214 protein-coding genes, 3 tRNA genes and 12 pseudogenes (2 of these 229 running past the window's edge) are annotated in these 224,369 nt (G+C 68.0%); 124 read left to right on the top strand and 105 right to left on the bottom strand.

Going from position 1 to position 224,369, the window contains the following annotated elements; translation table 11 throughout:
- From EZH22_RS22560 to EZH22_RS22450, 23 genes are all read left to right on the top strand, one after another.
- On the top strand, positions 1–342 hold the 3' portion of the coding sequence (locus EZH22_RS22560; protein WP_231711101.1) for a DUF2285 domain-containing protein. Its footprint begins 30 nt before the window's first position; 342 of the gene's 372 nt are visible here — the last part of the coding sequence; its start codon lies off the left edge, out of view; it ends in the stop codon at positions 340–342.
- A gap of 134 nt (positions 343–476) precedes the next feature.
- Complete coding sequence (locus tag EZH22_RS22555; RefSeq protein ID WP_203192653.1) at positions 477–758, top strand: helix-turn-helix transcriptional regulator; 282 nt, start codon at positions 477–479, stop codon at positions 756–758.
- Between the two features lie 11 nt (positions 759–769).
- Positions 770–1,651: a replication initiator protein A gene (locus tag EZH22_RS22550; protein ID WP_203192652.1), complete on the top strand. Its 882-nt coding sequence runs from the start codon at positions 770–772 to the stop codon at positions 1,649–1,651.
- 211 nt (positions 1,652–1,862) lie between these two features.
- Entirely contained in the window at positions 1,863–2,501 is a 639-nt protein-coding gene (gene parA, locus EZH22_RS22545; protein ID WP_203192651.1) for a ParA family partition ATPase, read from the top strand.
- Complete coding sequence (locus EZH22_RS22540; RefSeq protein ID WP_203192650.1) at positions 2,498–2,752, top strand: hypothetical protein; 255 nt, start codon at positions 2,498–2,500, stop codon at positions 2,750–2,752. The genes parA and EZH22_RS22540 overlap by 4 nt, the downstream gene beginning before the upstream one ends.
- A complete protein-coding gene (locus tag EZH22_RS22535; protein WP_203192649.1) occupies positions 2,749–3,270 on the top strand; it encodes a DUF2840 domain-containing protein in 522 nt (173 codons plus the stop codon). The genes EZH22_RS22540 and EZH22_RS22535 overlap by 4 nt, the downstream gene beginning before the upstream one ends.
- The gene (locus EZH22_RS22530; protein WP_203192648.1) at positions 3,267–3,812 is read left to right on the top strand and encodes a S26 family signal peptidase; all 546 of its coding nucleotides are present in this window, start codon (positions 3,267–3,269) and stop codon (positions 3,810–3,812) included. The genes EZH22_RS22535 and EZH22_RS22530 overlap by 4 nt, the downstream gene beginning before the upstream one ends.
- Before the next feature lie 47 nt (positions 3,813–3,859).
- On the top strand, positions 3,860–4,195 hold the full coding sequence (locus tag EZH22_RS22525) for a DUF736 domain-containing protein (protein ID WP_203192647.1): 336 nt from the start codon (positions 3,860–3,862) through the stop codon (positions 4,193–4,195).
- Between the two features lie 4 nt (positions 4,196–4,199).
- Positions 4,200–4,976 (top strand): lytic transglycosylase domain-containing protein, encoded by a 777-nt coding sequence (locus EZH22_RS22520; protein WP_203192646.1) that lies wholly within the window; start codon positions 4,200–4,202, stop codon positions 4,974–4,976.
- Positions 4,977–5,220: 244 nt separating this feature from the next.
- Positions 5,221–6,960, top strand: a complete 1,740-nt coding sequence (locus EZH22_RS22515; protein ID WP_203192645.1) for a relaxase/mobilization nuclease domain-containing protein — start codon at positions 5,221–5,223, stop codon at positions 6,958–6,960.
- A 31-nt stretch (positions 6,961–6,991) separates the two neighbouring features.
- Positions 6,992–8,980, top strand: a complete 1,989-nt coding sequence (locus EZH22_RS22510) for a conjugal transfer protein TraG (protein ID WP_203192644.1) — start codon at positions 6,992–6,994, stop codon at positions 8,978–8,980.
- Positions 8,981–8,987: 7 nt separating this feature from the next.
- Positions 8,988–9,422: a ribbon-helix-helix domain-containing protein gene (locus EZH22_RS22505; RefSeq protein WP_203192643.1), complete on the top strand. Its 435-nt coding sequence runs from the start codon at positions 8,988–8,990 to the stop codon at positions 9,420–9,422.
- A gap of 169 nt (positions 9,423–9,591) precedes the next feature.
- On the top strand, positions 9,592–10,575 hold the full coding sequence (gene trbB, locus EZH22_RS22500) for a P-type conjugative transfer ATPase TrbB (RefSeq protein ID WP_203192642.1): 984 nt from the start codon (positions 9,592–9,594) through the stop codon (positions 10,573–10,575).
- Positions 10,572–10,904, top strand: coding sequence for a TrbC/VirB2 family protein (locus tag EZH22_RS22495; RefSeq protein WP_203192641.1), 333 nt, complete (start codon positions 10,572–10,574; stop codon positions 10,902–10,904). The genes trbB and EZH22_RS22495 overlap by 4 nt, the downstream gene beginning before the upstream one ends.
- The gene (locus EZH22_RS22490) at positions 10,904–11,185 is read left to right on the top strand and encodes a VirB3 family type IV secretion system protein (protein WP_203192640.1); all 282 of its coding nucleotides are present in this window, start codon (positions 10,904–10,906) and stop codon (positions 11,183–11,185) included. The genes EZH22_RS22495 and EZH22_RS22490 overlap by 1 nt, the downstream gene beginning before the upstream one ends.
- A gap of 9 nt (positions 11,186–11,194) precedes the next feature.
- Positions 11,195–13,633: a conjugal transfer protein TrbE gene (gene trbE, locus EZH22_RS22485; RefSeq protein ID WP_203192639.1), complete on the top strand. Its 2,439-nt coding sequence runs from the start codon at positions 11,195–11,197 to the stop codon at positions 13,631–13,633.
- Positions 13,630–14,391 (top strand): P-type conjugative transfer protein TrbJ, encoded by a 762-nt coding sequence (trbJ, locus tag EZH22_RS22480; protein ID WP_203192638.1) that lies wholly within the window; start codon positions 13,630–13,632, stop codon positions 14,389–14,391. The genes trbE and trbJ overlap by 4 nt, the downstream gene beginning before the upstream one ends.
- Before the next feature lie 11 nt (positions 14,392–14,402).
- Positions 14,403–14,786, top strand: a complete 384-nt coding sequence (gene trbK-alt / locus EZH22_RS22475; protein ID WP_203192637.1) for a putative entry exclusion protein TrbK-alt — start codon at positions 14,403–14,405, stop codon at positions 14,784–14,786.
- 4 nt (positions 14,787–14,790) lie between these two features.
- Complete coding sequence (trbL, locus tag EZH22_RS22470) at positions 14,791–16,137, top strand: P-type conjugative transfer protein TrbL (protein WP_203196706.1); 1,347 nt, start codon at positions 14,791–14,793, stop codon at positions 16,135–16,137.
- Complete coding sequence (gene trbF, locus EZH22_RS22465; protein ID WP_203192636.1) at positions 16,137–16,820, top strand: conjugal transfer protein TrbF; 684 nt, start codon at positions 16,137–16,139, stop codon at positions 16,818–16,820. The genes trbL and trbF overlap by 1 nt, the downstream gene beginning before the upstream one ends.
- Positions 16,817–17,842 carry a P-type conjugative transfer protein TrbG gene (gene trbG, locus EZH22_RS22460; protein ID WP_203192635.1) on the top strand — a complete coding sequence of 342 codons (1,026 nt, stop codon included), beginning with the start codon at positions 16,817–16,819 and terminating at the stop codon, positions 17,840–17,842. The genes trbF and trbG overlap by 4 nt, the downstream gene beginning before the upstream one ends.
- A complete protein-coding gene (locus EZH22_RS22455) occupies positions 17,839–19,056 on the top strand; it encodes a TrbI/VirB10 family protein (RefSeq protein ID WP_203192634.1) in 1,218 nt (405 codons plus the stop codon). The genes trbG and EZH22_RS22455 overlap by 4 nt, the downstream gene beginning before the upstream one ends.
- 1 nt (position 19,057) lies before the next feature.
- The gene (locus tag EZH22_RS22450; protein WP_203192633.1) at positions 19,058–19,300 is read left to right on the top strand and encodes a DUF2274 domain-containing protein; all 243 of its coding nucleotides are present in this window, start codon (positions 19,058–19,060) and stop codon (positions 19,298–19,300) included.
- Here the strand turns inward: EZH22_RS22450 and EZH22_RS22445 are convergent.
- The 5 genes from EZH22_RS22445 to EZH22_RS22425 all read right to left on the bottom strand — a co-directional run bounded on the left by EZH22_RS22445 (position 19,273) and on the right by EZH22_RS22425 (position 23,063).
- Positions 19,273–20,220: a LysR family transcriptional regulator gene (locus tag EZH22_RS22445; protein WP_231711100.1), complete on the bottom strand. Its 948-nt coding sequence runs from the start codon at positions 20,218–20,220 to the stop codon at positions 19,273–19,275. The two genes, EZH22_RS22450 and EZH22_RS22445, sit on opposite strands and share 28 nt — an antisense overlap.
- A gap of 259 nt (positions 20,221–20,479) precedes the next feature.
- Positions 20,480–20,710 carry a type IV toxin-antitoxin system AbiEi family antitoxin domain-containing protein gene (locus tag EZH22_RS31960; RefSeq protein ID WP_231711099.1) on the bottom strand — a complete coding sequence of 77 codons (231 nt, stop codon included), beginning with the start codon at positions 20,708–20,710 and terminating at the stop codon, positions 20,480–20,482.
- Positions 20,711–20,905: 195 nt separating this feature from the next.
- Positions 20,906–21,559 carry a recombinase family protein gene (locus EZH22_RS22435; protein ID WP_203192632.1) on the bottom strand — a complete coding sequence of 218 codons (654 nt, stop codon included), beginning with the start codon at positions 21,557–21,559 and terminating at the stop codon, positions 20,906–20,908.
- A 306-nt stretch (positions 21,560–21,865) separates the two neighbouring features.
- Positions 21,866–22,501 carry an NrsF family protein gene (locus EZH22_RS22430; protein ID WP_203192631.1) on the bottom strand — a complete coding sequence of 212 codons (636 nt, stop codon included), beginning with the start codon at positions 22,499–22,501 and terminating at the stop codon, positions 21,866–21,868.
- Between the two features lie 13 nt (positions 22,502–22,514).
- Positions 22,515–23,063, bottom strand: coding sequence for a sigma-70 family RNA polymerase sigma factor (locus tag EZH22_RS22425; RefSeq protein ID WP_203192630.1), 549 nt, complete (start codon positions 23,061–23,063; stop codon positions 22,515–22,517).
- A 192-nt stretch (positions 23,064–23,255) separates the two neighbouring features.
- On the opposite strand from EZH22_RS22425, the gene EZH22_RS22420 reads away from it, so the two are divergent.
- The 4 genes from EZH22_RS22420 to EZH22_RS22405 all read left to right on the top strand — a co-directional run bounded on the left by EZH22_RS22420 (position 23,256) and on the right by EZH22_RS22405 (position 25,732).
- On the top strand, positions 23,256–23,543 hold the full coding sequence (locus EZH22_RS22420; RefSeq protein WP_203192629.1) for a BufA1 family periplasmic bufferin-type metallophore: 288 nt from the start codon (positions 23,256–23,258) through the stop codon (positions 23,541–23,543).
- Positions 23,544–23,621: 78 nt separating this feature from the next.
- The gene (gene bufB / locus EZH22_RS22415) at positions 23,622–24,470 is read left to right on the top strand and encodes an MNIO family bufferin maturase (RefSeq protein ID WP_203192628.1); all 849 of its coding nucleotides are present in this window, start codon (positions 23,622–23,624) and stop codon (positions 24,468–24,470) included.
- A 3-nt stretch (positions 24,471–24,473) separates the two neighbouring features.
- Positions 24,474–25,238 (top strand): HvfC/BufC N-terminal domain-containing protein, encoded by a 765-nt coding sequence (locus tag EZH22_RS22410; protein ID WP_203192627.1) that lies wholly within the window; start codon positions 24,474–24,476, stop codon positions 25,236–25,238.
- Between the two features lie 38 nt (positions 25,239–25,276).
- Entirely contained in the window at positions 25,277–25,732 is a 456-nt protein-coding gene (locus tag EZH22_RS22405; RefSeq protein WP_408647745.1) for a DoxX family protein, read from the top strand.
- A gap of 249 nt (positions 25,733–25,981) precedes the next feature.
- On the opposite strand, the gene EZH22_RS22400 is transcribed toward EZH22_RS22405, so the two are convergent.
- Positions 25,982–26,719, bottom strand: a complete 738-nt coding sequence (locus EZH22_RS22400) for a hypothetical protein (RefSeq protein WP_203192625.1) — start codon at positions 26,717–26,719, stop codon at positions 25,982–25,984.
- 340 nt (positions 26,720–27,059) lie between these two features.
- Between EZH22_RS22400 and EZH22_RS22395 the strand changes: the two genes are divergently transcribed.
- The 7 genes from EZH22_RS22395 to EZH22_RS22365 are packed head-to-tail and all read left to right on the top strand — an operon-like array spanning position 27,060 to position 32,259.
- On the top strand, positions 27,060–27,269 hold the full coding sequence (locus EZH22_RS22395; protein WP_203192624.1) for a hypothetical protein: 210 nt from the start codon (positions 27,060–27,062) through the stop codon (positions 27,267–27,269).
- Positions 27,269–27,715, top strand: coding sequence for a hypothetical protein (locus EZH22_RS22390; protein WP_203192623.1), 447 nt, complete (start codon positions 27,269–27,271; stop codon positions 27,713–27,715). Before EZH22_RS22395 ends, EZH22_RS22390 begins: the two co-directional genes overlap by 1 nt.
- 18 nt (positions 27,716–27,733) lie before the next feature.
- A complete protein-coding gene (locus tag EZH22_RS22385) occupies positions 27,734–30,730 on the top strand; it encodes a hypothetical protein (RefSeq protein ID WP_203192622.1) in 2,997 nt (998 codons plus the stop codon).
- On the top strand, positions 30,727–31,410 hold the full coding sequence (locus EZH22_RS22380) for a hypothetical protein (RefSeq protein WP_203192621.1): 684 nt from the start codon (positions 30,727–30,729) through the stop codon (positions 31,408–31,410). The genes EZH22_RS22385 and EZH22_RS22380 overlap by 4 nt, the downstream gene beginning before the upstream one ends.
- Complete coding sequence (locus EZH22_RS22375) at positions 31,355–31,852, top strand: hypothetical protein (protein ID WP_203192620.1); 498 nt, start codon at positions 31,355–31,357, stop codon at positions 31,850–31,852. The genes EZH22_RS22380 and EZH22_RS22375 overlap by 56 nt, the downstream gene beginning before the upstream one ends.
- Positions 31,818–32,090 carry a type IIL restriction-modification enzyme MmeI gene (locus EZH22_RS22370; RefSeq protein WP_203192619.1) on the top strand — a complete coding sequence of 91 codons (273 nt, stop codon included), beginning with the start codon at positions 31,818–31,820 and terminating at the stop codon, positions 32,088–32,090. Before EZH22_RS22375 ends, EZH22_RS22370 begins: the two co-directional genes overlap by 35 nt.
- A 4-nt stretch (positions 32,091–32,094) precedes the next feature.
- Complete coding sequence (locus tag EZH22_RS22365; RefSeq protein ID WP_203192618.1) at positions 32,095–32,259, top strand: hypothetical protein; 165 nt, start codon at positions 32,095–32,097, stop codon at positions 32,257–32,259.
- A gap of 378 nt (positions 32,260–32,637) precedes the next feature.
- Here EZH22_RS22365 and pdxR read toward each other — a convergent pair whose 3' ends face one another.
- The 7 genes from pdxR to EZH22_RS22330 all read right to left on the bottom strand — a co-directional run bounded on the left by pdxR (position 32,638) and on the right by EZH22_RS22330 (position 39,862).
- A complete protein-coding gene (pdxR, locus tag EZH22_RS22360; RefSeq protein WP_203192617.1) occupies positions 32,638–34,215 on the bottom strand; it encodes a MocR-like pyridoxine biosynthesis transcription factor PdxR in 1,578 nt (525 codons plus the stop codon).
- 84 nt (positions 34,216–34,299) lie between these two features.
- Positions 34,300–35,007 carry an ABC transporter ATP-binding protein gene (locus tag EZH22_RS22355; RefSeq protein ID WP_203192616.1) on the bottom strand — a complete coding sequence of 236 codons (708 nt, stop codon included), beginning with the start codon at positions 35,005–35,007 and terminating at the stop codon, positions 34,300–34,302.
- Positions 34,994–35,764 carry an ABC transporter ATP-binding protein gene (locus EZH22_RS22350; protein WP_203192615.1) on the bottom strand — a complete coding sequence of 257 codons (771 nt, stop codon included), beginning with the start codon at positions 35,762–35,764 and terminating at the stop codon, positions 34,994–34,996. Before EZH22_RS22350 ends, EZH22_RS22355 begins: the two co-directional genes overlap by 14 nt.
- Positions 35,764–36,711 (bottom strand): branched-chain amino acid ABC transporter permease, encoded by a 948-nt coding sequence (locus EZH22_RS22345; RefSeq protein ID WP_203192614.1) that lies wholly within the window; start codon positions 36,709–36,711, stop codon positions 35,764–35,766. The genes EZH22_RS22350 and EZH22_RS22345 overlap by 1 nt, the downstream gene beginning before the upstream one ends.
- Entirely contained in the window at positions 36,708–37,586 is an 879-nt protein-coding gene (locus EZH22_RS22340; protein WP_203192613.1) for a branched-chain amino acid ABC transporter permease, read from the bottom strand. Before EZH22_RS22340 ends, EZH22_RS22345 begins: the two co-directional genes overlap by 4 nt.
- A 24-nt stretch (positions 37,587–37,610) precedes the next feature.
- Complete coding sequence (locus EZH22_RS22335; protein ID WP_203192612.1) at positions 37,611–38,900, bottom strand: ABC transporter substrate-binding protein; 1,290 nt, start codon at positions 38,898–38,900, stop codon at positions 37,611–37,613.
- 77 nt (positions 38,901–38,977) lie between these two features.
- A complete protein-coding gene (locus EZH22_RS22330; RefSeq protein ID WP_203192611.1) occupies positions 38,978–39,862 on the bottom strand; it encodes a dihydrodipicolinate synthase family protein in 885 nt (294 codons plus the stop codon).
- Between the two features lie 180 nt (positions 39,863–40,042).
- Here EZH22_RS22330 and EZH22_RS22325 point away from each other — a divergent pair, with 180 nt between their 5' ends.
- Together EZH22_RS22325 and EZH22_RS22320 are read left to right on the top strand one after the other, a co-directional pair.
- Positions 40,043–42,109 carry a molybdopterin-containing oxidoreductase family protein gene (locus tag EZH22_RS22325; RefSeq protein ID WP_231711098.1) on the top strand — a complete coding sequence of 689 codons (2,067 nt, stop codon included), beginning with the start codon at positions 40,043–40,045 and terminating at the stop codon, positions 42,107–42,109.
- Positions 42,110–42,124: 15 nt separating this feature from the next.
- A pseudogene (locus tag EZH22_RS22320) lies at positions 42,125–42,391 on the top strand (hypothetical protein); the annotation flags it as partial.
- Between the two features lie 383 nt (positions 42,392–42,774).
- Here the strand turns inward: EZH22_RS22320 and fes are convergent.
- On the bottom strand, positions 42,775–44,376 hold the full coding sequence (fes, locus tag EZH22_RS22315; protein ID WP_203192610.1) for an enterochelin esterase: 1,602 nt from the start codon (positions 44,374–44,376) through the stop codon (positions 42,775–42,777).
- On the bottom strand, positions 44,373–46,580 hold the full coding sequence (locus EZH22_RS22310) for a TonB-dependent siderophore receptor (protein ID WP_203192609.1): 2,208 nt from the start codon (positions 46,578–46,580) through the stop codon (positions 44,373–44,375). Before EZH22_RS22310 ends, fes begins: the two co-directional genes overlap by 4 nt.
- Positions 46,581–46,779: 199 nt before the next feature.
- Between EZH22_RS22310 and EZH22_RS22305 the strand changes: the two genes are divergently transcribed.
- Positions 46,780–47,637: a helix-turn-helix transcriptional regulator gene (locus tag EZH22_RS22305; RefSeq protein WP_203192608.1), complete on the top strand. Its 858-nt coding sequence runs from the start codon at positions 46,780–46,782 to the stop codon at positions 47,635–47,637.
- A gap of 27 nt (positions 47,638–47,664) precedes the next feature.
- Here EZH22_RS22305 and EZH22_RS22300 read toward each other — a convergent pair whose 3' ends face one another.
- The 21 genes and pseudogenes from EZH22_RS22300 to EZH22_RS22200 all read right to left on the bottom strand — a co-directional run bounded on the left by EZH22_RS22300 (position 47,665) and on the right by EZH22_RS22200 (position 75,202).
- Entirely contained in the window at positions 47,665–48,426 is a 762-nt protein-coding gene (locus EZH22_RS22300; RefSeq protein ID WP_203192607.1) for a 2,3-dihydro-2,3-dihydroxybenzoate dehydrogenase, read from the bottom strand.
- 28 nt (positions 48,427–48,454) lie between these two features.
- Positions 48,455–49,126 carry an isochorismatase family protein gene (locus EZH22_RS22295; protein ID WP_203192606.1) on the bottom strand — a complete coding sequence of 224 codons (672 nt, stop codon included), beginning with the start codon at positions 49,124–49,126 and terminating at the stop codon, positions 48,455–48,457.
- Positions 49,123–50,751, bottom strand: a complete 1,629-nt coding sequence (locus EZH22_RS22290) for a (2,3-dihydroxybenzoyl)adenylate synthase (protein ID WP_231711097.1) — start codon at positions 50,749–50,751, stop codon at positions 49,123–49,125. Before EZH22_RS22290 ends, EZH22_RS22295 begins: the two co-directional genes overlap by 4 nt.
- Positions 50,748–51,977 carry an isochorismate synthase gene (locus EZH22_RS22285; RefSeq protein WP_203192605.1) on the bottom strand — a complete coding sequence of 410 codons (1,230 nt, stop codon included), beginning with the start codon at positions 51,975–51,977 and terminating at the stop codon, positions 50,748–50,750. The genes EZH22_RS22290 and EZH22_RS22285 overlap by 4 nt, the downstream gene beginning before the upstream one ends.
- A gap of 48 nt (positions 51,978–52,025) precedes the next feature.
- Positions 52,026–59,234, bottom strand: coding sequence for an amino acid adenylation domain-containing protein (locus EZH22_RS22280; RefSeq protein WP_203192604.1), 7,209 nt, complete (start codon positions 59,232–59,234; stop codon positions 52,026–52,028).
- Positions 59,235–59,297: 63 nt separating this feature from the next.
- Positions 59,298–59,504 (bottom strand): MbtH family protein, encoded by a 207-nt coding sequence (locus tag EZH22_RS22275; RefSeq protein ID WP_333473740.1) that lies wholly within the window; start codon positions 59,502–59,504, stop codon positions 59,298–59,300.
- Positions 59,505–59,518: 14 nt separating this feature from the next.
- Positions 59,519–59,779 carry a phosphopantetheine-binding protein gene (locus EZH22_RS22270; protein ID WP_203192603.1) on the bottom strand — a complete coding sequence of 87 codons (261 nt, stop codon included), beginning with the start codon at positions 59,777–59,779 and terminating at the stop codon, positions 59,519–59,521.
- Between the two features lie 170 nt (positions 59,780–59,949).
- On the bottom strand, positions 59,950–61,884 hold the full coding sequence (locus EZH22_RS22265; RefSeq protein ID WP_203196696.1) for a MacB family efflux pump subunit: 1,935 nt from the start codon (positions 61,882–61,884) through the stop codon (positions 59,950–59,952).
- A gap of 2 nt (positions 61,885–61,886) precedes the next feature.
- On the bottom strand, positions 61,887–63,077 hold the full coding sequence (locus EZH22_RS22260; RefSeq protein WP_203192602.1) for an efflux RND transporter periplasmic adaptor subunit: 1,191 nt from the start codon (positions 63,075–63,077) through the stop codon (positions 61,887–61,889).
- Positions 63,078–63,083: 6 nt separating this feature from the next.
- Entirely contained in the window at positions 63,084–64,346 is a 1,263-nt protein-coding gene (gene entS / locus EZH22_RS22255; protein ID WP_203192601.1) for an enterobactin transporter EntS, read from the bottom strand.
- Positions 64,347–64,728: 382 nt separating this feature from the next.
- Positions 64,729–65,487, bottom strand: a complete 759-nt coding sequence (locus tag EZH22_RS22250) for an iron ABC transporter ATP-binding protein (protein WP_203192600.1) — start codon at positions 65,485–65,487, stop codon at positions 64,729–64,731.
- On the bottom strand, positions 65,484–66,365 hold the full coding sequence (locus tag EZH22_RS22245; RefSeq protein ID WP_231711570.1) for an iron chelate uptake ABC transporter family permease subunit: 882 nt from the start codon (positions 66,363–66,365) through the stop codon (positions 65,484–65,486). The genes EZH22_RS22250 and EZH22_RS22245 overlap by 4 nt, the downstream gene beginning before the upstream one ends.
- Positions 66,366–66,438: 73 nt before the next feature.
- A pseudogene (locus EZH22_RS22240) lies at positions 66,439–67,346 on the bottom strand (ABC transporter permease).
- Between the two features lie 104 nt (positions 67,347–67,450).
- Positions 67,451–68,425, bottom strand: a complete 975-nt coding sequence (locus EZH22_RS22235; RefSeq protein WP_203192598.1) for a siderophore ABC transporter substrate-binding protein — start codon at positions 68,423–68,425, stop codon at positions 67,451–67,453.
- A gap of 334 nt (positions 68,426–68,759) precedes the next feature.
- Positions 68,760–69,683, bottom strand: a complete 924-nt coding sequence (locus tag EZH22_RS22230; RefSeq protein WP_203192597.1) for an ABC transporter permease — start codon at positions 69,681–69,683, stop codon at positions 68,760–68,762.
- Positions 69,684–69,687: 4 nt separating this feature from the next.
- Entirely contained in the window at positions 69,688–70,794 is a 1,107-nt protein-coding gene (locus EZH22_RS22225; RefSeq protein WP_203192596.1) for an ABC transporter permease, read from the bottom strand.
- A 3-nt stretch (positions 70,795–70,797) separates the two neighbouring features.
- Positions 70,798–71,622 carry an ATP-binding cassette domain-containing protein gene (locus tag EZH22_RS22220; protein ID WP_203192595.1) on the bottom strand — a complete coding sequence of 275 codons (825 nt, stop codon included), beginning with the start codon at positions 71,620–71,622 and terminating at the stop codon, positions 70,798–70,800.
- Complete coding sequence (locus EZH22_RS22215; protein WP_203192594.1) at positions 71,619–72,311, bottom strand: ATP-binding cassette domain-containing protein; 693 nt, start codon at positions 72,309–72,311, stop codon at positions 71,619–71,621. The genes EZH22_RS22220 and EZH22_RS22215 overlap by 4 nt, the downstream gene beginning before the upstream one ends.
- Before the next feature lie 82 nt (positions 72,312–72,393).
- On the bottom strand, positions 72,394–73,437 hold the full coding sequence (locus EZH22_RS22210) for a BMP family protein (RefSeq protein ID WP_203192593.1): 1,044 nt from the start codon (positions 73,435–73,437) through the stop codon (positions 72,394–72,396).
- A 199-nt stretch (positions 73,438–73,636) separates the two neighbouring features.
- On the bottom strand, positions 73,637–74,440 hold the full coding sequence (locus EZH22_RS22205; protein WP_203192592.1) for an IclR family transcriptional regulator: 804 nt from the start codon (positions 74,438–74,440) through the stop codon (positions 73,637–73,639).
- Between the two features lie 219 nt (positions 74,441–74,659).
- On the bottom strand, positions 74,660–75,202 hold the full coding sequence (locus EZH22_RS22200) for a VOC family protein (protein ID WP_203192591.1): 543 nt from the start codon (positions 75,200–75,202) through the stop codon (positions 74,660–74,662).
- Between the two features lie 365 nt (positions 75,203–75,567).
- Here EZH22_RS22200 and EZH22_RS22195 point away from each other — a divergent pair, with 365 nt between their 5' ends.
- The gene (locus tag EZH22_RS22195) at positions 75,568–77,226 is read left to right on the top strand and encodes a Na/Pi cotransporter family protein (protein WP_203192590.1); all 1,659 of its coding nucleotides are present in this window, start codon (positions 75,568–75,570) and stop codon (positions 77,224–77,226) included.
- Positions 77,227–77,258: 32 nt separating this feature from the next.
- Here EZH22_RS22195 and EZH22_RS22190 read toward each other — a convergent pair whose 3' ends face one another.
- A complete protein-coding gene (locus EZH22_RS22190) occupies positions 77,259–79,391 on the bottom strand; it encodes a heavy metal translocating P-type ATPase (RefSeq protein WP_203192589.1) in 2,133 nt (710 codons plus the stop codon).
- Positions 79,392–79,457: 66 nt separating this feature from the next.
- On the opposite strand from EZH22_RS22190, the gene EZH22_RS22185 reads away from it, so the two are divergent.
- Entirely contained in the window at positions 79,458–79,859 is a 402-nt protein-coding gene (locus EZH22_RS22185; protein ID WP_203192588.1) for a MerR family transcriptional regulator, read from the top strand.
- Here EZH22_RS22185 and EZH22_RS22180 read toward each other — a convergent pair.
- The 5 genes and pseudogenes from EZH22_RS22180 to EZH22_RS22160 all read right to left on the bottom strand — a co-directional run bounded on the left by EZH22_RS22180 (position 79,837) and on the right by EZH22_RS22160 (position 84,782).
- Positions 79,837–80,753, bottom strand: a pseudogene (locus tag EZH22_RS22180) (fumarylacetoacetate hydrolase family protein). The gene EZH22_RS22185 and the pseudogene EZH22_RS22180 sit on opposite strands and share 23 nt — an antisense overlap.
- A 44-nt stretch (positions 80,754–80,797) precedes the next feature.
- Positions 80,798–81,538 carry an SDR family NAD(P)-dependent oxidoreductase gene (locus EZH22_RS22175; RefSeq protein WP_203192587.1) on the bottom strand — a complete coding sequence of 247 codons (741 nt, stop codon included), beginning with the start codon at positions 81,536–81,538 and terminating at the stop codon, positions 80,798–80,800.
- Positions 81,535–82,794, bottom strand: a complete 1,260-nt coding sequence (locus EZH22_RS22170) for an ABC transporter substrate-binding protein (RefSeq protein ID WP_203192586.1) — start codon at positions 82,792–82,794, stop codon at positions 81,535–81,537. Before EZH22_RS22170 ends, EZH22_RS22175 begins: the two co-directional genes overlap by 4 nt.
- A 51-nt stretch (positions 82,795–82,845) precedes the next feature.
- Positions 82,846–83,610, bottom strand: coding sequence for an acetoacetate decarboxylase family protein (locus EZH22_RS22165; RefSeq protein ID WP_203192585.1), 765 nt, complete (start codon positions 83,608–83,610; stop codon positions 82,846–82,848).
- A gap of 53 nt (positions 83,611–83,663) precedes the next feature.
- Positions 83,664–84,782: an alpha-hydroxy acid oxidase gene (locus EZH22_RS22160; protein ID WP_231711569.1), complete on the bottom strand. Its 1,119-nt coding sequence runs from the start codon at positions 84,780–84,782 to the stop codon at positions 83,664–83,666.
- 390 nt (positions 84,783–85,172) lie between these two features.
- Here EZH22_RS22160 and EZH22_RS22155 point away from each other — a divergent pair, with 390 nt between their 5' ends.
- Together EZH22_RS22155 and EZH22_RS22150 are read left to right on the top strand one after the other, a co-directional pair.
- Positions 85,173–85,430, top strand: a complete 258-nt coding sequence (locus EZH22_RS22155; protein WP_203192584.1) for a GntR family transcriptional regulator — start codon at positions 85,173–85,175, stop codon at positions 85,428–85,430.
- Positions 85,370–86,041 carry a GntR family transcriptional regulator gene (locus EZH22_RS22150; RefSeq protein ID WP_203192583.1) on the top strand — a complete coding sequence of 224 codons (672 nt, stop codon included), beginning with the start codon at positions 85,370–85,372 and terminating at the stop codon, positions 86,039–86,041. Before EZH22_RS22155 ends, EZH22_RS22150 begins: the two co-directional genes overlap by 61 nt.
- Positions 86,042–86,062: 21 nt before the next feature.
- Here EZH22_RS22150 and EZH22_RS22145 read toward each other — a convergent pair whose 3' ends face one another.
- Positions 86,063–86,839 (bottom strand): TetR/AcrR family transcriptional regulator, encoded by a 777-nt coding sequence (locus EZH22_RS22145; protein WP_203192582.1) that lies wholly within the window; start codon positions 86,837–86,839, stop codon positions 86,063–86,065.
- A gap of 135 nt (positions 86,840–86,974) precedes the next feature.
- On the opposite strand from EZH22_RS22145, the gene EZH22_RS22140 reads away from it, so the two are divergent.
- The 5 genes from EZH22_RS22140 to EZH22_RS22120 all read left to right on the top strand — a co-directional run bounded on the left by EZH22_RS22140 (position 86,975) and on the right by EZH22_RS22120 (position 91,961).
- On the top strand, positions 86,975–87,748 hold the full coding sequence (locus EZH22_RS22140; protein WP_203192581.1) for a cyclase family protein: 774 nt from the start codon (positions 86,975–86,977) through the stop codon (positions 87,746–87,748).
- 76 nt (positions 87,749–87,824) lie between these two features.
- A complete protein-coding gene (locus EZH22_RS22135) occupies positions 87,825–88,697 on the top strand; it encodes a BKACE family enzyme (protein ID WP_231711568.1) in 873 nt (290 codons plus the stop codon).
- A gap of 40 nt (positions 88,698–88,737) precedes the next feature.
- Positions 88,738–89,964: an ABC transporter substrate-binding protein gene (locus tag EZH22_RS22130; RefSeq protein WP_203192580.1), complete on the top strand. Its 1,227-nt coding sequence runs from the start codon at positions 88,738–88,740 to the stop codon at positions 89,962–89,964.
- A gap of 230 nt (positions 89,965–90,194) precedes the next feature.
- Positions 90,195–90,638, top strand: a complete 444-nt coding sequence (locus EZH22_RS22125) for a YybH family protein (RefSeq protein ID WP_203192579.1) — start codon at positions 90,195–90,197, stop codon at positions 90,636–90,638.
- Between the two features lie 381 nt (positions 90,639–91,019).
- Positions 91,020–91,961: a tetratricopeptide repeat protein gene (locus EZH22_RS22120; protein WP_408647638.1), complete on the top strand. Its 942-nt coding sequence runs from the start codon at positions 91,020–91,022 to the stop codon at positions 91,959–91,961.
- 110 nt (positions 91,962–92,071) lie between these two features.
- Here the strand turns inward: EZH22_RS22120 and EZH22_RS22115 are convergent, their stop codons facing one another.
- A complete protein-coding gene (locus EZH22_RS22115) occupies positions 92,072–92,476 on the bottom strand; it encodes a DUF983 domain-containing protein (RefSeq protein WP_203192578.1) in 405 nt (134 codons plus the stop codon).
- A gap of 328 nt (positions 92,477–92,804) precedes the next feature.
- Between EZH22_RS22115 and crtY the strand changes: the two genes are divergently transcribed.
- From crtY to EZH22_RS22090, 4 genes and pseudogenes are all read left to right on the top strand, one after another.
- Positions 92,805–93,962, top strand: a complete 1,158-nt coding sequence (gene crtY, locus EZH22_RS22110; protein ID WP_203192577.1) for a lycopene beta-cyclase CrtY — start codon at positions 92,805–92,807, stop codon at positions 93,960–93,962.
- The gene (locus EZH22_RS22105; RefSeq protein ID WP_408647744.1) at positions 93,962–95,473 is read left to right on the top strand and encodes a phytoene desaturase; all 1,512 of its coding nucleotides are present in this window, start codon (positions 93,962–93,964) and stop codon (positions 95,471–95,473) included. Before crtY ends, EZH22_RS22105 begins: the two co-directional genes overlap by 1 nt.
- Positions 95,470–96,407, top strand: a pseudogene (locus EZH22_RS22100) (phytoene/squalene synthase family protein). Before EZH22_RS22105 ends, EZH22_RS22100 begins: the two are co-directional and overlap by 4 nt.
- The gene (locus EZH22_RS22090) at positions 96,404–97,648 is read left to right on the top strand and encodes a glycosyltransferase (RefSeq protein WP_203192573.1); all 1,245 of its coding nucleotides are present in this window, start codon (positions 96,404–96,406) and stop codon (positions 97,646–97,648) included. The pseudogene EZH22_RS22100 and the gene EZH22_RS22090 overlap by 4 nt, the downstream one beginning before the upstream one ends.
- A 739-nt stretch (positions 97,649–98,387) precedes the next feature.
- Here EZH22_RS22090 and EZH22_RS22085 read toward each other — a convergent pair.
- The 3 genes from EZH22_RS22085 to parC all read right to left on the bottom strand — a co-directional run bounded on the left by EZH22_RS22085 (position 98,388) and on the right by parC (position 103,065).
- Positions 98,388–98,882: a sterol desaturase family protein gene (locus EZH22_RS22085; protein WP_203192572.1), complete on the bottom strand. Its 495-nt coding sequence runs from the start codon at positions 98,880–98,882 to the stop codon at positions 98,388–98,390.
- Between the two features lie 147 nt (positions 98,883–99,029).
- The gene (locus EZH22_RS22080; RefSeq protein ID WP_203192571.1) at positions 99,030–100,823 is read right to left on the bottom strand and encodes a chloride channel protein; all 1,794 of its coding nucleotides are present in this window, start codon (positions 100,821–100,823) and stop codon (positions 99,030–99,032) included.
- A 4-nt stretch (positions 100,824–100,827) separates the two neighbouring features.
- Complete coding sequence (gene parC / locus EZH22_RS22075) at positions 100,828–103,065, bottom strand: DNA topoisomerase IV subunit A (protein WP_203192570.1); 2,238 nt, start codon at positions 103,063–103,065, stop codon at positions 100,828–100,830.
- A 279-nt stretch (positions 103,066–103,344) separates the two neighbouring features.
- Between parC and EZH22_RS22070 the strand changes: the two genes are divergently transcribed.
- Positions 103,345–103,587 (top strand): hypothetical protein, encoded by a 243-nt coding sequence (locus EZH22_RS22070; RefSeq protein WP_210352028.1) that lies wholly within the window; start codon positions 103,345–103,347, stop codon positions 103,585–103,587.
- A 334-nt stretch (positions 103,588–103,921) separates the two neighbouring features.
- Positions 103,922–104,167 (top strand): hypothetical protein, encoded by a 246-nt coding sequence (locus tag EZH22_RS22065; protein ID WP_203192568.1) that lies wholly within the window; start codon positions 103,922–103,924, stop codon positions 104,165–104,167.
- A 196-nt stretch (positions 104,168–104,363) separates the two neighbouring features.
- On the opposite strand, the gene recO is transcribed toward EZH22_RS22065, so the two are convergent.
- Positions 104,364–105,092, bottom strand: coding sequence for a DNA repair protein RecO (gene recO, locus EZH22_RS22060; protein WP_203192567.1), 729 nt, complete (start codon positions 105,090–105,092; stop codon positions 104,364–104,366).
- Between the two features lie 181 nt (positions 105,093–105,273).
- Between recO and EZH22_RS22055 the strand changes: the two genes are divergently transcribed.
- The 12 genes from EZH22_RS22055 (at position 105,274) to EZH22_RS22000 (ending at position 114,729) form a co-directional block, all read left to right on the top strand.
- Positions 105,274–105,588 (top strand): FtsB family cell division protein, encoded by a 315-nt coding sequence (locus tag EZH22_RS22055; RefSeq protein WP_203192566.1) that lies wholly within the window; start codon positions 105,274–105,276, stop codon positions 105,586–105,588.
- A 161-nt stretch (positions 105,589–105,749) separates the two neighbouring features.
- Positions 105,750–106,757: a pyruvate dehydrogenase (acetyl-transferring) E1 component subunit alpha gene (gene pdhA, locus EZH22_RS22050; protein WP_203192565.1), complete on the top strand. Its 1,008-nt coding sequence runs from the start codon at positions 105,750–105,752 to the stop codon at positions 106,755–106,757.
- Between the two features lie 10 nt (positions 106,758–106,767).
- On the top strand, positions 106,768–107,124 hold the full coding sequence (locus tag EZH22_RS22045) for a hypothetical protein (protein WP_203192564.1): 357 nt from the start codon (positions 106,768–106,770) through the stop codon (positions 107,122–107,124).
- 5 nt (positions 107,125–107,129) lie between these two features.
- Complete coding sequence (locus tag EZH22_RS22040) at positions 107,130–108,527, top strand: pyruvate dehydrogenase complex E1 component subunit beta (protein WP_203192563.1); 1,398 nt, start codon at positions 107,130–107,132, stop codon at positions 108,525–108,527.
- A 12-nt stretch (positions 108,528–108,539) separates the two neighbouring features.
- The gene (locus EZH22_RS22035; protein ID WP_203192562.1) at positions 108,540–109,931 is read left to right on the top strand and encodes a pyruvate dehydrogenase complex dihydrolipoamide acetyltransferase; all 1,392 of its coding nucleotides are present in this window, start codon (positions 108,540–108,542) and stop codon (positions 109,929–109,931) included.
- Between the two features lie 113 nt (positions 109,932–110,044).
- Positions 110,045–110,281 carry a YdcH family protein gene (locus tag EZH22_RS22030; RefSeq protein WP_203192561.1) on the top strand — a complete coding sequence of 79 codons (237 nt, stop codon included), beginning with the start codon at positions 110,045–110,047 and terminating at the stop codon, positions 110,279–110,281.
- 84 nt (positions 110,282–110,365) lie between these two features.
- Complete coding sequence (locus EZH22_RS22025; RefSeq protein ID WP_203192560.1) at positions 110,366–111,073, top strand: nucleoside 2-deoxyribosyltransferase; 708 nt, start codon at positions 110,366–110,368, stop codon at positions 111,071–111,073.
- Positions 111,066–112,481, top strand: a complete 1,416-nt coding sequence (lpdA, locus tag EZH22_RS22020; protein WP_203192559.1) for a dihydrolipoyl dehydrogenase — start codon at positions 111,066–111,068, stop codon at positions 112,479–112,481. The genes EZH22_RS22025 and lpdA overlap by 8 nt, the downstream gene beginning before the upstream one ends.
- A 173-nt stretch (positions 112,482–112,654) precedes the next feature.
- A complete protein-coding gene (locus EZH22_RS22015) occupies positions 112,655–112,933 on the top strand; it encodes a GlsB/YeaQ/YmgE family stress response membrane protein (protein ID WP_203192558.1) in 279 nt (92 codons plus the stop codon).
- Positions 112,934–112,944: 11 nt separating this feature from the next.
- Complete coding sequence (locus EZH22_RS22010; protein WP_203192557.1) at positions 112,945–113,193, top strand: GlsB/YeaQ/YmgE family stress response membrane protein; 249 nt, start codon at positions 112,945–112,947, stop codon at positions 113,191–113,193.
- Positions 113,194–113,312: 119 nt separating this feature from the next.
- Positions 113,313–114,266, top strand: a complete 954-nt coding sequence (gene lipA / locus EZH22_RS22005; protein WP_203192556.1) for a lipoyl synthase — start codon at positions 113,313–113,315, stop codon at positions 114,264–114,266.
- A gap of 4 nt (positions 114,267–114,270) precedes the next feature.
- A complete protein-coding gene (locus tag EZH22_RS22000) occupies positions 114,271–114,729 on the top strand; it encodes a type II toxin-antitoxin system RatA family toxin (RefSeq protein WP_203192555.1) in 459 nt (152 codons plus the stop codon).
- A gap of 16 nt (positions 114,730–114,745) precedes the next feature.
- Here the strand turns inward: EZH22_RS22000 and EZH22_RS21995 are convergent, their stop codons facing one another.
- From EZH22_RS21995 to EZH22_RS21965, 7 genes are all read right to left on the bottom strand, one after another.
- Complete coding sequence (locus tag EZH22_RS21995) at positions 114,746–115,135, bottom strand: rhodanese-like domain-containing protein (protein ID WP_203192554.1); 390 nt, start codon at positions 115,133–115,135, stop codon at positions 114,746–114,748.
- Positions 115,136–115,288: 153 nt separating this feature from the next.
- Positions 115,289–116,389 carry a branched-chain amino acid ABC transporter substrate-binding protein gene (locus tag EZH22_RS21990; protein ID WP_203192553.1) on the bottom strand — a complete coding sequence of 367 codons (1,101 nt, stop codon included), beginning with the start codon at positions 116,387–116,389 and terminating at the stop codon, positions 115,289–115,291.
- Between the two features lie 103 nt (positions 116,390–116,492).
- Complete coding sequence (locus EZH22_RS21985; RefSeq protein WP_231711096.1) at positions 116,493–116,978, bottom strand: DUF6867 family protein; 486 nt, start codon at positions 116,976–116,978, stop codon at positions 116,493–116,495.
- 1 nt (position 116,979) lies between these two features.
- Entirely contained in the window at positions 116,980–117,756 is a 777-nt protein-coding gene (locus tag EZH22_RS21980) for an ABC transporter ATP-binding protein (RefSeq protein WP_203192552.1), read from the bottom strand.
- The gene (locus EZH22_RS21975; protein ID WP_269902889.1) at positions 117,753–118,691 is read right to left on the bottom strand and encodes an ABC transporter ATP-binding protein; all 939 of its coding nucleotides are present in this window, start codon (positions 118,689–118,691) and stop codon (positions 117,753–117,755) included. Before EZH22_RS21975 ends, EZH22_RS21980 begins: the two co-directional genes overlap by 4 nt.
- Positions 118,691–120,187, bottom strand: coding sequence for a high-affinity branched-chain amino acid ABC transporter permease LivM (livM, locus tag EZH22_RS21970; protein WP_203192551.1), 1,497 nt, complete (start codon positions 120,185–120,187; stop codon positions 118,691–118,693). The genes EZH22_RS21975 and livM overlap by 1 nt, the downstream gene beginning before the upstream one ends.
- The gene (locus tag EZH22_RS21965; protein WP_203192550.1) at positions 120,187–121,104 is read right to left on the bottom strand and encodes an ABC transporter permease subunit; all 918 of its coding nucleotides are present in this window, start codon (positions 121,102–121,104) and stop codon (positions 120,187–120,189) included. The genes livM and EZH22_RS21965 overlap by 1 nt, the downstream gene beginning before the upstream one ends.
- A gap of 361 nt (positions 121,105–121,465) precedes the next feature.
- Here EZH22_RS21965 and EZH22_RS21960 point away from each other — a divergent pair, with 361 nt between their 5' ends.
- From EZH22_RS21960 to EZH22_RS21945, 4 genes are all read left to right on the top strand, one after another.
- The gene (locus EZH22_RS21960) at positions 121,466–122,542 is read left to right on the top strand and encodes a bile acid:sodium symporter family protein (RefSeq protein WP_203192549.1); all 1,077 of its coding nucleotides are present in this window, start codon (positions 121,466–121,468) and stop codon (positions 122,540–122,542) included.
- Positions 122,543–122,710: 168 nt separating this feature from the next.
- Positions 122,711–123,229: a (2Fe-2S)-binding protein gene (locus EZH22_RS21955; RefSeq protein WP_203192548.1), complete on the top strand. Its 519-nt coding sequence runs from the start codon at positions 122,711–122,713 to the stop codon at positions 123,227–123,229.
- A gap of 93 nt (positions 123,230–123,322) precedes the next feature.
- Complete coding sequence (locus EZH22_RS21950) at positions 123,323–125,719, top strand: xanthine dehydrogenase family protein molybdopterin-binding subunit (protein WP_203192547.1); 2,397 nt, start codon at positions 123,323–123,325, stop codon at positions 125,717–125,719.
- A 12-nt stretch (positions 125,720–125,731) separates the two neighbouring features.
- Positions 125,732–126,532, top strand: coding sequence for an FAD binding domain-containing protein (locus tag EZH22_RS21945; RefSeq protein WP_203192546.1), 801 nt, complete (start codon positions 125,732–125,734; stop codon positions 126,530–126,532).
- Positions 126,533–126,613: 81 nt separating this feature from the next.
- Here EZH22_RS21945 and paaG read toward each other — a convergent pair whose 3' ends face one another.
- The gene (paaG, locus tag EZH22_RS21940; protein WP_203192545.1) at positions 126,614–127,429 is read right to left on the bottom strand and encodes a 2-(1,2-epoxy-1,2-dihydrophenyl)acetyl-CoA isomerase PaaG; all 816 of its coding nucleotides are present in this window, start codon (positions 127,427–127,429) and stop codon (positions 126,614–126,616) included.
- A gap of 209 nt (positions 127,430–127,638) precedes the next feature.
- Between paaG and EZH22_RS21935 the strand changes: the two genes are divergently transcribed.
- Positions 127,639–129,717 carry an FAD-dependent oxidoreductase gene (locus EZH22_RS21935; RefSeq protein WP_203192544.1) on the top strand — a complete coding sequence of 693 codons (2,079 nt, stop codon included), beginning with the start codon at positions 127,639–127,641 and terminating at the stop codon, positions 129,715–129,717.
- 75 nt (positions 129,718–129,792) lie between these two features.
- Here EZH22_RS21935 and EZH22_RS21930 read toward each other — a convergent pair whose 3' ends face one another.
- Both EZH22_RS21930 and EZH22_RS21925 read right to left on the bottom strand, forming a co-directional pair.
- Complete coding sequence (locus EZH22_RS21930; protein WP_203192543.1) at positions 129,793–130,989, bottom strand: acetyl-CoA acetyltransferase; 1,197 nt, start codon at positions 130,987–130,989, stop codon at positions 129,793–129,795.
- Between the two features lies 1 nt (position 130,990).
- Positions 130,991–132,454, bottom strand: a complete 1,464-nt coding sequence (locus EZH22_RS21925) for a 3-oxoacyl-[acyl-carrier-protein] synthase III C-terminal domain-containing protein (protein WP_203192542.1) — start codon at positions 132,452–132,454, stop codon at positions 130,991–130,993.
- Between the two features lie 189 nt (positions 132,455–132,643).
- Here EZH22_RS21925 and EZH22_RS21920 point away from each other — a divergent pair, with 189 nt between their 5' ends.
- On the top strand, positions 132,644–133,870 hold the full coding sequence (locus EZH22_RS21920; protein WP_203192541.1) for an NAD(P)/FAD-dependent oxidoreductase: 1,227 nt from the start codon (positions 132,644–132,646) through the stop codon (positions 133,868–133,870).
- A 43-nt stretch (positions 133,871–133,913) separates the two neighbouring features.
- Here EZH22_RS21920 and EZH22_RS21915 read toward each other — a convergent pair whose 3' ends face one another.
- Positions 133,914–134,543 carry a TetR/AcrR family transcriptional regulator gene (locus tag EZH22_RS21915; RefSeq protein WP_203192540.1) on the bottom strand — a complete coding sequence of 210 codons (630 nt, stop codon included), beginning with the start codon at positions 134,541–134,543 and terminating at the stop codon, positions 133,914–133,916.
- A gap of 253 nt (positions 134,544–134,796) precedes the next feature.
- On the opposite strand from EZH22_RS21915, the gene EZH22_RS21910 reads away from it, so the two are divergent.
- Both EZH22_RS21910 and EZH22_RS21905 read left to right on the top strand, forming a co-directional pair.
- Entirely contained in the window at positions 134,797–136,119 is a 1,323-nt protein-coding gene (locus EZH22_RS21910) for a phenylacetate--CoA ligase family protein (protein WP_203192539.1), read from the top strand.
- 151 nt (positions 136,120–136,270) lie between these two features.
- Positions 136,271–137,188 carry an alpha/beta hydrolase gene (locus EZH22_RS21905; protein WP_203192538.1) on the top strand — a complete coding sequence of 306 codons (918 nt, stop codon included), beginning with the start codon at positions 136,271–136,273 and terminating at the stop codon, positions 137,186–137,188.
- A 62-nt stretch (positions 137,189–137,250) separates the two neighbouring features.
- On the opposite strand, the gene EZH22_RS21900 is transcribed toward EZH22_RS21905, so the two are convergent.
- The 6 genes from EZH22_RS21900 to EZH22_RS21875 are packed head-to-tail and all read right to left on the bottom strand — an operon-like array spanning position 137,251 to position 142,216.
- Positions 137,251–138,393 carry a CaiB/BaiF CoA transferase family protein gene (locus tag EZH22_RS21900; RefSeq protein WP_203192537.1) on the bottom strand — a complete coding sequence of 381 codons (1,143 nt, stop codon included), beginning with the start codon at positions 138,391–138,393 and terminating at the stop codon, positions 137,251–137,253.
- Positions 138,394–138,430: 37 nt separating this feature from the next.
- Complete coding sequence (locus EZH22_RS21895) at positions 138,431–138,751, bottom strand: 2Fe-2S iron-sulfur cluster-binding protein (protein ID WP_203192536.1); 321 nt, start codon at positions 138,749–138,751, stop codon at positions 138,431–138,433.
- A 46-nt stretch (positions 138,752–138,797) separates the two neighbouring features.
- Positions 138,798–139,541 carry an SDR family NAD(P)-dependent oxidoreductase gene (locus tag EZH22_RS21890; RefSeq protein ID WP_203192535.1) on the bottom strand — a complete coding sequence of 248 codons (744 nt, stop codon included), beginning with the start codon at positions 139,539–139,541 and terminating at the stop codon, positions 138,798–138,800.
- Positions 139,538–140,395 carry an enoyl-CoA hydratase/isomerase family protein gene (locus EZH22_RS21885; protein ID WP_231711095.1) on the bottom strand — a complete coding sequence of 286 codons (858 nt, stop codon included), beginning with the start codon at positions 140,393–140,395 and terminating at the stop codon, positions 139,538–139,540. Before EZH22_RS21885 ends, EZH22_RS21890 begins: the two co-directional genes overlap by 4 nt.
- Before the next feature lie 10 nt (positions 140,396–140,405).
- Positions 140,406–140,939 (bottom strand): aromatic-ring-hydroxylating dioxygenase subunit beta, encoded by a 534-nt coding sequence (locus tag EZH22_RS21880; RefSeq protein WP_203192534.1) that lies wholly within the window; start codon positions 140,937–140,939, stop codon positions 140,406–140,408.
- Positions 140,939–142,216, bottom strand: a complete 1,278-nt coding sequence (locus tag EZH22_RS21875) for an aromatic ring-hydroxylating oxygenase subunit alpha (RefSeq protein WP_203192533.1) — start codon at positions 142,214–142,216, stop codon at positions 140,939–140,941. Before EZH22_RS21875 ends, EZH22_RS21880 begins: the two co-directional genes overlap by 1 nt.
- Before the next feature lie 386 nt (positions 142,217–142,602).
- Between EZH22_RS21875 and EZH22_RS21870 the strand changes: the two genes are divergently transcribed.
- The 5 genes from EZH22_RS21870 to EZH22_RS21850 all read left to right on the top strand — a co-directional run bounded on the left by EZH22_RS21870 (position 142,603) and on the right by EZH22_RS21850 (position 147,246).
- Complete coding sequence (locus EZH22_RS21870) at positions 142,603–143,736, top strand: ABC transporter substrate-binding protein (RefSeq protein ID WP_203192532.1); 1,134 nt, start codon at positions 142,603–142,605, stop codon at positions 143,734–143,736.
- A 208-nt stretch (positions 143,737–143,944) separates the two neighbouring features.
- Complete coding sequence (locus EZH22_RS21865) at positions 143,945–144,817, top strand: branched-chain amino acid ABC transporter permease (RefSeq protein WP_203192531.1); 873 nt, start codon at positions 143,945–143,947, stop codon at positions 144,815–144,817.
- A gap of 2 nt (positions 144,818–144,819) precedes the next feature.
- Positions 144,820–145,776: a branched-chain amino acid ABC transporter permease gene (locus EZH22_RS21860; RefSeq protein WP_203196688.1), complete on the top strand. Its 957-nt coding sequence runs from the start codon at positions 144,820–144,822 to the stop codon at positions 145,774–145,776.
- Complete coding sequence (locus tag EZH22_RS21855; RefSeq protein WP_203192530.1) at positions 145,773–146,558, top strand: ABC transporter ATP-binding protein; 786 nt, start codon at positions 145,773–145,775, stop codon at positions 146,556–146,558. The genes EZH22_RS21860 and EZH22_RS21855 overlap by 4 nt, the downstream gene beginning before the upstream one ends.
- Positions 146,545–147,246 carry an ABC transporter ATP-binding protein gene (locus EZH22_RS21850; RefSeq protein WP_203192529.1) on the top strand — a complete coding sequence of 234 codons (702 nt, stop codon included), beginning with the start codon at positions 146,545–146,547 and terminating at the stop codon, positions 147,244–147,246. Before EZH22_RS21855 ends, EZH22_RS21850 begins: the two co-directional genes overlap by 14 nt.
- Positions 147,247–147,334: 88 nt before the next feature.
- On the opposite strand, the gene EZH22_RS21845 is transcribed toward EZH22_RS21850, so the two are convergent.
- The gene (locus tag EZH22_RS21845; RefSeq protein ID WP_203192528.1) at positions 147,335–147,856 is read right to left on the bottom strand and encodes a DUF3280 domain-containing protein; all 522 of its coding nucleotides are present in this window, start codon (positions 147,854–147,856) and stop codon (positions 147,335–147,337) included.
- Between the two features lie 18 nt (positions 147,857–147,874).
- On the bottom strand, positions 147,875–148,378 hold the full coding sequence (locus EZH22_RS21840; protein WP_203192527.1) for a DUF2380 domain-containing protein: 504 nt from the start codon (positions 148,376–148,378) through the stop codon (positions 147,875–147,877).
- A 691-nt stretch (positions 148,379–149,069) separates the two neighbouring features.
- On the opposite strand from EZH22_RS21840, the gene EZH22_RS21835 reads away from it, so the two are divergent.
- The 5 genes from EZH22_RS21835 to EZH22_RS21815 are packed head-to-tail and all read left to right on the top strand — an operon-like array spanning position 149,070 to position 152,857.
- Positions 149,070–149,933 (top strand): ABC transporter substrate-binding protein, encoded by an 864-nt coding sequence (locus tag EZH22_RS21835; RefSeq protein WP_203192526.1) that lies wholly within the window; start codon positions 149,070–149,072, stop codon positions 149,931–149,933.
- 11 nt (positions 149,934–149,944) lie between these two features.
- Positions 149,945–150,625, top strand: coding sequence for an amino acid ABC transporter permease (locus EZH22_RS21830; protein ID WP_203192525.1), 681 nt, complete (start codon positions 149,945–149,947; stop codon positions 150,623–150,625).
- Between the two features lie 28 nt (positions 150,626–150,653).
- Positions 150,654–151,415, top strand: a complete 762-nt coding sequence (locus tag EZH22_RS21825) for an amino acid ABC transporter ATP-binding protein (RefSeq protein ID WP_203192524.1) — start codon at positions 150,654–150,656, stop codon at positions 151,413–151,415.
- Between the two features lie 32 nt (positions 151,416–151,447).
- Positions 151,448–151,996 (top strand): MaoC family dehydratase, encoded by a 549-nt coding sequence (locus EZH22_RS21820; RefSeq protein WP_231711094.1) that lies wholly within the window; start codon positions 151,448–151,450, stop codon positions 151,994–151,996.
- Positions 151,997–152,020: 24 nt separating this feature from the next.
- On the top strand, positions 152,021–152,857 hold the full coding sequence (locus EZH22_RS21815; protein WP_203192523.1) for an ABC transporter substrate-binding protein: 837 nt from the start codon (positions 152,021–152,023) through the stop codon (positions 152,855–152,857).
- A gap of 146 nt (positions 152,858–153,003) precedes the next feature.
- On the opposite strand, the gene EZH22_RS21810 is transcribed toward EZH22_RS21815, so the two are convergent.
- From EZH22_RS21810 to EZH22_RS21795, 4 genes are all read right to left on the bottom strand, one after another.
- Positions 153,004–153,708, bottom strand: coding sequence for a GntR family transcriptional regulator (locus EZH22_RS21810; protein ID WP_203192522.1), 705 nt, complete (start codon positions 153,706–153,708; stop codon positions 153,004–153,006).
- A 291-nt stretch (positions 153,709–153,999) separates the two neighbouring features.
- The gene (locus EZH22_RS21805; RefSeq protein ID WP_203192521.1) at positions 154,000–154,944 is read right to left on the bottom strand and encodes a dihydrodipicolinate synthase family protein; all 945 of its coding nucleotides are present in this window, start codon (positions 154,942–154,944) and stop codon (positions 154,000–154,002) included.
- Positions 154,945–154,984: 40 nt separating this feature from the next.
- Positions 154,985–156,127, bottom strand: coding sequence for an acyl-CoA dehydrogenase family protein (locus EZH22_RS21800; RefSeq protein WP_203192520.1), 1,143 nt, complete (start codon positions 156,125–156,127; stop codon positions 154,985–154,987).
- Positions 156,128–156,167: 40 nt separating this feature from the next.
- Complete coding sequence (locus tag EZH22_RS21795) at positions 156,168–156,563, bottom strand: hypothetical protein (RefSeq protein WP_203192519.1); 396 nt, start codon at positions 156,561–156,563, stop codon at positions 156,168–156,170.
- A gap of 242 nt (positions 156,564–156,805) precedes the next feature.
- On the opposite strand from EZH22_RS21795, the gene EZH22_RS21790 reads away from it, so the two are divergent.
- Both EZH22_RS21790 and EZH22_RS21785 read left to right on the top strand, forming a co-directional pair.
- A complete protein-coding gene (locus tag EZH22_RS21790) occupies positions 156,806–157,654 on the top strand; it encodes a dihydrodipicolinate synthase family protein (protein WP_231711565.1) in 849 nt (282 codons plus the stop codon).
- Positions 157,655–157,786: 132 nt separating this feature from the next.
- On the top strand, positions 157,787–159,316 hold the full coding sequence (locus tag EZH22_RS21785; protein ID WP_203192517.1) for an AMP-binding protein: 1,530 nt from the start codon (positions 157,787–157,789) through the stop codon (positions 159,314–159,316).
- A 129-nt stretch (positions 159,317–159,445) separates the two neighbouring features.
- Here EZH22_RS21785 and hydA read toward each other — a convergent pair whose 3' ends face one another.
- On the bottom strand, positions 159,446–160,864 hold the full coding sequence (gene hydA, locus EZH22_RS21780) for a dihydropyrimidinase (RefSeq protein WP_203192516.1): 1,419 nt from the start codon (positions 160,862–160,864) through the stop codon (positions 159,446–159,448).
- Positions 160,865–161,675: 811 nt separating this feature from the next.
- Between hydA and EZH22_RS21775 the strand changes: the two genes are divergently transcribed.
- On the top strand, positions 161,676–162,419 hold the full coding sequence (locus EZH22_RS21775) for an HpcH/HpaI aldolase family protein (RefSeq protein ID WP_203192515.1): 744 nt from the start codon (positions 161,676–161,678) through the stop codon (positions 162,417–162,419).
- 44 nt (positions 162,420–162,463) lie between these two features.
- Here the strand turns inward: EZH22_RS21775 and EZH22_RS21770 are convergent, their stop codons facing one another.
- The gene (locus EZH22_RS21770) at positions 162,464–163,186 is read right to left on the bottom strand and encodes a FadR/GntR family transcriptional regulator (protein WP_203192514.1); all 723 of its coding nucleotides are present in this window, start codon (positions 163,184–163,186) and stop codon (positions 162,464–162,466) included.
- Between the two features lie 129 nt (positions 163,187–163,315).
- Here EZH22_RS21770 and EZH22_RS21765 point away from each other — a divergent pair, with 129 nt between their 5' ends.
- Positions 163,316–163,846, top strand: coding sequence for an ureidoglycolate lyase (locus tag EZH22_RS21765; RefSeq protein ID WP_203192513.1), 531 nt, complete (start codon positions 163,316–163,318; stop codon positions 163,844–163,846).
- A gap of 12 nt (positions 163,847–163,858) precedes the next feature.
- Here EZH22_RS21765 and EZH22_RS21760 read toward each other — a convergent pair whose 3' ends face one another.
- The 7 genes from EZH22_RS21760 to EZH22_RS21730 all read right to left on the bottom strand — a co-directional run bounded on the left by EZH22_RS21760 (position 163,859) and on the right by EZH22_RS21730 (position 169,423).
- Positions 163,859–164,773: a LysR family transcriptional regulator gene (locus tag EZH22_RS21760; RefSeq protein ID WP_203192512.1), complete on the bottom strand. Its 915-nt coding sequence runs from the start codon at positions 164,771–164,773 to the stop codon at positions 163,859–163,861.
- A 24-nt stretch (positions 164,774–164,797) separates the two neighbouring features.
- Entirely contained in the window at positions 164,798–165,106 is a 309-nt protein-coding gene (locus EZH22_RS21755; protein WP_203192511.1) for a DUF4286 family protein, read from the bottom strand.
- Positions 165,107–165,160: 54 nt separating this feature from the next.
- Positions 165,161–166,093, bottom strand: a complete 933-nt coding sequence (locus tag EZH22_RS21750) for a dihydrodipicolinate synthase family protein (protein ID WP_203192510.1) — start codon at positions 166,091–166,093, stop codon at positions 165,161–165,163.
- 23 nt (positions 166,094–166,116) lie between these two features.
- Positions 166,117–166,551, bottom strand: coding sequence for a MaoC family dehydratase (locus EZH22_RS21745; RefSeq protein ID WP_203192509.1), 435 nt, complete (start codon positions 166,549–166,551; stop codon positions 166,117–166,119).
- Positions 166,544–166,954, bottom strand: a complete 411-nt coding sequence (locus tag EZH22_RS21740) for a MaoC family dehydratase (protein WP_203192508.1) — start codon at positions 166,952–166,954, stop codon at positions 166,544–166,546. The genes EZH22_RS21745 and EZH22_RS21740 overlap by 8 nt, the downstream gene beginning before the upstream one ends.
- Positions 166,955–166,980: 26 nt before the next feature.
- Complete coding sequence (locus EZH22_RS21735) at positions 166,981–168,141, bottom strand: acyl-CoA dehydrogenase family protein (RefSeq protein WP_203192507.1); 1,161 nt, start codon at positions 168,139–168,141, stop codon at positions 166,981–166,983.
- An 85-nt stretch (positions 168,142–168,226) separates the two neighbouring features.
- Positions 168,227–169,423 carry a CaiB/BaiF CoA transferase family protein gene (locus EZH22_RS21730; protein ID WP_203192506.1) on the bottom strand — a complete coding sequence of 399 codons (1,197 nt, stop codon included), beginning with the start codon at positions 169,421–169,423 and terminating at the stop codon, positions 168,227–168,229.
- A gap of 198 nt (positions 169,424–169,621) precedes the next feature.
- Here EZH22_RS21730 and EZH22_RS21725 point away from each other — a divergent pair.
- A pseudogene (locus EZH22_RS21725) lies at positions 169,622–169,717 on the top strand (IS5/IS1182 family transposase); the annotation flags it as partial.
- A 168-nt stretch (positions 169,718–169,885) separates the two neighbouring features.
- Here EZH22_RS21725 and EZH22_RS21720 read toward each other — a convergent pair.
- The 3 pseudogenes from EZH22_RS21720 to EZH22_RS32945 all read right to left on the bottom strand — a co-directional run.
- A pseudogene (locus EZH22_RS21720) lies at positions 169,886–170,643 on the bottom strand (IS5 family transposase).
- A 148-nt stretch (positions 170,644–170,791) separates the two neighbouring features.
- Positions 170,792–170,962, bottom strand: a pseudogene (locus tag EZH22_RS32950) (transposase); the annotation flags it as partial.
- Between the two features lie 20 nt (positions 170,963–170,982).
- Positions 170,983–171,237: pseudogene (locus EZH22_RS32945) on the bottom strand (transposase); the annotation flags it as partial.
- 142 nt (positions 171,238–171,379) lie between these two features.
- Here EZH22_RS32945 and EZH22_RS21710 point away from each other — a divergent pair.
- Positions 171,380–171,577, top strand: coding sequence for a hypothetical protein (locus EZH22_RS21710; protein ID WP_203192505.1), 198 nt, complete (start codon positions 171,380–171,382; stop codon positions 171,575–171,577).
- Positions 171,578–171,643: 66 nt separating this feature from the next.
- Here the strand turns inward: EZH22_RS21710 and EZH22_RS21705 are convergent, their stop codons facing one another.
- Together EZH22_RS21705 and EZH22_RS21700 are read right to left on the bottom strand one after the other, a co-directional pair.
- Positions 171,644–172,177, bottom strand: a complete 534-nt coding sequence (locus tag EZH22_RS21705) for a hypothetical protein (protein WP_203192504.1) — start codon at positions 172,175–172,177, stop codon at positions 171,644–171,646.
- 369 nt (positions 172,178–172,546) lie between these two features.
- On the bottom strand, positions 172,547–174,127 hold the full coding sequence (locus tag EZH22_RS21700; protein ID WP_203192503.1) for a winged helix-turn-helix domain-containing protein: 1,581 nt from the start codon (positions 174,125–174,127) through the stop codon (positions 172,547–172,549).
- A gap of 207 nt (positions 174,128–174,334) precedes the next feature.
- Between EZH22_RS21700 and EZH22_RS21695 the strand changes: the two genes are divergently transcribed.
- The 11 genes and pseudogenes from EZH22_RS21695 to EZH22_RS21645 all read left to right on the top strand — a co-directional run bounded on the left by EZH22_RS21695 (position 174,335) and on the right by EZH22_RS21645 (position 187,885).
- A complete protein-coding gene (locus EZH22_RS21695; protein ID WP_203192502.1) occupies positions 174,335–175,285 on the top strand; it encodes a helix-turn-helix transcriptional regulator in 951 nt (316 codons plus the stop codon).
- 230 nt (positions 175,286–175,515) lie between these two features.
- Positions 175,516–176,346, top strand: coding sequence for an alpha/beta fold hydrolase (locus tag EZH22_RS21690; protein ID WP_203192501.1), 831 nt, complete (start codon positions 175,516–175,518; stop codon positions 176,344–176,346).
- 103 nt (positions 176,347–176,449) lie between these two features.
- Complete coding sequence (locus tag EZH22_RS21685) at positions 176,450–177,655, top strand: NAD(P)/FAD-dependent oxidoreductase (RefSeq protein WP_203192500.1); 1,206 nt, start codon at positions 176,450–176,452, stop codon at positions 177,653–177,655.
- Positions 177,656–177,767: 112 nt separating this feature from the next.
- Positions 177,768–178,683, top strand: a pseudogene (locus EZH22_RS21680) (MBL fold metallo-hydrolase).
- 125 nt (positions 178,684–178,808) lie between these two features.
- Positions 178,809–179,837, top strand: coding sequence for a mechanosensitive ion channel family protein (locus EZH22_RS21675; RefSeq protein WP_203192499.1), 1,029 nt, complete (start codon positions 178,809–178,811; stop codon positions 179,835–179,837).
- 373 nt (positions 179,838–180,210) lie between these two features.
- On the top strand, positions 180,211–181,560 hold the full coding sequence (locus tag EZH22_RS21670; RefSeq protein WP_203192498.1) for a tyrosine-type recombinase/integrase: 1,350 nt from the start codon (positions 180,211–180,213) through the stop codon (positions 181,558–181,560).
- Positions 181,561–181,584: 24 nt separating this feature from the next.
- Entirely contained in the window at positions 181,585–182,343 is a 759-nt protein-coding gene (locus tag EZH22_RS21665) for a hypothetical protein (protein ID WP_203192497.1), read from the top strand.
- 552 nt (positions 182,344–182,895) lie between these two features.
- Positions 182,896–183,735, top strand: coding sequence for a hypothetical protein (locus tag EZH22_RS21660; RefSeq protein WP_203192496.1), 840 nt, complete (start codon positions 182,896–182,898; stop codon positions 183,733–183,735).
- 64 nt (positions 183,736–183,799) lie between these two features.
- Positions 183,800–184,075: pseudogene (locus EZH22_RS21655) on the top strand (integrase core domain-containing protein); the annotation flags it as partial.
- Between the two features lie 215 nt (positions 184,076–184,290).
- On the top strand, positions 184,291–184,827 hold the full coding sequence (locus tag EZH22_RS21650; protein ID WP_203192495.1) for a hypothetical protein: 537 nt from the start codon (positions 184,291–184,293) through the stop codon (positions 184,825–184,827).
- Between the two features lie 145 nt (positions 184,828–184,972).
- Positions 184,973–187,885, top strand: coding sequence for a class I SAM-dependent DNA methyltransferase (locus EZH22_RS21645; RefSeq protein ID WP_203192494.1), 2,913 nt, complete (start codon positions 184,973–184,975; stop codon positions 187,883–187,885).
- A gap of 69 nt (positions 187,886–187,954) precedes the next feature.
- Here the strand turns inward: EZH22_RS21645 and EZH22_RS21640 are convergent, their stop codons facing one another.
- On the bottom strand, positions 187,955–188,164 hold the full coding sequence (locus tag EZH22_RS21640) for a helix-turn-helix domain-containing protein (protein WP_231711093.1): 210 nt from the start codon (positions 188,162–188,164) through the stop codon (positions 187,955–187,957).
- Between EZH22_RS21640 and EZH22_RS21635 the strand changes: the two genes are divergently transcribed.
- Both EZH22_RS21635 and EZH22_RS21630 read left to right on the top strand, forming a co-directional pair.
- Positions 188,072–188,686 (top strand): hypothetical protein, encoded by a 615-nt coding sequence (locus tag EZH22_RS21635; RefSeq protein WP_203196839.1) that lies wholly within the window; start codon positions 188,072–188,074, stop codon positions 188,684–188,686. The two genes, EZH22_RS21640 and EZH22_RS21635, sit on opposite strands and share 93 nt — an antisense overlap.
- A gap of 90 nt (positions 188,687–188,776) precedes the next feature.
- Entirely contained in the window at positions 188,777–190,060 is a 1,284-nt protein-coding gene (locus EZH22_RS21630; protein WP_203192492.1) for a tyrosine-type recombinase/integrase, read from the top strand.
- Positions 190,061–190,428: 368 nt separating this feature from the next.
- Here EZH22_RS21630 and EZH22_RS21625 read toward each other — a convergent pair whose 3' ends face one another.
- Both EZH22_RS21625 and EZH22_RS21620 read right to left on the bottom strand, forming a co-directional pair.
- Positions 190,429–191,046: a BRO-N domain-containing protein gene (locus tag EZH22_RS21625; protein ID WP_203192491.1), complete on the bottom strand. Its 618-nt coding sequence runs from the start codon at positions 191,044–191,046 to the stop codon at positions 190,429–190,431.
- 29 nt (positions 191,047–191,075) lie between these two features.
- Complete coding sequence (locus EZH22_RS21620) at positions 191,076–191,285, bottom strand: hypothetical protein (protein WP_203192490.1); 210 nt, start codon at positions 191,283–191,285, stop codon at positions 191,076–191,078.
- A gap of 295 nt (positions 191,286–191,580) precedes the next feature.
- On the opposite strand from EZH22_RS21620, the gene EZH22_RS21615 reads away from it, so the two are divergent.
- The 8 genes from EZH22_RS21615 to EZH22_RS21580 all read left to right on the top strand — a co-directional run bounded on the left by EZH22_RS21615 (position 191,581) and on the right by EZH22_RS21580 (position 200,446).
- Positions 191,581–192,528, top strand: coding sequence for a hypothetical protein (locus tag EZH22_RS21615; protein WP_203192489.1), 948 nt, complete (start codon positions 191,581–191,583; stop codon positions 192,526–192,528).
- A 152-nt stretch (positions 192,529–192,680) separates the two neighbouring features.
- A complete protein-coding gene (locus tag EZH22_RS21610; RefSeq protein WP_231711092.1) occupies positions 192,681–193,202 on the top strand; it encodes a ribonuclease H family protein in 522 nt (173 codons plus the stop codon).
- A gap of 25 nt (positions 193,203–193,227) precedes the next feature.
- On the top strand, positions 193,228–193,782 hold the full coding sequence (locus EZH22_RS21605; protein WP_203192487.1) for a hypothetical protein: 555 nt from the start codon (positions 193,228–193,230) through the stop codon (positions 193,780–193,782).
- Positions 193,783–193,955: 173 nt separating this feature from the next.
- Positions 193,956–196,982, top strand: a complete 3,027-nt coding sequence (locus EZH22_RS21600; RefSeq protein ID WP_203192486.1) for a hypothetical protein — start codon at positions 193,956–193,958, stop codon at positions 196,980–196,982.
- Positions 196,976–198,031: a hypothetical protein gene (locus EZH22_RS21595; RefSeq protein ID WP_203192485.1), complete on the top strand. Its 1,056-nt coding sequence runs from the start codon at positions 196,976–196,978 to the stop codon at positions 198,029–198,031. The genes EZH22_RS21600 and EZH22_RS21595 overlap by 7 nt, the downstream gene beginning before the upstream one ends.
- Positions 198,032–198,469: 438 nt before the next feature.
- Positions 198,470–199,072 carry a recombinase family protein gene (locus EZH22_RS21590; RefSeq protein ID WP_203192484.1) on the top strand — a complete coding sequence of 201 codons (603 nt, stop codon included), beginning with the start codon at positions 198,470–198,472 and terminating at the stop codon, positions 199,070–199,072.
- A gap of 158 nt (positions 199,073–199,230) precedes the next feature.
- On the top strand, positions 199,231–199,749 hold the full coding sequence (locus EZH22_RS21585; RefSeq protein WP_333473616.1) for a DUF488 domain-containing protein: 519 nt from the start codon (positions 199,231–199,233) through the stop codon (positions 199,747–199,749).
- Positions 199,670–200,446, top strand: a complete 777-nt coding sequence (locus EZH22_RS21580; RefSeq protein ID WP_231711091.1) for a hypothetical protein — start codon at positions 199,670–199,672, stop codon at positions 200,444–200,446. Before EZH22_RS21585 ends, EZH22_RS21580 begins: the two co-directional genes overlap by 80 nt.
- A 26-nt stretch (positions 200,447–200,472) precedes the next feature.
- Here the strand turns inward: EZH22_RS21580 and EZH22_RS21575 are convergent, their stop codons facing one another.
- From EZH22_RS21575 to EZH22_RS21565, 3 genes are all read right to left on the bottom strand, one after another.
- On the bottom strand, positions 200,473–200,904 hold the full coding sequence (locus EZH22_RS21575) for a hypothetical protein (RefSeq protein WP_203192483.1): 432 nt from the start codon (positions 200,902–200,904) through the stop codon (positions 200,473–200,475).
- Positions 200,905–201,002: 98 nt separating this feature from the next.
- Positions 201,003–201,077 (bottom strand) — tRNA-Glu (locus EZH22_RS21570).
- A 160-nt stretch (positions 201,078–201,237) separates the two neighbouring features.
- Positions 201,238–201,660: a VOC family protein gene (locus EZH22_RS21565; RefSeq protein WP_203192482.1), complete on the bottom strand. Its 423-nt coding sequence runs from the start codon at positions 201,658–201,660 to the stop codon at positions 201,238–201,240.
- Between the two features lie 123 nt (positions 201,661–201,783).
- Here EZH22_RS21565 and EZH22_RS21560 point away from each other — a divergent pair, with 123 nt between their 5' ends.
- The 3 genes from EZH22_RS21560 (at position 201,784) to EZH22_RS21550 (ending at position 203,720) form a co-directional block, all read left to right on the top strand.
- Positions 201,784–202,554 carry an SIR2 family NAD-dependent protein deacylase gene (locus tag EZH22_RS21560; protein ID WP_203192481.1) on the top strand — a complete coding sequence of 257 codons (771 nt, stop codon included), beginning with the start codon at positions 201,784–201,786 and terminating at the stop codon, positions 202,552–202,554.
- A gap of 81 nt (positions 202,555–202,635) precedes the next feature.
- On the top strand, positions 202,636–203,214 hold the full coding sequence (locus tag EZH22_RS21555) for a cold-shock protein (RefSeq protein WP_203192480.1): 579 nt from the start codon (positions 202,636–202,638) through the stop codon (positions 203,212–203,214).
- A 2-nt stretch (positions 203,215–203,216) separates the two neighbouring features.
- Positions 203,217–203,720 carry a DUF192 domain-containing protein gene (locus tag EZH22_RS21550; protein ID WP_203192479.1) on the top strand — a complete coding sequence of 168 codons (504 nt, stop codon included), beginning with the start codon at positions 203,217–203,219 and terminating at the stop codon, positions 203,718–203,720.
- A 30-nt stretch (positions 203,721–203,750) separates the two neighbouring features.
- On the opposite strand, the gene EZH22_RS21545 is transcribed toward EZH22_RS21550, so the two are convergent.
- The 3 genes and pseudogenes from EZH22_RS21545 to EZH22_RS21535 form a co-directional block, all read right to left on the bottom strand.
- Positions 203,751–204,284 (bottom strand): chromate transporter, encoded by a 534-nt coding sequence (locus EZH22_RS21545; RefSeq protein WP_203192478.1) that lies wholly within the window; start codon positions 204,282–204,284, stop codon positions 203,751–203,753.
- A 125-nt stretch (positions 204,285–204,409) separates the two neighbouring features.
- A pseudogene (locus tag EZH22_RS21540) lies at positions 204,410–204,918 on the bottom strand (chromate transporter); the annotation flags it as partial.
- A gap of 76 nt (positions 204,919–204,994) precedes the next feature.
- A complete protein-coding gene (locus EZH22_RS21535) occupies positions 204,995–205,831 on the bottom strand; it encodes a hypothetical protein (protein WP_203192477.1) in 837 nt (278 codons plus the stop codon).
- 588 nt (positions 205,832–206,419) lie between these two features.
- Here EZH22_RS21535 and EZH22_RS21530 point away from each other — a divergent pair.
- Positions 206,420–207,259: a transporter gene (locus EZH22_RS21530; protein WP_203192476.1), complete on the top strand. Its 840-nt coding sequence runs from the start codon at positions 206,420–206,422 to the stop codon at positions 207,257–207,259.
- A 54-nt stretch (positions 207,260–207,313) separates the two neighbouring features.
- Here the strand turns inward: EZH22_RS21530 and EZH22_RS21525 are convergent, their stop codons facing one another.
- On the bottom strand, positions 207,314–207,598 hold the full coding sequence (locus EZH22_RS21525) for a hypothetical protein (RefSeq protein WP_203192475.1): 285 nt from the start codon (positions 207,596–207,598) through the stop codon (positions 207,314–207,316).
- A gap of 204 nt (positions 207,599–207,802) precedes the next feature.
- Here EZH22_RS21525 and EZH22_RS21520 point away from each other — a divergent pair.
- The 5 genes from EZH22_RS21520 (at position 207,803) to EZH22_RS32435 (ending at position 209,632) form a co-directional block, all read left to right on the top strand.
- Positions 207,803–207,879 (top strand) — tRNA-Pro (locus EZH22_RS21520).
- A gap of 602 nt (positions 207,880–208,481) precedes the next feature.
- Positions 208,482–208,778: a hypothetical protein gene (locus EZH22_RS21515; RefSeq protein WP_231711089.1), complete on the top strand. Its 297-nt coding sequence runs from the start codon at positions 208,482–208,484 to the stop codon at positions 208,776–208,778.
- A 128-nt stretch (positions 208,779–208,906) separates the two neighbouring features.
- Positions 208,907–209,212 carry an ETC complex I subunit gene (locus tag EZH22_RS21510; RefSeq protein ID WP_203192474.1) on the top strand — a complete coding sequence of 102 codons (306 nt, stop codon included), beginning with the start codon at positions 208,907–208,909 and terminating at the stop codon, positions 209,210–209,212.
- Positions 209,213–209,301: 89 nt separating this feature from the next.
- A tRNA-Arg gene (locus tag EZH22_RS21505) sits at positions 209,302–209,378 on the top strand.
- Between the two features lie 131 nt (positions 209,379–209,509).
- Complete coding sequence (locus EZH22_RS32435; protein ID WP_269902888.1) at positions 209,510–209,632, top strand: hypothetical protein; 123 nt, start codon at positions 209,510–209,512, stop codon at positions 209,630–209,632.
- Positions 209,633–209,716: 84 nt separating this feature from the next.
- On the opposite strand, the gene EZH22_RS21500 is transcribed toward EZH22_RS32435, so the two are convergent.
- Complete coding sequence (locus EZH22_RS21500) at positions 209,717–210,325, bottom strand: LOG family protein (RefSeq protein WP_203192473.1); 609 nt, start codon at positions 210,323–210,325, stop codon at positions 209,717–209,719.
- Between the two features lie 174 nt (positions 210,326–210,499).
- Between EZH22_RS21500 and EZH22_RS21495 the strand changes: the two genes are divergently transcribed.
- Positions 210,500–210,874 (top strand): ArsR/SmtB family transcription factor, encoded by a 375-nt coding sequence (locus EZH22_RS21495; RefSeq protein ID WP_203192472.1) that lies wholly within the window; start codon positions 210,500–210,502, stop codon positions 210,872–210,874.
- 6 nt (positions 210,875–210,880) lie between these two features.
- Complete coding sequence (locus tag EZH22_RS21490; protein ID WP_203192471.1) at positions 210,881–212,842, top strand: ABCB family ABC transporter ATP-binding protein/permease; 1,962 nt, start codon at positions 210,881–210,883, stop codon at positions 212,840–212,842.
- Between the two features lie 57 nt (positions 212,843–212,899).
- On the opposite strand, the gene EZH22_RS21485 is transcribed toward EZH22_RS21490, so the two are convergent.
- The 8 genes and pseudogenes from EZH22_RS21485 to EZH22_RS21450 all read right to left on the bottom strand — a co-directional run bounded on the left by EZH22_RS21485 (position 212,900) and on the right by EZH22_RS21450 (position 220,524).
- Positions 212,900–213,337: a VOC family protein gene (locus EZH22_RS21485; RefSeq protein ID WP_203192470.1), complete on the bottom strand. Its 438-nt coding sequence runs from the start codon at positions 213,335–213,337 to the stop codon at positions 212,900–212,902.
- Positions 213,338–213,428: 91 nt separating this feature from the next.
- Complete coding sequence (locus EZH22_RS21480) at positions 213,429–214,682, bottom strand: RNA polymerase sigma factor (protein ID WP_203192469.1); 1,254 nt, start codon at positions 214,680–214,682, stop codon at positions 213,429–213,431.
- A complete protein-coding gene (locus EZH22_RS21475; protein ID WP_203192468.1) occupies positions 214,679–215,053 on the bottom strand; it encodes a YciI family protein in 375 nt (124 codons plus the stop codon). The genes EZH22_RS21480 and EZH22_RS21475 overlap by 4 nt, the downstream gene beginning before the upstream one ends.
- 125 nt (positions 215,054–215,178) lie before the next feature.
- A complete protein-coding gene (locus EZH22_RS21470; protein ID WP_203192467.1) occupies positions 215,179–215,580 on the bottom strand; it encodes a DUF1398 domain-containing protein in 402 nt (133 codons plus the stop codon).
- A gap of 42 nt (positions 215,581–215,622) precedes the next feature.
- Entirely contained in the window at positions 215,623–216,093 is a 471-nt protein-coding gene (locus EZH22_RS21465; protein WP_333473614.1) for a MarR family winged helix-turn-helix transcriptional regulator, read from the bottom strand.
- A gap of 102 nt (positions 216,094–216,195) precedes the next feature.
- Positions 216,196–217,703 (bottom strand): annotated as a pseudogene (locus EZH22_RS21460) (carboxypeptidase M32).
- Between the two features lie 213 nt (positions 217,704–217,916).
- A complete protein-coding gene (locus EZH22_RS21455; RefSeq protein WP_203192466.1) occupies positions 217,917–218,252 on the bottom strand; it encodes an antibiotic biosynthesis monooxygenase family protein in 336 nt (111 codons plus the stop codon).
- A 55-nt stretch (positions 218,253–218,307) separates the two neighbouring features.
- Complete coding sequence (locus tag EZH22_RS21450) at positions 218,308–220,524, bottom strand: TonB-dependent hemoglobin/transferrin/lactoferrin family receptor (RefSeq protein WP_203192465.1); 2,217 nt, start codon at positions 220,522–220,524, stop codon at positions 218,308–218,310.
- Between the two features lie 301 nt (positions 220,525–220,825).
- On the opposite strand from EZH22_RS21450, the gene EZH22_RS21445 reads away from it, so the two are divergent.
- Genes EZH22_RS21445 through EZH22_RS21435 form a run of 3 tightly spaced genes read left to right on the top strand, consistent with a single transcriptional unit; the run spans position 220,826 to position 223,618 of the window.
- Positions 220,826–221,752, top strand: coding sequence for a heme/hemin ABC transporter substrate-binding protein (locus tag EZH22_RS21445; RefSeq protein ID WP_231711088.1), 927 nt, complete (start codon positions 220,826–220,828; stop codon positions 221,750–221,752).
- Complete coding sequence (locus EZH22_RS21440; protein WP_203192463.1) at positions 221,749–222,837, top strand: FecCD family ABC transporter permease; 1,089 nt, start codon at positions 221,749–221,751, stop codon at positions 222,835–222,837. The genes EZH22_RS21445 and EZH22_RS21440 overlap by 4 nt, the downstream gene beginning before the upstream one ends.
- A 4-nt stretch (positions 222,838–222,841) precedes the next feature.
- The gene (locus EZH22_RS21435; protein ID WP_203192462.1) at positions 222,842–223,618 is read left to right on the top strand and encodes a heme ABC transporter ATP-binding protein; all 777 of its coding nucleotides are present in this window, start codon (positions 222,842–222,844) and stop codon (positions 223,616–223,618) included.
- A 15-nt stretch (positions 223,619–223,633) separates the two neighbouring features.
- Here the strand turns inward: EZH22_RS21435 and EZH22_RS21430 are convergent, their stop codons facing one another.
- Positions 223,634–224,107, bottom strand: coding sequence for a peroxiredoxin (locus tag EZH22_RS21430; RefSeq protein ID WP_203192461.1), 474 nt, complete (start codon positions 224,105–224,107; stop codon positions 223,634–223,636).
- A 242-nt stretch (positions 224,108–224,349) separates the two neighbouring features.
- Here EZH22_RS21430 and EZH22_RS21425 point away from each other — a divergent pair, with 242 nt between their 5' ends.
- On the top strand, positions 224,350–224,369 hold the 5' portion of the coding sequence (locus EZH22_RS21425; RefSeq protein ID WP_210352027.1) for a hypothetical protein. The gene runs 1,879 nt beyond the window's last position; only the first 20 of its 1,899 coding nucleotides appear in the window; it begins with the start codon at positions 224,350–224,352; its stop codon lies beyond the right edge, outside the window.

The following is a 224,369-nucleotide window of genomic DNA, read 5'->3' as shown; positions in this document are numbered from 1 at the left end:
CCACTGGCCGCGGTCGTCCCGCTGGACACTGATGCACCAGACCGGATCGAGGCCATCTCGCGCATTTGGGGCGGGCTCCACGCGCCGCCTCCGCCCGCCGATCTGCGCGTGACGCCTCAGCGGCGGCAGCGCCTCCGTCACATGCTGCGGGCCTTCGACGGCCACGCTTGCCGCGCAACCTACCGGGAGATCGCCGAGGTGATGTTCGGCGTGTCCCGCGTTGCCTCCGACTCCTGGAAAACATCGGCGCTCCGCGATTCCACCATTCGCCTCGTTCGCGATGGCCTCGCCATGGTCGATGGCGGCTACCGTGACCTGTTGCGTCGGCGCAGACGGCGCTGACGGAGCCTATCGCAGGGGGTGCGAAATAGCCCCCTCAATCTTCACCATCCCCCCAGACGGCAGCTCTTCGCCACCGTGGCCTTCGCCCGCCGCTGATCGCCAGCGGCCTCAACGAACGCCCCGGAGGCCCGATCATGTCCGCCAACCTCGCCGGTTTGCCGCCGCGCTTTCTACGCACTCCTGAAGCCGCCCGATTTCTAGGTCTCTCCGGCCGCACGCTGGAAAAGCACCGGACCTATGGGACTGGCCCGGCGTATCGCAAGCTCGGCGGCCGTGTCGTCTACGCCATCGACGACCTGCAGGCCTGGGCCGATCGGGGCGCCGTCACATCCACGTCGGATCCCCGCGGCGCCGTTCTTCCCGCCAAGCGCCATGAACCGACGACGCCGGTCCAATCCGGCCGCCACGCGCGCTGAGACGTGCCGGTATGTCGTCCCGCCATCACAGTAGCGAACGCGAGCAGCTCGATCTCTTCCGAGCGCTGCCCGGCGACCTCGCGCCGCGAGATGCGCAGGACCTCATGGCCTATCCGTTCTTCTCGCTCGCCAAATCGAAGCGCCTGGCGCCGATCGATTTCAAGGCAGGTTCGATCGTCATCCGCGTTGAAGCCGTCCCCGAGCATGGCATGGCGACCATCTGGGACGCGGACGTGCTGATCTGGGCCGCCTCCCAGATCGTCGAGGCGCGCGACGCCGGCCTGCGCCCGTCCCGGCTCATGGGGACCACCCCGTATGAGATCCTGAACTTCATCGGCCGCGGCGTGTCGCTACGCGACTACGACCGCCTCAAGGCCGCGCTCGACCGCCTACAGTCAACCACGATCGCCACATCGATCCGCCAGCCCACCGAGCGGCGGATGCACCGCTTCTCCTGGATCAACGAGTGGAAGGAGAAAGCCGACAGCCGAGGACGGCCCCTTGGCCTCGAGCTGATCGTACCCGACTGGTTCTACGCCGCGGTCCTCGACGACGCGCTCGTACTGACGATCGACCGCGCCTACTTCGATCTCACAGGCGGGCTCGAACGCTGGCTCTACCGGCTCGTGCGCAAGCATGGCGGCCGCCAGGAGTTCGGCTGGAGCTTCGATTTCATCCACCTCCACGCCAAGTCCGGCTCGCTCTCGCCGCTCAAGCACTTCGCCTACGACCTGCGCGACATCGTCCGCCGCCAGGCGCTGCCCGGTTACCGGCTGACCATCGAGCAGCCGGCCAGCGGCCCCGAACGCCTTTCCTTCGTCCCGACCGATCCGGCGCCGCTCGGCATGCCGCGACGTCGCCGTTCCAACACTCGCTCTGGGGATAAGCTGTGAATTGCCTCGTGCTATCAGGGACCGCGCCTATCGTGCCATCGGGGACCCGATCCTCGTGCTATCGGGGACCGGAATCGTCGATTCCACGCATCGAATCAAAAGCTTGCGGCGTCCGTAACTTCTCTAACCTAGATTCCTTCGGAATCTTTCTAACGCACCCCGCGTTTTGCCCGCCTGCGGATAACTGCCGAGCAGCGGCCGGGAGCGCGTCATGATCGTCGCGTTCCTCAATCAGAAGGGCGGCGTCGGCAAGACGACACTGGCGCTGCACCTTGCCGGCGAATGGGCGAGACGCGGTCAGCGCGTCACCGTGATCGACGCCGACCCGCAAGGCTCGGCGCTCGACTGGTCGCAACAAAGGGCACGCGAGCGCCTTCCGCGCCTGTTCGGCGTCGTCGGCCTGGCGCGCGATACGCTCCATCGCGAAGCGCCGGAGCTGGCGCGCGACGCCGATCACATCGTCATCGACGGGCCGCCCCGCGTCGCCGGGCTGATGCGTTCCGCATTGCTCGCCGCCGATCTCATCCTGATCCCGGTGCAGCCATCGCCATTCGACGGCTGGGCCTCGGCCGAGATGCTGGCACTGCTCAGTGAGGCACGCATCTATCGTCCGCAGCTCGCGGCCCGCTTCGTGCTGAACCGATGCGGTGCGCGAACCGTCATCGCCCGCGAAACAGCCGAGACGCTCGCCGATCACGATCCGCCGGTGCTGGCATCCACCATCGGCCAGCGCGTCGCCTTCGCCGATACGGCGCAGTCCGGACGCCTCGTGTCGGAGGTCGACGACGACAGCCCGGCCGCGCGCGAGATCGCCGCACTGTGCGCCGAGGTCGGGAGGCTCGGATTATGACCGGGCCGTCTCAGAAACGCGGCTTCGCCGCCCGGCCCGGCGACGCTGAACACTGGATCAAGTCGTCAGGGCCGCCGCCTGCGCGCGGCCCGGACGCCGCCGTGTTCTCGGCGCGATTGACCATCGACGTCACCTCCGAATTGCGCGGGCGCATCAAGATCGCAGCATTCCGGCGCGGCGTCACGGTCGCCGACATGCTGCGCGATCTGCTCGCGCGCGAATTTCCCCCGACCGAAGGAGATCCATCATGACCGGCACCGCGGCCCCGCGCGTGCGCAGCGGCCCGTCGCCGTCCGCGCTCGCGTCCGACCACCTGACCCATGTCGAACTGACCTGGATTGAGAAGAAGATCGAATATTGGATCCGGTTCGGAGACGACGTCCACGAGCAAATTCTGGATCGCCGCCGGCGTATCCTCTCCTACCAGCCGGGCAGCGTCTTCGCGTTCGTCCGCTGGGCCTCCAACGATTTCGGCACGGTCATCTCGCGCATCGACATCGTGCGCGCCGTCTCGCCGCGCCAACCCTATCAGACGCTACCGTTCGTGCGCCCGGGCGGTGACATCCTGCTCAAGCTCGAAGGCTGGCCGAAGGTCGAGCACGTACTCCAACTCATCGACGCCATCGAAGCGCTCAACATCGATCCGGCAGCAGTCTCGCCCGATCATTGGCGGCACATCCACAACCGCCTGACGGCAGGCCACGAGCCTCGTGCCTACACGTTCGAGCAGCATCGGGCATTCCTGAAGCGCCGGAGTGCCCAGCCATGACCCGCTTCGGTTACGTCATGACGACGTATTTCGCCGTGATGCTGATCGGCGGCCTGTCGTTCATCCACATTGCGCCGAAGCTGATTTGGAACGCCTCGGCCAGCACGCCGATCGGGCTCTATTCTATCGATCGATCACCCCGGCTCGACGTGACCGACCTGGTCGCCGTGGCCGCTCCCGAACCGCTCGCCACGTTCCTGGCCGAGCGCGGCTACCTGCCGCGCGGCGTCCCGCTCATGAAGCGCGTTGCCGGCCTTCCGGGGCAGCAGGTCTGCCGAACCGGCGCTCGCATCACCGTCGATGGCATCGCGATGGGAGAGGCGCTGCGGCACGACCGCCTCGGCCGTGATCTGCCCGTCTGGCAGGGCTGCCTGCGCGTCGCGGACGGCGAGATTTTCCTCATGAACTGGTCCGTCCGCGACAGCCTCGACGGCCGCTACTTCGGTCCCATTCCCACCAGCTCGATCATCGGCCGCGCGATGCCGGTGTGGACCGACGAAGACGACAGCGGCCACTTCGAATGGCGCGCCCAAACACGTTGAGGGGCGCGCTGAACCTCTCCCCCACATGCAGCAGAAGGAACCTTCCCATGCCACAGATCGGTCAATTCACCCGCACGAAGTCTGGCTATTCCGGCCACGTCCGGACGCTCACCCTCGACGCCGCGCTTTCCCTCTTTCCGGCCGAACCTTCAGACGCCGAGAACGCGCCGGACTACCGCGTCCATCTCGGCGACGAAGATGGCCCCGAGGTCGGCGCCGGCTGGAAGCGGACCGGCGAGAAGGCTGGCGAGTATGTCTCGCTGCTCCTCGATGATCCCGTCTTCGCGCAGCCGGTGCGCGCCAACCTGTTCCAGTCCGGCGACGACAAGACGGCTTGGGGCCTCCACTGGAACCGCCCGCCGAAGCGCGGCGAGCGGGACTGAGGCCATGCGGACGCTTCACCCAACGCGCAGGCGTTTCGTGGATACTGGGCGGACGCAAGCCGCCCGGCATCTCCCCATCCTTCTTCTTTCCGGCCTGCTTTTTGCCGCCGGATTGCCGGCCGCTACTTTGGCTCAGAGCGCGCCGGTCGAGCGAACCGATCCTGCCGATCCGATCGCCGCCTATGTCACCGAAGCCTCGCAACGCTTCGGCGTTCCGGCGGCCTGGATTCGCGCCGTCATGCGCGTCGAAAGCGCCGGCGATGTGCGCGCGATCTCCCGAGCGGGTGCGATGGGACTCATGCAGATCATGCCCGATACCTGGGCGGCGCTGCGCATCCGCCATAGTCTCGGCAATGATCCCTACGACCCGCGCGACAACATCTTGGCAGGCGCGGCCTACCTGCGCGAAATGCACGACCGCTACGGCTCGCCGGGCTTCCTCGCGGCCTACAACGCCGGTCCTGGTCGCTACGACGAATATCTTGCGGACGGTCGTGCGTTGCCGGCGGAAACGCGGGCCTATGTCGCGGCCCTCGCACCTCTCATCGGCGGCAGCGAGATCGCCGGAACCGTCACTGTCGCGACTGCCGATCCGCTGGCGTGGACGCGCGCCCCGCTGTTCATCGCGCGCGCCGACGGCACGACCTCTGCTGATCGGGCGCAGACCGGGGGCCGTTCTGAAGACGCTCCGGCGGCGGCTCCGCTGCGCGAGGTTTCCGCGATCACGCCGCAGTCCACCGGCCTGTTTGTTGTGCGACCAGATGCTGGAGGTCCGCGATGACGGCGCCTCGACCGGATCGCGGTCTGGCGTGCCCCGGCGCATCATGGAGAGCGTTGAGGGGGGAGCGAGGCAACACGACCGCACGATGGCAGGATAAAGGGGCGCGATGTGCGCTTCGGTTCGGTCGTGTTTTTTCAGGGGCTTGCGCAGCGAATTCGCGAGGTGCGCCTGATCGGCGCAGCCTGCGGCTTCGGCAATTTCAGAAGAAAATCAGTGCCGTTGCGCGATGTGCGGGATCGCGACCATGAGCGGCGAGGACGATTTCCGCATCCGGCCAGGCCGCATCCGCTCGACGAGCGCGCAGCGCGCCCGACCCTTCATCGCGCAGGCGCTGGCGGCGGCCCAGCGCGCCGGCGGAACGGTCTCCCGCAAGGGGACGATCGGGCCGAACCACCGTTCCCGGTTCGGCCGGGGCCAGCGCGCGTCGGTGCAAGCCAATCGGCTCATCACGTCACGCTCGCGCGGCGCCGTCGTCAAGGCGCGTGTCGTCCGTCACGCAGGACGGGGCGCGCCACTTGCGACCCACCTCAGCTATCTGCGACGCGAGGGCGTCACCCGGGACGGAGAGAAGGCCCGGCTGTTCGGCCCCGGCACGGACGATGCCGATCGACAAGCGTTCGCGGAGCGGTGCGAGGATGACCGGCATCATTTCCGGTTCATCCTCTCGCCCGACGACGCCTTGGAGATATCCGACCTCAAGACCTTCGCCCGCGACCTAGTCGGCCAGATGGAAAAGGACCTCGGCACCAAGCTCGATTGGATCGGCGCCGATCACTGGAACACTGAGCATCCCCATGTCCACCTGATCGTGCGCGGCGTGCGCGAGGACGGCGAGAACCTCGTCATCTCCCGCGACTACATCAAGGAAGGAATGCGTGATCGGGCGCGGGATCTGATCACGCAGGAACTCGGACCGCGCACAGATCAGGAAATCCGCCGCACGCTCGAACGCCAGATCCACGCCGAGCGCTGGACCAACCTCGACCGGCAGCTCGCGCGCGACAGCACCCGCACCGGCGTCATCGATCTCGCGCCGCATGCCGACCGCCAACCCGACGAGTTCCATGCGCTCAAGGTCGGACGACTGCGCAAGCTGGAATCGCTCGGTCTCGCCGACCAGATCGGTCCCGGCCAATGGGCCATGTCGGAGAACGCTGAGGCGACGCTGCGCGAGCTGGGCGAACGCGGCGACATCATCAAGCGCATTCATCGCGGCCTGGCCGAGCGGGGCATCGAGCGAGGCGCGGCCAATTATGTGCTTGCCGGCGAGAGCCTGGACGATCCCGTCGTCGGCCGGTTGGTCGCTCGTGGCCTCGACGACGAGCTGAAGGGCACGGCCTATGCCGTGGTCGATGGCGCCGACGGGCGCACCCACCACATCAAGCTGCCCGATCTCGATGCCGCCGGCGACAGCACGCCGGGCTCGATCGTCGAACTGCGCAAGTTCGACGACGCCCAGGGCCGGCGGCGCGTCGCGCTGGCGGTCCGCTCGGACCTCTCGATCGAGCGGCAGATCACGGCGACCGGCGCCACCTGGATCGACCGTCAGGCTATTGCACGCGAACCGGTCGACCTCGGTGGCGGCGGCTTCGGCGCGGAGGTGCGCGGGGCGATGGATCGCCGCGCCGAACATCTGATCGGGCAAGGCCTCGCCGAACGTCAGGGCCGCGGCGTCAGCTTCAGCCGTAACCTGATCGAGACGCTACGCCGCCGTGAGCTGGACGCGCTCGGAGAGAAGCTGGCGTCAGAGAGCGGACGGCCGCTGACACGTGCTTCGATCGGCGAATATGTCTCCGGCACCTACCGGCAGCGGTTCGCGCTCGCCTCCGGCCGGTTTGCGATGATCGACGACGGCCTCGGCTTCCAGCTCGTGCCCTGGTCCCCCTCACTCGAAAAGCAGCTCGGCCGCCATGTCTCCGGCGTCGCGCGCGGCGACGGCGGCATCGACTGGAGCTTTGGCCGCAAGCGGGGGCTCGGCCTGTGACCACCACTCTTGACGAAGAAAGGACCCCTCAATGTCCGCCACCAAGATTCTCTGGGGCCAGATCCTCGTCGTCTTCCTGATCGTGCTCGTCACGACCTGGTCCGCGACGCAGTGGACGGCCTGGCAGCTCGGCTTCCAGCCGCAGCTCGGCCGGCCATGGTTCGAGCTGTTCGGCTGGCCCATCTACTATCCGCCCGCCTTCTTTTGGTGGTGGTACCTCTACGATGCCTACGCGCCGCCGATTTTCGTCGAGGGCGCATACATCGCTGCATCCGGCGGCTTCATCGCGATCGCGGTCGCGATCGGCATGTCGGTCTGGCGAGCCCGCGAGGCCAAGAACGTCGAGACCTACGGCTCTGCGCGCTGGGCCCGGCCCGACGAGGTTAAATCCGCTGGGCTGCTCGGGCCCGACGGCGTCGTGCTCGGCAAGCTCGATCGCACCTATCTCCGCCACGACGGACCCGAGCATGTGCTCTGCTTCGCGCCGACCCGCTCCGGCAAGGGCGTCGGCCTCGTGGTGCCGTCGCTCTTGACCTGGCCGGGCTCGGCCATCGTCCACGACATCAAGGGCGAGAACTGGCAGCTCACGGCCGGCTTCCGCGCGCGGCATGGCCGGGTGCTGCTCTTCGACCCGACCAACGCGAAGTCGGCCGCCTACAATCCGCTGCTCGAAGTCCGCCGCGGTGAATGGGAAGTTCGCGACGCTCAGAACATCGCCGACATCCTCGTCGATCCCGAAGGGTCGCTGGAAAAGCGGAATCACTGGGAGAAGACCAGCCACGCGCTCCTCGTGGGGGCCATCCTCCACGTCCTCTATGCCGAGGCCGACAAGACGCTCGCCGGCGTCGCCGCCTTCCTGTCCGACCCGAAGCGGCCGATCGAGTCGACGCTCGCCGCCATGATGAAGACCGCCCATCTCGGCGCGGCCGGACCCCACCCGGTCATAGCCTCCGCCGCTCGGGAACTGCTGAACAAATCGGACAACGAACGCTCGGGCGTGCTGTCGACCGCCATGTCCTTTCTCGGGCTCTACCGCGACCCGGTCGTGGCGGCCGTCACGCGCCGCTGCGACTGGCGCATCACCGACATCGTCGGCGGCGTGCGGCCGTCGACGCTCTACCTTGTGGTCCCGCCCTCCGACATCGCGCGCACCAAGCCGCTAATCCGGCTGATCCTCAATCAGGTCGGCCGACGATTGACCGAGGACCTGCAGGCCAAGGGCGGGCGGCACCGGCTGCTCCTCATGCTCGACGAGTTCCCGGCACTCGGCCGCCTCGACTTCTTCGAGTCCGCTCTGGCGTTCATGGCCGGCTACGGCCTGAAGAGCTTCCTGATCGCGCAGTCGCTGAACCAGATCGAGAAGGCCTATGGGCCGAACAATTCGATCCTCGACAACTGCCATGTGCGCGTCAGCTTCGCAACCAACGACGAGCGGACGGCCAAGCGCGTCTCCGATGCGCTCGGCACCGCGACCGAGATGCGGGCGATGCGGAACTATGCCGGGCACAGACTCAGTCCCTGGCTCGGCCATCTGATGGTCTCGCGCTCTGAGACCGCGCGGCCGCTGCTGACGCCCGGCGAGGTCATGCAGCTCCCACCTGCGGACGAGATCATCATGGTGGCGGGTACACCGCCGATCCGGGCGAAGAAGGCCCGCTACTTCGAGGATCGTCGGTTTCAGGAACGCATCCTGCCACCGCCGGCGCTGGCAAAGACAGCGGCGGCAAAGCCGGACGACTGGAGCAAGATGCCGCTGCCGCCGCGGCTGGAGATCGAGGGCGCCGGCGCAAAAGATGGCCAGGGCGACGACGAGGATCCGACCGGCTCTGAACGCCGCCACCAGCCCGAGCTGAACAAGGCCGGGACCGTCGAGAAGAAGCCGCCGATCGACAACGAGTTCGCGGCCGATTTCGGCGACGACGAGGAAGACGACAGCGCCCGGATGAGCCGGATGAACCAGGTCATGCAGGGCGTCGCCCGACAGGTCTCGCTAGACCCCAATGACGGCATGGACCTGTGAGGCGCCGATGACGAAGCCATCAAAGAAGCAGCGCCTGTCGGTCTATCTCGACCCAGACGTCATGAAGGCGCTGGCGGTCTATGCCGCACGGCGCGACCAATCACGCTCCCTGATTGCCGAAGCGGCCATCGCTTCCTTCCTGTCGCCCGACGCCGCCGAACGGCAGGAAGCAGCGACCACCAAGCGTCTCGATCAGGTCGATCGGCGCATGACGCGAATGGAACGCGACCTCGGCATCTCCGTCGAAATGCTGGCTGTCTTCGTCCGCTTCTGGTTGACGACCAATCCGCCGTTGCCGGAACCTGCCCAGGCCGCGGCGCGTGCTCAGGCAGGCGAGCGATACGACGCCTTCGTCGCTGCGCTCGGCCGGCGACTCGCCAAGGGACCGAAGCTGCGTCAGGAAATTTCGGAAGACGTGTCGGGCGTCGCGGACGCGCAATAATCATCGCTCGCGGTATCGCAAGTATTCATCCGTTCCGCCGTTCCCCTGTCTTTGTACGCCAGAGCGCTACGACCACATTCCGGTTGTTGCCACGCCCCAACTTCTGCCTCTTCTACTCATCCCCGATCCAGGGCCGCTTGTCGGCGGTCCCGCACGGAACGGGGACGACATGGCGGTTTCTCACCAGCAATCCGAGGCGATACTTCGCGGCGCGCGCATGTTGCGCACCGCTCTCGGCCCCGCCATCGCAGGATTCCTGGAAGACCCGTCGATCGTCGAGGTGATGCTCAATCCCGACGGGCGGCTCTGGATCGACCGCCTATCCGGGGGACTTTCCGATACGGGAGAGCGCCTGTCCGCAGCCGATGGCGAGCGCATCGTGCGCCTGGTCGCGCACCATGTCGGCGCCGAGGTTCACTCCGGTCGCCCGCGCGTCTCTGCTGAGTTGCCCGAAACGGGAGAGCGGTTCGAAGGTCTGCTGCCACCCGTCGTAGCAGCTCCGGCCTTCGCGATCCGCAAGCCAGCCGTCGCGGTCTTCACGCTGGCCGACTACGTCGCGGCCGAGATCATGTCAGCCGACCAGGCCGCGATCCTTCGTCAGGCCGTCGCCGACCGGCGCAACATTCTCGTCGCAGGCGGCACCTCCACCGGCAAGACCACGCTCACCAATGCGCTGCTCGCCGAGGTGTCGAAGACCTCCGACCGCATCGTGCTGATCGAGGACACGCGCGAACTGCAATGCGCCGCGCCGAACCTCGTCGCGATGCGCACCAAGGACGGCGTCGCCTCGCTCTCCGATCTCGTCCGCTCCTCCCTTCGCCTGCGTCCCGACCGCATCCCGATCGGCGAGGTGCGCGGCTCCGAAGCGCTCGATCTCCTCAAAGCATGGGGCACGGGCCACCCCGGCGGTATCGGCACGATCCATGCCGGCACCGCGCTCGGCGCGCTGCGCCGCCTCGAACAGCTCATCCAGGAAGCTGTCGTCACCGTCCCCCGCGCGCTGATCGCCGAAACCATCGATCTCGTCGCGGTGCTCAGCGGCCGAGGCTCGACCCGTCGCCTCGCCGAACTCGCCCGCGTCGAGGATCTCAAGCCGGACGGCGACTACCGCGTCACCCCCACAACCCAGCCCCTCTCAGGAGATCTCCCATGAATCGTCATTGCCTGCGCCTCCGCCGCCATATCTCGACGGCGGCGGCCGTCGCCTTCGTCAGCATGATGATGGCGCCCGCCGCATATGCTTCCGGCTCGTCCATGCCTTGGGAAGCGCCGCTGCAGTCCATCCTCGAATCGATTGAGGGACCTGTGGCCAAGATCATCGCTGTGATGATCATCATCATCACAGGTCTAACACTCGCCTTCGGCGATACATCAGGCGGCGCAAGGAAGCTGATCCAGATCGTCTTCGGCCTGTCGATCGCCTTCGCCGCGTCGAGCTTCTTCCTGTCCTTCTTCTCCTTCGGCGGTGGAGCGCTCGTCTGATGGCGAGCCTGATCGACAGCGCCGGCGAAGTGCCGGGCTACGCCGTCCCGGTCCATCGCGCGCTCACCGAGCACATCCTGCTCGGCGGCGCGCCACGTTCGATCGCCATCCTCAACGGCACGCTGGCGGCAGCGCTCGGCCTTGGCCTGCGCCTCTGGCTGGTCGGTCTCGGGCTCTGGGCGATCGGCCATTTCGCGGCCGTGTGGGCGGCCAAACGCGATCCGCAATTCGTCGATGTCGTGCGCCGCCACCTGCGCATTCCCGGCCATCTGAACGTCTGAGGTGGGCTCATGATGAACCTCGCCGAATATCGACGGACGTCAACCCGCCTCGCGGACTTCCTGCCCTGGGCCGCGCTCGCGGGCGAGGGCGTCGTCCTCAACAAGGACGGGAGCTTCCAGCGCACCGCGCGGTTTCGCGGTCCCGACCTCGACTCTGCGGTTCCCGCCGAGCTCGTCGCCGTGGCCGGCCGGCTGAACAACGCCTTCCGCCGCCTCGGCTCGGGATGGGCGATCTTCGTCGAGGCGCAACGCCATGGCGCCGGGGCCTATCCCGCGAGCTGCTTTCCCGAGGCCGCGTCCGCCCTGGTCGACGCCGAACGCAAGGCGGATTTCGAGGAAGACGCCTCGCATTTCGAGTCCAGCTATTTCCTGACCTTCGTCTATCTGCCGCCAGCGGAGGACGCCGCCCGCGCCGAGAGCTGGCTCTATGAAGGCAAGGCCGAGAACGGCATCGACCCTTACGAGGCGTTGCGCGGCTTCGCTGATCGCACCGACCGCGTGCTCCAGCTCATCGAGAATTTCATGCCGGAATGCGCCTGGCTCGATGACGGCGAGACGCTGACCTATCTCCATTCGACCGTCTCGACGAAACGCCATCGCGTGCGCGTGCCTGAGACGCCGATATATCTCGATGCGCTGCTGGCCGATCAACCGCTCACCGGCGGGCTGGAACCGCGCCTGGGCGACGCCCACTTGCGTATCTTGACGATCGTCGGCTTCCCGACCGCGACCACGCCCGGTCTGCTCGACGACCTCAATCGGCTCGCCTTTCCGTATCGCTGGTCGACGCGCGCCGTCCTTCTGGACAAGACCGACGCCACCAAGCTGCTCACCAAGATCCGGCGGCAGTGGTTCTCCAAGCGCAAGTCGATCGCCGCGATCCTCAAGGAGGTGATGACCAACGAGGCCTCGGCGCTGATCGATACCGACGCGGCGAACAAGGCGGCCGATGCCGATCTCGCGCTCCAGGAGCTCGGCGCCGACTATGCCGGCCAGGCCTATGTCACCGCGACGGTCGCCGTCTGGGACGCCGATCCACGCATCGCAGCCGAGAAGCTGCGCTTGGTGGAGAAGATCGTTCAGGGCCGCGACTTCACCGCGATGGCGGAGACGATCAACGCCGCCGACGCCTGGCTCGGGTCGCTGCCCGGCCATGTTTACGCCAACGTCCGGCAACCGCCGATCTCGACGCTCAATCTCGCCCACATGATCCCGCTGTCGGCGGTGTGGGCGGGGCCGGAACGGGATGAGCATTTCGGTGCGCCCCCCTTGCTGTTCGGCAAGACCGAAGGGTCAACCCCGTTCCGGTTTTCCCTTCATGTCGGCGACGTCGGCCACACGCTCGTCGTCGGGCCGACGGGCGCCGGCAAGTCTGTGCTGCTGGCGCTGATGGCGCTTCAGTTCCGGCGCTATTCGGGCTCGCAGGTTTTCGCCTTCGATTTTGGCGGCTCGATCCGCGCCGCGGCGCTCGCCATGGGCGGCGATTGGCACGATCTCGGCGGCGGGCTGACCGAGGGCGCGGCCGACAGTGTGTCGCTGCAACCTCTCGCCGGCATTCATCACGTGCCGGAACGGGCCTGGGCCGCCGACTGGATCGTCGCGATCCTGATGCGCGAGGGCGTGACGATCTCGCCGGAGGTGAAGGAATATATCTGGACGGCGCTGACCTCGCTCGCGAGCGCGCCTGTTGGCGAGCGCACCATCACCGGGCTTGCCGTCCTCCTTCAATCGAATGACCTCAAGCAGGCGCTACGACCATATTGCGTCGGCGGCGCCTATGGCCGGCTGCTCGACGCCGAAAGCGAGCACCTCGGCGCAGCCTCGGTCCAGGCGTTCGAGACCGAGGGCCTGATCGGAACTGGCGCGGCACCGGCCGTGCTCGCCTACCTGTTCCATCGCATCGAGGATCGCCTGGATGGCAGCCCCACGCTGCTCATCGTCGACGAAGGCTGGCTGGCGCTCGACGACGAGGGCTTCGCCGGTCAGCTCCGCGAATGGCTGAAGACGCTGCGCAAGAAGAACGCCTCCGTCGTCTTCGCCACCCAGTCGCTTTCCGACATCGACGGTTCCGCGATTGCGCCCGCCATCATCGAGAGCTGCCAGACCAGGCTCCTGTTGCCGAACGAGCGCGCGATCGAACCGCAGATCACCGCGATCTACCGGCGCTTCGGCCTCAACGACCGCCAGATCGAAATCCTCGCTCGCGCGATGCCCAAGCGCGACTATTACTGCCAGTCCCGCCGCGGCAACCGGCTGTTCGAGCTCGGCCTGTCCGACGTTGCGTTGGCGCTCTGCGCCGCCTCGTCGAAGACCGACCAGGCCGCCATCGAGCGCACCATCGCCGAGCATGGCCGCGAGGGCTTCCTGCCGGCCTGGCTGCGGCTGCGCGGCGTCGCCTGGGCGTCCGACCTCATTCCCGACCTCACCAACCTGGAGAGCAAGCCATGATCTTCCGTCGCTCACGCGCGGCGTTTCTCGCCGCGTCCATCCTTTCGATTCCCGTGGCGCTATCGCCCGTGATGGTCTCGCCCGCATCCGCGCAATGGATCGTCTACGACCCGACGAACTACGTGCAGAATGTTCTCTCCGCAGCTCGCGCGCTGGAGCAAATCAACAATCAGATCACATCGCTTCAGAACGAGGCGACGATGTTGATCAACCAGGCGCGTAACCTCGCGAGCCTGCCGTACTCCTCGCTTCAGCGCCTGCAGCAGTCCGTGCAGCGAACGCAGCAGCTCCTACAGCAGGCCCAGCGCATCGCCTACGACGTCCAACAGATCGACCAGGCCTTCACATCCACCTACGGCAATGCGTCGATGTCGGCGTCTGACCAGCAGCTCGTGGCGCAGGCGCGCGAGCGCTGGCAGAACACCGTCGGCGGATTGCAGGACGCCATGCGGGTGCAGGCCGGCGTCGTCGGCAACATCGACACCAACCGCGCCGAGATGTCGGCGCTGGTCGGTCAGAGCCAAGGCGCGACCGGCGCATTGCAGGCGACCCAGGCCGGCAACCAGCTCCTCGCCCTGCAGGCCCAGCAGCTCGCCGACCTCACCGCCGTCGTCGCCGCCAACGGCCGGGCGCAGGCGCTCCAGTCGGCCGAACAGGCGACGGCCGCCGAGCAGGGCCGCGAGCAGCGCCGGCGCTTCCTGACTCCGGGCACCGGCTACCAGCCAGGCAACGCCAAGATGTTCTACGGCGGCAACTGAGGGGCGGCGTCATGGACGGAAAGATGCTGGCTCGCCTCGGCGCCGTTGTGTTCGTCGCGGTCGCGGTCACCGCGACCGCCATCGAGCTGACCCGAAAGGAGGACGAGCCGGCCGGCTGGTCCGCAGGGCGCGTCGAGAATTCGCAGGCCGATCCGCTCCGCACCGAGCTGATCCGTTGCCAGCGCCTCGGCGATGCCGGCCCCCGTGACGCCGCGTGCCTGCGCGCCTGGGCGGAAAACCGCAAGCGGTTTCTCGCACCGGGCGCGCGACCCAAGGAGCGCTTGCCCGACGCGGCGACGGCCCCGCAGCCCCAGTTTGGCGCTGACCCGCGGAACACGACGCTGGACAATCCTACCCCCCAGGAAACAACGCCGCAGCAAGACGAGGCCCGATAGCATCATGGGCGGCACCGGCGTCATCGACCATTTCCTCGAGGTCTTCACCCGTTACATCGATTCCGGGTTCGGTCTGCTTGGTAGCGAGGTCGCATTCATCGCGACCACTCTGATCGTCATCGACGTGACGCTGGCCGCCCTGTTCTGGAGCTGGGGCGCTGACGACGACATCATCGCGCGCCTGGTCAAGAAGACGCTGTTCGTCGGCGTCTTCGCCTACATCATCGGCAACTGGAACAATCTCGCCCGCATCGTTTTCGAGAGCTTCGCCGGTCTTGGCCTGAAGGCCTCCGGCACCGGCTTTACGACAGCGGATCTACTTCGCCCCGGCAAGGTCGCGCAGACCGGCCTCGATGCCGGACGGCCGCTGCTCGATTCGATTTCCAGCCTGATGGGCTACTGGTCGTTCTTCGAGAATTTCATCCAGATCGCCTGCATGTTCCTCGCCTGGGCGCTGGTGCTGCTCGCCTTCTTCATCCTCGCCGTCCAGCTCTTCGTCACCTTGATCGAGTTCAAGCTGACGACGCTCGCCGGTTTCGTGCTCATTCCCTTCGGCCTTTTCGGCAAATCGGCCTTCATGGCCGAGCGCGTCCTCGGCAACATCATCTCCTCCGGCATCAAGGTCCTGGTGCTGGCCGTTATCATCGGCATCGGCTCGACGCTGTTCTCCGAATTCACTGCCGGCTTCGGTGGAGCCAATCCGACCATTGACGACGCCATGGCGATCGTGCTCGCCGCGCTGTCACTGCTCGGCCTCGGAATCTTCGGTCCCGGCATCGCCAACGGCCTCGTCTCGGGCGGGCCTCAGCTCGGGGCCGGCGCGGCGGTCGGCACTGGCCTTGCCGCCGGCGGAATGGTCGCAGCCGGAGGAGCCGCTCTCGGCGCAGCAGCCGGCGGCGTCGGCGCTATGGCCGGCGGAGCGGCCGCCGCCGCACGCGGTGGCGCCGCTATGGCAGGTGGCGCAGCCACTGCCTACAGCCTCGGGGCCGCGGGCCAATCGGGCGCGGCAAGCGTCGCTTCCGGCCTTGGCGGCGTCGCCCGCGCAGCCGGTGGCGCGGCGGCTTCGCCCCTCCGCCGGGCGGCCTCACGCACCGCCGACAGCATGCGGTCGAGCTTCTCGGAGGGCGGGAAATCCGCCTTCGAAGCCACCGGTGGCACCTCGACCATGGGCACGATCGGCGGGGGCACGGCCGAGGCGGCCGCACCGGCTGACGGACCACCGGCCTGGGCTCGCCGCATGAAGCGCTCCCAAACGCTGAGCCACGGCGTGACAGCGGCCGCCCATGCCGTTCGCAGCGGCGACAGCCACGGCGGCGGCTCCTCCATCAACCTCTCCGAAAGCGACCGCTGATGTTCAAACGACCCTCCACTCACTACGGCAAGTCCCCCGAACCAGAGACGCCTTACCAGCGGGCCGCCCAGGTCTGGGACGATCGTATCGGCGGCGCTCGCGTCCAGGCCAAGAACTGGCGCCTCATGGCCTTCGGATCGCTGATCCTTTCGGCCGGCTTCGCTGCCGCGCTCGTCTGGCAATCAGCGCGTGGCACGGTCGTACCCTGGGTGGTGCAGGTCGACCGGCTCGGTCAAGCGCAGGCGGTAGCGCCAGCGGTCGCCGACTATCGCCCGACCGACCCGCAAATCGCCTTTCACCTCGCGCGTTTCATCGAGCAGGTCCGCTCGATCCCCTCCGACGCCATCATCGTCCGCCAGAACTGGCTGCGCGCCTACGACTTCACGACTGATCGCGGCGCGATGGCGCTCAACGACTATGCGCGCTCGAACGACCCTTTCACCAAGGTCGGCCGGCAGCAGGTCGCCGTCGACGTTTCCAGCGTGATCCGCGCGTCGCCGGATAGCTTCCGCGTCGCCTGGACCGAGCGGCGCTACGAGAACGGCCAGCTCGCCGAGACGACCCGCTGGACCGCCATCCTCACCATCGTCGTGCAGGTGCCTCGCAACGCCGACCGGCTGCGAGCGAACCCGCTCGGCATCTACGTCAACGCCATCAACTGGTCACGGGAGCTTGGGCAATGAAGCCGTCTTTCCGTAAAGCCGGAAACCCGGCTTCTCGCACTTCCACACTCGCGGCTCTGCTGCTTTCAGCAACTGCGCTCGCCGGCTGCGCCACGACGCAGAAACCGCCCGAGATATCCTATGACGACGCAGCGCCCGCCGTGCAGACGGCCGATCCGCCGGGGCCAGTGCAGGTCGTGGAGCTTCCACGTCCGCTACCGCTGCCGGGACAGATGAAGCCCGTTGAAGAATCGCGCCGAACCCCAGAGCCGACCGATCCGACGGCCCGCGTCAATCAAGCCAATGCGGCTGCGCGCGTGCAGCCAGTCCGCGACGGCTTCATCAATGCGATGCAAGTCTATCCGTACACTGGCGGAGCGCTCTATCAGGTCTATACCGCCGTTGGTCAGATCACCGATATCGCCCTGCAGCCCGGCGAGCAGCTCGTGGGTTCCGGGCCGGTGGCCGCTGGCGACACGGTCCGCTGGATCATCGGCGACACGCAGAGCGGTTCGGGCGCGACTCTGCAAGTCCACATCTTGGTGAAGCCGACCCGCGCCGACCTGATGACCAACCTGGTCATCAACACCAATCTGCGGACTTATCACCTGGAACTGCGCTCGACCGAGCGCACCTATATGGCGTCGGTCTCGTGGCAGTACCCGCAGGATCAGCTCATCGCCCTGCGCCGTCAGAACGCGCAGGCCGAGGCAGCGCGTCCCATCGCCACCGGCGTCGACCTCGCCAACATCAACTTCCGCTATGCCATCGAGGGCGATCGTGCGCCCTGGCGGCCGCTGCGGGCCTATGACGACGGACGGCAGGTCTTCATCGAGTTTCCACGCGGCATCGGCCAGGGCGAGATGCCGCCGATCTTCGTGGTCGGCCCCGAGGGCAACACCTCCGAACTCGTGAATTACCGCGTCCGCGGCAACTACATGATCGTCGATCGCCTGTTCGCGGCCGCCGAGCTGCGCTTCGGCGCGGGTGACCACCAGAAGCGCGTTCGGATCACCCGCACCGACGGGAGGCCGGCGTCGTGAGCGAGCCTGAAGCCCGGAAAGAGGATGAGGATGCGCCGCTGACCGGGTCGACCGCCGACGCGGCCGCCCCGATGCGGCTTCGTGCGGAGGCTCCGCGCGTTACGCGGCTGTCGCGCAAGGTGCTCGCCAGCATCGGTCTCGTCGCGAGCGTGGGCCTGGGCGGAGCGCTGATCTACGCCCTTCAGACGCGCGACGGCGGCAAGTCCGCCGAAGAACTCTATTCGACCGAAAACCGATCGACCGCCGACGGCCTGGCGGGCTTGCCCCGCGACTACAGCGGTGTGCCTCAGCTTGGCCCGCCGCTTCCCGGCGACCTCGGCCGTCCTATCCTTGGCGCGCAGAATCGCGGCCAGCCTGTGCCCAATCCCGGCATAGCACCACCCAATCCTGGCCTCAGCGCCGAGGAGCAACGCCGCCTGCAGGAAATCGAGAGCGCTCGCACCGCCAAGCTCTTCGCCGGCACGGAGAACCGGCCGACGCCACCATCAGCCTCTGGCACTGCGAGGGTTGTTCCGCCACCCACACCTGACCTCGCCAGCCTCGGGCTTGCTCCCCAGCCAGCAACGCCGTCGGCCCAGGATCGGCAACTCGCCTTCCTCAACGCCGCCGCCGATCGCCGCACCGTCTCGCCGGATCGCATAGCGGCTCCGGCGTCGCCGAACATCCTTCAGGCGGGCGCCGTGATTTCGGCCGCGCTCATCACCGGCATCCGGTCCGATCTTCCGGGCCAGATCACCGCGCAAGTGACGGAGAACATCTATGACAGCCCGACGGGTCGCGTCCTTCTTGTGCCCCAAGGCACCCGCATCATTGGCCAGTACGACAACAATGTTCAGTTCGGCCAAAGCCGCGTGCTGCTGGTCTGGAACCGGCTGATCTTCCCGAACGGCCGCTCGATCGTGCTCGAGCGTCAACCTGGCGCTGATGCCGAAGGTTATGCCGGCCTCCAGGACGGCGTCGACTATCACTGGTGGGATCTCGCCAAAGCGGCGGGCCTATCCACGCTACTGAGCATTGGGGCAGAACTCGCCACCAACGACGACGACCGTCTGATCCAGGCGATCCGCAACGGGGGGCAAGACACGATCAACGATGCCGGTCAGCAGATCGTTCGCCGCCAGTTGAACATCGCCCCGACCTTGACGATTCGCCCGGGGTTCCCCGTTCGCGTCATCGTCACCCGCGACCTCATCCTCGAACCCTACGGAGGCTGACATGGCAAAGCTGAAGCTCGGAGTCGTCGCCGACGACAAACCGGTCAAGCTCGCGATCGAATTTCCGGCGACCGTTCATCGCGACCTTGTCGCTTACGCGGAAATCCTAGCCCGCGAGACCGACCATCCGGTAAGCGACCCGGCCAAGCTGATCGTCGCCATGGTGGAGCGCTTCATGGCCACCGATCGCGGATTCGCGAAGGCGCGGCGGCCGCGTCAGTCGCCCGCGGGCAAGGAGGGATAGCGCTCTTGCAGCAGGTTGATGAAACCCGCCAGCGCCGGATTGTCATTGTCGCTCTGCCAATAGGCCGCGTAATTGATCCGGCTCGGGCCATTGCCGTCCCGCGCCTCGCGGTAGACGACGCCTGTGTAGGTGGCCCCTATGCAGGCTTCGCACATCAGGCTGACGCCGAAACCCGCTCCCACGAGGCTCTTGATGTTCTCGCGGCTGACATCGTGACTGATGACCTTGGGCCGCTCGCCCGGCGCGGCGAGCTTCGCCAGCAAGATGTCCTGGATCTCCGGCCCGGGATCACGCTGGCTGAAAAGGAAGGTCTCGTCCTTCAGATCGGTCCAATAGACGATGTTGTTGCCGGCCAATCGGTGACCTTCGGGCAGCGCGACCATGATGCGCTCGCTCCAGAGACCCATGACCTTCCCCTCGCGAGAGATCGGATCACCCGTCACGATGGCGACATCAAGCCGGCCAGCATCGACGCCGGCGAACAGGCATGCGCGTGCGCCTTCATATGTCTGGATTTCGACCTTCGGGAACCGCGACGCATACTCGATCAGGCTGGCCCGCAGGTTCCCGGCCGACAGCGAGGTGTAGAATCCGACCGTGAGGCGGCCGGCCTCGCCCCTGCCGATTTCCTTGGCGGTCGCGGCCATATGATCGACCGTTTCGACAAGATGCCGAGAGGTCCGCAATATCTCGACGCCAGCCGTAGTCAGCCGAACGCCACCGCTGGTTCGTTCGAACAACACGACGCCCAGACGCTCTTCCAATTGCGAAATGCAGCGGCTCAGGGTCGATTGCTTGACCCCAAGCGCCTCAGCCGCCCGCCGAAAACTGCGGTAATGCGCAGCGGCGACCGCATAGCGCAGGTGTCTCAGTTCGATATGCGCTTCCAGCGATCGGAACTCCTCCTGTGATTCCGGCAACCTCCTGTCATGGCACTCCCGGAATTTATGTGCCCGGCCGAGCGGCAACCGCCTCAACCAATATGGGAATTGCCCGCCGGAATTTTCACCTTGCGGGAGCGCAACCGACTCGGATCGGCAGCACGGCCGACAGGACTGTAGTCCGACCAGTGAGGTAATGCTATTGCGACGCGTTTGCATCCATTCGATCCGAAATGGATCAAAATGCCGACTTGGCGGCGGCATGGTTCACCGGACCTCGGTCAGCGTCCACCGCCCCTCAAGCCGCCTGACGATCGGCCGCGCGATACTGGCCATATCCGACCTTTATGAGCAGGCCCTCTTCGCACATGCGGGCCAAGTAACAGCGAGGGACCCCGATGTCCGTTAGATCGCGCGTCCGCACCACGCCGCGCTCATTGGCCAGGGCGACGGCTCGGTCCCTCAGCGAGGGCTTCGGGCCGCCGGCGAGGCGTAGTGCTTCTGCGCGATCCCGGTCGCGCTTGCGCATTTTGGGCAGCTCTGGCGTAGTTGGGAGTAGGGAAATCGAGAACTCGTAGTTCGCATCTTCGCCGACCCCGGGGAGCCATCTACCCCTTTCCTGACATAAGCCGACATAAAGAAATCGTGGAACCGCCCGGGACGCAGAGCGGTGTGGGGACGATCGGAGGAAGGTGCGGGGCCGGCCGGCGATGCCGCGCCGGGATCAGGCTGCGGCCAGGCGCTTGCGGACGCGCTGGACCTGCATAGGGAACCATGGGCCGCCGGCGGGCGCGCTGATGCCGCAGCGGGTCAGTTCATCGGCGGCAGCGCGCGCGGTCATGCTGTTGAGTTCAGCGAATACAGGCGCGAGAAGCTGGGTTCTCTCCTCTGCCTCGGCCTTGAACCGCGGCGCAAGATGCTCGGCGCCGAACCGGCCGAGCTGCTGACCGCGGGCCTTCGCAGCGGCCAACGCGCTACGGGTACGGGCTGAGATAAGACGCCGTTCTTTCTCCGCGAAAGCCGCAAAAATGTGCAACGTAAACGGGTCTGCATCTGCCCCCAGCTCGGCGGCGATGAAGGGCACGCGCTGCGACATGAGCCCCGCGATGAACGCCACGTCGCGGCTCAAGCGATCCAACTTCGCGACGATCACCGGGCATTTGCGCCGCTTGGCCGCGGCCAGCGCTGCCGTCAGTTCCGGCCGACGGTCAAGGGCATCGATGCCCTTTCCGGTCTCGACTTCGATGTGTTCGCCCTGGATCTCAAAGCCTTCGGTGGCGGCAAAGCGGGCGATGGCTTCGCGCTGAGCTTCCAACCCTAGACCGGACTTGCCCTGCCTGGAGGTGCTGGCACGAAGGTAGCCAATGGCGGCGCGCATAACAGGCACTCCAACGTACGCCTGTTGCGCTCGGACATGCGGAGCAGTTCGTCAAGAGAAAATTGCACGTTATCGCAATGCCTTGAGTGCGATCGGGGGCGGCATCCGCTGCGCCTATCTCGCCGGGAGAAGGTGGATGTGCCCCCCCAGGGTCTTCGCGCGCAAGAACGCGCTGGAGGGGTGGGGGGCAAAACCGGCGGCCGCCGTCCGCGCTCCTGCCTTGCCCGCGCGACTGAGCCCAAAATCACTTGGACCGTTTTTTTTGAGGCGCGGAATTTTCCGGGAACGTCCACCCTCAAAAGCAGGTCACCAAGCGAGAACGCGCCTCCCCAAAGCGGCCCCCACCCCTGTGACGATGCCGATGCCGATGCCATACCACGCCAGCACGAAGAGGGGAGAATCATCGATGCAGTGGAGGGCGTAGAGCGCGGCGCCGAGGCCCCCAGCGGCCAGGCCCGCGGCGGCGCCTGCAACGGCCGGGCGGGTCGGGGCGCCGCGCTGCAGAGCCAGAAGGAGCGCGCCGAGCACCGGCGCCGCCAGGAGCGGGATGAGCGACACGCAATAGACCGCATAGTGGCCGATGAAATCCGCCCGCCACTCGGCGCGTGGCGTCGAGAGCAACTCGACGGCGACCCCTGCCGCCAGCACGGCAGCGGGCAGCAGCAGCGCCAGCACTGGACGCGTGGCATCGGCGCCCGGCCGCGACAGCCTCAGTGCCAGAATGACCGCCGCGGCGGCAAGCGTCAGCGTCACGGCGAACTTGAGAAGGATGCGCCACTCCTCCAGCAGTGAGAGAAGTCCCGAGCGGGGCGCGAGGATCAGCACGAACAGGGCCGCGGCCGCCACCACGCCTGCCAGCAGGCCGAGCGCCATTCCGCGCTCCAGGCTGCGCCCCGGGTGTCCGTCGGCGGCGAGTCCGCGTATGAGGTCTTCCGTCTTCACGGCGTCGTTTCCTTCACTCGTCCGTCCTGAGGAGCGTCGCGAGGCTCGCGAACGCCCGGTGCAGAGCCACCCGCACGGCGCCGGGGGTCATGCGCATGCGCTCCGCCGTCTCGCCGATGGAGGCGCCGTCGACCGCCACCGCCCGCAGCACCGCCTGCTGCTTCTCCGGCAGCAAGGCGAGATGACGCTGCACGTCTGCGGCCGCGGTGTCGGGCCGCTCTTCCGGCGCCGGCAGGATGTCGGCGAAATTTTCCACAGGCACCTCCACGCGGCGCCCCCGCCGGCGCAGGTGGTCAACCAGCTTGTTGCGGGCGATGGTCCAGAGCCAGGGCCCGATCGGGTCGGCGCTGCGCCAGGTGTGCCGCTTCAGGTGCACAGCGAGGAGCGTTTCCTGCACCACATCCTCCGTCTCGCCGGTGGGAGCGCCGAGGCGCGACAGCCGGCGGCGGACCACCGCGCGCACTGCGGGGGCCATCTCGCGCAGCAACTGCTCGTATGCCGGCTGATCCCCGGCAAGCGCGGCCTGCATCATTTGCGCCCACCGCTGCTCGCGGTCGTCCATCGACACATTCCTAAAGGTCAGTTCGCGCGAAGCGGCGGGATCGTTACGGTCCGGGCGGACGACACCGACGATTATTTCGCGCGCATATTTCTTCGTCGCCACGTGTAACGCAATGGCGGGTCCCTCCGAACAAGGAGATGGCGCAGGACAACAGCCGCCTGCCGCGCACCAATCTTCCACGGAGAACGACCCATGACCACGAAGACCACGTTCATCGCCGCTACCCTCGCCGGCTCCCTCACCGCCGCGCTCGGCATGGTGGCGAGCGCCGCCGCCGGGCCCGTGGCCGAGCAGCCCGGCATGGACAAGTGCTACGGCATCGCCCTTGCGGGCCAGAACGATTGCGCCGCCGGAGCCGGCACCACCTGCGCCGGCACCGCCAAGGTCAACTACGACGGCAAAGCGTGGAAGTACGTCGCCAAGGGCACGTGCGAGGCGATCAAGACGCCGAAGGGCATGGGCCATCTGAAGGCCATGTAAGGCCGCCCCGCGTCCACGTTCGGGAGGGCGCCCGCTGGCGCCCTCCGTCGGTCCCACGCGCGATCGAGGAGCCTTCCCATGACGTCCTTTCTTCCCGCCGGCGCCGGCGTCGGCTTCAAGGCGGAGCATCTCGACGCCCTGCTCGCCGATCCTGGGCCGGTGCGCTTCGTCGAGGTCCACGCCGAGAACTACATGGGCGCTGGTGGGCGGCCCCATGCGCAGCTCGCTGCCCTGCGCGAGCGCTTCGCGCTATCCGTCCACGGGGTGGGGCTCTCCATCGGCGGGGAGGCGCCGCTCGACACGGCGCACCTCGCGCGCCTGCGTGTCGTTCTGGACCGCCACCGACCGGAGAGCTTTTCCGAGCATCTCGCCTGGTCGTCGCACGCGGGCTCCTTCTTCAATGATCTGCTGCCACTGCCCTACACGGAGCAAACCCTCGCGCGTGTCACCGGCCATGTCGCGCAGGTGCAGGACGTCCTGGGCCGGCAGATGCTGCTGGAGAATCCCTCGACCTACGTCCGGTTCGAGGAAAGTACCCTCGGCGAGGTGGAATTCCTCGCCGGCGTGGTGGCGCGCACTGGATGCGGCCTGCTGCTCGACGTCAACAACGTCTTCGTCTCGGCCGTCAATCACGGAACCGATGCCCGCGCCTACCTCGCGGACTTTCCCTTCGAGGCGGTGGGGGAGATCCACCTCGGTGGCCACGATGCCGACAGCGACGAGACCGGCGCGCCTCTCCTCATCGATGCCCACGGCGCGCCGGTGGCGGAGCCTGTGTGGGCGCTTTTCAGCGAGGTGATCGCGCGGACCGGGCCGCTGCCGAGCCTTATCGAATGGGACAACGACGTCCCCCAATGGGCGGTGCTGCGCGGGGAGGCCGAGCGCGCCGCCACCGTGCTGGCGCGGCACGCGCGCGCGGCGGCCTGAGCCATGGCCCCTTCTTCCCTTCAGGCGTTCGCCGACGCGCTGACCGCCGCGGACCGGCGCCCTCCGCCCGGCCTCTCGGGCCCGGCGGATCGCAGGTTCGCTGTCTACCGCAACAACGTGGCCGTGGGGCTCATCCGGGCCCTGGAAGCGCGCTTCCCGGCGGTGGCGGACCTGGTGGGCGAGGAGTTCTTCCGCGCCATGGCCCGGGACTTCATCCTGCGCCATCCGCCGGCCTCGCCGCTGCTGATGGCATATGGGGACGCGCTGCCCGCCTTCATCGCCGGTTTCCCGCCGGCCGGCGCCATGACTTATCTCGCGGACGTGGCGCGCGTGGAGGTCGCGGTCTCCCGGGCCAGCCATGCCGCCGATGTCCCCCGCCTCGGCGGCGAGGCGTTCGCGGAGGTCGCGCCCGGCGCGCTCGCGGCGCTGCGCATCGAGCTTCATCCTGCGGTGGCTGTGGTGCGCTCCGCTCATCCGGTGGGCACCATCCTCGCCATGGCGCGGGGATGGGCCGTCGCCGGGCCCATCGTGGATTGGTCGGGCGAGGCGGTGCTGGTCGACCGTCCCGGTCTCGACGTCAAGGTGCGGCGCGTGCCCCTGGGGGCAGCCGTATTCTTGGAGCATCTGGCCGCGGGCGATCCGCTCGGCGCGGCCGTGGCCGGCGCCGCCTCGAGCGACCCCGGCTTCGACCTTGCCGCGGCGCTCGCCGACCTGATCGGCGCCGGTCGCGCCTGCCGCATCGAGACCCCTGAGGGAGGAATGCCGTGACCGCCAACGAGCTTGCGCACCCGACCGCGCCCCGTTTCCTGCCCGTGATCGCGCGCCTGCGCGACCGGCTTGATACCGTTCCCATCGGCATCGCGTGCCTGTGTGCCCGGATTTTTCCCGCTGCCGTCTTCTGGCAGTCCGGCCAGACCAAGGTGGAGGGCTGGCATGTGACCGATGGCGCCGTCGCACTGTTCCGGGAGGAATACCAGCTGCCGCTGGTCGACCCCTGGCTCGCGGCGCACCTCGCGGCGTTTGCCGAGCACGTCTTTCCGGCGCTCCTCGTCCTCGGCCTCGCCACCCGCCTGTCCGCGGCGGCCCTGCTGGCCATGACCGCGGTGATCGAGATCTTCGTCTATCCGGACGCGTGGCCGACCCATGGGGTCTGGGCCACCTGTTTTCTCCTGCTGATCCTGCGCGGGCCGGGCGCCCTGTCGATCGACGCGCTGATCGACCGGGCCGTCCAACGCTCGTCGCAGCCATACAGGGCCGATTGAACTTGACACCTGCGCCCCAAGCCGGCCGCTGCATCATCCGAGGTCTTGCCGGCCGAGCACGCAGGCCACCAGCACCACCGCTTCGTCCTACTCCCATAGTCGGGGTCGCCGCTCCGCGAGAACGCTACCACGCCATGCTGGTGGGGTAGCTGCAATAGACCTTGGCAGAGGAGCGTTTGGTGGCGTGGTTCCACGTCAGGCTGGTCGATCCGACAGTTCAACACCGGACCACGGCCTTCCATCCACGCCTTATGCTCCGGTTGCCAGCTGGGCCGGCAATGGATCGGCGGTCACCGCCGGCGCGAAATTGACCCATGCCTTGTGCGCAGCCAGTTCGTCGGTTTGCCCGGAGGACAGCGCCTTGATGTAGGGATCCGGCCGCAGGAACTTCGTGGATTGCACCTCACGGAGCGGCTTGCCTTCTTCGAGGAGACGCTTCCGGATCGTCAGGGCCCGCGTCACGTCCTCGAAGATGTAGAGGGCGATATCCGCGGCATTGTGCTGGTGCGGATGGCCGTGCGTGAGGGCGACCCTCAGCGTATTGCAGAACACGAAGATCGCGACCTGATCCTCCTGCAGGATCGAGTCATAAAGGGCAACGGTGATATCCGGCCGCTGGAGCTGGCTCCGCAACGTGTCGATCTTCATCAACTGGTTAGGATCGGTGTCCGCGGTGTCGCGCATTTCCATCCAGGTCGAATAGAGGTTGCGGATGGTCGCGAGGTATCCGGTGATCCGGTGAACGGCTGCGTCGCGGTTACTCGCAGCGTGGCCGTAAAGCACGCCGACATAGGCGAGCGCACCGGCTGTGACAGTCGCCAGGGCTCCCAGCACGGCACCGGTAAAGCCCAGCCAGTTCGACAGCTGGTTCTCGTTGATGGCTTTGACCAGCTGATCCCAGAAAGTGGCTGCCAGGGCGAACCCAAGAACGACGCCGATCACGACACCGAGGCCGCAGATCATTGCGGCCCCCAACCCATCTTTCATCCCATGCTCCCTTGTCGACTAGGCCACCTCAGCCCATCGGGTACCGCAATCGAGGTGCCAGCGCACCTACGTCCGACATGCTGGGCGCCCTTGAGCTCCTCGCGCTCTATGCCTGGCATCATCTCCATCGCGCCCCTCCATGTTCGAGCTCACCGTGAACGATAACTGAGCGGGTCACCCGGTGCGTTGCCGCGAATTCCGGGGCGCCTAGCCTCTCCTCACGACCGGGCTGCCACCCGGGGCGCGGCAACCGAATTTGCGAAATCCTTCTCGGTGCCGGCGGTCGAATACGACACCCGCGCGCTGGGGCTTGGCAGCGCCGGCACCGAGAGGATCCATCATGCGCGACCCGCTCTCCGAGACACCTGCCCCCGCGGCGGACACCGCTTCGCCCATCATCCCTTTCCCTTCGCACCTCGCTCGCCCGAGCGCCCTGCCGCGCTTTGCCGATGCCCAGGTGGCGCCGCGGAGGGATGAGACGCTCGTCGAAAAGCTGAACCGCGCGCTTGCCGACATCGCGAGCATTCGCCGACCGCTGGAGGGCATGTGATGGGCGCGGAAACGCTCGCCCTCGCCGCCCTGACCGGCGCCTCAGCCGGCTTCAAGGCGTACGGGGAATCGAAGGCGCAGGGCTACGCCGCCGCGGCGGCCGAGCGTGACGCCATGGTGGCGAAGACACAGGCGGCGCAGACCGACACGCAACTGCGCGAGGAGCTGAACCGCACGCTGAGCCGGGTGTCGACCATCCGCGCATCCTCGAATGTCGGCCTCGACAGCCCGACCACCGGGGCGGTGCTGGACGAGCAGCGCCGCATCGCCGACCGCGAGCGGCAGATCCGCGTCGGCTCGCTCGACATGCAGGCGGCGGCGAAACGGGACGAGGCCGATTTCCGGCGCGCGTCCGCGAACATGGCGCTCTACGGCGGCGGGCTCGATGCCGTCACCGGCATGGCGAAGATCGGCTACGGCGGCATGAAGCCCTCCGGCTCGTCCTGACACTGAACGGAGGCTCCCGTGGTCGATCTTCCCGAGTATCCCCATCGCCTGGTGGTTACTGAAGGCCCGCGCAACGGCATCTCCCCGGCCGACATCGCCGCGCCGTACGCCATGTTCGCCCGGGCGATGGACAATCTCGCCGACACGGTGCTGCCCGCCGCCATCGAGCAGGCCGAGGCCCGCGGGGCAGAGGCCGTCACCATCGGCCCGGACGGCCAGCCGCAGATCACGGAGATGGCGACGCTCGGCGTGCTGGGGCAAGCAGCGCAACGCGGTGCGCGGGCGAAGTATTTCGCGGACCTCCAGACGAAAACCGGGGAAGATTATCTCCAGCTTCGCCAAAAATATCAGGATGAGCCGGCTCGCTTCGATGTCGCGGCCAAAGCCTATAATCGCGAGATTGTCTCGAAGCAGGACCCTGTCTTGCGGCCGGCCGTTTCCACGGCGCTCGACAAGCTGCGCATGGGCCATTTCACGGACCTGTTCGAGAAACGGTTTGCGGTCGACCAGGCCAATGCCAAGACGGCGCTGGAAACTCAGCTGAACACGGTCTCGGACAACCTCGTGGCGCTGGCCCGCAGAGGCGGCGTGGAGAGCGGCGAGTATCTCGCCCAGGCGGAGAACGCGAAGGCCATCCTCGGCGAGCTCGGGAAGACCCCCCGCTGGGGCTACGGGCCTGCGGTCGTAGAAGACCGCCTGCGCCGCCTCGAAGACCGTGGCCGGGCCGCGGCCGTGCTGTCGTCCGTCGATGCCACCTATGACCACGTCGGGCCGCACGAGGCCCTGCGGCAGGCGGAAACGGCAATCTTCGATCCCAGCCTGCGGATGGACGAGGCCGAGCGGCAGAGCCGGTTCAACCTGGTGAAGGCGCACGTCGCCGCGCGCAAGTCCGAGGCAACGGAGGATATCCGCGAGATCCGCGCGCTCGCCGAGCCCACCATCACGGCGCTCCGGGACGGTGTCGACCTGGAAGCGGATGGCGACCTTCTGCGCCAGAGGATGCTCTCCCTTGGCGACACCATCGGTGCGGCCCGCATCACCTATGCGATGGAATATGGCCGCGGCCGCCGCGGGCAGTTCTCGATCCCCACGTCGGAATGGCAGCGGGGATCACTCGGCGATGTCCCGAAGGTACCGGCCCTCGCGACGGCCCGCATGGGCTTCGGCCAGGAGCTTCAGGACCCGGCGGTGAAGGCGCGCCTTGCCGCGCTCACCCAGGCCGAGGTCGGGGGCCAGGGGCCAGCGGCGCAGCAGGCGTTCATCGAGACCATCATGAACCGCGCTGCCGCGCGCGGGCAGACGCTGGCGCAGACCATGATCGGGGACTATTTCCCGGCGGTCACGCACCAGCGCACGGCACAATTCGTCTCCGATCCGAACATTGCCGCGCGTTATGACGGGGCGGTCTCTGCGGCGCTCGCCGGATCGAACGTCGGGAAGTTCGCCACCGGCAACGCGAGCGGGACGGTGCGGTTCAACGGCGGCCCCGGCGTGGCGGCCCACGGCGGCGAGCGCTTTGGCATTGAAGGACCGGATCAGGAATGGGCGCGCCGCATGGGCGCCGACATCGTCGGTTCCGGTCCGGATCGGCCTTCGTCCCCACTTCCCGCCTCCGCTCAGGGCCAGCAGGAGGGTATCGCGGCAGGCGGGTTGCCCGCCTCGCAGATCGCGGGCCTGCGCCAGTGGGCTGGCACCACGTTCGACGGCATGATGGCGGACGCGAAGAAGTCCGTGGGCAAATGGCACATCGGCGACGAGGATGTCGCCTTCCTCTCGGGGCGGATCTTCCCGTTCCTGGACGAGAAGCGGAAGCGCCAGGCGGTCGAGTTCCTCGCCGATGCCGAGCGCACGGACGCCCTGCTCGACCTGTCGCCGGATGCGCGGCAGGTGTTGCGGAACAGCCTGGAGCAGGCCGCGGCAGGTGGCAATCATGCGGCCCGCGCCGCGCTGCTCGACGACGAGGAGCGGTTCGCCACTCTCCAGCGCATGGAGCAGGAGACGCCGCTCCTGCGCGGCGTTCGCGCCGGCTGGATCAAGCCCCCTCCGCCTGTTCCCTGGCAAGGTTCGGACGATCAGGTGGCCGCCGCGATGCAGGCTCACGCGCGGGCGGCGATGCTGGTCACCAATCAGCTCCGGCGGCCGGTCCCGGCGTTCGAGGGCGAGGATCTCCGCTCGCTCGCGGGTGCGCTCGACATGGCGGACACGAGCGGCAAGGTCCGCATCCTCGGTGCGCTGGCCACCCTGCCGCCGGGCGTGCGCGAGGCAACGTTCGGCAAGCTGCATGAGACGGGGGCGAAAGGCGCGGTGCTCGCGTTCGCCGGCGGGCTGGCGAAGGATGCGCCGGATGTCGCCGCCGGCATCGTCCGCGGCCGGGACGCCCTCGCCGCCGAGCCGCGCTTTGTGCCGCAGAAGGAATCCGAGGCGCAGGCGTTCACCGAGGCTCTCGACACCACGCTTCCGGCATCGGCCTTCTCGATTGGGCACCGGACCGACGAGCGCGAGGCTTACGCCATCATGCGGGCTGCCGTGCGTGCCCGTTATGCCGACCTGTCCGCCGGCGCCGGCGACGCCTCCGGCGTATTGAAGCGGGAGCGTCTGGAGCGCGCCGTCGAGGAGGTGACCGGCGGCACTGTGCGCCACAACGGTGCGACCATCCTGGCGCCGAAGCGGGGTATGGACCAATCCGCCTTCGACAACATCCTGCTGGGCCTGACCGACACCGACCTCGCCGGCGCCCGCACGACGTCGGGCAAGCCGGTCACCGCTCAATATCTGCGCGACAGTGCCACGCTCGAATCCTTCGCCCCAGGGCGCTATTTCGTCCGGCTCAACCGCAACGCCGAGTCCCCACAATACGCCGCGGGCGACGACGGCCGCCCGTTCGTCCTTCGCCTCGACGACAAACAGCCGCCTGCAACCCGCGCGTGGGGGATGCCGCCTTCGTCGCCCGCCATCCCCTGGACCCAGTCGAACTTCGGCCGAGAGCCCTCCAGTTGGCCGGGAGGTGGTCGATGAGCTTTGGGATCTTCACCAAGGGACAGAACGAATCCCTCGACTATGCCCAGCAGCATCTCGCCGAGGATCTGCCGCTGGAGTTCTCAGATGCCTTCGATGCCGCCTGGCAAGAGGGGCTCCTGTTCGGCCAGTCCGTCTCCTCCGGCACCGCTCGGATGCAGGGCGTCCAGGAATATCTGGATGGCCTGCGCGAGAAGACCGGCACCACCTTCGTCAATCCGGCCTTCGCACCCCTCGGCGGCGGCAGCGCGGCGCTCGACGAGCTCAACGGCCAGATCGCGGCCCTCGCGCCGAAGTTCCCCGAGCTGGGCCTGAAGCCGCTCACCGCCGAGGACCTGGATCGCCTCGGCGAGGAGAAAGCGCGCCGGGCGCGGCAGGCATACCGCAAGGCCGCGGCACGGGAGCAGACCTGGGGCGGCACGGCCGGCCTCCTGCTGGGCTCCCTGTCCGCCGGTGCCGCCGATCCCGTCAACATCGTGACCCTGCCGCTCGCTGCGCCGAAGGCGCTCGGCATCCTCGGCGAAGCGGCTGAAGAACGACACGGCGAAGCAGGCGCTCGCCTGGGCGAATGCCGAGCGGCGTGTCCTGTCGCACCCCAAGGGCCGCGTTGCTGGCGTCATGTCCATGCTCACCCGCGACATCTGGGAAGCCGGCGGCGAGAACGTCGCCACCAAGGGTGAAGTCATCTGGGCGCAGCTTTCGGCGAAGTTCGGCCAGGCGCTGGAGGCCTATTCTCCCGGCATCGCCGGCCAGTCGCGCCAGCAGATCGCCGGCGTGCGCAACCTCGTGCGCGAGCTGTTCGACGTCGAGACCGGCGACGGAATGGCCAAAGCCGCGGCGGCGGGCTGGAAAGCGGCGGAGAAGGAAGGCTCGGACCGGATCCTCGCGGCTGGCCGTAACGTCCCGCTCGCCGAGGAATGGCGCCTGCCGCAGTTCTGGGACACGCTCCGGGTGCGCGCGTTCACCCGCGAAGAATTCAAGGCCGACTTCGCCGCCGAGCTGGATCGCGGTGCGCTCACCCTGTGGGACCGCGACACCGGCGCTCCGGCGAAGGCCGAAGGGCGGCGAGTTCGCACTCACCGACATCATGCACTTCAACGGAGGCCTGTTCGACGGTCGTAGGGCGCTGCCGCTAGACGAAGGCGACATCGGCCTTCTGATCGCCGCCGATAGCCTCGATTGGAGCCTGATCGACCCAACCATCTTCGGCACGCTGTTCGAGCGGTTCCTTGATCCGAAAAAGTGGGCTCAGATCGGCGCCCACTATACCGACGCAGACAAAATTGGCCGGATCATCGATCCTGTGATCTTGCGGCCGCTTCGCGGTCAGTGGTCAGTGGGAGAAGGCGAGGGCGGGTGAACCCGTGAGCAGGTTCGGCGGACCATCACGTTTCATCGAAGCCAATCCCTGGCTTCAAGAGGTGCTGCTGGGGCGCATCTTCAATCCATGGAACATGGTCGCCTACTGGTTCGGCATCGCCCTCGCGTTGCCTCTCCAACTGGCGCTGGAGCGGACCGGAGGAAGGTGAAGCTGGCGTTTGTCTTGAGAGGGCCGGTGACGGAAAATGACATCGTGCTGCTCTGGGTCCTCTTCCCCCTTGTCCTAATGCTCGTCTTCTGGCGCGACGCGCTGGGCCTCATGCGGGCGGGCCATGGCGTAGCCGCCGTGGCGACGAAGACGCCGAGCGCGATGAGGGGGGCGAGGGCCGCGAAGGCCGTGAGAAAGTGCTGCATGGGTTGCCCGGGACGGGGGAGGGGGCCGGATGATGTGCGGCGGCCATCATGGCGCAGGCGCGGGCGGGGGCAATGGGGTAAGTCGGAGCAACTGCGCCGGAAGCAGGCGCCACGCCGCTTGTCCGCCCTCCTCAAGGTGCGCTCGGTGGCGGGGCCCAGCGGTGCGCCGGTTCTCAGGGCGCGCCGCCGTGGCTGAGGAGCGAACTCCGCCGCACCCGGCCGTAGCGCGGGGTGAGGTCCACGCCGGCCCGCTTGAGCGTGCGGGCGATGCGGGCGATGCCGGTGCGGATCGCCTCCGGCGTGAGCGCGGCGTAGCCCAGCACGAGGGCACGCGGATAGCGGGACGGCCCGATCTCGTGCGCGCCGGCCGCCTCCAGCGTATAGACGCCCACCCCTTCCTCGGCCGCCAGCTGCGCCACCTCCTGCACAGAGGGGAAATGATCCGGCAGCGTCCACATCACATGCATCCCGGCCTCGGCGCCGGAGATTCGGGCGGTGCCGAAATGCTCCGTCAGGCTCTCTACCAGCGTCTGGCGCGCCTCGCTGTAGGTCTGCCGGATGCGCCGCACATGGCGGGCGAATCGGCCCTGCGCGATGAAGTCGGCGAGCACGATCTGGTCGATCCACGGATGCCCGTAGCTGGCGATGCTCTTGGCGTGGCGGATGGGTCCGACGAGTTGCTTCGGCACCACGGCGTAGCCGATGCGCAGCCCCGCGCCGATGGATTTCGAGAAGGTGCCAAGATAGATCACCGACGTGTTGCCGTTGAGCCCCGCCAGCGCCGCGAGCGGCGGGCCGTCATAGCGGAAGTCGCTGTCGTAATCGTCCTCGATGATATAGGCGCCGCTGCGCTGCGCCCACGAAAGCAGTTCGCGCCGGCGACCGGCGCTCATGGTGGTGCCGGTGGGGAACTGGTGGGACGGCGTCACGTAGGCCAAGGTCGCCCCGCAGCCGGCGAGCAGTTCCGTGCACAGGCCGCCCAGGTCCACCGGCACCGGCACGAGCGTGCCGCCATAGCTGGAGAAGACCAGCGCCGCGCCCGCATAGCACGGGTCCTCCACCGCGATCTTCACGCCCGGCTGCACGAACAGGCGGCTGACGAGGTTGAAGCCCTCCTGCGCCCCGGCGGTGATGATCACCTGGTCCGGATCGGCCGGGATCGCCCGGTTGGCGGAGACATGCGTGGCGATGGCGCTGCGCAGCTCGATGGCGCCTTCCGGCGGGCCATAGCCTGAAAGGTTGCCGCTGGCGCGCGACAGGTTTTCCAGCAGCAGCTGCCGCCACTCGCGCAGTGGGAAATTGCGGCTGTTGGCGCTGCCGTACCAGAAATCCACCTGCAACCGTGTGGGGCCGGTCTGCACCATGCGCAGGGCCCCTGCGCGCAGCAGCACGGGCGGGTGCACCACCGCCGGTCCTGCCGGTTTCGGTGCCTCATCCGAAGGCGGCGCGGACGGCGTGCGCGCACCACCGGGCCGGTCGAGGCAGGCAAGCCCCAGGCAGGATTCGGGCAGCATGTCGCAGACGAAGGTTCCCGCGCCCGGCCGCATGGCGAGATAGCCCTCCTTCGCCAGCCGCTCGAAAGCGAGCACCACGGTGTTGCGCGAAACCTTCAGCTCCCGCGCCAGCTCCCGCGACGAGGGCAGCGGCGTTCCGGGCCGGAGCGTGTCGGCGAGGATGGCGGCGCGCACCTGTTCGTAGATCTGCTCCTGTAGCGTCGAGGCGTCCGAGCGGTCGAGATGCAGCGGAATCATGAGCCTGCCTGTTCCTTGCCCCATCCGGGAATCAGGCAATTAATATGCCATCACAATGCAGGACGGCGCGTCGCGCAGGGGTGTTCAGGCGAGGCCGGAGACCACCCCGCGCACGCCGGGATCGGACCGCGCCGCCTCCAGACTGCCGCGAAAGACGATCTCGCCGCGCTCGATGACATGGATGCGCGAGACGTATTCGGGGATGTGCTGCACGTTGGATTCCGCCATCAGAACGGCCTTTCCCGCGGCACGGATGGAGGTGATACCGGCGGCGATGGTGGGGATGATGGCGGGTGAGAGGCCCTCGAACGGCTCGTCGAGCAGCAAAAGGTCCGGGTCGAGCGCCAGCGCGCGGGCGATGGACACCATCTTGCGCTCGCCGCCGGACAGCTCGGCGCCGCCGCGCTGCATGTAGGTCTTCAGCTTGGGAAACACCTCGTAGGCGAGGGCGATGCGCTCCGCCGCGGGCCGTGCGGTAGGGCGGGTCCAGGTGCCGAAGGCGATGTTTTGCGCCACCGTGAGGCTGGCGAACACCTCGCTCTCCTCCGGCGAGAAGCCGATGCCGCGCCGGGCGATATGGTGCGGCGACCGTCCGCTGATAAGCGCGCCGCGCCAGCGAATTTCGCCCGTCCGCGGCTTCAGCTGGCCCATGAGGGTGCGCAGCAGGGTGGTCTTGCCCGCGCCGTTGCGGCCGACGAGGCAGACGATCTCGCCCTCCTTCACCTCCAGGCCAACACCGTGGAGGATCGGGGCGCCGGCGATGTCGACGCTGACGCCTTCAACCGAGAGCATGATGGGGTACCTTGCCGACGAGGGTGTCGATCACCTCCGGATCGCGGAAGAAGGCATCCGGCCGCATGTCGGCGACGATCTGCCCGGCTTTCAGGCCGATCACGCGCGTGGCGTAGCGGGAGATCAGGTCCATGTCGTGCTCCACCAGGACGAGGCTCTCCACGCCGCAGCGGCGCGCCGCGTCCAGCAGCGTTTCCATGATGCGGTGCTTGTCGGCGCTGGAAATGCCGCTGGTGGGCTCGTCCAGCAGCATCAGGCGCGGGCGCAGGGTGAGGGCGCTGGCGATGTCCACCAGCTTCTTCTCGCCCTGCGAGAGCGCCGAGCAGGGGGTGGACAGGCGATGCGAGAGGCCGAAGGCGGCGGCGATCTCCCGCACCTCGTCGCGCTCGGCCTTGTAGAGGCACGCCGGCTTCCACAGGCGGAAGGTTTCGCCCGCGCGGGCGAAGGCGCCCACGGCGATCATGTCCTCCACCGTGAAGGTGGGATAGACGGTGACGAGCTGGAACGAGCGGGCAAGGCCGCGCAGGGCCAGCGCCGCGGGGCCGAGGCCCAGCACCGAGCGCCCCTCGAAGATCACGTCGCCGCTGTCCGGTCTGTAAAGGCCGGACAGGGTGCTGACGAGGGTGGTCTTGCCGGCGCCGTTGGGGCCGACGACCGCCACCACTTCTCCCTTGCTTACGTCGAACGAGATGTCCGACAGGGCGGTGAAGGCCCCGTATGTCTTGGTGATGCCAAAGGCGCGCAGCAGCATTTCCATCAGCGCTTCCTCTCGAACAGGCCGGTGATCAGCCCCAGTATGCCGCGCGGCGCGAAGATGATGATCAGGGCCAAGGCGGCTCCCATGGCGAAGCGCCAGTATTGGGTGTTGGCCATCAGCGCATCCTGAAGGAGCGTGAAGGACAGGGAGCCGACGATGGGGCCGAACAATTGGCCAAGCCCGCCGAGGATGATGATGAAGATCATGTTGCCCGACTGTGTCCAGAAGGACTGCTCGGGATCGGCCGCCCCGATGCTCACGGCGAGGATGGCGCCGCCCACCGCGCAATAGACCGCCGAGAGCACGAAGGCGACGTAGCGCACCCTGAAGACGCCGACGCCGAGGAAGGCCGTCTTGCGCTCATTGTCCCGCGCGGCCTTGAGCGCGAGCCCGAAGGGCGAAGAGACGATGACCGCCATGATGGCGAACATCGCCAGGAACACCCCCAGTACGTACCAGTAGAACGGCCCCACGAGGAAAGCCGTCTTGCTGATGGAGGTGAAGTTCATGCCGAACAGGCTGGGGCGGGCGACGGAGATGCCGGATTCGCCGCCCGTGAGATCGTAGAATTTGAACAGGAAGGAATGGAAAATCATCCCGAAGGCGAGGGTCAGCATGGAGAAGAAGATGGTCGCATAGCGCAGGCACAGCAGGCCGATGAGCGCGGCGATGGTGCCGCTCGCCAGCATGGCCACGAGCAATTGCACCTCGAAGCTGCGCACGCCGAGCTTGGTGCCCAGCACCGCGCTGGCATAGGCCCCCACCGCCATGAACATGGCGTGGCCGAATGACAGAAGCCCGCCATAGCCGAACAGCAGGTTCAGCCCCAGCAGCGCGATGGAATAGGCGATGATGGGGATGATCAGCGTCGTGTAGTACATGCCGAGCACGGACGGCGCCGCGGCGAGGCCGGAAAGGATGAGGGCGAAGGCGATCGCGTTCTTCATGCCGCTGCCTTCCCGAACAGTCCGTAGGGCCGGAGCACCAGCACGAACACCACCACGAGGTAGATGGACATCACCTCCATCTCCGGGAAGTAGCTGAGCGAGAGTGCCCGCAGCAGCCCCACGATGAGCGCGCCGAGGAAGGCGCCGCGAATGCTGCCCAGTCCCCCGATGACCACCACCGCGAAGGTCTCCACGATGAGCGCGATGGGCATTTCGAGGGAGGCCGCCGTGGTGGGGATGACGAGCGCCCCGCCCACCGTGCCCAGCATGGAGCCGAGCATGAAGACCAGCATGTTGATGCGCCGCGTATTCGCCCCCAGCGCCTCGGCCATCTGGCGGTTCTCCGCCGTGGCGCGGATGATGTGGCCGAGCGGCGTGCGGTCGATGAGCCACCACAGCAGCCCCGCCACCAGAAGGGCGCAGGCGATCACCGCGGCGTTGTAGGCGGGGAAGGTGAAGGCGCCGATGGCGATCATGCCGTAGACCGACGGCAGGTCGGCAAGGAGGCGCGGCTGCGCCCCCCACACGTAGCGCAGCACATCCTGGAACATCAGCACGAAGGCGAATGTCATGAGGAGCTGGAAGGCCTCCTCCCGTCCGTAGACGGTGCGCAGCACCCGTTCCACCAGGAAGCCCACCTGGCCGGCGAGGAGGCCGGCCACGATCAGCACCGGCAGGAGCAGGACGGCCGGGCCGCCCTGCGCCGAAAACCACTCGAACACCGACGCCCCGAAATACGCGCCGAACGCGTAGAGCGAGCCCGCAGTGAGGTTCACGATCCGCTGCACGCCGAAGATGAGTTGCAGTCCCGCCGTCACGAGGAACAGCACCGCGGCGTTGAACAGGGCCGCGAACAGGAGGTCGACCGTTGCCATGGGGCGCGTGCTTCCCGTCTGGGGTCAGACCGGGAAGGTGGCGGTTTCGAGCCAGCCCCAGAAATCCGCGCCCGGCGGCTTCTGGAGCACGGAGGCGGAATAGCTGTAGGGCGTCTGGAGGGTGGAGACGTCGTACGGATTGTCGTGGGTGCCGAAGCCGCCGTAGAACACCTCCTCGGCGATATGGTCCTTGCGCATGGCCGCCGGGCCGCCGAAGGATTCAAACGTGATGCCCTCCATGGCCTGCGCGACCTCCTCGGGCTTGGGCCAGGAGCCGCCTTTCGCCGCCACGACCTTCTCCACGCCAGCCTTGTAGAGGTTCATGGCGAAATAGGCGCGCTCGCATTCCCAATGCGGGTAGTCCTTGAAGCGATCCATATAGTAATCGACAAACTCCTTCTGTGCGGCGGAAGGGTTCGGCTTGGCGAAATACATGGTATTGTAGCACAAAAGCGTGCCCACGGGGGTGAACGGCTTCTTCAGCTGTCCGTGCTGGTGCCCTGCCTGCACCAGCACCATGCGCGCGGTGTCGGTCAGGCCGGCGCTGGTGGCGGCGCGCATGAAGATGGGCAGGTCCGCATTGCCCAGCACGCAATAGATGAGGTCGGGCTTGGCCGCCTTCAGCGCCGCCACGTTGGAGGTGAAGTCGAGTTGGCTGAAGCTCGACCACTGCTCGGACACCACCTCCGCATCGATGCCGAACTTCTTGTTGAGCGCCTTGAAGGCGGTCCACACGTTGCGGCCGTAAGTATAGTCCGGGCTGATGGCGGCGATGCGCTTGAACTGGCCTTTCAGGTGCTTGGCCGCGATGAGCGAGGCCATCACCGCCTCGCACTCGTTGTCGGTGCTCTTGAACACGTATTTCGGCGAGGGCATGGTCTCCTTCACGCCGTCCTGCGTGGTGCCGTCCCAGAAGATGGTCAGCACCTGCATGTCTTCCAGCGTCGGCGCCATGGGCAGGGTCACGCCGGTGGAATAGCCGCCCTGGATGCAGTCCACCTTCTCCTGCAACACGAGGCGCCGCGCCCGCTCCAGCGTTTCCTTCGCGTTGGTCTCCTCCTCCACCACCAGCTCGATCTTGCGGCCGGCGATGCCGCCGGCCTCGTTGATCTTCTTCGCGGTCCACTCGGCGGAGCGCAGCCCGTTCTCGCCGATATAGGCCGCCGTGCCGGCGCGCGGCGCGATGATGCCGATCTTCAGCGGCGTATTCTGAGCCAGCGCCGGCATGGGGAAGGCGCCGAGGGCGCTGGTGGCCGCAAGACCTGCTGCGCCCTTGAGAAGGCCTCGGCGGTCGATACCTGTGGTGGGTTTCATGTCGATCTCCGGAAGGTTGGTGGAGAGGCGGCGCCTTTGGCGCTCAGGCTTTTTTGAAACGGAACGCGCCCCCCAGTTCAGGCGGCGAGCGCATCGAGAGCGGCCTTCACCTCCGCCGCCGCATCCGGCTCCAGGCCGAGGATGGGGGCGCGCGGCCCACCGGCCGGCTTGCCGAGCAGGTCCATGCCCGTATGCGCCACGCGGATGATGCCGTAGCGACCGCCGAGCTCGCTCAGGGGGAACAGCTTCATCCCGGCGGCATAGGCGCCGGCTACGTCCCCGGCCTTGGCCGCGTTCCAGTAGGCGACGCAGGCGGCCGGGCAGATGTTGGCAAGGCCGGTGAACCAGGCGGGCGCGATGGCCAGCGCGGGTTCGAGGATCAGCGTGTCCTGCCCGATGCCCACCTTCACCTTGCCGCCGGTGAGCTTGGGCACCATGAAGGCGCGCGAGAGGTCGCCGGACGAATCCTTCATGCCCACCACGTTCGGGATGGCGGCGAGCTTCTGTACGATGGCGGGGGTGAGGTCGATGCCCGCGAGGCCGGGATTGTTGTAGAGCCACACCGGCAGGTCGCTCGCGGCCGCCACCGTTTCGTAATGGGTGAGGATTTCCCGCTCGGTCGGGCCCCAATAGTTCAGCGGCACCACCAGCACGGCGTCGGCGCCGTGATCGGCGGCGTGCCTCGAAAGGCGCACGCTCTCCGCCGTGGTCATGGCGCCGATGCCGGTCATGATGGAGATGCGGCCGTCCACGTGCCGCGCCATCTCCTCCAGCGCCTGCATCTTCTCCGCTTCGGTGAAGTACCCGTTGGCGCCCGTGCTGCCGAAGAGAGTGAGGCTGTGTATGCCGGCTGCGAGCGCCTCATCAAGATGTTTCCTCCACCGGCTAAAGTCGATCGATCCATCGGACGCGATCGGCGTGACGGAAAATAGAGAAACGCCTTCGATATTCATTCTGGCCATGCCACACCCCTCGATCTTCACTATCGAGCCTGAGGCCGAACCGCTGCCTTCACAAGCGTTCCCATGGAGCCGGTTCGCGAAAAAACAATGAGGCCAGCGTGCGGAGCCCTTCGGGGTCGGGGCGGGATTCGCATAAGTTCATCGCGGTCACGGGGCCTCCGGAGCCCGCGAAAGAGGACGATGAGCGACATGGCGGAGAGCGACATGGCGGAAGACCGTATGGTCAAGACCACCTGCCCCCGCGACTGCTACGACGCCTGCGGCATCACGGTGACGCTGCGCGACGGCGCCATCCAGAAGGTGCTGGGCGATCGCGACCACGCCATCACGCGCGGCGCGCTCTGCGGCAAGTGCGCCATCGTCTATAACGGCGCTTGGCGCGCGCCGGACCTGCGGCTCTCGACCCCCCTCAAGCGCATCGGCGCGAAGGGCGAGGGCACATTCGCGCCGATTTCTTGGGACGAAGCGCTCGGCCTCATCGCCGAGCGCTTCGGCGCGCTGGTGGAGGAGGGCGCGGCGCGCACCATCCTGCACACCCACTATACCGGCACGGTGGGCCTCGTCGGCGGCTGGTATCCCATTCGCTTCTTCAACCGCCTGGGCGCCACCGAGATCGATCCGGATACCGTCTGCAACAAGGCCGGGCACGTGGCGCTGGAGATGATCTTCGGGGAGTCCCTCGAAGGCTTCGATCCGCGCACCGCCCGCGATGCCCGCACCATCCTCGTGTGGGGCGCCAACCCCTCCCACTCGGCCCCGCACCAGAACAAGGGCTGGCTGAAGGACGCGCGGGCGGCGGGTACGCGCATCATCGCCGTGGACCCCATCGCCCACGACACGGCCCGCGCGGCCGATCTTCACCTGCAATTGCGGCCCGGCACCGATGCGGCGCTCGCCTTCGCCTTCATGCACGTGCTGCGCCGGGACGGGCTGGCGAACGAAGGCTTCCTTTCAGCCCATGTGCTGGGGGCGGACGAGCTGATCCCGGCCATCGACGCCATGACGCCGGAACGGGCGGCGGAGCTGTGCGGCGTGCCGGCGGACCTCATCATCGCGGCGGCGCGCGCCTACGGAGGGGGGCCTTCCCTGCTCTGGCTGGGCCAGGGGGTGCAGCGCCAGCCTTATGGCGGCAACGCCTTCCGCGCGCTGGCGGCGCTGGTGGCGTTCGCCGGCCATCTGGGCAAGCCGGGCGCCGGCTTCCTCTACATGAACGGGCCGGGCGGGCGCGGCATCGACATGGCAACCGTCACCGCCCCCACGCTCGCCCGCGAGAGTGTCCCCGCCATCAGCCACATGGACCTTGCGGCAACGCTGGAGGACCCGGCGGCTGCGCGGGCCTTCGTGAACTGGAACAACAACCCCGCCGCCTCCTCGCCGGAGCAGGCGCGCCTCAGGGCAGCGCTGAAGCGGGAGGACCTGTTCCACGTGGCGGTGGACCTGTTCCACACCGACACCACCGCCTATGCGGACATCGTGCTGCCGGCGGCAAGCTTCCTCGAGTGCGACGACTTGGTGCTGTCCTATTTCGACCTCACCGTCTCGGCGCAGGTGAAGGCGGGCGATCCGCCCGGCACGGCGCTGCCCAATTCGGAGATCTTCCGCCGCCTCGCCGCCGCCATGGGATTTGCCGAGCCGGAGCTGTTCGAGACCGACGCGGATCTCATCGCCCGCCTGCTGGCGCAGACGCCCTTTGAGGGCACGTTCGCGGATCTGGCCGCCATCGGCACCGCCACCGTGTTCCCGGAGCCCAGGGTGCAGTTCGCCGGCCTTGCCTTCAACACGCCCTCGGGGCGCATCGAGCTGGCGAGCGCGCGGGCGGAGGCGCTCGGTCTGCCGCGCCTGCCGCAGCCCCATGCGGATGCGCGCACGCAGGCCGGCCGCGTGCGCGTCCTCTCCCCCGCCTCCCCGTGGCTGTTGAATTCGAGCTACGGCAACGATCCGGTCATCCACCGCCGCCTCGGCGTGCCCACCGTCGCGCTCCATCCCGACGATGCGGCGCGCGAGGGGCTGGCCGAGGGGGACAAGGTCGTGCTCGCCAACGGGGAAGGGCAGCTGCCGCTCACCGTCACCCTGTCGGACCGCACCCAGCCGGGCGTCGCCCTCGTCCACAAGGGCCGCTGGCCGGCCTTCTCGCCGGGGGATGCGAACGTGAACGCGCTGGTGGGTGGTCTCAAGAGCGACATGGCCGAGAGCACCACCGTCCACGGCACCGAGGCGCGGCTGGTGCGGCTGGTGGCGGCCGAGTGAGCGTGCGCACAAGCGGCGTGGCGGCTCACGATCCAGCGCTATGGCATCTACAACCCCTATACCGAGCGGGGCGCTATCAAGGGCCTATTGCCCCACGGCCCGCACAACGTGCGTGACGTCCTTGCCACCCACATTCTGAAGGTCACGGGCGCCTACGAGCAAGCGAGCTACGCAATTCAGGATACGCCCGAGATGGTCGCGAATCATTACGGGCGGTTCCTCCCGCAGGACAAGGCGGCGCTCGCGGCCCAGATCCTCAACCGGGTGTGGGAGGCCGCGTAGGGGAGGGGGCGCGAATAGAATGGTTGGTAGATTCGTTAGCATTTAGGACGCGATAATTATAAAATATTAAAATTGGTTTTTCGGCCAAAGCCTCCGGCCCCCCCGCCAATCGCTCGGCTGAACCGGCACGAAAGGCGCCCTAAGGCGCCTTTCGTGTTTCAGGAGCGGTGGAGGTCGGGCTCGTCCTTTCCAGGTGTTCCGCAATCGCTGTCCATGACGCGCCTCGTCATGACGCGCCTCGCCGGTGTCCTGCGGGGCGGCGTCCGCGGCCATCCCGGCCTCCGGCAGAAGGCGACCTCACGCCCCTCGACCGCGTACCGAGCCTTCGGCCGGCACGGGCCGGCTGGCGTTCCTCGCGGAGACCTCGGTTTTTCGCGTCGCCCCTAAAGGCGTGGCACCAGGGCGAGGAGGGCGTCGGGCAGGGCGCCGCGCCAGACGAGATAATCGTGGCCGCCGGCATACTCGCGGTAGCTCACGTCATAGCCTTTCGCGCGCAGGACGTCGCGCAGGTGGCGCGAGGTCTCGAGGATCCCGGGCGTGTCCGCATGGGCGGTCTCGAACAGGCCGGCGGCGAGGTGGAGCCTCACGTCCTTGCGCGGGCTGCGCGCCACCAGGTCCGCCACGTGCTCTCCCGCATCGGCGGCGGCATTTTCCGGATGCCACCAGAAGGAGCCGGAGAGGGCGATGGCATTGCCGAAGCGGTCGGGATGGCGGAGCGCGATGGTCGCGGCGGCAAGCCCGCCGAAGCTCGAGCCGGCGAGGATGGTGCGTGAAGCGGGGATGCGGGTGCCGGTCTTCTCGCGGACGAGGGGCAGGACCTCGTCGGCCATGAAGTCCGCGAAAGCGGGATTGCCGGGCAGCTCGCGCGCGCGCGTCGGCGGATCGATCTCGGAAACGAACGCCGCCACCACCGGGGGCAGGCGCCCTTCCGCGATCAGGTTGTCGAGGATGGCCGGGGTCGGCACCTTGGTGAGATAGGCCCGGGCGTCGAAGACCAGCAGCAGGACGTTCCGCGGATCGCCGGGGTCGAACCCGGGCGGCGTGTAGAGGGTGATGCTTCGGGTGTTGCCGAGCCGGGGGCTGGCAAGGCGGAATTCCCGCACGCTGCCCTTGGGCGCGCCGCGCTCTTCGAGCCCCGGCTGAGCCGGCGCACGGGGCAGCTCCAGCGTCGAATCCTGATTGAAGGCATCCGGGGCGAGGGCGGGCCAGGGCGTGCGGTTGAAGGGGTCAGCCTGCGCCGTCGCGAGGATGGCCATGCGCCGCTCGCGGGCGGTGCCCGGCAGCTCCGGCACATCCGGGGCGAGCTTGTAGGAGAGGCGGGTGTCCTCTGGGACGAGGAAGCTCCTGAACCATGTGTCGCTCTTGCCGAGGCGGTCCATCCACTCATGGTCGCCGGAGGGGGCGCCGAACAGGCGCACATTGTGCTTCGCCCCGCGGGCGACAAAGGTGATGATGGCCATGCCGGGCGGCCCGGGCTCGACGAGGGGCGTACCGCGGCGCGCGGCATCGTCCCAGAAGGCCTGCGTGTCGCCGCCGGCGGCGATCCGCGCGGCGAGGGCGGCGATGGCGGGGCTGAGAAGCAGGGCCGCCGGCGCCCTCTGCGCGGCTCGGGCGACCCTGGTGGTGATGGAAAGCCTTGCCGCCCCGCCGTCGGCGCGCGCGGTGACGACCAGGCGGGCAGGGGGCACGGGCACGATGAACTGGAAGCTGCCGCGTGCGTCGAGGTCACTCGCGAGGCGCCGCACATGGCGGCCGTCCGGCCCCACGAGGTCCAGGTCGAAGCGCCCGGCGGTCACCGAGAACTCGCCGCGGACATAGTCCCCGGCGGCCGCCGCGACGTCGAAGGCCGCGCGCGTGCCCGCGGCGAGGCCGTCCACCCGCTCCGCCGTGCCCGCGTCGAGGCGCGGCGATGTGAGGGGCGCGGCATGCGCGGGGGCGACCATCAGCAGCGCCGCAAGGAGAAGCGCCGGGGCACGGGACTTCACCAATTGTATTTCAGCGACGCGGTTACCGTCCGGCCCTCCCCATAGAAGCAGGCATAGGCGTTGGCGCAGGAGGCCACATAGGTGAGGTCGCCGATGTTCTTGGCGTTGAGCTGCAGCGCCGCACCCTGGAGGCGCCGGTCGAAGGCACCGAGATCGTATTTCAGCATGGCATCGAACAGGGTGTAGGCGGGCACTTCGAAGGTGTTGGCATTGTTGCCCCAGCTGGTGCCGATGTAGCGTACGCCGCCGCCGACCTCCAGCCCCCTCAGATTGCCCTCGTCGAAGGCGTATTTCGCCCACAGGGAGGCGGTGTTCTGCGGAATGCGCGAGGGTGTCTTGCCCAGTTCGCTGGCGACTCCGGTCTCGGTGATGGTGGAGTCGATGTAGGAATAGCTCGCGATCACCGAGAGGTTCCTGTTGACCTCGGCGTGGGCGGACAATTCAAAGCCGCGGTTGTGCATTTCGCCGATCTGCGCCCAGATATAGGTGCCGATGCCGGGATCGTAGATGTTCTGCATCACGTTCTGCTGCCAGATGTCGTAATAGGCGGCGGTGAACAGCATGCGGGTGCCTTCGGGGGCATATTTCACGCCCACCTCGAACTGCTCCGCCGTGGTCGGCTTGAACGGCGCCTCGCCTAAGGGGGGCGCATAGATGGCCGGCTCGAACGAGGTGGAATAGCTCGCGTAGGGCGCGATGCCGTTGGCGAAGGTGTAGAGCGCGCCGACGCGATAGGTGAAGGCGCTGTCGTCATAGCCGAGGGCGCTCGGCCCCACATATTCGGTGATGGAAGTGTCGGCCCAGTCCTGGCGGATGCCGCCGATGAGGTGGAGGTCGCCGATCTTCACCTGGTCCTGCAGGTAGGCGCCGATTTGGCTGGCGGACATCTCCTGGTCCGAGTTGGGATTGAGGACGATGCCCGAGAAATTGTAGCCGTAGATGGGGTTGGTGAGGCTGATGGTCGGCACGTCGGACCAGTTGTAGCCCCAATTGTACTCGCGGCTGCGATAGCGATAGTCGAGGCCGGCGAGCACGGTGTGTTCCGCCGGGCCGGTGCCGAACTTGAATTCCGCCTGGTTGTCGTTGGTGAAGGTGCCCCAGGTATCGCCGCCGCCCGAGGCGGTGCGGTGGACGATGGTGTTGGCCCCGGTCTTGGGATTGGCGCTCGTCCAGCCCCACACCAGGGTGTACTGGTCATAATCCACCCAGAAATAACGCATCTTCTGGCGCAGGGTGAGCGCGTCGCTCGCCTTGTGCTCGAACTCGTAGCCGATCCAGGCCTGGGTGCGCTCGGCGGTCTCGTAATTGGGGTCGGAGACGAAGAAGTCGCGGGGCACGAAACCGTAGCCCTTGATCGGCCACACCGTGCCGGCGGCGTCGAGGAAGTTGCGGAAGCCGAAGTCGGGTTCGTACTCGAAGCCGGAGAGGACGGTGAAGGTGGTCGCCTCGTTGGGCCTCCAGGTGAAGGAGGGAGCGATGGCGATGCCCTGCTGCTTGGCGAAATCCTCCTGCAGATTGGTGGAAAGCCCGGTGCCGACGATGCGGAACGCCATGGTGTCGCTGCCGACGATGCGATCTGCAAAGTCGAACGAGCCCTGGAACATCATGTTGTTGCCGATGGTGAACTCCACCTCGCGCTTCGCGTCGAACGTGGGTTTCTTGCTCACCATGTTGATGATGCCGCCGGGATTGACCTGGCCGTAGAGCACGGAGCTGGGGCCGGAGAGCAGCTCCACGCGCTCCAGCAGATAGGGGTAGATCTTGGCGTAGTCGACATCGCCGCCCACCAGCATGCCGTCGAGATAGCGCGGCACGTAGGCGAAGCCGCGCACGATCACCTCGTCGCGCACGTTGGAGGCGCCGCGATATTCGGAGAACACGCCGGGGGTGTAGCGCAGCGCCTCGGCGACGGATTCGACCTCCTGGTCCTCCATCTGCTGGCGTGGCACCACGGAGATGGATTGCGGTGTCTCGGCGATGGGCGTGTCGGTCTTGGTGCCGGCAAGGCTCTGGCGGGCCACGTAGCCCTGGACGGGGCCATCGCCGCGCTCCTGTTCCCCCACCACCGTCACGGTGTCCAGCGTGACGCCGGAGGTGGCCTCCTGCGCCCGGGCCGCATCGATCGCGAGCACGCTGACGGCACCGAGCAGCCCCGCGCGCAGCGCAGAGCTGAATGGCAATGAGCAATGAGAATGAAACGCCATGGACGATGCCCCTGAAATGCGTCACGCACGCCCCGTCGCGCGATGAACCTTGACGCGGCTCGTCATGTATAAGATTTAGTATTTCGAGCGTCGACGCCAGTGGTCGTTGCGTGGGCAGCAAAGAGTTCTGTGCAAACGGCACAGACAGGGGTGGGAATGTGACTTTGAATCTTAGGAATTCTAAAGTGCGGTCTTGAGAATGGAAATCCCACAGCATCTGTTCGTCGGCACTGTCGACGGTGAGCCGAATTGTGCACCGGATACAACGGTCTACGAGATCTGGCCGAAATTCGTCGTCATGGTCCTGCTCAGCGGCGCGCAGCACTTCGTCATCGACGACAGCGCCTTCCGCATCGAAGCGGGCAACGGCGAGGATGAGCGCGCCGTCGTGTTCCTGCTCAACGTGGCGCGGTTTTCGCGTCTGCGCTTCGTCAACGACAGCAATATTCCGTTACGTAAGATCATGATTTCCGCGCCCCATCCGTGGATGGAGTGGCTGATGCGCACGCGGGGCAACGCGAGCTCCGCCTTGCGCGACTTCCTCACCACCCACCTCGCGCAGCTCAGCTTCCCGGTGAGCGGGCAGGTTCGCCAGCTGTCCGAGCAGATCCTGCAGCCGCCCCCGTCCATGGACGGGGAGGTGCGCACGCTCTACCGCAATTCCCGGGCCCTCGACATTATGTGCCTCGCCTGCGTCGCCATGGCCGAGCGGGCGGAGGAGGAGCGGCCCCGGCCGCAGCTCGTCAGCCGCCGCCGCAGCGAGCGGGTGCGGGACTATGTGCTGGACAACCTCGACAAGAGCCTGACCATCGAGGAGATCGCCGCCGAGGTGGGCGCGAGCGTGTCCTCGGTGCAGCGGCATTTCAAGGAACACTTCCAGATGACGGTGTTCGAGTTCATCCGCCGCGAGCGGCTAGCGCAGGCCTATGCGTCGCTGGAGCGGGAGGGGGTCACCATCGCCCAGGCCGCCTATGCGGCGGGCTATGCGGACCCCTCCAACTTTACCGTGGCCTTCAAGAAGCTCTACGGGGTGCCGCCCAAGTTCAAGCGGCGATAGGGGCCGGCAGCCGTGAAGGACGGCAGCTCACCCGCGCAGGGTGGCGCCGCCGTCCACGTAGAGGTCGGCCATGGTGATATGGCCGGCGCGGTCGGAGGCGAGGAACGCCACCGCATCCGCCACGTCCTGTGGCGTCGCGAGCTTGCCGAGCGGGATGCCCGCCTTGAACGTGGCGGGCGAGCCGGCGATGACGGCGGCGGCGCCTTCCGCATCGGCCCACATTCCGGTCTGCATGGGGGTGAGGGTCGAGCCGGGCGCGACGATGTTGCAGCGGATGCCGTGGGGCGCGAGCTCAAGGCCGAGGCAGCGGGTGAACATGGTGGCGGCGGCCTTGGAGGCGGCATAGGCGGCCATGGCGTGGCGCGGCACGCCGGCGGCATTGGAGCTCACCACCACGATTCGCCCATCCCGCCGCTCCACCATGCGCCTGGCGAGCGCGCGGCACAGATGAAACACCCCATGGGTGTTCACCGCGAACACCCGGTGCCAGTCGGCATCGCTGGTTTCGGTGACGCGTCCGGTGGCGAGCATGCCGGCGACGCTGACGCCGGCATGGATAGGCCCGAGCCGGGCCTCCACGTCCCGGACCAGGGCGTCGACAGCCTCGGATGAGGTCACGTCGAGGGCGAGGGGATGCAGGGTGTCCGATGGCGGGACGACGCTCACGTCGAGGTCGGTGGCGACCACGCGCGCGCCCTCCTCCAGGAATGCGTTCACCACCGCCTGCCCGATGCCGCCCGCCGCGCCGGTGACCAGCACGAGCTTGCCCTCAAGACCCGATGGCCGCATCACCCGGTCCTCCCCCGTGATGCCGCGTTCACAGCGCCGCCACGATCTGGTCGGTGACGAGGGGCACTCCGCACACGTCCGCCACGTAGGCCAGCGCCATGTCGTGCTTCTCGCGGGAAAAGTCGGCCAGCGCATCGGCGGCGAGGAAGGGCTGGATGTCGCGCATGAACGCCTCGGCGGCGGTGAGCAGGCAGCCGATATGGGCGTAGACGCCGCAGACCACGAGCTGGTCGCGCCCGCGTGCCCGGATCAGCGCTTCCAGGTTGCTGCGCTGGAAGGCGCTGTAGCGGTGCTTCACCAGCACGAAGTCGCCCGCCTGCGGGGTGAGCTGGCGCAGCAGCGGCTGGTGCTCCAGCGGATCGCTCATGCCCGGACCCCATAGGTCGGCCTGGAGGCCCCGGTCGCGCCGGTCCTGGCGCACCTCCTGCGCCGTGTAGAAAACGGGGATGCCGGCGGCCCGGCAATGGGCGACGAGGCGCGCGATGTTGGCCACCATGGGCGCGAGCGGCGAGGCATCGGGCGCGTAGGGCCGCGCGAAATAAAGCTGCATGTCGTGCACCAGCAGCGCCGCGCGGTCGCGTTCGAGCCGCCAGCCGGCCCGCGCCTGCGGCAAGTCGGCGGCCTGGGGCAGCGCATAGGGCGCGATGCGCGGCAGGCCGGGAGCGGGGGGCTGGGCGGCAATGGCCGACGGGGCGTTCATGATGCGGTCTCCGCGTTGCTGGCGAGAAACTGGGTGCGCAGGCGGGCACGCAGTTCCTTGCGACTCACCTTGCCGGCGGCGGTGGTTTCGAAGGCGTCCACGAACACCACCTGGTCGGGCACCTTGAATTCGGCGATGCCACGCTGGCGCATGAACATCTTGACCTCCGACGCCTTCAACGGCGCCTGCCGGGGAATGACGAAGGCGCAGCTGCGCTCCCCGAGGACGGGATCCGGGATCGAGACCATGGCGGCGTCGAAGATGCCCGGATGGGCGATCAGATGGTCCTCCACCTCCTCCGCGGAGATCTTCTCCCCGGCGCGGTTGATGTGGTCGCCGGCGCGGCCCTGCACCTCCAGATAGCCCCCCGGCAGGCGGCGCACGATGTCACCGGTGCGGTAGAAGCCGTCGGCGGTGAAGCTGCGCGCGTTGGCGGAAGGATCGTCATGGTAGGCGCGGATGGTGTAGGGGCCGCGTGCCAGCAGGTGGCCCGGCGTCCCCTCTGGCACCGGCCGGCCGAGATCGTCCACGACCAGCACCTCGTCGTCGTCGCTGATGGGCCGGCCCTGGGTGCCGATGACGGTGTCGTCGGGGTCGTCGAGGCGGGTGTAGTTCACGAGGCCCTCGGCCATGCCGAACACCTGTTGCAGCTGGCAGCCGAGGGCGGGCCGCACCCGCTTCGCCGCTTCCGGTGTGAACTTCGCCCCGCCCACCTGGAGCACCTCGAGGCTGGAGAGATCGTGCCCCGTGCCGGGCGCGGCCTGCATCCACAGCAAGGCGAGGGGCGGCACGAGGCCGGTGAGCGTCACCTTCTCCCGCGCGATGAGGGGGAACGCCACCTCCGGGCTCGGCGCCGGGGCGAGCACCACGCGCCCGCCGGCATAAAGCGTGCCCATGTGCCCCGGCGAGCTCATGGGAAAATTATGCGCCACCGGCAGCGCCACCAGATAGACGGTCTTCTCGGTGACGCCGCAGATCCCGTTGCTGGCGCGGAAGCTGTAGATGTAGTCGTCGTGGGTGCGGGGGATGAGCTTCGGCAGGCCGGTGCTGCCGCCGGAAATCTGCAGGAAGGCGACGGCGGAGGGATCGGGATCGCCCGGCAGGCCGCCCTCTCCCATGCAGGCGTCGAGCGGGGTGAACACCCCCGCGTCCCCGGCCATCACCACATGGCGCAGGGTGGGGACTTCCGCCCTCAGGGCCTGGGCGAGGGGACGATAGTCGAAGCCGGCATAGCGGTCGCCGGCCATGTAGGCGGCGGCGCCCGAGCGGCGGGCCAGATGCGCCACCTCGGCGAGGCGATGGGCAGCCAGCGCATAGACCGGGATCAGCCCGGCCCGGAACAGGCCGAACACCACGCCGAAGAACTCCGCCACATTGCCGAACTGCACCACCACCCGGTCGCCGGGCAAAAGCCCCAGGGCGAGGAAGCCGGCGGCATGGGCGTCGGCGCGGCGGTTCAGCTCACCATAGGTCCAGCGCCGGTCCCCGTCCACCACCGCGACGATGTCCGGCTGGGCCTGGGCTTGCCGCCGGAGCATGGCCGGGAAGGTTTCGCCCCGCCAGTAGCCCGCAGCGCGGTAGCGCGCGGTGAAGTCCTCCGGCCAAGCCTGCACGGGCGCGCTCACGAGCGCACCTCCCTCACCGGCGGAATGCCGAGGGCGGTGAGGAGCGCTGTATATTTCGCCGCCGTCTCCTCCGCCTCGGCGTGGGGGTCGGAGCCGGGCACGATGCCGGCGCCGGCATAGAGCCGCGCCCGTCGCCCGCAGATCTCGGCGCAGCGTATGGTGACGTACCAGGCCCCGTCGCCGCGCCCGTCGCACCAGCCCACGGCGCCCGCGTAGAAATCGCGGGCGTAGCCTTCCAGCGCGCCGATGTGACGGGCGGCCTTCTCGCGCGGCACGCCGCAGACGGCGGGGGTTGGATGCAGCATGGCGGCGAGGACGGCGGCGGGGACTTCGGGCTCCTTCAGGTCGCCCTCGATGCGGGTGCCGAGGTGCCACATGCTGGCGGTGCTCGCCAGCGCCATGCCCTGCGGCCGGAACAGCCGGCGGCAGAACGGGGCGAGGGTGTCGAGGATGAACTCCACCACGATGGCGTGTTCGCGCCGGTCCTTGGCCGAAGCGGCAAGGCCCGCCGCCGCCGCCGCATCCTCGGCGAGGTCCGCCCGGCGGCGGGCGGAGCCGGCGAGGGGATGGGAGGAGACGCGGCCGCCGGACTTGCCGAGAAGCAGCTCCGGCGTCGCGCCCGCCATCACCCGCGGCAGGCCGTCGCGATCCGGCAGCGGCACGAGGAAGGCGGTGGCCGCGGGATCGGCGGCGAGGCGGCGGAACACGGAGGCGACGTCGATGTCCCGCTCCGCCGTGGCGACGAGGCTGCGGGAGAGCACGATCTTCTCCAGCGCGCCGGCCGTGCCCGCCTCGTCCGCCATCAGATGGAGGGCGCGCCCCACCGCCTCGGCATAGCCGGCGGCGTCGGGGGCGTGGTCGAGGTGCCACGGGATGGTGTGCTCCGCGCGCGCCGCGCCCTGCACCGGCGGTGCGGACCGCGCGACCCGCCGCGCCTGCCACAGGCAGTCGTCTCCCGAGCGGTCGAAGGGCAGGGCGCCGGCCAGCGTCGCCTCGGTGCCGGCGGAGCGGAAAAAGGCGGCAAGGCGCGCATCCAGGGTCGCGACCGGCCCGCGCGGCAGCGCCGCCGCCGCCCCGAGCCCGTGCAGCAGGGCGCCGCGCGACTGGAAGGCGAAGAGGCTCAGCCCTTCGCCGGGCGACGGGTCGGTCGCCTTCTGCGGGAAGACGTGGGGCGGCGGGGCGGCGAGCGGGGGCGCGGCCGGTTCGGGGCGTGTCAGAGCGTTCATGCCGACCTCCTGTCGGGTGTGGGCGCGGGTAGGGCGGATGCGGCGGCGTTATCCCGCCTTCTGGTCGGGCAGGCGGATGGACCGCCGTTCCGCCGCATCGGCGTCCTCGATCAGGGCGTTGAGCAGCGGCCCGAGGATCTCGAGCGAGGCCGGGGAGACGATGTCCTCGTGGGAGCAGTGGGCGAGCCGGTGGATGGAGAGCCGGCCGACCCGATGCGTCCACACGCCTTCCGGATCGATCTCCGGCAGCATGGACTTGCCGGCGACGAACAGGGTGACGTGCCCGTCATAGTCTTCGGTGGTGGCCTGCGAGAGCAGGGTGACGGCGTCGCCATAATTCTCGAAGATGTGGCCGAACATCTCTTCCTTCTCGCGGCGGAAATCGTCGTCCATCACGTCGGCCATGGCGTCGTTGATGAACTTTTCCTGCTCGCGCTCGGCGCCCAGATTGGCCTGGGCGCCATCCGGATCGCTCCAGTCGTGGGCTTCGGCGGGATAGGTGTCGAGCAGGCCGAGGAAGCGCACCTCCTCGCCCATGCGCCGCAGCCGTGCGGCGAGGCCGTAGGCCACCGTGCCGCCGAGGGAATAGCCGAGGAGATAATAGGGACCTTCGGGCTGCACCTCGCGCAGGATGGCGAGCTGGCGGTCGCATACCTCGTCCATGCTGGCGCTCATGGCGATGGGGCCGTTGGGACGCGGCGATTGCAAGCCGACGATGGGCATGTCCTTGCGCAGATAGCGCGACAGCACGCTGTACTGCCAGGACACGCCCGAGGCCGGATAGATGCAGATGAGCGGCGCGCCGCGCCCGTCCCGCAGGCGCACCACCAGGTCGAAGCCGCTGCGGGCCATGCCGTCCACCAGCTCGCCGGCCACGAGGTGCTCGGCGAGGCGGGCGACGGTGGGCATCACCACGATCTGCCCCACCGAGACCTGCCGCCGCAGCTCCCGGCGGATGCGGGCGGCGAGGCGCATGGCGAGCAGCGAATGGCCGCCGATGGCGAAGAAGTCCTCGTCCGCACCCACGCTTTCGCGGTCGAGCAGGTCGGCGAAGATGGCGGCGAGGCGCCTTTCCAGCCCCTCCGCCGGCGGCCGGCCGGCGGCGCCCTCGGCAGCCGGACCCTGCGGCACCGGCAGGGCCTTGCGGTCCAGCTTGCCGTTCGCCGAGAGGGGCAGGGCGTCGAGCACCACCACCACCGCCGGCAGCATGTGGGCCGGCAGCACCGCCTGGAGCGCGCCGCGCACCTCCTCCGGTTCGATGACGGCGCCGGGCTCCGGCACCACGTAGCCGACGATCTGGCGGGCATCGGCGCCGGCGATCGCCCCGCCCAGCGCCACCGCATGCGCCACCGCCCGGGCGACGCCTGGCAGGCCCTCCATCCGCGCCTCGATCTCGCCCAGCTCCACCCTTTGGCCGCGGATCTTGATCTGGTGGTCGGCGCGGCCGAGATATTCGACCTCGCCCGCCGGCAGCCAGCGGGCCACGTCGCCGGTGCGGTACATGCGCCGGCCCGCAGCGAACGGGTCGGCCACGAAGCGCTCGGCGGTGAGGCCGGGCCGGTTGAGATAGCCGTGGGCGAGCTGGACGCCGCACAGATAGAGTTCCCCCGCCAGTCCCACCGGCACGGGCCGGAGCTGGTGGTCGAGGATGCGCAGCTGCGTGTTCCACACCGGCCGGCCGATGGGCACGCCGCCGCCGCCTTCCGCGTTGGCTCCGGCGGCCGGCGCATAGGTCACGTCCACCGCCGCCTCGGTGGGACCATAGAGATTGTGGAGGGCGGCCGCCGGCAGCAGGTCGCTGAAGGACCGCGCCAGCCCCTTCGCCAGCGCCTCGCCGCTGGCGAACACGGTGGCAAGGCTCGCGCATCGCTCCCGGCGGGCGGCATCGTCCTCCAGCAGCCCGAGGAAGATGGCGAGCATGGACGGAACGAAGTGCAGGGTGGTGACGGCATGCCGGGCGATGAGGTCGCACAGCGCCTCGGGGTCGCGATGGGCGTCGGGCGGCGCCATCACCAGGCGCGCGCCCACCATGTGCGACCAGAAGAATTCCCAGACCGAGACATCGAACCCGCACGGCGTCTTCTGCAGCACCACGTCCGCCGTTGCGAGCGGGTACTGGTGCTGCATCCACAGGATGCGGTTGACGATGGCGCCGTGCGCCACCACCGCCCCCTTGGGCCGGCCGGTGGTGCCGGACGTGTAGAGCACGTAGGCCGGATGGTCGGGCGAGAGCCCGTCGTCCGGCACATATTCGCCGGCTTCCGTGTCGGCGTCGGCGAGGGTGTCGAACAGCAGCGCGGGCACCCTCGTCCCGACGAGGTCGCGGGAGGCGGCATCGGTGAGGAGGAGGCGCGGGGCGGCATCCTGCAGCATGAAGGCGAGACGCTCGGCCGGATAGGACAGGTCCAGGGGCAGGAAGGCCGCGCCGGCCTCGATCACCGCCAGCAAGGCGAGGCTGAGGCGGGCCGAGCGCGGCAGGGCCACGGCCACCACCTCGCCGGGGCGCACGCCCTCGCTCCTGAGCCGCCGGGCAAGGTGGAGCACCTGGTGGCGCGCCTCGCGGTAGGTGAGGCCGTGGGTTTCGTCCACCAGCGCCACCAGGTCGGGGGTGCGCGCCGCCTGCGCCACCAAAAGGTCGCGCAGGGTGAGGGGCGGCAGCGGCCGCTCCGTGGCATTCGCGGCCGCGGCGAGGTCGATGTCCTCCGCCGTCGCCATGGGCAGCGCGCACAGGGGTAGCTCCGGATGCCGAGCGAGCGCTTCCAGCAAGGCGACCATGCGGGCGGCGAGGGCGACCGCATCGGCGAGCGCGCCGCGGTTCTCCACCAGCAGCGTCAGGCCGGGCCCGGGCAGCACCAGCAGCGCCAGCGGATAATGGCTGTAGCCGCGATTGCGGATTTCGGTGAGGCGAAGCCCGGCGAGGTCGTGGCCGAGATAGTCGCTGTCGGGATAGTTCTCCACCACCAGGAGCGTGTCGAACAGCGCGCCCGCGCCGGCCACCGCTTGGATCTCGCCCAGTCCGAGGCCGTCATGCTCCATGAGCCGGGCGTGGCGCGCCTGCATGGCCTCCATCTGTTCCCACAGGCTGCTCGCCGGCGCGAGCTGCACCCGCACCGGCACGGTGTTGAGGAACAGGCCCACCTGCGCCTCGACGCCGGCGATGTCCGTCGCGCGGCCGGAGACCGGCGTGCCGAAGATCACCTCGTCGCGCCCGGCCATGGCGCCGAGGGCCGCGCCCCACACCGCCTGCATCAGCACGTTGAGGGTGATGCCGCGCCGGCGCGCTTCGGACAGCAGGGCGTCGGTGAGGTCCGGCGGCAGGGTGGCGGAGGCTTCCTCCACCGTCGCGGTGGTCGAGACGTGCTCGAAGAGCCGGCACGGCACCGCGCCGGCGAGGGCCTCGGCCCATGCCGCCCGGCCCGCCGTCCGGTCGTGCAGGGCGAGCCGGCGCACCACCTCGCCATAGGTGACGGGCAAGGGCGGCAGCGGCGCATCCGACCCATAGGCGGCCATGAGGTCGCGCAGCAGGAGCGGGGTGGACCAGCCGTCTATCATCAGGTGGTGCACGAGGATGATCAGGACATGGTGCTCCGGCGCCAGCCGGATCAGCTCCGCATGCAGCAGGCGGCGGAAGGTGGGCGCCACCAGGTTCCGCTCCACGGCTGCCGCTTCGAGCCGTGTCAGGGCGGCAGGGCGGTCGTCGGGATCGAGGGCGGAGAGGTCGTGCTCGGACCACGGCCAGAGCGTGCCCTCCGGCAGCGCCGGCACCACCAGCACCGGCTCCTCGCCCGCCGTGTCGAAGAGGCCGGCGAGCTGGGGATGGCGGCGCAGCACCGCATCGAAGGCGCGCCGCAGGCGCCGCACGTCCAGCGGGCCCTCCATCTCGACGCGGGTGAAGGCGTTGTAGTTCTCGGCCTGCGTGCCGAGCTGGGCGTGGAACAGCATGCCCTTCTGCGTGGGCAGAACCGGCAGCACCTCCGCCACCGTGCCATAACGGGCGCGCAGGGTCATAAGCTCCACCGGGGACACCACCTCCGGCAGGCCGGGCGCGGCAAAGGTGGGCGCGAGGGGGGCGATCTGCGTCATGGCATGGGCCATGCGGCGGGGGTCGCGGCAGAGGAACACGTCGCGCGGCCGCAGCGAGAAACCCTCCGCGCGCAGGGCGTTGCACAGCACGATGGCGCTGATGCTGTCGCCGCCAAGGGCGAAGAAGTCGCTTTCCGCCCCCACCGCGGGCAGCTTCAGCGCCTGCGCCATGGCGCGCGCCACGCGCATCTCCTCCGGGGTGGAGGGCGCCGCCTCCACCACGGCGGAGGGGGAGGGCAGGCGGCTGCGGTCGACCTTGCCGTTCACGTTGAGCGGAAACGCCTCGAGGATCATCACCGCGGCCGGGACCATGTAGTCCGGCAGGCGCTCGCGCAGGGCGTGGCGCAGATCCTGCGCGCGCCAGTCCCGCGCCCGGGGATCGTCGACGCCTTCCAGCGTGCAGTAGGCGAGGAGGCGGTGGCTGTCATTGACCGCCTCCGCCAGCACCAGCGCGGTCTGGACACCCGGCAGGGTGGCGAGGGCGGCCTCGATTTCCGGGATCTCCACCCGATAGCCGCGCACCTTCACCTGGTGGTCGGCACGGCCGAGGAACTCCACGCGGCCCTCGGCGGTCCAGCGCACGAGGTCGCCGGTGCGGTACATGAGGCCACCCTCCGCCGCGGGATCGGCGACGAAGCGCTCGGCGGTGAGGGCGGGCCGTCCGCAATAGCCGCGGGCGAGGCCGGCGCCGGCGATGTAGAGCTCGCCCACCGCCCCCACCGGCACCGGCTGGAGCAGCCGGTCGAGCACGTGGACGCGGGTGTTGCCCACGGGCCGGCCCACCACCGGCGCCTGCGTCTCGCCGATGGCGGCGCGCAGGGTGTCCACCGTGTATTCGGTGGGGCCGTAGAGGTTGTGGGCAAGAAGGCGAGGATGGCGGCGCAGGGCCGTCCACAAGGCCGGGGAGGCCGCCTCGCCGCCGATCAGCAGCACGGTGGGCGGGTGACCGTCGGCATCCATGAGGCCGCAGCCGAGCATCTGGGCGCAGAAGGAGGGCGGCAGGTCCAGCGCGTCGATGCCCGTCTCCCGGATATGGGCGACGAGGGCATGGGCATCGCGCCGCATGTCCTCGTCGATGACGTGCAGTTCCTGGCCCAGCAGCATCCAGAACAGCTGGAGCCAGGACGAATCGAAGGCGAAGGAATGGGTATGGGCGGCCCGCAGCGTCCGGCCCGGGTGGCGGGCGCGGAGGGCGTCGAGGCCCGGCCCGTAGATCTCCCGCCAGTGGGAGGAGACGAGGTTGAGGAGCGCGCCGTGCGTGTTCATCACCCCCTTGGGCCGCCCGGTGGAGCCCGAGGTGAAGATGATGGCGGCGACGGCGTCCGGCCCGAGGCGCGTCCTGCGCTCCCGTGGCTGGACGGGTGTGCCCGGCAAGCCCGCCATGGCGGCGGTCAGCGCGGGATCGTCGAGGCAGAGGGCCGGCAGGTCGGCCGGCAGGCGATGCGCGGCGGCCCGGCAGGTGATCGCCCGTCGCGGGCGGGCGTCCATGCACATGGCATCGAGCCGCGCCGACGGGTGGTCGAGGTCGAGGGGCAGATAGGCTGCCCCGCTGGCCAGCACGCCCAGCAGGGCCACCACGGCATCCGCCGAGCGCGGCAGAGCCACCGCCACGGCATCGCCCGGCCCGATGCCCTCGGCGATGAGGTGGCGCGCCAGCCGGTACACACGTTCCGATAGTGCCCGGAAAGTCAGCCGGTGGGGCCCGCACACCAGCGCCGTCGCGTCGGGGGTGCGGGCGGCGCTCTGGGTGAAGAGGTCGAGGAGTGTGGCCGCGCCCGCGAGGGGACGCGTCGGCGCGCCGGTGGCGCTGGCGGCAAGGAACTTCGCCTCCTCCTCCGCCATTACCGGCAGGCTGCTGATGGGAGTGGCGGGGTCGGAGCGGAAGGCGTCGAGCAGGCGCTCGATCCGCGCGCCGTGGCGGGCGAGGTCGGTCGGGTCGTAGCGATCCGAATCCGCCCTGAGCTCCAGGGTGATGCGGCCGTCCTGGATGAGGATGCCGAACTCGATGTCGTCCACCGGCCCGGTGGCGATGTGGTGGGTGACGCCGCGCACGTTGCCGAACCGCAGGTCGTAGTCGAACATGCGGTAGTTCACGACCGGGCCGTAGAGGGCCCGCCCGGAGCCCACATAGCCGAGATCGCGCTGGATCTGCTCGGCGTCGTAGCGCTGGTGCCGGCGCACATCGCGCAAGGCTGCCTTCACCCGGCCGGCGAGCGCGGGCAGTGGGAGGGCGGGAGCGGCCTCGGTCCGCACCGGCAGGACGTTCACCACCGGGGCCACCGCCGCTGCAGCCATGGAGCCCATGCGGCGCATGAAGGGCACGCCCACCACCTGCGTGTCCGCTCCCGAAACCCGGCCGAGATAGGCGGCGATGGCCGCCATGAGCATGTCGAACACGGCGACGTCCGCCGCGGCGGCCGCGTCCTCCAGCGCGTCGAGGGTTCCCGCCGGCAGGTCGTGGGCATGGGCGATGATGCGGGCCTGCGGCGGCGCGGCGTCTTCGCCGAGGAGCGTGCGGCGGGTGGACAGGTCGCACGGGGACGGCAGGTCGCGGCAGTATTCGCGCCAGAACTCGCGGTCCTTCGCGAAGCCGGGTGAGGCGGCGTAGGTGCAGTGCTCCTCGATGACCGAGGCGACGCCGACGAAGGGTGAGGGTGCCGCCGGACGCGCCTCCACGAGCGCCGTGTAGATGTCCGCCACACGCCGGGTCAGGGCGGTGAAGCTGAAGCCGTCCAGCATGAGATGGTGATAGCGCTGGTACCAGAGCCAGCGCGGCGCTTCCCCCGGCGCCGCGAGGTCCATGAGGATCTGGCGGCAGAGCCGGCGGTCGCCGGCGGCGGGCAGGTCTTCGCCCACGTCCTGCGCCATGATCGCGCGGGCGGCGGCGCCGGGGTCTTCCGCGGCGCCCAGGTCCATGCGCTCGATGCTGATGCCGCTCCCGCGCTCCCCCGCCGGGCGCAGCACCTGCCAGGCGCCGGCCTCGTCGGCGAAGAAGCGTGCGCCGACCGTGTCGGCCTCCGCCAGGCCGTGCCGGATCGCCTGCTCCAGGTGATCCACGGCGATGTCCCCGGTGAGTTCCACCGCGTGGGCGATGACATATGTGTTGCCACGCCCGTCGATCTGGTCCGCGAGCCAGATGCCGAGCTGGGTGCCGACGAGGGGAAGGATGCGCATGACGAGGGTCCTCGCCGCCCCGGTCGCGCCGGCGGCGGGCTGAAGAAACGGGGCCGGCCGGGGTCAGCCGGCGACAGGCATGAGATCGAGCCAGACGCTCTCGATGTGCGCGAGGCAGGCGGCGCGGGTATCCGGGCCGTGCACCACCCGCCAGCCGGCGGGCACATCGCGGAAGGCGGGCCACAGGCTGTACTGGCCGGCGGCGTTGACCAGCGCCAGGAAGAGGTGGCGCTCGTCGTCGAAGGGATTGACGTGCTGGTCGTCCATCATTGCCACGGGTCCCTTCAGGCCGCGCCGACGGACCGGCGCTTCAGCAGGTCCCAGAGGGCATCGATGGTGGGGCGGCTGGCGAGCTCGATGAAGCTCACTTCCAGCCGCGCGGCCTTCCATTCCGCCACCAGCTGCATGGCGGCGATGGAGTTGAGGCCAAAGTCCATGAGGTTGTCGTCGTCGGCCGGATCCTCGTCCAGGAACCGCCGGACCTGGGCGCGCAGCGTCTCCTTCGAGAGGGGCGCCGCCGCGGGCGGGCATGGCTGCGGGTTCATTCGTTCCTCCTGACCTGCAAAATGAAGCCGGTGCAATTGCGTGCAGTGTGCACGCTCTGTGCTGCCGGTGGCATGTCTTGCGAAGGAAATAATCTGTTCTGAAGGGTCAAAGGACTAAAGTATTTTCAATAGTTAAAAAGTATTGATCTGCGCCGGCGGATTGTTCCGGCCTATTCCCGCGCGAGGGCCCGCACCGGATCGAGCCGTGCGGCGCGCCCGGCGGGCATGTAGCCGAACAGCAGTCCGGTGCCCACGGCCCCGGCCAAAGCGAGGGCGATGGCGCGCGCCTGGAACACCACCGAAAGATCAAGCGCCAGGGCGGCGCCCACGCCCACGGCGAGGCCCAGGGCGAGGCCGGCGAGCCCGCCGGCGCCGGCGAGGATCACCGCCTCGGCCAGGAACTGTCCCAGGATGTCCCGTCCCGACGCGCCCACCGCCATGCGGATGCCGATCTCCCGCGTGCGCTCGGTGACGCTCATGAGCATGATGTTCATCACGCCGATGCCGCCCACCAGCAGGGAAACGGAGGCGATGACCGCGAGCAGCCCGGCCATGGCCGACTGGGTCTCGCCGAGCTCGGCGATGCGGCTCGCCATGTCGTTAATGAAGAAGTCCTCCATGCGGTGGCGCGCGAGCAGCGTCTCCCGCACGTGCCCCTTGGTTTGCGTGAGGCGGGCGGTGTCGGTCACGGTGAGCTGGATGCCGCCGAGGTCGGTCGATCCGGTGAGGCGGCTGGACGCGGTGGACAGCGGCAGCACCACGCGGTCGTCGCGGTCCATGCCGCGCTCGTCGGGTCCCTTCGGCTCCAGCACGCCGGTGACGAGGAAGGGGATGCCGTTGGCGAGAACGTAGCGGCCGGAGGGGTCGGCGACGCCCGGAAACAGCCGCGCCGCCACCGCCGCGCCGAGCACCATCACCGGGGCCGCCGCGCGCTCGTCGTCCGGGGTGAAGAAGCTGCCCCGGTGGGTGCGCCAGCGGAAGGTCTCTGGATAGGCGGTGGAGGTGCCGAACGCCTCCGAGCGGAGGGTGACGGCCCCGGCGGTCAGGGTCACGGTGGTCCAGCGGCCGGGATTGACACTCTTCACATTGGGCAGCTGGGCGAGGGCCTGCGCGTCGGCCAGCGTCATCCGTCCGCCGGGCAGGGCCGGGTTGTCGTTGTCCGGCATCACCACGATCCAGTCGGTGCCGGTCGCCGCCGCGCGGGCGAGCACCTGCCGCCGCGTGCCCTCGCCGATGGCGAGCATGGCGATGACCGAGGCGGTGCCGATGACGATGCCGAGGAGCGTCAGCGCCGTGCGGAAGGGATTTCCGGCCAGCGCCGCGAAGGCCGAGCGCAACGCCTCGGTCAGGGCGAACAGGGCCGGCGCATGCCGGTCCGGCCGCCGCGCGGGCGCTGGCGCGGGGTGGACCGCCTCGCCGTTGCCGCTGTCGCGCACGATGACCCCGTCGCGGATCTCCACCACCCGCCGGGCGATGCGCGCCACGGCGGGATCGTGGGTGATGAGGATGACCGTATGCCCTTCCGCCGCCAGTTCGCGCAGCAGGTCCATCACGGCGGCGCCGCTGGCGCTGTCGAGGGCGCCGGTGGGCTCGTCGGCGAGGATCACCTCGCCGCCATTCATGAGCGCGCGGGCGATGGAGACGCGCTGCTGCTGGCCGCCGGAAAGCTGGTCCGGCCGGTGGTCGAGGCGGCCGCCGAGGCCGAGGCGTTCCAGCAGGGCCGTCGCCCGCCGCTGGCGCGCCTTGCCGTCCACGCCCGCATAGATCGCCGGCAGCTCGGCATTGGCCCGTGCGCTGACGCCGGGCAGCAGGTGGTAGCGCTGGAAGACGAAGCCGAACACCTCGCGCCGCAGCTCCGCCTGCCCGTCGCGGGACAGGGTGCTCACGTCCTCGCCGGCAAAGCGGTAGGTGCCGCCGCTCGGGTGGTCGAGCAGGCCGAGGATGTTCATGAGCGTCGACTTGCCGGAACCGGACTGCCCGACGATGGCGACGAACTCACCGGCATGGATGGTGAGGTCGATGCCGCGCAGCACCTCGCTCGTCACCGCGCCGTGGGTGAAGGCGCGGCGGATGCCCGAGAGCTGGATCAGCGGCGCGCCGGACATCGTCACTGGGTGAAGCGGATGGCGCTCCGCTCCTCTTCCGCCCGCTCGCCGGTGACGACGCGCTCGCCCTCGGCGAGGCCTTCGAGCACCTGCGCCTGGAAGCGCGTGCGCACGCCGATGCGCACCGCGCGGGTGCTGATGCCGTCCTTGCCGCTCACCCGCACGGTGAAGCGGTCGCCCCCGCCCTCCGCCGGCACGAGGGCGGCCATGGGCACGACGAGGGCGTTCTCGGCCCGGGCGGTGATGAAGAAGGTCTGCGCGCTCATCTGCGGCCGCAGCTCGCCTTCGGGATTGGGCACGTCGAACACGGCGGTGTAGAGGACGACGCCGCTGCCGGCGCCCCCGCTGGTGCCGCCGGCCCCCGGCTGGCTCGGCCCGGGCAGGATCTGCCGCACGCGGCTCTCCCAGCGGCGGTCGGGGTGGCCCAGCGTGGTGAACCACACCGGCATGCCCGGCTTCAGCCGGGGCACGTCCGCCTCGGCCACCTGGGTCCACACGGTCATGACCGAGAGGTCGGCGATGCGCACGAGCTGTGGCGTCTGGTAGGTGGCGACCAGGGTCTGTCCCTGCCGCGCCTCCACCGAGACGACGGTGCCGGCCATGGGTGCGAACACCTTGGTGTAGCGCAGCTGCGCCTCGTTGGAGCGCAGCGTGGCGGCCACCTGCCGGATCTGGGCGCGGGTCATCTCAAGCTGGGCGGTGGCGGCGGCCGATTCCATGGCGGCGCGATCGTTCTCCTCGGTGCTGGTGAACTGGTTGCGGGCAAGGCGTGCCTGGCGCTGGGCGCGGTCGGTGGCGAAGCGGGCGCGGGCCTCCAGGTCGATGAGCTGCGCCTTCAGCCGCGCGATCTCCGCCTCGCCCGCCTCCACCTGCGCTTCCTGCAAGGAGGGGTCGATCTCGGCGAGGAGCTGGCCCTCGGTCACCACGTCGCCCTCATGCACGTGCAGGCGCAGCAGTTGGCCGGACGCCTGCGCGCCCACGTCCACGTAATCGCGGGGCTGCAGCTTGCCGAGGGCGGTGACGCTGTCCTCGATGGTGCCCCGCGTCACCACGGCGGTCTCGAAGCGGGCCTCCTGCGACTGCGCGCCGGGCCGGGCATCAAGAAAGAAGCCGATACCGGCCAGGGCCGCGCCCAGCGCCAGCAGCAGGCCGGCATGGCGGCGGGTCAGGCGCAGGCGTCCGTTGGGCTGCATGGCGTGTCAGCCTTCCCCGGCCGCCGGCTGCCCGGCGCCTGCCAGCTCCTCGCCGGTTGATCCCTCGCGCGGCAGGCCGTTGATGGCGAGGGTGAGGAGGCCGCCGACGGCCAGGGCGAAGGTGCCCAGGACGATGACGCCGGTCTTCGGCAGCGCCGCGACGAGGACGCCGACGCCCACCGCCCCGAGGCTGTCGCCGGCCACGTCCTGCGCCGCCCAGAGGCTGTTGATGCGGCCGAGGAAGTGGTCCGGCGTGTGATCCTGGATGATGGTGTACTGGAGCAGCGAGGCGATGGCATTGGTGTAGCCGTAGATCACCAGCGCCGCGAGCGCGACGACGATGTGTCCGCTCGCCCCGAGGAGGATGACGCAGGCGAGGGCGCCGGCGCACAGGCCCGACATCACCAGCTCTCGCTGACGCAGCTCCCGGACCCAGCCGCTGAGCACAGCGCCGAGGGTCGCGCCGAGGGGGACCGCCGAATACATCAGGCCGATCTCCAGCGCCCCGCCGCCCAGCGTCTGGGTGACGATGGCCGGAAACAGGATGCGGATGGAGGTGGAAAGCGTCAGCAGCGTGCCGATGGCGAAGACCAGGAGCAGCCGCCGGTGCCGGAACAGGAAGCCGAACGCTTCCGCCATCATGGTGAGGGGATGGCGGATGGCGTGGCGCTCGGGAACCATGGCGGGCAGGGACAGGAGCGTGAGCACGGTGACGAGGGTGCCCACGGCCGCCAGGCCGTAGTTCCAGCCGAGTCCCCCGGCGGCGATCACCATGCCGCCCACGGCCGGCGAGACGATGGTGGCGAAGCGAGTGACCAGCATGCCGAGCGCCCCCGCCTGCATAAGGTTCTCGCGGCCGACGATGAACGGCATCGCCGCCATCAGCGCCGACACGCCAAGGGCGCCGAAGAAGCCGTCCCACATGGCCAGCACGTAGATGGCGAAGAGCGACGGCGCGTCCATCAGGCTGTTGAGGGCGAGGCCGACGAAGCCGATGCCGCAGACGCCGCGGGCGAAGAGGATGAGGCGGCGCCGGTCGTAGCGGTCCGACAGCACGCCGCCGAGCAGCAGGCCGACGAACATGCCGATGCCGTCCAGCGCCGCCACCACGCCCACCTGGAAGCTGGAGCCGGTGAGCCCGTAGACCTGCACCGGCACGCTCACGGCGAGCATGCCGAGGCTCATCAGCGAGATGCTGCGGGCGACGAGGAGATTTCGGAACGCCGGGTTGCGCCGAAGCAGCGAGATATCGATCAGGAAGCGGCGCACGATGATGGTCTCGCATGACAGGGGCGGATCTGGCCGTGCGGCGCGACTGTCGGACGCGATCCGCCGCAGGGTATGGTCCGGGGCGCGCAGGCCCGCACCGGACGAAGATCCTGGCGCCGCGAAGGATAGGGTCGGTTGTACCCGCCGTCCTGTGGCTGAGCGTCAAAAAGACCTGATTGAACGGCGAATGACTGAATAATGAAAAGTATTCATTTGAACAATTCAATATTGACGAGGTCGGCCTCCTGCCGCGATTCCAGCATCGCAGGTGCCGTTTGCAGATTTCGAAGGGGATGGCCGCCATCACCGCGGTCATGCCCGGCCATGACGGGGAGCAAGGTCCCGGCCGACGTTTCAGGCGGGCTCGCGCGGGGGATGGACGCTACCGGTAATAGGCGCCGAGGCGGAAGCCGTTCACCTCGTGCACGGCCACCTCCATGTCGTAGATCGCCCTTAGCACGTCGGCGCGCATGATGTCGTCCGGCCCGCCATGGACCAGCACGCGCCCGCCCTTCATGGCGACGATGCGATCGGCGTAGCAGGCGGCGAAATTGATGTCGTGGATCACCACCACCACGGTCTTGCCGAGCTCGTCGGCGGCCCGGCGCAGCAGCTTCATGGTGCCGGCGGCATGCTTCATGTCGAGGTTGTTCAGGGGCTCGTCGAGCAGCAGGCAGGCGGGGTCCTGCGCCAGCACCATGGCGATGAAGGCTCGCTGGCGCTGGCCGCCGGACAGCTCGTCGAGGAGGCGGCCGGAGAGGGGAGAGAGGTCCACGTAGCCGATGGCCTCGGCGACCTTCTCCGCATCGGCGCGGGTGGGGCGCCCATGGCAATGGGGAAAGCGGCCGAAGGCCACCAGCTCGCTGACGGTGAGGCGCGGCGTGATCCGGTTGTCCTGCTTGAGGATGGCCATGCGCCTGGCCAGCACGTCGCCGGTGGTCGTGCTCACGTCGAGCCCGTCCACGGTGACGCGCCCGGCATCCATGGGCAGGAGGCGCGCCACGATGGACAGAAGCGTCGACTTGCCGGCGCCGTTGGGGCCGATGATGGCGGTGAGCCCGCCCGCCGGCACGCTCAGCGACACGGCGTCGAGCACCCGCGCGGTGCCGTAGGATTTCGAAACGCCGGCGATCTCGATCACGTGCGCGTGCCCCTGAGCAGAAGCAGGATGAAGACGATGCCGCCGGCGAACTCGATCACCACGCTCAGCGCCGCATCGTAGCCGAGCAGGCGTTCGAGCACCGTCTGCCCGCCGGCGAGGCAGGCGATGGCGATGAGCGTTGCGGCGGGCAGGGTATGGATGTGCCGCTCGGTGCCGATGGCGAGATAGGCGAGGTTCGATACCAGCAGGCCGAAGAACAGCACCGGCCCCACCAGCGCCGTGGAGACGGAGACGAGCACGGCGACGAGGAGGATGAGGATGGTCACCATCCGCCGGTGGTCGATGCCCAGATTGATTGCCGTGTCGCGGCCCAGGGCCAGCGCGTCCAGGGTCGGGGCGAGGCGCAGGGCGAGGGCGCCCGCCGCGAGGATGGCCACCGCCGCCACCGGCAGCAGCGCGGTGTCCACCACATTGAAGCGGGTGAACAGCAGGCTTTGCAGCACCGAGAATTCGTTCGGGTCGAGGATGCGCTGGAGCAGGTTGGCGAGCCCCCGGCACAATATGCCGAAGACCAGCCCGGCCAGCACCACGAGGTGGAAGCCGCGCCGGCCATCGAACAGCCAGCGAAACAGGCCGAGCGCCGCCGCCGCCAGCAGCACCGCCTCGCCGGCGAAGCGCAGGCGCGGATCAATGGCGGCGGCGCCCTGCGCGCCCAGGGCGAAGACGACGGCCGTCTGGATCGCCACGTAGAGGGCGTCGAAACCCATGACCGCCGGGGTGAGGATGCGGTTTTCGGTGAGGGTCTGGAACAGCACCGTCGAGACCGCCACCGCCGTGCCCACCAGCACCAGCCCGGCGAGCTTGCCGCCGCGCAGGGACAGCACGAAGCCCCAGCCGCCGCGCGCCCCCACCGTCATGAAGCAGGCCGCGGCGATCACCGCCGCGAGGGCAAGGAGGAGGAGGGCGCGGCGCGCCCTCACGCTGCGCGCGTCAGCCAAGGCGGTAGCGCCGCCCGAGCAGCAGGTAGAGGAACACCGCGCTGCCGACGACGCCGGCCACCGTGCCCACGGGGATCTCATACGGGAAGCGGATGAGCCGCCCGATGATGTCGCAGGCGAGCAGGAAGGCGGCCCCCGAAAGGGCGATCCAGGGCAGGGTGCGGCGCAGATTGTCGCCCATCACCAGCGCCACCACGTTGGCCACGAGCAGGCCGAGGAACGGCACGGTGCCGGCGGTGGCGATGCAGGTGGCGGTGGCCAGCGCCACGATGGCGAGGCCCAGGGCCATGATGCGGCGATAGTCCAGTCCGAGGTTGCGCGCGAACGCGTCGCCGAGGCCGGCCACGGTGAAACGGTCCGCCGCCCCATAGGCGAGGGCGGCGAGGGCCACGTTGAGCCAGAGCAGCTCGTAGCGTCCCCGCAGCACGCCGGAGAAATCGCCGGTGGTCCAGGCGGCGAGCGACTGGAGCAGGTCGGCGCGATAGGCGAGGAAGGTGGTGAGCGCGTTGATGATGCCCCCAGCATCAGCCCCACGAGGGGAACGATGACGGCGCCGCGCAGGGCGATGCGGTCGATGATCTTCAGGAACAGCACCGTGCCCGCGAGCGCGAACACGGCCGCCACCGCCATCTTGCCGATGACCGGCAGGCCGGGAGCGAGGAGGGTGGCGGTGAGGAGGCCGAGGCTCGCCGCCTCCGCCGTGCCGGCGGTGGTGGGCTCCACGAAGCGATTGCGGAACAGCATCTGCATCAGGGCCGCGCACACCCCCATGGACAGGCCGGCAAACAGCAGCGCCAGGGTGCGCGGCACCCGGCTGGCGAGGAGCAGCAGCTGCGCGTGGCCCTGCGCCTCCCCGCCGGCGAGAGCGGCAATCGACATGTCGCCGACACCGATCAGCATGCTCGCCACGCCGAGGGCCAGCAAGCCCAGGCACGCCAAGGCGAAAGCCGGGGTGAGCCGCTCCCGACATGTCGGGGCGACACCCGGTGTCGGTGTCGCCATGCCTAGGGGCTCCGCCCGGCTTCGAGCGCCTGCGCCAGTTCCTCGGCGACGATGGGCAAGGCGGTGCCGCCGCCGCCCAGGATGTACCAGCGCGCCGGGTCCAGATAGAGGATGCGGCCCGCCTTGGCGGCGCGGGTGGCAGCGATGATGTCATTGTCCAGGACCTTGCGGGCGGCCTCGCTGTTGCGCCCCACGGCGGCGTCGCGGTCGAGCACCAGCAGCCAGTCCGGATCGGTCTTCAGGATGAACTCGAGGGAGATCACCTCCCCGTGGGTGGCAGCCTTCACGTCGGCGATGGCCGGCTTCACTCCGAGGTCGTCATGGAGCCAGCCGAAGCGGGAGCCGGGGCCGTAGGCGGTGAGCTTGCCGCCATTGACCATCACCATGAGCGCCGCGCCCGCGCCCGGCGCCGCCGCGCGCACCCGCGCCAGCGCCGCGTCGATGCGCGCCAGCAGGGCGGAGGCCTGCGCCTGCTTGTCGAAGATACGGCCGAGCGTCTCCACGTTGCGCCTCACGCCGTCGGCGAAATGATCCTCGTCCACGGAGAGGTCGATGGTGGGGGCGATGGCGGAGAGGTCCCGGCGTTTCGCCGCCGTGCGCGGGCCGATGATGATCAGGTCTGGCTGGGCGGCGGCGACGGCTTCATAGTCGGGCTCGAACAGGGTGCCGATCTTGAGGTGGCGGGGATCGCGGTACTTGGCGAGGGCATCCGGCAGGTTCGAGCCGGGCACGCCCGCAACCTCCACGCCCAAGGCGTCGAGGGTGTCGAGGGCGGCCGGATCGAAGACCAGAACCCGCTGCGGCCGGCCGGGCAATGTGGTCGATCCCCCGGCATGCGCCACCACGATTTCCGCATGCGCGCCCGCGCTCGCCAGAAGGATCGCGGCCAGAAGGCCGCAGAAGGCGACGGCCCGCCGCAAGGCGATGCGGCCGGTGCTTCCGGCGGCATAAACAGCAGGCAGGATCTTGGATCGCATGCGCGCGCATGTATACGGAAGCGCGGCCCGCAGCTGAAATTTCCGTATTTTCCGCATCTTTGCGGCGTCTCGCAGGATTGGAATTATTTCATTTAAGGAAAGCGTCATAAAATATGCCGTTCCATCACGGATAATTTCGTTTCTCTCGCGAAAACAGGAGAGCTCGATACAAGATGAAAATTGTATATGTATTTCGCGCCGTCAAGTGTTGAGCGACACCATGTCGGACATGAGGCGCCGGCCCCCGCTTCGGCGCGATCATGAGCCGCGCGCCGCGCGGGACGATCCGCGCCTTCTTCTTCGCGCATGCGGGGCTGGGCGCGCGGGGCGCCAGTCAGTGGCGCAGGAAGGGCGCGCCGATGGCGCCGGGCATCTTCGACGACCGGCCGATGCCCGCGAGCAGCCCCAGCGCCACGAGGTACGGCACCATCTGCACCACGTAGGAGCTCACCGGCAGGCCCCAGCCCTGGATGCGGGATTCGAGGGCCGCGACGGCGCCGAACAGCAGGCAGCCTGCCATGGCGCCGAACGGGTTCCAGCGGCCGACGATGATGGCGGCCAGCGCGATGAAGCCGCGGCCGTTGGTCATGCCATCGGTGAAGGTGCCCACCTCCTGCAGCGACAGCACGGCCCCGCCGAGCCCGGCGAAGGCGCCGCCCGCCAGAATGGCCAGCGTGCGCACGCGCTGCGGATCGGTGCCCACGGCGAAGGCCGCCTCCGGGTTCTCGCCCACGGCGCGCAGCATGAGGCCAGATTTCGTCTTGGCGAGATAGAGCGCGACGGGAACGACCAGCAGGAAGCCGAGATAGACCAGCGGCGGCTGGCGGAACAGCACAGGCCCGAGCAGCGGAATGTCGCCCAGGAGCGGCACCGGCCAGGCGGGCAGGGTGGGCAGGCGGATGACCGGCGTGCGCCCGCCGAACAGGCCGCGCAGCAGGAAGCTGGTGAGCCCCAGGGCGAGGATGTTCACCGCCAGCCCCGTCACCATCTGGTCGGCGCGGAAGCGCGTGGTGGCAAGCGCCACCACCAGCGCCAGGGCCATGCCGGCGAACAGGCTCGCCACCAGCCCGGCCGCGCTGCTGCCGGTGAGAAGGGCGGCGAGCGCCCCGCCGAAGGCGCCCGCCAGCATCATGCCCTCGATGCCCACGGCGAAGGTGCCCGCCCGCTCGCTGATCAACCCGCCCATGGCGGCGAAGAGCAGCGGCGTCGAGATGCGCAGCGTCGCCGAGAGCAGCTCCGCAAGGGTGGCAAGGTCCATGGGCTCAGACCTTCCGGTTGTGGGCGCCCATGCCCACGGCGCAGAGCACGAAGACCATCATCAGTCCCTCGATGACGTAGACGAGGGAGGACGGCACGCCCACCTCCCGCTGCATGGCGAGGGTGCCGGCCTCCAGGAAGCCGAGGAACAGGCCCGCCGGCAGCACCGCCAGCGGATTGAGCCCGGCGATGAGCGCCACCGCGACGGCGTTGAAGCCGAAACCGTGGGAGAAACCCTCGATGAGGCGGTTGTGGACCCCGCTCACCTCGATGCCGCCGGCCAGCCCCGCCAGCGCGCCGGCGATGGCCATCACCAGCGCCGTGGAGCGGGCGGCCGAAAGGCCCACATAGGCCGCCGCCGGTCGGCTCGCCCCGAGGATGCGCAGGCGGAAGCCGAAGGTGGTGCGCCACAGGAGCACATGCCCGAGCACCGCCGCCGCCACGGCGAACAGGATGCCGATGTGCAGGTCCGTCCCGGCAATGAGCCCGGGCAGCCAGCCGGCGCGCGGGAACAGCGGCGACTGCGGGAAGCCCGCGCCCTCCTCGCCCAGCGGGGCGTGCAGCACCTCGCTCACCAGCAGCACGCCGACGAAATTGAGCAGCAGGGTGCACAGCACCTCGTGCACGTTGCGCTTGATGAAGACGAAAGCCGCCAGCAGCGCCCACAGCGCCCCCGCCGCCGCCCCGGCGAGCATGGCGAGCGACAGCAGCAGCGGCGCCGGCAGGCTCGCCGGCGCCATGAGGACGACGAAGCTCGCGGCGATGCCGCCGAGGGCGATCTGGCCCTCGCCGCCGATGTTGATGACCTTGGCGCGGAAGCACAGCGCCACGCCGACGCCGGTGATGATGTAGGGCGTGCTCTTGTTGAGCGCGAAGGCGAGCCGGTCCAGCGAGCCGAAGGCGCCCCGCAGCAGCGCGCCATAGGCGGTCACCGGGTTCTTGCCGGCGAGCAGGATGAGGCCGGCCGTGATCACGAGGGCGAGCACGATGGCGCCCAGGGTCAGGCCGAAGGTCTGCGCGCCGCCGCCGGCGAGCAGGCCCCGCAGGCGGTCGGCGCGGGGCGTCGGCGCGGCGGGGGCAGGGCGGGGCACCAGGGGGCCAGGGTCCAGCATGCGTCAGGCCGCCCGGATGCCGGCGGGATCGATGCCGGCCATGAGCAGGCCGATCTCGGTCACGTCCACGTCGCCACGGGGCCGGGGCGGGGACAGGCGGCCGCCATGCATCACGGCGATGCGGTCACCCAGCATCAGCACCTCGTCGAGGGCGGCGGAGAGGTAGAGGATCGCCCCGCCGGCGGCGCGCAGGGCCAGGATCTGGTCGATGACGAAGCGGGTGGCGCCGGGATCGAGCCCCCAGGTGGGCTGGAAGGCGACCAGCACCTTCGGTCGCCGGCCGATCTCGCGGGCGACCACGATCTTCTGCTGGTTGCCGCCCGAAAGGGTGCGGGCCGGGCTCTGCGGCCCGGCGGCGCGGATGTCGAAGTCCCGCATCCGCTCGCGCGCCCGCGCCCTGAAGCCGCCGAGGGTCAGGAAGCCGGCGCGGGAAAACGGCGCGGCATCGAACTCGCGCAGGGCGAGGTTGTCGGCGACCGTCATGGCCGGGACCAGCGAAGTGGTCGCCCGGTCTACCGGAATGTAGGCGAGCCCGGCCTGAAGGCGCTCCCTCACCGGGGCGAAGGTGATGTCCCGCCCGCCGAGGTCGATGCCGCCGGACGTGGGCATCCTGAGGCCGGCGAGGCAGTCGGCAAGATCCGTCTGGCCGTTGCCGTCCACGCCGGCGATCGCCAGCACCTCCCCGGCGCGCAGCGAGAACGACACGTCCTTCAGCCGCGCGACGCCGGCCGCGTCGCGGCGCGAGAGGACAGAGACGCGCAGCACCGTCTCCCCCGGCTCCACCGCCGCGCGCTCCACGCTGGCGGTCACGTCGCGGCCCACCATCATGTGGGCGAGGGAGGCCTTGGTGGCGCCCCCGTGGGACAGCGGCCGGCCACCGCGCCATCGCGCAGGACCACCACCTCGTCGCAGATCTCCAGCACCTCGTCGAGCTTGTGCGAGATGAAGATGATGGAATGGCCCCTGGCCTTCAGCTTGCGCATCACCTCCATCAGCCCCGCGACCTCCGGCGGGCTGAGGTTGGAGGTGGGTTCGTCGAGGATCAGCAGCTCGGCGCCGGCGAGGATCGCCTTCATGATCTCCACCCGCTGGCGCTGGCCGTGGGGCAGGTCGGCGACGCGGGCGTCGGGGTCGATGCCGAGGCCGAAGGCGGCAGAGGTGGTCCGGATCTCCCGGGCGATGTCCTTCGGCCTCAGCCACCAGCCGGCGCGGTCCCAGGCGAGCATCACGTTCTCGGTGACGCTCATGGCGTCCACCAGGGTGAAATGCTGGTGGATCATGCCCAGCCCGGCGGCGATGGCCTGGGCCGGCCCGTGCTGCTTCAGCGCGCGGCCCTTGAAGGTGATGGCGCCGGCATCCGCGGCGACGATGCCGAACAGCACCTTCATGAGGCTGCTCTTGCCCGAGCCGTTCTCGCCCAGCAGGCCGACGATGGTGCCGTCGGGCACCACGAGGTCGATGCCACGGTTGGCCCGCACCGCGCCGTAGCGTTTCTCGATGCCGCGCATTTCCAGCATGAAGGCCGCCTCTCGCGCCACGGGACGCAAATGCCCGCCCCGGCGGAAGGCGTCGGGGCGGGCTGCATGATGGGGTTCCGCGTCAGATGCCGCCGCGGGCATCCTCCTTGGTCACGGTGAGCTTCAGCTCGCCGGACGCAAACTTCTTCTTCAGGCCCTCCAGCTCCTCCACCACCGCCGGGGGCACCGCCTTGTTGTAGGGCTGGCCGGCCTCGTAGCCCAGCTCGGCGCCGGTGGAGCCGGGGGTGTTGAAGCCGTAGAGGATGTACTTGCCGCCCATGTCCTGGGTTTTGCTGGCCTCGGCGGCGGCGGTGTACATGTCGGCCCACTTCTCGACGATGTTGGTCAGCACGTTCTCCGGCGCGATGGCCGTGTGGCCGAAGGAGCGGCCGTTGGCGAAGACGTTCTTCTCCTTGGCCGCCTGGATGATGCCGGACTGGCCGGCATTGAGCTTGCCGCTGATGAAGTCGGCGCCGCCGGCAATCAGCGAGAGGGCCGCCTCCTTGGCCTCGGCGCCGTCCTCCATGCTCTTGATGTAGATGACCTTCACCTCGATGTCCGGCTTGACGGACTTGGCGCCCTTGCGGAACGCGCCCACCTGCGCCGTCACGTTCGGGATGCCTTCGAGGCTGTTCACCGAGCCGATCTTGCCGGTCTTGCTCATGCGCGCCGCGAGCACGCCCATGAGATAGCCGAACTGGGTGTTGTCATAGTCGATGGAGGTGACGTTCGGCGGCACGCCCTTGGAGCCGGAGCCCACCACGAACAGGGTCTTGGGAAAGTCCGGGCCCACGCGCTCGGCGGCGGAGACGAAGCGGCCGGTGTGTCCCACCACCACGGCGTTGCCCTGCCGGGCATAGTCGCGCAGGGCGTCCACCATGTCGGCGGCGCCCACATTCTCCGAATAGGAGATGTCCCAGCCCAGCGACTTCAGCTTCTCCGCCCCCATGTAGCCCTGGGCGTTCCAGCTCTGGTCGTTGATGGAGCCGGGGAAGAGGAAGGCGGCCTTCTGGGCCAGCGCGGCGCCCGTCAGCGCCAGCGTCGCCATGGCGGCGGCGCACAAGGTGGCGGCGAAGGGTGCGCGCCCGGCGGGGCGGGCCTTGTTCGGCCGGAGGGCGTCGAACATGTCGTTGCTCCCAGATGTAAAGCCGTGCCGCCCGAAAGGCCTCGTCGCGGCACGCGTGGTGTTGACCGTTCACGCCTCTGCAAGAAGCACAGCCAGGGCCACCCGCTCCGCGCCGCCATTCCACCAGATGGGATGAAGGCGGAAAAACCCGTGTCTTGTCGCGGGCTTGGGGGTCGGGAGCCAGCCGGCCCGGACGGCGTCAGACGCGGGCACCGGACCAGGCGCGGGTGAGTTCCTGCGCCGCCGCGGCCACCATGCGTCCGCGTTCGGCAACCTGCCCAATATCTAGGCGCTCGACCGGCACGGCGAGGGAAACGGCTGCGACGGGGCGGTGATAGGCGTCGAGCACCGGCGCCGCGATGCAGCGCAGGCCGATCGTGTTCTCCTCGTCGTCGAGGGCGAAGCCGACGCGGCGCGTCTCTTCCAGCGCGCCCATGAGCGCTTCCGGCGAGCAGATGGTGTTCGGCGTCACCGCCACCAGGCGCTCGGCGGACAGGGTCCTGTGCACTTCCGCCTGCGGCAGGACCGCGAGGAGCGCCTTGCCGATGCTGGAGCAATGGGCGGGCAGGGAGCTTCCCGTGGGCACGAAGGCGCGGCGCGCGCGGGCATCGAAGCGGTGGAGAAACACCACCCTTCCATCCTCAAGGGCACCCAGGCTGGCGGTTTCGCCGCAGCTCTGGCCGAGGCGCTTCAGGATGGGCTGGGCGCAAGCCACCATGTCGCGCGAGCCGGCATAGGTGGCGCCCACCGCGAGCGCGGTTCGTCCCACGAACCAGTGGCCGCTCTTCTTGTCGAAATGGACGAAGCCGCGCCCCTCCAGCGTGGTGAGCAGGCGGTGGGTTGTGGAGGCCGCAAGCTCCGCCTGGGCCGCGATCTGCGGCAGGGCGATGCCGCCGGGGCTGTCGCTCACGAGCACCAGCAGGCCGAGCGCCCGGTCGACCGCCCGCACCAGCCCATCGCCCGCCCGGCTCGCCTTGCCGGGCGTCTCGCCTTTTCGACCCATGTTTCAATCCGTTGGCTCGCCGGTCATGCATCGCTGAAGCGCGCCGCCGCTGCCCGTGCCGCTACGATGCGGGTTGGGCCGTGCGGTGAGAAGGCCAAAAATCAGGCAGGCGACGCCCGCCCAGGCTTTCGGGCACGCGGCGACCCGCCTGCCTCCCAGATGGGGGGACAACGCCTTTTCCGTCTTGCAGCCGGAGAGCGATTCACCGGGCAAATCCGTTCAATTCGGCAGGATCGCGCTTTCGATCTTCAGGCGGCCGAGGGCGGGATAGGTGGCGGGATCGAAGAAGCTCCGGCCGGCCTTGTAGACCCGCCCTTCGGACACGTCCGGCAGGGCCGCGCCCTCGATGCTGGCCTCGAAGGTGAGCTCCAGCTGCACGCCCGAGGGGTCGTAGACGAAGAGCTGCCAAAGGCTGGTGCCGGGCACGATGAACTCCCGCCAGTCCAGCCCGGCCGCCTGGAAGCGGGCGATATAGGCCCGGTAGCCCGAGCAGGACAGGGAGATATGGTCGATGGCCGCCGTGCCGTATGGCGCCGTGCCCGAGGCGCCGAGCGCCGGTCCGCCCGCATAGATGTGCACGATGCCGAGGCCGCCCGGCTGCGGGCAGCCGAGCCATGCCCCCGGATAGCCGAAATCCGGCCGGGGGATTTCCTTCAGGCCGATGACGTCACGCCAGAAGACGCGGGTGGCGTCGAGATCCGCCGTCTTGATGGCCACGTGGAACAGGCCGTGGACACCGGCACCTGGCAAGCTCTGGGTCATGGCTTCATCTCCATTCGGACTGTTCGCGCCGGATGCGCGCGCCGACCAAGGCTTGCGAACATGCGTCCGCACTATGGCCTGCGCGATCACACCCGACCAGCGCCTGTCGCGCGCCCCACGGGGTCAAAATCCGTTCGATCCGGGGCGTTCGAGGCGGCCGGACACGGGGCTCGCCGCGCCTGCGCCAGCCGTCGAGCGCCGGCGGCAAGATCCCGCAAGCCGAGGCGATTTCAGGGAATCGGCCTATCGTGGCACGCTCCGTGCTTGGTGTCGAAGGATCTGCGCCTGGCGCCCGAACCGGACGGGCGCGGCGAGCGTTGAGGGACCGGGCCGCGACCGCCGCCTGATCCGCACGGAGATGCGCCATGACCTTTTCCGTGACCCTGCTGGACCTCGCCGGCTTCGCCGCGTTGCTGCTCTGGGGCATCCACATGGTGCAGACCGGCGTGCTCCGGGCACTGGGGCCGCGGCTGAAGGTGGTGATCGGGCGGGCGCTTGGGAACCCGCTGCAGGGGTTCTGCGCTGGCGCGGCGGTAACCACGCTGCTCCAGAGCAGCACCGCGACGGCGCTGATGGTCTCGGGCTTCACCGCGGCCGGCCTCGTCGCCCTCGTCCCGGCCCTCGCGGTGATGCTGGGCGCGAATATCGGCACCACACTCATCGTGCAGGCCCTGTCCTTCGACGTCACCGCCATGGCGCCCGCCGCGATCCTGGCCGGGCTGGTGATGTTTCGCCGCGGCGCCGGCAGCAGCCTGCGTGATCTCGGCCGCGCCCTCATCGGCCTCGGCCTCATCGTGCTGGCCCTGCACCACCTGGTGGACCTGCTGCGCCCCCTGGAGGATGCCCCCAGCATTCGCATGCTGCTCGGCGCCGTGGCCACGGTGCCGCTCATCGACGTGATGCTGGCGGCGGTGCTCACCTGGGCGGTGCATTCCTCGGTCGCGGTGGTGCTGATCGCCGCTTCGCTCGCGGCGCAGGGCGCGGTGCCGCCCAATGCCGCCATCGCCCTGGTGCTCGGCGCCAATCTCGGCAGCGCCATCGCTCCGGTGCTGGAAGCGATCGGCAAGGATGACCCGGCGGCCATGCGCCTGCCGGTGGGCAATCTCGTCAACCGGCTCGCGGGCGTCTTGCTGGGCCTCGCCCTGATCGAGCCCATCGGCCGCCTGATGGTGACGTGGCAGCCGGATCCGGGCCGGGTGGCGGTGGATTTCCACACCCTCTTCAACGTGGCGACGGCGCTCGTCTTCCTGCCGCTGCTCTCGCCCCTGGCCCGCGCCCTGGAATGGCTCTATCCGGCGCGGGAGGACCCGGCGGATCCCGCCCGCCCGCGCTATCTCGCCCCGGCGGCGACGGAGACCCCTGTGGTGGCGCTGGGCGCCGCCGCGCGCGAGGCGCTGCGTCTCGCAGACGCCCTCGACGACATGCTGGACAAGGCCGCCCGCGCCCTCATCGGCGGCGAGCGGCGGCACATCGCCCTGACGCGGGACGGCGACGACGTGCTCGACCGGCTCAACCGGGAGATCCGCGCCTACCTCGCCACCCTCGATCCGGACGAACTGAACCCGGCCGACCGGCGTCGGGTGGAGGAGATCCTCGCCTTCTCGGCCAACATGGAGCAGGCGGCGGACGTGGTGTGCGGCCGGCTGATGAGCGACGCCGGCAAGCGCATCAAGCGCGGCATCGCCTTCTCGTCGGAGGAGGAGAAGGCGGTCCGCGAGCTCTTCGACCGGCTGAAGGCGAACATCCGACTCGCCTCCTCCCTGTTCATGACATCGGACGCCCGCGCCGCGCGGCTGCTGGCGCTGGAGAAGGCGGCGTTCCGCGACAGCGAGACGGCGGCGGCGCGGATCCATTTCGACCGGCTGCGCCAGGGGCTCGCCCCGCTGGCGGACGCGAGCGGCCTCAACATCGAGATCGTGCGCGACCTCAAGCTGATCAATTCGCACGTGGTCGCCGCCGCCGCCTATCCCGTGCTCGCCCGCACCGGGGAGCTGCTGGATACCCGCCTCGCCGAGCAGCGCTGACCCCCTCGCCAAGGGTCAGCCGGTCAGCCGGCTCAGCCCTTCGGCCGGAAGCGCAGGAGCCGCAGCGCGTTCGCCGTCACCAGCACCGTCGCGCCGGTGTCCGCCAGGATCGCCATCCAGAGCGGCGTCGCGCCGGTCAGGCTGGTGACCAGGAAGACGCCCTTCAGGCCCAGCGCCAGTCCGACATTCTGCCAGATGTTGGTCATGGTCGCGCGGGACAGGGCGACAAGCTCGGCGACGCCCGTCACCTGGTTCTTCAGCAGCGCGGCGTCGGCGGTCTCCAGGGCGACGTCGGTGCCGGCGCCCATGGCGATGCCCACCGAGGCGGCGGCCAGGGCCGGCGCATCGTTGATGCCGTCGCCGACCATGGCGATGGGCGCCTGCTCCCGGTAGGCGGCGATGGCCGAAAGCTTGGCATCCGGCAGGAGCTCGGAGCGCGCTTCGAGGCCGAGGAGGCCGGCGATGGCGCCGGCGGTGCGGGCGTTGTCGCCGGTCAGCATCACCGGGTGAAGTCCCATGGCCCGCAGCCGGCCGAGCCCTTCGACCGCATCCGCCCGTGGCTCGTCACGCAGCGCGACCAGGCCGATGAGGCGCCGGCCCTCGCTGACCATGACCACCGTCTTGCCCGCGCCCTCGAGCGCCAGGATCTGCGCGCGCACCGCCTCCGGCAGGTCGGCCTGTTCCTCCGCATGGCGAGGCGAGCCGACGCTGACGAAGCCTGACCTCAGGCGTGCCGTCACCGCCTTGCCGGGCGTGGCGATGCTGCCGCCGAACACCTTGGGAAGGTCGAGGCCCCGCGCCTCCGCCGCGGCGACGATGGCCGCCCCGAGGGGATGGCTGGAGCCGCGCTCGACGGCCGCAGCCTTGGCCAGCATGTCGGCTTCGGTCCCTTCCAGCACGACGACGTCGGTCAGCCGGGGACGCCCGACGGTGAGCGTGCCGGTCTTGTCGAAGGCCACCGTCTTCACCTTGCCGAGCGTTTCCAGCGCGGCCCCGCCCTTGATGAGCAGCCCGCGCCGGGCGCCGCTGGCGAGGCCCGAGGCAATGGCCGCGGGCGTGGAGATCACGAGCGAGCAAGGACAGGCGATCAGCAGCAGCGACAGCCCGCGATAGATCCAGGTGAACCAGTCCGCGCCGAGAAGCAGCGGCGGCCCGGCCATCATGAGGGCGGAGACGGCCATGGCGGCGGGCGTATACCAGCGGCTGAAGCGATCGATGAAGCGCGCCGTCGGCGCCTTCGAGGCCTGGGCCTCCTCCACCATGTGGATGATGCGGCTGATGGTGTTGTCGGCCGCCGCCCGGCTGATCTCCACGCGCAGCGCCCCATTGACGTTGATGCTGCCGGCAAAGACCGCCGCGCCCGCCGCCTTGGCCACCGGAACAGATTCGCCTGTCACGGGCGCCTCGTCGATCTCGGAGGTGCCCTCCACGACGACGCCGTCCGAGGGGATGCGATCGCCCGGCCGGACCATCACCACGTCTCCGATGGCGAGGGCCTCCACCGGCACCGTCTCGAACGCCGAACCACGCTGCCGCAGCGCGGTTCGCGGCACGAGGTCGACCAGGGCCTTGATCCCGGCCCGGGCCCGGCCCGCCGCGACGCCTTCCAGCAGCTCGCCCAGGGCGAACAGGAAGACCACCACCGCCGCCTCCGGCGCCTCGCCGATGGCGAGGGCGCCGATGGCGGCGACGGACATCAGCATCTCGATGCTGAACGGCGTGCCGGCCCGGGCACCGGCCAAGGCGCGCCGGCCGATGGGCACGAGGCTCGCGAGCGTCGCGGCCATATAGGCCCAGGTCGACCAGGCCGGCGCCAGATGGGACACCGCGAAGGCGAGCACCAGCAGGGCCCCCGTGCCGATCACCAGCCGGCCTTTCCGGCTCGCCCACCAGGCGCTCTGCGGCGCGGTCCGGCCGGGCTCCTTCACCGCATCCGCGGGTTCGTCGGCCCCGAGTGGGGTGAAGCCGAGGGCCCTGATCCGCGACTGGACGGTGACGCAGGTGGTGCGGTCCTCGTCGAGCGTCAGCGAGAGCGAGGCCTGGCCATAGCTGACCGAAATGTCCGAGACGCCGGGCAGGCGCCGCATGGCGGTCTCGATCTTCGCGGCGCAAGAGCCGCAGTCCATCCCCTCGATCCGCAGCTTGAGCGGGCGCGCAGCCGCCATGGGTCACCTCGACAGTTCCGATGTGACATCCCATATGGACCCTGTAGCAACTATAGGGTCAAGCCCATGGCGGACGGATATCTTGCAATCGGCGAACTGGGCCGGCTCACCGATACCAAGGTCGAGACGATCCGTTATTACGAGCGCATCGGGCTGCTTGCGGAACCGGCGCGCACCGCCGGCAACTACCGGGCCTACGGGCCGCAGCACCTGAACCGGCTGAGCTTCATCCGCCGCTCGCGCGACCTCGGCTTCTCGCTCGATCAGGTGCGCGCCTTGCTCGACCTCTCCGACGATCGCGACTGTTCCTGCCAGGCCGTCGACGCGATCGCCAAGGCGCATCTGGCGGAGGTGGACCGCAAGATCGCGGACCTGCGCGCGCTGCGCCGCGAGCTCCGCAGCATGGTCGACCAGTGCCGGAGCGGCACGGTGGCCGAATGCCGGATCATCGAGGCGCTGTCGCCGTGAGGGGGCGCCCGGAGGGAACGGCCGCCTCGCCGGGTCCCGCTGCCTGGGATTGCGCCATCTCGACCACGGCCTGGGTCTGCACGCCGAGCCCCGCGATGCCGAGCTGCACCGTGTCGCCCGCCTTCAGCCAGACCGGCTCCGGCTTCATGCCCATGCCGACGCCGGGGGCGTGCCGGTGGCGATGATGTCGCCGGGCAGCAGGGTCATGTAGCGGCTGCAATAGGAGACCAGCTCGCGGACGCCGAAGATCATGGTGCGGGTGTTGCCGGCCTGCATGCGCGCGCCGTTCACCTCCAGCCACATGTCGAGGTTCTGCGGGTCTGGAACCTCGTCCCGCGTGACGAGCCAGGGCCCGACCGGCCCGAACGTGTCGCAGCCCTTGCCCTTGTCCCATTGCGAGGACTGGAGCTGGAAGGCCCGCTCGGACACGTCGTTCACCACGCAATAGCCGGCGACGTGATCGAGGGCAGCCTCTTCCGTGACGTAGGAGGCCTTGCGGCCGATCACGACGCCGAGCTCCACCTCCCAGTCGAGCTTGGTGGAGTGAAGCGGCCGGACGATGGGGTCGTTGGGCCCCGACAGCGCGGAGAGCGCCTTCAGGAAGATGATCGGCTCGCTCGGCACCGCCATGCCGGCTTCGGCGGCATGGTCGGAATAGTTGAGGCCGATGCAGACGAACTTCGACATGCCGGCGAACGGCACGCCGAGGCGGGGCGTGCCCGGCACGTGCGGCAGCGTCAGCGGATCGATCCGCGCCAGCCGGCCCAGGGCGTCGTCCGAGAGCAACGATGCGTCGATGTCGGGGCACACGCCGGACAGGTCGCGCAGCACCCCGTCGCGATCCACGAGGCCGGGGCGCTCGCGGCCGGGGTCGCCGAAACGGCAGAGCTTCATGGGAATTCCTTCGTTTTCAGGAGTGAAGCTGAGGGGGCCGCCGGTCACGCCACTGTGACGCCGGCATCGATGGTCCAGGCGGCGCCGTTCACGTGGGCCGCCCGCGGCGAGAGCAGGAAGGCCACCACGCCGGCGATGTCCTCGGGCCGGGCATAGGCGGTGGGCGTGCCGGCGCGCTTGATGCCGCCGGTGGCGCGGGCCTGCGCGTCGAGCGCGTGGATCATGCGGGTGTCCACGGGGCCGGGCAGCACCGCGTTCACCCGTATGGCGGTGCCCGCCATGTCCAGAGCCGCCACACGGGTGAGGCCGAGCACCGCATGCTTGGAGGCCACATAGCCGGCGAGGCCGGGCCGCCCGCGGATGGCGGAGGTGGAGGCGGTGTTGACCACCGCCCCGGTTCCGCGCTGGCGCATGCGGGCGAGCACGTGCTTGAGGCCGAGGAACACGCCCTTCACGTTCACCGAAAGGACGGCGTCGAACACCTCGTCCGGATAGTCGAAGATGGGCGCCACCACGCCTTCGATGCCGGCATTGTTGGCGAAGGCGTCGATGGGTCCGAACCGGTCCTCGGTGGCGGCGACGAAGGCTTCCACCTCCGCCGCCTGGGAGACGTCCGCCGTGAGGGAAAGCGCCCGGCGGCCGGTTTCCTCCACCAGCCCGGCAGTTTCGGCCGCCGATGCGGCGTCTCGGTCTACCACCGCCACGTCATGGCCGTCGGCGGCGAGGCGGCAGGCGATGGCGCGGCCGATGCCGCCGCCACCGCCCGTCACCAGCGCGACGCTCACGATTTCACCAGCGGGCAGCCGCCTTCGGAGAGCGGGCGCCAGACCTGCTCCGGCGGGATCGACTTGATGACGTTGTAATAGTCCCAGGGATACTTGGACTCTTCGGGCTTTTTCACCTGGAACAGGAACATGGGGTGGATCTTGCGACCGTCGACGCGGATCGAGCCCTTGCCGAACAGCGGATCGTCGGTGGGCAGAGCCTTCATCTTGTCCACCACCGCCGTGCCGTCGATGGCGCTGCCGAGGGCGGACACGGCCTTGAGATAGTGCAGGGTCGAGGCATAGGCGCCGGCATGCAGCGCGCTCGGATAGCGCCCGTCATTGCGCGGGGTGAAGCGCTTGGTCCAGGCGCGGGTGCCGTCGTTCAGGTCCCAGTAGAAGGATTCGGTGAACTGGAGCCCCTGCGCCGTCTTCAGCCCGAGCGAATGCACGTCGGTGATGTACAGCACCGTGGCGACGAGGCGCTGGCCGCCGGCGGGAATGCCGAACTCCACCGCCTGCTTGATGGAGTTGATGGTGTCGCCGCCCGCATTGATGAGCCCGACCACCTGCGCGCCGGAGGACTGGGCCTGCAGCAGGAAGGAGGAGAAGTCCTGCGTGTTCAGCGGCGCGCGCACGCCGCCGATGACCTTGCCGCCGGTGCGGGCCACCACGTTCTTGACGTCCTGCTCCATGGCGTGGCCGAAGGCGTAGTCGGCGGTCAGCGTGAACCACGACTTGCCGCCGGATTCCACCACCGCGGTCGCAGCTCCCGTGGCGAGCGCATAGGTGTCGTAGGTCCAATGCACCGTGGTTGGTGCGCAGGCCTTGCCGGTGAGGTCCGAGGAGGACGGGCCGGAGGCGATCATGACCTTGTTCTTCTCGCGGGCGATGGAGCTCACCGCCAGCGCGACCGCGGAATTGGGCACGTCCACGATCATGTCGACGCCATCGGTGTCGAACCATTTGCGGGCGATGGAGGCGGCCACGTCCGCCTTGTTCTGGTGGTCGGCGGCGATGATCTCCACCTTCAGCGGCTTGCCGGCGGCGTTGAAGTCCTCCACCGCCATCTGGGTGGCGGCCACCGAGCCCTTGCCGGTCACGTCGGCATAAAGGCTCGACATGTCGGTGAGGACGCCGATGCGGATCGGCTTTCCCTCCTGGGCGAAGGCCGCGTGTGGCGCGGCGAGGGCGAAGGCTCCGGCGGCGGCCAGAAGCGCGCGCCGTGACAGTGCCCCGGCGGAACGCTGGCCAGGGCGGGGTGTGTGGCTGATCATGAAAATCCTCCCTCTTTTGTTGTGGCGATCCGCTTGGCGCGGCGTTTCAGGTCAGGGAATGAGCCGCTTGAGCAGCCGGCGATCCTCCACCGCGAAGCCGCCGCCATAGACGTCGGACACCATGAACTGGGCGGAGAGGATTTCCGGTTCCAGCTCGGTGAGCGGGTCGAACGCGCTCTCGTGCAGGCTCATGGACACCCGGCCGGACACCGGCGCCGAATAGGCGATGGGGGTGCGGCGGTAGACGATGTCCGCGTAGGCGGTTTCGAGGCGCTCGGGATGGGGCAGGCGGCGCACGTGGATCTCGCCGCCGGGCTGCTCCACATCGTCCACCAGCCGCACCACCGGGGCCGACGGATCGGGCGTGAAGGAGACCTCGGCCAAAGGCACGCCGCGACGGATGACGGCGCTCTGGATGTTGCCGTCGGCGGCTTCGTCGAAGCGGAAGGTGCAGTCCTTCTTGGTGTAGCCGAACAGCTCGCGCCCCGCGGCGATGCCCATGGGGTCGGAGCAGTACATGTAGATGTGGGTTTGGGTGAACAGGTCCTCGTAGCGCACCGCCACCGTCACCATCAGGTCGAACATCCGGCCCTGGTGGACCGCCAGCGTGTGGCCGGGAGAAGCCATGAAGCGGAAGGCGACGCGGTCGTTCACCAGCTCGAACGGGGTGTCGGCGAGCAGCGCCGCCACCTTCTTCTGGTCCACCCGGGTCATCACCTCGAGGGTGCGCAGGGCGCATTCCCATTCCACCGGATAGGCCGGCGAATAGGGCGGATTCACCCCGCTGTTGGGGTGCATCTTGTAATTGCCGAACATCTGTCTTCTCCCTTGATCTCCTTGGGCCCGCGGCGCGCGCGGACGGGATGCGTTCAGGCGTGGCGGGCGAGGCGCGGCTCGGGCTGCGCCGGCGCCCGCGCCTCCAGCAGGGCGCGGCGGGCCTCCGCCACGTCGGTGATGCCGCACAGGGCCATGGTCACGTCCAGCTCCTTGCGGATGATGTCGAGGCAGGCGGTGACCCCCGCTTCGCCCATGGCGCCCAGCCCGTAGAGGAAGGCGCGCCCGATGAGCACGCCCTTCGCGCCCAAGGCGAGCGCCCGCAGCACGTCCTGCCCGGAGCGGATGCCGCCGTCGAACAGCACCTCTACCTGCTCGCCGGCCGCCTCCGCCACGGCGGGAAGCATGGAGATGCTGGAGGCGGCGCCGTCGAGCTGCCGGCCGCCATGGTTGGAGACGACGATGGCGTCCGCCCCCGTCGTGGCGGCGATGCGGGCGTCTTCGGGATCGAGGATGCCCTTGAGGATCAGCTTGCGGTCCCATAGGCGGCGGACCCAGCGCACGTCCTCCCAGCTCAGCGTCTGGTCGAACTGGCCGGCGACCCAGTGGGCGAGGGAGGAGACGTCCTCCACCCCCTCCACATGGCCGACGATGTTGCGGAACGTGCGCCGCTTCGTGCCCAGCATGTTCAGGCACCAGCGTGGCTTCGTCGCCAGGTTGGCGAGGTTGCGCAGGGTGGGCTTGGGCGGCGTGGACAGGCCGTTCTTGATGTCCTTGTGGCGCTGGCCCTGCACCTGGAGGTCGAGGGTGAGCACCAGCGCCGAGCAGTTGGCGTCCCGCGCGCGGGCGATCAGCCGCTGCATGAAGGCGCGGTCCTTCATCATGTAGAGCTGGAACCAGAACGGGCGCGAGGTGTGCGCCGCCACGTCCTCGATGGAGCACACGCTGACGGTGGAGAGCGCGAAGGGCACGCCGAACCTTTCGGCGGCGCGCGCCGCGAGGATTTCCCCGTCCGCCCACTGCATGCCGGCAAGGCCGGTCGGGGCGAGCGCCACCGGCATGGTGACCGCCTCGCCCACCATGCGCGTGGAGAGATTGCGCTGCGAAATGTCGATGCCGACCCGCTGGCGCAGCCGGATGCGCGCGAGGTCCTCGCTGTTGGCGCGGTAGGTGCTCTCGGTCCAGGCGCCGCAATCCACGTAGTCGTAGAACATGCGCGGCACCCGCCGCTGCGCGAGCTGCCGGAGGTCTTCGATCGAGGTGATGGTGCCGCGCGTGGAAGCCACAATCGCCGTCCGCTGGTTGTTTCTGCCCCGCACCGTCCAGGGCCGGCGCGGGGGAGCTTGAATTAAACGTACTTTGCATTCAAAGTACGTTTAAGCTTAGACGCGATCCGGTGGCGGATGTCAAGGGATCGATCGGGCGGGAGCGCCTTGCCCCGCACGGCGGGTGTCGGATAGGTCCGATGCGCGCCCGGTGGGGCGTCACAGGAAGGGAAGGGCGATGACGGACGCCGGCACGACCGGTTCGTCCTTGCAGGACAGGGTCTATCTGCGCCTCAAGGAGATGATCGAGAGCGGCCAGCTCAAGCCGGGGAGCGGCTGATGGAGGCGGAGCTGGTGCGCGCCTTCGCCACCAGCCGCTCGCCGGCGCGCCAGGCGCTCGACCGGCTCTGCCGGGACGGGCTGGTGGATGCGCTGACGGGGCGGGGCTATCGCGTGCGCGGGCTGTCCGAAGGCGAGGGGGCGGGCATTGCGGCCCTCGACCCGGTCGATCTCTCGGCCCCCGCCAGTGGGAGCGCATGTACGAGGAGGTGGAGCAGGAGCTGTTCATCCGCACCCTGTTCGGATCGGTGCGCGTGAACGAGCTGCGCCTCGCCGAGCATTTCGGCGTCAGCCGCACGGTGACCCGCGACCTCCTCGCGCGGATGCACGGCGTCGGCCTCGTGGCCAAGGACAGCGCCGGCCACTGGGTGGCGGAGAAGATGACGCCGGATCGCATCCGCCACCTCTACGAGCTGCGCTGCCTGCTGGAGCCGGCGGCGCTGGCGCAGGCGGCGGGGGTGGTGCCGCGCCGGGTGCTGGAGGAGATGCGCGCGACCATCATTTCGACGCGCAATGACACCCCCATCGACAGCGCCCGCTTCGACCATGCGGAAAACGACCTGCACGTCACCCTGCTCGGCTATTGTCCGAACGAGGAGATCCTGCGCGCGCTCAAGCGCACGCACCTGCTGTTCGGACCGACGCGCTACCTGTTCGATCCCTTCCTCGGCATCCCCATCTCGCTGATCGAGGCGGCGCTCAACGAGCATCTGGGCATCGTCGAGCATCTGCTCGACGGGCGGGCGGACCACGCGGCTGCCGCTCTCGCGGCGCATCTTCAGGATGCGGTGGATCGCTGGCTGAAGCGGTTCGAGATCACCTCCCGGCTGCACCCGCTGAAGACGCCGCCCTATCTCAGCCAGATCTGATCGGCCGGGCGCGCCGGGGCCTCAGGCTCCGCCGCGCCGGCACAGAGCGTGGAAGCCGGCGCTGACGAAGTGCACGAAGTCCTCGAACAAGGCCGGGTCGCCCGTGGTCGCGCGGCCGCCCGAGATGCGCTCGATGCGCTTGTCGGCGACATACATGAGCAGGGCTCCCACGGAGTATTCGTAGGCCCACAGCAGCCGGTCCTCCGGGCAGGCGGGCAGGGCGATGCGCATGGCGTCGAGGAAGGCATGGACCAGCGGGTCGTAGAAGCGCTCGATGATGGCGGAGGCCTCCGGCCCCGGATCCCACGCGGTGCGGGCGACCAGGAGGGAGAAGGAATCCCCGCTGGCGCTGCCGTGGAGCCGCACCACCGGCTCGGCCCAGGCGTGCACGATCTCCTCGATGCGTCCCGGCCCCGGGCCTTTGGCCCCCACCGTGCGGATGCGGGCGATGCGCTCTTCCAGATAGCCCTGGCGATGCTCGAAGACGGTGGCGAGAAGCTCCGGCTTGCGGCCGAAATAATAGCCGACGAGAGCGACCGGCACGCCGGCCCGCGCGGCGATGTCGCGCACCGAGACGGCGGCATAACCGCGCTCGGCGAACAGGGCTTCCGCGCTGGCGAGGATATCCTGCCGCCGGTCCGGGCGCTGCGGCTCGCCCGGCGGCACGGCCGAGCGCCGTGGGCCGCGTGCCCGCAGCGGCGCGGCCTCACGCGTGCCCGGCAGATCCGGCGTTCGGAGGCCCGGCGTTCGGGCGCGCGGCGTGCGGTGTGGCGTGTCGTCCTGCGTGGCCATGCCCATTCTTAGCTTCAGAGTCCCCCCTGCGCCATGTGGGCACGAGACGGGCGGTGATCCGTATTGTACGATCGTACAATAACATGTACGACTGTTCAAAACAGGGTCTGGCGGGCCGCCGCTGGGAAGGATGGAAACGCCGTGCCAAGGTTTGTCGACATCTCCATTCCGCTGGAAAACGATGTGCCCGCCGACCCCCCCTTCCAGCGGGTGCGGATCGAGTATCTCACCCATGCGGACACCGTGGGCACCCTCACCGGGGCCTTTCCGGGGCTGAAGCCGGAGCAACTCCCCGAGGGCCTGGGCTGGGCGGCGGAGATCGCCCACATCAACACCCACAACGGCACCCACGTGGACGCCCCCTGGCACTATCACCCCACCATGGACGGCGGCGCGCGCGCCATCAGCATCGACGAGATTCCCCTCGACTGGTGCTTCCGCCCCGGCGTGAAGCTGGATTTCCGCCACCTGCCCGACGGCCACGTGGTGACGCCCGACGAGATCGACGCCGAGCTCGCCCGCATCGGCCACACGCTGAGCCCGCTGGAGATCGTCGTGGTCAACACCGCCGCCGGCGCCCGCTACGGCGAGGCCGACTATGTGGACAAGGGCTGTGGCTTCGGCCGCGCCGCGACGTTGCACCTCGTGAACCAGGGCATCCGCGTGGTGGGCACCGACGGCTGGAGCTGGGATGCCCCGTTCAGCTTCACCGCCCGGCGGTTTGCCGAGACCGGCGACCCCTCCATCGTCTGGGAGGGGCACAAGGCCGGCCGCGAGAAGGGCTATTGCCAGATCGAGAAGCTGCACAATCTCGAAGCGCTGCCCTCGACCGGCTTCACCGTGAGCTGCTTTCCCGTGAAGGTCCGCGCCGCCTCGGCCGGCTGGACGCGGGCGGTCGCCATTCTTCCCGATTGAACGCATTTTCCGGAGATACGTCTTGAGCAAGGTCATCATCACCTGCGCGGTGACGGGCGGCATCCACACGCCCACCATGTCCGACGCGCTGCCCATCACCCCGAACGAGATCGCCGAGCAGGCCATCGCCGCCGCCGAGGCCGGCGCCGCCATCCTGCACCTCCACGCCCGCGATCCGAAGGACGGCCGGCCGACGCCGGATCCTGCGGTGTTCATGGAATTCCTGCCGCGCATCAAGCAGGCGACCGACGCGGTGATCAACATCACCACCGGCGGCGGCCTCAACATGAGCGTGGAGGAGCGCCTCGCCGCCCCGCTCATGGCGGCGCCGGAGATGTGCTCGCTCAACATGGGCTCCATGAATTTCGCCCTGCACCCGCTGGCGAAGCGCTATTCCAACTGGAAGCACGACTGGGAGGAGCCCTACCTTACCGGTACCAAGGACTTCATCTTCCGCAACACGTTCGGCGACATCGAGCGCATCTACAAGATGCTCGGCGAGGAGCACGGCACCAAGTTCGAGCACGAATGCTACGATGTGGGCCACCTCTACAATCTCGCCCATTGCCTCGACCAGGGCTGGTTCAAGCCGCCGGTCTTCCTCCAGTTCATCTTCGGCATCCTCGGCGGCATCGGCGCCGACATGGACAACCTCATGTTCATGAAGCGCACCGCCGACAAGCTGTTCGGCAAGGACTACCACTGGTCCGTGCTCGCCGCGGGGCGCAATCAGATGCCGTTCGCCACCCAGGCGGCGATGATGGGCGGCAACGTGCGCGTGGGGCTGGAGGACAGCCTGTTCATCGGCCGCGGCAAGCTCGCCACCTCCAACGCCGAGCAGGTGGCGAAGATCCGGCGCATCGTGGAGGAGCTCGGCTACGAGATCGCCACCCCCGACGAGGCGCGCGCCACGCTGGGCCTCAAGGGCGCCGACAAGGTGAGCTTCTGAGCTTCGGCGCGCGGACAAGCAAAACGAACGGGAGGAAGACATGAAGACGGGTATCAGCCGCGCCACCTTGATGCTGGCGGCGGGCCTCGCGGTGACTCCGGCCGCCGCCGAGGTGTCCGGCGGAACGGTGAAGGTGGGCGTGCTCACCGACATGTCGGGCGTCTATTCCGATATCACCGGCAAGGGCTCGGTGATCGCGGCGCAGATGGCCATCGACGACTGCCTGAAGGCCGAATGCGCCGGCATGAAGATCGAGATGATCTCCGCCGACCACCAGAACAAGGCGGACATCGCCTCCGCCACCGCCCGCAAGTGGATCGACCAGGACGGGGTGGACGTTCTCGCCGACATGTCCAACGCCTCCATCCAGCTCGCCATCGCGCCGCTGGTGAAGGAGAAGAACCGCGTCGCCCTGTTCCCCGGCGGCACCGCCCGTCTCACCGGCGATGCCTGCCAGCCGGGCCACGTGGTGCAGTGGATGTGGGATACCTACGTGCAGGTGGCCGGCATCGCCAACCGCCTCACCAAGCCTGGCACCTCCTGGTATCTGGTGACGGCGGACTATGCCCTCGGCCAGCAGCTCGAGGCCGATGCCAAGACGGTGGTGAGCGCGAAGGGCGGCAAGTTCCTCGGCTCCGTGCGCCATCCCTTCCCGGCGGTGGACCTGTCCTCGCCGCTGCTCACCGCCCAGGGCTCGGGCGCCGACATCATCGCGCTCGCCAATGCCGGCAACGACACGGTGACCGGCATCAAGACGGCGCGCGAGTTCGGCATCACCAGCTCGAAGCAGAAGCTGGTCGCCTTCTTCCTCACCGCCCTCGACGTGAAGAGCGTGGGCCTTCAGACCGCCCAGGGCACGCTGCTGTCCGAGGGCTTCTACTGGAACCTCGACGACGGCACCCGCGCATTCTCCGAGCGGTTCAAGGCGCAGAACGGCAAGATCCCCTCCGCCATCCATGCGGGGGTCTATTCCTCCGTCCTGCACTACCTGAAATCGGCGGCGGCGGCGAAGAGCGACGATGCGCAGACCGTGGTGGCCAAGATGGCCGAATTGCCCATCAAGGATGACGTGGTGCGCAACGCCCGCCTGCGCGAGGACGGGCGCATGGTGCACGACTTCTACGTGTTCGAGGTGAAGGCGCCGGCCGCCTCCAGGAACGAGTGGGACCTCTACGACCTGGTCGCCACCCTGCCGGGCGACGAGGCCTTCCGCCCCCTCTCCGAGAGCACCTGCCCGCCGGTGGTGGCGCGGCGCGAGAAGAAGTGAACGCTCGCCCCGGAGCACGCGGCGGCGTGTTGGCTTTAAGTCGAACGCCCGGTCCCTGAGACCGACTGGCGCATCCCGGCACGCGCGCCGGGATGCGCGTTCCCGGCCACGGGCGGGGTGACCCCCCGAAGCCGTGTGCCGTCTCGCATCGAGCGTTCTTGCATTCCCTCGCCTCGTGGCGGATCACGGGTGGAGGCGCGCCGGCGGAGGCGTGCCGGGGAGGGGACGTCATGCGCATGCTCGCCGCCGTTCTGGCGCTGGTCTGTGGCCTCGGCGCATCGGTTCCGGCCGAAGCCGCATCCGCGGCGGATGAGATCCGCGCCCGGCTCCATGCCTGGGCGGACGCCTTCAACCGCCGGGACGTGGACGCCACCTGCGAGCTCTTCGCCCCGGATCTCCAGTACGACACCCGCGCCGCCTCGGGCGGGACGCGCGATCTCATCTGCGCGCGCCTGCGGCGGGTGCTGGAGGACCCCTCCTACAAGGGCACCAATCGGGCCGAGGTGCTGAGCATCCTCGTCGCCGGCGACATGGCCGCCGTGCGGATCGCCTGGACGCTCACGGAAGAGAAGGACGGCAGGACCGTGCAGTCCCGCGAGCCGGGCCTCGACGTGTTCCGCCGCGACACGGACGGGGTCTGGCGCATCGTGCGCTTCATGGCGCTGGTGGAGTAGGCCTTCGGCCGGACCCGGACGACCGGTATGGCAGGGTGCGAGTCGCATCCCGGCCCGTCACAACCCTGTGACGGCAAAGTCACACCCCTTGGCTTTCAGGGCTTCCAAAGTTTCCCCGCCGCGGGGCGCCGCGAAGCCGCCACAAAACGCCACGACACCAGAATGCAACACGTGGCGGTGGGCGTACCCGGAAAGTGTTTCCGGCTGCCGCGTCCAAGGTGGGTCCTTATGGACAGTCTTCGTTTGGCTCATAGGCCCGTGTCGGGGGCCACGGCGGCAAGACGCCCAAGAGAGGCCGCGGAGCGGCCGTTCCGCGGCCCCGATATTGCCGTCGCCCGCTGGCATCGTCCCCGCATCATGATTGCGGATGCGGTCCTTCAGATGCGGAGCCCGGCGGGCGGATCCGGCCGGCACGCGGCGCGGCGGATGCCGGCGGCGCGGGTCCGCGGCCTGCCGTCCGGCGCGATGCTCGCCGGCGTCGTGGGGCTGATGCTGGCCGTTCCGCTGGTCCATGTGCGCTCGGCGCACGCCTTCGACGGCACCGCCCAATCGGCGCCCCAGCCATTTGCCTCCCAGCCCCTCACGCCGCCGGCCAACGTTCCGTCGGCGCCTGCCGTGCGTCCGGTGGACGAGGCGTTCCGCACCGGGGCGCAGGCCCTGCGGGCGGGCCAGACCGCCAAGGGCATTGATGCCCTTGGCTATGCTGCCGCCCAGGGCCACGCCATGGCGCAGTGGAAGCTCGGCCGGATCTATGCGGACGGCGACGGAGTGAAGCGGGACGACGGCAAGGCGTTCGAATACTTCTCCAAGATCGCCAATACCCACGCCGAAGACTATCCCGGCACCGCGCAGTCGCGTTTCGTGGCCAACGCCTTCGTCGCCCTTGGCTCCTACTATCTCGTGGGCATCCCCACGGCGGGCGTGAAGCGCGACCCGTCCCGCGCGCGGGACATGTACGCTTATGCCGCCTCCTATTTCGGCGACGCCGACGCCCAGTTTCACCTGGGCAAGCTCTATCTGGAGGGCATCGGCGGCCCGCGCGATGCCCGCAATGCCGGCCGCTGGCTGACCCTTGCGGCGCAGAAGGGGCAGTTCGAGGCGCAGGCGGTGCTCGGCCAACTGCTGTTCCGTGGCGACGAAGGCGTGCCGCGCCAGGGTGCGCGGGGCCTCATGTGGCTGACCCTGGCTCGCGACGCGGCCTCCCGCCCGGGGGACAAGTGGGTGGTGGACCTGCATGAGGAGGCCTTCGCCGAGGCGACGACCGACGAGCGGGCCATGGCGCTCACCTACCTCGAGAACTGGCTCAAGACCGCCAAGCGCTAGAACGCTTCCCCGCCTCGCCAAAATCGGGAGAGCGCCTCTGTTTTGCATCGGCGCATTGTCCCGGCGCGAACCGGTCCCTTCGCCCGAATCTGCTCAAGAGCGCGGGGCGCTCATTTCTCTGCCGGCCGGGCGGTCTCCCCCGCCATCACGCGGCGCCCTTCCTCCGCCTTGTAGAAATACTGGCTCGCCACCAGCCAGCCCTTCAGCGGCCGCAGGGGCGGAATGCAGGTCAGGAGCAGCAGCGGCAGCGTGGTGACGAGGTGCACCCAGTAGGGCGCCTGGTAGGTGACCTCCAGCCAGATGCCGAACACCACCGCGGGCACGCAGGCAAAGCACATCACGAAGAAGGCGGGTCCGTCCGCCGGATCGGCGAAGCCGAAATCCAGCCCGCACACGTCGCAGGCCGGCGCCAGCGTGAGGAAGCCTTGGAACATGTGCCCCTCGCCGCAGCGGGGACAGCGGCCCCGCAGCCCGGTCTGGAGCGGCGACAGGGGCGGCCAGATTCTTTCGGTCATATCAATTCCTTGCCCGTGTCCCACCCCGAAACAGGGAGGTAGGCACCGCTCCGGCAGGTCGCAAGGAGAGGCATTGTCGCAGGCCGGCGTCGGCGGAAGGGGCTGCGCGCAATTCGCGAAGCGTGCGCCGCGCCCGGACGAATCGACATTCCGGACGCCTTGAAGGAGGGCGTCCGGTGGCAGGCCGCGTGCCCTGCGCAGAGCGGATCACATTATCCTGCGCGCCCCATGCGTGCACAACCTCGCCTGATTGCGGGCGTGACACAGCGCAGCCGTAAGGTTAATGCGGAGCTAGCAATGCATCGGCGAGCGGGAACGGCGGTCAGGAATGGACATCGTCTTCGTGGGCGGCGGGCTGGCCAACTGCCTCCTGGCCGCGCGCATTTTCGAGCGGCGCCTGCGCACGCGGATACTCCTGCTCGAAGCGGGTGAAAGCGTCGGCGGCAACCACACCTGGTCGGTGCACGCCAGCGACCTCAGCCATAACCAGCACGTCTTCCTCTCCCCCTTCCGCGCCAATGGCTGGAAGGGGAACGACGTTCACTTCCCGGCCTACTCGCGGCTCCTCAAGGGGCACTACCATTCGCTCAGCTCCGATCGCCTCGCGCAGGTGATGAACGAACGCATGTGCGCCTCCATCCGCACCGGCGCGCGGGTGGTGGAGGTGGCTGCGAACCACGTCGTCCTTGAAGGCGGCGAGCGGATCGAGGCCGGCGCGGTGGTGGATGGGCGCGGGGCGCTGGCCTCGCGCCACCTCGACCTCGGCTACCAGAAGTTCCTCGGCCAGGAAGTGCGACTCACCGCGCCGCACGGGCTCCTGCGCCCGGTCATCATGGATGCGCGGGTGGAGCAGGTCGACGGCTACCGCTTCGTCTACGTGCTCCCGCTCGATCCCGAGACGCTGCTGGTCGAAGACACCTATTATGCGGACGGACCGGACCTTCCGGTGGAAACCCTCCGCCGCCGCATCGCCGCCTATGTGGCCGCCCAGGGCTGGACGATGGACTACGTGGTTCGCGAGGAGCAGGGGGTTCTGCCGATCGCGCTCGGGGGCGACATCGAGGCGTTCCTGGGGGAGGGGCCGCCGGGGGTGGCGCGCTCCGGCCTGCGCGCGGGCCTGTTCCATCCCACCACCGGCTATTCCGTGCCCGATGCGGTGGATCTCGCCGACAAGGTCAGCGTGCTGCCGGAGCTGACCGGCGCCGCCATCTCGGCCTTCACCCGCGCCCACGCCGTATCCACCTGGAAACGGCGCGGCTTCTTCCGCCTGCTCAACCGCATGCTGTTCCGGGCCGCCGCGCCCGCGCAGCGCTACGCCATCCTCCAGCGCTTCTACAATCTGCCGGAGGGTGTCATCACCCGCTTCTATGGTGATCGTCTCACCTTTTCCGACAAGGCGCGCATCCTCACCGGGCGTCCGCCCGTATCTGTGCTGAGGGCGCTGTCCTGCCTCGCCGAGACGAAATCCGCCACCGGTCCCAGATGATGCACCTATCTTCCAAGTCCGTTCTCCGCGCCGCGGTCATCGGCTCCGGCTTCGGCGGCCTCGCTCTGGCCATTCGCCTGCAGGCGGCGGGGATCGCCACCACCGTCTTCGAGCAGCGCGACAAGCCCGGTGGCCGCGCCTATGTCTACGAGGACCAGGGCTTCACCTTCGATGGCGGCCCGACCGTCATCACCGATCCCTCCTGCCTCGAGGAGGTGTTCGCCGCCGCCGGGCGCAGGCTTGCGGACTATGTGGACCTGATCCCGGTCTCGCCCTTCTACCGGCTGCTGTGGCCGGACGGCCGGCAGTTCGACTATGTGAACGACCAGCCTTCCCTCGACAGCCAGATCGCCAGCTTCAATCCCGCCGACGTGGATGGCTATCGCCGCTTCCTGGCCTATTCGCAGGCGGTGTTCGAGGAGGGCTACATCAAGCTCGGCGCCGTGCCGTTCCTGGATTTCGGCAGCATGATGAAGGCCGCGCCTCAGCTGGTGAAGCTGGAGGCCTGGCGCTCGGTCTATGCCATGGTCTCGCGCTTCATCCGCGACGAGCACCTGCGCGAGGCGTTTTCATTCCACTCGCTGCTGGTGGGCGGCAACCCCTTCTCCACTTCGTCCATCTACGCGCTCATCCATGCTCTGGAGCGCAAGTGGGGGGTGTTCTTCCCCCGCGGCGGCACCGGGGCGCTGGTGCGGGGCATGGTGCGGCTGTTCGAGGAACTGGGCGGCCAAGTCCGCCTCTCCACTCCGGTGGACGAAATCGTGGTGGACGAAGGCCGGGCCCGGGCGGTGCGGATCAAGGGCGAGCCGGCCATCCCCTTCGACATCGTCGCCTCCAATGCGGACGTGGTGCACACCTACCGCAAGCTGTTGCGCGGCACGCCGGATCGCCGGGCCTATGGCGAGCGGCTCGCCAGGAAGCGCCATTCCATGTCGCTGTTCGTCATCTATTTCGGCGCCAGCCGCACCTGGGACCATCTCCAGCACCACACCGTGCTGTTCGGCCCGCGCTATCGCGGCCTCATCAGCGAGATCTTCAGCGGGCCGCGCCTGCCCGAGGATTTCTCGCTCTATCTCCACGCCCCGACCGTCACCGACAAGTCGCTGGCGCCGGAAGGCTCGACCGCCTTCTACGTGCTCTCGCCGGTGCCGCATCTCGGCAAGGCGGAGATCGACTGGGACGTGGAAGGGCCGCGCTACCGCGACCGCATCCTCGCGCATCTGGAAGAGCGGCTGCTGCCGGGATTGCGGCAATCGCTCGTCACCACGCGCTTGCTCACCCCCTTCGGCTTCCGCGACGAGCTCAGCGCCCATCTCGGATCCGCCTTTTCGGTGGAGCCGATCCTGACCCAATCAGCGTGGTTCCGGCCGCACAACCGAGATTCCAGTATTCCCAACCTCTATTTCACCGGCGCCGGCACCCATCCGGGGGCGGGGGTGCCGGGGGTGGTGGGCTCGGCCAAGGCGACGGCGGGGCTCATCCTCGCCGACATGGGCGTGACGCACGCATGAGCGGCGCGACGGAAGGGGATGTCCTCGGCGCGAGCGAGGAGGCGATCGCCAGGGGCTCGAAGAGCTTCGCCGCGGCGGCGCGCCTGTTTTCCCCGCGCATGCGGGCCGACGCCGTGATGCTCTACGCCTGGTGCCGCCATTGCGACGATGTGGTGGACGGGCAGGAACTGGGCCACGGGCGCATCGTCGATGCCGCCTCCGCCGCCGAGCGGCTCGATGCACTCTACGAGGAGACGGCGCGTGCCTATCGCGGCGCTCCTTCCGCTCACCCCGCCTTCGCCGCCTTCGCCGAGGTGGTGAAGCGCAACGACATTCCCGAGCGCTACCCGTTGCAACTGCTCGAAGGCTTCCGCATGGACGTGGAAGACCGGCGCTACGAGACCCTCGATGACACGCTCACCTACTGCTACCACGTGGCCGGCGTGGTGGGGGTGATGATGGCCCTCATCATGGGCGCGCGGGATGACGTGGTACTGGACCGGGCCAGTGATCTCGGCCTCGGCTTCCAGCTCACCAACATCTCCCGCGACGTGATCGAGGATGCCGGTATCGGCCGCATCTACCTGCCCGCCCAGTTCCTCGCCGAGGCCGGGGTGCCGGAAGCCGGGATCGCCGCCCCGAGCACCGCGCGGCGGTGGCGCGGGTGGTGGCGCGGCTGCTGGACGTGGCCGAGCCCTATTACGACCAGGCCCTGATCGGCATGCGCGCCTTGCCATTCCGCGCCGCGGCGGCGGTGGGGGCGGCGCGGGGCGTCTACCGCGCCATCGGCGTGGAGGTGCGCCGGCGTGGTCCGGCGGCGTGGGACAGCCGCGTCTCCACCTCCAAGGCGCAGAAGGTCGGATTCCTCATCAAGGGGCTCTCGGCGGCCCTCACGACCCGCTTCGAAGGGCCACCGCTGCCGCGGCCTGGGCATCTGTGGACCCGGCCTTCATGACCCATTTCGCGGTCGTCGCCCCGCCGCTGCCGGGGCACTACAATCCCTTGCTCGTGCTTGCCCGGGAACTCGCCGCGCGTGGTCATCGCGTCACCTTCGTGCACATGGCCGACGCGGCCCGCCTCGTGGCGGGCAAGGGGGCGGAGTTCGCGGCCGTGGGCGCGGCCGATCATCCCGCCGGGGCGCTCAATGCCTATGTGGCCCGCCTCGCCGCCCCCACGGGCCTTTTTGGCCTGCTCGGCACCCTGAAGGCCACTGCCGCGCAGACGGATATGCTGTGCCGCGAGCTGCCCGGCGTGCTGACGGCCATCGGCGCGGAGGCGGTGATCGCCGACCAGACGGAGGCGGCGGGCACGCTGGTGGCGCGCCATCTGCGCCTGCCCGTGGTGTCCACCGCTACTGCGCTGCTGCTGAACCGCGAGATCGGCGTGCCGCCGCCGTTCGTGCCGTGGCCCTACGATCCTACCGAGAAGGGCCGGGTCTGGAGCAAGGGCGGCTACCAGGTCACCGACCTGCTGATGACGCCCATGCGACGCGTGCTGGAGCGCCACGGGGCGGCGTTCGGGCTCGATCCGTTCGCGGACGGCGGCTTCTCGCCCCGTCTCACGGTAGCGCAGATGCCGAGGGGGCTCGATTTCCCCCGCTCCGAGCTGCCGGCCTCCTTTCATTACGGCTCGCCCTGGCGCGACGCCGCATCGGTGCCCGATGCCGATGCGCCCTTGCCGGCGGCGGAGGGCGCGCCCCTCGTCTTCTGTTCCCTGGGCACGCTCCAGGGCGCGCGGGCGGACCTGTTCATCAAGGTGGCGCAGGCGGCGCGGGAGGCGGGCGCGCGGCTGCTCATCGCCCATGGCGGCCTCCTGTCCGAGGGCGAGGTGCGCCGGCTCTCCGGGCTCGCCGAAGTGCGCAGCTTCGTGCCGCAGCAGGAGGTGCTGGAGCGCTGCCGCGCGGCGGTGCTCCATTGCGGCATGAACACGGTGCTGGATGCCCTGGCCGAAGGCGTTCCGCTGGTGGCCATGCCCATCGCCTTCGAGCAGCCGGCGACGGCGGCCCGCCTCGCCTATGCCGGTGCGGCCGAGGTGGTGCCGGCCGGCAAGGCCAGGAGCGGCCGGCTCGCGCGGGCCTTGGGCGCGGTGCTGGAAAACCCCTCCTACCGTGAGGCGGCAGGGCGGATCGCGGCCGAGATGGCGCAGGGCGGCGGGGTGAAGCGGGCGGCCGATCTCATCGAGCAGGCGGTGCGGTAGCGCCGTCCTTCGCCTCCCCGGGAGCCTGCCACCCCTCACCCCAACCCTCTCCCGCACGGGGAGAGGGGGCGCGGTGGTGCCCGGTTTTCCGGGTGCTCTCTCGGTGCTTTGAGGCAAGCCTGCTCCTCCGCCTTTCCCCTCTCCCCTCGCGGGAGAGGGTGGATCGCGGCGACGCCGCGAGACGGGTGAGGGGGCTGGCTCCCCTGGGTGCACGGTTGCCGGATTGGAGAAAGCCTGCCACCCCTCACCCCGGCCCTCTCCCGCAAGGGGAGAGGGGGCGGGCCGGTGCCAGACCGCCCGGCAGTGGTGTCTTATGAGGCTCTGCCGCCGCCATTCCCCTCTCCCCTCGCAGGAGAGGGTGGATCGCGGCGACGCCGCGAGACGGGTGAGGGGCTGGCTCCGCTGGGTGCACGGTTCCCGGATTGGAGAAAGCCTGCCACCCCTCACCCCAACCCTCTCCCGCGAGGGGAGAGGGGGCGTGGCGGTGCCCGGCTTTTCCGGGTGCCCTCTCGGTGCTTTGAGGCAAGCCCGCTCCGCCACCTTTCCCCTCTCCCCTCGCGGGAGAGGGTGGATCGCGGCGACGCCGCGAGACGGGTGAGGGGGCTGGCTCCCCTGGGTGCACGGTTCCCGGATTGGAGAAAGCCTGCCACTCCTCACCCGAACCCTCTCCCGCACGGGGAGAGGGGGGACGAGCGGCGCCCGGTGCTCTCGGGCCGAGCCTTCCCCGTTCCGGACAGGCCTATTCCGCCGCTTCCGTATGCTTCAGGTTGCCGCCGTGCAGCTTCTTGAGCTTCGCCTTCAGGGCCGTGGGCGGCGGGGCATAGATGAAGCCGAAGGAGACGCAGCCCTCCTTGCCGTCCACCGCGTGGTGCAGGCGGTGGGCCTGCACCAGTCGCTTCAGGTAGCCGTTGCGGGGCACGTAGCGGAACGGCCAGCGCTGGTGGGTGATGCCGTCGTGAACGAAGAAATAGAGGAAGCCGTAAACCGTCATCCCCACGCCCACCCACAAGAGCGGGCCGCCGTTGCGGAACAGGTAGATGAGCACGATGGCGATGCCGGCGAACAGCACGGCATAGAGGTCGTTGCGCTCGAACACGCCCTCGCGCGGCTCGTGGTGAGACTTGTGCCAACCCCATCCCCAGCCGTGCATGATGTATTTGTGTGCGCCCCAGGCGACGCCTTCCATGGCGGCGACGGTGGCGATCACGATGAGGGTGTTGACGAGAAAGGACATGATCACGGCTGCTGTTCGGCGCCCCGGAAGGCGCAGGATGGCTGCTTATACAGCATCCCCCGGCGCGCCGCGCCATGGGGCAGATCAAGTCTGCGTTCGGCTGGAACGGTTTCAGGAGCAACGCGCCCCGGGAGAGGCCCGAAGGCCTCACGCCTCGGCGCCGAGCCCCTGGCGGGCCTTGTCCAGCTCCTCGGCGTAGCGCTTCAGCACGTGCGCCTCGCCGAGCAGGCCGACGAGATGACGGCCGTTGCGGTCGTCCACCACGGCGAGGTCCTCCGCATGGGCGGCTTGGAAGGCGAGGGCGGCCTCCTTCACGTTCATGGCCGGCAGCAGTATGTGGTCGCCATGGCGGGCGAGGTCCGCGGCCGGGGCGGAGGGGTTCCGGTCGGCGGCGTAGGCGTCCGGCAACGCCACCAGCCCGGCATAGCCGCCGGCCCCGTCCACCAGCACCACGATGCGCTGGGACCCCAGGGGGAAGGCGGCGCGCAGGGCCTCGATGGTGCCATCCTGCGGGAAGGTGTGCATGTCCGTGCGCATCATGCGGGCGACGGTGAGCGCGCGCATCCAGCCGATGTCCTGCGCGCTGCGGATGCTCTCGCCGCGCAGGTGGAAGCGCCAGGTGGAGAAGGAATAGCCGAACGTTTCGCGCACCGTGAGCGAGGTGACCACCGCCGCCGCGAGCACGTAGCCCGAGAGGGCGAGGTCGCGCGTCATCTCCAGCACCAGGAAGCTCATGGTCAGGGGGCCACCGATGATGCCCACCGCCAGCGCCCCCATGCCCACCACCGCGGCAATGGCCGGATCGAGGCCGAGGCCGGGAAAGGCGATGCCGATCGCCGCCCCATAGAGCTTGCCCAGCAGCGCCCCGAGGAACAGGGACGCGAAGAACAGGCCGCCGCGGAAGCCGGAGCCGATGGACAGGGCCGAGGCCAGGATCTTGAACCCGAAGATGACCGCCACCGAAAGCGTCACCGCGCTGCCCACCTGCGTGTGCAGGGCGCCGTGGCCGTCGGAAAGCACCTGCGGGCTGTAGAGCGCCAGCGCCCCCACAACGAGGCCGGCGATGGCGGGCCGCAGCGGGGCCGGGATGCGGCTCCTGTCGAATGCCGCCTCCACCCCGGTCACCAGGCGCATGACGAGGATGGCGACCCCGGCCGCGAGCAATCCGAGGCCGACCACGGGAAGAAGGTCGATGGGCCGCAGCATCACGTCGAGGGGCATGTGGAGCGGCTCCACATGGGCGCCGAGCAGCCGCGCCGTCATCACCGCCATCACCGTGGCCGCGAGCACGGGGGCGGCGGCGGGGATGGAATAGACGCCGATGACGATCTCGAAGCCGTAGAATGCGCCCATCAGCGGCGCATCGAACGCCGCGCCGATGCCGGCCGCCGCGCCCGCGCCCACGAGGATGCGCAGGTCGTTGCGCCGCAGGTGGAAGATCATCCCCAGCCGGGAGGCGATGCCAGAACCGATCTGTGAATAGCCCGCCTCCAGCCCCAGCGAGGCGCCGAAGCCGTTGGACACCATGGTCTGCAGCGCGACGATGATGCTGTCCACCAGGGACATCTGCCCGCCATGCAGCGCGTTCGCCTCGATCGGGTCGACGAAGGCGCGCCGCCGCCACCGCCTCAGCGCCAGCGCGATCAGCCCCATGGCCCCGCCGCCGATGGCCGGCACCAGCACCAGCCAGGGCGAGAGGAGGGCGGGGGAGGAGCTGAGGCGCTCGCCTGGGGCGAGGCCGAAGAGCACCTCGTGCATCCATTGGGTGGTGAGGCTCATGACGCTCGCCGCGACGCCGGCGAGCACGCCCATCACCGCGGCGATGAGGACCAGCGCCGTCTCCCGCGACCGCGCCGAAGCCCGGGCCGCCGCCAGCAGCCCTTTCAGCCGGCTACCGGCAGCATCCCCGGGCGATGCCGGATCGGCGGGCGGCGCGGCCATGGGCTCAGGAGAAGGTGTTGGTACGCGGGAAGCCCTTCGGCGGCAGGCGGCCGGCCGAGGCGCGCTCGCCTTGCCATTCGATGAGATCCGTCACCGTCCAGGTGCGGCCCGACGTGTCCTCCCAGGTGAGGCCCGCGGCCATGGAGAAGACCTTGAGGTCTGAGAGCCCGCCCTCCTTGTAGCGCTGGAGGCGCACGCCACGCCCGCGCGCCATCTCCGGCACCTGGTTCAGCGGGAACAAGAGCAGCTTGCGGTTGTCGCCGATGGTCGCCACCCAGTCCCCGTCCACGAAGCGCACGGCGAGGGCCGCGTCCGGCGGGTCGGTGACCAGCACCTGCTTGCCCTTGCGGGTGTTGGCGAGGCAGTCGTCCTCCGCCACCATGAAGCCGCGCCCCTGCCGGGAGGCCACCAGCAGCTTGCGTCCGGCCTGGTAGGTGAAGACCGAGACGATCTCGGCCTCCTGCTCCAGGTCGATCATCAGGCGCACCGGCTCGCCATGGCCGCGCCCGCCGGGCAGCTTGGCCGCGTCCAGGGTGTAGAAGCGGCCGTTGGAGGCGAACACCATCACCTTGGAGGTGGTCTCGGCGAAGAAGGCGTGGCCGTGGCTGTCGTCGCCCTTGAACTGGAGGTTGGAGAGGTCCTGCACGTGGCCCTTCAGCGCGCGGATCCAGCCCTTGGCCGAGACGACGATGGTGATGGGCTCGCGCTCCACCAGCGCCTCGGTGAAGGCGTCCTCGTGCACCGTGGGGGCGGCGGCAAACGTGGTGCGGCGCCGGCCGATGGCGGTGTCGGGGCCGTAGGTCTTGCGGGTCTCGCGGATTTCTTTCGCGATGGACTTCCACTGGGCGCCCTCGGAGGCCACCAGCTTGTTGAGCCCGTCCTGCTCCTTGACGAGGGCGTCGTGCTCCTTGCGGATCTCCATCTCCTCCAGCCGGCGCAGGGAGCGCAGGCGCATGTTGAGGATGGCTTCCGCCTGCACGTCGGTGAGCTCGAAGGTGCGCATCAGCTTCTGCTTCGGCTCGTCCTCCTCGCGGATGATGCGGATGACCTCGTCGAGGTTGAGATAGGCGGCGAGATAGCCGCCCAAAACCTCGATGCGGTGGGCGATCTGGTCGAGGCGGTAGCGCGAGCGACGCAGCAGCACGTCGCGGCGGTGGTCGAGCCACTCGCGCAGCGCCTCGGCCAGCGACAGCACCTTGGGGACCTGCCCGCGCACCAGCACGTTCATGTTGAGCGGCACGCGCGCCTCCAGCTCCGTGAGCTTGAACAGGCTCTCCATGAGAACCTCGGCGTCCACCGTGCGGGCGCGCGGCTCCAGCACCAGGCGGATGTCCTCGGCGCTCTCGTCGCGCACGTCGGCGAGAAGCGGCAGCTTCTTGTCGGTGAGCAGCTCGGCGATCTTCTCCACGAGGCGCGACTTGGCGACGCCGTAGGGGATCTCGGTGACTACCACCACATAGGTGCCGCGTCCGGTCTCCTCCTTCTCCCAGCGCGCCCGCACGCGGAACGAGCCGCGGCCGGTGGCGTAGGCCTCGGCCACCCCCACGTGATCCTCCACCAGCACGCCGCCGGTGGGGAAGTCCGGGCCCGGCACGAACTTCAGGAGGTCGAAGGCGAGGGCGTTCGGGTTGTCGATCAGGTGGAGCGCGGCATCGAGCAGCTCGGCGGCATTGTGCGGCGGAATGGAGGTGGCCATGCCCACCGCGATGCCCTGCGAGCCGTTGGCGAGAAGGTTCGGGAAGGCCGCCGGCAGCACCACCGGCTCTTCCTCGGAGCCGTCATAGGTGGGGCGGAAGTCCACCGCGTCCTCGTCGATGCCGTCCAGCAGCAGGCGGGCGGTCTCGGTGAGGCGGGCCTCGGTGTATCGCATGGCAGCGGCGTTATCGCCGTCCACGTTGCCGAAATTGCCCTGGCCATCCACCAGCGGATAGCGCTGGGCGAAATCCTGGGCGAGGCGCACCAGCGCGTCGTAGACCGACTGGTCGCCGTGCGGGTGGAACTTGCCGATCACGTCGCCGACCACGCGCGCCGACTTCTTGAAACCCTGGCCCGGATCGAGCCGCAGCTGGCGCATGGCGTGCAGGATGCGGCGGTGGACGGGCTTCAGCCCGTCGCGCGCATCGGGCAGGGCGCGGTGCATGATGGTCGAGAGGGCGTAGGCGAGGTAGCGCTCTTCCAGAGCGTCCTTGAGCGTGACTTTCTCGATGTTCCCGTCGCCGGGCGGAAGTGTGCGGGTGGCCATGCCTGCCAGTACCGCGCGCGCGGGCGACGAACAAGCCGCATCTTGGTGTCCGCCACTACGGGCGGCGCTGCGCGCTGCGCGTGTGTATGCGAGGTTTTTGGCCAAAAGCGCGAAATCCGCGGCGAGGGAGGCCCTCCGGCGGCGCCGTGGCGGCAGCATGGAACCGTCGCCGCACAACTTTTCGGGGGTGAAAGAGACTGCGGGAACAAAGTGATGCCCTGGTAGCGTTCTAGCTTTCGCGCTCGGGCGGATTCGGCCCGTAGCCGAGAGGAGACGCCTATGAGGAAGATGGCATTAGCTGCGGGTGGCATCCTGGCCCTCGCCCTTTTCGCCAGCGCGCCTGCCGCGACCGCAGGAACGCTTGCAGGCAGTGGCGGCACGTTTGCCGGCGGGGCGGCCGAGCAGGCGACGCCGGAGAATGTCTACTGGGTGCGCCGGTGCTGGCGCGTCCGCACCTGGTGGGGCGGCCGCTGGCATTGGTCGACCCGCTGCCGCAGCGCCTGGGTGGGCCGCCGCTGGTAGCAGGAAGCCGCCGCCACCGGGCGGCAGCCGACCCGACCATCGCCGCGCGTGCTTCGGGAACGGGGAGCACGCGCGGCATCCCGAGCGTGAAAAAGTGGCCCCCGATGCCTGTCATCGGCGGGCCATATTAGTTTCACAGCCCGGACAGAGAGATGAACAGTTGTTTATTTTTATATCTTCATGCCCGCTTGTTGACATGAAATAGATCCGCCTGAGCCAATTTTGATGACGTTCTCAAGATACGTATTTTTCAGTTGGAACAATTTCGCGCCAAAACCTTTCATTACCTTGCGAAATGAACGCAAGGGCGTTCGTTCCGAGAGGAGAAGCGAGAATGAGGAAGGCAGTTTTGGCCGCGGGAGGCATCGTTGCATTGGCGCTTCTTGGTGCGGTGCCTTCGGCCTCGGCCGGTTCGCTTGCGGGCGGCGGGACGGCGCTGGCCGGCCCCGCCCAGGCGCAGGCCGCGGTCGAGGATGTGCGATGGGTTCGCCGCTGCTATCAGGTGCGCCGCTGGTGGAACGGGCGTCCCCATTGGGTGACCCGCTGCCGCAACGTCTGGGTGGCGCCCCGCCGCTGGTGAGCGAGAGCCGGCGCCGATGACGCTGATGATCGGATCACGCACGGCGCGTGCTCTGGATCTTCCCCGTTTCTTGGAATCGGGGAAATGATCTCCACCACCGTCATGGCCGGGCTTGTCCCGGCCATCCACGCGGTTGGGACAAGCCCGGGCACGACGGCGGCCGAAGAAAAACGCGGACACTGAAGGTCGATCGGTCCTAGCCCGGCGCCGGCTCCCGGCGCCAGGCGCCAAGGAAAGCCGCGCGGGCCTCGGAAAACCCGAGGCCGCGCGGCTCGAGCGCGCGGGCGAGCAGGAAGTGCCCGGTGAGGCGCAGCGCCGCCTCCACATCCTCGGGATCGGTCGGACCCTGCCCGATCAGAAAGCCCGGCAGGGCGAACAGCCGTTCGGAATACGGCGCGCCGGCCTCCCGGCAGACGGCCCGCCCGCTCCTCGGCGAGACATAGACCAGATCATCCCGGCGCCCGGTCGCGGCGCACGTATCCAGCTCCAGGCCGAATCCCATCTCGGCCAGCAGCGCCAGCTCGAAGCGGGCGAGCAGCATGCCGGCCGCCTCGCGCTGCTCGAAGGCGTCGAGGATGGCGCCGAGGGTGAAATAGAGGCCCTCGTGGGGGTCGCGCTCCGGCAGCAGATGGAGCATCTGCGCCATGTGGGTGAAGCCGTAGGCGGCATGGGGCACGCGCATCAGCACGTCGCTGCGCACCACGGACGGCTCCAGCGCGTAGTTTCCCATATGCTCGTCGAGTCGCGCACGCCAGGTGGCGGCGACGCTGTTGCCGGGCTGGAGCAGGGATGCGTGGCGCCGCGAGGTTCCGCCGCGCACCATGCCGAGATGGCGGCCACGCCGGCGGGTGAGCAACTCGACGATGGCGTTGCCTTCTCCATGCCGGCGCACACCGAGCACGATGCCTTCGTCGGTCCATTCCACGGCGGCGTTGGTCCCGGTCCTGATCCTCGCGTCCGCCCGCAATTGACGCCCTCGGCCGGCAAGATGCAACAGGCGCCGGCCGCGACGCGCCGAGTGCGTCATGCTCTTGCGTCGCGCCCTGGTGGCGAGGCGGGCGGCAGGTCTTAAGACAGCGGAAACCGAAACCTTGCAGGATGCGCCCATGCAGAGCCGCTCGCGCCTCCAGAACGTCCTCGCCACCCTCGCGCTCCACCTCGGGGCGGCGGCGGTCATCGGCTATTTCGCCTATCACGCCTATAACGGCGACCACGGCCTGCTGGCCCGGCGGAACTTCGACCAGGAGATCAAGGAGGCGCAGGAGGAGCTCGACGCCCTGAAGGCCCAGCGTCGCGCCTTCGAGAACAAGGTGTCCCTGCTCGCCCCCACCCAGCTCGATCCGGACATGCTGGACGAGGAGGGGCGCCGGCAGCTCAATTTCATCAACGCCAAGGATCTGGTGCTGCTTCGCAGCAAATGAACTGCAAATGGGTTCATTATCTATGTGAACTATTTTTCAGTTCAATATAGCAAAATCAAGCATTTGCAACATGTTGCGGTGCAGCAGATTTAATTTCCCTCTTTGAGGGCGGCGGGAGGTGGGCTAGGAAGGCGCAATTCCAGCGCTTCCTGAGGACGCCGATGGCCAAGAAACCTTCCGCCCGCGCCGCCGAGCCCGCGGCCCCCGCCGGCTTCACCAAGGAACAGGATCTCTCGGCCTATCGCGAGATGCTGCTCATCCGCCGCTTCGAGGAGAAGGCGGGGCAGATGTACGGCATGGGTCTCATCGGCGGCTTCTGCCACCTTTATATCGGCCAGGAGGCCGTGGTGGTGGGCATGCAGATGGCGATGAAGCCGGGCGACCAGGTGATCACCGGCTATCGCGACCACGGCCACATGCTGGCCACCGGCATGGCCGCGCGCGGCGTGATGGCCGAGCTCACCGGCCGGCGCGGCGGCTATTCCAAGGGCAAGGGCGGCTCGATGCACATGTTCAGCATCGAGAAGCAGTTCTTCGGCGGCCACGGCATCGTCGGCGCGCAGGTATCGCTGGGCACCGGCCTCGCCTTCGCCGACCGCTACCGCGAGAACGGCAACGTCTCCGTCACCTATTTCGGCGACGGCGCGGCCAACCAGGGCCAAGTCTACGAGAGCTTCAACATGGCCGAGCTGTGGAAGCTGCCGGTCGTGTACGTGATCGAGAACAACAAGTACGCCATGGGCACCTCGGTCTCCCGCGCCTCGGCCCAGCAGGACTTCTCCAAGCGCGGCACGTCCTTCAACATCCCCGGCGAGCAGGTGGACGGCATGGACGTGCGGGCGGTGTTCGCCGCCGGCGAGCGGGCGCTGGCCTTCGCCCGCGAGGGCAACGGCCCCTACATCCTCGAGATGCAGACCTACCGCTATCGCGGCCACTCCATGTCGGACCCGGCGAAATACCGGTCCAAGGAGGAGGTGCAGAAGATGCGCACCGAGCACGATCCCATCGAGCAGGTCCGCACCCGCCTCCTCGAGAGCCACAATGCCAGCGAGGACGAGCTGAAGAAGACCGACGCCGAGGTGCGCGAGATCGTCAACGAGGCGGCCGACTTCGCCGGTCACGAGCCGGAGCCCGACATCGCCGAGCTGTACACGGACATCCTGCGCTGAGCGGCGCGCCGTGGCCGACCTTTTCTACATCCTTGCCGGCGTCGCGCTGTTCGCGGCCCTCGGCGCGTGGGCGATGGCCGTGCGCGGCGGGCGCGCCGCCCTCGCCGCCAACGCCGCGGCGGGGCGGGGTGGCGGCCCCGGCAGCTATGCCCTGCTGGTCCTCTGGCCCTTCGCGGTGAAGCGCCTGGGTTCCGATGCGGATGCCGATGCGGTGCGCACCGGCAAGGCGTCCATCGCCTTCTTCGTGTCCCTGACCATCGCGATCGCGTCCATCTCCGCCTACACCAATCTCACCTTCAAGCGTGATCACGCGGCCCCGGCCGGCCCCGCGCCGGCCGCCCCCGCGAACGCGCCCACCAAGAGCTGACAGCCATGGCCATCGAAATCCTCATGCCGGCCCTGTCTCCCACCATGGAGAAGGGCAACCTCACCAAGTGGGTCAAGAAGGAAGGCGACGTCGTGAAATCCGGCGACGTCCTCGCCGAGATCGAGACCGACAAGGCCACCATGGAGGTGGAGGCGGTCGACGAGGGCATCCTCGGCAAGATCCTCATTCCCGAGGGGTCGCAGGACGTGGCGGTGAACACGCCCATCGCCACCATCCTCGCCGACGGCGAGGATGCCAGCGCCGCGCCGGCCCCCGCGCCTGTCGCGAAGGCCGCCGAGAGCGCGCCGTCTCCCGTCGCCGCCGCCGCCCCCGCTGCTCCGGCGACGCCCGCCCCTTCGGCGGTGGCCGCCCCGCCGCAGGTCGCCTCCCTGCCCGATCCGGAGGTGCCGGCCGGCACCGAGTTCGTCACCCAGACCGTGCGCGAGGCCCTGCGCGACGCCATGGCCGAGGAGATGCGCCGCGACGGCGACGTCTTCGTCATGGGCGAGGAAGTGGCCGAGTATCAGGGCGCCTACAAGATCACCCAGGGGCTGCTGCAGGAGTTCGGCGCCCGGCGCGTGGTCGACACGCCCATCACCGAGCACGGCTTCGCCGGCCTCGGCGTCGGCGCGGCCATGGCGGGCCTGAAGCCCATCGTGGAATTCATGACCTTCAACTTCGCCATGCAGGCCATCGACCACATCATCAACTCGGCGGCCAAGACCCTCTACATGTCCGGCGGGCAGGTGCACTGCTCCATCGTCTTCCGCGGCCCCAACGGCGCGGCCGCCCGCGTCGCCGCCCAGCACAGCCAGGACTACACGTCCTGGTACAGCCAGATCCCCGGCCTCAAGGTGATCGCCCCCTATACGGCCGCCGACGCCAAGGGCCTGCTCAAGGCCGCCATCCGCGATCCCAACCCCATCATCTTCCTCGAGAACGAGATCCTCTACGGCCACTCCTTCGAGGTGCCGAAGCTGGACGACTACGTCCTGCCCATCGGCAAGGCCCGCATCGCCCGGCCGGGCAAGGACGTGACCCTTGTCTCCTTCTCCATCGGTATGACCTATGCGCTGAAGGCGGCGGAGGAACTGGCCAAGCAGGGGATCGAGGCGGAGGTGATCGACCTGCGCACCATCCGCCCCATGGACGTGGCGAGCATCGTCGCCTCGGTGAAGAAGACCGGCCGCTGCGTCACGGTGGAGGAGGGCTGGCCGCAATCGGGCATCGGCGCCGAGATCGCCGCCCAGCTCATGGACAAGGCCTTCGACTGGCTCGACGCCCCGGTGCTGCGGGTGACCGGCAAGGACGTGCCCATGCCCTATGCCGCCAACCTCGAGAAACTGGCTTTGCCATCGGTCGCCGATGTGATCGAGGCGGTGCACGCCGTCACCTATCGCTGAGGAGAGAGACCCATGCCCATCGAGATCCTGATGCCGGCCCTCTCCCCCACCATGGAGAAGGGCAACCTTTCCAAGTGGCTCAAGAAGGAAGGCGACACCGTCAAGTCCGGTGACGTGCTCGCCGAGATCGAGACCGACAAGGCCACCATGGAAGTGGAGGCCATCGACGAAGGCATCCTCGCCAAGATCGTGGTGCCGGAGGGCGCGCAGGACGTGCCGGTGAACCAGCTCATCGCCGTGCTGGCCGGCGAGGGCGAGGATGTGGCGGGCGTGGCCTCCGGCGCCGGCAAGGGCGGCGCGCCTGCCGTTGCCGTTGCCGCTGCCCCCGCCGCCGCGCCTGCGGCCGCTCCCGCTCCCGCTGCGGCTGCGGCTCCTGCTGCGGCTCCTGCGCCCGCTGCCCCCGTGGCCGCTCCCGCCCCTGCGATCCCGGTGGCGAACGGGCAGGGCGGGCGCGTGTTCGCCTCGCCGCTGGCGCGCCGCCTCGCCAAGGACAAGGGCGTCGACCTCGGCGCCGTGGCCGGATCCGGCCCGCACGGCCGCATCGTCGCCCGCGACATCGAGGGCGCGCAGCCCGGTGCCAGACCCGCGCCCGCCGCGGCCCCGGCGGCAGCGGCTCCGGCTCCCGCCGCTGCCCCCGTGCCGAAGGCCGCCGTCGCCGGCGCGCCCGGCGCGGAGCAGGTGAAAGCGCTGTTCGAGCCCGGCAGCTACGAGGAGATCCAGCTCGACGGCATGCGCAAGACCATCGCGCGCCGCCTGGTGGAGAGCGAGCAGGTGACCCCCACCTTCTTCCTCACGGTGGACTGCGACCTCGACGACCTGATGGCCCTGCGCGAGCAGGTGAACGCCAACGCCTCCAAGGACAAGGACGGCAAGCCGGTCTACCGGGTGTCGGTCAACGACTTCATCATCAAGGCGCTGGCGCTGGCGCTGCAGAAGGTGCCCGCCGCCAACGCGGTCTGGGCCGAGGACCGGGTGCTGCGCATGAAGCATTCGGACGTGGGCGTGGCGGTGGCCATCGACGGCGGGCTCTACGCGCCCATCGTCAAGAAGGCGGAGCTCAAGACGCTGTCCGCCATCTCCAACGAGATGCGGGACCTCGCCGCCCGCGCCCGCACCAAGAAGCTGAAGCCGGACGAGTATTCCGGCGGCTCCACCTCGGTGTCGAACCTCGGCATGATGGGGATGCGCAACTTCACCGCCATCATCAACGCGCCGCAGTCCTCCATCCTCGCGGTGGGCACCTCCGAGCAGCGCCCCGTGGTGCGCGGCGGCGAGATCAGGATCGCCACCCAGATGACCGTCACCATGACGTGCGACCACCGGGTGATGGACGGCGCGCTGGGCGCCGAGCTGCTCTCGGCCTTCAAGGGCTTCATCGAGAAGCCCATGTCCATGCTGGTGTGAGCATGTTGGTGTGTGCATGCCGGCTGCGCCAGATCAAATCCTGTCGCGGCCGGCCGGTGTAGCTGCGGGGCAGCGGCGGGCCACGCCGTCTGTCCCAGGAAAGGTTGAGAACAATGAGCCACACGCCCCACGAGCTTGCCGCCGACTTTCCGGAATATGCCGAGAAGATCCAGGCGCTGAAGGCGAGCGACGCTCACTTCGCCAAGCTCCATGACGCCTACCACGAGGTGAACCGTCAGGTGCACCGCGCCGAGACCGACGTGGAGCCCACCGGCGACGAGGAGATCGAGGCCATGCGCCGCGAGCGCGTGAAGCTCAAGGACGAGCTCTACGCCATCCTGTCCAAGTGATGGCTTCGCGGCGGCTGTCTTGACGCCGTCGTGACCATGGCCGGGCGGGGCATCCCCGTCCGCGCCCTTCTGCCGGAGCGCCGCTTGTCGCAGACGGGGTTCCGCCTTACCGGCTACCGGCCCCTGAGGGGCGGCACGAGGAGACCGGCCAACAAGATGAAGCTCTATCTCGCCGGCCCGGAAGTGTTCCTCGACGATGCGCGCGAGATCGGCCGGCGCAAGATGGAGCTTTGTGCCCGCTTCGGCTTCACCGGCCTGTTCCCCCTCGACGGCGAGCTGACCGTCGACGCCACGGGCGGGGTGCGCAGCGGCGCGATCTTCGCCGCCAATCTCGACCTCATGCGCGCGGCGGATGCGGTCGTCGCCAATCTCACGCCGTTCCGTGGCATCAGCGCCGATCCCGGCACCGCCTTCGAGCTGGGATTCGCCTTCGCCCTCGGCAGGCCCGTGGCCGCCTACAGCAACCTGCCGGGCGAGCTGAAGCACCGCGCCCGTGCTGCTATTGGCCCAGCCGCGGACGCCGCGCCGACCCTGCTCAGCGATGGCCTCCACGTGGAGGATTTCGGCCATTTCGACAATCTCATGCTGGCGGAGGCGCTCCACGCCAGCGGCCTGCCGGTGATCCAGGCGGCCGCGCCGGCCGCCGATCCGTTCCGCGACCTCGCCCTGTTCGGCGAGGTGCTCGCGGCCTTGGCGCGGGCGCGGGCCGAGGGCCGGCTCGGCGCCCAGAATTCCCCTTCCCATCCAGCACCCGCCGGACATGCGCGCGGCGAGGAGACGTTCCATGGCTGACACCTACGACATCATCGTCATCGGCGGCGGGCCGGGCGGCTACGTGGCCGCCATCCGCGCGGCCCAGCTCGGCTTCAAGACGGCGGTGGTGGAGAAGAGCCACCTCGGCGGCATCTGCCTCAACTGGGGCTGCATCCCCACCAAGGCCCTGCTGCGCTCTGCCGAGATCTACCACTACATGGAGCACGCCAAGGATTACGGCCTCTCCGCCGAGAAGGTGGGCTTCGACGCCAGCGCGGTGGTGAAGCGCTCGCGCGGGGTGTCGGCCCAGCTCGCCACCGGCGTCGGCTTCCTGCTCAACAAGAACAAGGTGGACGTGATCTGGGGCAAGGCGACGCTCACCGCCCCCGGCAAGCTGAAGGTCGAGGCCGCGCAGAACCCGCCCAAGGGCGCCAAGGGCGGCGGCGACTATTCGGCCAAGCACATCATCGTCGCCACCGGCGCCCGCCCGCGCGCGCTGCCGGGCCTCGAGCCCGACAAGAAGCTGATCTGGACCTATTTCGAGGCCATGGTGCCGGAGAAGATGCCCAAGAGCCTGCTGGTGATGGGCTCGGGCGCCATCGGCATCGAGTTCGCCTCCTTCTACCGCACCATGGGCACCGAGGTGACCGTGGTGGAGGTGCTGCCGCAGATCCTGCCGGTGGAGGACGAGGAGATCGCCGCCGTGGCCCGCAAGCGCTTCGAGAAGCAGGGCATGAAGATCCTGTCCGGGGCGAAGGTGACCGGCGTCACCAAGCACGCCGACAGCCTCACCGCCCATGTGGAGGACGCCAAGGGCCAGAAGCTCGACATCACGGTGGACCGCATGATCTCCGCCGTCGGCGTGGTGGGCAACGTGGAGGGCCTGGGCCTGGAAGCGCTGGGCGTGAAGATCGAGCGCGGCATCGTCGTCACCGACGGCTATGGCCGCACCAACGTGCCCGGCCTCTATGCCATCGGCGACATCGCCGGCCCGCCCATGCTGGCCCACAAGGCCGAGCATGAGGGCGTGATCTGCGTGGAGACCATCAAGGGCCTGCACACCCACCCCATGGACAAGAACAAGATCCCCGGCTGCACCTACTGCACGCCGCAGATCGCCTCCGTCGGCCTCACCGAGAAGAAGGCGAAGGAAGCGGGACGCGAAATCAAGGTGGGCCGGTTCCCCTTCATCGGCAACGGCAAGGCCATCGCGCTCGGCGAGCCGGACGGGCTGGTCAAGACCATCTTCGACGCCAAGACCGGCGAGCTCCTCGGCGCCCACATGGTGGGGGCGGAGGTCACCGAGCTGATCCAGGGCTTCGTGGTGGCCATGAACCTGGAGACCACCGAGGAGGAACTGATCCACGCGGTGTTCCCGCACCCGACCCTCTCGGAAATGATGCACGAGAGCGTCATGGCCGCCTACGGGCGCGCCATCCATATGTGAAGGTGGCTCCGGGACGGGTCGACATCTGGCCGGCGCCGTTTCTCCCGAGACTCCGTCATGCCCGGCCTCGTGCCGGCCATGACGGATTGCCTGTCCTCACCGCCAGTTGACATGGCGGGCCGAGGGGACGTTCTGTTCAGGGGCTCCGCAGGAGCCTTCAAAAGGGGGCCATCATGGACCAGCAGACAGTCGCGTTCCTGAACCAGCCGGGGGTCGGGTTCTTCTCGCTGATCATCATCGGCCTCATTGCCGGATGGGTTGCCGAGCGGGTCACCGCCAGCAATCACGGGCTGCTGACCAACCTCATCGTCGGCATCGCCGGCGCCTTCATCGGCGACAAGCTCGCCTCGGTGCTGAACGTGCCGGTGTTCGGCTTCATGCGCACCCTGATCGCCGCCATCGTCGGCGCCATCCTGCTTTTGTGGCTGTGGCGGGCCATCCGCTCGCGCTGAGGGAGGCCGGGATGATCATCTCCATCGTGGTCGGGCTCATTGCCGGCTTTTTCGCCGAGAAGATCATGAACTCCTCGGGCGGGCTACTCACGAACCTCTTCGTAGGGATCGTGGGTGGCATGCTCGGCGGCTGGGTGGCGGGTGCGCTCGGCCTCGCTTATATCGGGGACGGGTTCGTGGACCGCCTCGTCGTTTCCACCTGCGGCGCGGTTCTGCTGCTCGCCATCTGGCGGGCGGTCACCGGCCGTCGACCGGCCTGAGGCGGGCCGTTCGAGCCTGCGCGCCCCCCGTCCGCTTCCGGCGCCCGGCGGGGCGCGGTATGCTCGAATACACCTGCGCCTTCACCGGCGCTGCCCGGCACGGGTATGAAAGCTAGCCCATGGTCACCGTCATCGACACCCACGTCCGCCCCCGCCACCCGGAAAAGGCGCACCGCCCCGAGACGGAGGTGCTGCGCAAGCCGGAATGGATCCGGGTCAAGGCGCCGGGCTCCGCCGGCTGGTCGGAGACGGCGGGGATCGTGCGGGCCAACGGCCTTGTCACCGTGTGCGAGGAGGCCGGCTGCCCCAATATCGGTGAGTGCTGGGAGAAGAAACACGCCACCTTCATGATCATGGGCGACACCTGCACGCGGGCCTGCGCCTTCTGCAATGTGCGCACCGGCCTGCCGGAGGCCCTCGACGCCGCCGAGCCGCAAAAGGTGGCGGACGCGGTGGCCAAGCTCGGCCTCGCCCACGTGGTCATCACCTCCGTTGACCGGGACGACCTCGCCGACGGCGGGGCCGAGCATTTCGCCCGCACCATCGCCGCCATCCGCGCCGTCAGCCCCGGTACCACCATCGAGATCCTCACCCCCGATTTCCTGCGCAAGGACGGGGCGATGGAGGTGGTGGTGGCGGCGCGTCCGGACGTGTTCAACCACAATCTGGAGACGGTGCCGTCCAACTACCTGTCGGTGCGGCCGGGGGCGCGCTACTTCCACTCCCTGCGTCTGCTGCAGAAGGTGAAGGAGCTGGACGGCTCCATCTTCACCAAGTCCGGCATCATGGTGGGCCTCGGCGAGGAGCGGCCCGAGGTGCTCCAGCTGATGGACGACCTGCGCTCCGCCGACGTGGATTTCATCACCATCGGCCAGTATCTCCAGCCCACCCGCAAGCACCACAAGGTGGAGCGCTTCGTGACGCCGGACGAGTTCAAGGCCTATGAGACCGTCGCCTACGCCAAGGGCTTCCTGATGGTGTCGTCGAGCCCGCTCACCCGCTCCTCGCATCATGCGGGCGCCGATTTCGAGAAGCTGCGCGCGGCCCGCGCGGCGCGCCTCGGCCGGGCCTGATCGCGTGCCGTCCTTTTCGAACACGCGGCAGGTCAAGCATTCCGCGCGGAACATGTTCGACCTCGTGGCGGACGTGGAGCGCTATCCCGAATTCGTGCCTCTGTGCCAGGCGCTGCGGGTCAAGCGGCGCATGAAGTCGGACGAGGGGGTGGAGATCCTGGTGGCGGACATGACCGTCGCCTACAAGCTCATCCGCGAGACCTTCACCTCCCGCGTGACGCTGGACCGGCCGCGCCTCACCATCCATGTGGAATATCTCGACGGTCCCTTCAGCCGGCTGGACAACCGCTGGGAATTCATGGGGCAGGGGGAGGCTTCGAGCGAGGTGAAGTTCTTCATCTCCTACGAATTCCGCTCGCGCACCCTGGGCATGCTCATGGGCGCCATGTTCGACGCCGCCTTCCGCCGCTTCGCCGATGCCTTCGAGGCGCGGGCGGACCAAGTGTACGGCACGGTGGGGTAGGGCGCAGCGCGCCCGCTCACGCCTCCACCGGAGCGCCGCTTTCCTTCCAGGCCTTGAAGCCGCCGCCCACATGGGCCACCGGCTTCAGGCCCATGTCCTGGGCGGTGGCCGCCGAGAGCGCCGAGCGCCAGCCGCCGGCGCAGAGGAAGATGAAGGCGCGCTCTTCGCCGAACACCGGCTTGAAATAGGGGCTCTCGGGGTCGATCCAGAATTCCAGCGTCCCGCGCGGGCAGTGGAAGGCGCCGGGAATGCGGCCCTCGCGCTCCAGTTCGCGCGGGTCGCGCACATCCACCAGCAGGGCGCCATCGGCGAGGCGCGCCTGGGCCTCGCCGGGGGTGAGCGTCTCGACGCGGGCGTTGGCCTCTTCCAGCAGGGTCTTGAAGCCGCGGGTGATGGTCTGGGCCATAAGCGATCCTCCGTCGGCTGCGAGGAGAAGGAGGCGGGGCATTCCTGTCAAGGTGCCGGCGCTCCCGCGCCTGCCGCAGCCTGAGGCGCGGAGGCCCAAAGAAAAAGCCCGCGCAAGTTTGCGCGGGCTTTCCGACTGCGGGTGGAACAGCGATCACAGCTGCTTGTAGGCGCCATCCTTCCACTCATAGACGACGTAGTCGAGCTTGGTGATGTCGCCCTTCTTGTCGAAGGAGAGCGGGCCGAGCACCGTGTTGTAGGTCTTGCCCGAGTGCATCTCGGCCGCCACCTTCTTGGGGTCGAGGGACTTGGCCGCCTCGGCCGCCTGCTTGATCACCTGCATGGCGCCGTAGGAATAGAGCACGTAGCCTTCCGGATCGATGCCCTTGGCCTTGAACGCCGCCACGATGTCCTTCGCCGCCGGGTTGTTGCGCGGATCGGGGCCGAAGGTCATGAGGGTGCCCGCGGCGCCGGGGCCGGCGATGGTCCAGTATTCCTTGTCGGCGATGCCGTCGCCGGCGAACAGCACGGTCTTCAGGCCCTGGTCGCGCATCTGCCGCACGATCAGGCCGGCCTCCGGATGCAGGCCGCCGTAATAGATGAGGTCGATGCCGGACGCCTTCAGCTTGGAGACGAGGGCCGAATAGTCCTTCTCGCCGGGGTTGATGCCCTCATAGAGCACTTCCTTGACGCCGCCCTTGCTCATGGCCTTCTGCGTCTCGTCCGCGAGGCCCTTCCCGTAGGGGGTCTTGTCGTGGACGATGGCAACCTTCTTGTCCTTGAAGTTCTTGACGATGTAGGCGCCGGCCACCGCGCCCTGCTGGTCGTCGCGGCCGCAGGTGCGGAAGGTGTTCCACATCTTGCGGTCGGTGAAGGTGGGGTTGGTGGAGGCGGGGCTGATCTGGAGGACGCCGGCTTCCTCGTAATCCTGCGAGGTCGGGATCGACACGCCGGAATTGAAGTGGCCCACCACGAACTTCACGCCATCGGAGATGAACTTGTTGGCGGCCGACTTGCCCTGCTCGGGCTTGCCGGCATCGTCGCCCACCGACATCTGGATCTTCTGGCCGAGGATGCCGCCCGCGGCGTTGATATCCGCCGCGGCCTGTTCCGCGCCGATCTTGAGCTGGGCGCCGAAGGCGGCGGCGCCACCCGTCATGGGTCCGCCCACGCCCATCTTCACCTGGGCCTGCGCCTGCGCCGCAAACACGAGGCCGGCGCCCAGCGCCAGCGACGCCATCATCAGCTTCTTCATAAGGTCTCTCCCCTCTCGGCCGGCGCGGACAATTTCCGTCTCCGGCGACTCCTTGCGGCGCATTGTGCCGCAAATCCCATTCGTGTCGATGGTGCGGCCCGCCTCAGCGCGGGCCGCCGGTGCGCGCACGCCAGGCGAGCGGGCCCGCCGGCTCGAACATCCAGTCGTATTGATGCGTCATCTGCCGCCGGCGCAGCGCGCGGAAGCCGAGCGTGGCGATGGCGAGGAGAAGCACGAACTCCACCAGCGCCGGCTCCAGCGACGCCAGCGTGTCGCCGAACAGGGCGAAATGGCAGAAGCGCACCGCCCCCGCCAGCAGCAGGCTGTAGAGGACGAGATGGGAATAGGGCCCCCATCCGCGCGCCACGGCCTTGCCCGTGAGCCATGCGGTTCCGCCGCCGAGGAGGACGGTGACGATCAGGAAATCGCCGACCGAGGCGCCGATCAGCAGATCGGGCCAGATCAGCAGGACCACGACAAGCAGCACCAGCGCGGCGAGGGGCACCACCAGCATGAGCGAGAAGGAGCCGCCGGGATTCTGCGCTTCCCCCATGTCAGCCTCCCCCTTCACGTCGGCCTCCCCCTTCATGTCAGCGTCCTCCCTCGAGATAGGCGGCGCGCACCTCCGGCCGGGCCAGCAGCTCGGCGCCGGCGCCGGACATGGTGATCTGGCCGTTCACCATCACGTAGCCGCGGTGGGCGAGCTTCAGGGCGTGATAGGCATTCTGCTCCACCAGGAACACGGTGAGCCCCTCGGTCTCGTTGAGGGTGCGGATGACGTCGAAGATCTGCCGCACCACCAGGGGCGCGAGGCCGAGGGACGGCTCGTCCAGGAGGAGCAGGCGCGGCCGGCTCATGAGCGCGCGGGCGATGGAGAGCATCTGCTGCTCGCCGCCGGAGAGGGTGCCGCCGCGCTGGTGCAGGCGCTCGCGCAGGCGCGGGAACATCTCGAACACGCGTTCGAGATCCTCGGTGAAATGGGCGTTGCCGTCCACCGCGGCGCCCATCTGCAGGTTTTCGTAGATGGTCATGCGCGGGAAGATGCGCCGGCCTTCGGGCGACTGGGCGATCTTCAGCCGCATGATCTCGTGGGTCGGCAGCTGGGTGATGTCATGCCCGGCGAACATGATGCGCCCGTCGCGGGCGCGGGGATTGCCGCAGATGGTCATCATCAGCGTGGACTTGCCGGCGCCGTTGGCGCCGATGAGGGTCACGATCTCGCCTTCGTTCACTTCAAGGTCGACGCCCTTCAGGGCGATGATGTTGCCGTAATAGGCGGTGACGCCGGCGACCGACAAAAGCGGGGCGCCGCGGGGCGCGGGGGCGGGGCGCGCCTCGGCGCCGGGCAGAAGGCCGCTGGTGCTCATGCGCCCACCTCGGCCGCGACAACGGCGGTCTCGTCCTCCTCGACGCCGAGATAGGAGGCGATCACCCGTGGGTCGTTGCGCACCTCTTCGGGCGTGCCGTCGGCGATCTTGCAGCCATATTCCAGCACCACCACGTGGTCTGAGATCTCCATCACCACCGACATGTCGTGCTCGATGAGCAGGATCGAGGTCTGGTGCTCGTGGCGGATGGACAAGAGCAGCTCGTTGAGGGCGGCGGACTCGCGCGGGTTGAGGCCGGCAGCGGGCTCGTCGAGGCAGAGCAGCACCGGGCTGGTGCACATGGCGCGCGCGATTTCGAGGCGGCGCTGGTCGCCATAGGGCAGGTCGCCCGCCGGGTCGTCGCTGCGCGCCACGAGGCCGATCTTGTGGAGCCAGTAGAGGGCCTTGTCCACCGCCGCCTGCTGCTGCCGCTTCCAGGAGGGCAGGTTCAAAAGCGCCGCGGGGCTGAGCAGGCCCGAGCTGGTGAGCGACATGTGTTGCGCCACCAGCAGGTTTTCCAGCACCGTCATGCCGGAGAACAGGCGGATGTTCTGGAAGGTGCGCGCCACCCGCGCCCAGGAGGCGACCTTGTGGTCGGCGAGCCGCTCGAGAAGATAGAGCGCGCCGGTGCCGGTGCGCCCCCAGGAGAGGCCGGCGGCGGTGACCGCGTCGAGCCGGGCCGCGCTCGGCGCCGCGCCGTGGAACAAGGCGAGGCGGCCGGTGGTGGGCTTGTAGAAGCCGGTGATGCAGTTGAACACCGTGGTCTTGCCGGCGCCGTTGGGGCCGATCACCGCGGTGACCTCGCCGCGCGTGGCGTGGAAGGACACGTCGTTGACCGCGATCAGGCCGCCGAACCGCATGGAGAGGTGGTCGACCACGAGGATCGGATCGCGCGGCGGGGATGGGCGCGCGGCCTCTGGGGACGGCATCGCCATCAGCCGTGGCCCTCCTTCACCAGCGCGGCCGAGACGGCTTTGCGCTCCTTCAGGAAGATGGTGGGCATGCGGGAGGAGACGAGGCCGCGCGGGCGCCAGACCATCACCGCCACCATGGCGAAGCCGAAGATGAGCATGCGGTAGAGGGAGGGATCGAAATCCGGGCCGAACAGGAAGTCGGCCTTGAGGAAGGAGAGGTTGCGCAGCATCTCCATGCCGCCGATCAGCAGGATGGCGGCCGCCGCCACCCCCATCTGCGATCCCATTCCGCCGAGCACCACGATGGCGAGGATCACCGCCGATTCCATGAAGGTGAAGCTCTCGGGCGAGACGAACCGCACCCGCACGGCGAAGAAGGCGCCGGCGAACCCGCCGAACATGGCGCCGGTGGCGAAGGCGGTGAGCTTGGTGAGCGTGGTGTTGATGCCGAGCGAGCGGCAGGCGATCTCGTCCTCGCGCAGGGCCTCCCAGGCGCGGCCCACCGGCATCTTGCGCAGGCGGATGGTGACCAGCGCCGTTAGCGCGGCAAGGCCCAGGATCACGAAATAGAGGAAGATGATCCGGTGCATGGAATCGAAGTCCAGGCCGAAGGTGGCGGCGAAGCCGGTCTCGGAGCTGGTGAAGGGCATGCCGAAGAAGCTGATGGGCGGAATGGAGGAAATGCCGGCGCCGCCATTGGTGAGCGACACCCAGTTGATCAGCACGAGGCGGATGATCTCGCCGAAGGCGAGGGTGACGATGGCGAGATAGTCGCCGCGCAGGCGCAGCACCGGAAAGCCCAGGATCACGCCCCAGAAGGCGGCGAGCAGGCCCGACAGGGGCAGGCAGATCCAGAACGACCAGGCGGTCCAGAAGCCCTCGCCGAGATGCCCGTTGACGAAGTCGCCCACCGGCACGCTGGTGGACAGGAGCGCGAAGGTGTAGGCGCCCACGGCGTAGAAGGCCACGTAGCCGAGGTCCAGGAGGCCGGCGAGCCCGACCACGATGTTGAGGCCCCAGCCGAGCATCACATAGGTGAGGATGTAGATGCCGAGGTCCACCCAGTAGCGGCTTTCGGAAAGGCCGCCGGCCAGCAGGATGGACAGGAACGGATAGGCGAGGGCGAAGCTGAAGAAGGCCGGCTTCAAGGCGGGACCGGCCTTCTGCGCCAGACGGGCGAGCGGGGACGGGGCAGCCGACACCTTGGCCGTGCGGCCGGGCCGCCAGAGGGTGAGGTGCAGGGTCAGGCGCAGCACCGCCACCAGGCCCGCCAGCACCGCCACGAGGCCGAAGCGGGTGGTGAGGATGAGCGGACCGCTGCCGGCCTCCGTGGCGCGGAAGCCCACCAGGGGCAGCAGCAGGAGGCCGGTGAGGATGCCGCTCACCACCGCATCCTTGACGGCTTCCCCCAGCACCGAGGGGGAGGCCGCGGGGCCGGAGGGGGGCGGCGGAATCGGAGCGGGCGCCGGCGGGACGACCGTGCCCGGAACGGGCAGGTCCACGTCGCTCGTGGACATCACACCTTCTCCACTTCCGGCCGGCCGAGCAGGCCCTGCGGCAGGAAGATGAGGGTGACGACGAGAATGGAGAAGGCCGCCACGTCCTTATATTCGATGCTGAAATAGGCGGACCAGAGGGTCTCGATGAGGCCGATGAGGAGCCCGCCCAGAACCGCCCCTGGCAGGGACCCGATGCCCCCCAGCACCGCCGCGGTGAAGGCCTTCACGCCCGGCACGAAGCCATCGGCGAAGTTCACGACGCCGTAATACATCAGGTACATCACGCCGGCGACCGCCGCGAGCGCCGCCCCGATCACGAAGGTGAGCGAGATGGTGCGGTCGACGTTGATGCCGAGCAGCGCCGCCATCCGGCGGTCCTGCTCGCAGGCGCGCTGGGCGCGGCCGAGCGAGGTCTTCTGCACCAGCCACCAGAAGCCGGCCAGCAGCACCGCCGTGACCACCATGATGATGATCTGCTTGTAGGCGAGGGTCACCTGGTAGCCCTCGCGCTCCATGACCACGATCACGTCCGGCACCATGGGCGGCAGCGCCTTGTTGCGCGGGCCCTGGGCCACCTGGACGAAGTTGGACAAAAGGATCGACATGCCGATGGCGGAGATCATCGGCGCCAGGCGGAAGGAGCCTCGAAGCGGCCGGTAGGCCACGCGCTCGATGGTCCAGCTCACCAGCCCGGTGAACACCATCGCCACCACCAGGGTGAGGGCTAGGATGAGGAAGATGGAGCTGAGCCCGACCACCGTCGTGAGAAGCAGCACGCAGATGAGCCCGATGAAGGCGCTCACCATGAACACGTCGCCGTGGGCGAAATTCACCATCCCGATGATGCCGAACACCATCGTGTAGCCGATGGCGATCAATCCGTAGATCGACCCGAGGGTCAATCCGTTGATGAGCTGCTGGACGAAGACTTCCATCCGCCGCCTGACCCCTCTGTCCGGTGGGGCGCGCCTATTTCGTCATCATGCCTGACGATTGGGCGCTGCCGCTTTTTCGACTCATAGCCTGCCCTGCCGGCCGAGACAATTGCACCCTCTCGCACGGTGCCCGGGCGAGGGTTTCGCCGCATGCGAGCCCTGGGTGGTTGACCCCGGCGAAAACAGGACGCACTCTTGGCATATTGTCGACAGGAAGATCGGCGCGAGCCCGCCCGGGTGTCGCCTCAGGCGAATGCGGGCAGTTCATAAACGTTCCGGCGGGCTCCTCAGGAACCCGCATGGCGCGATGGGGCAGGGGATGGCCACAGGGGTGTGACTCTCACGCCTCACCGCATGGCTCATGTTGTCACGACTGAAGCTCGACCCGTTCCTCGTCGCCCTCGCCACCACCGTCCTCCTCGCCCTCGCCTGGCCGCAGCCCGGCGTCACCGGTGGCGTGCTCCATGCCGACAAGGCGGCGAGCTGGGGCGTGGCGCTGATCTTCTTCCTCTACGGCGTGTCGCTGGCGCCGCGGCGGCTGATCGAGAGCGCGGCGCGCTGGGAACTGCACCTGGTGGTGCAGGCGGCCACCTTCCTGCTGTTCCCCGCCGTCGTCCTCGTGGTGCTCGCGCTCATGGGGAACCTGCTGCCGGAGGCTTTGGCGACCGGCTTCTTCTTCCTCGCCGCGCTGCCGTCCACCGTCTCCTCCTCGGTGGCGATGACCTCGCTGGCGCGCGGCAACGTGCCGGTGGCCATCTTCAACGCGTCCATCTCCAGCCTCATCGGCGTGTTCGCCACGCCCATGCTTATGGCGTGGTACCTGCACTCGGTGGGCGGCGGCATGGATCTTGGGGCGGTGATCCTGAAGCTCGTCGTGCTCGTGGTCCTGCCGCTTGCCGTCGGACAGGCGGCGCGGCCGCTGCTGCTGAAGGCGGTGGAGCGCCATCGCGGGCTCGTGCGGGTCGCCGACCGGGCGGTGATCCTCGCCATCGTCTACAATTCCTTCTGCGACAGCGTGGTCGCCGGCGTGTGGAAGGGGCAGAGCGTGGCCCTTCTGGCCGAGATCGTGGCCGCGGTGCTGCTGCTGCTGGCGGTGGTCTATGCCCTGGTGCAGGTGGCCTGCCGCCTGTTCGGCTTTTCGCCGGCGGACACCACGGCCGTGGTGTTCTGCGCCTCCAAGAAGTCGCTCGCCACCGGGCTGCCCATGGCGCACGTGATGTTCGGCGCGGCGCCGGCTCTGTCGCTCATCATCACGCCGATCATGCTCTACCACTTCCTGCAGCTGGTGATCATCGGCGTCATCGCAGGGCGCAGCGCCACACGGGCGGACGGGCTCGCCCGGCTGGAAGCCGAGGAAAGCGAGCCCTCGCTCATCGCCGAGGACGACGAGGTGATGCTTCCCGAGCCGGTGGCGGAGCGGGCGCGCTCGCGCGCCTGACCTCGTCGCTGGCCGGCCGCTGGCTGGCTGGGCGCTTCGCCGCCCCGCCATGCACCTTGACCGCACCGCGCCGGCAGTCTCACATTGCTCCAATGAAAGACGCCGCCCAGGTAAAGGGGGACGCGGGAGCAACCCGCGCCGCCGCAGGGTGGACAAGGGAGGTGAGGCATGACCGAGGCCACCAAGCCGGCCCGCGTCCCCGTCGCCATGACGGTGAACGGACGTAGCGTTTCCGCCGAAATCGAGCCGCGCACGCTGCTCGTCCAGTACCTGCGGGAAAATCTCGACCTGACCGGCACGCACGTGGGCTGCGACACCAGCCAGTGCGGCGCCTGCGTGGTGCATGTGGGGGGCGAGGCGGTGAAGTCCTGCACCATGCTCGCCGTGCAGGCGGATGGCATGAGCGTCACCACCATCGAGGGCCTCGCCACGGGCGGCGCGCTGCACCCCATGCAGGCGGCCTTCCGCGAGAATCACGGCCTCCAGTGCGGCTTCTGCACGCCGGGCATGATCATGAGCGCGGTGGACCTCGTGACCCGCTTCGGCCCCGATCTCGACGAGAAGACCATCCGCGAGAACCTCGACGGCAACCTGTGCCGCTGCACGGGGTATCACAATATCGTCAAGTCCATCGCCGCCGGCGCGCGCGCCATGGGTGCCGCCGCGACGCCGCGCGCGGCCGAATAGGCCGCCAGCCGGCCCGCCGAAGCCGAACAACGGCCGGCGTCCCGGCCGGGAACCACCACGAACACTCAGGGCCGTCCCCCAGGGAGGACACCGATGAACGCCAGCGTCTCCAGCACCGTCACGCCCATCGGCGCCGCCGTGCGCCGCAAGGAGGACCACCGCTTCATCACCGGCAAGGGCCGCTACACGGACGATCTCGACCGTCCGGGCCAGGCCCACGCCTATTTCCTGCGCTCGCCCTACGCCCACGCCCGCATCCGCAGCCTCGACGTGACCGCCGCCAAGGCCATGCCGGGCGTGGTGGACATCCTCACCGGCGCGGACCTCGCCGCCGACGGCATCGGCGACCTCATCTGTGGCTGGATGATCCATTCCAAGGACGGCAGCCCCATGAAGATGGGCTCCCACCCGGCGCTGGCGAAGGACAAGGTGCGCTACGTGGGCGACCATGTGGCGGTGGTGATCGCCGAGAGCCTCAATGCCGCAAAGGACGCCGCCCTCGCGGTCGAGGTGGAGTACGAGCTTTTGCCGGCGGTCGCCGACCTCGCCGCCGCGCAGGACGGGACCGCCGCGCAGGTCCACGACTGCGCCCCGCACAACACCGCCTTCGAGTGGGAGCTGGGCGACAGGGCCGCCACCGAGGCCGCCTTCGCCCGCGCCGCCAAGGTGACGACGCTGGACCTCGTCAACAACCGCCTCGCGCCCAACGCCATCGAGCCGCGCGCCGCCATCGGCGAGTACGATGCCGGCGACGAGGCGTTCACCTTGTGGACCACCAGCCAGAACCCGCACGTGGCCCGCCTGGTGCTCTCCGCCTTCGTCGGCATCGCGCCGGAGCACAAGCTGCGGGTGATCGCGCCGGACGTGGGCGGCGGCTTCGGCTCCAAGATCTTCATCTACGCGGAGGAGACCGTCTGCGCCTGGGCGGCGAAGAAGGTGGGCCGCCCGGTGAAATGGACGGCGGACCGCTCGGAGGCCTTCCTCTCCGACGCCCATGGCCGCGACCACATCAGCCACGCCGAGCTGGCGCTGGACGAGACCGGCAAGATCATCGGCCTGCGGGTGCACACCCGGGCCAACATGGGCGCCTATCTTTCCACCTTCGCTTCCTCGATCCCCACCTATCTCTACGCGACGCTGCTGTCCGGGCAGTACGACATTCCGGCCATCTATTGCGAGGTGGATGCCATCTACACCACCACCGCCCCGGTGGACGCCTATCGCGGCGCCGGCCGGCCGGAGGCGACGTTCCTCCTGGAGCGGATCGTGGAGAAGGCGGCGCGCGAGCGGGGCGAGGACCCCGCCGATTTCCGCCGCCGCAACTTCATCCGCACCTTCCCGCACCAGACGCCGGTGATCATGGCCTATGACGCGGGGGACTATGACGCCTCCCTGGACAAGGCGATGGAGCTTGCCGACTACGCCGGCTTCCCGGCCCGGCGGGCGGAAGCGGAGCGGCGCGGCAAGCTGCGCGGCATCGGCTTCTCGGCCTATATCGAGGCGTGCGGCATCGCGCCCTCGGCGGCGGTGGGCTCGCTCGGCGCCGGCGTCGGCCTGTGGGAGAGCGCCGAGGTGCGGGTGAACCCCACCGGCAACGTGGAGGTGCTCACCGGCTCCCACAGCCACGGGCAGGGGCACGAGACCACCTTCGCCCAGCTCGTCTCCGCCCGCCTGGGCATCCCCATCGACCAGGTGAGCGTGGTGCACGGCGACACCGACAAGGTGCAGTTCGGCATGGGCACCTACGGCTCGCGCTCCGGCGCCGTGGGCATGTCGGCCATCTCCAAGGCCCTCGACAAGGTGGAGGCGAAGGCGAAGAAGATCGCCGCCCACATCCTCGAGGCCGCCGAGGGGGACATCGAGTTCAAGGATGGCCGGTTCACCGTGGCCGGCACCGACCGCTCCCTCGCCTTCGCCGAGGTGGCGCTGAATGCCTACGTGGCGCACAAGTTCCCCACCTCGGAGATCGAGCCGGGGCTGAAGGAGGGGGCGTTCTACGACCCCACCAACTTCACCTTCCCCGCCGGCTGCCACATCTGCGAGGTGGAGGTGGACCCGGAAACCGGGGTGACCGAGATCGTGAACTTCACGGCGGTGGACGATTTCGGCGTCATCATCAACCCGATGATCGTGGAAGGCCAGGTGCATGGCGGTCTCGGCCAGGGCATCGGGCAGGCGCTGCTGGAGGGCGTCACCTATGATGCCGACGGCCAGCTCGTGACCGGCTCCTACATGGACTACACCATGCCCCGCGCCGGCGACCTGCCGTCCTTCACCGTGGGCATCACCACGACGCGCTGCCCCTCCAACCCGCTGGGCATCAAGGGCTGCGGCGAGGCGGGCGCCATCGGCTCGCCGCCCGCGGTCATCAACGCGCTCACCGACGCCCTCGGCACCGAGGACGTGCCCATGCCCGCGACGCCGGCCAGGGTCTGGGCCATCGCCAGAAAGAGCTTGTCGGCGCGGGCCGCGCGGCAGGCGGCGGAATAGGGAGGACCGGCCATGCATGCCTTCGACTATCAGCGCCCCTCGGCCCTTTCCGATGCCGCCGCGGCCCTCGCCTCCGATCCCGAGGCGAAGCTCCTCGCCGGCGGGCAGACCCTGCTGCCCACCCTCAAGCAGCGCCTCGCCCAGCCCACGGCGCTGGTGGACCTGTCGCGCATTCCCGGCCTCGTGGGCATCACCGCGATTCCCGAGGGTGTCTCCATCGGCGCCATGACGCGGCACGCGCAGGTGGCCTCTTCGTCCGTGGTCCGCGCCGTCCTTCCCGCCCTCGCCGATCTCGCCGGGGAAATCGGCGACGCCGCGGTGCGCAACCGCGGTACCATCGGCGGCTCGCTGGCCAATGACGACCCCACGGCGGACTATCCCTCAGCCGTGCTCGCGCTCAACGCCACCGTGGTCACCGACCGCCGCGAGATTCCGGCCGGCGCCTATTTCCGCGGCCTGTTCGAGACGGCGCTGGCGGAGGGGGAGATCATCACCCGCGTCGATTTCCCCAAGGTGGAGCGGGCGGGGTACGCCAAGTTCCGCAACCCGGCCTCGCGCTATGCCATGGCCGGCGTGTTCGTGGCCAAGACGGCGGCCGAGGTGCGCGTCGCGGTGACCGGGGCGTCCCAGTCCGGCGTGTTCCTGTGGGAGGAGGCGGGCGACGTGCTCACCTCCGATTTCTCACCGGCAGCGGTGGAAAGCCTTGCCCTCGACCCGTCCGACCTCATGAGCGACCTACACGGCTCGGCCGAGTATCGGGCCCAGCTGGTAAAGGTCATGTGCAAGCGGGCGGTGGCGAAGGCCCTCGGCTGAGCCGGGCGTGGCGAGAGACCGGCGCGCCCTGCTGGCGTCTTCCGGTGCGGCAGCGCCGCCCATCGGCATGGGCCGAAGCGCTCATGCGCGGCGCCCGATGAAGCGGGCCGGGCGCTTTTCCATGAAGGCTCTCACCCCTTCGCGATAGTCCGCCGTGCGGCCGGCTTCCCGCTGCAGGTCACGCTCGAGGTCGAGCTGGGCATCGAGCGTGTTGCCGGGGGAGGCATTGAGGGCCGCCTTCATGAGGGCGAGCCCTTGCGTGGGCTGGGTGGCGAGATGGGCGGCGAGGGCTCGCGCCTCCTCCATCAGCATGGCGTCGTCCACCGCCTTCCAGATGAGGCCCCAGCGTTCGGCCGTCTCCGCCTCCACCGGCGTGCCGAGCAGGGCGAGAGCCCGTGCACGGGCATCGCCGACGAGGCGCGGCAGGAAGAAGGTGCCGCCGGAATCCGGCACGAGGCCGATCTTGGCGAAGGCCTGGATGAACCTGGCGGAGCGCGCCGCCAGCACGATGTCGCAGGCAAGGGCGATGTTGGCGCCGGCGCCTGCGGCGACGCCGTTCACCGCGCAGACGACGGGCTTTCGCAGGGCGCGCAGGCGCCGGACGAGGGGATTGTAGAAAGCCTCGATGGCGGCGCCGAGGTCGGGCGGGCCTTCCATGTTCGCGCGGTCGCCGAGGTCCTGACCGGCGCAGAAGCCGCGCCCGGCGCCGGTCAGGAGCACGGCGCGGCAGGCATCGTCCGCCGCCGCGTCCAGCGCGGCGGCCAGGGCGCGGTGCAGGTCCGCGTTGAAGGCGTTGAGGCGATCGGGCCGGTTGAGGGTGAGCTCCCTCCAGCCGTCATGGCGGGTGACGCGCAGCACCGCCTCGGTGTGCCCTGCTTCCTTCGGCGGTGCCCCCATCGAATCCTCCCGTGAAGGGCCACTGCGAGCCCTCTTGAATTAATAGATCGAACAGTTAGTCTTTAAATTAGAGCAGTGATTGTCAACCTCCCTCAGGCGGGTTAGGGCAGCGGGAGACAGCCTTGAAGCATGCATCCGCCGCCGTCCACGCTGCGATGGCGGGAAGTGTCGGCCAGGGCATTGCGGCCCTTGTTGAGAAGGTTTGATCCATGGACGCCGTGAGCTCTCCGGTCACCGTGACCCGCCATGGCGCGGTGGCGGTGATCGGCATCGACCATCCGCCGGTGAACGCGCTGTCGACGGGCGTGCGGCAGGGCCTGCTGGATGCGGTGCGGGTCCTTGATGGTGACCCGCAGGTGGCGGCGCTGGTCATCAGCGGCGGGGCGGGGCGGTTCATCGCCGGCGCCGACATCCGCGAGATGAGCCTGCCGCCGGGCCCGCCCCTGCTGCCCGACGTGGTGGCGGCCATCGATGGCTGCGCCAAGCCGGTGGTGGCGGCGCTCGACGGCGCCGCGCTGGGCGGCGGCTGCGAGATCGCGCTGGCCTGCGACCTCAGGCTCGCCGGGCCGAAGGCGCTGGTGGGCCTCACCGAGACCCGCCTCGGCCTCATCCCCGGCGCCGGCGGCACCCAGCGTCTGCCCCGCCTCACAGGGGTGGCCGAAGCCATCGCCCTGGTCTGCGAGGGCCGGGTGCTGAAGGCGAGGGACGCCCTCGCCCTGGGCCTCGTCGACGCGGTGGAGGGCGATGTCCTCGCCGCCGCCATCGCGCGCGCGCCGGCAACCGCCAAGCGCCGGCTCTCGGCGCTGCCGGTGCCGCCGGGGGACAAGGACGCGGAAGCCGCCGCCATCGCCCGCGCCCGCAAGGGAGCGAAGGGCATGCCGGCCATCGAAGAGGCGATCCGGGTCATCCGCGCGGCGGAGGCGGGCGACTTCGCCGCCGGCCTCGCCGCCGAGCGCGCCGCCTTCCTCGCCTTGCGCGAGAGCGCCGAGGCCAAGGCCCTGCGCCACCTGTTCTTCGCCGAGCGCGAGGCCGGCAAGGTGCCGGGGCTGGAAGGGGTGGCGGCGCGGCCGGTGGCTTCGGTCGCGGTGATCGGCGCCGGCACCATGGGGGCGGGCATCGCCGTGGCCCTGGCCGATGCCGGGCTCGCGGTCACCCTGGTGGAGCGGGACGACGAGGCGGCAGTGGCCGGCCTCGGCCGGGTGCGCGCCGTCTACGAGCGGCAGGTGAAGAGCGGGCGCATCAGCGCGGCGCAGGGCGCGGAGCGCCTCGCCCGCGTCACCCCCACCGCCGACTGGGGCCGGCTCGCTTCCGTGGACCTCGTCATCGAGGCCGCGTTCGAGGACCTGGCGGTGAAGACCGACATCTTCCGCCGCCTCGACGCCATCGCCCGGCCCGGCGCGGTGCTGGCCACCAACACCTCCTATCTCGACCTCGACGCCATCGCCGCCGCCACCGCCCGGCCGCAGGACGTGGTGGGCCTGCACTTCTTCGCCCCGGCCAACATCATGAAGCTGCTGGAGGTGGTGAAGGCGGCCCGCACCGCGCCGGACGTGCTCGCCACGGCCCTGGCGCTGGGCAAGAAGATGGGCAAGCAGGCGATCGTGGCGGGCAATTGCGACGGCTTCATCGGCAACCGCATCTATGCGCTCTACCGCCGCCACGCGGAAGTTCTGGTGGAGGACGGCGCCTCACCGCAAGACGTGGACGCGGCGCTGGAGGCCTACGGCTTCGCCATGGGCCTCTTCGCGGTCTCGGACATGTCCGGCCTCGACATCGCCTATGCCATGAGGAAGCGCCGGGCGGCGACGCGCGATCCGGGCGAGCGCTATGTCGACATCGCCGACCGGCTGGTGGAGGCGGGCCGGCTCGGCCGCAAGACCGGCGCCGGCTGGTACGCCTATGACGCGGCCGGCAACCGCGCCCCCGATCCCCTCGTCACGCAGGTGATCGAGCAGGCCCGCGCGGCGAAGGGCATCACCCCCCGCAGCTTCACCGCCGAGCAAATCCAGCGGCGCCTCCTCGCCGTCATGGCCAGCGAGGGGGCGAAGGTGCTCGCCGAGGGCATCGCGCTTCGCGCCTCCGACATCGATCTCGCCTTCGTCAACGGCTACGGCTTCCCGCGCATCAAGGGCGGGCCCATGTGGGCGGCCGACCAGATGGGACTGGCGGCGGTTCTGAAGGAAGTGGAAGCCGCCCACGCCGCCGGAGGCGCTGGATCGAACCCAGCGCCCCGGCTCGTCGAGCTGGCGGAAAAAGCCGGCACGTTCGCGCCGGGGCAGGGCGCCTGAGCAGGCTGGGAAGGAAAAGCCCCCGCCGTCGGTTCGCGCCGGCGGCGGGGGAGTCGACGGGCCGCCACGGTCGGGTCAGGCGGCACCGACAATCGTGATGGAGCACACGTTCTGGGCCGGTGCGCCCCCGAGATTGTGGGTGAGGGCGAGGCTGGGCGCCCCGAGCTGGCGTTCGCCCGCCTGGCCGGTGAGCTGCAACCAGCACTCGTAGAGCATGCGCAGGCCGGAGGCGCCCACCGGATGGCCGAAGCACTTCAGCCCGCCGTCCACCTGGCACGGCATCTCGCCGTCCACGTCGAAGGCGCCGTCCCGCATGCGCTTCCAGGCGGTTCCCTCATCGCTCAGGCCGATATCCTCCAGCGTCACGATCTCGGTGATGGAGAAGCAATCGTGCAGCTCCGCGAAGCTGAGCTGGGACCGCGGATCGGTGATGCCGGCCTCGGCATAGGCCCGCCGGGCGGCGATGCGCGCCGTGTGCACGTAGGCGCCGTTCCAGTCGCTCTGCTGCACCTCCCAGCCATTGGAGGCGACGAGCTGGATCGCCTTCACCAGCACGGGCGCGCTCTTCCCGAGGCTGCGGGCGATTTCGGGCGTCGTCACGATGGCGCAGGCCGCGCCGTCGGAGACCGGGCAGCAATCGTAAAGGCCGAGCGGGTCGGCCACCAGGGGCGCATTCACGGCCTGCTCGATGGTGATGGCCTTGCGCAGGTGGGCGTTCTTGTTCTTCACCGCGTTGAAGTGGCTCTTCATTGAAGTGTGCGCCATGGCGCGCTTCAGGTCGTCGCGGGAGACGCCGTGGTGGGCGCCGTAGGCGCGCGCGAGCTGGGAGAAGTTGCCGGGATTGGTATGGGTCGGCAGGTACATGGGCGCGAAGGTGCCGCGCGAGGCCGGCGGCAGGCCGGCGAAGCCCGTATCCTTCAGCTTTTCCACGCCCACGGCCAAGGCGATGTCCACGGCGCCGGAGGCGACGGCATAGACCGCGCCGCGAAAGGCCTCCGTTCCGCCCGCGCAGAAATTCTCCACCCGGGTGACGCCGATGGCGGGCAGGCGCAGGGCCTGCGCCATGGGAAGCCCCGCCTTGCCGGCGCCGATGTCGTCGTAATGGGACGAGTACCACGCCGCCTCGATCATGCTTGGGTCGATGCCGGAGCCGCCCAGCGCCTCCAGATAGGCTTCGGCCATCAGCTCTTCCTGGCCCACATCCCAGCGTTCGCCGAACCGCGAGCAGCCCATGGAGAGGATGGCGACCCTGTCCTTGATACCTGTGGCCATCTCAGGCGCCTTTCTCTTGCGCGGCGGCGATCGGCGCCGCGGCCGCCACTGCCTTCCAGAAGTAGCGGCGATATCCGGTGCGCTCATCCAGGTCCTTGATGCGGAAGACGAAATGGACCTTGTCCCCGGGCGCGAGGCGCGCGGCTTCGGGGTCGGTGAAATCCATCATCAGGCGGCCGCCGCCGGCGATGTCGACGAGGCCGTAGCAATTGGGCGGACTGCGCGAGAAGGCGAGGCGATCGGCTGTGGCCGTGGCCACCGTCCCGCCGCGGTCGGCCAGCGGCCACGGCTCCTGTGCCTGCGCGTGGAACCCGGATTCCGCGACCGCGATGTGGGATGCGGGGAACTGGACGTGTCCGGTCTGCGGGCTGCGCCCGCCCACGAAGCCCAGCAGGGCTTCGGCGTTGCGGTAGGCGGTGGTCAGCGCCTCGTTCACCGGCAGGCGGCCGCGCAGGCCGCGCTCCCAGGCCAGCAGGCCACGGAAGATGGGCAGCTTGAGATAGTTGGCCTCGGCGATGCCGCCCGCGAGCGCGGCGGCGACACCGGGATCGAAGCCGGCGAGGGCATCCGTCGCCTCCAGGATCAATGCGGTGGCGCCCTGGCCGAACTGCGCCACCAGCACCCGCTCGCCGGGCTGCATCTGTTCCATGGCGCGGGCGAGCATCACCAGCGCATGGGCGGCGCCGGTGTCGCCGCATTCAATGTCGAGGTTTTCCGCGAGCCGTGCCTTCGACAGGCCGGCCGCCTGGGCGACGGCCTTGGCGCAGCCGGGAATGACGCTCGGCAGCACGAAATGCTGGATGTCCTGCGGGACCAGCCCGGCGCCGGCGAGGGCATCGGCGATGGCGCGGGGAACGAGGGACAAGAACCCCTCCTCGCGTACCCAGCGCTCCTCCCAATCGGTGGCGAGGGCGCGGTCGGCGGCGCGGTAACGCTCGATGAACGGCGCCGTGAGGCTGGCACCGCCGCGATAGGCGAGGAGCGCCGGGCCGCCCCCGACGAGAACCGCTGCCGCGCCGTCGCCGAAGCGGGATTCGGCGATGCTGCCGGCCGGGCTCACCGGACTGTCCGCGGCGACCACGAGGGTCGGCCCGGTGCCTTCCAGGGCCATGTGGAGGGCGATCAGCCCACAGCGCAGCGTGCCGCCGCTGTCCTGGGCGATGCTTTCCGCCGGAAGACGCAGGGCGGCGTGCACGAGGCTCGCATTCTGCGGCTCGGCGAAGACCGGGGTGGTGGTGGCAAAGCTCAAGGCGCGGATTTCACCGCGCGTGGCCTCCGGAGCGTGCGCCAGGCAGGCCCGCGCGGCGGCGACGCCCATGGTGATGCCGTCCTCGTCCCAGAAGGCGAGGGTGCGCGCCCCGCGCGCGTCGGAGCGGGGAGAAAGCCAGTCCATGGCCGCCGCCATGCCGGCGCGCGAGAGGCGCAGTCGCGGCAGGTGGATTCCGATCGCTGTGATGCCCGTCACCGTCGCGTCCTCACCCATTTGATTTTGATTACGGCGGCGTGCCGGGCCGCCGGCGGCCGCCGGATCGCGACTGCGCGCGCCCGGCGGGCTCCGCAGCGGGAGGGCGGACCGAAGAACCCGATTGCCACCCGCAAATCGGCAATATAATAGTCAGAACGATCGGTCAACTAATATGGCGGTGTGAAAAGCATGGACCAGGAACACGTCGCCGTCGTCGGTGCCGGGCAGGCCGCGGCCTCCCTCGCCATGCGCCTGCGTCAAAGCGGATATTCCGGGAGGCTCACCGTCTTCGGCGAGGAGCCGCATCCGCCCTACCAGCGGCCGCCTTTGTCCAAGGCCTACCTCAAACGAGAATGGACGCTCGATCGGCTTTACCTGCGACCGACGACCTTCTGGTCGGATCTCGGCGTGGAGATCGTCACGGGCGTTCCCGTCACCGCCATTTCTCCCGGGGCGCGCACGCTGATTGCCGGCGGGCGAACCGTCCCCTGGACCAAGCTCGCTTTCGCCACGGGCACGCGCCCGCGTCCGTTGCCGGCTGGTTTCTCAGGGATCGGGGGGGTGCATGAGCTGCGCGGCCTCGCCGACGCTGACAGGTTGCGCGAGGAGATCCGGCCGGGCCGGCGGCTGCTGGTCCTAGGTGGCGGCTATGTGGGGCTGGAAACCGCAGCGGTGGCGGTGAAGGCCGGCCTCGGCGTGGTGGTGGTGGAGCGTGCCGGGCGCATCCTCGATCGCGTCGCATGCGCCGAGACCGCGTCGATCATCCGCGACCTGCACGCGGGGCACGGCGTCCGCATCCTCGAGGGGCGCTGCGTGGCCGGGGTCGTCGCCGAAAACGGGGCCATCGCAGCGGTGGAACTGGAGGACGGTGAACGCATCCCCGTGGACCTCGCCATCGTCGGCATCGGCGTGCTGGCGCGGGATGAGCTGGTGCGGGCGGCGGGCATTGCCTGCGACAACGGCATCTTGGTGGACGTCTTTGGCCGCACCTCGGCGCCGGACGTGTGGGCCGCCGGGGATTGCGCCTGCTTCCCCCTCGACGGCGTGCCGACCCGGCTCGAAAGCGTGCAGAATGCGGTGGACCAGGCGGAATGCGTGGCCGACGCCATGCTCGGCCGCCCGCGCCCTTACGCCCCGGTGCCGTGGTTCTGGTCGGACCAGTATGACGTGAAGCTGCAGATCGTCGGGCTCAACCGCGGCTACGACGCGGTGGTGCGCCGCCGCTCGGATCGCGGCTCGTCGCTCTGGTACTTCCGCAAGGGCTGGATGATCGCGGTGGACGCGGTCAACGACGCCCGCACCTACATGGCCGCCAAGCGGATGCTGGAGGCCGGGGCGGAAATCTCTTTCGCCGAGGTGTCCGCGGCGGATTTCGATCCGGTCGCCCGGCTGCGCCGGACGGCGCCGTCGGCATGACGCCCGGCGGTTCAGTCCTTGGCCAGATCAACCTTTGGTTGAGTCAACCTTTGGCCGGGGCGGGCCGCGTCCGGGCCTCTCCGGCATTGGCGAAGCCGTTGACGAACAGATCCACGGTGCGGTCCGCCAGCTCGCTCGGCGACACGGCGCCGTCGGAGTGGTACCAGGTGTAGGTCCAGTTGATCATGCCGAAGAACAGCATGGTATCCACGTGGGCCATCGCGAAGTCCTTCGCGAGGTCCGGCCGCAGCTGCAGCAGGATGTCCCGCACATAGGCGATCAGTTCCCGCTGCTTGGCGACGAGGACCTTCCGGGTTTCCGGCACCAGAAACTCCGCGCAGGTCAAAAGCACCACGTGCCGGTCGCGGGAGACGGAGTAGACATCGAGGAACAGGCGGGTGAGCTGGCGGAAGCGCTCTTCGGGGTCCTGGAAGCCGTAGAGCGTGTGCCGGCACTTCATGAGGAGCGCATCCACATGCGACGTCAGCATGTCGGAGAGGATCGCCTCCTTGGAGGTGAAGTAGTGGTAGAGCCGTGATTTGGAGCACTCGCAGGCGTCGGCGATGTCGCCGATCGAGGTCGCCGCATAGCCCCGCCGCGCGAAAACCGATGCCGCCCGGTCGAGTATGGTATCGTGGATATTGTCATATTCGGCTGAGCGTGTTCGCGCCACGGCACCATACCCGTAAGAATGTCCCGATCATTCGGTCTATAGGCGCACCGCTGGGGATTGCCAAGTCCGGGATACCGGTGGCGCGCATTCCCGACATGATTATATTCTCTCCAGAACGCTGCTCGACCGGCATCGGTTGATGCAGATCAAAATCAGCGTTTACATAGACCATTCGTTCGGTCTATTAATTGCGAAGAAACGAGGTGGCCGCCAGAGCCGCCCGAGAGCCAACGGTCGGATGGGGAGGACACAGATGCAGCACCCAGAGGTGGAGTCGCTCGATCGCGACGGCATTCACAGGATCCAGAGGGAAGGGCTCGTGCGGCTGGGGGCACGGCTCGGACAGTGCGAGGAATGGAAGGCCCATTTCGCTGATGCCGGCATGCGGCCGGAAGACCTCGCGTCCGCCGACGGGCTGGAGAGCGCCCCCTTCATGGACAAGTCGCTGCTGCGCGACCATTACCCCTTTCCCTTCCTCACCGTGCCGCTGGAGAGCGTGGAGCGCTTCGTCGCCACCTCCGGCACCACCGGCCTGCCGGTGACGTTCGGCATGACCAGGAACGACCTGCACCAACTGCTGCCCTACCAGATGGCGCGCCTGCTGACGGCGGCGGGCGTGCGCAGCGGTTTCCGGGCCTATCAGGGCTACGGCTACGGCCTGTGGATCGGCGGTCCGGCGCTGGACGCCGGCTTCTCCGCCGTGGGATGCACGAACTTTCCCATCGGCCCCGGCCGCGGCGAGCTGGCCGCGCGCTGGCTGCGCGACCACCGCTATGACGTGGCGTCCATGTCGCCGTTGTGGCTGATGACGCTGGTGCAGGCAGCCAAGAGCCAGGGCATCGACCCGCGCACCGAATGGGCGCTGAAGGTGGCGATCCTCGGCGGCCAGTCGGTGTCGGCGGAATTCCGCGCCCAGCTCGAGGCGGAGATGCCCGAGGGCTTCATGAGCCACAACATCTACGGCACCACCGAGGCGGGCGGCCCGATCCTGGCGATCTCCACGCCCTACACCCACGCCGACGACGAGCTGCAGCTGCTGAACGAGGACACCGTCATCGTCGAGATCCTCGATCCGAAGACCATGAAGCCGGTCTCGGAAGGCGAGGTGGGTGAGATTGTCGTCACCACCATCCGCAAGGAGGCGTCCCCGGTGGTCCGCTGGCGCACCCGCGACCTCGTGCGTCTGTCCCGCCGCCCCTATGACTGCCCCTCGGGCCGCCGCGGCATGCGCAAGATCGGGCGCATCATCGGGCGCACCGACGACATGATCAAGTTCAAGGGCGTGATCGTCTTCCCGTCGCAGATCGAGGATGTGATCGCCAGCATCAAGGGGCTCGCGAAGGAAGTCTGGCAGATCTACATCGACACCCAAGCCACAACCATCGGCAAGATGACCATCGCCGTGGAAGCAACCCGCGCCGACCAGCGCCCTGAAGACCAGGCCGCCAATGACGTGCGGCGGGAGATCAAGGCGCGCCTCGGCATCACCGTAAACGTCGAGTGCCATCCCGAGGGCACCCTGCCGCGCTACGAGGCGAAGGCGACGCGGGTTCTGCACCGCTCGGAAGCCCACTGACGGCTCGGTCCGGATCGATGCGGGGAAGGCGGGAGGGCCGGCGCGGCCCTCCCCGTAGCCGTGCCGGGCGCGCCCCGTGACCGACCCCGCCATGAGCGACCCCGCCATGATTGACCCTGCCATGAGCGACCCTGCCATGACTGATGCCACCATGACTGATCCCACGATGAGCGATCCCGCCATGGGCGATCCTGACCCCTACGGGAGCGTGCGCCAGCGCATCGTCGCGGCCACCACGGCCTGGGCGGGGGGCATGACGCTCGCCGAAATCCGCGAGAGCTTCGAACGGTTTCTCGGCGATGGCGCGGGTGCGCCGGAGGTCCTGCGCACCGCGCTGCGGATTGCGGGCCTGCCGGCCTGCGCGTTCGATCCGCCCGAGGCCACGCCGCGCACGACGCTGCTCTATTGCCATGGCGGCGGATTCCAGATCGGCTCCATCCGCTCCCACGCCGGCCTCATGGCGCGGCTGGCGGCGGCGAGCGGGGCGCGAGTGCTGGGCTTCGACTACCGCCTCGCCCCCGAGCACCGCTTCCCGGCCGCCGCCGACGATGCCTTCGCCGCCTATGCGGAGCTGGTGCGCGCGGGTGACACGCCGCTCGCCATCGTGGGGGATTCAGCCGGTTGCGCCCTCGCGCTCGGCACGGCGATCCGCGCCCGCGACGCGGGACTGGCCTTGCCCAAGGCGCTCGTCCTGCTCTCACCCTGGCTGGACCTGACCCTGAGCGGAGAGAGCTACACCGCGCTGGCGGATCTCGATATCTTCTCCAGGCCCGCGCAACTGCGGGCCATGGCGCGCACCTATCTGGGGCGGGACAATCCGCCCTCGGACCCTGCGGCCTCCCCGGTGCTGGGCGACCTCAGCGGCCTGCCGGCCATCCTCGTCCATGCCGGGGGCCACGACATCACCCTCGACGATGCCCATCTGCTGGTGCGCAAGGTCGTGGCGCAGGGTGGCCGCATCGAGGTCGAGGTGTTCGAGGGGATGCCCCACCATTTCCAGGTGTTCGAGGAGCTGCCGGAAGCCGGGGCGTCCCTGCGGCGCATCGGCGCCTTCATCCGCGCCCTCTGACCTCCGCCGTCGTTCCGTGTGCCGGCCTCCTCACCCGAGGGAGGCCGGCATCGTCGTGTCCCTTAAAGTGTGCCGGAGCCCATGGGCTCCTCCATACCGGCCGCCAGGACGCCCCAGTCCGCGAGAATCTCCCGCGTGTGGGCGCCGGCGGCGGCGGGGCCGTGGGCGACGGTGGAGGCGGTGGCGCTGAAGCGCGGGGCAGGGGCGGGCTGCATCACGCCGTCCACCGTCACGAAGGCCGTGCGCGCTTGCGCCTGAGCGTGCCCGGCCGCCTCGGCCCAGTCGAGGACGGGAGTGACGCAGGCGTCCGTCCCCGCGAACAGGGCGGCCCAGTGGTCGCGGGGCTGCTGGCGGAAGAGGTCGGCGAGGCGGGCGCGCAGCCGGCCCCAGGCGGAGGGGTCGGCCATGTGGGTGAATTCGCCGGCGTCGAGGCCCAGCCGGTCCAGCAGGATCTGGTGAAACTTCCGTTCCACCGCGGCGACGGCGAGGAACCTGCCGTCCGCGCAGGCATAGGTCGCGTAGAAATAGGCGCCGCCGTCCAGCAGGTTCGCCTCCCGCCCGTCGCCCCACGCGCCGCCGGCACGGAAGCCCCAGAACATGGCGGACAGCAGCGAGGCGCCGTCGGTCATGGCCGCGTCCACCACCTGGCCCTGCCCGGTGGCGCGCGCGTGGAACAGCGCCGCGACAAGGCCGAATGCCATCAGCATGCCGCCGCCGCCGAAATCCGCGACGAGGTTGAGGGGCACGGGCGGGGGCACGCCCGCCGGGCCGATGGCGTTGAGAGCCCCGGTGGCGCCGAGATAGTTCAGATCGTGCCCGGCGGTGTCAGCCAGCGGTCCGGTCTGGCCCCAGCCGGTCATGCGGCCGTAGACAAGGCGCGGATTGCGCGCGTGGCACACCTCGGGCCCGAGGCCGAGCCGTTCCATCGTTCCCGGCCGGAACCCTTCGACAAGGCCGTCCGCGCGGCCGATGAGATCCAGCATCACCGCCCTTTCTCCCTCGACCTTCAGGTCCAGGGCGATGGAGCGGCGGCCGCGCGCCAGCACGTCGAAGCGGGTGTTCAGCAGCGGGATTTCCGGGCGCTGGCCCTTCGGGTGGATGCGGATCACCTCGGCGCCCGCATCCGCCAGCATCATGGCGGCGAACGGCGCCGGCCCGAGGCCGACCATTTCCACGATGCGAAGTCCCTGCAACGGCCCCGGCATGTCCCTCTCCAAATTCGTCCCGGCATCGGGTTGCTGGTCAGGCCTGGCCGTCGGGGAGATGCACGGTGAGCCCGTCGAGGTCCGGCGCCACCTTCACCTGGCAGGAGAGGCGCGAGGTCTCGCGCACGCTCTCGGCGAATTCGAGCATGTCGCGCTCCATGCCGGCCGCCTCGCCGACGATGCCGCTCCAGGGCGCGTCGATATAGACATGGCAGGTGGCGCAGGAGCAGGCGCCGCCGCATTCGGCCACGATGCCGGGCACGTTGGCGCGGCGCGCGCACTCCATGACGCTCAGCCCGTCCTGCGCGTCGATCTCGATACGCCGGCTGTCGGACGTGATGAAGACGATTTGGGTCATCGCTGCCCCCCTTTTGCTGATTGGTTTTGTCGCGGCCGGCGCTCGCTCAGGCGCCGCAGCCCATGCCGCCGGACACGCCGAGGACTTCGCCGGTGATGAAGGACGCCCCCTCCGAGCCGAGGAAGGCGACCGCTGCGGCCACTTCCTCCGGCTCGCCGATGCGGCGCATCAGCGTCAAAGCGGCCATGTCGGCTGCGAGCCTTTCGCCCACCTCCGCCACCGCCCGCTCCACCATGGGCGTGCGGATGGGCCCCGGGGCGACGGCGTTCGCCGTGATGTTGTACCGGGCGTTCTCGCGGGCGATGGAACGGGTGAAGCCGATCAGGCCGGCCTTGGCGGCGGCGTAGACCGACCCTCCCTTCGATCCCAGCCGCCCCGCTTCCGAGGCGACGTTCACGATCCGCCCGTAGCGGGCCGCCTGCATGCCCGGCAGCGCGAGGCCGGTGAACAGGAAGGCCGTCTCCAGATTGACCGAGAGCAGGAAGCGCCAGTCGGCGGCTGTGGTGTCGGTGAAGAAGGCATGCTGGTCTGCGCCGATGTTGTTCACCAGCACGTCGAACGGGCCGTGCGCGGCGAACAAGGCCGCGCCGGCCACCGCGTCCGTGCCGTCCATGTGGACGAAGACCGCCCCGGTCTGGGCCGACAAGGCCGCGCCCGCCGCCACGTCGAGGTCGCAGAAGGCCACCGCCAGCCCGTCCGCGACCAAGCGGCGGACGGTAGCGGCGCCGATGCCGGCGCCCCCGCCGGTGACGAGGGCGCGTCGCCCGCTCGCCGCTCCGCCCGTGTTCATCGGCCGTTGAACACCGGCTTGCGCTTCTCGATCACCGCCGCGAGGCCCTCGCGGGAATCGGCGGTGAACGACAGCTCGGACACGGTGCGCGCCTCCTCGGGCAGGGCGGGCTCCACGTTCAGCGCGTTCCACAAGAGGCGCTTGGTGGCCGCGAGGGCGAGGGGGGCGCCGCTGGCGTAGAAGCGCGCGGCCTTGCGCGCTTCATCCTCAAGGACAGAATCCGGCACGCATTTCGTGATCAGCCCGATCTGCTGCGCCTCGGCCGCCTCCACGATGCGGTTGGACAGCATGATCTCCGCCGCCCGTCGGAAGCCCACGAGGTGGGGCAGGATCACGGAAGACCCCGCATCCGGCGCCATGCCCACCCGCGTGGCGCCGGCCAGGAAGCGGGCGCCCTCGCCGGCGATGACGATGTCGGAGGCGCAGACGAGGCCGAGTCCGCCGCCGCCGGCCGCATAGCCGTGGACCTCGGTCACGACGACGGCCTTGAGGCGGATCAGCGCCCCGATGGCCACCTGCAGGTAGGCCGTGACCTCGCGCAGGAAGTCGCCGAGGGCCTCGCCCTTGGAGGCGAATTCACGGACGTCGCCGCCGGCGCAGAAATTGGCGCCGGCCCCCCGCAGATGCACCACTCGCAGCCCGGGCGCCCGGTGGCACAGCATGAGCGCCTTGTAGAGCGCCTGCATCAGCTCGATGTTCATGCCGTTAGCCGCATTCGGTCGGTTCAGCGTGAGGGTTGCGATCCCGTCGGCGTATGCGAGGAGGACGGGCCCTTCGCCCATCCAGATCTCGGGGCTGGCCGGCTCGGATTTGCCGGCCTCTACCGTAGTGCCAGGTGCCGTGCTGTGTGTCATGGACGGCCCCTCAAACCAGGAAAGACAGGGTGTAGATGGGCTTCTCGTTGTTCACGAGCGCGACCTTCTTGCGGACCAGCCGGAAGGTCCCGTCGACCATCCGCAGCCGGTATTCGTTGCGGGCGGCCCAGACCGTCTCGCCCCGCAGGTTGTCCTCGTAGATGACGACGTTGGCGCGCACGCCGACCTCGTTGCCGAGGACCTCCGTCACCTCGATGTTCGCGACCACGCGGGCCAGCTCCGAGCGCGGGGTCTGGGTGTGGCGCCGGCCGGTCTTGAGCTGCGCGATCCGCACGCCGATGCGCGAGCGGTTGTCGTAGAGCACCGACATCTGCCTGTCGGGATCGATGTCGTCGCCGTTGGCCGGGATCCAGTAGATGGCGTCGTCGGTCCACAGCGCCTCCCACGCGTCATAGGCGTGGGTGTCCTGGAGGCGGGCCTCCATGTAGAGGAATTGCGCCACCTGATGCTGCAGCAGCACCGGATCCAGGGCGGCGAGGTCGGGCGCGGATGCCTGCGTGAAGGTCTTGGCGAGGGCGGTCATCAGCGGGCCTGCGTCATCAGGTTGAGGTAGTGGCGCCAGATGCCGCGCTGCGGCGTCTCGTCGGTGGAATGGGCGATGCGGAAGCCGTTCTCGTCGCGCCGCTCGCGATGCAGGCCGCGCGTCAGCGTCAGCCACTCGGGATCAGGGATCTTCGCACCGCGATGATTGCGCTCGTACATCTCGGTGTCGTCGGCGAGCAGGAATCCCGCCGGCCCGACCGATCCCATGGTCTGCTGGCGCAGGCGGCGGTTGATGTCCGGCGCGCCCTTGAACTGCAGCGCCGTCACATGCTGGATGGTCTCGTCCACCGCCACCGGCTGCAGCACGAACATCTGGATCTCGGCGATGAAGAGGTTCGGGAAGATCATGACGTGCGGCGAGCCGTCGATCATGATCTGCCGGGCGCGCTCGGCGCCGTAGGCGGCGTTCATCGCCTGCACATAGTCGGGCAGGCGCGCCTCGCTGGTGCCGAACCATTCCAGGGGCTTGTCGAGGCGGCGCCACTCGGGCCGCAGGTCGAACTCGGTGTGGCCGTTGCCGTAATCGCGCGTCAGCGCCAGGGATTGCGCGCCGTAGAGATTGCCGATGCCGCTGTTCGTCACCTGGAAGACGGAGCCGTGCACGAAGCCGGGATGGTAGCCGTCGGTCTCGTTCTCCAGCATGAACTTCCAGTTGGCCTTGGTGCGGTGCTGCAGGAAGCCCGCGGTCAGGTCCAGCTCGCCGGTGGGCGAGTTGTCGAGCAACTGGTCGAGGGCCGCTTTGGCGCCGCCGAGATGCTCCTCCAGCGACGGACCTTCGTGCGCCATGGAGCCGAAGACGAAGCCGCGATAGATGGCGATGCGCGGCACCTTGCCGAGGTTGAGGCCCTTCTTGTCCTGCCCCTCATAGCCCTCCGGCAAGGCGTAGCCCATGAGGTCGCCGGTATTGCTGAAGGTCCAGGAATGGTAGGGGCAGGTAAAGCTCGTCCGGTTGCCCTGCTTGTAGGCGCAGAGCTGGTTGCCGCGGTGCGGGCACTTGTTGAGCAGGAGGCGGACCTCGCCGTCCTTGTCCCGCACCAGCAGCACCGGCATGGGGCCGATCGACTTGGTGACGTAGTCGTTCTTGTTCGGGATCTCGCTGGTGTGGCCCACATAGACCCAGGTGCGGTACCAGATCTTCTCCAGCTCTTCCTGGAAGATGTCGGGGTCGTAGTAGAGGCGGCTGTTGACACGCGCCGGCTCGATCAGGGCGCGATAATCGCGGAATCCGGCTTCCTGGGATACTGCTGCTTGTGGCATGGCGCTCCACCCCTGCGTTTCATCGCATGTTGATAAATTAGTCGAACGATCGATCTAAATATCAACAGGTCTGCCAGGCGTGTCAAGCGGCGCGCCGGTGGGATCGTCGCTGAAAATCGACGATGGCAATGTCCCGCTCCCGCCGCCGATCTGGGGGGGGAAGGCCTGATCAGGCCTTTAAACACCGGCATCCTGACGTTGCGGAGGGCGGCGAGAAATTTTGATGGCAATGCGATTTGATCTGGATTAAAAAGATCGAACGATCTGACGAAAAAAGATCGGACAAGCGTGATGCTCCCTCGCTTCCCTTCGCGGGCCGCCTCCTCGGGCGGCGTGCGTGCGCCGGCAGCTCGGATGCATCACCGAAATTGCCTGGGGAGCGAAACATGAAAACGTGTCTGACAGGCCTCGTCGCGCTGGCGATGATGGCCAGCGCCGCCAGTGCCGACATCAAGATCGGCGCGGTCGTCTCGGAAACCGGTCCGGCCTCCTCGCTCGGCGACCCGGAGGCCAGGACGCTGCGGCTGATGGTGGATGAGCTCAATGCCAAGGGCGGCATCAAGGGCGAGAAGGCCAGGCTCGTGCTCTATGACGACGGCGGCGACCCGAACAAGGCCAAGACGTTCGCCACCCGGCTGGTGGAGGACGACGGCGTCGTCGCCATCCTCGGCGGCACCACCACCGGCACCTCCATGGCCATTCTTGCCGTGGCCGAGGAGAGCAAGGTGCCCTTCATCTCGCTGGCCGGCGCCATCGAGATCATCGACCCGGTGAAGCCCTACGTCTTCAAGACGCCGCACACCGACCGGATGGCGTGCCTGAAGATCTTCGAGGACATGAAGAACCGCGGCCTCACCAAGGTGGGCCTCATCTCGGGGACGGACGGCTTCGGCGCCTCCATGCGGGCGCAGTGCCTCGCCGTGGCCAGGACGTCCGGGATCGAGATTGTCGCCGACGAGACCTACGGGCCGAAGGACGCGGACATGACCCCGCAGCTGACGAACATCCGCAGCAAGCCGGGCATCCAGGCGGTGCTGAATTCCGGCTTCGGCCAGGGGCCGGCCACCATCACCCGCAATTATGCACAGCTCGGCATCACCATCCCGCTCTACCAGTCGCACGGGGTCGCCTCGAACGCCTTCATCGAGCTTGCCGGAGCCAAGACCGCGGAAGGGGTGAGGCTGCCTGGCACCGCGCTGCTGGTGGGCGAGCTGCTCGATCCGAAGGACCCGCAGAAGCCGGTGGTGCTGGCCTACAAGGCGAGCTTCGAGAAGGCGGCGGGCGCCCCCGTCTCCACCTTCGGCGGCTATGCCCACGATGCCATGCGCATCCTCACCGAAGCCATCGCCCGCGCCGGCTCCAGCAAGCCCGCCGCGATCCGCGACGCCATCGAGGGGACGACCGGCCTTGTCGGCACCACCGGCACCTACAACTACTCGAAGACCGACCATCTCGGCCTCGACCTTTCCGCCTTCCGCATCCTTGAGATCAGCAACGGCGGCTGGAAGCTGGTGAAGTAGGCCGGGCGATCCGACGGCCTTTCCCGAAGCCCGGTTCCTTTGCCCCACGACCCGGCGGAGGCTCCTCGCGGGCGGCCCGCCGGGCCCGGTGGCGCAGGTCCGGCGCGCGCTCCTTCCACGCAGCATGCGGCGGCACTCGTCCTTCGGCTGGCTTCAGCCGGGGCGGATGCCGCCTCGAACCGACCCGCCGGCGGGGACCGAACGAACCATGTCTGATCTTCTGCAGTTCCTGGTGTCCGGAGTGACGGTCGGCGCGGTCTACGCGCTCGTCGCCCTGGGCTTCACCATCATCTACAACGCGTCCGACGTGGTGAACTTCGCCCAGGGTGAGTTCGTCATGCTCGGCGGCATGATCTCGGTGGCCGGCGTCGCCGCCGGGCTGCCGCTGCCGTTGGCCGCGCTCATCGCCATCGTGGTGACGGCGGCGGTGGGCGTCGCGCTCAACGAGCTCGCCATCGAGCCGGCGCGCGGCGCTCCGGTGGTGTCGCTGATCATCATCACCATCGGCGCCTCCATCTTCATCCGTGGCGTGACGCAGATCGTGTTCGACAAGGGCCTGCACCGCCTGCCCGCCTTCTCGGGCGACACGCCGCTGCGCCTGTTCGGCGCCGCCATCTTGCCGCAGAGCCTGTGGGTGGTGGCCGGCGCCGTGGCCATCTTCCTCGGTCTCTGGCTGTTCTTCACCCGGACGCTGACCGGGCGCGCGGTGCTGGCCACCTCCAACAACCGGCTGGCGGCGCAACTCGTGGGCATCAACACCAAGTTCGTGATGACCCTGTCCTTCGCCCTGTCCGCCGGCATCGGCGCGCTGGCGGGGGTGCTCATCACCCCCATCATGCCCACCAGCTTCGAGGCGGGGATCGCGCTGGCGCTGAAGGGCTTCGCGGCGGCCATGCTGGGCGGCATGGGCAACCCCAAGGGCGCCCTCGCCGGCGGGTTTCTGCTGGGCCTCCTGGAAGCGCTCACCGCCGGCTATGTGAGCTCCCACTACAAGGACGCGGTGGCCTTCTTCGTCATCCTCGCCGTGCTGTTCGCGTTCCCGCGTGGCCTTTACGGCAGCAACCCGACGGAGCGCGTGTGACCATGCGGCTTTCGGCGAAGCAATCCACGCTCCTCGTGCTGGCGTTCCTGATCATCGCCAGCCCCTTCTTCTTCCCCTCCAGCTATTATTACCGGGTCGGCTCGCTGGTGTTCGTGAACGCCATCGCGGTGGTGGGGATTGTCGTTCTCACCGGCTATGCCGGGCAGATCAGCCTCGGCCATGCCGGCTTCGTGGGGATCGGCGCCTATGCCTGCGCGCTGCTGCCGGTGCATCTCGGCGTGCCGCCGGGGCTTGCCGTGGTGCTCGGCGCGGGGCTTTCGGGCGTGACCGCCTGGCTGGTCGGCCGGCCCATCCTGCGCCTCAAGGGCTATTATCTCGCGGTGGCCAGCCTGGGCTTCGGCGTGCTCGTGGCCATGGTGCTGTCCAACGAGGGGGCGATCACCGGCGGGCCGGACGGCATCAAGGTGCCGGACCTCGGGCTGCGCGGGTGGCTCGGCACCCTTGGCATCGAGCTGACCACCCCGCAATTCTGGTACGGGTTCACCGGCCTGTTCCTGGTCATCGGCGCGTGGCTGGCGCTCAACCTGCACGACAGCGCCACGGGGCGGGCGCTGCGCGCGCTGCACGGCTCGGAAGTCGCCGCGCGCACGGTGGGCGTGGACGTGGCCCGCGCCAAGCTGAACGCCTTCGTCATCTCGGCGGTCTATGCCTCGGTGTCCGGCTCGCTGCTGGCGCTGCAGAACCGGCTGATCACGCCGGACGTGGCCGGCTACATGCACTCCATCGAGCTCGTGACCATGGCCGTGCTGGGCGGGGCGGGCTCCGTGCTCGGTGCCATCTTCGGCGCGGCGCTGCTCACCATGCTGCCGCAGGTGCTCACGGTGCTCCAGGACTACGAGCACGTGGTGCTCGGCCTGGTGATGATGCTGGTGATGATCTTTCTGCCATCCGGGCTGCTTCCGAGCGCGCGACGTCTCATGCGGGGGAGGGGAGAATGACCCTGCTCGAAGTCCAGGGGCTCGGCATCTCCTTCGGCGGCGTCAAGGCGGTGAGCGATGTCTCGTTCACCCTGAACGTCGGCCAGATCGTCTCGGTCATCGGACCGAACGGCGCGGGCAAGACCACGCTGTTCAACATGATCTCCGGCATCTACCTGCCAAGAACCGGCAAGGTGATGCTGGACGGCGAGGACGTGACCGGACTGCGCCCGGACCTGCTCGCCACGCGGGGCCTTTCGCGCACGTTCCAGAACCTGCAGATCTTCCAGCAGATGAGCGTGCTCGAGAACGTCATCGTCGGCTTTCACCTGCACGAGCGCGGAGCGGTGCTGTCGGATTTGCTGGGACTTCCGGCCGCGCGGCGGCGCTCCCGCGCGGCGGAAGTGGGGGCGCGGGAGCTCCTGGAGCGGGTCGGCCTGTCCCGCGCGGCGGAGCGCGAATCGGGCGCGCTGTCCTATGGCGCGCTGAAGCGGCTGGAGATCGCGCGCGCGCTGGCCGCACGGCCACGGGTGCTTCTGCTCGACGAGCCTGCGGCGGGCTGCAATGCCGTCGAGACGGAGGAGATCGACCGCCTGATCTGCGAGGTGGCGGCCGAAGGCGTCGCCATCCTTCTGGTCGAGCACGACATGAAGCTGGTGATGCGGCTGTCCAATTGCGTCGTCGTGCTCGATCACGGCGAGAAGATCGCCGAGGGCGCGCCGGCGGCGGTCAGCCGGGATCCCAGGGTGATCGAGGCCTATCTCGGCACCGCGGCCAAGGAGGCGGCAGATGCTCACGGTTGAGGGCTTGCGGTCGCGCTACGGCCGCATCGAGGTGCTCCACGGCGTCGATCTGTCCGTCGGCTCGGGCGAGATCGTCACCGTGGTCGGCGCCAACGGGGCGGGCAAGACGACGCTCCTGCGCTGCCTCTCCGGCGTCCAGCCGGTGTGCGGCGGCGCCATCACCTTCCGCGGCGAATCCCTCACCGCCGTCCCGGCCTACCGGCGGGTGCAGCGTGGGCTCGCCCAGTCCCCCGAAGGCCGGCAGATCTTCACCAACCTCAGCGTGGAGGAGAACCTGCGCCTCGGCGCCTTCATCTTCTCCGACGAGCGGGTGGAGCGGGACATGGCCGATGCCTTCGTCATGTTTCCGGTGCTGAGGGAAAAGCGGAACCAGCTCGCCGGCGGCCTCTCCGGCGGCCAGCAGCAGATGCTGGCGATCGCCCGCGCGCTGATGGGCCGTCCCGCATGCCTGCTGCTGGACGAGCCGTCCATGGGGCTCGCGCCCATCCTCGTGGCGCAGATCTTCGACGTGGTGAAGAGCTTGAAGGCCCTGGATGTCGCGGTGCTGCTGGTGGAGCAGAACGCATTTGGCGCCCTGTCCATCGCCGATCGCGGCTACGTCATGGAAACCGGTCGCATCACCATGGACGGCAGCGCGGCGAACCTGATCGCCGACCCGCTCATCCGCGCGGCTTACCTGGGGATCTGAAGCGAGCCGATGCCGTCGCGCGGGCCACCCGGCCGGATGCCGGTGGAGGAGGGGGGCGTCGGCGGCGAGCCGCGTGCCACCCCGAATGTCATCTGGCGTCCAGCAGCCCTTGCCGGATCAGGGCACGCGCGCCGCGGCTCCAGGCATAGTCGGCGCCGATCCGTAGGTCGCTCTGCCGCAGGCGGACGAGGTCGCCGGTGCGCGCGTCGCGGATCTCGAAGCGCACGGCATAGTCGGTCCGGCTGATGCGCGTGATGACGCCGAGAAAGGAAAGGTCCGCCCCGAGCCGCAGCGCGATGGGGGCCTCGCAGCCGTGGCAGCGGTAGAGCGTGCGCTCGCGCACGTCGTCGTCGCCGGCCGGGGCGGTATCCACCAGCACGTAACGCCCGCTCTCGCCGATGAGCTTCAGGGCCTCGCGCGTCGCCTCGTCGAGATAGCGGCGGTCGGACGCCGGGTCGCCGGCGATGCCGGCGCCAGCGCTGAAGTCATCCAGCTCGAAGGCGAACACGGCGATCCGCGCCGGGACGGGACCGGCGGCGACCGCGACGGGGCCGATCGCCACGGCCAGCGCGGCGAAGGCGACCAAAGTCCGTGTTGCGTGAGGCATCATCTTGCTGTGCCTTCCGGGTCAGGAGGGGGGAAGGGCGAGGACCTGGCCGGCGATGAAGGTCTCGGCGCGGCGCCACGCCTCGTCGCTGTCGCCGCGGAAGGTGTACAGCTTCTCGAACACGACGCGCCCGGTCCTGAGATCGACGACCTCCACCTTCGCCCATTGCACCAGCGTGCTCATCTTATGGATGCCGCCGACCAGGAGCAGGTCCGCCCCCGCGTTGCGCGCCGCGGCAACCAGCTCCGGCATGGGGCTGCCCACCAGCGTGCAGGGCTTCGGCGTGCAGCGCGGGCTGACGAGACGGAACCGCTCCCCCGCCGAGACGTCGCGTGCCAGCCCCGACATGAACACCTCGAGCCGGGTCCGATGCTCCGCCGTCTGGTCGCGCGGCTCGCCCGAAGTGTCGAGATAATGGAAGTCGATCAGCGCGATGGCGCGACCCTGCCCGGCTTCGGCGGACCGGGCGCCGGGCGCGGCGGCGACGAGGCCGGCTGCGACAAGGGGAAGGAGAAGGCGGTGCATGCCACGGGCTCCACAGTTGCGCCCAGAGGATGCCGCGCCGCCGGCCGCCGCGAAAGCGAATCCGCCCCGAGCCGCGGCGGGAAAGTGTCCCGGAATAGACGCAATAATCGTGCGGATGTCGAAGTGTCTGTCGTCATGGCGCGTTTTGGAAAGCCGGCTCAGCCAAGGCGCTCGATAAAATCGACCCAGCATTTGCGACCCCGTTCGTCACGGCGCCATGTCGAGAAAAGAACTCACCGGCCGCCTGCGGTAAACACCACCGACCGGGCAGCACGAACAGGGTACCGGCGACGAGGCCACCCTTGGTGCGGTGAAACAGCCAGCCGAAGCACCCGCAGGCGCGCCGCTGACGCAGACGGCGCCGCAACGGGCTCATTGGCCCGGCTATCGGTGCCTTGTGGGCAGCGTGGGCCGGACGCAGAGGGGTTTCCGGTCTGTCCAGACCTTGCCAGTCTGACCAGGGCGGAGCCGCGCCGCCGCGGAGGAAACGACCCTCACCCTGCAACCCTCGAGGGTAGCCCCCGCCTTCGGCTGATTTCCGGGCAATTTGTGCCGAAAAAATGATCTTGCTTAAGCGGCGGGCTGCGGGCGATTGTGGTCAGGCCAGTCAGAACTGTTGGCCGTTCGCTTGAGCCAGATCGCAGGGTCGGCCCAAAGCGGGCCGCCTCCCCGGACGGACGGACCGCACGCAATGACCAAGATATTGAGCACGTTCATCGCGACCAAGACGCTGGGCCCGGTCCTGGCATTGGCCGTCCTGGGCGCAAGCGCGCTTCAGGCTGCGGCCGCCTGCGTGGCCGAAATCAAGGCCGCGGATCTGGTGACGCCGGGCAGCGTGCAACTCTCCATCAATCCCACCAATCCGCCCCAGCAATATGTCGATTCCGACGGCACGCTGAAAGGCCTCAATGTGGAGCTGGCGAACGAGATCGCGCCCCGGATCTGCACGCCCGTCACCCTTGTCCGCATGGACTTTCCAGGCATGATTCCGGCGGTGAAGGCCGGCCGGATCGACGGCATGAACACCGGCATGTTCTGGAACGAGGAGCGCTCCAAGATCCTCTTCATGGTGCCCTATGGCGTGCAGAGCCTGTCCGTCGTTGTGGCTTCGGACAAGAATGTAGTTGTCAAATCGGCGGCAGATCTGGCCGGCAGCGCGGTCGGCGTCGAAACCAACAGCTATCAGGAAAAATGGCTGACGACCTACAGCGAGAAGCTGGTCGCAGAGGGCGCCAAACCCATCACCATACGTGCCTTCAAGACCGCCACCGACGTCACCGGCGCACTTCTGGCCGGCCAGGTGGACAGTGCCCTTCTGATCGACAGCGTCGCCCACACCCTCGTAGAGAAAGGCCGGGTGCGCGAGAGCGTTACCGGCCTCGGCGAGAACCGCATGTCCATGGCCTTCCGCAACAAGGCGGTGGCGGAAGCGGTGGTGAAAGCCCTCGCGTCCATGCAGGAAGACGGAACCTACAAGAAATTGTTCGACAAGTTCGGCCTCCGCGGCCTCCCCGCCGGCCAAGTGGTCGCCATCGTCGGCCCAGGTCCGCAGTAAAGCAACGCTCCATGCATTATTTCAACGTCGATGCCTTCATTGGATACCTAAGCAACTGGTTTCTCATCGGTGGCGTTGGTGTCACCGTCGCGCTGACGGTTGCCGGGGTGATCGGGGGGCTGGTGCTCGGCATGGGCATCGCCCTCCTGAAGGTGGCGGATGCACGGCCTCTCAACTGGATCGCCGGCTTCTACATCTGGCTGTTCCGGGGCACGCCGCTTCTGGTCCAACTGGTGGTGATCTACACCGGCCTGCCGCAGCTCGGCATCAAGCTCGGCGCCGTGGAATCGGCCCTTCTCGGGCTCGTGCTGCATGAAGCCGCTTACTTGGCGGAGATCATCCGCTCGGGCTTCCTGTCGGTTCCCGTGGGCCAGCGGGAGGCGGCCTGGGCGCTGAGCCTCGGCCGGGGCACCGCCTTCTGGCGCGTGATCCTGCCTCAGGCCTTCCGCCTCATGATCCCGCCGCTCGGAAATTCCATCAATGGCCTCCTCAAGGCGACGTCGCTCGCCTCGGTGATTTCGGTGGAAGAGCTCATGCGGCGCTCCGAAATGCTGATGCAGGAGCAGTTCCTGACGCTGGAAGTCTATGCGGCGGCCGCCGTCTACTATCTCGTGCTCACGACGCTCTGGGATCTGATCCAGCGCCCGCTGGAGAAGCATTTCGGCCGTTCCATCAAGAAGGGAGGCCGCTGACATGCCCTCAAGGGAGACTCCGGCTGCGATGAAAACTGTCACTCCATCCGCCGGGCGGGCCGGTGAATGGGCGGTGCGCATGGAGGCCGTCTACAAGCGGTTCGGTGATTTCACCGCGCTGCGCGAGGTCGATCTCACGGTGAAGAAGGGCGAGACCGTGGTGATCTGCGGACCCTCCGGCTCCGGCAAATCCACGCTTATCCGCTGCGTCAACGGCACTGAGAAGCACGATGACGGGCTGATCTACGTCAACGGCATCGAGATGACGAAGGCCAACGTGGACAAGGTCCGGCGCGAAACCGGCATGGTCTTCCAGAACTTCAACCTGTTCCCCCACATGACCATCCTGGAGAATTGCGTGCTCGCCCCCATGAGTACGCTGAAAATGCCGCGCAAGGAGGCCGAGGCGTTGGCCATGGCCCTCCTGCAGAAGGTGCGCGTGGAGGACCAGGCGCGCAAATTTCCGAGCCAGTTGTCCGGTGGTCAGCAGCAGCGCGTCGCCATCGCGCGGGCGCTGGCGATGAATCCGAAGGTCATGCTGTTCGACGAACCCACCTCCGCCCTCGACCCCGAGATGGTGAAGGAAGTTCTGGAAACCATGAAGTCCCTGGCCCAGGAGGGAATGACCATGATGTGCGTCACGCACGAGATGGGATTCGCTCGGGAAGTTTCCGATCGCGTGATCTTCATGAACGAGGGGCAGATCATGGAGATCGAGAAGCCCGAGGCGTTCTTCGGCAATCCGAAGTCGGAGCGGGCAAAGCTCTTCCTCAGCCAGATCATCCATTGATGGCCTGGCCGTTGGTGCCGGAAGGACCACCCATGTCAGATGTCGAGCCCCTCTCGCTGACCGGCGGGACGGACCGGACTGGAACCACCATGAGCTCAACTCCGGTCCGGGCGCAGATCCCGCGCGACGTTTATTACGAGGACGTGGAGATCGGCGCGCGGTATCGCACGCCGGCGCGCACCATTTCGGCCGCCGACATCGCCGCTTTCTGCGCGGTGACGGGCGACCACCATCCCCTTCACACCGACGCCGCCTACGCCCGCAGCCAGGGCTTTGCCGACGTGATCGTCCATGGGCTCTTCTGCCTTTCCATCATGGAGGGGCTGAAGACGGCGAGCGGCCTTTACGAGCATACCTCGGTCGCCTCCCTCGGCTGGGATGCGGTGAAGTTCCGCGCGCCGGTGGTGGCTGGCGACACGGTGCATGTGGAGTTTGCCTTCACCGCCAAGCGACCCGCCTCCCGGGGGGACCGCGGCGTCGTCACCGAGGACGTGCTGCTCCTCGACCAGGCCGGGCGCGTGGTGGTGAGCGCCATCCACGCGGCCCTCGTGATCATGCGTCCAAACGCAAACCAGGACTAACCGCAAGGAACCGGAGCTTCCCCAATGCGCAAATTCATGGCTCTCTCCGTCCTGCTCGGCGCCCTCGGTGCCGCCCAGGCGGCCACCGCCGCAGACTGCACGCCCAAGGTTTCGGCCGACCACCTGGTCACACCCGGCAAGCTGCAGATGTCCACCAATCCCACCCTGCCGCCGCAGCAGTTCATAGATGAGAAGGGCGAGCTTCGAGGCCTTAACGTGGAACTCGGCAAGGCCATCGCCAAGAAGCTCTGCCTGGACATGGAATTCGTGCGCATGGACATGCCCTCCATGCTTCCCGCGCTGAAGGCCAAGCGCTTCGACGGCATCGACACGGGCATGTTCTGGACCGAGGAGCGCTCGAAGCTGATGTTCATGATTCCCTATGCCCAGCAGGCGGTGAGCATCTACACGTCGCCTGACAGCAAGCTGGAGATCGCCAAGTTCGAAGATCTGGCCGGCCACACCGTGGGCATCGAGACGGGGACCTATCAGGAGAAGCAGGCCAAGCTCCTCAATGAGAAGATGGTCGCCGCCGGCATGAAGCCCATCGAGTTCCGCTCCTTCAAGACGGCGTCCGAGACCACCGCCGCCCTGAAGGCCGGTCAGGTCGAGGCCGGCATCAACATCGATGAGACTGCGCGCGTGCTCGAGGAAAAGGGCCTGGCCAAGATCAAGGTGCAGGGGCTGAACGGCACCGACATCACCATCGATTTCATCGACCGCACGCTGGCGGATGCGGTGGTGAAGGCGCTCGTCGAGCTCAATGCCGACGGCACCTATGACAAGCTCTTCGACACCTTCAAGATGACCCGCCTGAAGGACCGCAACTTCGCCATCCGCGGGCCCGGCCCGGCGCAGTGATCTGGGGGCGGCTGCCATCCTCCCGGCCATGAAGCCGGGGAATGGCAGCCGCCTTTCCGCTCCCCGCCTTCCGCGTCACGGGCTCCGTTCCGGCCCGCGGCAAGCCAGGCAGGGACTTCGCCAGATGCTGGCGAACCGGACGCCGGTCAGCGTCCCTCGTCGCCCAGCTGCGCGAACAGGTCCTCCAGCACGGCGGCCTGCTGCATGCGAATGATGGCTTCGGCCATCTGGAGGTCCTGCCGGCGCAGCGCATCCAGCAGCAGCCGGTGCTCGCGCACCAGGCCGCGCTCGCGGCCCGGTCCGTAGCCGAAACGCAGGCGGAAGGCGCCGATGAGTTCCCAGCCGCGCAGGAACATGCGCAGCGCCTCCCGATTGCCGCCGAACTCCACCATGCGGGCGTGCAGGTCCCGGTTGAGACGCACGCCGCGCTCCCGGTCGCCCGCCGCCACGGCCTCCGCATAGGCCGTCGCCCGCGCCTCCAGTTCGTCGAGCTTGTCCAGCGTCATCACGCGCAGGAAGCGGCGGATGGCGAGCAACTGCAATTCGGCGTTCAGCTCGAACAGATCCTCGATGAAGCTGCGATCAAGCTTGCGAACCGTGGCGCCGCGATTGGGCTCGATTTCCACCAGCCCCTCGCCTTCCAGCTTGCGCAGGGCTTCGCGCAGGGGCATGGCCGAGAAGCCGAAGCGGCTGGAAAGATCCGCCACCTTGATGCGGGCGCCCGGCGCGTAATGGCCCGAGAGAATGTCCTGCCGGATCAGCAGGCAGGCCTGCTCGACCGAATTGCTGGCGGCGTCCTCGCCATTTTCCCCGGCCGGGGTCTGCCGGGCGGAGCGGGGGGAAAGTGTCATGGGAGCCACCGGACGGAAGGGACGGGCGGACGAAACCGGCCGCCTCGGTCCTTGGAGCCTGTTTGGAAACGTCGGACGGGTCGGTCCGCCGGGTCTTTCCGGCGCCCGGCTCGTCGAAAGCTTGGCCCGATGCGCGGCATCGCGCCGGCGCTTTCTCCTGCCGGATCGCCAAAAATCCCTCGACGGCCCTCAGCCGCCGATTTCCCAAACAGGCTCTTACACCCTGGACCGAAGGGCTTGTAAGGGGATGGGGCGCCGGCCCAGCCGCGTTTGAATGGCATCCCGCGCCGATCAGGCGGAGAGGAGACGGGCAAGGCCGGCGGCATCCACGGTCTGGCCCACGCGCGCCGCTACGTCGGCGGGCACGGGCAGCAGCGGTCGGCGGGGCACGGCGGAGGCGATCAGACCCAGATGCTGAAGCGCCACCTTGATGCGCGTATGCATCTCGATCAGCGGCGGGGCGCCGTAGATGGTGCGCACGATGGGGTAGAGCTGGTCGTTCAGCGCCCGCAGGGTATGCAGGTCGCCGGCCTCGGCGGCGGACCAGAGGTCGCTGAGGAGGTCTGGAATGAGGCTCGCCATGCCCGAGAGGATGCCGTCCGCGCCGATGGCCACCTGCGCCACCAGCCAGTGATAGTTGGAGGGCAGCATGTAGCAGCCCGGCGCGACGGCCTTGATGCGGCGCAGGTTGTCCTCATAGAGGCCGATGTCGCCGCTGCCTTCCTTCACCGCGATCACGCGCGGACGGGCGACCAGTTCGCCGAGAATAGCGGAGGAGAAGCCGTAGCCCGACGCCACCGGCTGCTGGAAGATGGAGAGGGGCAAAGAGGTGGCGGCGAGCACGCTGTCCACATAGTCCAGCGCATAGCGCGGGTCCGTACCCGCGCCGCCGGAGAATTGCGGCAGGGGAAAAAGCACGGCGGCATCCACGCCGGCCGCTTCTGCCATCTGTGCCTGGGCCACGGCCTCGGCGGTGGACCAGGCGATGATGCCGCTCAGGAGCGGCACGTCCGGGCCGATGAAGGCACGGGTGCGGCGGATGACCTCGATGCGCTCGGCATCGTTAAGGGTCGCGCCCTCGCCGGCATGGCCGTTGACGAAGACGGCGCGAATGCCCTTCGGCCGGGTGCAATAGGCCAGCACCCGCTCATAGCTCGCCCAGTCGATGGAGAAATCGTCGTGAAAGGGCAGGATGGTGGCGACGGTGACGCCGGACAGGTCGACAGATCGGGTCAAGGCGGGCTCCTTGCGTCGGTGGGGCGGGCGGGCGCCGGGCTCAGCCGTGCGCGCGGGCGAGCTGGCGGGCGATGATCAGCCGCTGGATCTGGTTGGTGCCTTCATAGATCTGGGAGAGGCGGACATCCCGGTAGAGCCGCTCCACCCGATAGGCGCGGGAATAGCCATTCCCCCCATGGATCTGGAGGGCGTTGGAGATGGCGCGGTTGGCCATGTCGGTGGCGAACAGCTTGGCCTCCGCTGCCTCCCGCGCGATCTCGTGGCCGGCATCCATCAGCCGCGCGGCGTGCTGGATGAGCAGGCGCGCGGCGGAAATCTCCGTGGACATGTCCGCCAGCATGAACTGAACTGCCTGGAAGCTGGCGATGGGCGCGCCGAACTGGATGCGGCTCTGGGAATAGGCCAGGGCATCCTCAAGGCCGGCCTGCGCCATGCCGAGCGCCATGGAGGCCATCATCAACCGCGAGAAGTTGAAGTTGGCCATGGCCATCTTGAAGGCGCCGTTCTCCGGCCCCAGACGGTTGGCGACGGGCACCCGCACGCCATCGAAGCTGAGGCCGCATTCGGCTAGGCCGTGCATGCCCAAGAGCTCCTCGGCCTTGCCGCGGCTGATGCCGGGGCGATCGGTCTCCACCATGATGCAGCTGAGGCCGCGTTGGCCCGCCTGCGGGTCGGTCTTGGCGAACACCAGCACCACATGGGCGATCTCGCCGAAGGTGACCCAGGCCTTGGTGCCGGTGATCACATAATCGTCCCCGTCACGCACCGCTTGGGTGCGCAGGCCCGCCACGTCGGACCCGTAATCCGGTTCGGTCGCGGCGGTGGCGACGATGACATCGCCGGCGAGCACACCCGGCACGAGGGCCTGATGTACCGGGCCGCCATGTTCGGCGAGGAAGCGCGCGGCCTCCACCGGAATGGCGAAGGCATTGCCCACGGCGCCTGAGCAGCGGGCGATCTCCTCCATCACCAGGCAGGCGGTGGCCGCGTCCATCCCGGCGCCGCCTTTCTCCTCGGCGAGACCGATGCCGAACAGGCCGAGCTCCGCCAGCCCGCGATACAGCTCCCGCGGGAAGCGGTTGTCCCGGTCGATGGCGGCGGCGGCCGGCAAGATCTCGGCCTCGGCAAAGCGGCGGGCCGTGTCGATGACGAGGCGCTGGTCGCCGGTGAGCAAGCGATGCACGGTCTTTGATCTCCCGAATTCCAAAAAGGCTATGATTTGATCAAGTCATGTGGCTCGTGCCGCCTTCGAGCACGCCGCCATGGGCGATTTCGCTCACCGTGCGCTCGAAGAAATAGATCACGACGGCCTTTTCCGGGACGTCGTAGCTCTGCGCCGCAGCGCGGGTAACGGCCGCAGCGGCCATCCGCCGCATGTCTGCCGTGCGGGCGATGGCATGCAGCTTCACAAAGATCCGCCGCGTATCCGCCGGCGCCGGCATCTCGCCCGCATGGGCGTAGGCATCGGCGGGAGACAGCTGGAAATAGCAGGAGATGATGGCCGGATCGATGCCCCAGCATCGGGCCAATACCGCGGTCATGTGCCGGGCGGCTTCAGCCCGGGCGACAGGCGCGCGCCCGTCCGCGCCGGGAAAGTCATTCACTTCGAGGAAGGGCATGGCGGGGTCCTGCGCAAAGGCTCCGGCAGAGGGCCGACGCTGCCGCGCCGCTCCTGCCATCTGAACATTGATTGGCTAAAAATATGATCAGATGTCAACTTGATCTGCATATGTCAGATCAAATAATAATCTCGTGCCCACTGCCTGGCGGATAGCGTCCCGCGAGTCCGCAGGATGCGGGCCCCTTTTCGCCCCATGCCGGAGCTTGTGCCGTGACGTCCTTCCGAGGCAGTTTCACCGTGATGGTCACCCCGTTCACAGCCGATGGGCGCCTGGACGCGGAGGGGCTCGCCCGCTTTGTGGACTGGCAGGTGCGCGAGGGGGTCCACGGCCTCATTCCGCTCGGCTCCACCGGTGAATTCCTGTCGCTCACCCGCGCCGAGCGCCGCCGGGTGGGCGAGATCGTGGTGGAGGCCGCCGCCGGGCGCGTGCCTGTCCTCATCGGCACCGCGGCCGAGTGGACGAACGAGGCGGTCGAACTGACACGGGAGGCGGAAAGCATCGGCGCCGACGGCGTGATGATCATCCCGCCCTTCTATTCCTCGCCCACGACGGACGAGATCTATGCTCATTACCGGACGATCGCCGCGGCGATCCACATTCCGATCATGATCTACAACAACCCCTTCACGTCCAATGTGGACCTGCCGGCGCGGCTGGTCGCCCGGCTGTCGGAGATCGACAACGTCTCCTACATCAAGGAATCGAGCGGCAGCGTGCCGCGCACGGCGGAGATCATCCGGCTGTGCGGCGACCGCATGACCGTGTTTTCCGGCTATCATCCGTGGGAGAGCTACCGGGTGGGCGCGGCGGGCTATGTCTCCGTCTTCTCCAACATTGCCCCAGCGCTCTCGGCGGAGCTTTACACCCGCACCGTCGTCGAGAACGACTTCGCCGGCGGCCGGGCGATCGCCGACCGCGTCGCCCCGCTGCTGGATGCACTGGCCGGCGACCTTTATGTGTCCGCCACCAAAGCGGCCCTCGGCATGATCGGCCAGCCGGGCGGCCCGCCGCGCGCGCCCCGCCTCCCCCTTCCGGAAGACCGGAGCGCGCCCCTCAAGGCCGTGCTGGAAAGCCTCTGCCTCGTTTGACCCTGTGGGCGGGATGCGCCAGCCTCGGGCTCTCCGGGCGCCCCGGTGGATTCCGCGACAGGCCGGCGCTCTGGCGCCCTTCGCCCAGCCCTTGCCCTTTCGCCCCGTTTCGTCTCCGAGGGTTTCCGCACCATGATCGCTCCCGACCCTGCCGATGCGTCCGTGACCTTCGGCGCCCGCCTACGCGGCCATGCCCGCGCGCGCGGCAGCGCCACGGCCATCACGGTGCTGTCCCCGGACGGCACAGCCCAGCCCATCGGCTGGGAGGCCCTCGACCGCCTGGTGGACCGGATCGCCGGCGCCCTCATGGGTCGGGGCCTCGGGCAGGGCAGCGTGGTGGGCATCGGCCTGCCCAACGGGCTCGCCCACATCGCCCTCGTCCTGGGCGTGTGGCGCATGGGTGGGACCGTGCTGGCCTTCGATCACCGCCAGCCGGCCGCCATCCTGGCCGGCATGTGGGACCGCGCGAAGGCGGCGCTCGTCGTCGTGCCCCCCGCCGTGGTCCCGGAAGATCACCGGGTAGCGCCGCTGCCCGGCTTTTGGGAGGACGTCGCCAATCGGGCGGAGGCGGTCGTGCCCGACCAGGTATCGCGGCCGGGCAAGATCCTGCTCTCCGGCGGGTCCACCGGCGTCTCCAAACTGATGGCCGACGATCTACCCTGGCGCTTCGTGCCCGGCCGGCCCTGGGGGGACGTGGCGCCGGCGCTCGGCTTCCGGGCCGACCAGGTGCAACTGGTGGCGGGCGCCATGTCCCACAACGCGCCGCTCACCTGGGCGCAGATGGGGTTGTTCGAGGGACATCATCTCGTGGTGCTGGAGGCCTTCGGCGCGAACCTTGCGCTCGATGCCATCGACCGTTTCGGCGTCGGGTTCGCCATGGTGGTCCCCACCATGATGGTGCGCATGCTGGATGCAGATGCCCGGCGCCCGCGCAGCCTCGCCTCGCTGGAGGCGCTGTACCACACCGGCGCACCCTGCCCGGGCTGGCTCAAGGCGGCCTGGATCGAGCGCCTCGGTCCGGCGCGGGTGACGGAGATGTACGGCTCCGGCGAGAATGTTGGCCAGACCATCATCACCGGCACCGAATGGCTGGGTCATCGCGGCTCCGTCGGCCGCCCCTTCCAGAGCGCGGCGCGGATTTACGCCGCCGCCGGCGCGCTGCTGCCTGCGGGCGAAGTCGGCGAGCTCTTCATGCGCCGCGACGGCCATGTGGCCCCGGAAGCGCGGGTTCGCTATCTCGACCCCGGCGTGGCTTCCCGCGAGGACGCGGACGGCTTCGTGAGCGTCGGCGACATGGCCTTCGTGGATGGCGACGGTTATGTCCATCTCGCCGGCCGGCGGGACGATGTGATCAACTCCGGCGGCGTGAAGGTGCATCCCGAGAAGGTGGAGGCGGCCGTGCTGTCCTGCCCGGGGGTGCGCGATGTGGTGGCCGTGGGCCTTGATGACCGCGACTGGGGCCAGCGCGTGCATGTGGTGATAGAGCCGGCCGATCCCGCCGCTCCGGTGACGCTGGCTGACGTGCGCCGGCACTGCGCCGGATTGCTCGCGGCCGATGAACTGCCGAAGAGCCTCTCCGTTGTGGCCGCCCTGCCACGGGACGGCTTCGGCAAGGTGAAGCGGCGGATGGTGCAGGCGGCGGAAGAGCAGCACACCGGCTGATGGACCGGGCGTGCGCCGCCGCCCGACCTCGGCATGGCCGTAGCCGGTCTCCCGCCCGGGACCGGCGGGCAGGACCGGGCGGGCAGGACCCGAGCGTCGGCCCCGATCGCGCCCCGGGGCCGTGGGCGCTCACAGCCCCCGCGGCCGGGCGAAGTCGGAAATGTCCCGCGACAGGATCTGCCCATGCCCGGCGGTCCCGGTCACCTTGCCATCCTCGGCGACCACGACGCCCCGGGAGAGCGTCATCACCGGCCAACCCGTCACAGCGAAGCCTTCCCACGGGGTGTAGTCGGCGCCGTGATGGAGGATCTCCTGCCGGATGGTTTCGCGCTTGGCTGGATCCCACAGGGTAATGTCGGCATCGAAGCCGACACCGATGGAGCCCTTCTGCGGATAAAGGCCGTACAGGCGCGCATGGTTGGTGGCGGTCAGCGCCACGAAGGTCTGCAGCGAGATTCGGCCCTTCGATACCCCTTCCGAGAACAGGATCGGCAGGCGCGTCTCCACGCCCGGAATGCCGTTCGGAACCCAACGGAAGGAGGTGCGTGCCTTTGGGTTCAGCTTGCCGTCCACGGCATCGTAGCGGAACGGACAGTGATCCGACGAGAAGGTCTGGAACACGCCCTGCGTCAGCCCCTCCCAAATGGCGGCTTGGCTGTCCGCATCCCGCGGCGGCGGGGAGCAGACATATTTCGCCCCCTCCATGTTGAGCCCATCCAGGTCTTCCGCCGTCAGGGTGATGTATTGCGGGCAGGTCTCAGCATAGATCTTCATGCCGCGCTGCTGCGCCCAGCGCACCTGTTCCATCGCCTCGCGACCGGAAACGTGCACGATCACGATCGGGACATCCACCAGTTCGGCATGGCTGATGGCGCGGTGGGCGGCCTCGCGTTCCACCACCTGCGGCCGGGAGGCCGCGTGGAAGAAGGGACGGGTTTGGCCGGAGCGTTCAAGCCGCTCGGTCATGTAGCGGATGGCGTCATAGCCCTCGCAATGGACCATGACCAGCGCCTGCTCGCGCCGGGCGACCTCGAACACCTCCAGGAGCTGACGGTCGTTCAGCACCAGATCGTCATAGGTCATGAACACCTTGAACGACGTGTAGCCATCCTTGACGAGCGCCGGGAGTTCCTGCCCCAGCACCTCCGGCGTCGGGTCGGAAATGATCAGGTGGAAGGCGGTATCGATGATGCACCGGCCTTCCGCCAGCGCCCGGTACTCTTCCACGCACCGGCGTAGCGAGGTGCCCCGCTGCTGGAGCGCGAACGGCATCACGCAGGTGTTGCCGCCGGCCGCCGCCGCCGCGGTGGCGCTTGCGAAATCATCGGCCATGGAGATGTCCGGTCCCTGATACTGGGAGATGTGGACATGGCTGTCGATGCCACCCGGCAGCACCAAAAGGCCGGTGGCGTCGATCTCGCGCGCGGCGCCGGTGACGGAGGCGGACAGGGTGGCGATGCGGCCATCGCGAATGCCGATATCGGCCTTCATTGTGTCGGCGGCGGTCACGATGGTGCCGCCGCGAATGGCGAGATCGAACTCGGGCAAGGTTGGGTCTCCGCAAGAGGGCCAGCCGGCTCCAGGCGGTTGGGAGGCGCGGGCGGAACGAAAGGGGAGCGGGCCAGTCCGCGGCAGTGTGAGCGGATCGCGCCCTTCCGGTCCAGATCAGGGACTGGCGAAGTTTCAGTCACCGACGCCGCGAGACTGGGCAGATGCGGATTTTCAGACGAGATGGTGGCCCGAACACACACCTGGATGTTGCCGCACCTTGAGCTGGTCTGGCCTGTCAAATGAGGAGGAGGACGAGGGAAAGGACGAGAAAATATTTATATGTCAGCAGATTGGCTTGCCACCGCTTGGCCGCTGGGGCTCGCTCCCATGGGGGTGCCCAAAAAAGCGCCTTGCCCCGAAGGGAGTCTTATGAAAATCTGGTCAGACCAGATGATGTTCTGAATTGTATTTTCCTTCATTGTCGTTCAGTTTCGGGATAATGCCGCTCTCGGCGGCGATATGTCCTGAATATAATAAGTATTTATGGAGTATATATTCAATCTATGTTCGGAGTTTAGGTATCATATTGTTAATTTTGCATCGGAATTCCACGCGAGTCGGGTGCAGGGATGTCGGATGTCAGGTTCTTTCCCTTGTCGTGCGCTTTCCGAGCGTGATGCGGCCGTGATCTCTGTTTGAGATCGGGCAGCGCCGTTGGAAACGGACCTCTCGTCTTCCGCCGTGCGTGGAGCGTCATTCCAGCCGCCCGTCAGGTTTTATTCTTTCCGGTCTTTCCGGCGCGCGCATGAGGCGAGCTGCCGGCCCAGGTGTCCCGTCCGTCGCCCGTGCTGTTCGCGAGGAACTTCAGATGCCCCGATTTGGTCTGGCCGCCTGTGTCTTTCGCAGCGTAGAGGTGGTGAGCGTCGCCCGCACGGCCGGCTTCGACCTGTTGGTGGCGGATATGGAGCACAGCGCACTTGCCATCGGGGATGTGACCGCGCTCTGCCTTGCCGGGCGCATGGGCGGCTTTCCGGTGGAGGTTCGCGTGGGTGGGCCGGACCATCCCGACCTTGCCCGGGTGCTCGACTGTGGTGCCACGGGGGTGATCGTGTCCCACGTGGACAGTGCGGCTCAGGCGCGCCGGATCGCCGAGCGCACCCGCTTTGCGCCGGCGGGCAACCGCTCCGTGCCGAGTCCGCTGGCCATCTTCGGCTTTCGGGCCGTCGATCCGCAGACGCTCATGGCCGGCTGCGAGGCCGAGGTCCGGGTTACGGCGATGATCGAAAGCGCCGAGGGACTGGCGGACGCGGAGGCGATCGCGGCCGTTCCCGGCATCGACGCGCTGATGGTGGGCGCCAACGATCTGGCGGTAAGCCTTGGACATCCCGGCGATGTGGGCCATGAGCGGGTGCGCGACGCCTTCGCCCGCATCGCCACCGCGGCGGCCGCCGCCAGCAAGGAGTTCTCGGTCATCGGCGTACCGGAATCGCTGCTCCCCAGCCATGCCTTTGCGCTGGGGGCAAAGACGGTGATCGCCACCAACGACATCAACCTGCTGGTCGACGGCGGAACGGCACTGGTCGCGGCCCTTGCCGCTCGAGCCGCGTCATGACGAGAGACTGGCGGATGGGGCGGGCGCGGCCGGCCGCCGCGGTTTCACAGGATGGTGAGGCCGGCCCGTGCGGCAGAATTGAGGATGTGGCTCTCCATCGCCCGCCGAGCCGCCTCCGGTTGGCGGGCGGCGAAGGCTTCCAGCACCCGGCGATGCTCGGCGGCCGTTTCGCTCAGTCGCTCGCGCTCGGTCATGGGAATGCGCTGGCTTTCCACGAACACGGTACGGATGTCCTGATAGAGCTTCTGGAACATGGCGTTGCCGCACAACGAGAAGATCAGGTCATGGAAGCGGGTGTCGGCGTCGGCGAGCGCCAGGCCGTCGCGCCGCTCGGCTGCGGCATCCATGACGCTGCTGATGGCGTCGAATTCGGCGATCACACCGCCATGGATCGTCGCGGCGGTGAGGGCGGCCGCCAGCCCCTCGATGGCAAGCCGGGTCTGGTAGACGTCGCGCAGGCTGAAAAGCTGGTTGTAGCGCCATTGCGCCGGAGCTGCGGCCCGGGTGGCCGGATCGATCACATAGACGCCGCGGCCCGCCTCCACGCTGATGAGCCCGAGGGTCTCCAGAATGGAGAGCGCTTCCCGGAGCGACGGGCGTGACACCCCGAGATGATCGGCCAGTTGCCGCTGGGCGGGGAGCGCATCGCCGGCCTTCAGCCCGCGCTCGCGGATCAGCGCCTGAATGGCCTCTGCGGTGCGAATCGGGATCGGTTGGGTCGCTTTCTTCAGCACACTCATGTTCCGCTTCGCGCGCCGCGCCTGCATCCTCACGGGCCGCCGGGCCGACTGCGTTATGCATACCAGTTAAAACTGGTCAGACTGGTAAGTCTAGACGATTTGTTCCCGCGCACCGGCAGCCCGCTCTGCCCGTCCCCACGATGAAAGAACAGGCCTATGAGTTCCGATACAGGCGTGCCGGTCTCGGAGGCCAGCGCGCACGTCCTGCGGCCGCTGACGGCCGACGCGTTCCGTCGCTTCGGACAAGTGCTGGTAACGGACGCGACCTATACGGTGAACCTCGGCCACGCCGACCGGACGGATCTGCTCACCTGTCTGGCCCATCGCGAAACCGCGCCGCAATTGTGCCTGTCGCATTTTGACGTGCGGCCAATGGCGCTGCCGGCGACCATCACCGAGCTGGAGGCTCATCCCTACACCGCGCAGATCTTCCTTCCGATCAGCGAATCCCGTCCCGTAGTTGTGGTGGCGCTGGCCGGCCCGGATGGGCGGCCGGATCCACACTCGCTGGCGGCCTTCCTCGGCGCGCCGGGGCAGGCCATCCTCTATGATGCCGGCGTCTGGCATGCCGGCCTCACCACGGCGAGCGCCCCCGGCCGTTTCCTCATGGCCATGTGGCGCGGCAGCCGGCCGGACACCGTGGTGGAGCCCCTGCCGCGACCTTTGGTGGTCGATCTGGCCGGCTGATGCCGCCCAAGGTCAGCTCCGGGTCAGACCGGCGAGACGGGACCGCGTCTCGGTTTCCAATACCGCGAGGAAATCTTGTGCCAGACGCGACAGCGCGCGGCCGCGCGGCAGGACGGCTTGCAGCCTCAGCCGGATATCGGGCTTGAACGGACGCACCACCAGAGCATCGAACCGGCTGGCGAACGCCGTGATCTCATCGAGAATCGTGGCGCCGCAGCCTTCCTGCACCAGACGGGCTGCGACGTTCAGGAAACGCACGTCAATGGCGGGCTGATAAGGCACGCCCGCGCGGCGGAAGGCTTCCGCGATCAGAAGACCGATACGGTTGTCGGGACGCGGGGCAACGAAGGGCCCCTGCGCCAGATCCATCGGGGTCACGACAGGCAAGTCGGCGAGCGGATCATCGGCCCGGCAGATGGCCACGGCGGCGAGTTCCGCCACCGGCTTCACCTCGATCCCGTGGCGACCGTCGGCTTCCATGGCCACGCCGATGTCGGCGAGCCCGGTCTCCACCGCTTCCAGAACACTCACCAGCGGCCGGGTGTCGAGGGAGACATGCACCCCGGGGCGTCCAGCCAGAAAGCGCGGGATGACGAGGGGGAGCAGGGTTTCCGAGAGCTCCGCGGTGGCCACGAGCCGGATGCGCCCGGCCCGGCCGGCCTTCAGGTCGGCCGCCCGCTCGGCGACGGCGCGCTGATGCAGGAACAGCGGTTCCGCCTCCTCCAGCAGCAGCCGCGCCTCATCGGTCGGCACCAGCCGGTTCGAGATCCGCTCGAACAGGGAAAAGCCGAGCAGGTCTTCCATGTGGCGGATGGCGTTGGACACCGCCGATTGCGACATGCCCAGTTCCTCCGCCGCGCCGACCGTGGTGCGGCAGCGCATCACGGCCCGGAACACTTCGAGCTGGCGGAGGTTCATGAAGCCCATAAGCGGGAAGCAGTCCCTTGACGGTCAGGATGCCACGACCCAATCGCCAGGGCGACCGGGAATCGGCTTCAGGCGGATGCGGCGGAAGTTGGTCACGAACGCCGTAAAGGGTCCAAAACCCTTGATGGCGTTGAACTCTGGGGTGTCGTAGACCTCGGGACCATCGATCTCGTAGAGCGCGGCATATTTCGGCCCGCCCTCGTCCACCAGCCGCCGCGTCGCCGCGCGCCAGCCGGGGCAAGCGAGGATCTCAGGGATGTGCACGTTCTCATACCATTCGTTGAACGCGGCTTCCTGCTCCGGGGCGATATCCACCATCACCATATGGATCATGGGGGCGTGCGGGTCATGGGGCGGGCTCCTTGCGTGGTGTTTCCAGGCCTGGGATCAGGCGCAAAGAGGCCCCGCGGCGGCGAGGGCCTCCCGCAGCCGGGTCACCTCGGTCTCCGGCAGGGTATCCACCGGCGGGCGGCAGCGGATGGACGCGAGCCGGCCCAGCAGGCGGAGGCAGGTTTTAAGCCGGATCGTCGCCAGATGGCCGGGCGCGCCATAGACTACGCGGCCGAGAAGGTAGAGCCGCTCGTGCAGGGCCCGGCCGGCGGCCATGTCCCCGCGCGCGACGGCGCGGTCGAGGGCGACGATCAGCTCCGGCACCACGGCGGCGAGGCTCACGAGGCTGCCGTCGCTTCCGAGGGCGAAGCAGGGGAAAAGGTGCTCGTCGCCGGAGGCCATCACCGCAACGTCCGGGCGCAGCCGGCGGGTCAGCCGGCGGGTGGCGTCATAGGCCGCCGTTTCCCAGCTGCCTTCCTTGATGCCCACCACGCTCTCGATCTCCAGAAGCCGCGCCAGCACCTCGGGCCGGAAAGCGGTCTTGCCCGAGCCCACAGCGCCCTGGAATAGCATCATCGGCACGCCCGCGGCGCGCGCGATCATCCGGTGGTGGGTGACGATGGCGCCATCGTCTGCGCCCAATGCCCAGGAGAAGGGGGGAAACACCATGACCGCATCGGCCCCGGCCGCCGCGGCATCCTCGGCCATGCGCGCCGCCATATCGGAGCGTTCGCAATTGATGCCGGCGACCACCTTGTGCCGGCTGCCGGCCACCGCGCGGGCGGTGCGCACCACCTGGGCCAACTCCTGCCGCTCCAGAGCGAAATTCTCGCCGGCATGGCCGTTCACGAGCAGGCCCGCCATGCCCTCGGTGGCGAGGACGGCGGCATGATGGGCGTGGAGCACCTCCGCATCGATGGCGCCGGAGGCATCCAAGGGACAGATCGTGGCGGCGTAGATGCCGCCGAAGGGGAAGGTGGCTTCGCTCATATGCAGGTTTCTCGGGGGCTCTCTCAGGCGACCGGGCGGGGGCGGGGAAATTTCAGGGTGGCGCGGGCCTTCAGAACTTCCTGGCCCGCCTCGTTCACGGCGGAAGCTTCCCAGGTGAGGGTGCGGGTGGCCTCGTCCCGCTCGGCGATCCACACGTCGATGGTGATGGTGTCGCCATAGAAGACCGGGCCGGTGAACCAGAACCGGTCCTCGATGGAGACACCGAGAATGCCGGCGAGCTCCGCCGTCAGCACGCTGGTGCAGAGCCCCGCGACCATGATGCCGGGCGCCAGCCGCTGGCCGAATCTGGTGCCGGAGGCGAAGGCCTCATCGATATGGACCGGCCCGAAGTCTCCGGTGGCGGCGATGTAGAGGCTGCCGTCGGCCTCCGTCACGGTCTTCGATACGCGCACGCGGTCGCCGACCTTCAGCTCTGCAAAGTGCTTGATCTCATACATCGGCGCCCCCGGAGACCGGCACGAGGCGCGCGGTGCCGCGGATCAGCACCGCCTCGCCCGCGGAGGCCTCAAGGGCGCAGGTGAGCGCGCCGACGGCATCGAGGCTGGTGACGGTCGCCTTCGCAGCAATCGTCGTGCCCACAGGCACCGCCTGGGCGAAGGAGACCGAGAAATTGGCGATGCGGTGGGCCGGGCCGGCGAGGCGGGACAGGCAGGTGGTGAGCAGCGCCGAGGCGGCGAGCTCGAACACGGCCATGTCGGCGAGGCCGGCGTCCCGCGCCTTGGTGCGGTCCACGTAGAGGCCGCCGAGATTGCCGCTGATGCCGGTGAAGAGGGCCTGCTCGGCCACCGTCATGGTCTTGGAGAAGCGGATGTCCTGTCCGATGGCCGGAGCGTTGGTCATGGTGGGATCCTTCCTTGCGGCCGGGCTCAGAGCGTGAGGCCGTTGCGGATGATGGAGCGGGCGATCAGCATCCGGTGGATCTCGGAGGTGCCGTCATAAATCCGCGTCACCCGGCAATCCCGGTAGATGCGTTCCAGCGGCAGATCCTTGGAGAAGCCATAGCCGCCAAACATCTGGATGCCGCGGTCGGCGACGCGGCCGAGCATCTCCGAGGCATAGACCTTGATCATCGACACCTTTTCGCGCGGGTCGAGGCCCTGGTCGATCTCCCAGGCGCAATTGAGCACCATCATGCGCGTGGCATAGATCTCCATGGCGCTGTCGGCGATCATCTGCTGCACCATCTGGAAGTCGCCGATGGGCTGGCCGAACTGCTTGCGGGTGCTCGCATGGGCGCGCATCAGCTCCAGCACCCGCTGGGCCATGCCCACCGCGCGGGCGCCGATGTGGCCGAGCCGGATGCCGCTGACGCTGGACATGATCAGCTTGAAGCCGCCGCCCACCTCGCCGAGTACGTTGGCCTCGGGGATGCGGCATTCGTCGAAGACGAGCTCGGCATGGCCATAGCCGCGATGGCCCATCATGGGCTGCACCCGGGAGACCGAGAAGCCCGGAGCATCGCGATCCACCAGGAAGAGGGTAATGCCGCCGCGGGCCCGCTTCTCCGGATCGGTCACGGCCATCACGATTACATAGTCCGCAATGTCGCCGTCAGAGATGAAATGCTTGCTGCCGTTCAGCACCCAGTGGCCATCCTCCAGGCGGGCGGTGGTGGTGATGGAGGCGGCATCCGAGCCGGCGCCGGGCTCGGTGATGGCCATGGCGCAGATCTTCTCTCCGGTGATCGTCGGCGCCAGATAGACCGCCCGCTGGGCCGGCGTGCATGCCATCAGCATGGGATAGACCTGCCCGAACACCCGCCGGATGAGGGCATCGGAGGTCTGGCCGAGCTGCTCCTCCACCAGGCACATGTCGAGCACCGACAGGCCGCCGCCGCCCACCTCCGCCGGCATGTTGAGGGCATAAAGGCCGAGGGCGATGGCCTCCGCCTTCAGGGGCGCCAGCTTGTCCGGCGGCACGCGGCCCAGTTCCTCGGTCTCCTGTTCCAGCGGCTGCACCTTGTCGCGCACAAAGCGGCGGACCGTATCGACCACCATGCGGGTCTCGTCGGAGAGGGAAAAGTCCATGCCTCGGGGTCCTCAACGGCAAAGAAGAAGGGTTCGCGCGGGGCGGCGATGCCGCGCGCGTTCGGAAACTCCGGGCCGGCGGGGGTCAGGCGGCGGGGGCCGTGCGCACCACGTCGTCCTTCAGGAAGGTCTCGATCTCGTCGGTGGCATAGCCGGCCTCGGCCAGGATCTCCCGGGTCTGAGCCCCCAAAGGCTGGGGCACGCGGGTGATGGGCAGGGTGGCGCCGTCATATTGCACCGGGTGGGATACGAAGGTGACCTCCGCGCCGCCGGAGCTCATCGCCGTTTGGAAGGCGCCCAGATGGGCCAGTTGCGGATTTTCGCGAACGGCGTCATAATCCTCCACCGGCGCATTCCAGACGCCAGCGGAGTCCAGCGCCGCCTGCCACGCGGCGGTGGTGCGGGTCGCGAGCTGGGCCACGATCAGCCGGTTGTAGTAAGCGCGCTCCTTCAGCATGGCCTCGGGGCTGACCTCGGCTAGTTCCGGCAGGTCGAGGGCGCGGGCGAGCACCGCCGGCGCGGCCATGGAGATGGCGATGCAGCCGTCTGCGGTGCAGTGAATGCCGTGGCCGGCGGAGGAGAACCAGCTTGCCACCCCCTGCGGCGCGCGGGGGCCGTCGTGGGGCGCTCCATTCAACCAGGCGGTCAGGGGCTCGCCCTGAAGGTCGATGGCGCCCTGGAGCAGGCTCACGTCCACCCGGCGGCCGTCGCCGGTCTGCTCCCGGGCGAACAGCGCCGCGACGATGCCCAGCACGCAAAGCACGGCGGTGTGGTGATCGATCACCACCGAGCCCAGCGGCACGGGCGGCCCTTCGGCCGGGCCGGTGTGGGCGGCAAGGCCGGACATAGCCTGAAGCAGGAGGTCCTGCCCCGGCCTGTGGGCGAAGGGGCCGGTGGCGCCGAAGCCGGTGGCGGAGGCGTAGATGAGGCGCGGATAGCGCGCACGCAGCTCCTCCGGCCCCATGCCGAACTTGGTCATGGTGCCGGGGCGGAAGTTTTCCATCACCACATCGGCGCCGGCCACAAGGCGCTCGGCGATGGCGCGTCCCGCGGTGCTCTTCAGATCGAGAGCGATAGAACGTTTGCTGCGGCCGGTATTCAGGTGGTTGACGCTCTCGCCCGCCACGAAGTGCCCTGCCACCGCCCAGTTGCGCTGGAAGGCGCCGTCCAGGGGCTCCACGGCGATCACGTCCGCGCCCATGTCCCCCAGCATCTGCGCGGCATGGGGCCCGGCGAGGAAGTGATTAAAGCTGATGACACGAACGCCCTTGAGCAGCGACACGCTTCGTCCTCCGGGAAAGGCGAACCGGAAGCCACGGAGGCGACCGGATGATCCGCGAACGACAGTAGCGGTGGCCTCGCTGCAGCGGCACTAGCGATAGCTATGAAATTTAAGGGAGTAACTATCTATTTTAGATATAGTTTGACGTGCGACGGCATCCAATGCTGCCTCGCAGTCGACAGCGCGATCTTCGGCTGCGACTGCTCCCGCGCCAGCATCGATGCCTCCTCCGTTCCCGCCAAAGGGGGCGACGCGATCGGCCCGAACCCGACCGACCGCGGCAAGCCGGGCACCGCCGGCCCGCGGGACCGCCACCACCGCCGTGATGGGGCCGACATCCGAAACCCTTCATAGAGCCAGACATCCCCCGATCCCTTTGAGAGGATCGGGACCGGCTATTGCCGTCGGCAATCTTTGGCCGCAGCTTCACGAGAACGACTCCATGCGCCTTAGGCAGCGAACTCATTCGGCATTGATCCAGATGCGAGCTGCGGCGAGCTTGAGGGCTGCAAGGAAGTTGTCCGGGCGGCGGTCGTAGCGCGTTGCGAGGCCTCGCATCTGCTTGATGCGGTTGAAGAAGCGCTCGATGTGGTTTCTCTGGTGGTAGAGCCAGGGGCTGAAGGCGAAGGTGCGCTTGCGGATGACACGTGGCGGCACATTGGCAAATGCGCCGCGCTCCGCCGTCTCGGCGCGGATGGCGTCGGGGTCGTAGGCCTTGTCGGCGAGAAGGATGCCGCCCGGTGGGAGGCGGGCCAGCAACTCCCGCCCCGCCTGCGCGTCGCCCGCCTGCCCGGCGGTGAGCAGGAGATGGATCGGTCGACCCTCGGCATCGACCAGGGCATGGATCTTGGTGGTCAGGCCGCCCCGGGAGCGTCCCCATGCAACGATCGTCGTCGCCCCTTTTTGATCGCGGCATCATGCTGGTGCACGCGAACGCAGGATGAGTCGATCATCACGATGTCGCCGTCATAGGCGGACGAGACCGCCTCCAGCAACCGGTCCCAGACCCCGGCCGCCCGTCAGCGCACGAAACGGTTGTACAGGGTTGTACGAGGTCCATCGCGCTCCGGCACATCCCGCCACGGCGCTCCGGTCCGAAAGCGCCAGAGAATGCCGTTGATCACCCTGCGGTCGCCTACCCGCGCAACACCGCGCACCTTGTTCTGCAGCAGCGAGGCGATGATCGCCCATTCCTCGTCAGTCAACTCGTGGCGGCGCATCTATCAGGCTCCCGGTTCGGGAGCTTGAATCACGACATCGGCCGACACGCAAATTTATGGGGCCACCGCCTAGGAGCGTGTCCGAGTAATGAGTTTGGAGGCCGTGGTCGATGGCGGGATCCGGTGGGACGAAGCCTGCTTGCCGGGATCAGCGGGCGACCTGAGCCAGCTTCAAGAGGTTGTGGGCGGTGCAAATCATTGCCCACTCGCCTCGAACCTGATCGAGGCCACGTAGCAGGAACTGGCGGAAGCCTCTGGCCTGCTTCATCTGCCCGAACACCGGCTCGACCACCTGTCTTCTGAGCCGGTAGCGGCTCCTGCGGCCGGCCCGCTTCAGCCGACCCGTTCCTCGCAGGCGCGGGCGAGCTGGCGCGAGGAATACAGGCCCTGGCTGTAGCCGTAGAGAAGCAACGCCACCATCATGCCGGGATGATAGGGCGGGTAGCCGCGTTCCTCGGTGTAAGTGTGGCGAATGGCAGAGAGATCCATCGCCTCCCGCACCGTGTCACGGATGAAGTGAGCCACGTGCCCAGCCGGCACGAACTCGTGCAGCGAGGGCGGCAACCCACCTGCGCGCCGGGGCGATCTCGTCAAGTCCCGCGAGGATGAGTGAGTCGATCTGCGCCGTTGCGCCCAGCACGCCGGGTGCCAAAATGGTCCAAAAGGACGGTGCCCATGATATCCAACGGTAAGCGCGCCGGATTTGTGACCGTTCGGCCCGCGCGAACGGCCGGCGGTGCTGGAGCTGGACGAGGAAGTCCTGCGTCGGGACGACCCCCGCCACACCTTCAACGGCGGCCGAAGCGCCCTCGCCATGCGCATGGGCGACACCATCGCGCCGGTCTTCTCCCCGATCATCCAGATGGCCAGCGCCGGCGGCACAGGAACAGCTCATGTTGACGCTGCAGCAGTGGTGGAAGAGGCCGCGGGGTGACGTGGTGACCGTCATTCGCGAGGCCAAAGCCGGCCGCGTGAAGGGGGTCTGAAGGAATTTAGCTCGTCAGGAGGATTTTGCGGACTCTGCTCCCAACCAAACGTCAGATCGCATATCGTATAGAACTCCTTCTACTCGCTCTCTGCAGGCATCAGTTGCATTAAAAATCTCAAATTCAGTGAACTGGAGGACTCTAAATCCGAACGATCGAAGTCGGCTATCGTTATCTACTTTTACTGGAAGGCGCTCGTCAGGATTGATGAAGTCAATCACGATAGACAACTGGTTAGATAACTCTCCATGGAGGCATTCGAAGGCGAATGTGGCTCTATCACGAATAGAGGTCAGATCTGGTAGATATGCAAATATTGTCTCGCTTCCAAATTTAGCTCGCCTGTTCCAGTCACGAATAAATCTGACGTCTTCATACCCATCGGTGCACGTCATTAAATGGGCTAAAAGAACCGATTCTGCAGGGGAGTGATTGCCGGGGAGGGCGTCAAGGAAGCGCTCTTCGAAATTCGATCTTAACTCTTCTGCCTTTTCGCTGAAGCGTCTCATCGCCTCCAGCTGCGCAGCTTCCTCATCCTCGATAGCCATCGCTCCGAACCCCGCAGCAGTGCCAATCGCCGTCGTGCCGCGACATTCCGTTACGGAAACCAGGAGGTGGAATCCATTGCCAGTTGGAAATTTAGGCCAAACTGGCTGTCGCAATCCAATAGAGACCAAGGAAGGATACTCGACGAATAGTCGACAATTCCAACCAAAATCCGCTTAAAGCGTTGAAAGTGCTGGCGCGCCGGCCAGATCGAAACCGCGAACACCTATGTTCTTGAAATTGCTACGACCTAGGAACGTCCGAAAAATGGGCTTGGCGCGGCGCCGCGGTTCGCGTCGATCAGATGGGCAGTGTGCTGTCATGGAACGAATGCTGAAGCTGTGACTGGCCGTAGCTTCGTTCATTTCGGCTCACTGGTCGGGAAGGCCGGCTTCGCGCAGGCCGTCGGCGAACAGGGCGATATCTTCCTGCCGGCGGATCGGCAGCCAGTCCTTCAGGGAGGAGAGGCGCAGCGCAGGGCTGAGCTCACGTAAACGATCCATGGTCCGGCGGGCGTCCTCTGTACGGCCGGACAGCGCCTGACTGGCTGCGCCGGTGGCCACGGCCATGAGGAAGCTCGGCAGGTTCTGCTGGGCCTGGTCCGCCCATAGCGACGCGGCCTCGAAACGGCCGGCGAAGAGATGCGCCATCGCGATCCCGGCCTGCATCCGGTAGAGTTCGGGATCGACAGGGCTCAGGCGCATGGCGTGCTCGAAATAATCGATCGCTTCTTCCGGCTCGCCGTGCCAGACCCGCAGGAAGCCGCCGAGGAACCAGGCCGGCGCCAGGTTGGGATTGAGGAACAGCGCCCTGTCGAGAAGGGCGATGCCGCTGTCGAACTCGCCCGCGAGATGGGCGAGCGCATGGCCGGCCCTCGCAAGCACCACCGCGTCGTCCCGGCCGAGTTCCACGGCGTCACGGGCGAGGGCTGTGCCCTCGGCGGTCTCCAGTGCGGAATCGGTCGTCCAGCCATTGATCTTGCGCCAGAAGTAACCCCAGGCGGCCATTGCCTTAGGCGGCGCGAACTCGGCATCGAGCTCGATCGCCTTGCGGAACAGCGGCAGTGCTTCCCCGACGGCTTCCCTGCCGCCACGGTGCAGATGCGCGAGGCCACGCAGATAGCAGTCATACGCGTTGAGATTTTCGGTGGGCTTGCGCCGCGCACGCTCGATCTCCGCCAGCTCCATCTGCGGGGCAATGGCGCCGACGACATTGCCGGAGATACGGTCCTGCAGCGTGAAGATGTCGTCGAGGGGCCCCTCGAAGCGGTCGGCCCACAGATAGCCATTGGTGCTGGCATTGACGAGCTGGCCGGTGATGCGGATGCGGTCTGCGGCCTTGCGCACGCTGCCTTCGAGTACATAGGTAACGCCTAGGTCGCGGCTGATCTGCTTCACGTCGACGGGGCTACCGCGAAAGGCGAAGCTCGAATTGCGCGCGATGACGAACAGCCAACGCACCCGCGACAGGGCAGTGATGATCTCTTCCGCCATGCCGTCGGCGAAATAGTCCTGTTCCGGATCGCCGCTGAGATTCTGGAACGGCATGACGGCGATGGAAGGCTTGTGCGCCATCGCGGCCGTCGTTTCCGGTATGCTGAGTCTCTGCGCGATCCCCACCTCGCCGGACGCGTCCGGTTGCCGGACCTCTATGACATCGCCGACGAAGCGGAAGCCCTTGCGGGCGACGGTGCGCACGAGGCGCTGCTCGGCGCCGCTGTCGCCGATCGCCTTGCGCACCGCGTTGATGTGACTGGACAGCGTGGATTCGGAGACGATGCGGCCGTTCCAGACCGCATCGAGCAGACCGTCCTTGCTCACGACCCGTTCGTGGTTCTCGACGAGATGCACCAGCAGGTCGAAGACCTGCGGTCCGACGGCGACCGGCTGCGACCCACGAGTGAGCTCTCGTCGATCGAGGTCGAGAACGCAATCTGCGAAATGATACTTCAATCCAGCGCTCCATCAGCCGATCCGCAGAGCTAAACAGTTCTCCGGTCGGTCTTCATATCATGGTGCCGACGGAGCTTTTTCCACTGGGCCGCTCCGCGTCGCCTTTTGGACGTAAAAGCAAGATCAATCCAACCTCGCCGCAAGGACTTCGCGCCGGCCTCGCCGCACTCTGCCCTCACGACGCAACCGAGCCGTGAGCGTGGATCGATGGACGAGACCATCCTGCGCGTGTCCTCGCTAGAGGATCTATTCCGCACTTCCGAACCCACGAAGGAACAGCCGTGGACCGCCTCCCGGCCCACGGCGGACGAGATGGCGCGCGTCCTCGGCACCACGCCGCGCCGCATCGTCACCGAGCTTTCCGGCAGCTCCATTGCCCATTGGAAGCACGGCGAACTGCACGATGTGGTCGAGCCGATGAAGGACCATGTCATCATGACCTATATCGGCACGATGCAGCGCCTCGAGCGCCGGACGGGGAAGACCCGGGCGTCCGGAACGGCGCGGCCGGGCGTGGTGACGATCATTCCGTCCGGCTCCAGTTCGCGCTGGGACATCGGCGGCGAGGTCAACGTCCTCCAGCTCTATCTGCCGCACGCCATCCTCGAGCGCGTCGCCGCCGAGACCGATGCATCGGTAGCGGCGCCGCTGCTGGAGCGCACCGGCTATCTCGACCCGACGACATCCCGCCTGTTGATGAGCGCGGCGGACGTCCTCGACGGCAGCGAGGCCCTCGACGCGCTGTTCCGGCAGCAGCTCACCGAGCTTCTGGCGACGCGGCTTTTGTCCGCGCACACCGGCGCTCAGGCCAGCCATCAGCCGGCATCGGGCGGGCTGTCGCCGACGGCGCTGCGCCGCGCCATCGAGCGCCTGCGCTCGGACAGCGACGCCGACCTGTCGCTCGCCGCGCTCGCGGCCGACGCCCACCTGTCGCGCTTCCATTTCTGCCGCGCCTTCAAGCAGAGCACCGGGCTTTCGCCACATGCCTGGTTGCGGCAGCACCGGCTGGCGCAGGCATCGAAGCTGCTGCGCGAAACCGACGAGCCGGTCGTGTCGATCGCGGTGGCGCTGGGCTACGGCTCCCAATCCGCCTTCACCGTCGCCTTCAGGCGCCTGACCGGAGAAACACCGAGAGAATGGCGACGCCGAGCGCGTTAGCGGCAATCGCTCTCTAACGAGGGCAATCGCTCTCGGGCAGCTCCGCACCCCTCGCGCTAATCCCATGTCGTGCCACCGACCAATGGAGACAGACAATGACCGGACATCCTCCTCACATGTCACGCCGCAACATCCTGGTGACGGCCATTGCCGGCGCGATGTCGGCGACGGTCCGCATCTCCTCGGCAGAGGGCGCAGGCAATGACCCCCTCACGGAGAGGAGCACGACCATGCGTACTGTCACCACGAACGACGGCGTTGAGATCTTCTACAAGGACTGGGGCCCGAAGACCGGACAGCCGATCTTCTTCCACCATGGCTGGCCGCTCTCTTCCGACGATTGGGATGCGCAGATGCTCGCCTTCGTCGGCCGGGGCTATCGCGTCGTCGCCCATGACCGCCGCGGGCACGGCCGCTCGACCCAGGTGAGCGACGGCCACGACATGGACCACTATGCCGCCGACGTCGCGGCAGTGGTCGAGCATCTCGATCTCCGCAACGCCGTCCATGTCGGCCATTCCACTGGCGGCGGCGAGGCGACCCGCTACGTCGCGCGCCACGGCAAGGGCCGGGTGGCCAAGCTGGTGCTGATCAGCGCCGTGCCGCCGCTGATGGTGAAAACATCGGCCAATCCCGGCGGACTGCCGATCGAGGTGTTCGACGACCTGCGCACGAAGCTCGCCTCCAACCGCTCGCAATTCTACCTCGATTTCGCCAGCGGCCCGTTCTTCGGCTACAACCGGCCCGGCGCCGAGCCCTCGCAGGCGGTCATCTGGAACTGGTGGCGCCAGGCCATGATGGGGGGCGCCAAGGCGCAGTATGACGGCATCAGGGCCTTCTGCGAAACCGACTTCACCGAGGATCTCACGCGCATCACCGTGCCGACGCTGGTGATGCACGGCACCGACGATCAGATCGTGCCCATCGCCGACTCGGCCCTGCTCTCGGCGAAGCTCGTGAAGAACGGCACGCTCAAGACCTATGAGAAGCTGCCGCACGGCATCTGCACCACCCATGCCGATCTCGTCACCGCCGAGTTGCTCGCCTTCGTAGAGAGCTGACCCAACCCTCCCGCATCGCAGCCGCTTCCCAAGGCCTCGCCGGCTCAACGGCGCGGCAGCGGCGGCCTGCGCCCTTCTGGAACCCCTCACAGGAGTAGTTCACATGCGACTGGTCATCATCGGCGCCGGCTTCGCCGGCATGTATGCCGCCCTTTCCGCCGCGCGCCTGCGCGATCTCCAGGGCATCTCCCCCGACCAGCTCGAAATCGAGCTGGTGGCGCCGCAGCCGACGTTGGTGGTTCGCCCGCGACTCTACGAGCCCAAGCCCGAGACGCTGACGGCGCCGCTTCTGGAACTGCTTGAGGCAATAGACGTCCGCTATGTGCAGGGCACCGCCGAGACGGTCGACACCCGGTCCAATTCGGTGGGGATCGTCACCGGTGGCGGCGAACGCAGGACGCTGCCCTATGACCGGCTGGTGCTCGCCACCGGCAGCCGGCTGTTCCGCCCGGATATTCCCGGACTCGCCGAGCATGTGTTCAGCGTCGACCAGCTCGACGACGCGGTCGCACTCGACCGCCATCTCCACGAGCTGGCGCGCCGGCCGGCTTCGGCTTCCCGCGACACGGTAGTCGTCGCCGGCGGCGGCTTCACCGGCATCGAGGCGGCGACGGAAATGCCGGCGCGGCTGCGGGCCATTCTCGGCGACAAGGCCGCTATCCGCGTCGTCATCGTCGACCGCAACGACGCCATCGCGCCCGACATGGGCGCCGGTCCGCGCCCGGTCATCGAGGACGCCCTGCGCAAGGTGGGCGTGGAGACCCGGCTCGGCACCGGCGTCGCTTCGGTGGATGCCGGTGGCGTGACACTCACCGGCGGCGAGCGCATCGAGAGCGCGACGGTGATCTGGGCCGCCGGCATGCGTGCCGCGCCGCTGACCCAGCAGATCCCGGCCGAGCGCGACAATCTCGGCCGGCTGCTCGTCGACCGCGCCCTGCGCGTGCCGGGCGTCGGCGCCGTCTTCGCCACCGGCGATGCCGCCAAGGCGGCGCGCGACGACGCGGGCAATTACGCGCTGATGTCCTGCCAGCACGCCACACGCATGGGCGCCTTCGCCGGCCACAACGCCGCCGCCGAGCTGCTGGGCATGCCGACCATTCCCTACCACCAGGAAGCCTATGTGACCTGCCTCGACCTCGGCGATGCCGGCGCGGTGTTCACGCGCGGCTGGGACCGCCAGGTCGAGTTCGTGGGCGCCGAGGCCAAGAAGATGAAGCAGGAGATCAACACCGTGTGGATCTACCCGCCCCGTGCCCAGCGCGACGTCGCCCTCGCTTCGGCGGAGCCCGAGCGTGTCACCGACCTTTAGGCGCGACCAATGCCGCGCGTGCCGCATCAGCGGCTGCGAGCGGATCACCTCACCACTACCCACACCATCATCGGAGCCGACCCAGTCGGTTCCACCACCTTAGGAGGCAAACATGAACGTGCAGAACACTTCCGCCCCCGTCGAACGGGATCCGAAGAACTGGTGCCGTCGCGTTACGCGGTGCGGGTCGGCGAGATTGAGGTCTTGATCGTGAGCGATGGCGTATTGCCGCTTCCGACCAAGATGCTGGGACACAACGTCGACCCGACCACGCGGGCGGCCTGGCTGAACGACATGTTTCTGCCGACTGAGGCTTTCGACTGGGCGTTGAACGTGGTCGTGGTCCGCAGCGGCCGGCAGACCATCCTCGTCGACGCCGGCCTGGGCCTCGACCCGGACCTGAACCTGCCGCGGGCCGGGCAGCTGATCAAGCGGCTCGCGGCTGTCGGCATCGACTTGGCATCCGTGACCGACGTGGTCCTGACCCACATGCACATGGACCACGTGGGCGGGCTGCTCATCGACGGCGTGAAGGAGCAACTGCGCCCGGATCTGCGGATCCACGTGGCCGCCGCCGAGGTCGAGTTCTGGAAAGCGCCCGATTTCAGCCACGTCAACATGCCGCCCGGATTCCCGGACGCGCTTCGAGCCGCCGCGAAGCGGTTCGCGAAAGAGTATCAGAGTCGTCTGCGGCTGTTCGATGAGGAGGCCGAGGTCGCGCCAGGCGTGGTCGTCTCCCGCACCGGCGGCCACACCCCGGCCACAGCGTGGTCCGCGTGGCGTCCGGCGGCGACCGGCTGATGTTCGCCGGCGACGCCGTGTTCGCGGTCGGGTTCGAACACCCCGAATGGTACAACGGCTTCGAACATGACCCCGAAGAGGCGGCCCGCGTCCGGGTCCGTCTCTTGAAGGAACTGGCGGCTACTGAATCATCGCTGGTGGCCACCCACCTGCCGTTCCCGTCCGTCGGCCATGTGGCGGTCGACGGCGACCACTTCCGCTGGGTGCCGGTCTTCTGGGACTACTGAGCTCGCCGCGCCGACTGGAGCATTTCCGCGATACAGCGAAACGCGGAAATGCTCCGGGGACGCCCGAACACATCATTCCGGCTCGGCCCGTGCGGTTTACCGCAAGCAATCCCGGCGAAACTCCCATGTTTGGCGATGAGCACTACCTGCCGCTTGCCCTGATCAACCTCCTGGGAATTGCCGGCATCGTCGTCTGGCACGTTCAGGGCAGCAGCCGCCCGACCGGGCGGCTGCTCGTCCAGATCCTGTTCTTCACCGGTATGAGCCTCGTTCTTTATACGGGAGGCATCGCGCCGCATCAGATCGATGACGTCTACACGGAAGGTTTCGCCGCGTTGCTGTCGAAGTCCGCCAGGCTTCTGTGGTGGACCCACCTCGCATGGACGATCATCGGTCTCCTCCACATCTATGTCCGGCTCAATCGCAAGCCGCGGGAAGCCCATCTCATCTTGGACATGGCCGTTGCCGTCATCTATCTCGGCGTGGCGCTGTCGGTGATGGGCTTCGTCTTCGGCGTGCCCATCGCCTCGCTGGTGACGACCTCGGGCGTGGTCGCCGTCATCTTGGGTCTGGCACTACAGAATACGCTCGGCGACGTCTTTTCGGGCATCGCGCTGACACTCGGCAAGGCCTATGCGATAGGCGACTGGGTGCAGCTGAGCGACGGCACGGCGGGGCGCGTCACCGAAACCAACTGGCGCTCCACCAATCTGCTGACCGGGGCGAACAATATCGTCGTGCTGCCCAACAGCATGCTGGCAAAACAGGGCCTGACCAGCCTCAGCCGTCCTGATGAGACGCATCAGATCACATTGGGCGTGCGCTTCGCTGCGGTGCAGCGGCCGCGCTGGATCGAGGAGGCGATGCGGTCCGTGCTGCAAGCCAGCACCCGCATCGTAAAGGATCCGCCGCCGACCGTTGCCCTGAAGTCCATCGACGCCGTGGCGATCGACGTGGAGCTGCAGTTCCGCGTCGCCAGCCTCGCCATGGGAACGCTCGCCAAGAACGAGATCATCGACCTCATCTACGACCACTGCAAAGCAGACGGGCTTGCCCTGGCCTTGCCAGCACAAAGCCTCGTGTACGTGCTGGCGACAACGCGCGGCGAGGCTTCCGCCCCCCGTGCCGAATCGCGCTCACCCGGCGCGCCCTAGAACCGACGAAAGTATCCCCGCCGTCGGCCAGACGCGTGTCTCGCAACAGTATGTCTGCAAGATCCGCCAGCGTGACGCTGCGCAGTTTCCGGCGCCAGCCTTCGTCGCTTCCCATATGATAGAAGCGCGAGCGTCGTGCTGCTGCCGTCGAAATAACTCTTCGTGCTGCAAGAATCGTTGGCGCAGTTATTTGCAGCCCTTTGCTCCGGAGGACTCCCCGCGGCTATGTCGCACCACGGAGTACAATCGACGGTGTTTGGCGCGCCCTAGGGGAGGGTTTCACAGGCGGGGCGAGAGGTCGCAGAACTGTTGATAGGCCTTGATTTAAAGCTGATCCGTGGGGTACCGATTTGGGGTCCCAGTGGGGTCCCTTATGCGTCACGACAAGCGTTTTCTTGAGCTTCACGGCAATCAGTACCGGGTCAAGGTGAAGGTTCCTGCTGCACTGCGGGAGGTCGTCGGCAAGGCCCACCTGAAGGTGCCGCTACACACCGACAGCCTCGCCAAGGCGAACATGCTGAAGTGGTCCGTCGTCTCGGACCTGAAAGAGCAGCTTACGAAAGCCCAGCGGGTCGCCGAGGCCAAGGCGAAGGGCGGCGACCCTGTCATTGTCGAGGCGATGGAATGGCGCGAGGCCATCGCCAAGGGTGACGAAGTGGCCGACGACATTCTCCTCCCAGAGCGGGCGGAGGAGATCGAGAAGCGGCACGGGACCGAGGTCGCAGTTGCCTTCGTCAAGGTAGCGTCAGGACGGGCCACGCCCATTCAACCCCTGGAGCCGGCTTGGCTCGCCGAGGCGAATTATGCAGGGCGCACCGAGACATCGCGGAAACAGGCCGTGCGGGTGCTCCTCGAATGGTGCCGCGCCTCTTCGATCCCGGAGACGGTGGAGGCCGTCGACAGGAAGACGGCGGGTCGCTTCATCTCAGAGGTGTTCATCGCGAAGAACGCCGACCCGGCCACAGCGAATAAGCTCATCACGGGCCTGTCCGCATTCTGGAAGTGGATGGAGAAGCGGGGCCATGCCGTTGCCGGCAACCCGTGGGAACGGCAAAGCCTGAAGCTGAAAAAGGTGAAGACGGAGGAGGGGGAGGAGGCCAAGCGCCCCTTCACGAACGACGAGATCACCAAAATCCTCGCTGCCGCGAAGGGGGTCCTCGGCGACCTCTGCCGACTGGGAGCCCTTTCGGGAATGCGAATCGGGGAGATGGCGGAACTCCGGGTGCGGAACGTGAAGGAGGGGACCATTCGGGTAGGGCAGGGGAAGACGGAAGCGGCTACGCGAGACGTCCCCATCCACCCCGACGTCGCGGCGTTGGTCGCCGCTCGGTGCGAAGGGAAGGAGGCGGATGCCTACCTCTTCCACGAACTCCCCGACCAACAGAACGCCGCCCGTCCCCGCGGGGCCCCTGCCTCCCAGGCGTTCACGCGGCTACTCAGGGAGCTGAAGCTTGAAGACCGCATCCCCGGCCGCCGTCAGGCTCGAATTGATTTCCACTCGTTCCGCCGGTGGTTTATGCGTCGGGCGAGGAACGCCTTGGAGAAGGGGGCCACAGGCTTCACCGCGTGGACCTTGGCGGAGGTGGCCGGCCATTCAAACGAGAGCGGCCCACTGGCCCTGACGATGGGCAGATATCCGGGGGCATCCAGGATCGAGGCGAAGCGAGCCTGTGTCGAGGCGGTTCAGTTGCCGAAGCCTAAGGTTGATGAAACCAGCTCGTGAAAGCTGTAGGAAAGGCGATGCCCCATGAATGAGTGGACTTGGGCGACGTGGCTGCAAATGGTTCGCATTGCGAAGTCTGTTGCTCGCTGGCTATGCCAACAGGTGCAACGAGCGATGCGGATCGCTGTCTGGCTCGGTGAAGGCAACGCCGTTTGGGCACTAATCGGCATAGTGACTCTGTGGATTATTTATCGGCAAAGTTGGTCGAATTGTCTGGAGCCGCAAATCCGATTGATAGCAACATTGCTTCAAAGTTATGGAATTTGGACGGTTTATCAAGGCATAAGGGAAAGACATAATCTATTCTCAAAGCCAAACATGCTGGTCCGGTTGGTCGACTACTTTCAGCGTTTCCCATTACGCAAACGACACGTTGTAATGGCTGCCGGATCGGCAACATTTGAATTCGGGGGTTCAAGCCGTGAAATTGTGAAAGCTGCGCCCGACGCCTCTGTTTCGGATCGCTTGCGGCGGTTAGAATCCAATTTTGACTCCCTGTTTAGCGAGGTCGGAGAGGTCGCAAGCCGGCTTGAGGGCGCGTCGAAGTCAGCTGACCAGCGGTTTGCCGCGGAGGCGGGGGCCCGGAAGCATGACATCGAAGTCCTCGCGCAAAGGTTAGAAGCTGCGACAGCTGGCGGCCTTCATATCGATTTGCTCGGAGTGAGTTGCATATTCATGGGAACGGCTGCGAGTGGACTTGCTCCCGAGCTGGCGGCTTGGTTCGGAGATGCAGGATGCCAACCGATCCCATTCGCGAGCATAATGTCTCTTGGCTTCCGTTGAGCCCGTTCGCCCACCTCGGTTTGGAATGCGCCTACCGCTGGTGGAGCGATCATGTGAAACTGCGTAGTGCGGCAAGATGCCGCTAATTTTTGTCACTAAGTTTGTCACCAAGGGCCCAGCAGGGTCACTCGCGTCAGCACTATGACTTAATTGGATACGGATAAAACTATCCGTGCGCTCCGGATACTCAATCGAGAGCGGTATTGTTTGGGTGGAGGCAAGATGCAATCTTCGCCTTGTCACCGGGCGGCAATGCCCTTGTGACGGACCCCAGGGACCGAGGGCGAACAAATATCGGGCCGGCTAGAAGGTGCGATGCCAAAGGCGGAGTGCGTTCTGGCGGGAGTGACAGGCCATGGACCTTGCGGAGGCCGGAAGTCGCTCGTGTGCATAGTTCACCGCAACGTCGCTCTAGGCGGGCGGTGGAATCCGAAAACGTTTGAACTCAAAGCTTCAGGGCCGGGCGGCAACCCGCCTGAAGACATCACATCACACGCATTAGACGGCGACCTGCGTACCGCGAGCGGCCTCAGGCGTCAAGGAAGGACAAGCATGACGCAATTCTCCGCCCACCATCTCCCCGACTTCCAGGCCATCCGGGAGCTTCCCGCTATTCGCAAGGTGTTGGACGGTGTCGAGTTGAACGAAGCTGACAAGATGGCCCTAGAATTACGAGTTGCGGAAATCGAAAGCGCCACTCTTGGAGATGGGGGGCCGTACCTCTCTGCTGCATACAAAGCCGCCAACGCCGGTTTTATGCCGAGAGAAAGCCTCGGCGGAGGTTATGTCTGCAACGACACTGACTTCGCCTATATGGCGGCGGAACACGCCGCGGACACGCTCCAGAAGTACCGCCGCCTTAAGGGCGCTGACCGCCGGGGGCGCCTGCGCCTCGCTGACGACCAGGACTTCCTGCATGAATTCCTGAGCCTCAGAGCCGAGCTTCAGTATATCGCCGGGAACCTTCTCAATTTGGAGGATGGATGGGATGATTTCTCAGATCCCGATGTCATCGTGGCTGAGTACATCGAGCGGTTCTATAGTGGTGTCCACGACGACAACGCGGCCGGCAAAGAGTTGGTTCTGATGCTCGGAAAACACTTCCGGCAGGGGCAGGAGCAAGCCGCGGTTGAATGCCCCAACGACCGCCATGTGATGGTGACCTACAAGCGAAAGGACAGGAGCGGAGCAGAAGGCGTCTTCAAGATGGAGACGTATCACGGAGTCCATTCTGCATTGGGTGCGATACATGATGCCTATGACGATGCGGACGATGAGCGCGACCTGAGCAACGTAGAACTCGCCTTTGCTGAGGGCGAGTTCCTGTCACCGGCACACCGGATGCCCAACCGCATGATGGAGGCCGAAAACAGCGAGCTCGTTGAATTCTAGGCCACGCATTTGGGGCGCCGGCTCAGGCCGGCGCACCCCCGCGGTTAGGGTCCCGCACTCGATCCTAGCCGCCCAATACGTAAGCATCCGCTATAACGAGCGCTTGGCGGAATCCGGCATCGAGCCTTCGGTCGGCAGCGAGGGCGACAGCTTCGACAACGCCTTCGCCGAGACGACCAACCGCCCATACGAGGCCGAGGTCATCCATCGGCGGGGGCCCTGGCGATCCTTCGACGCCGTCGAGTTCGCGACGCTGACCTGGGTCGACCGGTTCAACCACCTCCGGCTGCTGGAGCCCATCGGCAACATCCCGCCGGCCGAAGCCGAGGAGCGCTACTAAGCTCTGCTCGACGAACGGCAAAGGGCGGCGCGACTCATACCCAAGGCCACCTGGAAAGCCGGGGCGGTTCACAGCCTTGCCCGCAATCCTGAAGAGCACTGCAAGGCCTGCTCCGCGAAAGAACCTGTTCCATGCCTGACCTAGACTCCCCCGTCCGACCGTATTCTCCCCAGCCCCTGTTCCTTGGTCTCGGTCCTCTGCCAGAGCACCGGGCCATGGTGCGCGACCTGTGTGACCATCTCTGCCCCCGCGACAGTGACGAGATACAGGCCCTCTCCGGCATGTCGGCAGAGGCATTCCTGCCACTGTTTCTGGGAACGGAAGAGGGGCACCTGTGCCTCTGGGACGAGAGGGCGAAGGCCGGCTCGCACTATCAGCCCGGCCTATCGGACGTATGGATGCCGGAACGGCGAGAGCGTCAGAGCTTCCGGGCGGCGACGCTCCACACTTCCCGTGGCGAGTTGGCGGGGATTATCGGCGCTGATGCTGACGGCGGGTGCGACGGCGTCGGCCATCTGTGGATGTACGCGACGGACGCCCTCGACGAGTACGCCCTTGACGCCTCTGCAAGGTGGCTGACGATGGAGAAGGAATGGGCGTGGGTAATGATGAAGAGCTTCGTCGACGCTCGCAACGCGCCTCGTATTGCGTGGCTGGACCGGCTGGGCTTCGAGGTGCGTCAGGATGCGAGGCCATACGGCATCGGTGGGCATTCGTTCCGCACGGGGCACCTCCGCCTCGGAAGGAAATGATCGATTGGGTGCCGACTTTGTACCTTGCCAACGAGACGTTCACGCCCGGCCATAGCCCCCTGCCATCGAGCGCAAGGTGCTCTGGCGTCCATCCAAGATTGCGCTAGAACGGAACGACACGCCGAGCCGGGGGACGGTCTGCACCATGACGCCGCACGAGTTCATCACCAAGTGGCAGAACTCGAAGCTGAAGGAGCGGGCGGCGGCGCAGGAGCATTTCCTCGATCTATGCCGCCTGCTCGGTGAGAAGACGCCGGCCGAGGTGGATGCCGCCGGGCTCGATTACGGCTTCGAGGTCGGCGCTACTAAGACCGGCGGCGGCCACGGCTTTGCCGACGTGTTCAAGCGCGGCCATTTCGGGTGGGAATACAAGGGCACCCGCGCCAATCTGGATGCGGCGTTGCTCCAGCTCCAGCGCTATGCGGTGGCCCTCGACAATCCGCCGCTGCTCATCGTGTCGGACATCGGCACCACCATCCGCATCCACACCAACTGGACCAACTCGGTCTCCAAGACCTACGACATCCCCATCGCCGAGTTGGAGGATGCGGAGAAGCGGCAGTGGCTGAAGGCCGCCTTTGCGGACCCGGAGGCGCTGCGGCCCACCAAGACCCGCCAGCAGCTTACCGAGGAAGTGGCCGGCAAGTTCGCCGAACTCGCCCGCTCGCTCAGGGCGCGATACGACGAGCCGGAAGAGGTGGCGCACTTCATCAACCGCCTCGTCTTCTGCATGTTCGCGGAAGACGTGAAGCTGCTGAAGGAGGGCATGTTCTCCCGCATGCTGGAGCGGGCGCTGGAGGAGCCGGCCGAGTTCGAGGCGTTCGCCCGTGACCTGTTCCGCGCCATGAGCACGGGCGGCCGCATCGGGTTTGAAAAGGTGGCGTGGTTCAACGGCGGCCTCTTCGACAACGATCGCGTCTTCCCCCTCACACCGGCCGAAATTCGCCTCGTGCACGAGGCATCCAAGCGCTATTGGGGCGATATCGACCCGTCCATCCTCGGTACTCTGTTCGAGCGCGGACTGGACCCGGACAAGCGCAGCCAGCTCGGAGCGCACTACACCGACCGCGACAAGATCATGATGATCATTGAGCCGGTCATCATCGCGCCCCTCGCAGCCGAATGGGCCGAGGCGAAGGCGGAGATTGCCGCGCTCATGGAGAAGGCCGCAGCTCTCGACGCCACGGCGAAGACCCAGCGCGGTAAGGCCGGCTCCACCGCCAAGGGACAGGCCACCACCGCACTCAATTCCGCCCAGGCGGTGCTGGAGCGCTACCTGAAGCGCCTCGCCGACTTTCGGGTTCTCGATCCCGCCTGCGGCTCAGGCAACTTCCTGTATCTGGCGCTGCGGGCGCTGAAGGATCTGGAGCACCGCGCCCAGGTGGAGGCGGAAGCCCTCGGTCTTCCGCGCCGCTTCCCCAGCATCGGGCCGGAAGTGGTGCGTGGCATCGAGATCAACCCCTATGCCGCCGAGCTGGCGCGGGTCTCGGTGTGGATCGGCGAAATCCAGTGGATGCTGAAGAACGGCTTCGAGGCGGCGCAGAACCCGGTGCTGAAGCCGCTGGAGACGATCGAGTGCCGGGATGCGGTGCTCAACGCGGATGGGACTCGGGCGGAGTGGCCGGAGGCGGATGCGGTGGTCGGGAACCCGCCGTTTCTCGGTGTGAAGCGGATGTTCCAAGTTCTCGGCGTGGATTACGTCAATGCATTACGTGACGCATATCCCCGTGTATCGCGCTTCTCTGACCTCGTGTGCTGGTGGTTTGAAATCGCCGCCGAAAAAATCGCCGCAGGACAACTTAAGAGAGCCGGGCTCGTGGCAACAAACTCGATACGCGGTGGACGAAATCGCCTGGTTCTCGATAAGATTTCGCAACCTAGTAGAATTTACAATGCATGGTCCGATGAACCTTGGGTCGTCGACGGCGCGGCTGTTCGTGTTTCTCTAATTTGCTTTGGGTTCCAAAACCCAGTTACAGAACAACACCTAAATGGAAATATTGTAAAATTTATATACTCAGACCTAACTAGCCCAGATGGAGTGCAACATTTCGATATTACTAAATCCCGTATATTGCTTGAAAATAAATCGAAAGCTTTTGTAGGCACTGTCAAGGGAGGGAGCTTTGACATTTCGGGCGAATTGGCACGCCATATGCTTCTTATGCCCATTAACCCAAATGGACGACCGAACGCAGATGTAATTTACCCATACATGATCGGTATGGATGTCGTGAGGCGCCCACGCGATCAATGGGTTATCGATTTCGGATGTGAGAGGAGCCAAGAGGATTCGGCCTTCTATGAAGCGCCGTTTGCGCACGTGGAGCAAGAGGTTCTACCCCATCGACTATCCGTTAGAAACCGACGTGAAGTCGACCAATGGTGGCTATTCTCAAGAGCGTTGCCGGCGCTCCGTGCCGCGATAGATCCGCTTGAACGCTTTATCGTAACGCCCGCTCTTGCGAAGCACAGGGTCTTTGCATGGTTGCCACGTGGGATTTATCCCGACCATCAGCTCATCGCGATTGCTCGGGATGACGACACAGCCTTCGGCATCTTGCATTCCCGCTTCCATGAATTGTGGTCGCTGCGCATGTGTACATGGCTCGGCGTAGGCAATGATCCCCGCTACACCCCCACCACCACCTTCGAGACCTTCCCTTTCCCAGAAGGCCTCACGCCCAACATCCCCGCCGCCGATTGTGCGGATGATCCCCGCGCCATCGCGATCGCCAAGGCGGCGGCCCGGCTCAATGAGCTGCGCGAGAACTGGCTCAATCCTGCCGACCTCGTGCGCCGGGAGCCGGAGGTGGTGCCCGGCTATCCAGACCGCATCCTGCCCGTGAGCCCGGAGGCGGAGAAGGAGCTGAAGAAGCGCACCCTCACCAACCTCTACAACGCCCGCCCCACGTGGCTCGCCAACGCCCACAAGGCCCTCGACGAAGCCGTGGCCGCCGCCTACGGCTGGCCGGCTAACCTCTCCGATGACGAGGTGCTGGCCCGTCTCTTTGCCCTCAATCAGGAGCGGGCGGCGGCACAGGCGAAGAAGAGCTGATCCGGTTCCGGGGACTGACGTGCTCGCACCAATTCTAGCCCCGGATAAAGTCGGCTCTCTCAAGGGCAACTACGGCGTCGTCTTCCGAAGCCTCACGCCCGGTCCCTCGCCATTCTCCGGGACGAAGATCACCCCGGCGGCTTCAAGGGCGCGGCGCATCTTCTCGACGCTGCTCACCCGTGCGTCTTGACCTGCCTCGAACCGATTGACGGTGTTAAGCCCAACGCCAGCTTTGGCGGCAAGCTCCTGCGTATTCCATCCAAGTGCGGCACGCGCCATACGGCATTGAACTGGCTTCATATGGTGAAAATATCACCACATGTGGTTGACATCAATTGGGTGATGATATCATCCTTAATGGTGTTTTTATCACCACTTGAGGCCGCTATGGTTTCGCACGTCCTGCACGTTCACCCAATTCCGTTCTCCTCAGCGCCCCGCGGATGCCGTGTCGAAAACATCCCCAGTGACCTCCGCACTTGGGACGGGTGGTTTCCGAGGGACTGCCTCAATCTCGACCCGCCGCCCCCTCCCGGCTGGTACTCCATCCCGCATTGGGCCGCGCTGACGGAATGGGGGCTCTTCGACAGCGCGGAAGCGACGATGGAAGAAACCCTCAGCGAGTGGATGGGAGACCCTTGGCAGGCGGAGGCGCTCCGCTATTGCGAAGAGGAAGGCATATCGCCCATCGAATGGCCTGCGCCGCGACGGATGCGGATTGAACTGGGGATCGCAGCCGTGCTGATCTTTCCGGACCCTATTCTGCGAGAAGTGTTCTTACGCCCTTCTTCCGGCCGATGAAGCGTCACTCTCACAGCGGCCGGGCCTCGCACACGGCGAGAATATTGCCTCGCTCGGGTATTTTGCTTCTACGCAGAAGGAAACCTGAAGATGGCTGTACGCCAACGGGGCACGAAATTCCTCGCGGATTTCATGGTCGCGGGGATACGCTACCGGGAGATGTTCACCTCGCCAACCGAAGCCCAGGCATGGGAGTTCAAGACCCGTGCCGACCTTGCACTTGGAAAGCCCGTCGAAAAGCGCGAGTTCAACCCGACTGCCGCCGCTGGCGGACTGGACGTTCTTCGCGGCCTCTTCAATCACGTGGTGAGGGTCCATTGGTCGGGGGCGAAATCGGCGGCGGACCAGAAGCGCAATGCCCAGCGGTTCGTCGACTTCGTCGGCGGCAAGGTCCCGCCCAAGTCCGCTTTCTCGGCGGAGAAGCTGGGGGACTTCCTGGCGGAGCTGAAGGCTTCGGGGTGCTCCAACGGGACGATCAACCGCTACCTCTCCAACGTCTCCAAGATGGCGCGTGTCGCCCTCAAGGCCGACAAGCTCGACAAGATGCCCGACATTCCTTGGCAGAAGGAGGGGCCCGGTCGCACCGTCGCCTTCACGAAGGACGAGGTCGCGGCCATCATTCGGCTTGCGCAGCGCTGGGGCTACCAGCGCGAGGCCGATATGTTCCAGTTCCTGATCGACACCGGCTGCCGCCTGGGCGAGGCCGAGAAGGTGCGTTGGTCGGACTTCTCCGAGGGCTTCCGGTCTGTGACGTTCGCGCGGGACATCACCAAGACCGCGTCCGACCGCACCGTGCCGCTCTTCCCGACGTCGGTCGCTGCCCTGGAGCGCTGCCGTGCTGCCACTGGGGATCTGGATCGGCCCTTCCAAGACGTGAAGGGCGCCCGGCTTCGGAAGGCGTGGTATCGGATCAAGGAGCACCTGAAGCTCGCCGACGAGACCACCATCCACACCCTGCGGCACACCCGCTGCACGTGGTTCGCCCTGGAGGGGTGGGACTTCTGGCGCATCCAGAAATGGATGGGGCATTCCAGCCTGAGCACGACTCGCCGCTACACGAACCTCGTGTCGAACGACCTGGACGTGATGGTGGCAGGAACACCAATGGTGGGTGGCACGGGGGACGGAGGCCGGCCAATGCCGATGTTCCATGCTCAGCCGGCGCATTCAGTTGGTGCGCCTCCGCCCGTTCCTGCCGACGCCGTTAAGGGCGACTTACGGGCGCAGATCACTAAGGCTGAGCAACGCGTTGCGCTTCTCCGGGTTAGCTATGGCGCCCTTTCCAAAGAGCAGTTGGTTGGTTCATGCGTGGCCCTCACGCTGAAGGGAGAAGGGTTGTTGGGTGCCCTCCCTGATGCCCCTGGACCGGGTTAGGCTGCTCAGATGTGACGTACGCTCAGGCGCTCAATCATACCGCACCCTTTAGACGAGCCAACGACCGCAAGACTCGAAAAAAGGACACTGAGCGGGACTGCTATTCATGGCCTGAACAACATGAAACAGGAGGCAGAGGAACCAAGGCGAGATGGTAAGCTGAAGCCGCATAGCGTTCTCCATAAATTGTTTATTTTCAATATGTTATGGCGCATCATCCATGGGAATGATGTAGGGCGGACAGCGGAGTGCTACAAGCCCCCCCAAGGCCGAGAAAGCCAAAATAAGTGTCTGATTTTTCTGGTTAAAACGGATGGTCGTGCAAATTGATTCGGCTTTTCAGCTAGGGGGGTAGCCGCCGCACGGAATCAAATCTCTTGGCGCTCCGGTAGGCGTTCTAATTTATCGGCCGCCAAGAGGGACTTTTTCGTCAGCCCGCGAGGACGGGCATATCCGGCAGCCTTCAGCCCGTGGGCGAAGAACTGCGGCTTCTGGTCCTCCAGCGTGAGCCGGCGGCCAATGGCCTCCAGCCGCTTGACGACGTCGCCCATGATCCCCTTGGCGCCGAGGGCGTCGACCACTCGCGCGGCAAGCTCCTCGGCCGTGACTTCTCCCGTCGCGACCTTCTCCTCGCCCATGATGTAGGCCCCATCCTTGCGGATGGCCGGCAGCACCACGCGCGTCACCCAGTCCTGGAAGGCGCGGGCCTCGGGCTTGTCGGAGCGCATGACGAGCTTGTAGAGGCCGCTCTCGGAGATGCAGTTAGCTCCCCGGTTGGGGAAGCTAACCTCGATCTGGCCGAGGGTAGACCGCGGGACGTGCCGGACCTCGCAAAGGGAGAGGTGCTGTAGCTGATGGGAGGTTCCCGACGAGGTGGAGAGGCCGAGCGCTCGAAGGGCGTCCGCTGCTACCCACCACGGAGCGTCGTCGATCACGACCACGCGCACGTCGTGGCCCTTGAAGTTGAACAGGGAGAGATTGTCCATGATCGCGTACCTTCTGTGCGAGCGAAAGGTCAGACGGTGGGGGTCACGGTGACGGCCTTGCCGCTGGCGATCTGCGCCAGGGCGATCTTGGCCTCCAGCCCGTAGAGCTGGACCAGCCCCGTCGCGACATCCGTGGGGAACCCGGAGGTGAGGAACACCCGGCCGAGGATCACGGCGCCGAGCGCAACGCCCGCCTGGAGGGTGTCCGGCAGGTTCTCGACGGTGAAGGGCAGCATCATAGCGCCGACGTCGGCCGCAGAAGGTAACGGCCATCTGACGAAAAATATAGTTATATCAAATAGTTAGTTTGCCCCCACACTAGCACCGGAAACGCCAAATCACGGCCGTTTTCCGTACTTTCAACGCAACCCACCTCGTATCTCACCCCGGTCCCCCTCTCCACGAAGCCGCACCCCGCGGTTCACTGTCGCCACCCGCTTGGCCAGAAAGGAGCCGCGATTGTCCTGTTACAGCCTCCCCACCTTCGCAGCCTCCGACTCGGACTCTGCCTCCCCTTCCTTTTATGACGCGCTCTTGGCGGACCCCGAGGCCCTCGGCCTCCCTGCCGACTTCAACGATGCCTTCGACGACGAGCCCGAGGACAAAGACGACGCGTGGGCGGGGGAGCAGCTCAACGCCCACGTGGTCGCTTATCGTGCGCATCGAGAGCGCGAAGCGCACATCGCCGCCCTACACGGAGGCGTCGCGACCATCTGGGATCATCTCGACGGCTCCCCCGGCTGCACTAAGCTAGGGTGCGACGAAGAGTTCCTGCACCTCCGTCACATGTGGGCCGATGAAGCGGAGATCCTCGCCACGCATTTCGAGCCCTCAGAGCAGAGCCCGTTCCCCCGAGCGACCGGCTATCCCCATTGCACCCTGCCGTGGACATGGTGGCCCCCTGTAGTTGGCGGTGGGCGCTCGGCGCTCCTCTTCATCTTCCGCATCTGGCGAGCCCATCGGATGGTCACGGCCCAGATTGCCGCTGCCGGAGGTCTCGACGATGACCGCGGGTGGATCACCCGGCCGGCCGCGCCTGACCTCGACGCCCTCGCCGAGTGGCGCAGGGGGCTCTTCCTGCCTCCGTCGCAGCGGGCCGCCGCCAAGAAGGACGCCCGGAAAGCGAAACGCACCGCCGGACAGAGCAAGCGTAGGGCAGCCAAGCGTGTTGCTGAGAGGCACCGGAAGACCTCCCAAGGTCCCCGTCCCATCACTGTCGAGGGTGACCGAGCCCTCGTGACCCTGACCCACGGCTTTGTCGCAGCCATTGCCGCCGCCGACATACCCTTGATTGAGGGCCACGACTGGCAGGTGGCCACCCCGGCCGGCAAAACCCCGTACGCCGTGCGAACGGAACGTATCCCAGGCGGCGGCAAGCGCGGCATCCGCATGCACCTTGTCGAAGGCCTGACAGGCCCCGTCGAGATCCTCGCGCCTGTGGACGACGCTTGGCGCGACACCCAATGCCCTTTGGCAGCCTGACACACGACCATGGCCCTTCCGGAGGGGCCTTCCCTCATCTCTCACAGAAAGGACCCGACCTTGCCCGATTGGCTCTTGCGCCTCGCATCACAACCCGTTCTCGCCATCCACCTCGCCCTTGCGACCGCGCTCAGCATCGCGGGGATGCCCGCTTGACGGCCGTTCCGAACCGACCCCTCATCGTCTATGCGGACGGCTCCGCCATCGACAATCCCGGCCCCGGTGGCTGGGCCGCTGTCATCGTGAGGGAGGACGGCAGCGCTCGTCCCCTGACGGGAGGCGAAGACCACACCACCAACAACCGGATGGAATTGACGGCCGCCCTTGAGGCGCTGAAGGCGCTGCCTGCCGACGTTCCTGCCGTGCTGCACCTCGACAGCGACTATGTCGTGAAGGGCGCCACCGTCTGGCGCAAAGGCTGGGAGCGAAGGGGCTGGAAAGGCTCCTCCGGCAAGGCAGTAGCCAACCGCGACCTCTGGGAAGCCCTCTACGCAGCCGCCGACGCCCGCCCCCATGCCACTTTCAAGTGGGTCCGGGGCCACGCCGGAGACAAGCTGAACGAGACCGTGGACCGACTGGCACGGGCTGAAGCTGAGAAGCGGAAGCTGTTGGTCCGGGCGCGGTGGTCCCCCGACAATCCCGCTCCCTTCGGGCGGACGTGGGAGGCGGTCTGACCGTCCCGGACACGACCACCGTAGAATGGGAGTCCCCTACGTCCTAGAGACGGCCGACCCTGTCACAGGCGAGGCCATCTCCTTCGACCTCGGCGTGTCCATGACCTTGTCCGAGTTCACCGATAGCATGGGCGTCCCCCTTCGCCTCGGTCGGGCCGTCCTGGTGGAGATGGGCCTCCTTCAGTCAGAGGGTGGGCGTCTTCGGATCAAGCTCGAACATCAAGCCGCAGGGCTCGGGATGCGCCTCCACAAGAAGGGCACCCGCTTTCCCTTCGATGTGCTCTTCCCCGCCGGGCAGGCATGGGCCAAGGAGAGGTGGTCTTCAGCGAAGGCCGAGGTCGAGAGACACCGCGGCTCCGCAGCAGCTCTTGCCCTGCAAGCCTATTGCGATTGGCGCGGTGGGCCCATGACCACGCAGATGGACGTGTGCTGGCTCCTGGATCACTTCCCCGAGCTGACCACCAGGGACATTGCGCGGGTCCTGTCGGTGTCCGAAGCGGCGGTCTTTAAGTGGTCGTCTCTGAGGACACGACAACGGGATCATGCCGAGAGCCGCAAGAGGCTCCACCGGAAATCCTGAAGTAAGCGCTCCCCCTTCTGTTGTCATACACGGGCGCTTACTCCCCCAAATCACGACCTCATCTCCCGACGCCGTGGCCGGTCCAATCCCGTCGCGGCGCCGGCCTCCGCGTGTGTCGCGCCTCGCCAAGGCGGGCACCCCCATCTGCTCCCAAGCCATAGAGAACCACGCGAGTGCCCCAAGACATCGATAGTCTGTTCCTCGACCTCCCAGATACCCAAGGAGCCGCCCCGGCGGCGCCCGAAATGCCCCTGGTGGACAACCTGCCGGACACCCTCGGGGCCGATCAGGTGCTTCCAGCCCCCACTTCCGCGGCCCTGGCCGCTCCTCCCACCCAGCCCTCCGTCGATCCCGTCCCGCCGCGCCCCGGTGCTGCGGACCAGCGTCCCATGACGCCGCCGGTGGGAGATGACGCCCCGCTCTTCGTTCACAGCAACGCCATCGCCAATCGCGCCTACCAGATGGCGAAGGAGCAGGGACTGCCGGCGAACCACGTGGTCGCCATCCTGAAGCAGGAGAGCAACTTCGATCCCGCCCAGCGCCCCATCGGCAATGACGGCAAGCCTCTGTCCTCGGCCTTCGGGATTGGCCAGCTCCTCAAGGACGAGCGGATCAAGACCGGCATCGGCGACAGCACGGACCCCGAGGTCCAGCTCCGCGCCGTCATGCCCAAGATGCGGGACGCCTACGACCGAGCCCGGAAGGCGCTGGGCCGTGATCCCACGCCGGGCGAGATGTACGTGGTCTACTACCAGGGCGCGGGGGCTGGGCCCCGCATCCTCGCCAATCCCTCCGCCAGCCTGAAGGACACCCTCGACGGGGTGAAGCCCGGCTGGGGCAATGTGGTCTACGAAGCGAACCCCTGGCTGGCCAAGTCCGGGATCGTCACGAACGCCGACTTCATCGCCTGGACCTCCGGCAAGATGAACAAGGCCCTGGGCGCGAAGAACGTCCCGACCAACTTCACCACCACCATCCCGCGTTCCGAGACCGCCCCGCCGTTCGCCCCCGCCGGCTCCCAGGCGGACGACGCCATCCTCCAGGACCGCGTCACCGACAAGCCCAGCCCGACCCTCTGGCGCACTGTCGAGGCGGCGGCCGACGAGACCACCACGGCCTACGTCTTCCGCGACAGCCCCGTGTTCGCACCGGCCCCGGACTACAAGCCCACCATTGAGGAGCTGGAAGCCCGCAAGCAGGGCCTCCCGGAGAAGTTCCACGACCGCCTCATCGGCGTGTCGCCGGCCCATTCCGACTACCTCACGGCCCAGGCCCAGCGGCAGGCGGAGAACGAGCGCACCCTCGCCGAGGCAGGGTGGACCGGCACCGGCATCCAGCTTGCGACCGACATCCTCGATCCTGTCAGCCTCGGTGCGGGGATTGCCTCTGGCGGTCTCGGTGCCTTCGCTGGCGGGACCATGAAGGCCGGCAGGCTTGTCCAGCGTGTCGCGGGTGGTCTGGGTGCCGCGGCGGGTAATGTTGCCCTGACAGGCATCGCCAATGCCGCTGGTAAGGAAACAACCAGTTCCGACTATGCCTACGCCGCCGCCTGGGGTCTCGGTCTCGGGTTCGCCTTCGGGCCGTTCGCCCGGAACCCTGCGACGCAGGACCTTGCCGACGCTGGCGCCCACGCTGCAAGCCGGGCGATGACGGACATTGAACGTGGCGTTCCACGCTTCTCCGGTGGCGAGGGGACCTTGAGTGCCGCTCCCGCTGCGGTCGACAACGTTAAGCTCTCCCAGGGCGACCTCATGTCCATCGTCGACGCGGACGTGCCACGCACCGCAGTGGAGAGCCTCCGCCCTGATATGGCCGGCCGTGGCGCCACCTCCGACAACCCGCTCATGCGGGCGGTCTCCCAGTCGCTCGGTCTCGACGTGGTGGGCAAGGTCGGCCCCAACGGCGAGATGGCGGTCAATCCGTTCTCCGCCGGAGAGGACAAGCTGCGGATCATGAGCGCCGGTAGCAATCGTCTGTACAGCGTGGCCTATCCCCAGTTTGACGAGTGGGCCAAGGCGCGGGGCGTCAACTGGATGAAGCGGGTCTCCCCGCGCCTGACGGACGAGTGGGAGACCTTCGCCGAGCAGATCACGGCCCACCGCCGGGACCTTCGGGCCGACCGGGACGTCCACTATGACCCCCAGGTGGTGAAGGTGTCGAAGGAGCTGGGAACGGCCCTGGAAGAGCACCGGCAAGGCAACATCACGCCCCGGCCTGAGACCCCGGACAACCCCGGCCGTCCCCTCGCCGGGTTGGAGCATGTCCCCGCCAATCCGCGCTACATGCCCCGTGTCTACCGCCTCGACAAGATCATGGCGATTGACCCCACGGGCCGGAAGTTCATCGGATGGCTGGAAGGCTCTCTCCTGTCCGCGCATAAGGAGCTTGGCGACAAAGCCGAGACCCTTGCCCGCGGGCTTTACAGTGGCGTCGTGCGTCGGGGCTTCAACCTCGACGAGTTCGCCATGATGGCCCGTGACGGGGCGACGGCGGACGTTCTGCGCTCCGGCATGCTGGACATCGGCATGTCGGAAGCGGACATCGCCGACATTCTTGCCCGCCTGCCGAAGGGCTCCAAGCCCGGCTTCACTCACCTCCGCCTGGACCTCGACGAGACCTTCGTCCATCCGAGGACCGGCCTCAAGCTCGGCGACTTCACCGAGACCAACGCCTTCGACCTCTTCGACCACTATAACCACCAAGCCTCGGCATGGCGGGCGGCGGGTCGCATTCAGATCGTCAGGGGTGATGGGGAGGTGTTGCTGGACGGCGTCCGGTCCCGAAAGGAAATCAGCGACGTCCTGCAACAGGTCGCCGACAAGGGGTATCAAGCGGGCCTTACGCCCAAGCAGATCGAGGACGACACAGCTCTCCTCCGGGAGATGTTCGACCGCCTGTTCGGTGTCCCCCATGAGAAGGCATCGTCGACCGTGGCCAAGGGCGCCGAGATCATCCGCAAACTCGCAACCATGACCTCGGCGGGCAACTTCGGCCTCTCCGCGATTCCCGACATGGCCCGCATCGCCACTGTCGGGGGCTTCGGGCCATGCTTCAGCACTTGCCCGGCTTCCGTACCGAGATCGTGCAAGGGGGTGTTCTGCGCCCCCGTAGCGACCTCGCCATGGATATCGCGGCCTTCGGTGCCGTCGACGAGTTTCGGCACCTGTCGGCCCGCCGGCTCCCCGAAGACGGGATGCTGACGACGCCGATGCAAGGCGCCCTCGACAAGATCGGGGGCTACACGCGCACCGGGGCTGACGCCGTGGTCCACCTCTCCGGCATGAACATCATCAACCGCGGTGTTCGGGAGGCGGCTCGGCGCGTGATGGCGTCGCGCTTCTACCGCGATGCGGAGAAGGTGTTCGCCGGTGGTGCCGCCGCGGACCTCGCCAAGCTGTCACCGGCGGAGCTGAACCGGATGAAATGGTTTGGCCTCGGCGACGACATGCTTGTCCGCGTCCTCCGAGAGGTGAAGGAGCACGGGGAGACGGTGGACCATTGGACCGGGGCGAAGCTCAACCGGCTGAACCCGGACGCCTGGACGGACGTGGAAGCGAAGCACGCTTTCACCATGGCCCTCAACCGGGCCGCCGGCCGGGCCAGTATGGAGCACGACTTCGGGGCCGGCACGGTCTGGGACCGCTCTCCGATCTTTCGGACCTTCTCCCAGCTCCGCCGGTTCGGCTTGAACGCATGGCACATGAACATCCTTCACGGCTACGCCATGCGTGACCCGGAGGTGTTCTGGGACGTGGTCGCCTCCACCTTCGCCGCGGCGGCCTTGTACGCCGTCCGGACTCGGATCGAGGCTGCCACTCGCTCCGACCCCGAAAAGCACCTCCAGGAGCGCTTCGCCCCCGGCGCTTTCGCCGCGGCCATCTTCCAGCTCGGCGCCTACTCCTCGCTCATTCCGGCACTGGTGGACACCGGGATTGGCGTGGCCGGTGCCAACCCGATCTTCGGCTTCCGCAACTCTGCCCTGCCGTCCGACGCATGGTTCGGCAACCCCTCGGTCACGTTCCTGAACAACCTCTTCAGGGTCGCCCCGAGCGCCTTCATGCAGCCCATCGTGGCCGGGCGGGAGCGGTCTCAACCCGAGTGGCGGCAGATGCTGTCGATCCTGCCGTTCAGCAATAACATCGCTGTCCAGTCGGCCCTCGGTCTCCTCGTCCAGGATGCCCCGAGGTTCGCCCCCAAGAGCCAGACGGGTTATTCCCTGCCAGACGCCGTCATGGGCACGGTGCAGTAGCGCTTCCCTTCCACGTTGCCGGGTCCGACCCCCGGCTCGTCGGAGGAGCACCGGCGATATTTGGCCGAAATTTCTGAAACGGTGTCGATTGAAAAAGGCTCGCGCGATACCCCCCGTGCCCCCTCGCGCATCAGGCGCACGGTGTCGCGCACGGGCGCGTCAGGTCGCGCGGGCGGTTTCGCGGGTGCGGCTAGCATCTTTCGCGTGAGCGATACGGCAAGCCGCGCGTAGGCGTGACGCACCGGAGAGGCGTTGTCGGTTGTCCTCTGTCCGGCCTCTCCCAGGGCCGCGAGGGAGGCGGAAGGCCCCATACCGAAACCCTTGCTGAAAATTGCCGTGTCCAGTCCAGCATCCATGCCGGTTTGCGAAGGGGGCTTGACGCATTCCGTAAACACTTGTTATCGGTATGGATATCACCAGCTTCCCGGAGCCCCTGCCGTGTCCCGCAAGACCGTTCGTCGCGTCGCCCTCTATCTGCGCGTCTCCACCTCCGAACAGACCACCGAGAACCAGCGGCGCGAGCTTCAGGCCGTGGCGGAGAAGGCCGGCTGGGAAGTGGTGGCCGTGTTCGAGGATGCCGGCGTCTCCGGCGCCAAGGGCCGCGACCAGCGCCCCGGCTACGACGCGATGCTGAAAGCCGTGACCCGGCGCGAGGTGGACATGGTGGCCGCGTGGTCGGTGGATCGGCTCGGCCGTTCGATGGCGGACCTCGTGGCCTTCCTCGGCGAGCTTCACGCCCGTGGCGCCGACCTCTACCTGCACCAGCAAGCCCTGGACACCTCGACGCCCTCCGGCCGGGCCATGTTCCAGATGATGGGCGTGTTCGCCGAATACGAACGGGCCATGATCCGGGAGCGCGTGAACGCCGGGCTCGCGCGGGCGAAAGCGGAGGGGAAGAAGCTGGGGCGGCCCACGGTGGGCGCAGACACCGAGGCACGGATCAAGGAGCTTCGGGCGCAGGGCATGGGGATGTTGAAGGTGGCGAAGACGCTGGGGGTGGGCGTGTCGGCGGTGCAACGGGTGGTGGGGGCTGCCGGGTGAGGCTCGGCGATTTGCCATGCGCCCGTCTGCCCATCTGTCTCTTCTCCGGCACGTGCCTCTCCCGATCTGTTTCTTTGCGAAAGAGCGCCTTGCGCAACCGCGGAGTGTGGCGTTAACCGAGCGCGGGGCACATTGAAAGCCGGCGAACGGCGGAGCGCATGATGCAGGTGGTCTATACGGTCGGCTATGAGGGCACGACGATCAACGCATTCATCGCGGTCCTGAAGTCCGTTGGCGTCACCATGCTGGCTGACGTCCGCGCCGTTCCAATTTCCCGCAAGAAGGGCTTCTCTAAAAACGCTTTGAGGCAGCACCTAGAAGAGGCCGGCATCGCGTACCGCCACTTTGTCGAACTTGGGGATCCCAAGGAGGGGCGAGAAGCCGCCCGCCGCGGTGAGATGGACGAGTTCCGCGCCGTCTACAGTCGCCACCTGAAAACTGAAGGAGCGATTTCAGCACTCGCGAACCTCGAAGGTTGCTGCGCCACTGATGTGGTCTGCATGATGTGCTTCGAGCGAGACCCGCAAGGCTGTCACCGGACCATTATCGCTGGGGAATTGGCGGCAGAGGGGCTTGCAACCTTCGATCTGTATGCGGATGATCCACAACGGTATGTCCGCAACTCTCCCAATTTCCCGCGCTGTCATAATCATCAAGGCCTTGCCGCGGCCGAGTAGCAAGTACGGCGAGACCGTCTGCTGCGCTGGGATTACCGCGAGCCGGGAATGGAAACGCCTGTATCCGGTGCGCTTTCGGCAACTGACCAGTGGGCGGAGCTTTCGGCGTTGGGACTGGGTCGAATTCGCCCATCGGCCACCCACGACAGATCGTCGTCGAGAAAGTTGCCACGTCTTCGAGGATGCCATTAAGGTTGTCGGCGCCCTCCCGGAAAACGACAGGTTTGCACTTCTCGACCCGATGGTCATGCCCTCGGCATCGGCTGCGGCAAGCTCCGGCGCTTCTCTCGCCCTGATCCGGCCTTCCAATCCGAGATTTCGCTGGCGTCGGAAATCCGAGGCGCAACTCGAAGCAGAGCGCCGGGAATACCGAGAAGCGGGAAGGCAGCAGAGCCTCCTTGACGCGGACTTGGCCGCTTTTGAGCCCACCCCCTTCGCATTCGCGTTCACGTTTCGTGACGCAGAAGGGCCGCATACTTGGACCTGCGGCGATTGGGAAACGCACGCCACTTTCTTCTACTGGCGTAAGAGGTACGGAGAAGCGTCAGCGCTGGAACGGCTCGGCGGACGCTTCAATGACGAGTATCCTGCCAAGGGAATGCTGTTCGCCACGGGGAACATGATGAAGCGTCCCAAGACGTGGCAACTCCTCGGGGTGGTTCGGTTGGACGAGAAGGGGCAACTCGGATTGCTTTAGTACCCCGGCACGGCTGGCTTGGCGGCTCAAACTTGGCCCAGTAGCCACTTCGCAACCACGTCGCCGTAGCCGTTGATCAGCGTTCCCATGCCGACCATGAGAACGCCATTCCGGCGTTCGGCAAGCACATCTTTCTGAACCTCAGGAGCCTCTTTGGCGACGCGCTCGCGATAGAGAGCGATATCTTCGCTCTTGACCGGAAAAAGTCCTGGAGGACGCGGGATAGCCGCTTGCGTCACCTTCTCAGGACCATTTCGAAGATAGGGGCGAGCAGCCATCAAAATCCCGATGATGATGGTGAATGCCCCGAAACGTTGGACGACAACCGGGTCCATGGCCACGCATAGCCACCAGAGGTGAGCAATCAGAACTGCCACCCATACCCCCCACACCACCACAGGAGAAATCAGGAGCCTCCTCCACAATGGAGGCGGGTCTCCTTGTTCGGAGTTGGTCATTCTGGGGTCCCGTTTTGGGGTCCCGGCTGGGGTACCATAGCCGAGGACGGGGTCCGTAGCCCCTTGAAAATCAACGGAAATTTTGGACAAAGGTATCCTGGCGCGCCCTAGGGGAGTCGAACCCCTCTCTCCACCGTGAAAGGGTGGCGTCCTAACCGATAGACGAAGGGCGCGCGGGCGTCCCGAGCCGCGCAGGGCGGAGCGGGAGCGCGGGCCCTTATAGGAGGAGCGCAGCGGCCTCGCAAGCGCCGCTTCCCAGATATCCAAAGCCGGCTTGCCGACGCCCCGCACCGGGCGCACCCGGATCGGAACCCTCCGGGCGGGGCCGGCGGGTCACCACTTGCCGGTGTTCGGCATGGAGGCCCAAGGCTCGGCGGGAGCCTTGGGGCCGCCCTTCTGCAGCAGTTCGACGGAAACGTTATCCGGCGAACGCACGAAGGCCATGTAGCCGTCGCGCGGTGGCCGGTTGATGGTGACGCCCGAGGCCATCAGCCGCTCGCAGGTGCCGTAGATGTCCTCCACCTCGAAGGCGAGATGACCGAAATTGCGGCCTTCGCCGTAGGGCTCCTTGTCCCAGTTGTAGGTGAGCTCGATCTTGGCCACGTCCTCCTGGCCGGGTGCGGCGAGGAAGACGAGGGTGTAGCGCCCTTGCGGCACCTCCTTGCGGCGGATCTCCCTGAGCCCCAGCTTATTGCAGTAGAAGTCCAGCGACTGGTCGATGTCGGTCACGCGGACCATGGTGTGCAGAAAGCGCATTGGCGATCTCGTCCTGGTGGGGGAGCGCGGAGGCTCCGGAGCGGATAGGCTCTCGCGCCGGAAAGGAAAAGTGCTTCCCGATGGGCCAAGTGGAGGGTGCCGGCGAACCGGCGCTGTTGACGTATGCTGTTCGACACGGATCTCAAGGGGGCGAGGGCGCGGCTCTCGGAATTGCTCGACGAGGCGGAGGGCGCCGTCGCCTTCACCGGCGCCGGCATCTCCACCGAATGCGGCATTCCCGATTTCCGCTCTCCCGGCGGCCTGTGGACGCAGAACAAGCCCATCCCCTTCGATGTGTTCCGCGCCCACAAGGCGGCCCGAAACGAAGCCTGGCGGCGCAAGTTCGCCATGGAGGAGGCCTTTGCCTTCGCCCGCCCCGGCCGGGGCCACCGGGCCCTGGCGCGGCTGCTCGCGCGCCGTCGTCTCGCCGGTATCATCACCCAGAACATCGACGGCCTGCACCAGGCCTCCGGCGTGCCGGACGAGGCGCTGGTGGAACTGCACGGCAACGGCACCTACGCCACCTGCCTCGATTGTGGCGCGCGCTACGAGCTCGGCTGGGTGAAGGCGCATTTTGATGCCGCCGGCGGCGTCGCCCCCGACTGTCCGGAATGCGGCGGGCCGGTAAAGGCGGCGACGATCTCCTTCGGCCAGGCCATGCCGGAGCGGGAGATGATGCGGGCGGAAATGCTCACGCTTCGCGCCGACCTGTTCATCGTCATCGGCTCGTCGCTGGTGGTGTTCCCAGCCGCCGGCTTCCCGCTCAAGGCCAAGCACAACGGCGCGCGGCTCGTCATTCTCAACCGGGAGCCGACCGAGTTCGACGACCTCGCCGACCTCGTGGTGCGCACCGAGATCGGCGAGGTCCTGTCCCCTTTCGCGCAGGACGGGTAAGGGGTGGGCGAATGCGCCTTGACTTGCTATCGTGTGCGCTCGCGGAATCAAGGGCGCGGCGCGCGTGATGTCGGGGTGGTCATGGGGTCTGACTCACTGGGGCTGGGGCCACTGACCGCCGGCCCGACGGATGAGGGGAACGACGATCCCATCGGGCTCGTCGAGGTCTCCGGATCCATAAAATGGTATGACGCCTCCAAGGGCTATGGTTTCATCGTACCAGACGATGGCGGCCCCGACGTGCTGGTCCATGTCACCTGCCTGCGCCGCGACGGCTTCCAGACCGCCATCGAAGGCGCCCGCGTGGTGTGCGAGGCGGTGCAGCGCGCCAAGGGACGCCAGGCGTTCCGGGTGCTTTCCCTCGATTTGTCCACCGCCGTGCATGCCCCGCCCCAGCCCCCGCGCACCCGCGTGGCGGTGGAGCCGACGAGCGGCTTCGAGCGGGCCACGGTGAAGTGGTTCAACCGGCTGCGCGGCTTCGGCTTCCTGACCCAGGGGGACGGCACTCCCGACATTTTCGTGCACATGGAGACGCTGCGCCGCCACGGCCTTACCGAACTCAGGCCCGGCCAGTCCGTGCTGGTGCGCTACGGCGACGGCGCCAAGGGGCTGATGGCGGCCGAGGTCAAGGCCGATGCCGGAACCGGCGGGAATCACTGATCATGCATCTTTTCGTTCTATGGCGGGCGGCATCGGCCGCCGTCCTGGCGCTTTCGCTCGGCTTCGCGCTGGCCCCGGCGATTTCGGTGGGGCCGGCCCTGGCGCAGGCCGCCCAGCCGGTCGGACCACTCGAGCCGCTGGAGATCGCCACCTCCAAGGGGGTGGTGCCGTTCGAGGTGGAGGTTGCCCGCACCAACGAGCAGCGGGCGACCGGCCTGATGTACCGCAAGTCGCTGGGCGAGCGCGCCGGCATGCTGTTCGACTTCGAGGCCGACCAGATGGTCAGCATGTGGATGCAGAACACCTACATCCCCCTCGACATGCTGTTCATTCGGGCCGACGGGTCCATCGCCCGCATCGCCGCGATGACGACGCCGCTCTCCACCGCCACCATCTCCTCCGGAGAGCCGGTGCGCGCGGTGCTTGAAATCGCCGGCGGTGCGGCCCGGAAGCTCGGTATCAAGCCCGGAGACCACGTCGCGCATGCCCTGTTCAAGGGAAAGTGAACGTCCCCTGAGCCGATCCTGGAGCGCGGGCTAGCTCAGCGTGAAGTAGCCGACGACGCCGCCCATGAGGATGAGCAGCGCCGGATTGATCTTCGGTCCGAAATAGATGATCGCGAAGACCGCCGCGGCGATCAGCGTCGTCTCGAGGCCGGTGATGGCGGTGCGGGCGATGGCGATCATGCCCGCCGCCATGAGGCCGACGACGATGGGGGCGAGCGCCTTCTGCAGCGCGAGGCGCCAGGGCGAGCCCTCGAAATGATTCCACAGGCGCGACGAGCCGAGGGCCAGCGCCGAGGCGGGGAAGAAGAAGCCGCAGAAGGCGATGAGCGCCCCCGGCGTGCCCGCCACGTGGTAGCCGATGACGATCACCATCAGCATGTTGGGTCCCGGCGCCACTTGGCCGAGGCTGTAGATGTCCCGGAACTGGCCGTCGGTGATCCACTGGTGGACGTTCACCGTGAGCGCCTTCATCTCCGGCAGCACCGCCGTGCCGCCGCCGACGGCGAGGATGGAGAGCAGGGAAAAGACCCCGAGGAGGGTGAGGTCGGGATTGTGGTCGTTCACGACTGGCCTCCCGGGGCGTCCGGCCCGGCGCCGCGCGGGCGGTAGATGAAGACGGCGAACGGCAGCACGGTGAGGAGCACGAAGATGAGCGAGATGTGGAGGAAGCTCACCATCGCCACCGTCAGGACGATGAGCGCGATCTCGCGCAGGTGTTCCAGCTGCTTGTGCCCGATCTGGAGCGTGACCGCTGCCAGAAGGCCCACCGACGCCGCGCCAATGCCGGCCAGCACCTTGTGCATGGCGGGGTTGCCGTGGTTCGACGCGTAGAAGATGCCGAGGGCGAACACCAGCAGTCCCCCGGCAGCGTCATGCCGAGGAAGCCCGCCACGGCGCCGACCGGCCCGCGCAGGCGGTCGCCCACGATCACGCTCATGTTGGTGGCGTTGAGGCCCGGCAGGGCCTGGGAGATTTCCAGCGCGGTGAGGAATTCCTCCTCGTCCAGCCAGCCCTTCTGCACCACCAGGGCGTTGCGCAGGTAGGCGACCACCCCGCCGCCGAAGCTGGTGGCGCCGATGAGCAGGAAGGTGAGGAAGATCTCCAGGATCGTCGCCTGCACCAAGGGGCGGCCCGCCGCCGGGGAGGGCGACGCGGGAGGATGAGCTGGCTCGATGCCGGGCGGCGCGTCGGGACTCATGGGCGTCTCGCGATGTGCATCTCGTGGCGATAGGCGGACCGATGCCGCGCGTCCGGGCGCGGCAGGCTCTCCTGGCCTATTCGGTGTGTTCCACCTTTTTCGCGCCGATGCCGTAGACCATGGCAGTCTTGGTGGTGCCGAGCTGCACCCATTCGGGGGCCAGGGTCTGCGCGGCGCAGAAGAAGTCCTCGGACAGCTTCTTCGCCTTGTCGTGGATGTCGTCGTAATGCTGGAACTTCGCTTGGAAGGCGAATTCCCCGACCAGCGAGGTTTCGGAGGCCCGGTTGCGCCAAATGGCGATGGTGGCCTTCGCCTCGTAGCCGTGGCCGAAGTCGAAATGACCGGGATCCACCTGGATCTCTTCCACCGCCATGTTGTTCACGAGGTCGATCTGGGAATCATTGTCCACGTCCAGGCAGGCCATGGCGGGAAAGACGGAGGCGATATCCTTGATGCCCTGGTTGAGGACGACGCCGGGCGAGATGATGATGCAGTTGTGCGAGTAGAGGGACCGCATCTCGCCGAGCTTGTCCTTGAGCGGCAGGATCTCTTCCTTGAACTTGACCTCCACCGCGCCGACGATGCGCGGCGCCATGTCCATGGTGGCGCACCTCTCGCGGTCCGGGCTGCGGAACTTGACGGCGAGCTCATGTTCCGGGCGCGGCCAGCCATTGTCGTAGAAGGTGCGCTTACGCAGGATAAACGAGTTGTTGTAGAGGTCGAACTCCGGCGTGTCGTAGAAGAGCACCTCGCGGACCATCCGCGTGAAGGCGTCGTCATTCGTCTTAACGCCGACGCCCATTTTCTTGGCGATCGACTTCAATTCGCTCCAGTAATCCTCGAACCGCTTCGGTGCATAGAACTGCTCCGGCCGCAGGAGGATTTTGTATTCGCGGTAGTGGATGTCCTGCATGGCGACCGTGCTGCAAAAGGTGGGACGAGAGGCGCGCGCGCGGACCCACGAACAAGAATCCGCAGGCCGTGTTTCATCACCTTCCGTCCTGCCGCGGGAGATGTCCACTGGCTGGGCGGCAGGCGCCGCATTCCTCGCCACGGTGAGGCGGAAAATTGTGACAATTGGGCAACTATGCGTATATTTCGCGCGGCGAGGCGCCGATGGAAGCACGTCACAGGTGGCGTCTTGCTCATTTTTTGAACTACAGTCGCAAACTGCTACGGCTTCAAGGAGATCGGCTTTCGGGATTGCCGGTCATCCTCGAAGGTCTCGCGCGGCACACTGAGCGAGGTTCACTCGCGCCGCCAGGGTCGTGACACGCTGCCGTAGCGTGCCCCAACGAAAGCCTGTGCCACCGGCCATCGGTCGGCGAGCGCATGCCATTGCGTCTGCCGCGTGGCAATGACGCGCCTTGCTGACGCCGCGTGCGGGCTCGAACCCCTCCGGCCGAAAAAAGTGTGCGGCGCATGAGCGCCTGAGGAAGCGCAAGCGAGAAGCCCGCCGGCGGGGACCCGGACGAAGGCTCGCATCACACCGGAGGAAATCATGACGACATTCGCAAGAATGGCGGCAGCAGGCGCATTGTCGCTTGTCGCCGTGGCAACACCTGTCCACGCCGGCTCCGTCACCCAGCCGGGCGAGACGGTCGGCATCGCCGCCGGCGCGCCGCTGCCGGAGGGGGTCTATTTCGTCAACACTGCGGATTGGGGCTGCCGCAACACTTCGCCGGACACCACCTGCGTGGGCGTGGATATCCCCGTGCTCGCATGGGCGACGCCGGTCTTCCTGCTGGGCGGCCGCCTCCAGCTCCTCACTGCCGCGCCGCTGATCGAGGTCGGTGTCGAGAATGGCGACTACACGTCGGGTTTCTACAATCCCTTCTTTGCTGCGCAGCTCGCCTGGGACCTCGGTAACGGGTTCGGCTTCAGCTATATGGCTGGCTTTTATCTGGGGGTGAATACGGGGGTGGCGTTCGATTCCACCTCCTTCAACCAGCGCTTCGCAGTGAGTTACACCGCCGATGGCTGGAACCTCACCGCCAACGCCATATGGGGCATCCAGGCGAACGGCGTGAGCACCACGGTCAATCCGAACTTCCTCAATGTCGACCTCACCGCGACGAAGAAGTTCGGCAAGTTCGAGATCGGCCCGGTGGCTTATTACTCCACCGACCTCAACAAGCCGCTGCCATTCTACGGCAAGCAGAGCCAGTTCGCGGTGGGCGGGCTCGTTGGCTACGACTTCGGTCCGGTGATCGTACAGGCCTATCTCACCACGGATGTCTACCAGGAGAATTACGGCGGCAACGACACGCGCGTCTGGACCCGCATCATCGTGCCGCTGTGGAATCCGCCGCCATCCCAGGCGGCATTTCCGCACAAGTGAGCCGGCTCGGCGGGGAGGGGCGGCGGCTCCTTCCCGTCGCGCTGGGCGCGCTTCTCAGGACTTCACCACCGCCTTGCCTGCCGAGGTGAAGAACGAGTCCGTGTACCATCGCATCTCGGATTCGATCTCCGGCTTGCCGGCGAGCTCGCACTGGTCGACGAGGCCGCTCACGCGCTCGAACATGGCGGCGATGAAGGCCTCGGGCTCGTCGCGCAGGGCGGCGAGCTGGATCACGATGTCCCGAAGAATGAAGTGCTGCACCATGGTATGGGCCTGAGCGGTGCCCACCGCCTTGCTCATGGAGCTGAGCCATTCCGAAAGCGCGGCGTCGGATGCCATCTGGAAAATCCTCTCGTGTCGCAAGCAGGTCGATAAAATGCCGCCGGCAGCGCCCGGATGGGGCGAGTGGGCGCCCGGCCGATCCGATTTCGCCGCCACCGCCGTGAAAATCAAGCGGCGATGGTGCCCGCCCGTCTCGCCCCCGACGTCGCAACCTTGCATCAGCAGTCGCGAGACGGTACGAACATCGCAGGTGCCCCCCGTCGGAGCATAGCGCAGCCTGGTAGCGCATCTGCTTTGGGAGCAGAGGGTCGCAGGTTCAAATCCTGCTGCTCCGACCATTAGATCCTATTGATATCATTATTTTATGATCTCGCTTGGCTTTGAATATGCCGCCGAAACAGCCGCCTCGCCATTGAACCGCATGCAAAGAAAAAGGGGCGCGCCCGCAGGGGAGCAATTCTCGTGCATTCCGGTGCGCACACACCCTTGGGCCTGAAGCTGCTCGGCAAGCGACGCGCCGCCCAAGCTTACGGGCAACTTACGGTCGGACGATTCCGTGGGTCTCCGAATACATGCGTTGAGCTCGCTCAAGCCGAGTGGCGGCGCGCGTCTCACAAGGTGTGGCAAGCTGGCAGGTAGTCAGACCTGTTTCTTGCAGTGAGGCGTTTGGATCTCAAGAAGGCGGCAGGCCGAGACCCGGCCTATGCCAAGCGCTTTGGCGATTTCCGTCGGGCTCCTCTGCACCCACGAATTCGGTGCGCGGCGCGCCGCGCAGATGCCGCGGCGCACGCGCGGGGTGGGCCTGCGCCCATCGAGCGGTCGGCCGCGGGCCGCAGCTCAGCTCGCGCTCCCGCCGGGGGCTCTTGCAATCGCCATCGTTCTGCGGCTCAAAGCGGCACGTCCCGGCTGCGATGGCCCGCGGGCGGAAGGAGCGGAGCAAATGGGTATGGGAATGGCGAAGGCGCGTGGCGTGGCACTGGGTGGGGCTCTCCTCGTCAGCCTGCTCGCAGCGGTACCTGCCCTGGCGGACAAGGCCGCGGCCGAGCGATGCGCTGCAAAGCTCCCGCCCGAGGCGAAGGCGATCTACGTGGCGAGCGTGCCTCTGCTGGTGCCCGGCGCCGATGGCCGCGCGGTGGTGACGGACCAGACCCGCACGCTGGTGCTTTCGGGCAAGATCAACCACATGAAGGCGAGCGAATCGGCCCAGGCGGCGGCGAACTGCCTCATCCTGCGCTGAGGCGTCCGGCTCGGTTGTCATCGCGTCTCGGCCTGACTATAGACGAGAGGGATTCAAGGAAGGATGCCGGGCACGCACAGCCCGTCGTTCATCCGGGATGGGCTGAGGCAGAGGGCTGGGGCGCAGACATGGTGGCACGTATCTACAAGCCGTCGCGCAACGCCATGCAATCCGGCGTGGCGAAGACCAAGCACTGGGTGCTCGACTACGAGCCCGAGCATGCGCGGATGGTGGAGCCCCTGATGGGCTATACCTCGTCCGCCGACATGCGCAGCCAGATCCACCTGACCTTCGAAACCAAGGAAGAGGCGATCGCCTATGCGCAGAAGCGCGGCATCCCCTTCCAGGTGTTCGAGCCACACGAGGCGGGGCGCCGGCGCATCGCCTATTCCGACAATTTCGCCACCAGCCGCCTGGGGCAGTGGACGCACTGATCCCCTGGCGCGCACGGCGGCGAACCCCTGTGGCTGCCGTCCGGGTGACGCTTCCCTTGCGCCGGGCCGCGCACTAAAAGCGAACCGCCGGCCCCGTAGCTCAGCTGGATAGAGCGAGTGCCTTCTAAGCACTAGGTCGCAGGTTCGAGCCCTGCCGGGGTCGCCATCTTCCGTGCGACGCTGTCCCGCGCGGCGTTAGCGATCGCTCCTCCCGGAGCCCTTGTCGGAATCACCCGTTGCTGCGCGCGCTGCGCAGGGGTGCCCGGCGTATGCTGCATTGCAACATCGGCTCCTCTGGTGTGTAATCCCTCATGCTGCATTGCGGCGGAGGGTGAGGAGATGCAGACCGTTGTCACCATCGTGCTCATCGGGTCGGTCATGATGATGGCCATCGCCGCACTAGACCAGCCCGGCGAGTGAGCAGGGTAAGAATCCGGGATCGATCATTTTGGTCCCGCGCAACGGCGTTCGGGCCGTCGTCTGCTTGGCCTTATTTGCGCGCCCTCACATGCGATCGGCGAGTTCGTCGTCCGCGGCGTGCAGCGCGCGCTCCGGCACGGATGCGGCCGCTTCCCGCAGGCGGGGCAGGATGTCCTCGACCCGATCGGCGGTGAGAATGTCCACTGGCGTCGCCTCGCGGATGAAGCCGGCGGTGCGCATGTGGTCGACGAGGGTGAGCAGCGGATCCCAGAAGCCGGCGATGTTGGCGATGAGGATGGGCTTGCGGTGACGCCCGAGCTGGGCCCAGGTCATCTGCTCCACCAGCTCCTCCAGCGTGCCGACCCCGCCCGGCAGCGCGACGAAGGCGTCCGCGCGCTCGAACATGAGGCGCTTGCGCTCGTGCATGTCCTCCACCACGATCATTTCCGCCTCGTGGGTGAAGGCGCGTTCCCGGTTCATGAGAAAGCGCGGAATGATGCCGGTGACGACCCCGCCCGCCAGCGCGGCGGCGCTTGCCACCTCGCCCATGAGCCCCACGCCGCCACCGCCATAGACCAGTCGCACGCCCTCGTCGGCGAGGATGCGGCCGAACCGGCGCGACTGCTCGGCAAATTCAGGGTCGCTCCCGGTGGAGGACCCGCAATAGACACAAACGCTGTCAATTCTAGCCATCAAAGCACATTAGCAAACTTGCGCCCCCGTCCGCCATGGCGCGCGGGCGCGACGAGCTAGCCCGAAGCCGGCGACACCGCCATGACGGCGGGGCCATGATGACGGCGCGGCCAGACGGCCCGCAACCGGGGCGCCCTTGAAAGCCGTTCTCTCATCGTTTATCGGCGATGGACGATGAATGCTCCGCCCTTTGTCCCGATTTCCGCTATCCCCGCACCGGCAGATGATGCGGATGACAAGGCGCAGCTCGCCGCCCGCCTGCGAGCCATCGGCCACCCGGTGCGCCTCACCGTGCTCGAGACCCTGTCGGGACAGGACCGTTGCGTGTGCGGCGATATCGTGCGGGCGCTGCCCCTTGCGCAATCCACCGTTTCGCAACATCTCAAGGTCCTGCTGGACGCCGGCCTGATCCGCAGCCGAACCGAAGGCCAGCGCTCCGGCTACTGTCTCGATCGGGAAGCGCTGTCGGCGCTCAAGATCGAGATCGATTCCCTCTTTGCGGCACTGCTTGCCCCGGCATCTGATTGCTGCGCGCCGCAGGACGACTGAACCATCATGTCCGATACGCCTCCTCCCGCCGGCGGCAGCACGCGCCCCGCCGTTTCCGCCGACGCCCTGTTCGGCACGGTGCGGTCCCTGTGGCCCTATCTGTGGCCGAAGGGCCGTGCGGATCTCCGGGCGCGGGTGATCGTCACCTTCGTGCTGCTGTTTGCGTCCAAGGGCGCGACCATGGCGGTGCCCTTCATCTTCAAATGGGCGACCGATGCCCTGACCGCCGAGGTGGCCGCCGGCCGTACCGGCGGTCCGGAGCCGGTCTTCTGGGCGCTCGTGGTCGGCGCGCCGGTGGCGCTGACGCTCGCTTACGGCCTCGGCCGCATCGTCATGGCCGGCGTCACCCAGCTGCGCGACGGCATCTTCGCCAAGGTGGCGCTGCACGCGGTGCGCAAGCTGGCGCTGGAAACCTTCGAGCACATGCACGCGCTCTCCCTGCGCTTCCACCTGGAGCGCAAGACGGGCGGCCTCACCCGCGTGCTGGAGCGGGCGCGGTCCGGCATCGAAACCATCGTACGCATGCTGGTGCTCCAGCTCGCACCCACCATCGTCGAGCTGGTGATGGTGATGGCGGTGCTCTTCTTCGCCTTCGACTGGCGGTATGCCGCCGTGGTCGGCGTCACCGTCGCGCTCTATGGCTTCTTCACCTACTATGCCAGCGAGTGGCGGCTCTCCATCCGCAAGGAGATGAACGAGAGCGATACGGATGCCAATACCAAGGCCGTGGACAGCCTGCTCAATTACGAGACGGTGAAGTATTTCGGCGCCGAGCGCTGGGAGACGGCGCGCTACGACCGCTCCATGGCGCGCTACGAGAAGGCCACCGTGAATACCTTCACGTCCTTGGCCTGGCTGAATGCGGGTCAAGCCTTCATCTTCTCCATCGGCCTCGCCGCCGTGATGGTGATGTGTGTGCTCGACATCCGCGCCGGGCGGCAGACGGTGGGCTCCTTCGTCATGGTCAACGCCATGATGGTGCAGTTCTACATCCCGCTGAATTTCCTCGGCTTCATCTATCGCGAGATCAAGCAGGCCATCGTCGACATCGAGGCCATGTTCGCCGTGCTCGCCCGCGCGCCGGAGGTGACGGACCGGCCGGGCGCGCCGGCGCTCGTGGTCTCCGGCGGCACGGTGCGGTTCGAGGATGTGCGCTTTTCCTATGATGCCGGCCGCGAGATCCTGAAGGGCATCAGCTTCGAGGTGCCGGCGGGCCGGACGGTGGCCATCGTCGGGCCGTCGGGGGCGGGCAAGTCGACCCTGTCGCGCCTGATGTTCCGCTTCTACGACATCACCTCCGGCCGCATCACCATCGACGGGCAGGACATCCGCGCGGTGACACAGGAGAGCCTGCGCGCCGCCATCGGCATGGTCCCGCAGGATACCGTGCTGTTCAACGACACCGTCGCCTACAACATCCGCTATGGCCGCCCCGGCGCCACGGAGGCGGAGGTGGAGGAGGCGGCGCGCCTCGCCCAGATCGACGGCTTCATCCGTTCCACGCCCAAGGGCTACAGGACGGAAGTGGGCGAGCGGGGCCTCAAGCTCTCCGGCGGCGAGAAGCAGCGCGTGGCCATTGCCCGCACCATCCTGAAGGCTCCGCCCATCCTGGTGCTGGACGAGGCCACGTCCGCCCTCGACAGCCACACGGAAAAGGACATCCAGGACGCCCTCGACCGCGTGTCCGAGGGGCGCACCACCCTGGTGATTGCCCACCGCCTGTCCACCGTGGTGGCGGCGGACGAAATCCTGGTGCTGGCGGACGGTCGCGTCGCCGAGCGCGGCTGCCATGCCGAGCTCCTCGCGCGGGGCGGGCTCTACGCTGCCCTGTGGAACCGGCAGCGGGAGGCCGAGGACGCTGCCGACGCCCTCGCCCGCGTGTCGGAAGGGGTGGACGACGCCGTCGGGGCGGTGGACCGCCGCGACGAAGACAGCATCAACGGGGAGCGGGTGACCGCGGTGGGCTGAGCCCGCGGGGCGCCCGCTCCGGCCATCGCCTCGAAGGGGAGGCGCCTCGCGATCCCATCATTTGGGCTGGTTGAAGGCCCAGACCACGCCGAACGGGTCTCGCACCTGCGCATAGCGGGCGCCCCAGAACATGTCGGACGGCGGCATCATGACGCTCGCCCCTGCCGCCACCGCGCGCTCGAAAGCCGCATCCGTGTCCTTCACATGCATGCTGAGGTTGAAGCCGCCGAGCGTCTCGACGGGGCCGGCGCAATATTCCGGATAAGGGTCGGCCAGCATCACCGAGGTGCCGTTGATATAGAGGTGGACGTGCATGGTGCGGCCGCTGTCGTCCGGGGGGATGGCGAAGGCGAGCTCCGCGCCCAGCGCTTCCTTGTAGAACTCGACCGCCTTCATCGCGCCATTCACCGTGAGATAGGCGGTGACGCCGCCCTTCACCGGGGGCATCGCACTGAAATCGGCCGTGGGCGTCGTCACTTCGGCTGTATCGGACATCAGTGTTCCTCCTCCAGAAGCGTCGCGGATGCGGCGCCATGCTCCAAGGACGCTCCGGGGCGGCGTGTGCCGACACCGGCTCGCCGTTTTATCACGCCGGCGACATCAGCCGGTCGAGATGGGCGCGGATATGGTCGGCCTCGGCGGGCGTGTTGGCGAGGGCAATGGCGCGGTCGAACGCCTCTTTGGCCTCTTCCCGCCGGCCGAGCTGGAGCAGGAAGGCGCCACGGGCGCCGAAATAGTGGAAATAGCCGGAAAGCTGTGGGCCCAGCGGCTCGATCATGGCGAGGGCGGCTTCCGGGCCTTTCACCTTGCTCACCACCACCGCTCGGTTGAGGGTGACCACGGGCGAGGGCTGCAGGTATTCGAGCGTCGCATAAAGCGCGTCGATCTGCGCCCAGTCGGTGTCTTCGGGCCGCAGGGCGCGGGCGTGGAGCGCGGCGATGGCCGCCTGCACCTGATAGGCGCCGGGCCGTCGGTGGCGGATCGCCTTGTCGATGAGGGCGAGGCCCTCGACGATGCGCGCGTGGTCCCATTTGCTGCGGTCCTGCGCCTCCAGCAGCACCACGCGGCCTTCCGCGTCGAAGCGCGCCGCCGCCCGGGCGTGCTGCAGCAGCATGAGGGCGGCAAGGCCCATGATTTCTGGCTCGGTGGGAAACAGGCGCAGCAGCAGGCGGGCGAGGCGGATGGCATCCTCGCACAGGCCGGCGCGGTCGGGGTCGGAGCCGGCGGAATAGCCCTCGTTGAAGACGAGATAGACCATGGCCGCCACTGTGCCCAGCCGCTCCGACCGGTCCACCGGCCCCGGCGCCTCGAAGGGCACATCCGCCTTGCCGATGCGGGCCTTGGCGCGGGTGATGCGCTGCTCCATGGCCGCCTCGCTCACCAGGAAGGCGCGGGCGATCTGCTTGACCGACAGGCCGGAGACGATGCGCAGCGCCAGCGCGATCTGCTGCGTCACCGGCAGCTCCGGGTGGCAGCAGATGAAGAGCAGGCGCAGCACGTCGTCACGATAATGGGAATTGTCCAGCCGCTCGGCGAGGGAGGCTTCCGCGTCGTCGAGGTCGGAGAGCTGCTCGTCGGGGGGCAGGGGATCGTGGCGGGCGGTGCGCCGCGCGCCGTCGAGAGCGGCATTGCGGCCGACAAGGATGAGCCAGGCGGCCGGGTCCCGTGGCGGCCCGTTGGCGGGCCAGGTCTTCAGCGCCCGGAGGCAGGCTTCCTGGAAGGCCTCCTCGGCGGTGTCGAGATCGCGGAAATAGCGCAGCAGGGCCGCCACCGCCTGCGGCCGCGCGGCGGTGAGCGCACCGTTGATCCAGGTGGGATCGGTGAGGGCCGGCGTTGTCACGTTCCGGTCCGCTGGTCGGGAAAGAACATGCCCACCGGGCGGATCTCGTAGGCGCCGCCGGGATTGGCGGCGGCGAGGTCGCGGGCGATGGCGAGGGCATCCTCCAGATCGGCGGCGTCCACCAGGTAGAAGCCGAGCAGCTGTTCCTTGGTCTCGGCGAAGGGGCCGTCGATGATCAGCGGCGGCTCCTGGGTCTTGCGCAGGGTGGCGGCGGCGGTGGTGGGCAGGAGGCGCAGCGAGGCCCCCATCTTGCCGGCCTTGATCAGGCGCTCCTGCACCTCGCCGATCCGCGCCATGACGGCGGCGTCCTCCTCCTTGCTCCAGGCGCAGACCACGTCTTCTTCGTGGTAGCAGAGGATGGCGTACATCATGGGGAGCTCCCTTTCGTCTTCTGCAAGGACGCGGGAGTATGACCACGGCCGACAGGCCGGCGCAAAAGTCGCGAAGCGCCGGGATGACATGCATTGGCCCGGCATGCCCTTGGGGCAGACCCTGATCAGCGCGCGCCGGGGAACCATTCCACGTGGGCATCGCCGGTGCGCCCGTAATAGATGGCCCGGCGCCCGGCGAGGCTCACCTGATAGCCGACGCAGCCACCGGCGAGGATGCGCCGGCAGAATTCCTTGTACCGGATCTGCCCCGCCTGGATGGCGCGGACGGCGGCTTCAACGGTGGCCGGCGAGAAGTCCGCCGACGCGGTCCCGTCGATCCGGCTGCTGGGAAGCACGGTGCTGTCGCCGTCCGGCATGTAGAAGGTCTTCTCGGAGCGCACGAGGTCGGCGTCATAGCGCTCGACCCCTGCAGCGATCAGTTTTCCCACCACCTCGCCGAAGGTGATGCGCTCGTCGTCCGAGGCGGTGATGCAGTCGCGGATGATGCTGTGAACGGTCTGGTCCATCTTTACCTCTCCTGAAATCAAGGGGGTGGTTCGCGCGGCGCGTCAGTCGACCGGAACGGCCTTCAATCCCTTGCGCCGGACGATGTCGCGCAGGACCGCCTCCAGGCGGACACGGTCGGCGGGGTCCAGGTGGCCGAAGAAATCGGCGTCGTTGGCGTCCGCCAGCGCCGCCAGTTCCGGCACCAGCGCGCGGCCCCCGGCGGATAGCGTCAGGGTCTGGAAGCGGCGGTCGTCCGTGTCGGCCCGGCGTGCGGCGAGGCCCTTGGCCTCCAGCCGGTCGGCGAGCTTGGAGATGGCGCCCCGCGTCATGCCCAGCCGATCGGCGAGGGCGCTCGGGACGCAGGTCTCGGCGTCGTAGAGCTCGCGTAGCACCACCCATTCCGCCACCGTCACGCCACGCCCGGCGAGCTTGAGGCCGAAGGCGTGGGACACCTGGTTCGACACGAAGCGCAGCCAGTACCCCAGATGGGCCTCGAGCGTCGCAAGCTCAGGACGGGACGGGATGTTGGTCACGGGCACCTCAGTAGTTAACTAGGAAACTATATGACGTGAGTTCCTAGTCAACTACTGAGGCGAAAAATGCGGGCCCAAGCCCGCATTCCCGGCAGGGCTGACCTACGCCGCCACGTCCTGTTCCATCTCGCCGCCATAGCGCCGGCGTAGGTGCGCCTTGAACACCGAGGCATCGAGGGGCCGCCCGGTGGCACGGGTGAGGAGGTCGTCGGTCTCCAGCAGCGAGCCCTGGCTGTGCACGTTCGCGCGCAGCCATGCGAGCAGGGGGGCAAAATCGCCGCGGGCGATGCCGGGCAGGATGCTGGCGTCCGCCCGGCAGGCGGCATCGAACAGCTGGGCGGCGGTCATGGCGCCAAGGGTATAGGTGGGGAAGTAGCCCCAGCCGCCGCTCGGCCAGTGGATGTCCTGCAGGCAGCCGAGGCGGTCGTCCGGCGGCACCACCCCCAAGAGCCCCTTCATCCCCTCGGCCCAGGCGGCGGGGAGGTCGGACAGCGGCATCTCGTCGGCGATCAGCGCCTTTTCCAGGCGATAGCGCAGGATGACGTGGGCGGGATAAGTCACCTCGTCCGCATCCACGCGGATGAAGCCACGCTCCACACGGGTATAGAGCCGCCACAGGGCATCCGGCTCCCAGCCGGGGCCGGAGGCGCCGAAGGCGGCCCGCATGCGCGGGGCAGCGAAGGTGAGGAATTCCCGGCTGCGGCAGGCCTGCATCTCCATGAGCAGGGACTGGCTCTCATGCACGCTCATGGAGCGGGCGGCGCCCACCGGCTGCTCAAGATAGGCCTGCGGCCGGCCCTGCTCGTAGAGGGCATGGCCGGTCTCATGCAGCACGCCCATGAGGGCGCGGGAGAAGTCGGTTTCGTCATAGCGCGTGGTGATGCGCACGTCGTTGTCCGCCCCACCGCAGAAGGGATGGACGGAGACGTCGAGCCGGCCGCGCTCGAAATCGAATCCCACCACCTTCATCATCTCCACCCCAGCGCCCGCTGCGCCTCCACTGCGAACGGGCCGGACAAGGGCGGAGTGGGCGGCCGACGCGCCTGCACCTCCAGCACCTCCTCGGTGAAGGCGGGCAGGAAGGCGGCGAGGTCGTCGAACAAGGCGTCTATGCGCGCCGAGCGGCCCCCGGGCTCGTAATCGTTGAGCAACGCGTCATAGGGCAGGAGCCCGAGCTTCTCGCCCTTGGCCCGGGCGATCTCCCGCTGCAGGCGCAGCACCTCCCCCAGATAAGGCAGGAGCGCGGGAAAGTCCGCCTCGGCGCGCGCCTTGCGCCAGGCCATCTCGCACTTGGACACCGCCTTGCTGGACGCCTCCACGAGGTCGGAGGGCAAAGCGGTCTGCACCGTGTAGAGCCGCTCCATCTCGCGCAGGTTGGCGCGCTCCCAGGGACCGAGCTCTTCACTCCCGGCCGCGCCGATCCAGTCGGCGATGCGCGGGTCTGTCACCATGCCGTGGCTGAGCACGCGCAGCAGCGCCAGGCTCTCCGCCCGGGTTCCGGCGGCGCCCTTCGGCATCATGGTGTCGCTGTCCCACTGGAGAATGCCGATGCCGTTGGACAGGGCCGAGGCCCGGGCGAAATGGGCGGAAAGGTCGGAATATGCGCTCATGGGCGAGAAATCCCTCCGGCCGGATGGCCGCAATGCAATGTCATGGCGCGACGGTAGACAAGCCCGGGCGGGGAGGGAAGGGCCCGCCGGGGCCGAGAGAAGCCGGCAGAAAGGGACGCCAGCGAAAAGAAAACCCGGCGCGGGTGGGGACCCGGCCGGGCGAGGTGCCACGATGGGAGCGCCGGGGGCAGTCCCGGCGCGGGTGAAATCCGCTCAGGCCGCCTTCTCACCGGGGGTGAGGGACAGCACGGATTCAAAGCCTTCAAACTCCGGACCGCCGATATAGTTCACCCGGTTGGAGGAGGCGCCGGCGTTGCGGTGGGCGAGGCGGAAGGCTTCAGACTTGGTCCAGGCCTCGAAGTCGGCCTTGGACGCCCAGACGGTGTGGGAGATGTAGAGGGTGTGGTCCTCCTTCTCTCCGCCGCGGCACAGATCGAAGGCGACGAAGCCGGGGACGGCAGCGATGTGGGTATCGCGCTCGCGCCATACCTGCTCGAACTCGGCCTCCGAGCCGTGCTTCACCTTGAACCTGTTGGTGGCGATGAACATCTTCTCAACTCCATGCGCAATATGGATGCAGGTTGGCTGCGCCGGAACGGCGTGGCTACTTGAACAGGGGCGAGGGCGTCGCCGCGGCGATCGTATCCGCCCCGAAGCGGATCTTGAGCCCGCCCTTCACGGTGAGGCCGGCGCTCGGCAGAAACTGCTGGTATTGAACATACTGCTCGTTGAGCAGGTTCTCAACGGAAAGGGAGGCCAGCAGGTTCTCGCTGGGCTGGTAGCCCACGTAGAAATTCACGAGGTTGAAGCTTGGCGTCGGCTCGTAGGGGGAATCCGTCGGCAGGTCGGCGGCGGTCTTGGCGGCCACCCACTGCCAGCGCACCGAGACGGTGAGCTTGTTTTCGAGGAAACGTGCCCCGAGGGTCGTTGCGATGTTGCTGGGCATCACGTTGGCGAGGGGCTGCCCATTGTCCACGTTCTCGCCGTCCGAAACGGTCGCATTGAACCCGGCGAACCATGATCCGGCGTCGTAATTGCTCTCGAATTCAAAGCCCTGCAGTCTCGCGTTGGCGATGTTCTGGTATTGATAGTCGGCATAGGTGCCGAACGGTGTCATGTTGTAGCCGACCAGCTCGATATAATCTTCTACGTCGTTGCGATACACATTCGCCTTGGCGCGGAATTTGTCGCCCTTCGTGAAGATGTCGTCGAACTTCAGGTTAAGGCCGATTTCCTTGTTCTTGCCCACCTCGGGCTTGAGGTACGGGTTGGGCACGAAGCAGAACACGCCGTAGCTGCCATCGGGGCAGAAGACGAGCGGGATGTTCGGCGGATGGGCACCGGAAACCAGCGTCTCGGTGATGGCCGGCGCGCGGTAACCCTCGGCATAGGTCCCGTAGACGGTCACCCAACTCCACGGGGTGACACCGACGGTGGCCTTGGGGGAGAAGCGGTCGCCGTCGGTGGAGACTCCGTCACCGGAGAGATTGTAGGTGTCATAGCGCACCGCCGCCTGGGCTTCGAGCCAGGTGGAGTAGTTGGCCTTCCACTGCACGAAGGCGCCGCCCACCCCGCGCTCCCCGTTGGGGTTGTAGCCTTCGCCGAAGCCGTAATTGTCCACGTTGTCCACGTCGTCGTGGAAGTAGTCGCCGCCCACGGTGATGGCGTTGCGGATGCCGCTCCAGTTGAAGCGCGACGTGTTGTTGGCGTCGAAGCCAACGGTGTTGATGGTGAAGGTGCGCGGGTCGCCGATGGCGCCGGTGATCGAGCTCGGCGTGCCGGCCACCTTCAGCTGATCCTGCTTCACCCGGTTCCAGTAGATGCTGCTGCGCCAGTCGAAGACGTTGTCGTCGGGGTTGGAGTAGTTGTAGCTCCCGGTCACCGTCTGGTTGAGCACGGTGGTGCCGTATTGCGTGGCGGAGGCGGGAACGTCATTGTTCACCAGTGCCGCATTGTAGGTCGTGTAGTCGGCGGAATAGTTGAGGGCGCTGATCTTCACCTCATGGAAGTCGGCGGGGCGGAAGGTGGCCTTGGCCGTGCCGGTCCAGGTGTCGTAGCCGGAGCCGGGTACCACGTTGCCGTCGCCGTCCTCATAATCGTTCTGGGCGCGGTAGGTGCCGCCGAAGAACAGGTCGATGTTCTGGCCGACGCGGGCCGCGCCGAACAGGGCGCCGTAGCCCATGGGGCCGTTGGAGCCGAACTCGCCGGTGGATTCCACGCCCCAGGCCTGGCCCTTCTTGATGATGTCGTCGGCATCCTTGGTGCGGAAGGTGACCACGCCGCCGATGGCGCCCGAACCGTAGATGTTGGACACCGGCCCGCGCACCACGTCCACGTCGGCGAGCAGGCCCGGCTCCAGGAAGAACGTGCCCGCCCCCGAGCCGTGGCCGAGCTGGGTGAAGTTCTGCCGCGCCCCGTCGACGAACACGGCGACGCGGCCGAAATCCTGCAGGCCGCGGATGTTGATGGCGGCCTGGGGCGAGTTTCCGTTCTGGATCACGGTGGTGCCGGGCATGCCGAAGAACACGTCCTGCACGCGGTCCGGCATGAACTGGATCAGATCGTCGGGGCGCACCACGCTGACCGCGGCGAGCGTGTCGATGGTGCGCTCCTCGGTCAGTGTCGCCGCGACCGTGATGGTGTCGAGGGTGACCTGGCTGCCGGTGTCGGCGGATGGATCGGTCGCCGCGGGCGCGCTCTGGGCGAAGGCGCCGCCCGTGGCCAATAGCAATGCGGAAGCCGCGACACCCGAGCGCAAGACCCCCCTCGTCCTGTTGGAAATACCCGCCGAAACACCCGTGCGGTGCGGCCTGCGCGCCATGATCGTCTCCTGGAAATAGGCGAATGATCGAGCTGGCTATCGTCCGCCGTGAGGGACGTGGCGTGCCGCAGGCCCCCGCCTGCTCCTCCCCTGCTACCTTTCGGCCACAGAGCCGTCAAGATTATTACATGAATCTTGCCAATGGTGCCAAATAACGCCACTGATTGTGGCGCATATACCACTTCGATGTGACCGCAATGAAAATTGAATAATTCAAAAAGTTGCTGTCGCAGGGAGGTGAGATTCGCCTATATACTCAGAATGGAAGTTTTCTAATTCTATGAAACGCCGCCGCTCTCTCTTGTTGCTCGTTTCCTGCCTTGCCGTTTCGATAGCCGTCGCCGGCCTCGGCGCGGCCGCCGCCGAGATCCGGGATGCGCGCGGGCGCACGGTCGCCGTCGCGGACGCCTCGCGCATCGTCTCCATCGGCGGGGCGGTGACCGAGATCCTGTTCGCGCTGGGGCTGGGCGAGCGGGTGGTGGCGGTGGACCAGACCAGCCGTTACCCCGCCGCCGCCCGCAAGAAGCCGGACGTGGGCTATTCCCGCGCGCTCTCGCCCGAGGGCGTGCTTTCCGTGGGGCCGAGCCTGATCCTCGCCGTGGAGGGCGCGGGGCCGCGGTCCACCCTCGATGTACTGGAGCAGGCCTCGGTGCCCGTGGTGATCATTCCGGACGCGCACAGCCCGGAGGGGGTCTTGCGCAAGATCGAGGCGGTGGCGAATGCGGTGGGGGAGGAGGAGAAGGGCCGGGCGCTGGCCGCCGATGTGGCCGCGGACTTCGCCGCCCTCGACGCCATGGTGAAGCTGCTGCCCGAACGGCCGCGGGCGGTGTTCGTCCTGTCCGCGTCGGGCGGGGCGGCGGTGGTGGGCGGGGCCGACACCAGCGCCGACGCTATCCTGCGCCTCGCCGGCGTCTCCAACGCCATGGCCTCCATCAAGGGATTCAAGCCGGCCCTCGACGAGGCGGCCATGTCGGCGGAGCCGGACGCGGTGGTGGTGATGCAGGGTGGCGGGCAGGTGCTCGATGCCGACACGGTCTTCTCCCTTCCCGCCTTCGCCGGCACGCCGGCCGCGCGCGACCGAAGGCTGGTGACCCTGCCGGGCTCCTATCTGCTGGGCTTCGGCCCGCGTTCTCCCCGTGCGGCGCGGGACCTCGCGTCCGCGCTTCGTCCCGGCACCCGGCTGCCGGAGCTGCCGGCGCGCCCCTGGAGCATGGAGAAGGACCAATGAGCGCGGAGCCTCTGGCAATGGCGGGCGGAACCCGTGCCCTGGCGGGGCGGCCTGTGGCGACCGGCCTCGTGCTGTTCGCCGTGCTGGCCGTCGCCGCCTTCCTCGGCGCCCTGGTCATCGGCCCGTTCACCATTCCGCCGGGCCGCGTGCTCGCCATCCTGTGGGACTGGGCCACGGGCACGGGCACCCCGGCGGCAACCCTGCGCGAGCGCATCGTGGTGCTAGACGTGCGCTTTCCCCGCGCTGTGGTCGGGGCGCTGACCGGGGCCGGCACGGCGGTGGCGGGCGCCCTCATGCAGGGCGTGTTCCGCAATCCGCTGGCCGATCCCGGCCTCGTGGGCGTCGCCCCCGGCGCGGCGCTGGCGGCGGTGGCATTCGTGGTATTCGGGGCGCCGGTTGCCGCCCTGCTGCCCGCCCCGCTCCAGGCCTTGGGGCTGCCGCTGGCCGCCTTCGCCGGCGGGCTCGGCACCACGCTGCTCATTGCCCGCCTCGCCGAGCGGGACGGGCGCACCTCCGTGGCCACGCTGCTCTTCGCCGGCCTCGCCCTCGGCGCGCTGGCGAGCGCCGGCACCGGCGTGATGGTCTTCCTCGCCTCCGAGCAGCAGACGCGGGAATTCCTGTTCTGGACCCTGGGCAGCCTCGGCGGTGCCACCTGGCTCAAGGCCGCGATGGCCGCTCCCTTCGTGCTCGGGCTGCTGGCTGCCGCCCTGTCGCTTTCGCGCGGGCTGGACGCACTGGCGCTGGGGGAGGCGGAGGCCTTCCACGCCGGGGTGGCGGTGGAACGGTTGAAGCGCATCGCCGTCGTCGCCGTGGCGGCCGGCGTCGGCGCCAGCGTGGCGGCAGCGGGGGTGGTCGGGTTCGTGGGGCTGGTGGTGCCGCACCTGGCCCGGCTGGTGATCGGCCCCTCGCATCGGACGCTGCTGCCGGCGTCCGCGCTGCTCGGCGTGGCGGTGCTGCTCGCCGCCGACATCCTGGCGCGCATGATCGCCGCCCCGGCGGAACTGCCCCTCGGGGTCGTCACCGCCCTCGTGGGGGCGCCCTTTTTCCTGTGGCTGCTGCTGCGGCGCCGCGCATTCGTGGGGTGAGCCGATGTACCGGGCTGAAGACGTGCGCGTGGTGGCTGGCGGCCGCACGCTGGTGGATGGGGCGAGCCTCGCCGTGCGGCCCGGGGCCGTCACGGTGCTGGTGGGACCGAACGGGGCTGGCAAGTCCACCCTGCTGAAGGCCATGTCTGGCGAGCAGCGGCTGGCGGGGGGATCGGTGAGCCTTGACGGCGGGCCCATCGCCCGCGTGCATCCGCTGGCGCTGGCCCGCCGACGCGCAGTGCTGCCGCAGGCCGCCGAGGTGGCGTTCCCCTTCACCGCGGGGGAGGTGATCGGTGCCGGGCTCTTGGCGGCGGACGGACGGGACGCGGGGCGCATCGCCCGGCTGCTCGCCGTCGTGGACCTGCCGGGCTTCGCCGCGCGGCGCTATGACAGCCTGTCGGGTGGCGAGCGCCAGCGGGTGCAACTCGCCCGCATCCTCGCCCAGCTGGAGCTGGGTCCTTCGGATGCGCCGAGCTACCTGTTCCTCGACGAGCCCACGGCGAGCCTCGACCTCGCCCACCAGCTGGTGGTGCTGCGCCTTGCCCGTGCCCATGCGGACAAGGGGGGCGGCGTGCTCGCCGTGCTGCACGACCTCAACCTCGCGGCCATGGTGGCCGACGAGATCGTGGTCCTCGCCGGCGGGCGCATCCGCGCGGCCGGCCCGGTCGGGGAGGTGATCACCGATCGCGTGCTCGAAGAAGCGTTTGGCGTGTCCGTGCGGGTGGGCGTGGCGCCGGCCGGGCCGTTTGTGCTGCCGCAGAACGTGCGGCTGGCCGGGTAGGGGGCCCGCCGGCTGCTACGCCAGCTCCTGCGCCGCCTTCAGCACCGCTTCGGCGTGGCCTTCCACCTTCACCTTCGGCCAGGTGTGAGCCACCTTGCCGTCGCGGCCGATGAGCAGCGTCGCCCGCTCGATGCCCATGTGCGTCTTGCCGTACATGCTCTTCTCGACCCACACGCCATAGGCCTCCAGCATCGCCTTCTCAGGGTCGGAGCCGAGCGGGAAGTCGAGGTCATACTTGGTCTTGAACTTGTCCTGGGCCTTCACCGCGTCCGCCGAGACGCCGAGGATATCGGTGTCGGCGGCGGCGAAGGCCGCCTTCAGGCCGTTGAAGGCGATCGCCTCCTTGGTGCAGCCGGGGGTATCGGCCTTGGGATAGAAATACAGCACCAGCTTGCGCCCCTTGAAATCCTTGAGCGCCACCGTCCCGCCGCCATCGCGGGCGAGGGAGAAGGGGGGTGCTTTCTGGCCGACTTCCGGCAATTTGGACATTCGCCTTCCTTTCGACGTGTTCGGCGTCATACGGGGCAGGGGGCCCACCGGCCCGGGGACGCGTCAAGTGAGCCTGCGGCCCACAAGATAGCCGTGTTCCGGGCGAAGATGGTAACCTGCGGGTATTTGATCCACCTCATCTTTACGAGCGGGGGGCAGATTAGGCTCGGGGAGCTCGAATCGGCGCGTCCGGGGACGCAGCGGAGCGGTTGCGGAAGGACAAGAACGGGATGGAGGAGAGCGTGCGCAAGCCCGAGTTGGT

Source organism: Xanthobacter dioxanivorans, from assembly GCF_016807805.1.
GTDB lineage: Bacteria > Pseudomonadota > Alphaproteobacteria > Rhizobiales > Xanthobacteraceae > Xanthobacter > Xanthobacter dioxanivorans.
The sequence above is the reverse complement of the archived record's forward strand: the minus strand, read 5'-3'. Positions and strand labels throughout refer to the sequence as shown.

Bases quoted from the DNA above. Each gene is read 5' to 3' on its own strand.
- EZH22_RS22555 (WP_203192653.1), top strand. From the start codon at position 477: ATGTCCGCCAACCTCGCCGGTTTGCCGCCGCGCTTTCTACGCACTCCT.
- EZH22_RS22550 (WP_203192652.1), top strand. From the start codon at position 770: ATGTCGTCCCGCCATCACAGTAGCGAACGCGAGCAGCTCGATCTCTTC.
- parA (WP_203192651.1), top strand. From the start codon at position 1,863: ATGATCGTCGCGTTCCTCAATCAGAAGGGCGGCGTCGGCAAGACGACA.
- EZH22_RS22540 (WP_203192650.1), top strand. From the start codon at position 2,498: ATGACCGGGCCGTCTCAGAAACGCGGCTTCGCCGCCCGGCCCGGCGAC.
- EZH22_RS22535 (WP_203192649.1), top strand. From the start codon at position 2,749: ATGACCGGCACCGCGGCCCCGCGCGTGCGCAGCGGCCCGTCGCCGTCC.
- EZH22_RS22530 (WP_203192648.1), top strand. From the start codon at position 3,267: ATGACCCGCTTCGGTTACGTCATGACGACGTATTTCGCCGTGATGCTG.
- EZH22_RS22525 (WP_203192647.1), top strand. From the start codon at position 3,860: ATGCCACAGATCGGTCAATTCACCCGCACGAAGTCTGGCTATTCCGGC.
- EZH22_RS22520 (WP_203192646.1), top strand. From the start codon at position 4,200: ATGCGGACGCTTCACCCAACGCGCAGGCGTTTCGTGGATACTGGGCGG.
- EZH22_RS22515 (WP_203192645.1), top strand. From the start codon at position 5,221: ATGAGCGGCGAGGACGATTTCCGCATCCGGCCAGGCCGCATCCGCTCG.
- EZH22_RS22510 (WP_203192644.1), top strand. From the start codon at position 6,992: ATGTCCGCCACCAAGATTCTCTGGGGCCAGATCCTCGTCGTCTTCCTG.
- EZH22_RS22505 (WP_203192643.1), top strand. From the start codon at position 8,988: ATGACGAAGCCATCAAAGAAGCAGCGCCTGTCGGTCTATCTCGACCCA.
- trbB (WP_203192642.1), top strand. From the start codon at position 9,592: ATGGCGGTTTCTCACCAGCAATCCGAGGCGATACTTCGCGGCGCGCGC.
- EZH22_RS22495 (WP_203192641.1), top strand. From the start codon at position 10,572: ATGAATCGTCATTGCCTGCGCCTCCGCCGCCATATCTCGACGGCGGCG.
- EZH22_RS22490 (WP_203192640.1), top strand. From the start codon at position 10,904: ATGGCGAGCCTGATCGACAGCGCCGGCGAAGTGCCGGGCTACGCCGTC.
- trbE (WP_203192639.1), top strand. From the start codon at position 11,195: ATGATGAACCTCGCCGAATATCGACGGACGTCAACCCGCCTCGCGGAC.
- trbJ (WP_203192638.1), top strand. From the start codon at position 13,630: ATGATCTTCCGTCGCTCACGCGCGGCGTTTCTCGCCGCGTCCATCCTT.
- trbK-alt (WP_203192637.1), top strand. From the start codon at position 14,403: ATGGACGGAAAGATGCTGGCTCGCCTCGGCGCCGTTGTGTTCGTCGCG.
- trbL (WP_203196706.1), top strand. From the start codon at position 14,791: ATGGGCGGCACCGGCGTCATCGACCATTTCCTCGAGGTCTTCACCCGT.
- trbF (WP_203192636.1), top strand. From the start codon at position 16,137: ATGTTCAAACGACCCTCCACTCACTACGGCAAGTCCCCCGAACCAGAG.
- trbG (WP_203192635.1), top strand. From the start codon at position 16,817: ATGAAGCCGTCTTTCCGTAAAGCCGGAAACCCGGCTTCTCGCACTTCC.
- EZH22_RS22450 (WP_203192633.1), top strand. From the start codon at position 19,058: ATGGCAAAGCTGAAGCTCGGAGTCGTCGCCGACGACAAACCGGTCAAG.
- EZH22_RS31960 (WP_231711099.1), bottom strand. From the start codon at position 20,710: ATGCGCAAGCGCGACCGGGATCGCGCAGAAGCACTACGCCTCGCCGGC.
- EZH22_RS22435 (WP_203192632.1), bottom strand. From the start codon at position 21,559: ATGCGCGCCGCCATTGGCTACCTTCGTGCCAGCACCTCCAGGCAGGGC.
- EZH22_RS22425 (WP_203192630.1), bottom strand. From the start codon at position 23,063: ATGGACGACCGCGAGCAGCGGTGGGCGCAAATGATGCAGGCCGCGCTT.
- EZH22_RS22420 (WP_203192629.1), top strand. From the start codon at position 23,256: ATGACCACGAAGACCACGTTCATCGCCGCTACCCTCGCCGGCTCCCTC.
- bufB (WP_203192628.1), top strand. From the start codon at position 23,622: ATGACGTCCTTTCTTCCCGCCGGCGCCGGCGTCGGCTTCAAGGCGGAG.
- EZH22_RS22410 (WP_203192627.1), top strand. From the start codon at position 24,474: ATGGCCCCTTCTTCCCTTCAGGCGTTCGCCGACGCGCTGACCGCCGCG.
- EZH22_RS22400 (WP_203192625.1), bottom strand. From the start codon at position 26,719: ATGAAAGATGGGTTGGGGGCCGCAATGATCTGCGGCCTCGGTGTCGTG.
- EZH22_RS22395 (WP_203192624.1), top strand. From the start codon at position 27,060: ATGCGCGACCCGCTCTCCGAGACACCTGCCCCCGCGGCGGACACCGCT.
- EZH22_RS22390 (WP_203192623.1), top strand. From the start codon at position 27,269: ATGGGCGCGGAAACGCTCGCCCTCGCCGCCCTGACCGGCGCCTCAGCC.
- EZH22_RS22380 (WP_203192621.1), top strand. From the start codon at position 30,727: ATGAGCTTTGGGATCTTCACCAAGGGACAGAACGAATCCCTCGACTAT.
- EZH22_RS22375 (WP_203192620.1), top strand. From the start codon at position 31,355: ATGCTCACCCGCGACATCTGGGAAGCCGGCGGCGAGAACGTCGCCACC.
- EZH22_RS22370 (WP_203192619.1), top strand. From the start codon at position 31,818: ATGCACTTCAACGGAGGCCTGTTCGACGGTCGTAGGGCGCTGCCGCTA.
- pdxR (WP_203192617.1), bottom strand. From the start codon at position 34,215: ATGATTCCGCTGCATCTCGACCGCTCGGACGCCTCGACGCTACAGGAG.
- EZH22_RS22355 (WP_203192616.1), bottom strand. From the start codon at position 35,007: ATGCTCTCGGTTGAAGGCGTCAGCGTCGACATCGCCGGCGCCCCGATC.
- EZH22_RS22350 (WP_203192615.1), bottom strand. From the start codon at position 35,764: ATGGAAATGCTGCTGCGCGCCTTTGGCATCACCAAGACATACGGGGCC.
- EZH22_RS22345 (WP_203192614.1), bottom strand. From the start codon at position 36,711: ATGAAGAACGCGATCGCCTTCGCCCTCATCCTTTCCGGCCTCGCCGCG.
- EZH22_RS22340 (WP_203192613.1), bottom strand. From the start codon at position 37,586: ATGGCAACGGTCGACCTCCTGTTCGCGGCCCTGTTCAACGCCGCGGTG.
- EZH22_RS22335 (WP_203192612.1), bottom strand. From the start codon at position 38,900: ATGAAACCCACCACAGGTATCGACCGCCGAGGCCTTCTCAAGGGCGCA.
- EZH22_RS22330 (WP_203192611.1), bottom strand. From the start codon at position 39,862: ATGGCCAGAATGAATATCGAAGGCGTTTCTCTATTTTCCGTCACGCCG.
- EZH22_RS22325 (WP_231711098.1), top strand. From the start codon at position 40,043: ATGAGCGACATGGCGGAGAGCGACATGGCGGAAGACCGTATGGTCAAG.
- EZH22_RS22310 (WP_203192609.1), bottom strand. From the start codon at position 46,580: ATGGCGTTTCATTCTCATTGCTCATTGCCATTCAGCTCTGCGCTGCGC.
- EZH22_RS22305 (WP_203192608.1), top strand. From the start codon at position 46,780: ATGGAAATCCCACAGCATCTGTTCGTCGGCACTGTCGACGGTGAGCCG.
- EZH22_RS22300 (WP_203192607.1), bottom strand. From the start codon at position 48,426: ATGCGGCCATCGGGTCTTGAGGGCAAGCTCGTGCTGGTCACCGGCGCG.
- EZH22_RS22295 (WP_203192606.1), bottom strand. From the start codon at position 49,126: ATGAACGCCCCGTCGGCCATTGCCGCCCAGCCCCCCGCTCCCGGCCTG.
- EZH22_RS22285 (WP_203192605.1), bottom strand. From the start codon at position 51,977: ATGAACGCTCTGACACGCCCCGAACCGGCCGCGCCCCCGCTCGCCGCC.
- EZH22_RS22280 (WP_203192604.1), bottom strand. From the start codon at position 59,234: ATGCGCATCCTTCCCCTCGTCGGCACCCAGCTCGGCATCTGGCTCGCG.
- EZH22_RS22275 (WP_333473740.1), bottom strand. From the start codon at position 59,504: ATGATGGACGACCAGCACGTCAATCCCTTCGACGACGAGCGCCACCTC.
- EZH22_RS22270 (WP_203192603.1), bottom strand. From the start codon at position 59,779: ATGAACCCGCAGCCATGCCCGCCCGCGGCGGCGCCCCTCTCGAAGGAG.
- EZH22_RS22265 (WP_203196696.1), bottom strand. From the start codon at position 61,884: ATGTCCGGCGCGCCGCTGATCCAGCTCTCGGGCATCCGCCGCGCCTTC.
- EZH22_RS22260 (WP_203192602.1), bottom strand. From the start codon at position 63,077: ATGCAGCCCAACGGACGCCTGCGCCTGACCCGCCGCCATGCCGGCCTG.
- EZH22_RS22245 (WP_231711570.1), bottom strand. From the start codon at position 66,365: ATGACGGTGGGGGCGCGCGGCGGCTGGGGCTTCGTGCTGTCCCTGCGC.
- EZH22_RS22235 (WP_203192598.1), bottom strand. From the start codon at position 68,425: ATGCGATCCAAGATCCTGCCTGCTGTTTATGCCGCCGGAAGCACCGGC.
- EZH22_RS22230 (WP_203192597.1), bottom strand. From the start codon at position 69,683: ATGGACCTTGCCACCCTTGCGGAGCTGCTCTCGGCGACGCTGCGCATC.
- EZH22_RS22225 (WP_203192596.1), bottom strand. From the start codon at position 70,794: ATGCTGGACCCTGGCCCCCTGGTGCCCCGCCCTGCCCCCGCCGCGCCG.
- EZH22_RS22220 (WP_203192595.1), bottom strand. From the start codon at position 71,622: ATGATGGTGGGCCGCGACGTGACCGCCAGCGTGGAGCGCGCGGCGGTG.
- EZH22_RS22215 (WP_203192594.1), bottom strand. From the start codon at position 72,311: ATGCTGGAAATGCGCGGCATCGAGAAACGCTACGGCGCGGTGCGGGCC.
- EZH22_RS22210 (WP_203192593.1), bottom strand. From the start codon at position 73,437: ATGTTCGACGCCCTCCGGCCGAACAAGGCCCGCCCCGCCGGGCGCGCA.
- EZH22_RS22205 (WP_203192592.1), bottom strand. From the start codon at position 74,440: ATGGGTCGAAAAGGCGAGACGCCCGGCAAGGCGAGCCGGGCGGGCGAT.
- EZH22_RS22200 (WP_203192591.1), bottom strand. From the start codon at position 75,202: ATGACCCAGAGCTTGCCAGGTGCCGGTGTCCACGGCCTGTTCCACGTG.
- EZH22_RS22195 (WP_203192590.1), top strand. From the start codon at position 75,568: ATGACCTTTTCCGTGACCCTGCTGGACCTCGCCGGCTTCGCCGCGTTG.
- EZH22_RS22190 (WP_203192589.1), bottom strand. From the start codon at position 79,391: ATGGCGGCTGCGCGCCCGCTCAAGCTGCGGATCGAGGGGATGGACTGC.
- EZH22_RS22185 (WP_203192588.1), top strand. From the start codon at position 79,458: ATGGCGGACGGATATCTTGCAATCGGCGAACTGGGCCGGCTCACCGAT.
- EZH22_RS22170 (WP_203192586.1), bottom strand. From the start codon at position 82,794: ATGATCAGCCACACACCCCGCCCTGGCCAGCGTTCCGCCGGGGCACTG.
- EZH22_RS22165 (WP_203192585.1), bottom strand. From the start codon at position 83,610: ATGTTCGGCAATTACAAGATGCACCCCAACAGCGGGGTGAATCCGCCC.
- EZH22_RS22160 (WP_231711569.1), bottom strand. From the start codon at position 84,782: ATGTTCTACGACTACGTGGATTGCGGCGCCTGGACCGAGAGCACCTAC.
- EZH22_RS22155 (WP_203192584.1), top strand. From the start codon at position 85,173: ATGGAGGCGGAGCTGGTGCGCGCCTTCGCCACCAGCCGCTCGCCGGCG.
- EZH22_RS22150 (WP_203192583.1), top strand. From the start codon at position 85,370: ATGTACGAGGAGGTGGAGCAGGAGCTGTTCATCCGCACCCTGTTCGGA.
- EZH22_RS22145 (WP_203192582.1), bottom strand. From the start codon at position 86,839: ATGGGCATGGCCACGCAGGACGACACGCCACACCGCACGCCGCGCGCC.
- EZH22_RS22135 (WP_231711568.1), top strand. From the start codon at position 87,825: ATGTCCGACGCGCTGCCCATCACCCCGAACGAGATCGCCGAGCAGGCC.
- EZH22_RS22130 (WP_203192580.1), top strand. From the start codon at position 88,738: ATGAAGACGGGTATCAGCCGCGCCACCTTGATGCTGGCGGCGGGCCTC.
- EZH22_RS22125 (WP_203192579.1), top strand. From the start codon at position 90,195: ATGCGCATGCTCGCCGCCGTTCTGGCGCTGGTCTGTGGCCTCGGCGCA.
- EZH22_RS22120 (WP_408647638.1), top strand. From the start codon at position 91,020: ATGCGGAGCCCGGCGGGCGGATCCGGCCGGCACGCGGCGCGGCGGATG.
- EZH22_RS22115 (WP_203192578.1), bottom strand. From the start codon at position 92,476: ATGACCGAAAGAATCTGGCCGCCCCTGTCGCCGCTCCAGACCGGGCTG.
- crtY (WP_203192577.1), top strand. From the start codon at position 92,805: ATGGACATCGTCTTCGTGGGCGGCGGGCTGGCCAACTGCCTCCTGGCC.
- EZH22_RS22105 (WP_408647744.1), top strand. From the start codon at position 93,962: ATGCACCTATCTTCCAAGTCCGTTCTCCGCGCCGCGGTCATCGGCTCC.
- EZH22_RS22090 (WP_203192573.1), top strand. From the start codon at position 96,404: ATGACCCATTTCGCGGTCGTCGCCCCGCCGCTGCCGGGGCACTACAAT.
- EZH22_RS22085 (WP_203192572.1), bottom strand. From the start codon at position 98,882: ATGTCCTTTCTCGTCAACACCCTCATCGTGATCGCCACCGTCGCCGCC.
- EZH22_RS22080 (WP_203192571.1), bottom strand. From the start codon at position 100,823: ATGGCCGCGCCGCCCGCCGATCCGGCATCGCCCGGGGATGCTGCCGGT.
- parC (WP_203192570.1), bottom strand. From the start codon at position 103,065: ATGGCCACCCGCACACTTCCGCCCGGCGACGGGAACATCGAGAAAGTC.
- EZH22_RS22070 (WP_210352028.1), top strand. From the start codon at position 103,345: ATGAGGAAGATGGCATTAGCTGCGGGTGGCATCCTGGCCCTCGCCCTT.
- EZH22_RS22065 (WP_203192568.1), top strand. From the start codon at position 103,922: ATGAGGAAGGCAGTTTTGGCCGCGGGAGGCATCGTTGCATTGGCGCTT.
- EZH22_RS22055 (WP_203192566.1), top strand. From the start codon at position 105,274: ATGCAGAGCCGCTCGCGCCTCCAGAACGTCCTCGCCACCCTCGCGCTC.
- pdhA (WP_203192565.1), top strand. From the start codon at position 105,750: ATGGCCAAGAAACCTTCCGCCCGCGCCGCCGAGCCCGCGGCCCCCGCC.
- EZH22_RS22040 (WP_203192563.1), top strand. From the start codon at position 107,130: ATGGCCATCGAAATCCTCATGCCGGCCCTGTCTCCCACCATGGAGAAG.
- EZH22_RS22035 (WP_203192562.1), top strand. From the start codon at position 108,540: ATGCCCATCGAGATCCTGATGCCGGCCCTCTCCCCCACCATGGAGAAG.
- EZH22_RS22030 (WP_203192561.1), top strand. From the start codon at position 110,045: ATGAGCCACACGCCCCACGAGCTTGCCGCCGACTTTCCGGAATATGCC.
- lpdA (WP_203192559.1), top strand. From the start codon at position 111,066: ATGGCTGACACCTACGACATCATCGTCATCGGCGGCGGGCCGGGCGGC.
- EZH22_RS22015 (WP_203192558.1), top strand. From the start codon at position 112,655: ATGGACCAGCAGACAGTCGCGTTCCTGAACCAGCCGGGGGTCGGGTTC.
- EZH22_RS22010 (WP_203192557.1), top strand. From the start codon at position 112,945: ATGATCATCTCCATCGTGGTCGGGCTCATTGCCGGCTTTTTCGCCGAG.
- lipA (WP_203192556.1), top strand. From the start codon at position 113,313: ATGGTCACCGTCATCGACACCCACGTCCGCCCCCGCCACCCGGAAAAG.
- EZH22_RS21995 (WP_203192554.1), bottom strand. From the start codon at position 115,135: ATGGCCCAGACCATCACCCGCGGCTTCAAGACCCTGCTGGAAGAGGCC.
- EZH22_RS21990 (WP_203192553.1), bottom strand. From the start codon at position 116,389: ATGAAGAAGCTGATGATGGCGTCGCTGGCGCTGGGCGCCGGCCTCGTG.
- EZH22_RS21985 (WP_231711096.1), bottom strand. From the start codon at position 116,978: ATGAAGGGGGAGGCCGACGTGAAGGGGGAGGCTGACATGGGGGAAGCG.
- EZH22_RS21980 (WP_203192552.1), bottom strand. From the start codon at position 117,756: ATGAGCACCAGCGGCCTTCTGCCCGGCGCCGAGGCGCGCCCCGCCCCC.
- EZH22_RS21975 (WP_269902889.1), bottom strand. From the start codon at position 118,691: ATGGCGATGCCGTCCCCAGAGGCCGCGCGCCCATCCCCGCCGCGCGAT.
- livM (WP_203192551.1), bottom strand. From the start codon at position 120,187: ATGTCCACGAGCGACGTGGACCTGCCCGTTCCGGGCACGGTCGTCCCG.
- EZH22_RS21965 (WP_203192550.1), bottom strand. From the start codon at position 121,104: ATGGAAGTCTTCGTCCAGCAGCTCATCAACGGATTGACCCTCGGGTCG.
- EZH22_RS21960 (WP_203192549.1), top strand. From the start codon at position 121,466: ATGTTGTCACGACTGAAGCTCGACCCGTTCCTCGTCGCCCTCGCCACC.
- EZH22_RS21955 (WP_203192548.1), top strand. From the start codon at position 122,711: ATGACCGAGGCCACCAAGCCGGCCCGCGTCCCCGTCGCCATGACGGTG.
- EZH22_RS21950 (WP_203192547.1), top strand. From the start codon at position 123,323: ATGAACGCCAGCGTCTCCAGCACCGTCACGCCCATCGGCGCCGCCGTG.
- EZH22_RS21945 (WP_203192546.1), top strand. From the start codon at position 125,732: ATGCATGCCTTCGACTATCAGCGCCCCTCGGCCCTTTCCGATGCCGCC.
- paaG (WP_203192545.1), bottom strand. From the start codon at position 127,429: ATGGGGGCACCGCCGAAGGAAGCAGGGCACACCGAGGCGGTGCTGCGC.
- EZH22_RS21935 (WP_203192544.1), top strand. From the start codon at position 127,639: ATGGACGCCGTGAGCTCTCCGGTCACCGTGACCCGCCATGGCGCGGTG.
- EZH22_RS21930 (WP_203192543.1), bottom strand. From the start codon at position 130,989: ATGGCCACAGGTATCAAGGACAGGGTCGCCATCCTCTCCATGGGCTGC.
- EZH22_RS21920 (WP_203192541.1), top strand. From the start codon at position 132,644: ATGGACCAGGAACACGTCGCCGTCGTCGGTGCCGGGCAGGCCGCGGCC.
- EZH22_RS21910 (WP_203192539.1), top strand. From the start codon at position 134,797: ATGCAGCACCCAGAGGTGGAGTCGCTCGATCGCGACGGCATTCACAGG.
- EZH22_RS21905 (WP_203192538.1), top strand. From the start codon at position 136,271: ATGACTGATCCCACGATGAGCGATCCCGCCATGGGCGATCCTGACCCC.
- EZH22_RS21900 (WP_203192537.1), bottom strand. From the start codon at position 138,393: ATGCCGGGGCCGTTGCAGGGACTTCGCATCGTGGAAATGGTCGGCCTC.
- EZH22_RS21895 (WP_203192536.1), bottom strand. From the start codon at position 138,751: ATGACCCAAATCGTCTTCATCACGTCCGACAGCCGGCGTATCGAGATC.
- EZH22_RS21890 (WP_203192535.1), bottom strand. From the start codon at position 139,541: ATGAACACGGGCGGAGCGGCGAGCGGGCGACGCGCCCTCGTCACCGGC.
- EZH22_RS21885 (WP_231711095.1), bottom strand. From the start codon at position 140,395: ATGACACACAGCACGGCACCTGGCACTACGGTAGAGGCCGGCAAATCC.
- EZH22_RS21880 (WP_203192534.1), bottom strand. From the start codon at position 140,939: ATGACCGCCCTCGCCAAGACCTTCACGCAGGCATCCGCGCCCGACCTC.
- EZH22_RS21875 (WP_203192533.1), bottom strand. From the start codon at position 142,216: ATGCCACAAGCAGCAGTATCCCAGGAAGCCGGATTCCGCGATTATCGC.
- EZH22_RS21870 (WP_203192532.1), top strand. From the start codon at position 142,603: ATGAAAACGTGTCTGACAGGCCTCGTCGCGCTGGCGATGATGGCCAGC.
- EZH22_RS21865 (WP_203192531.1), top strand. From the start codon at position 143,945: ATGTCTGATCTTCTGCAGTTCCTGGTGTCCGGAGTGACGGTCGGCGCG.
- EZH22_RS21860 (WP_203196688.1), top strand. From the start codon at position 144,820: ATGCGGCTTTCGGCGAAGCAATCCACGCTCCTCGTGCTGGCGTTCCTG.
- EZH22_RS21855 (WP_203192530.1), top strand. From the start codon at position 145,773: ATGACCCTGCTCGAAGTCCAGGGGCTCGGCATCTCCTTCGGCGGCGTC.
- EZH22_RS21850 (WP_203192529.1), top strand. From the start codon at position 146,545: ATGCTCACGGTTGAGGGCTTGCGGTCGCGCTACGGCCGCATCGAGGTG.
- EZH22_RS21845 (WP_203192528.1), bottom strand. From the start codon at position 147,856: ATGATGCCTCACGCAACACGGACTTTGGTCGCCTTCGCCGCGCTGGCC.
- EZH22_RS21840 (WP_203192527.1), bottom strand. From the start codon at position 148,378: ATGCACCGCCTTCTCCTTCCCCTTGTCGCAGCCGGCCTCGTCGCCGCC.
- EZH22_RS21835 (WP_203192526.1), top strand. From the start codon at position 149,070: ATGACCAAGATATTGAGCACGTTCATCGCGACCAAGACGCTGGGCCCG.
- EZH22_RS21830 (WP_203192525.1), top strand. From the start codon at position 149,945: ATGCATTATTTCAACGTCGATGCCTTCATTGGATACCTAAGCAACTGG.
- EZH22_RS21825 (WP_203192524.1), top strand. From the start codon at position 150,654: ATGAAAACTGTCACTCCATCCGCCGGGCGGGCCGGTGAATGGGCGGTG.
- EZH22_RS21820 (WP_231711094.1), top strand. From the start codon at position 151,448: ATGTCAGATGTCGAGCCCCTCTCGCTGACCGGCGGGACGGACCGGACT.
- EZH22_RS21815 (WP_203192523.1), top strand. From the start codon at position 152,021: ATGCGCAAATTCATGGCTCTCTCCGTCCTGCTCGGCGCCCTCGGTGCC.
- EZH22_RS21810 (WP_203192522.1), bottom strand. From the start codon at position 153,708: ATGACACTTTCCCCCCGCTCCGCCCGGCAGACCCCGGCCGGGGAAAAT.
- EZH22_RS21795 (WP_203192519.1), bottom strand. From the start codon at position 156,563: ATGCCCTTCCTCGAAGTGAATGACTTTCCCGGCGCGGACGGGCGCGCG.
- EZH22_RS21790 (WP_231711565.1), top strand. From the start codon at position 156,806: ATGGTCACCCCGTTCACAGCCGATGGGCGCCTGGACGCGGAGGGGCTC.
- EZH22_RS21785 (WP_203192517.1), top strand. From the start codon at position 157,787: ATGATCGCTCCCGACCCTGCCGATGCGTCCGTGACCTTCGGCGCCCGC.
- EZH22_RS21775 (WP_203192515.1), top strand. From the start codon at position 161,676: ATGCCCCGATTTGGTCTGGCCGCCTGTGTCTTTCGCAGCGTAGAGGTG.
- EZH22_RS21770 (WP_203192514.1), bottom strand. From the start codon at position 163,186: ATGCAGGCGCGGCGCGCGAAGCGGAACATGAGTGTGCTGAAGAAAGCG.
- EZH22_RS21765 (WP_203192513.1), top strand. From the start codon at position 163,316: ATGAGTTCCGATACAGGCGTGCCGGTCTCGGAGGCCAGCGCGCACGTC.
- EZH22_RS21760 (WP_203192512.1), bottom strand. From the start codon at position 164,773: ATGGGCTTCATGAACCTCCGCCAGCTCGAAGTGTTCCGGGCCGTGATG.
- EZH22_RS21755 (WP_203192511.1), bottom strand. From the start codon at position 165,106: ATGATCCATATGGTGATGGTGGATATCGCCCCGGAGCAGGAAGCCGCG.
- EZH22_RS21750 (WP_203192510.1), bottom strand. From the start codon at position 166,093: ATGAGCGAAGCCACCTTCCCCTTCGGCGGCATCTACGCCGCCACGATC.
- EZH22_RS21745 (WP_203192509.1), bottom strand. From the start codon at position 166,551: ATGTATGAGATCAAGCACTTTGCAGAGCTGAAGGTCGGCGACCGCGTG.
- EZH22_RS21740 (WP_203192508.1), bottom strand. From the start codon at position 166,954: ATGACCAACGCTCCGGCCATCGGACAGGACATCCGCTTCTCCAAGACC.
- EZH22_RS21735 (WP_203192507.1), bottom strand. From the start codon at position 168,141: ATGGACTTTTCCCTCTCCGACGAGACCCGCATGGTGGTCGATACGGTC.
- EZH22_RS21705 (WP_203192504.1), bottom strand. From the start codon at position 172,177: ATGGCTATCGAGGATGAGGAAGCTGCGCAGCTGGAGGCGATGAGACGC.
- EZH22_RS21695 (WP_203192502.1), top strand. From the start codon at position 174,335: ATGGACGAGACCATCCTGCGCGTGTCCTCGCTAGAGGATCTATTCCGC.
- EZH22_RS21690 (WP_203192501.1), top strand. From the start codon at position 175,516: ATGCGTACTGTCACCACGAACGACGGCGTTGAGATCTTCTACAAGGAC.
- EZH22_RS21685 (WP_203192500.1), top strand. From the start codon at position 176,450: ATGCGACTGGTCATCATCGGCGCCGGCTTCGCCGGCATGTATGCCGCC.
- EZH22_RS21675 (WP_203192499.1), top strand. From the start codon at position 178,809: ATGTTTGGCGATGAGCACTACCTGCCGCTTGCCCTGATCAACCTCCTG.
- EZH22_RS21670 (WP_203192498.1), top strand. From the start codon at position 180,211: ATGCGTCACGACAAGCGTTTTCTTGAGCTTCACGGCAATCAGTACCGG.
- EZH22_RS21665 (WP_203192497.1), top strand. From the start codon at position 181,585: ATGAATGAGTGGACTTGGGCGACGTGGCTGCAAATGGTTCGCATTGCG.
- EZH22_RS21660 (WP_203192496.1), top strand. From the start codon at position 182,896: ATGACGCAATTCTCCGCCCACCATCTCCCCGACTTCCAGGCCATCCGG.
- EZH22_RS21650 (WP_203192495.1), top strand. From the start codon at position 184,291: ATGGTGCGCGACCTGTGTGACCATCTCTGCCCCCGCGACAGTGACGAG.
- EZH22_RS21645 (WP_203192494.1), top strand. From the start codon at position 184,973: ATGACGCCGCACGAGTTCATCACCAAGTGGCAGAACTCGAAGCTGAAG.
- EZH22_RS21640 (WP_231711093.1), bottom strand. From the start codon at position 188,164: ATGGCGCGTGCCGCACTTGGATGGAATACGCAGGAGCTTGCCGCCAAA.
- EZH22_RS21630 (WP_203192492.1), top strand. From the start codon at position 188,777: ATGGCTGTACGCCAACGGGGCACGAAATTCCTCGCGGATTTCATGGTC.
- EZH22_RS21625 (WP_203192491.1), bottom strand. From the start codon at position 191,046: ATGGACAATCTCTCCCTGTTCAACTTCAAGGGCCACGACGTGCGCGTG.
- EZH22_RS21620 (WP_203192490.1), bottom strand. From the start codon at position 191,285: ATGATGCTGCCCTTCACCGTCGAGAACCTGCCGGACACCCTCCAGGCG.
- EZH22_RS21605 (WP_203192487.1), top strand. From the start codon at position 193,228: ATGGGAGTCCCCTACGTCCTAGAGACGGCCGACCCTGTCACAGGCGAG.
- EZH22_RS21595 (WP_203192485.1), top strand. From the start codon at position 196,976: ATGCTGACGACGCCGATGCAAGGCGCCCTCGACAAGATCGGGGGCTAC.
- EZH22_RS21585 (WP_333473616.1), top strand. From the start codon at position 199,231: ATGATGCAGGTGGTCTATACGGTCGGCTATGAGGGCACGACGATCAAC.
- EZH22_RS21580 (WP_231711091.1), top strand. From the start codon at position 199,670: ATGATCCACAACGGTATGTCCGCAACTCTCCCAATTTCCCGCGCTGTC.
- EZH22_RS21575 (WP_203192483.1), bottom strand. From the start codon at position 200,904: ATGACCAACTCCGAACAAGGAGACCCGCCTCCATTGTGGAGGAGGCTC.
- EZH22_RS21565 (WP_203192482.1), bottom strand. From the start codon at position 201,660: ATGCGCTTTCTGCACACCATGGTCCGCGTGACCGACATCGACCAGTCG.
- EZH22_RS21560 (WP_203192481.1), top strand. From the start codon at position 201,784: ATGCTGTTCGACACGGATCTCAAGGGGGCGAGGGCGCGGCTCTCGGAA.
- EZH22_RS21555 (WP_203192480.1), top strand. From the start codon at position 202,636: ATGGGGTCTGACTCACTGGGGCTGGGGCCACTGACCGCCGGCCCGACG.
- EZH22_RS21550 (WP_203192479.1), top strand. From the start codon at position 203,217: ATGCATCTTTTCGTTCTATGGCGGGCGGCATCGGCCGCCGTCCTGGCG.
- EZH22_RS21535 (WP_203192477.1), bottom strand. From the start codon at position 205,831: ATGCAGGACATCCACTACCGCGAATACAAAATCCTCCTGCGGCCGGAG.
- EZH22_RS21530 (WP_203192476.1), top strand. From the start codon at position 206,420: ATGACGACATTCGCAAGAATGGCGGCAGCAGGCGCATTGTCGCTTGTC.
- EZH22_RS21525 (WP_203192475.1), bottom strand. From the start codon at position 207,598: ATGGCATCCGACGCCGCGCTTTCGGAATGGCTCAGCTCCATGAGCAAG.
- EZH22_RS21515 (WP_231711089.1), top strand. From the start codon at position 208,482: ATGGGTATGGGAATGGCGAAGGCGCGTGGCGTGGCACTGGGTGGGGCT.
- EZH22_RS21510 (WP_203192474.1), top strand. From the start codon at position 208,907: ATGGTGGCACGTATCTACAAGCCGTCGCGCAACGCCATGCAATCCGGC.
- EZH22_RS21500 (WP_203192473.1), bottom strand. From the start codon at position 210,325: ATGGCTAGAATTGACAGCGTTTGTGTCTATTGCGGGTCCTCCACCGGG.
- EZH22_RS21495 (WP_203192472.1), top strand. From the start codon at position 210,500: ATGAATGCTCCGCCCTTTGTCCCGATTTCCGCTATCCCCGCACCGGCA.
- EZH22_RS21490 (WP_203192471.1), top strand. From the start codon at position 210,881: ATGTCCGATACGCCTCCTCCCGCCGGCGGCAGCACGCGCCCCGCCGTT.
- EZH22_RS21485 (WP_203192470.1), bottom strand. From the start codon at position 213,337: ATGTCCGATACAGCCGAAGTGACGACGCCCACGGCCGATTTCAGTGCG.
- EZH22_RS21475 (WP_203192468.1), bottom strand. From the start codon at position 215,053: ATGATGTACGCCATCCTCTGCTACCACGAAGAAGACGTGGTCTGCGCC.
- EZH22_RS21470 (WP_203192467.1), bottom strand. From the start codon at position 215,580: ATGGACCAGACCGTTCACAGCATCATCCGCGACTGCATCACCGCCTCG.
- EZH22_RS21455 (WP_203192466.1), bottom strand. From the start codon at position 218,252: ATGTTCATCGCCACCAACAGGTTCAAGGTGAAGCACGGCTCGGAGGCC.
- EZH22_RS21450 (WP_203192465.1), bottom strand. From the start codon at position 220,524: ATGGCGCGCAGGCCGCACCGCACGGGTGTTTCGGCGGGTATTTCCAAC.
- EZH22_RS21440 (WP_203192463.1), top strand. From the start codon at position 221,749: ATGAGCGCGGAGCCTCTGGCAATGGCGGGCGGAACCCGTGCCCTGGCG.
- EZH22_RS21435 (WP_203192462.1), top strand. From the start codon at position 222,842: ATGTACCGGGCTGAAGACGTGCGCGTGGTGGCTGGCGGCCGCACGCTG.
- EZH22_RS21430 (WP_203192461.1), bottom strand. From the start codon at position 224,107: ATGTCCAAATTGCCGGAAGTCGGCCAGAAAGCACCCCCCTTCTCCCTC.